Genomic DNA, 230,686 nt, shown 5'->3' on the forward strand with positions numbered 1-230,686 from the left:
AAAAAGTTTTACGGGTTTCCTTCCCTCAACCCGTCAAGGCGATTCGCGGTTGCAAATCATTCCTGTTCATGAGGGTTCCATGCACGATCTCACAGTCAAAACCATCTTCGGCTACAGCGCCCTCGCGCTGGCCGTCTGCCTGGGCAGCGGCCAGGTGCTGGCGGCGCCGCAAGCCACCGCCGAAGCCGCGCAGCAAGGCGCGCAGCAACGCTTCGACATCGCCGCGCAACCGCTGGCCAGCGCCCTCAACCAGTTCAGCCGGCAGACCGGCTGGGAAGTCGGCTACACCGCCGACCTGGCTCGGGATGTACGCTCCGCGGGCGTACGCGGCGAGATGACACCTGCCGAAGCCATCGTCCAGTTGCTGGCGGGCACGGGCCTGGGTTTTGACTTCAGCGGTCCAAGAGCCATCCTGCTCAACCGCCTGCCGGTCGACGGCAGCGTGCAACTCTCGGCCACCAGCGTCGTCGGTGCCGGCGAGCTGGGCAGCTACACCGAGAACAGCGGCTCCTACACCAGCGGCGCGGTGAGCGTTGGCGGCAAGATGCCCCACAGCCTGAAAGAAACGCCGCAGTCGGTGACCGTCATCACCCGCCAGCGCATGGAAGACCAGGCCATGACCAACCTGGCCCAGGTGCTCGACCAGACGCCGGGCATCACCCTGATCGGCGGCAACGACGCCAACACCAAGATCCTCTCCCGCGGCTTCAACCTGACCAACATTCAGGTCGACGGCGGCGCGCCGGCGATGCGCGAGCAGACGTATGACACCCTCGCCGACACCACCGCCTACGACCACATCGAAGTGCTGCGCGGCTCCGACGGTCTGTACGGTGGCACCGGCGAACCCGGCGGCGCCATCAACCTGGTACGCAAGCGCGCCCTGGCCGAGCCGCAACTGAAGTTCAACACCTCCGCCGGCAGCTGGGACAACTACCGCAGCGAAGTCGACGTGACCGGCCCGCTCGGATTCGACGGCGCGCTGCGCGGACGCATGGCCGCCTCGGTGGAAGATAAACGCTACTTCTACGGCGGCGCCGACAGCGAAAAACACGTGCTCTTCGGCACCCTCGAAGCCGACCTGACGCCGGACACCACGGTCAGCATTGGCGGCATCTACGAATGGCGTGACCAGGACGGCTACTGGGAAAACGGCCTGCCGCGCTACAGCACCGGCGCACCGCTGGGCCTGTCGCGGGATGACAAGCTGAGCGCTGACTGGTCGAGCAACAACTACAAACGCACCGAAGTGTTCGCCAAGGTCGACCATCGCTTCAACGACGACTGGAAGATCAATGGCAGCTTCACCCGCAGCCGCTACGACTCCGAGCAGGACATGGGCCAGATCGCCAACCCGGTCAACCCCGATACCAACGCCGGAGCCAGCTACCAGCGGGTCGTGCGCAATTTCGACAACAACCAGGACCTGTTCGACGCCAACCTGCAAGGGCACTTCGACGCATTCGGGCGTCGTCATGAACTGGTCGCGGGCGTGGACTATTCGGACATGCAGCGCAGCTACGTGGACCACAGCCGTTGGCAGGACGCCGTTCCCGTGAACATTTTCGCCATCGATGCCGGCGCGCTGGCGAAACCCGCCACGCCACCGCTGTACTACGAATATCCGTCCTGGAACGCCCGCAAGCATGGCGCCTACCTGACCACCCGCCTGCAACTGGCCGACCCGCTCAAACTGGTGCTCGGTGCGCGTTATTCCGACTACGCCAGCACCATCCACGCCGTCGTACCGTCCTTCGGCACCAACCGCAAGGACGGCGGCAACGACAGCGGCATCATCACGCCCTACGGCGGCCTGATCTACGACCTGACACCACAATGGTCGGTTTACACCAGCTATGCGCAAATCTACAAACCGCAACTGGAAGTGCTGGGTTCCGACTTCGCCCCGCTCGACGCCATCACCGGCGACACCTACGAGATAGGCACCAAAGGAGAACTGCTCGATGGCCGCCTGAACCTGTCCGCGGCGGCGTACTACACCAAGCAGGAAAACAACGCGATCTACGTGTTCTCCCAGACCACCACCTCCAACGCCTGCTGCTACGTGGCTGGCGGCGAGAACATCAGCAAGGGCGTGGACCTGGAAGTCACCGGCGAACTGACGCCGGGCTGGCAACTGAGCGCCGGCTACACCTTCAACACCAATGAACAGCGCAAGACCGGCACCGCCACCGCGGTCGGCACGCCGCTGAGCACCCAGACGCCGAAGCACCTGTTCAAGCTGTTCACCACCTACCAGTTACCGGGCCAGTTCAACGACTGGAAGGTCGGCGGCGGCGCCACCATCCAGAGCAGCAACTACGTGACCGGCAACGTCCAGATCAGGCTCGAGGACGGCTCGCTGAGCACCAGCACCAATAGTTTCCAGTACACCCAGGCGGGCTACGCAGTGTGGAACGCACTGGTGGAGTACCGGATCGACGAGCACTGGACCGCCGCGCTCAACGGCAACAACCTGTTCGACAAAGAGTATTACCAGACCGTGGCCAGCAGCGCGTACGGCAACTGGTATGGCGCGCCGCGTAACTACATGCTGACCTTGCGCGGGAGTTTCTGAGTTCCAAGGGGCCTTATCGCCGGCAAGCCGGCTCCCACCGCTGGAGCTGGCTTTTCAGCGATAAGGCCATCTGCAATTACTGATTGTCCTGCCCCGGAATCGGCTTGAGATTCACCTCGACCCGACGACTCGCCTCCCTCCCGTCGCCTCCTTGTGAGGCTGTGCAACCGCAATCGATGACTTGAATAAAATCGAACGCGTCAAGCCTATTGTTTTTTGCCTCTCTATTTTGTGAACCACATCACATTTTGCTACCTTTATCGCCGGGTCGTTCGGACCCCTCTACGTACTGCCTGGAACAAGGAGTGTTCACGCATGCCTCGCCCTGAACCCTCGGGAACCTCTTTCCCCTGGTCTCCCTGATTCCCTCCAGACGTCCTGTCTTTTGCTTTTCGCTTTCTGACTAGCCCCTTCGAACGTCGTCGGGGCGCGACCTTTGATGGCCTGGGAACCATGGCCGCAGGAGCATGACATGCAAGAAAAAACCAATGAGGGATTGCAGTTCCTCTTCGAGAAGCACAAAGGCGTCGACACCCTGTACCTGTACAACAACAGCAAATCGACGATCAAGATCAGGCAGTTGCAGTTGCGAACCAACGTCTTCGTCGGCGTGGGCACACCGCGCAACCTCAACGAAGACACGATCAAGTGGCGCTTCGACAAAGGTGCATCGATCCTCGACGAGGCCAGTAAGGCGGACAAGATCGCCTACCTCCAGTCTCTGGTCCAGGCCGGCTCCAGCATTGATCTCTGGGAGAAAGTGCTCGACGTGGAGACGCTGTACAACGACTACTTCTGCCCCTGGGGCTCGCTGAGCCAGACGCGCAGCATGCGCGAGGACAAGGACGACCATTACCTGCTGACCTGGAACTACGACGTAGCCCTGGAAATCGGCCCCTACCAGCAGCAAGACCTGTCCTACGCCAACTCCTTCTATGGATTGCCACTGCGCACGCCCCTCAGCGGCGTGCAGTACCTGCCCAGGGTCTTCGTGCAGCATGATCTCGACACCACCGGCCTGAAGGGTTTCAGCCTTGCCCAGGCGAGAAATAAAGGGATGCCCGTGCTCGAGGTGCCGCTGGAGCAACTGATCCTGCAAAAGGAAGAAGGCCAGCCCCGGGTGCTGGACCGCAGCATGGCGGGCAAGACCCGCTCGGCGGACCTGTCCCGGCGCTTCGTCGGCTACTACGCCAACTACTTCATGTATCAGCGCGACTACTTCGTTACCGATATCCCGCTCGAGCATATCAATTGCCTTTCCTACGGCATGATGAGCGTGCGGGACGACGGCAGCCTGTGCAGCAGCGATGAATGGTCCGACAACTTCCAGGTGGCCGCGCTGCAGTTCCTCAAGCAGCTCAACCCCGACCTGCAGATCTCGCTGATCGTCGGTGGCTGGCCGAAGAGCCCGATGGTCTTCTCCAACACCACCGCGAGCTTTCCGAGCGAGGTTCCCGTTACGGAAGGCAGTTTCATGATCGTCCAGCTGAATTCGCAGCCCCGCTGGGAGGTCCACTACAGCCCGCCCGCCGGCTCCCCTGGTTATGGCAGGGTCCAGACCCTGCGCCTGGAAAGTGAACCCCGGCCCTATGCCTACCTAGACCGGGATCCGCAGCGCCTGTTCGACGACGAGGCATACGTCGCCGGGTTGTATACCTGGCTGGTGAAGCATGGCGAGTCCTTGCACTATCGAATCATCGATCTCGCCAAAAGCGAGCCCAACCTCCCGACCCTCGATATCGATCTGGAACTGATGTCGCTGCTGGGCAGGGCCTTCGACGCGCGGCGGGACATCGCGCCGTTCGCCAACCGCTTCCGGCAGATTTCCCGCAACCCGGCCCAGCGCGAACGCCTGGCACAATCGGCGGCCACGGCCATCGAGACCCTTGGCGTGGATGGCTTCGAGGTGGACTGGGAGTATCCGGACGTCGAGGACGGCGACGGTTACGTGGCCCTGCTTGAAGACCTGCACAAGACCCTTGGCAACAAACAGTTGGCTATCGCCGCGCCCGGCGGATCGGGCAGCATCAGCAAATTGAACGAGCAACAGTGGCGACGCATTGGCGACCTGGTCGATCACGTCAACGTGATGAGCTACGACTACCACGGGAGCTGGTCGGACCTGTCCTGGTTCAACGCGCCAATGGACACACCGGACTCGGCTGCCGGGCATCCGGTCGAGCCAGGCATCAGCCCCACGTTCTGTGTCAACGAAACGCTGCGGATCTTCCTGCAAATGGTGGCACGCAGTTGTCTGACACGGCGCCAGTTGACCCTGGGCCTGGCCGGCTATGGCCGGGCGGTCCAGGTCGCCGGGGTCGATGATGTCAACCAGGGTCTGCGCTGCGAGGTGCGGGGACGGGCGGAACCTGGAGAGCCGTTGTATCGCGAGATCGTCGCCATGCGCGAAGCCGGTGGCTACCGTGCCGCCGACGGTAACACCCCGGCGCTTGGCTGGCCTGGCCTGAAATTCGTCAGCACCCTAGACCCGATCGCCCGTGCGCCCTATGCCTACAGCAGCCTCAGCGGTGTGCTGCTGACCTACGACGATCCGCGCTCGTTGCGCGAGAAAGTCCGCCGGGTCCTGGAGGAGCAGTTGGGCGGCGTGATGATCTGGGACCTGTCCGACGACCTGCCGATCAACCACAAGGACTCGCTGATCGCAGCGGTCTCGGATGAACTGCGCCAGAGCCACCCGGCCACCGCTCGGCTGCGCGAAGACGAGCAGGATCCGTGGCTGGTTGCCGCCCGTGCGAACGAGCCGGTGCTGGCGCCGATTCTCTCCAGTCAGGTGCTGGAGTACGCGGCGCAACCCGCCATCCAGGCGCAGGATCTGGGCGGCAGACCGATCCAGACCCTGGCCACACTGCCAGGCGGGGGCATCGCCGCCATCGGTGCCGACAGCCTGCGCCTGCTGATCTCCCGAGGACAGGGCTTCGAAATCCAGCGCACCCTGTCCTTTGGCGAAGCGCCAAACGGGCCCTGCACCGCGCTGCCGTTGACCGATGGCCGCCTGCTGCTGCGTCGTAGCGACGGCGTCGTGCTGGTCCTGCATCTTCGGGAAGGCCAGTGCCAAGTGGAGGCGGAGTTGGCCAGCGGCATCCAGGACCTGGTCAGCGCCGGCCCGAACCGGGTCGCGGCGGTACAGGGGCAAGCCTTGTTGGTCTGGAGCTTCGACGCCGCAGGTTTCCGGCAAACCCACCGGGTCGCGCACCCGGCGCAACTGGTCGCGCTCGCGCCCCTGGCCAGCGGTCAATTGCTGCTGGTCAGCAACGATGGCGAGGCGTTTCTCTGGCAGGACGATGCCGCTGGACTGCGCCCCTTGAGCCTGGCCACAACCCTCGCGGCACCGCGCCAGCTCCAGTTGTTGCCAGACGGCCGCCTGCTGGCCTGGCTGAACAGCGGCGCGCTGCAACTCTGGCAGGTGCTGCGTCAGGACGGTCAGCTCCAGCGCCTGGAGGTCACCGCCCTGTCCTGGAGCGGCGGCCCCCGCGAATGGCTGGACATGCGCGTCCTGCCCAACGGCGGCTTTGCCTCGCTCGATCGCGAGCGGCTGATGCTGTGGCAGGCCAACCCGAGCAAGCAGAACTACGAGGTGATCCAGCAATTGACCCTGCCGGGAGCCTCCGCGCTGGCCCTGCAAAATGACGGCAGCCTGCTGGTGGCACAAGGGCAACGCCTGCAACGCCTGGACTTCCCCTGCTGGCCGCAGGTGCAGGCAACGCGCAGCACGCCCTGGCAAGTCACCGACAAGGACGGCCTGACCGCCCTGCACTGGCTGGCCAAGGGCACGCACACCGACAGCCTGGAACAGATGCTGGCCAGCGGCGCACCCGTCGACCTGTGGCAGCCCGGCAGCGACAAGACCGTGCTGGCCGAGGCCATGCGCGCCAAACGGCCCAGGGCCACGGCGATGCTGCTCAGCGCCGGTGCGCCGCTGTGGCAGACGGAGCACGCCAACAGCCACGGCCAACTACTCGACGCCGAGCTGTTCGCCGAGTTGCTGCCGCCGTCGCTGATTGCCGCCCTACCGGCGGAAAACCGCGTGGCACGGCTCAAACCCGGCTTCGACCTGACCCAACTGCCGGGCGACTGGCATGACCTGCTGCTGGGCTACCCGTTGCTGACCGGGCGCATGGCGATCGGCCTGTATCTGCTGGTGCCGGACCTCGCCAGGCAACTACAGAACCTGCTGTCGCACTTCGAGATCGACGATGACTGCCTGACTGAGCTGCGCCAAGAGTGTCCACGGGCCGTTGCGGCGGTCGAGCCCCTGCACGGGCGCAGCTTTGCCGACGAAGCGAGCCTGCGCCAGGCCGTGGTTCAACAGTTGGGCGAGGCCGACCCTGCCGCGCTGGACGCGGTGCAGAACGCCAGCCGCCGGGTCAAGCCGGACCTAGGCGGTGAGGGGCACTATGGCGAGGCTGTCTACGCGCGGGGCGTCGAGGTACTGCAAGGCATCCTCGATCAGGCACTGGAACAGCCACTGCTGGCGCTGCAGCGCAAGCAACTGCTGGAACAGTTCGCCGAACTGGCTGCGCCGCAACCTGGCGACCTGCTGACGATCAAGGCCGATGTGAGCGCCGCAGACCTGCCGGCGGCGACCAGGAACTTCCTGACCCTCTACCCGCGGGCGACAGCGCGGATGGTCGCACAACTGACGCTGTGGAGCCCGACCCTGGCGGGCGTGGTCGGCGCACTCACGACCGGGCAGGCGCAACAGACTGACGCCGACATACCCGACGATGCCGTCGACAGCGCCCATCGGGCCATGCGCGAGTTGCTGGTGGCGACCGTGCAGCCGCTCATGACCCAGACCCAGGCCGCCGATTTTCTCGCCCGCTATGCCGATGCTCCCTGGGCGCCACAACAGGATTCACTGGGGCAACCGCTGGCCTGGGTCAACTGGGCCTTCGATCCGCCCGCCAGCAGGGCGTTCACCGAGCTCTCGGGGCTTCCAGCCGAGCAACCCAGCATCGGCAGTGCCTGGCAACTGCCGGGACACGGCGCCGGCAGTCTTCCTGCGCAGCAGAGCACTCCGGGCGCAAGTGCGCCAAGCCTGGGCGACCACCGCACCTACATCGCCAAGATCAGGGCCGCCAGTGCGGCAATGGCGGAGAAGTCCAAGCCCGGCAAGGACTACTTCACCGAGTTGGTGAACGCCACCCAGGCCAAGGTCGAGGACGCACACCCGCTCACCGAGAAGATCCGCAACGCAAAGGGCCAGATAAACACCAACAACCAAAAGCTCAATGGCCTTAGCAACGATCTGGACCAGATACGCGGGATCGAGGATGAAAAGGATAGGTACGCGTTCGCGGTGTCGAAAGGCATGCCGGTGAACCCTAAGCCCGACCTGTCCGACGCAGAGAGGAAGCATTGCACCGATGAATGGACGACAGAGAGAGAGCGAGACATCGGGGATCTGAAGACGACCATCGACAAAGATCGCAAGGACGTCAAGCGCATGCAGGAGCAGCGCACCACCGAGGTCAATGCCGACCCGCGCATGGAAGCCCTGGCCAAGCGCAAGGCGTCGCTGAAACAGCTCAACAGCACCCTGGACAACACCCGCGAAGTCCTTCAGGGCGTGCAGGCACTGAGCAAATTCACCCGCCTGCTGAGCAGCAAGCTGCTCGGCAATTCCGATGCCGGCGAGATCGTCAGCAAGGTACTGGACTACATCGACCTGACGGTCAATATCGCCATCGTCGCGGTGGATGCGGTCAAGTCGATCACGACCGCCCTCTCCTCGGGCGGAGCGATGGGCGTGTTCGGCGTGGTGACGGCGGTGGCAAGCCTGGCGGTCAGCATCTTCGGCATGTTCAACCCGCAGCCAGACCCTTACCTGGAGGCGGCCAAGGCCATCTCCGAGCAGATCACCCAGGTCTACGAGGTGATGAACCAGCGCTTCGACCAGGTCATGGAACAGCTGCAGAACATGAACCAGAGCCTGACCTGGCAGATGAGCGTGTTCAACCATCAGGTCGATGCCCGCTTCGATAGCGTGCAGCGCCAAATGGACGACATGGCCGTGTCCCTGACCCGCCAACTGGAGCACCTCGACGCGGCGCTGGCCAGCGGCCTGCGCATGACCCGCCGGGAGATCCGCGAGTCGACCCAGCAGGTGCTGGCCAGCATCGTCTGGAACCACGATGACCTGGTCAACCGCATGGACATGGCCAGCCAGGGCTTCAAGGTCGACCTGCAAGGCCTCAACGCGCTGATGAGCACGCAGTTGCTGGCCGATCTGGATGAAATCGATGTGACGATCGACAACGCCGAGCGCGAGCGCGGCAAGACGTCGGCATTGCTCGCCCTGCAAGACGATCCGGTGCGTCTGCGGGAAATGCGTGACCGCCTGGAAAGCGGCATCCGCAACAAGCTGCTGGCCGGCGGCATCACCCGGCCGCTGGCCGACCTGTGCTTCACAAGCTTCGACAACAGCGAGGTGATGCGGGCGACCCGGGCCATGGCCACCGACCACTTCGCCGAGTGCTTCGCCTTCTACTACGCCTCCCAGGGCACCGACACCCAGGACCGTTCCAGCAGGGTATGGAACTCGACGGCAGTGGCGTTTCCCCTGACCCGGCGCTTCCTGCACCTGCAAGGCTGGTACGCGGGCTGGCTGGACAATCCGTTGAGCGTCATGACCTCGGTGGTGGAGTTGGTGGACGCGCCGGTGGCGAGGGCGCGGCAGTTCCTGCAAGGGCTGCTGCAGGACAAGGCGTTCTTCTCGGGCCTGCTCGATAACTACCTGGAGTGCGCGCTGGCGCTGCTGCATGCCAGCCGCGAGGTGACGGTACGCGAATTCGGCCAGACGCTGCGCCTGCCCTCGCTGCAACTGACCGACACGCCAACCTTGCTGCCGCTGATGTTCGACCGTTTCCCGCGCCTGGCCCTCACTGACCTGGCGCTGGATACGCTTGAGACCGACCAGCCGCAGCGCCATGACCAGGATATTGCCACCTTGCAGGCCTGGTTCGATGCGCCGGCGGGTAACTGGCGCCTGCAGAAACTGTGTCGCGCGCTCGCCCTCGGCCATGCCCTGAATGTCTGCGAACTGCACCTGCAAGGGGGACCTTCGACGCGGACGCTGGTCATGCGCTACGCCGGCGACGAGGTGCCCATCGTGTCGATCAGCCTGCAGGACGAGCGCGTGCTCTCGGTGGTCTCGTTGCAGCACGACAACGGCTTGTTCGTCGCCCTCGGCGAAGACTGCCGGCAAGTCCAGCAACAGTGGATCGCCGCCTACAACCGGCGCATCCCGCAGGACTGCTCGACCGAGCTGAAGCAGCTCGATATGGCGGTCTCGCACTTGGCGTTGTTCCTCGGCCTGGCCGGGGCCAGCGCGCAGCAGATCGAGCAGGTGCTGGCGCTGTGCTGGAACAGCCACAGCGTGCTGGCCTACCTGCAAGTCCAGGCCGGGTTGACGGTGCTGGGCAAGGATCAGCTATCGCCACCGTTCGCGCTGCTGGCCGCCTATACCGACCAGTTGTCCCGACAGGCAGACGCGCTGGTCGAGAGCACGCTCACGGCACTCGTCGCCAGCCCGGCCGGTGACGATGAGTTGCCCAGCCTGCGCGAAAGCCTGCTGGCGCAACTGGATATGCTGGATCGACAGGTGAAAAACCTGCGCGAAGATCTGGCCGGAGACGACCTGGGCGACGTCTTGCGTGCCCAGGGCATCGTCGAGGAAGACGGCCTGTGGCGCTTGAGCTATGCCCGGCTGCGCGACGGACTTGGCATCGAGATGAATGCCGGCATCGTACTGCGGCAAGGTTGCCGGCTGACCCTGGCGGGCAGTGGTTGTTTCGACCTGACCTGCACCGATAGCTCAGGACAGACCCGCGTGCAGCGGGTCGATCTCGACGCCGAGGGCTTCGTGCAACTGGACCTGGCGGGTGCGACCGGGGAGGAGCGCCTGGCGAGGTTGGGCTTCGGCGCGGTGGTCGAGAACCAGGATGTCTGGCTCGAAGGGATCTGGATCAAGGAGGCTGCGGTCCTGACGCCGGTCGGTTAAGCCGATGTGGGGCCGCGCCGCGGCCCCAAAACCCTCACAAACACGCCATGAACCCCGCCCGGTCAACGCTGGGCGGGGCACTTGGGAATTCTCCGCTCAGATCCACGGCAACAACACACTCACCGCCAACGGCAACGCCAGCGCAGCCAGCAACGTCTGCCCGGCGATGATCCCCGCCATCAGCGGCGCATCGCCGCCCAGTTGCCGGGCCATGATGTAGGAGGACGAAGCGGTCGGCAGCGCCTGGAACAGCAGCGCAGCCACCGCCGCCTCGCCCTTGAGGCCAAACAGGTGGCAGGCCGCGAGAGTGATCAGCGGCATGACCATGAACTTGGCCACCGACGACATCCCCACCGGACGCAGCCAACTGCGCACCGCACGCAGGTCCAGCGCCGCACCCACGCAGAGCAAACCCAGCGGCAGCGATGCCTGTCCCAGCGTCTTCAGCAACGGCTCGATCGCCAGCGGCAAACCCAACCCGGTGACATGCAACAAGATGCCGCCGGCGCAGGCCATCAACAGCGGGTTCAACGCCAGTTGCTTCACCACCCCGCCCAACGACAGCCGAGCCGCCGTGCCGTAACGGGCGAACACCAGCACGCAGAGGATATTCACGGTCGGCACGATAGCCGCGTTGGCCACCGCCGCCAGGGCGATACCCTGCGCGCCGAACAAGCCCGCCGCCGCCGACACGCCGACGTAATTGTTGAACCGCACACCGCCCTGGAACACCGAAGTGAACGCCGCGTCATCGACACTGAAACAACGCCGCAACGCCACCAGCAACGCCGCGACCAACACCGTGGACGACACCAGCGCCAGCACCATGCCTTGCACCGGCACGCCATCGAGCCTGGCCGTGGACAGGCCGTGAAGAAACAGCGCCGGCAGCAGCACGTAGTAACCCAGGCGCTCGGCCTGGGGCCAGAAGCCGTCGGCGAGAAACTGGCTATGGCGCAGCCAGGCACCCAGGGCGATCAACAACGCGATGGGCAACAACGCCAACAGCAGAGAAAGGGTCATCGCGCACTCCGGGGCACCAAGGGATGAGCGCTACGATAAAGACCCGGATGCTTGATTAAAAACGATGAATTCTTGAGCCATCCTCAAGTTTTACTCATCGGTCAGCGCAGCCTGACGGCGCACCGCCTGGGCCAGAGCCGCCGCCAACCGGCCCCTCGGCCGGTCTTCGCGCTCGATCAACACCACCTGGCGGGTCCGTTGCGGCTCACCGAACGGCATCAGGGCCAGCAGGCCAAGACGTTCCAGGTTGCGCCGGGACGACGGCACGATGGACACCCCCAGCCCGCTGGCGACCATCTGGATAATCGCCTCCTGGCTGTCCAGTTCCATGGTGGTCCGCACCCGCAGGCGCAAGCGGCGCAGCTCCCGCTCGATGGTGCGCCCGGCCCAGGCCCGGCGATCGAAACGAATGAAAGGCTGCTCCTGCAACAAGCGCCGCGGCTCGACCTGCGCCAACGCCAGCGGCGCAATGATCCAGAACCCTTCCTCGTACAACGGCGTGCTGACCAGACCATACGGGTGTGGCTTGACCGGCTCGGTGGTGACCGCCGCGTCCAGCTCGCCCGCCTCGACCCGCGTCGCCAGTTCGGCCGACATGCCCGAGGCGACGTTGACCCGCAAATGCGGGTGCTCGGCGCCGAGCGCGGCCAGGGCCTTGGGCAAGAGCCCGGCCAGCGTGGTGTGAATCGCCCCCACCCGCAGGCGCCCGCGCAACTCGCCGTCTTCGCCGAGTTCGGCGGCGATGCTGTCGTACAGCGCAAGGATTTCCCGCGCCCGCTCCAGCGCCAGGTGACCGGCCTCGGTCAGCACCGGCAAGCGCCGCGAGCGGTCGAACAGCGGCGCGTTGAATTCTTCCTCCAGGCCACGGATATGCAGGCTTACCGCCGATTGCGTGAGGTGCACCGCGTCGGCGGCGCGGGCGAACGAGCCGTGCTGGGCGATGGCAACCAGGGTTCGCAGGGCACGCAATGACATGGGAAAAGGTCCGTGGGAAAAGTCGCTACAGGTTAGCAATCCACTGGCGATGCGTCTGCGCTGCACGTCTTTGTCCTACCGGCTGTCGCGAATCGGCCTGCAATACGTCGCTCAGAATCGTGTCGATTGATTTGAACTCGCTATCCTCAATGAAAGTCTCGACAGAAGACGGGTTGTGCTTGACGTGCGAGTTGCATCCCGTCCCGGAAAATCACCAAACGGGACACGCCAATGCCAGGGAAAAACCGCAGAAGCCTCAAGGCCAGAGCCACCATCATTTGCCTGCGCAGCGGCAGGGTCCTGCTGGTGCGCAAAAAAGGCGGCAAGTGGAACTTCCCCGGGGGCACCATCGAGTCCGGCGAACACCCCATCGACGCCGCCGCCCGCGAGTTGAAAGAGGAAACCTCCATCCGCAGCCTCGGCCTGTTGCAGCTTTGCACCCTGGAAGTGGACGGCGTCCTCCATCACATCTTCACCGCCCAGCTCGGCGACTACGCCGACGCGGTGGCCGACAACGAAATCGTCGCCTGCAAATGGGTCCGGCGCGATGCCCTGACCGCCACCCTGCTCACCCCCACAGCCTCCGCGTTGATGAGCCGCCAACTCCCCGCCTTGACCGCCTGATCGAGCGTGCCGAGTGCTGCACTTTGCACGGTGACCAAACGGTCAGTCATGCAAATTGCAGACGCGGCATTTCGCCATCTATCTGTAACCCCATGATTTTCAATAGATAAGTCCACAGCCGAAAGCGGCACGGCTTTCGCAATACCCCCAGGGATAACCCAGCACCGACGCCACCCTCGCCGGTGCGAGCCTTATGCCTGGAGAAAAACATGAATGCCATCGACTTGCTGGAAGGCGATCACCAACGGGTCAAGGCCTTGCTGGCCGAGCTGAGCGAATCCACTGAGCGCGGTATCAAGAAACGCACCGAACTGCTGGCCAAACTGGAGCGGGAAATCACCCTGCACACCCAGCTCGAAGAGGAAATCCTCTACCCGGCGTTCAAATCCGAGGGCGGCAAGGAACAGGACGTCATGTACTACGAAGCCAGGGAAGAGCACCGCACCGTGGACTCCCTGGTGCTGCCCGACCTGAAGCAGACCGACCCGGGCACGCTGGAGTTTTCCGGGCGGGTGAAGGTCGTCAAGGAATTGCTCGAACACCATATCGAGGAAGAGGAAAAAGAGATGTTCCCGCAGGCCCGCAAGCTGCTGGGCAAGGCGAAGCTGGATGAACTGGGTGCGCAGATGGAAGCGATGAAGGCCGAGTACAAAAAAGCCTTCCGCGGCCAGGCATCGGCCTAGAGCGCCCGCTTCGCAGGGATTCGAACTTGAAATGCCCCGTGAGCCCCTGGCTCACGGGCAGAGACAATGGAGGGGATTTCAATGGCAGGACCGCAACTGTACGTCATCGACTACGAGCTTCAGGGACAGCAGCGCTCATTCATCATCCGCCTTGAGCACATGGACAACGTCGAGGCCTGGCACTGGGCGAGCTGCGATGCCGGGGTCGGCGTGATCCCGCGCTTTGGCCAGCAGAAGATCAAGAAAGTCAGCCGGCCCATGGCCGAGCGCTATGGCATCGCCAATGTCAGGTGGCGGGTTTCCGGCCAGGGCCAGGAATTCGTACCGACGCCGGTCGACCCGAAGAAATTCGCCGAGTCCGATTGAGCCGCGCAACGCATGCGAAGGGCCGCAACGCGGCCCTCATCACAAGCCCTTCGCCATCTCCGCAGTCCCCGCCCAGCCCAGCGCCTGATACACCGGCCGCCCCGCCTCGGTGGCGTGCAAAATCGCGAACCCCAGCCCGCGCCGCGTGAACTCCGCCTCGCCCAGCCGCATCAACTTCGACGCCAGCCCACGGCGCCGATACTCAGGCTCGACGTAGACATTGAGCACATACCCGCGCTGATCGACCTCCGGGTGCGCCGGATGCGGCGGCCAATCGATGCTCATCAAGCCGATCGCCGCCGCCGGCGCATCGCCTTCCAACAGCACGAACCCGTAATAGCGCCCGTCCTCCAGGCGTGGTTCCAGCCAGGGCCGAAAGTGCTCCGTCATCCGCCGCAGGTTCTGCGCATCGCCACCGGCCTCGAGAAACATCGCCTCGCGGTGACGGCAAACCATCTCGCGATCACCCGGTTCAAGCCGGCGCACGGTGAAGCCAGAGAAGTCGAGATCAGCGGGAATGTCGTTCATCGCGTCGTACCTTGGTCGGAGTTACCGATTCTCGCGCAGCGAGCCCTCGGGCGTTAGACACAGATCCCCGACCCGCCTGCCATACAGATTTGCTGGCATTGGCACCGCTCCCGCGCCCGTGCGACCAAAGCACTATCGGTAGGAAAGCGCTGTGGCCATTGAAGAAAAACTTCTTTGTAAGCGTCGCGAATGTCCGCTATCAATTGCACGAAGCGCCTGACAAACAGGCATTCGATGCATTCAATGCAACAGGACCGACCCGTTCAGATGAATAACAACAAGACGACGGACGCTGTAGCCCTCACCGCCCCCACCCACTGGATCGGCCCTGCGGCTTTCGCCCTGCTGGCCTTCGCCGCCAATTCGATCTTCTGCCGCCTGGCCCTGGTCAACGACGCCATCGACCCGCACAGCTTCACCGCCGTGCGCCTGCTCAGCGGTGCGGCCTTCCTGTTGCTGCTGGTCAGGCTGCGCCACCCCGGCACACCACTGCGCGGTAGTTGGAAAGGCGCGTTGGCGCTGTTTCTGTATGCCTGGCTGTTTTCCATTGCCTACGTGCAACTCGGCGCTGGCGTTGGGGCGCTGATCCTGTTCGGCGCGGTGCAGATCACCATGTTCGTGGTCTCCTGGCTGCGGGGCGACGGTGTCGCGCCGCGGGTCCTGCTGGGCATGCTCATCGCCTTTGCCGGGCTGATTGCCCTGCTCCTGCCCGGCGCCAATGCCCCTGCGCCGGTCAGCGCGCTGACCATGGTGGTCTCAGGCATGGCGTGGGGCGCCTACTCGCTGTTTGGCAAGGGCTCGACCCACCCGGTGAGCGACACCGCCGGCAACTTCACCCGCGCCCTGCCACTGCTGCTGGTGCCGGCGCTGGCAGCGGTGTTCGCCGGGCATCTGCGGATCGGCTCCGCCGGCCTGTTCTATGCCCTCGGCTCCGGCATCCTCGCCTCGGGCGCGGGCTACGCCGTGTGGTACGGCGTCCTCAAACAGATCAGCGCGCAACAGGCGGCGACCCTGCAGTTGAGCGTGCCGGTGATTGCTGCGCTGGGCGGGGTGATGGTGTTGAGTGAGCCGGTTTCGTTGCGGTTGGTGGGGGCATCGGTGGTGGTGTTGAGCGGGGTGGGGCTGGCATTGGCTGGGAGGCAGCGCGGCTGACGAGCATTCAGATAGCGAGAACCAATGCCCCGGCGGCAAAGGCTTTTTCCTTCGAACAGTGATGCATGACGCAGCGTTAAGAGCGCAATTTCCGACTTTCTCGTAGGTGATTTCCCAAGCATACTCCCGCGCCTTATCTGCCATTGCGTGCTGGGGAATCACTGCCTAGTCTTGCTCCGTCGTTGACTCCCAACGACCGGTTTTGACAGACCGTAGTGCTCGGTTCCATCAGCGCCAATCACACCTGTGTTATGGCGGCTGTACGTGGGGCGCCTTCGTGCGCGCCGGGATACCTTTCCTCGGTCTGTCAACCCGCGTACGGCTGCCACCCCTTTGTTTGACAGCGAATTCGTGGCGGCTCCAACTGCAAGGTATACGCCATGAAAAAGATCGTTCCAGATCCACCCATTCTCTTCCTGTATCAAACCACCCAGCCGCCACCTGCCAATGCCTCTGTGGACATGAAGATCCCGCAGATGGTCGCCTGGCCCCATGCCGATGTTGAAAACGGCCTGCAACAGTTGTCGAGGTTGCTGCGCTCGGCGACCGAGTCCAATTACCACGCCGGTGAAGAAGCCGACTGCCGGGCCGAGCCATTGATCTGGAACACCCAGTTCATGCTGGAAGCGGCGCAGGCGGTTCTGGAGTCAGTGCAGCAGGTGGTTGGCCGAGGGGATGCCGGCCGATAAACCGCGACAGGCAAAACCGGGCTCATCGCTGCGCAAGGTGATGCATACAGCAACGAAAACCTCACAGTCTTCGGCTTTCCTGTAGGCAATTCCCGAAGCATACTCCCGAGCCTTATCTGCGATTGCGTACTGGGAAATCACTGCCTGGTCTTTGCCCCGTCGTTGACTCCCAACGACCGGCTTTGACAGACCGACAGCGAACATCCTTCAGTGGCAATATCACCTGCACGGCGTATTACGTCTGAGCATCGTGTTATGGCGGCTGTACGCGGGGCGCATTCGTGCGCGCCGGGTTGTCTCGCTCCGGTCTGTCAACCCGCGTATAGCTGCCACCTGTTTGTTCAGCGACGTGACCCGGCAGCAGGCGGGAAGTTGAGTCAATAGCGGTAGCGTCGGGCGCCGCCTGCACGGCGCTTCGACACGCTCGCGCCGACAGCCGCAGCGCATCTCCCCAGCAAAAAAAAACCCGCCCGCAGAAACTTGTTTCCGACATCCCAGTCTGTAGTAGCAAGCTGCCACTTCCGCTCTGACAGCGCCCTCGCCAATGACCTGCGCGAGGCCGAAAACCTCCCGTAAATCACGAGCCCCTCGTAAGGAAACACCGATGAAACTCAAGGTTGTGCTGTTGAGTGCAGTCCTGCTCGCCTCGCCTTTGTCCCAGGCGTTCGCCGACACCTGTCGGGCGAACACCTCTGGCGGACAGGACTGTGTATACAGCGATGGCACCAGTTCCATAAGCCGCTCCAACATCTTTGGCGGGCACGACACCGATTACAGCGACGGACGCCGTTCAACCAGCCGCGCAAACGCCTCCGGCGGGCAGGACACCACCAACAGCGACGGCACCACCTCCATCAGCCACGCCAACATCTTTGGCGGGCAAGACACCGATTACAGCGACGGACGCCGTTCAACCAGCCGCGAAAACACCAACGGCGGGCAAGACACCACCAACAGCGACGGCACCAGTTCCATCAGCCGTTCCAATATCTTTGGCGGACAAGACACGGACCACTCGGAGTAGCAGTCAGCACACGGCCTGCCGCATTGTTCCCGACAGGCCGTCATTCACTCGATACACTCGGCGCAACGTGGTCATGAAGCGAGAAACAGAGCCCTCGCCCATGGCACTCACGGTCCTGAAAACCTCCCATTGATCCAGAGCCCCTCGTAAGGAAACACCCATGAAACTCAAGGTTGTGCTGTTGAGTGCAGTGCTGCTCGCCTCGCCTTTGTCCCAAGCGTTCGCCGACACCTGTCGGGCGAATATTCTGGGCGGGCAGGACTGCGAGTACAGCGACGGTACCAGCTCCACCAGCCGCGCCAATATCCTGGGCGGACAAGACATCGACTACAGCGACGGACGAAGCTCAACCAGCCGCGAGAACATTCTCGGCGGACAAGACACCGACTACAGCGACGGCACAAGCTCGACCAGCCGCGAGAACATCCTGGGCGGACAAGACACCGACTACAGCGACGGCACAAGCTCGACCAGCCGCGAGAACATCCTGGGCGGGCAAGACACCGACTACAGCGACGGCAGCAGCTCGACCAGCCGTGCCAATATTCTGGGTGGGCAAGACACGGACCACTCGGAGTAGCGGTCAGCACACGGCCTGCCACATTGCTCCCGGCAGGCCGTCATTCACTCAATACGCATAGCGCAGCGTCGTCATGAAGTTACGCGGCGCGCCATACAATCCGGCCGCCGTGGTGGTCAGGTATTCCTTGTCGAACAGGTTGTTGACGTTGACCGTCGCCGACAGCGCCGGGGTGATCTGGTAGCGCGCCATCAGGTTGGCCACGGCGTAGCTGCTCTGCGTGGTGGCGTAGCTCAGTGCATAACCCGATTCGCTCTGCCAGTTCACTCCGCCCCCCACGGTCCATTTGTCCAGCTCGCCCGGCAACCGATAGGTGCTGAAGACCTTGACGCTGTTGCGCGGGATTTCGGTGACGATGCGCTCGTCTTCGTCATTGAAGCTGACGCTGTACGAGTAGCCGCCGGTAACCTGCCAACCCTCGGCCAGTTCGCCGTTGACTTCCAATTCAACCCCTTCGCTGGTAGTGCCGCTGATGGCCTTGTAGGCCTGGAAACCGCTGGGCTGGAGATTACCGCCGTCGGCCACGGCGAGGTTGTCCTGCTCGACACGGAACAGCGCCAGGCTGGCGTTCAGGCGGCTGTCGAAGAAGTCCGCCTTGAGGCCCACTTCATAGCCGGTGCCTTCCTGCGGATCGAGGGGCGTGCCATTGACGTCGCGGATGTTGGCGTTCTGCGGGTTGAAGATCTGCGTGTAGCTGGCGTAGGCAGTCCAGGTGTCGTCCAGGTCGTAGACGAAGCCGGCGTAGGGAATGACGATGCCGGTTTCGGTGCGCTCGGTCCTGGTGGTGGTACCGGTGCTGTACAGCCAGCTCTTGTTTTCGCGGTTCCAGTCCACCACTCGCGCGCCGAGGATCAGGCTGGCGGCGTCGGTCAGGTGCCAGCGCGAGGTCAGGTAGGCGGCGTATTGGGTTTCGGTCATGTCGCTGGCGCCCTGCTTGGTGAACACCGGCTTGGGTGAGTTGCCGTTCCAGGCGTAGATGTTGTCGATGGTGCCGGCATAACCGGAACTCGCCCGCAGCCAGCCGCCGTAGTTCGCTGTACCGCGCTCCTCGATACGCGACAGGGTCACGCCGGTGATCAGCTCATGTTCACGGCCCAGCAGCGAGAACGCTCCAGTGGCATAGGCGTCGAGGTTGTCCTGGGTCGGCGCAGCCTGCCAGCGGGTCGGCATCAACAGCACGCCGCTGCCGTCCGGCTCGACATCCCCCGAGAGGTAGGTGGCCACGGTGTCGTAGTCGTTACGGGCGTGGCTGTACTCGACCTTGCCGCTCCAGCCGTTGGCAAACTGTTGTTCGATGGAAGTAAACAGGGTGCTTTGCTGGCGATCGTAGTAGGACCAGCCAGGCGAGCTGTTGAACGAGCGCTTGAAGTCGGTCATCCCGCCGTCGCCGGTGAACAGCGGAAAACCGGTGCGCATCGGTGCGTTGCTGTGGGTGACCTGGTGGCTGAAGCCGACCGTCAGCAGGGTCGAATCGCTCAGGTCCAGTTCGGTGATGCCGTAGAGGGTCGACAACTCCTGGCTGAAGCGGTCGATCCAGGCGTGCTGGTCCTTGTGATCAGCGACGAATCGACCGCGAATGTTGCCGGCGTCGTTCAGTGCACCGCCCACGTCCACGCTCAGACCATAGCGGTCCCAACTGCCGGCTTCGGCCGAGAGCAGCACCTGAGGGTCACTGGTCGGGCGCTTGCGGATCAGGTTGATGGTCGCCGACGGGTTGCCCAGGCCGCTGATCAAACCGGTGGCGCCGCGCACCACTTCCACACGGTCGTACAGGGCGGTGTTCTGGGTGTAGTTGTCCATGTTCGCCGAAGTCGGCACGCCGTCGATCTCGAAGTTGCGGATGGCGAAACCGCGGGACAGGTAGGTCGTGCTGTCGGCGCCCAGGCTCTCGCGTACCACGGTGATGCCGGTTGTTGCGTCGAGGGCGTCGGTGAGGTTGTCGAGCTTCTGGTCTTCGAGGCGCTGGCGGGTCAGCACGGTGATCGACTGCGGGGTTTCCTTGAGCGACAGGTTCAGCCGCGTCGAACTGCTGGACGACTCGGTGGTGTAGGAGCCGGAGCCCTCGGTGGTCGAGCCCGGCGCCTTGCCGGAAATGCTCAGGGCGGCCAGTTCCAGCGCGGTGTCGCCCGCTGCGGCCTTGGGCATCAGCAGATAGCCGCCGTTGCTTTCACGGCGAACCTGCAAACCGCTGCCTTCGAGCAGGCGCGCCAGGCCATCTTCCACGCTGTACTCGCCACGCAGGCCCGGCGACATCAGGCCGGCGGTCTGCTCGCTGGCGAATGACAAGGTAACCCCGGCGCGATTGGCGAACTGCCCCAGCGCGCTGCCCAGCGGGCCCGGCGCGATATCGAAACGCGCCACCTGTTCTTGCGCCACCGCGACGCCCGGCAGCATCACACAGAGACTGACGACCAGGCCCAGCAAGGCCAGGTGGACGGCGCGAGCCAGGGGGCTCGCCGCTTGCAGCGTAAGACGGGACATGCGGATTTCCTTCGGTTGGCGTGGCAAAAAACGCGGCAGTTATCGCCGCTTCAGTGCTTGGCCGCATGAGAATGAAAATCGGCAACCCTTCGCCGCAAAGTTTTTCACGCTGCCTCGATCCGCACCCAGTAACGAGTCAGGTAGCGCACCCGAATCGGCAAGGCGCCAGCGAGGTTCGCCAGCACGGTGTCGGTGTCGTCGAGGCGGAAGGCGCCGGTCACGCGCAAATCGCCGACCGCTTCGGCGCACGCGAGGTAGCCCGGGCGATAACGCCCCAGCTCGCGCACCACGTCGGCCAGCCGCCAGTCGAGGGTCATCAGCATGCCGTTGGTCCAGGCATCGCTGGCAACGGGAACAACGCTGGCCGCTTCGGTGCGGTTGCGGTCGAAGCCCGCCTGCTGGCCGGCGTCCAGTCGCAACACGGCGGAAGGCGCCAGGGACGGACGCAGTTCCACCGCGTGCTCGAACACCCGCACGTCGCTGCGGCCGCCATGGCTGAACACGCTGAAGCGGGTGCCGAGGGCGCGCACACTGCCTTCCGGTGTGTGCACCAGCAACGGCCGGCGGGCTGGATCGCTGGCGGTTTCGAGCAACACTTCGCCCCGGTGCAGGCGGATTTCGCGCAACGCGCTGCTGAAATTCACGTCCACCGCGCTGTCGGTGTTCACCGTCATCTGGCTGCCATCGGCCAATTGCAGATGGCGGCGTTCGCCTTTGCCGGTGCGGTATTGGGCCATGCGCGACGACAGCGGCTCGACGGTGAACACCGCAGCTCCGGTCGCGCCCGCAGCCAACAAGACACCGAGCACCTTGGTCACCGCGCGGCGCCGCGCCCGCACGCCGGCCAGCGCAGGCAACGCCACGTCCGGCGACAACACGGCGAATTGTCGCTGCAAGCGCTCCACCTGCTCCCAGGCCTCGGCGTGCCGGGCATCCTTCGCCAACCATGCCTGCCAGGCAGCGCGCTCGCGGTCACCCGCCGGCGCCGCGCTCAGTTGCACGTACCAGGTGGCGGCGGCTTCCAGCACATTGCGATCGAGCATCACCTCAGCCCTGCGCCAGCATCAGGCAATTGGTGATCGCGCGGATCATGTGTTTCTTCACCGTGGTCACCGACACGCCGAAGCGCTCGGCAGCGGTCACATAGCTCAGGCCTTCCAGTTGCACGGCGAGGAAGATCGAGCGGGTACGCTCGCCCAGGCCATCGAGCATGGTATCCACCGCCGTGAGGGTTTCGATGATCAGCAGGCGGGTTTCCGGCGAGATATCCACCGCCTCCGGGCGCAGCGCCAGAACATCTAGGTACGCCTGCTCCACGGCCTGACGGCGAAAACGATCGATCATCAAGGCGCGGGCGATGGAACTGAGGTAAGTCCGCGGTTCGCGGATCGCCTCGACATTGCGCGCCGCCAGCACCCGGACGAAGGTGTCCTGGGCGAGGTCCGCGGCATCGCTGGCATTGCCCAGGCGCGTGCGCAACCAGGTTTTCAGCCAGCCGTTGTGTGCCTGGTAAAGCTGATGCAAGGAGGAGGAGTCGAGAGCGGACATGGCGATCGAGGATATGAGAATGATTCTCTACATTGTTGGCGCAAAGCTGGGGGGATAACAAGGGGCGGGTGCAAGGGCGCGGCCTTCAGGGCCTCATCGCAGCAGTCTGGCGCACCGACAGGCCAGCCCCCACAGGCACGCCTCATGCCCACGGAACCCTGACAAATGGCCTTTAGTATCATTTGGCAATGCTTCTCAATACCGCTATATTCCCGCCCGCCCTTTTCCCCTCCATGTGTTTGCGAGCGTAAGTCGTCGTGCCCGAACGCAGTCAGAAACTGGAACTCTACCTCTCCCATCGCCAGGCGCTCGTCGAGTACGCCTCGCCGATCGTGGGCTGCCGCGCCAAGGCCGAGGATGTGGTCCAGGAAGCCTGGCTGCGCTTCAACGAGGCGAGCACCGACCGCATTCCGCTGCCGCAACCGGTGGGTTATCTCTACCGCATCGTGCGTAATCTGGCGTTCGATCTGAACCGTCGACTGACCCTGGAGAACCGCCACCCGGCGAGCGAGGACGAGCTGCAAGGCTTGCCTTCTGAAAATCCTTCGCCAGAATGCGAGGCCCTGTACAGCGACGAACTGCAGCAGGTGGAGAACGCTCTGGCACGCCTGCCGGAACGTTCGCGCCAGGCCTTCGTCATGCACCGCCTGCACGGCATGACCTTCAAGGACATCGCGCTACGTCTGGGCATTTCCACCAGCCTCGCGCACCAACTCGTTCGTGACGCGCTCACTTTCTGCTCGGAGCACTTGAGCGATGACTGATACGCCGCCAGAGGCCCGCGCCAAGGATCCGGTCTGGGAAGCCGCGCTGGACTGGCTGTTCCGCGTGCAGGAATTGCCCGACGACGCAGACCTGCAACAGGCCCTGCTCGCCTGGCTCACCGCCGCGCCAGAACATCAGCGCGCCTACCGCAAGGCCGAGAAAGTCTGGGGCCTGAGCGGCACGGTGATGAACAACCCGGACTTCGAATGCCCCCTGCCTGCGGCCGCTCCCGCGACGATGGCCGCCCCCGCGCAGTTGCCTTCGCGACGCCGGCGCGGCTGGCGGCGCGGCGCTATCGGCACCGCCGTGGCCGCCTGCGCGCTGGTGGTTGCCCTGCTCGACTGGCAGGGCCTGGGCGCCGACTACCGCAGCCCCACCGGCGAGCACCGGGAAATTACCCTGGCCGACGGCAGCGTGGTCGAACTGGACAGCAACAGCGCCATCGATGTGCACTTCAGCGCCGACAAACGCCAGGTCACCCTGCTGCGCGGCCAAGCGTTTTTCGATGTGAAATCCCAGCCCGAGCGGCCGTTCGAGGTCGATGCCGAAACGGTCAGCGTGACCGTGACGGGCACCGCCTTCGCGGTCGAAGTTTCGCCGGTCAGCATCGATGTCAGCGTGGCCCGAGGTTCGGTCAAGGTCGCCGATCGACGCCATCCGGCCAACGCGACCGAGCCGTTGAAGCCGGGTCAGGGCCTGCGTTTCGTCCGTGAGGGTGGCGCGGTCCAGTCGCTGCAAATGCCTGTCGAACAGATCGCCGCCTGGCGCCACTGGCAGATGCTCGCCATCGACCAGCCGCTGAGCGATGTCGTCGCCCGCCTGCGCCAGTACCAGCCGGGCCTGATCGTGCTCAACGACGCGGCGCTGGGCGAGCGCCGCATCACCGCCGCCCTTGACCTGCGCTCGCCGAAAAAAGCCCTGGAAGCCGCCATCGCGCCACTGGGCGCACGGGTGACCAGCGCCAGCCCTTACCTGCTGATGGTCAAGGCCGACTGAGCCCAAAACGCCTGCGTCGAAGTTTTTTCGACTATTTCTGGAAATCCGCAAACGCCGTTCGTTGTTAACCCGAAATCGACTGATAAGGATTCGCATTAGCGGATCTGACCTTGAATTTTCAGGTAACTCCAATGGCCCGTTCGAAGCGTTTTTCCGCTACCGCGTCGCAGCTCCAGTTGTCCCGCTCAGGCATCCTTGCCCTGCTTGTTGCCCTGCCATGCCTGGCCCAGGGCGCTGGCGAGACAGCCCGCAACGAACCGGCCGGCGATTCCCGGGCAGCCTTGGCGCAACGGGCCCATGCGTTCAACATTCCGGGGGGGTCGCTGAGTAACGGCCTGATGCTGTTCGCCCTGCAATCCGGCGTGCAGGTCAGCGTCGAAAGCCCACTGCTGCAAGGCCGTTCCCACCGAGCGGTGAGCGGCCAGCTCAGTGTCGAACAGGCGCTCACCAAACTGCTCAAGGACAGCGGCCTGGCCTGGCAATACAGCAGCGAAAACGCCATCTCGGTGTTTCGCCGGGAAGCGGCCGATGTGCTGCAACTGGACAGCACCCGCGTGGCCGGCCAGACGGTGGACTACCAGTCCGAACGCACCCTAGATCGCACGCTCATCAAGGCCATGCCCGCCGGCAACGGCGATATCACCAGCCTGCTGCGCACCAACCCCAGCGTACAGTTCGACGACGCCCAACTCGGCGGCAAGGCGCCCGGCGAAATCGGCCCGGCCAACATCAGCATCAACGGCGCGCGCTACTGGCAGAACCTGTTCGTGCTCGACGGCATGAGCATGAACAACGACATCGATCCCGGCTCGACCCTGAACACCTACGACCAGGTCGAAGGCCGCAGCCAGGGCCTGGCGGTGGACACCGACCTGTTGCAGGACATCAAGGTCTACGACAGCAACGTGCCGGCTTCCTACGGCGGTTTCAACGGCGGCGTGGTCGAGGCCAACACCCGCACTCCGACGCGCGATTTCCACGGCAAGGTCTCGGTGCAGATGACCCGCTCGGAATGGACCCGCTATCACATCGACCAGAACGACCCGAAAGTGGCCGACTTCGAGGCCGGCTATGGCAACAGCAACCAGCCGGAATTCGACAAGCTGATCACCCGCGCCACGCTGGAAGGCTACCTGACCGACAACGTCGGCCTGCTCGCCAACTTCTCGCGCAAGGACTCCACCATTCCCACGCGCACCTTCCCCCTGAGCCAGACCAGCGCCCAGGCCACCGAAGAGCACGAGCAGAACCGGCGCATCGACAATTACTTCCTCAAGTCGGTGTGGCAGATCAACCAGGACTGGGCACTGGACGTCAGCCTGACCCACGCCCCGGAAACCGCACGCACCTACGGCCCCAGCGCGCTGGACTCCGGCCGCGACACCACCGCCGGCGGTGACAGCGCCATCGCCCGGCTGGTGTGGAACGCTTCGTTGGCCACGGTCGAACAGAACCTGAGCTGGAGCCGCCTGGAAAACTCCCGCAGTTCCGACTCCGACTACCTGATCGCTTGGCGCCCCTCGACCACCAAGAACTGGAGCAACAGCATCGCCGCCACTGAAGGCGGGTTCGGCGACATCGAGCAGCAACAGCAAAGCCTTGGCTACAAACTCAAAGCCGACTGGAACGCCTTTCATGCCCTCGGCCTGGAGCACAGCCTGCAAACCGGCCTGGAACTGGCCAGCAGCTCGACCTATTACGACCGCTCCACGCCCTACACCAGCTACGGCATCGCCGGCATGACCAGCACCGCCACCTGCGTCGGCAACGACCCGCTGTGCTCCGTCGGCAAAACCAGCAATGGCTGGGCCGGCCAGTACGCCAAGACCAAAACCATCACCCAGGGCAAGGTCGAGTTCGAGACCCGCTCGTGGGCGCTGTTTGTCCAGGACGAAATGCGCTGGGGCCAACTGAAAATCCGCCCGGGCGTGCGCCTCGACAGCGACGACTACATGGACCAGACCACCCTCGCCCCACGCCTCGCAGCGGACCTGGATGTCTTCGGCGACAACCAGACCCACCTCACCGCAGGCGCCAACCGCTACTACGGGCGCAACCTCTCCGCCTACCGCCTGCGCGACGGGGTCGCCTCGCTGCAACGCAACTACAGCCGTGCCAGCCAGACCGCGGACTGGGTCTACACCTCGCGGGTGGCCAACGGCGCGAAATTCAATCAACTGGATGTGCCCTACGACGACGAGCTGACCCTGGGCCTGAGCCAGATCCAGTGGAACACCGAGTTCGCCCTCAAGTACGTCAAGCGTCTGGGCCGCGACCAGATTTCCCGGGCCTGGGGCTCGCAGATCGGCCAGCCGAGCAGCGATACCTCGACCCTCGCCGCCAACTACTTCACCTACTACAACGGCGGCAAAAGCACCTCCGAGACCTGGACCCTGACCGTCACTCCGCTACGCGACTTCGCCCTCTGGGGCACCCGCACCAGCGGCCAGGTGGCGCTGGACTGGACCGACACGAAAAGCTCCGGGCTGTCGGACTACACCACCAGCATCGGCCTGACCTATGTGGACGATCCGATGATCCAGTACGACGGCCAGTTCATCCGCTACTCGGACCGTCCCGCCGACAACTACAACCGGCCATGGACCGCGCGCCTGACCACCCTCACCGAGATTCCGGCGTTCAACCTCAACTGGACCAACTTCCTGCGTTACCGGGATGGCTACCGGCGCATGGCGGCAACGGGCGCGATCGTTGATTACAACGGCCAGGACGCCCGCGTGTGGAAAGAGAAAGCCTATGCCGGCGCCCTCAGCTGGGACACCCGCCTGGCGTGGGAGCTGCCCACCGCCCATGAGCAAGCGGTCTTCGTCAATCTGGACGTGACCAACCTGCTGGACAAGGCCATCGTCAGCAACACCGACGCCGATGACTATGCCAACTACGAAGTGGGTCGGCAGTTCATGGTCGAAGTGGGCTACCGGTTTTGAGCCGCGCACGCCTGCTCCTCGCGCTGCTCCTGATGGGCGGCGCGGCCCGCGCCGAAGAGCCCTGCGCCAACCCGGCCATGCCGCTTGCCGAGGTTGAGGCATGCATCGCCGCGTTGTACCGCCAGCCAATCGCCCAATGGCCCGCGCCGCGCATCGACGCCGACGTGCAGTGGCAAGAAATGGGCCCGCTGCCGGAGCGCGCAACGTCGCCAGCGGACAACCCCTTCAGCGAAGCCAAAAGCACCTTGGGCCAGCGCCTGTTCAATGACCCGAAACTGTCCCGCTCCGGGCAGATCGCCTGCGCCTCGTGCCACGAACCCGACGAAGCCTTCGCCGATGGTCGCCGCGTCTCCTTCGGCCACGACCGCCAGAGCGGCAAGCGCAATGCGCCCAGTGTGGTCATGGCCGGTTTCACCGCGCACCCGTTCTGGGATGGGCGCGCCAGCAGCCTCGAAGACCAGGCGCTGATGCCGGTGGAAGATCATGTGGAAATGGCCTTCACCACCGCCGAGTTGCTAACCCGCCTGAATGCCGGCAGCGAATACCCGGCACTGTTTCGCCAGACCTTTGAAACCGCCGGGCCCATCACCGCGCAACAGATCGCCCAGGCCCTGGCCACTTACCAGCGCACGCTGGTCAGCGCGGTGCGCAACACCGCGTTCGAACAGTTGCTGCGCGGCCGCCCGCAGCGCATGAGCGACACCCAACTGCACGGCTTGCACTTGTTCCGCACCCAGGCGCGGTGCATGAACTGCCACTTTGGTCCGGCACTGAGCGACGACCGTTTTCACAACATCGGGCTGACGTATTACGGGCGCAAATACGAAGACCTGGGGCGCTACCGGGTGACCAAAGACCTCGCCGACGTCGGCGCCTTCCGCACCCCGTCGTTGCGCTTGCTGAACAAGACTGCGCCCTGGATGCACAACGGCCTGTTCGTCAACCTGCCGGGGACGGTCGCCCTCTACAACACCGGCATGCCCCACCCGCAACCGGTCGGGGCGCAAAAGAATGACCCGCTGTTCCCCCGCACCAGCGAACGGCTGCAACCGTTGAATCTGAGCCGGGATCAACAGCGAGCACTGATCGCGTTTCTGGAAAGCCTGTAACCCGGCAATCTCGCTTCTCCCTGTAGGAGCGAGCTTGCTCGCGATGCGCCCTTCTCATAACGAGACAAAAAATCTCCCCCGCCCCTCCCTAAATCCTGAACTCACTCGTTCGTCCAAAACCGCCACCCCACGGGCCTCGCAGCTAAATTGAGCACCCGTTCTCACGCGCACCAGAATCGTGCGCCAAGTCATTGGAAATTTGCGGAAATACTCCTAGTCTCATCTGGTCCAGAGTGGGCTGTGTTTACAACGGAATGTATTACCACGCTTTTTTGAGACTTGTCCTATGCCAGGTTCCTCTCGCTCCACGTCGCTGCATTTTCGTCCGCAACGCCAGGCCTTGGCGCTCGAACCGCGGATTCTCTTCGATGGCGCAGCCGCGGTTGCGGCCTCCGATTCGCAGCACGGCGATCCGGCCCGCCCCGACGACACCAGCCCGCACGCCACCCAGACCGAAGCCCGTCCCGCCAGCGAAGCCACGCCGTCGGCGGCGCGCAGCCTGCTGGTGCTGGACAGCCGGATCGAGAACAAGGAGCAACTGCTGGCGCAGTTGCCCGCCAACGTCAGTGCGCTGGTGGTCAACAGCAACGAGGACGGGCTCGCGGCGATTTCCGCAGCCCTGGCGCAACTGGGCCAGGTCGACTCGGTGCAGGTGCTGTCCCACGGCGCCGCCGGGCAGTTCACCCTCGGCAACCGCACGGTTAGCGCCGACAACATCGACCAGCTCGGCCAGACCCTGCAGCAGTGGAGCGACCACCTCAGCGCCGGCGCCGATATCCAGCTCTACGGCTGCAGCGTCGGTGCCGGCGAGGCGGGCAAGACCCTGGTCAGCGAACTGGCGCGCTGGACCGGCGCGGACGTCGCCGCCTCCAGCAACGACACCGGCAGCGCCGCCGCAGGTGGCGACTGGACCCTGGAAACCCAAGTCGGCGTGATCGACAAGAGCATCGCCCTGAGCGCCACCGCCCTGGCCAGTTTCGACGGCCTGCTGGCCGATGCCGCGCCCACCGTCAGCCTGCCCAGCGGCGGCAGCGACGTGCTGCTCGGCGATACCTTCACCTTCACCGTGAACTTCACCAACAGCTCCGGCCAGGAAGGCTACGCGCCGTTCATCAACCTGTTCATGCCGAGCACCGGCAAGGATGGTGACGACGGCGTCAAATTCATTTCCGCCAGCTATCTGGGCCAGACGCTGGTGACCCACGTGGTCACCTTCGACGCCGCCGGCAATGCCACCCACCCGCTGGCCAAGGACGCCAGCGGCAACGCCCTGCTGATCAACGCCAGCACCTTCGGCCTGCGCGCCGGGGACCAACTGGTGGTGGTCGAACTGCCGTTCGCCAGCGTCTCGACCAACCAGCCGGTAATCCCGGTGCAGGTCACCGCCAGCCTGAGCAACCTGGCCGACACCAACTTCTCCAACGGCAACCCCGACCTGACCATTCGCGCCAGCGGCGGCTTCCAGTTCGGCAACGATGCGCTGGACAACCCGACCAACGACCCGAGCCTGATCGGCAGCGGCTCGTCGGCCTTTGTCGTGCACCCGACGGTGATTACCCTCGACCAGACCCTCACCACCCCCGAGGGCGAGACGGCCACCGGCCCCAACTACGGCCGCACGCTGACCGTCACCGTGACCCCGGCACCCGGCCAGACCCTCACTCACGTGGTGGTCACCCAGCCGCTGCCGGACAACGTCCAGGTCACCGCCATTACCCCCGGCGCCGGCGGGCGGCTGACGTCCATCACCCTCAACGACGGCACCGTGGTCACCGACCCGACGGCCATTGCTGCCTTGATCGCCGCCGACGACATTTTCATCAGCAGCTTCAGCGTCGAGTACGACAGCCTCGCCGCCGCCACCGACACCGTGGTCAATTTCTATGTGCCGGACGTCGACGCCACCGGCAAGCCGGTGCTCGACCCGGTCACCGGCGCGCCGCGCACCATCACCCTGGGCGCGCCCACCGCCGCCGGCGAATGGGTGCCGCTGGACCCGCGTGACGTCGCCACTCCCGGTGACAACATCGATTTCACCGGCACCGGACGGCCCACCGACTTCATCGCCAAGTCCATCACCTTGCTCAAAGAGGTGAACCTGCAGACCGATATCGGCCAGACCGGTATCACCCCCGGCGACACCCTGCGCTACAACCTGACCCTGGCGATTTCCGACTACTTCGCCTTTGGCCGCGACTTCTTCAACGAAGGGCAACTGATCGTCCGCGACCTGCTCAGCGACGGCCAGACGCTCAGCGGCACCCCGACCATCACCGTGACCCTGGCCGGCGTTCCGCAGACCATCGCCCTGGTCACCAGCGTGGTGACCAACAGCGATGGCAGCACGGCGATGGCCTTCGATATCGCCCAGTCGCTGCGCAACGCCTTCTCCAACCTGCGCGGCTGGCTCAATGGCGACCTGGCCTTCGACGACCGCCGCGAAGGCGCGGTGCTGGCCGTGCTCAGCTATTCCGCCGTGGTCGGCCAGGCCTATACGCCACCGGCCGGCGCACCGCACAACGAGATCAACGAAGGCGACGAGTTGGGCAACAGCGCCGTGGTCGAAGGCACCCTGCTGCACGACATCTTCAACCTCACCGGCCAGAGCCAGACAGACGACTCCACCAGCACCAGCGTGATCCCGACCAACACCGTCGATATCGAACTGGTGGAAGTGAACAACGGCACGCCGCCGGCCAACGGCGAACTGCGCCCTAGCGATGAAGTCACCTTCGAACTCAGCTACGATCTGGTCACCGGCGACTACGAGCAGTTCAAGCTCACCGCCTACCTGCCGCTGCCGCTGTTCAACGTTTCCGGGGTCAACTGGAGCGTCGGCGACAACGCCGGGCAGTGGCAGATCGGCCCCGGCAACACCAACGGCGGCAGTCTGGTGAGTGTCACCAGCGGCATCGGCAACTCGATCACCTTCGACTTCGGTAGCCATGTCACCGCCGACACCAACGGCAGCCGCATCGTCGTGCGCTTCACCCTGCAAGTGGGCGACCAGCCGTTCGCCGACCAGCGCTCGCTGGACGTGCTCGCGCAGTCGAGCCAGCAGACCACCCTCACCGACCGCACGCTGATTTCATCGGACGTGGCGGTGATCGTTTCCGTCGCCGAGCCGGTGCTGTCGATCAAGCACGGCGTGGTGTCGTCGTCCAACGGCACCGTCAGCAACACCACCGGAAGCTGGAACCCGCCGGGCACCAGCGGCAGGCCGTTCAACGGCAGCGTCACCGACCTTGCAGCAGTGGACGGCAACGTCAGCGGCATCGACGGCGGCGACCGCCTGCGCCTGGCCACGGCCATCGAAAACAGCGGTGGCGGCGGCGCGTACGACGTCACTACCGGCATCACCCTGCCTGCCGGCCTGAGTTTTGTCGGCGGCAGCCTGGCCGCGGCCAACCTGCAAATTTACCGGGGCGACGGCACCGCGCTGGTGGCCGGCGTCGACTACAGCGTCAATGGCCAGCAGATCACCTTCCTCGACGCCGGAGGCCAGGCCACCCTGCTGGCCGGACGCAACGGCACCGCCGCCGACAACAGTGGCGCCAACCTCGTGGTGATCAGCTACGACGTCGTGGTCAGCGACAGCATCGATGCCGGACGCAGCCTGCAAAGCACCGCGACCCTGAGCAACTACGCCAGCGTCAACGGCGGCAGCGACTTCACCCCGGTGGACCTCACCGACCTCGCCAGCCAGCAGATCGCCGCGCCGGTCATCAGCAAGAACTTCGCCGACGGCAGCCTCGACAACGGCGACTCCAGCGCCAGCCACACCACCGGCAGCGACCTGGTGGTGGGCGAGAGCATGCGCTACGACATCCTCATCACCCTGCCCGAAGGCACCACCCAGACCCTGCGCATCGAAGACCTGATTCCGCCCGGCCTACGCCTGGACACCAGCTTCAACGGCGGCCAGGGTTACCAACTGATCACCACCCGCGCCGGCAGCGGCAGCCTTGCCGCGGACTTCGCCGGCAGTGTCACCGTCGGCACCTTCGCCGGCCAGGGCGGCGCCCTCGGCGACGATGGCGCGGATGCGCGCTGGACCTTCAGCGCCGCCGGCGCGGCCGCCGACAACCGTACCGACAACAACAGCTTCGTCATCCGCGTGCAGTTGGTCGCCAGCAACGTGATCGGCAACCAGGCCAACAAGTCGCTGCAAAACAGCGCGCAACTGTTCTACAGCGACCCTGACGGCGACATGCCCAACGGCAGCGCCGCGCAAGACCGCACCGTCGCGCTGAGCGGCGGCCAGCCCACCGTCACCCTGCGCGAACCGACGCTGCAGATCAGCCAGGTGCTGACCTCCACCGCCGGCCAGGGCGGTTACGACCAGGGCGACGTGGTGACCTTCACCATCACCCTGCGCAACGGCAGCAGCGGCAACGATTTTGATGCCTTTGACATCAGCCTGCTGGACAACCTGCCGAGCCAGTTGAACAACGTCACCCTCACCGGCGTGCTCTACCAGAACGGCGCCACCAACAATGGCGGGGTGGATTTCGAGATTGTCGGCGGCCAGTTGCGCACCGCCAGCGGCGCCAACATCGACATCGCCAAGGGCGGCAGCATCGTTCTCAACCTGACCGGCGTGGTCAACGCCACCGCCGCGTCCCAAGCCTCGTTCAGCAACATCGCCACCGTGCAGTGGACCAGCCTCGACGGCGGCAACAGTGGCGAGCGCAATGGCGTTGACGGGTTGCTCAACAGCGGCGTGCTCAACGATTACCGCAACCTCTCGGCACTGGTGATCCCGGTGGCCCAGGCGATCCAGATCTCCCGCGTCGGCGGCCTCACCGATACCCCCGCGCCCTCGCCCACCACCGCAGCCCAGGAGGCGGTGACCATCGGCGAGGTGATCCGCTACCGCGTAGTGGTGGTGGTGCCCGAGGGCAACAACCCCAATTACTCGGTGCAGGTCACCCTGGCCAACGGCTTGCAATTCATCAGCCCCGACGCCCTGAGCAATGCCCTGCGCATCGCCTTCGTCTCCAACGGCGGGTTGATCAGCGACGCCAACCTGATCGTCGGCGGCAGCCTGAACATCGACGGCAACGAACACAGCAGCGAAACCCTGCCGATCACCCCGGGCCTGACCGGCCTGGCGCCGCAAGGCGTGTTCGACCCGACGCGGGTCAGCGTGGTGACCAACAGCGACGGCAGCCAGGTGGTGACCTTCAACCTCGGCAACGTGGTCAACGGCAACGGCTTCGACGACGACCTCGAAAGCGTGGTGCTGGAATTCAACGTGCGGGTCAACAACCAGGCCAGCAACAGCGCCGGCGCCGTGCTCGGCGTGCAGGCCAGCGAGCACGTCAACGGCATCGCCCGGGCCGGCAGCGACACCCTGTTCGAGCGCATCGTCGAGCCGTCCTTCAACGGCCTCGACAAACAGATCATCGGCTTCGACCCCAACCCCGGCGGCACCACCGGCACCGCCACCGTGCAACTGAACTTCACCCAGAACGGCGGCCTGCCGGCCTACGACGCGCAACTGCGCGACAGCTTCGGCGGCGGCAGCAATTACACCCTGCTCAGCGTCAACATCAACGGCGTCAACTACGGCCCCGGCAACCTGCCCAACGGAGTGACTGCCAGCGCCAGCGGCGGCATCAGCGTCGATTTCAGCCAGCTCAATGTCGGCGATCAGGTCAGCGTGCGCTACCAGGTGACCCTGACCAACGCCGCAGTCACCGCCAGCAGCGACGCCACCCTGACCTGGACCAGCCTGCCGGAAACCTTCACCGGCTGGGGCGGCTCGGCGGTGGGCAGCGACGGCAGTGTCGACGGCGAACGTACCGGCAGCGGCGTCGGCCCCAACCGCTACATCCTGCGCGACAATGCGGGCCTCGGCATCATCAGCGGCACCCTGTGGGACGACACCGCCTCGGCCACCGCCAGCACCACTCCCGATGGCCCGGGCCTGGCCGGACAGACCGTGACCCTGACCTGGGCCGGCCTCGACGGCAACCTCGACACCACCGCCGACAACTTGCAATTCAGCACCGTCACCGACGCCAACGGCCGCTACCACTTCGGCGTGCTGCCGCTGGGCGTGTACCGCATCGACGCGCCTGCCGGGCTGGTCAGTTATCCACAGCCGCTGGGCGATTTGCGGGTGCGCATCGACAGCGACGGCGGCGCCCTCGGGCAGATCATCATCAGCCTGGGTGACGCCGATACGCAGAGCGCCAACGCCGGCTACGTCGAGCAGAACGACGCGCCGGTCAACAGCCTGCCAGGCACCCAGAACGGCTTCGAAGATGTACCGCTGGCGATCGGCGGCATCAGCGTTGCCGACATCGACGCCAACCGTGATCCGGACATCGCCGGGCGCGCCATCAGCGTCACCCTCAGCGTGCTTCACGGCACCCTGTCGCTGACCAGCAGCCTGCCGGGCGTCAGCGTGACCGGCGCCAACAGCGCCAGCCTGACCCTCACCGGCAACCTGGCCGAGCTCAACGCAGTGCTCGCCAGCCTGCGCTACCTGGGCAACGCCAACTTCAACGGCACCGACACCCTCACCGTGGTCAGCAACGACCTCGGCAACTACGGCGACGCCAACGGCGACGGCATCCCCGGCACCCCCGCCGATGCCCTGACCGACACCGACAGCCTGCAGATCATCCTCGCCCCGGTGAACGACGCGCCGATTGCCGTGGACGACGTCATCACCGCACAGGAAGCCGGCGGCACCCGCAACAACATTCTCGGCATCGACCCGCGCGGCAACCTGCTGAGCAACGACACCGACGTCGATATCGCCACCAACGCCGACCGCCTGCACGTGGTCTCGGTCGGCCCGGCCAACGGCAACGCCACCAGCCTGCCGGATGTCGGGATCGTGGTGATCACCGGCCAGTACGGCAACCTGATCATCGGCAGCAACGGCTCCTACCAGTACCGCGTGGACAACAGCAACCCGGCAGTGGAAGCCCTGCGCCTGAACGGGCAGACCCTCGTCGAGCGCTTCGACTACGTGGTCAGCGACCTCGCCGGCGCCACCGACAGCGCCACCCTCACCGTGACCATCCGCGGCGCCAACGACACCCCGGTGGCGGTGGATGACGAAGGCACTGCCGTCGAAGCCGGTGGCGTGTTCAACGGCACGCCGGGCAGCGACGCCACGGGCAACGTGCTGAGTAACGACACCGACGTCGACAGCGTCGCCAACGGCGAGACCAAGACCGTCACCGGCATCCGCCTGGCCCCCGAACTCAGCACCGGCGCGTTCACCCAAGTCAGCGGCGCCACGGTGGTCACCGGCCTTTACGGCAGCCTGACCATCAACCCCGATGGCAGCTACCGCTACGTGGTCAACAACGGCAACCTCACGGTGCAGCGCCTCAGCGCCGGCCAGCAGTTGAGCGAAGTGTTCAGCTACCGGGTGACCGACGCCGGCGGCCTCAACGACGTGGCGCAACTGCGCATCACCATCCAGGGCGCCAACGACAACCCGGTGGCCAGCGACGACTACGCCAGCGCCCAGGCCGCCACCTCCAACGGCAACGCCGCCGAGAGCAACCCGTCCGGCAACGTCATCCTGTTCCCCAGCCGCCCCGGCAGCATCAACCAGGCCGGCGGCAACGGCGTCGATACCGACGTCGATGCAGTCGACCGCCCCGGCAGCAAGCTGCACGTCGACGGCGTGATCAACAAAAGCGAGGCCACCTACAACCCGCAAACCGACGTGTTGATCGCCGTGCCGCCCAACAGCAGCCTGGTCGGCGGCGTGGTGGTGACGGGCCTTTACGGCCGGCTGATCCTCGGCGCCGACGGTTCCTATGCCTACGACGTGGACAGCACCAACGCCATCGTCCAGAGCCTGGCCGCCGGGCAGACCGTCACCGAATACTTCACCTACCGCGTGGTGGACACCGCCGGCCTCACCGACACCGCGCAACTGGTGATCACCGTGCACGGCGTCAACGATCCGCCCGTGGCGCAGAACACCATCGTCGTCGCCGTCGAGGCCGGCGGCGTGGGCAACCAGACGCCGGGCCTGGACCCCAGCGGCGACGTGACCAGCGTGACCCACGACCCCGAGGGCGATCCGCTGAGCGTGGTGCTGATCAAGACTGGCGGCATCAACGAACCAGGCATGGCGATCGGCGTGGCACCGGGCGGCACCCAGGTGTTCGGCGCCTACGGCAGCCTGACCATCCACCCCGACGGCACCTACACCTACGTGCTGGACAACAACAATTCCGAGGTCCAGGCCCTGCGCCAGGCCAGCGACCTGCTGTTCGAACGCTTCACCTACACCCAGAGCGACGGCGGCTCGCCGGCGCAGGTCGATGCTGCGGAAATCATCGTGATCATCAGCGGGCGCAACGATGCTCCGGTGGCCAACGACGACAGCGCCACCGCCATCGAGGCCGGTGGCCTGAACAACAACCAGCCCGGCGTCGATCCGCGTGGCAACGTGCTGGACAACGACACCGACGTGGACGGCGGCGAAGTACCCGGCGACCTGCCCGACCACGACTACGGCGAGACTCGCGCCGTGTCTTCGGTGCGCACCGGCACTGAAACCGGCAGCGGCACCGACGGCATTCTCGGCCAGGAACTGCGTGGCAACTACGGCTGGCTGACCCTCAACGCCGACGGCAGCTACAGCTATCGCCTCGACAACGCCATGGCTGCGGTCCAGGCCCTGCGCGACGGCGACAGCCTGGTCGACGACTTCAGCTACACGGTGATCGACGCCGCCGGCGCCGAAGACCGCGCCACCCTGACCATCAACATCCAGGGCCGTAATGACACGCCGGTTGCGCAGAACGACACCGCCATCGCCGTCGAAGCGGGTGGCCTGAACAACGGCACCCCCGGCACCAACCCGAGCGGCAACGTGCTGGCCAACGATATCGACGTCGATGGCAATGACGTACTGCAAGTCACCGGCGTACGCCAAAGCGGCCTGATCGGCACCGTCGGCACGCCATTCAAGGGCCTCTACGGCACCCTGACCCTGGATGCCAACGGCAACTACAGCTACGTGGTCGACAACGACAATCCGCTGGTGCAATCCCTGCGCACCAGCGGTGAAATTCTGCGGGAAGTCTTCACCTACCAGATCCGCGACCTGGCCGGCGCCAGCAGTTCGGCGACCCTGACCGTGGTCATCCGGGGCGCCAACGACAACCCGCTGGCCGTGGACGACACTGCCGTCGCCGTCGAAGCCGGTGGCACCGGCAACGGCACGCCCGGCGTCAACCCCACCGGCAACGTGCTGACCAACGATCGCGACGTGGATGCCAGCGACACCAAGACTGTCACCGACATCCGCACCGGCAGCGAAGCGGCGGGCGGCACCTTCACCACCCTCGGCGGCGGCCAGAGCATCGCCGGCCTGTACGGCACTCTGACCATCAACGCCAACGGCGGCTACAGCTACGTGCTCAACAACGACCTGGCCACGGTGCAGGCGCTGAAAGTCGGCGACAGCCTGGTGGAAACCTTCACCTACCGCATGCGCGATACCGCCGGCGCCACCGATGTGGCGCAACTGAGCATCCGCATCGACGGCGCCTGGGACGCCCCGGTCGCACGCGATGACACCACCGTCGCCGTGGCCGACAACGGCGGCAACAACGGCGTCAACCCGACCCGCAATGCGCTGGAAAACGACACGGACGTGGACCAGGGCGATGCGCTGCAGATCACTGGTATCCGCTTCGGCACCGAGGCTGCCGGCGGTACGCTGGACAAGGTCAACAGCGGCACCAACAACACCAACGGCACCCTGATCAACGGCCTCTACGGGCAACTGATCATCGGCGCCGACGGCAGCTACACCTACATCGTCGATTCGAGCAACCCGCTGGTGCGCAGCCTCGGCCCGGTGGAACTGCTCAACGAGTACTTCACCTATGAGGTCACCGACCGCGGCGGGCTCACCGATCTGGCGCAGATCCATATCTTCGTGCGCGGCGTCAACGACGCGCCAACCGGTGTCAATGACAGCGCCACCGCCATCGAGGCCGGCGGCAGCAACAACGGCACGCCGGGGCTCAACCCCAGCGGCAACGTGCTGGCCAACGACACCGACCCCGAGTTCGATCCGCTGCACGTCACCGAAATCCGTACCGGCGCGCTGAACGAAAGCGGCACCGCCGGCAGCCTCGGCAATGTGCTGCGCGGACGCTATGGCGAACTGGTGATCAACGCCGATGGCAGCTGGACCTACACCGTCGACAACAGCCTCGCCGAAGTGCAGGCCCTGCGCGTCAGCGGCCAGACCCTCAGCGAAGTGTTCAGCTACACCCTCGCCGACCGCTGGAAAGACACCAGCCAGGCCGAACTGCGCATCACCATCGATGGCCGCAACGACACCCCGGTCGCCCGCGACGACAGCGGCACCGCCGTCGAAGCCGGTGGCGTGGCCAACGGCACGCCGGGCAGCAATGCCACCGGCAACGTGCTGGACAACGACAGCGACGTCGACAGCGTCGCCAATGGCGAGAGCAAACAGGTGGTCAGCGTCAGCAACGACAGCGGCCAGTCAGCGGCGGCCGGCCAGGTGCTGATCGGCCGTTACGGGCAACTGCTGCTCAATGCCGACGGCAGCTACACCTACACCCTCGACAACGCCAACCCGCTGGTCCAGGCGCTGCGCACGGCGGGTGAAACCCTGCGCGAAACCTTCAACTACCGCATGCGCGACACCGCCGGGGCCACCGCCGACGCCCGCCTGACCATCATCATCCAGGGCGCCAACGACGCCCCGGTGGCCCGCGATGACAGCAACGTCGCCAGCGACCAGACGCCGGCGCCGCAAACCAGCGGCAACGTGCTGCCCAACGACAGCGATGTCGATGGCGGCGATGCGCTGGTGGTGTCGGGCATCCGTACGGGGGCCGAGGCGGGCACGGGTAATGCGGGAGTCATCGGCCAGCCGATCCAGGGCCGCTACGGCACGTTGATCCTCAATGCCGACGGCAGCTACACCTACAGCATCGACCTGAACAACCCGGAGGTGCTCGCCGCCGCCGGCCTTGGCCAGGTGCTGCGCGACGTTTTCACCTACACCGTGCAAGACCTCGCCGGCGCCACCGACCAGGCCGAACTGGTGATCACCCTCGACATCGCCACGCCGTTCATCCCGGCGCCGGGTGTGGATAACTTCCCGTACCAGGAGCTCCCGCGCACGCCGAACCCGGCGCTGTTCGACCGCACCCCGGCGATCTTCATCACCCCGGTGGTGGAGCGCGACGAAGAGCAGCAGAAGGTGGCCGAGTGGGGCACCGACGGCAACCGCATGCGCCTGTCCAGCGTGATGGCGATGCAAAGCGAATCGCTGGGCGCTGGATTGGGCCTGACACCCGGACAGTTCGTGTCCCAGTCGGTCCGCGACAGCCGCACCGCCAGCGACCAGGACATGGCCTGGATCATGGGCCGCGAAGGCCGCACCGGGCTCAGCGCCGACGGGTTGCTGAGCGATCCGTCGCTGTTTGCCACCGACATCACGGAAATGACCCGCAACCCGTCCCACGTCGAACCCGAACAGCCCCGCCCTGCTCGCGGCTTCAGTGCGCAATTGCGTAATGCTGCCGAGCGCAAGCACAAGGGGGGGCGCCCATGAAGCTCAATGTCATCTTCTGGGGCCGCTTTGCGCCCCTTCGCGAGCAAGCTCGCTCCCACAGAGAATCAGCAGCGTCCCTGTGGGAGCGAGCTCGCTCGCGAAGGGCTGCAACGCAGCCCCCCATCTTTGGTGATCGCAAAGGATTGAACATGCCAAAACCCGCAGCCCGGTTTTACGTCCCCGCCCTCGCGTCGGCGCTGCTGCTCAGCGCCTGCTCCTCGCTGGAAACCAAGCCGCCCAGCGAAGAAGAAAACCGCCAGCGCATCCTCGCCGACCAGACCCGCATGTATGGCGAACAGGAGCCGGTCACGGCGCCGATCACCTTCTACGAAGCGGCCGCCCGCGCCCTGAAATACAACCTCGACTACCGCCTCAAACTGATGGAAAGCGCGCTGGCCTCCGACCTGCGCGACGTCTCCAGCCACGAGATGCTGCCGCGCCTGGTGGCCTCCGCCGGTTACGCCGGGCGTAACAACGATTCCGGCGGCACCTCCATCGGCATCGAGGACCGCCAGGTCAGCCTGCGGCCGTCCACCTCCGAAGAACGCTACCGCGAACTCTACGGCCTGGGCCTGAGCTGGAGCCTGCTGGATTTCGGCGTCGCGTATTACCGTACCCAGCAGAAATCCGACCAGATCCTCATGGCCGAAGAACGCCGCCGCAAGGTCGCGCAGAACGTCCTGCAAGACGTGCGCAACGCCTACTGGCGCGCCCTCGGCGCCCAGCGCTTGATGCCGGAAGTCGACAAGCTGCTGATGCGCACCCACCGCGCCCTGACCTCGGCCCGCGAAGCGGAAAACAAGGGCCTGCTGCCGCGCCAGGAAATCCTCGCCTACCAGCGCGCCCTGCTCGATTCCATCTACCTGCTGACCGTGCGCCGCCAGGACCTGGAGTTCGCCAACGCCGAACTGGCCGCGCTGATGTCGCTGCCACCGGGCTCGAAAATGGTCCTGGCCGACACTGCCGAAGCACCGTTGCCGGAACTACACCAGAGCATGGCGCAGCTTGAGCAACTGTCGCTGCAGAACCGCCCGGAAATCATGGAAGAGTGGTACCGCAAGCGGGTCAACCAGAAAGACCTGGACATCGCCAAGGCGCAGCTGTGGCCGAACGTCAGCGTCGATTTCGGCTACAAGTACGACTCCAACAAATACCTCTACAACAGCGACTGGATGGGCACCGGCCTGCAAGTCTCGATGAACCTGTTGCGCCTGCTGCAACTGCCGTCGATCAACAACGCCGCCAAGTCCCAGAGCGAAACCGACGACGCCCGCCGCGTCGCCCTGTCGATGGCGATCCTCACCCAGGTGCGGGTCGGCGCGCTGCGCTACCAGTTGGCGCGCCAGGAAGTGGCCTTCACCGACGACAGCCTGCGGGTCGACCGCAGCCTGCTGGATTACGCCACCGCAGCAAAAACCGGCGCCCTCGGCTCGGAGCTGGAAGTGATCCGCGCCGAAGGCCGCTACCTGCTCGCCCGCTACCAGCGCGAAGCCGCCTTCTCCAGCGCCCAGGCGGCCTGGGGCCGGCTGTACAACTCGGTGGGCCTGGACGTACTGCCCACCGAAATCGACAAACACGACATCAAGACCCTCGCCCGGGAAATCCAGAACACCCTCAATGACCAGGAGCGCCAGCGCCTGCTCATTAGCCAACAAGGAATCCCGAATGCCCAAGCCGGTCGTTGATCCTCGCAGTCTCGCCGTGGTGCTGGCCCTGGCCAGCCTCGGCGTCCAGGCCGACGAAACACCCGCTGCAGCCGCGCCCACCGTCCGCGTGCTGCTGGCGGCGGAATTGGAACCCACCCTCTCCAGCCAGATGAACGGCACCCTCGGCGAACTCAGCGCCGGCTTTGGCGAGCACGTCGGCAAGTCCGCCGTGCTCGCCCGCTTCAACTGCAACGAAGCCCAGGCCCGCAGCAAAGTCGCCGCCGCAGAACTGGCGATGGCGAAGCAAAACCTGGAAGCGAAAAAACAACTGCGCAAGCTCGATGCCGTCGGCGATATCGAGGTGTCGATGGCCAACACCGAAGTGCTCAAGGCCGACGGCGCCCGCGCCATGGGCGATGCGCAGAGCGGCTATTGCCAGGTGCTGGCGCCGTTTTCCGGGCATGTCGCCAAGGTCTACGTCAAACCCTACCAAACCGTCAGCGCCGGCACGCCGCTGTTCGACCTGGTCAGCGACGGCGCGCTGAAGGTGCGCCTCAACGTGCCCTCCAGCCAGTTGAAAAACCTCAAGCCCGGCCTGCCGCTGCAAGTCACCATCCACGAAACCGGCAAGACCTACCCGGCCAAGGTCAGCGTGATCAACGCCCGGGTCGACGCCGTGGCCCAGACCGTGGAGCTGGAAGCGCGGCTGGACGAGAAATACCCCGACCTGATGGCCGGCATGAGCGGCACCGCGCGGTTCAACCATGACAATGAATGAGCCGTTGCCCCACCCGCACCTGCTGCTGCAACTCGACACCCTGCGCGACAAGGCCCAGGCCGCTGATTCGCTGAACGCCCTGGCGTTCAGCATGGCCAACGACCTCTACCCGATCCTGCCGTTTCACCAGGCTCTGGTGTTCGCCAGCCACGACAAGACGCTGGAACTGCTCAGCGTCTCGGGCCTCGCCCGGCCCACCGAAGACTCGCCGTACCTGGTGTGGCTGAACCGCGCCAGCCGCTGGGTCGCCGAACAGGTGCCCGGCCCCGAGCCCGCGTGGCTCACCGCCGAAACCACCCAACCCCCAGAAGATATCGGCGACGGCTGGAGCGAATGGTGGCCGACGGGTGTCTGGTGCATTCCCGTGCACGACCGCGACGAACGCCGCCTCGGCCTGCTCCTGCTGCTGCTCGACGAGCCGCCGCCACAAGTGCTGCGCCAGCAGATCGGTGGCCTCGCCGGCACCTGGGCCTATTGCTGGAGCGCGCTGACCCGGCGCAAGCGCCTGGGCCGCTGGCGTCTGGACCGCAAGCGCCTGCTGCTGGGCCTGCTGGTGCTGGTCGGCATGCTGCTGATTCCGGTGCGACAGACCGCACTGGCGCCGGCGCAGATCGTCTCGCGTCAGGCGCAGATCATCAGCTCGCCGATCGACGGTGTGATCGCGCAGATCCAGGTCCGCCCTAACCAGCCGGTCGAAGCCGGCACGACGTTGTTCAGCCTTGACGAAACCACCCTGCGCAGCCGCGCCGACGTGCTCGGCAAAGAAGTCGCAGTAGCCGATGCCGAGCTGCTCGCCGCCAGCCAGCGCGCCTTCGACAACCCGCAGAGCAAGGGCGAACTGACCCTGCTCGACGGCCGCGCCCAGCAACGCCGCGCCGAACTTGCAGCCGTGCAAGCGCAGTTGCGCCGCACCCAGGTGCTGGCGCCACGGGCCGGGGTCGCGGTGTTCAGCGACCCCAACGACTGGCTGGGCAAACCGGTGGTGACCGGCGAGCGCATCATGCAGGTCGCCGACCCGACGCAACCGGCCATGCAGATTCAGCTCGCGGTGGCCGACGCCATCGCCCTGGAGCCGGGCGCCGAAGTGACGCTGTTCCTCACTGCCTACCCGCTGAGCCCGCTCAAGGGCACGATCCTCGAAACCAGCTACCAGGCCCGCCCCAGTGACGAAGGCGTGGTCGCCTATCGCCTGCTGGCGAGCATCGACGGACAACCCGAGCACGCCCGCCTCGGCCTGCACGGCACCGCCAAGCTCTACAGCGGCCACGTGCTGCTGGGTTACTACTTGCTGCGCCGTCCGCTGGCGACGTTGCGTGCCTGGAGCGGCTGGTAAATGCTCGAACCCGCCGACCAGCCCCTGCCGCCGCTGCGCGAAGACCTGCGCCTGAGCGAAGCCGCCAACGGCAGCAGCGGCGAGCCGGCCTGGGTGATTCAGGACACCGTGCTCAACCGTTTCTACCGCATCGGCTGGCTGGAATTCGAATGCCTGCTGCGCTGGGGTGGCACGCCGCGGCAGATCAGCCAGAAGATCGCCGACGACACCGCATTGAAGCCCGATGTCGAACAAGTCCTCGACTTCCGCCAGTTCCTCGACCAACACCAACTGCTGCGCCCCGGCCCCGCGCAACTGGCGCGGCTGCAAGCGAAAAGCCAGGAACGCACCTGGTCGAGCTGGCGCTGGTGGCTGCACCACTACCTGTTTTTCCGCATCCCGCTGCTACGCCCGCAAGCCGGCCTGCAACGCCTGGCCGACGTCTTGGGCTGGCTGTTCCACCCGCTGACCGGGTTGCTGGTGATCGTCCTCAGCGTGATCGGCATCATCCTGGTGATGCAGCAGTGGGACAGCTTCACCCACGCCGTGGTCGAGTCGTTTTCCACCGAAGGCCTGTTCAGCTTTGCCCTGGCCTTGATCGTCGCCAAGACCCTCCACGAACTCGGCCACGCCCTGGTTGCCACCCGCCTCGGTTTGCGGGTCGGGCACATGGGCATCGCCTTCGTCGTGCTCTGGCCGATGCTCTACACCGACACCGGCGAGAGCTGGAAACTGCAACGCTCGCGCCAGCGTCTGGCGATCGCCTCGGCGGGAATCATCACCGAACTGTCGCTGGCGGGCCTGGCCACCCTTGGCTGGGCGCTGTGTGATCCCGGCGCCCTGCGCAACGCCCTGCTCTACCTCGCCACCACCAGTTGGCTGTTGTCGCTGGCGCTCAACGCCAGCCCGTTCATGCGCTTCGACGGCTACTTCATCCTCAGCGACTTGCTGGACTTTCCCAACCTGCACGAACGCGCCTCGGCGCTGGCCCGGGTCGCCCTGCGGCGCAACCTGCTTGGCCTCGACGAGCCCTGGCCGGAGCCGTTTCCGACCGGCCAGCGGCGTGCGCTGGTGGCTTTCGCCATCGTCACCTGGCTGTACCGCCTGGTGCTGTTTCTCGGCATCGCCGTGGCGGTGTACCTGTTCTTCTTCAAACTGCTGGGGATCGTTCTGTTCATGGTCGAACTGTCGTGGTTCATCGCCCTGCCCGTGATGCGCGAACTGGGCCACTGGTGGCGCGAACGTGCGCGCATCCCGCGCCTGCGCAAAGTGCTGTTCAACGGCCTGCTGCTGTTGGGGCTGGCCGGGCTGGCGATTCCCTGGCACAGCCAGATCGACGCCGTCGGCGTGGCCCGCACCGAACACCAGTGGCGGGGCTATTCGCCCTTTCCGGCGCGGCTGCAATCGGTGCATGGCAGCGCCCCGGTCGAGGCCGGGCAAGTGCTGGCCCCCCTCGACGAGCCCGACCTTGCCTCGCGCCTGAGCAGCAGCGAAGCCAATGCCCGCAGCTACGAAGCGCGCTTGTCCGGCCTGCTGGCCGACCCTTCGGGCCTCGCCGAAGACGCCGCCACCCGCCAGCGCCTCAACGTACAGATCGAAGAAACCCGCGCCACCCGCACCGAAATTGCCCGGCTGAACCTGCAGGCGCCGTTCGCCGGCACCTGGCTCGACCTCAACCCCGACTGGAAGCCGGGTCAGTGGGTCAACCGCCAGGAACCGCTGGGCATCCTCATCGACCCGCGGCACTGGCAGATCGACGCCTACGTCGCGCAAGACCAGGTGCACCGCATCGCCGTGGGCGACCCGGTGCGCTTCTACCCCGAAGGCCACACCGCCCCGGTCAGCGGGCGAGTGCTGGCAATCGGTAGCACCCGCGCCGGGCAACTGGCGCACCGCATGTTGTCGGCGCACTTCGGCGGCCCGGTGCAAGTGACCGCGCAGGAGCAGATGGTGCCGAGCAGCGCGCTGTTCCAGGTGCTGGTGGCGCTGGATGCACCGCTGGAGCAAGTGCGGGAAACGCGGGGCGGTTGAAGATCGAGGGGAGCGGCGGAGTTTGCTGGGGACTTCGGGCGGTGGGTGGCGGGGTTGGGTTGCGGGAGGGTGGATTCTGACACTCAAACAATGCCCACGTACCGCATCGGGCTGAGTACTATGCGGGGCATCACTTTCCAGGATGGAAATCCCATGCGCCTGCTGTATCCGAGTGACCCGTTCGACAACAAACGCCCCGATGAACAGTACGCTGACGAATTCGATGCAGCCGTCGCGGCCGGGCTGCACACCGCGTTGTTCTCGTTCGAGGATTTCGAGTCGGGGATTTTCAAGGTGTCACCGCCACTCGCGCCCGGCGACAGGGTGCTGTACCGAGGCTGGATGCTGACGCCTGACGCTTACGCCACGCTGGTCCGCCACCTGCGCGACAAGGGCGCCGTTGAAGTCACTACCCCAGCGCAATACCGCCGCTGCCATCACTTGCCGGAGTGGTATCCGCTGCTCGTCGCTCACACCAGCGAAACCGTGGTGCTGGCCAGTGATGCGGACTTCTGCCAGGCACTCGCGGGTCTGCATTGGCCGGGCTACTTCATCAAGGACTACGTGAAGTCTTTGAACACGGGGTCCGGCAGCCTGGTGGACAAGCCCGAAGACATCGCCCCACTGATCGAAGTGATGCGCCAGTATCGCGGCCAGATTGAAGGCGGAATCTGCGTCAGACGGCGAGAGGACTACCGCGAAGAAACCGAGCGCCGCTACTTCGTGGTCAACGGACAGGCCTATGGGGCCGACGGTGAAGTGCCGGCGTTGGTGAGCGAATGTTCCCGGGTGATCGACAGTCCGTTCTTCTCGGTTGACGTCGTGCTCAGGTCAGATGGCGTGCTGCGGATCGTGGAGTTGGGTGACGGTCAGGTGTCGGATCGTAAGGAATGGTCGGTGGAGGGGTTTGTTTGGGTGTTGGGTGAGGTGGGGTGAGAGACCTCGCGAGAGGAGATGCACCCTAGGACATAGGTGTCTGAGCGGGTCTTGTAATGGCCGCCATGTGCCAGCCGGCAGGTCTTCAGCGCCCTCAAGATCGAGCGCCGCGCGGGCGGCGCTCGATCTCAAGGGCGCTGAAGATCTTTCGGCCAGCCTCTGACAACCAAGATGTCGCATAACGCAACGAAACTTCACCGATCTCCGACTTTCTTGTAGGCAACTTCCCAAGCATACTTCCGCCCCCCGCCTGCGTGTTGCGCTCTCTGGAAACGCTGCCTAGTCTCCCCGGGTCGTTGCCAAATCAACGACCGGATTAGCAGTCCGTTTTTGTGAGAGACCACCAGCAACCTGTTATGGCGGCTGTGCGTGTGGGCACCTTCGGGTGCGCCGGTGTCTCTCATGACCGGTCTGCTAACCCGCGTACAGTCGCCACCCTTCGTTTAGCAGCGACGTGAGGTGACTCCACTAATCGTGAGAGGTTACCCATGAAAAAGCTCGTCCCCGATCCACCACCCATCACCACCACCCACCATCCCTTCAGCCCTTCCCCGACCACAAAAGCCCCCTTGTTCGCCGTCTGCGACGGTGTCGAAATCGGCCACGCCCTGGAGCAGCTCGCGGGATTGCTGCGTCTGTCGTGGGACAACAATTACCAGGCCTGCGAAACAGCGGAAGACGACAGCGGAATGAGCGAATTGCTCTGGTCCAACCAACATGTCCTTGAGATGTCACAGGCGCTGGTGGACTCATTGCGGGCGGGCGTGGCGAGGCAACAGGCTGCGCGCTGAATCGGCTGGGGCCTTGGGGGTCAGGACCAGGTTGTGAGGGTTTTGAGCGTCAGGGCCTTATTCTGGGTATCTGCACAGTTTCTGGTCTTGAGGTGGCCGCCATGTGCTAGCCGGCAGGTCTTCAGCGCTCTCAAGATCGAGCGCCGCCCGCGCGGCGCATCGCGAGCAAGCTCGCTCCTACATTTTTTGCAACGTGCCATGGCCTGTCAGAGAGGTGTTGCCCGCCTTTGGCGTTTGGCGATAAATCGCGGGGAGGCTGTTGAGGTCGACTCGATCCCGCGTCGTACAAACAAGGCGGTCAACCATGGCCTGGCAGACTTAGGCACGTTGCAACCATTGTAGGAGCGAGCTTGCTCGCGATGCGCCGCGCGGGCGGCGCTCGATCTTGAGAGCGCTGAAAAACCATCGGCTAGCACCTGGCCGCCATTACCCGATCCCCAGCCTTATGCCCTAACGATCTTCAAGCGCCAGAAAACGCCCCATCAATCACGGCAAATACATCCTGAACAACCCACCCCCCAACGCCCCGCCATTGGCAATTTCGATCCGCCCCTGCACGCCATTACGCTCATGCAGCGCGGCGATGCGGGCGGCGAAGTACAGGCCGAGGCCCGTGCTCGCGGTGCTGTGTTCGATGCCCTGCACGTACTGGTCCTGCTGCTCGATCATCTTCGCGGGGAAGCCGGTGCCGTCGTCGTTGATGCTGATGACCAGCATCTCGCCCTCTTCCCGCACGGTCACCAGCAAGGCGTGACCGGCATAGCGCGTGGCGTTGTTGATGATGTTGGACACCACCGACCCCACCAGCTCGCGGTCGAAGAACCCCAGCGGCGCAGCCTCATCAATCTCGAAGCGGGCAACGATGTCGCGGCTGACGAGAATACCCTCGTAGCCAGCGAGCAACCCGCCGATGAAGTCATCGAGGTCGTGATAGTCCGGGAGCATCGGCAACTGGTTGATGCCCAGTTTGTACAGGCCAAGCAACTGCACGAGCATGCCGTTGAGGTGGGCGAATTCGTGTTCGATCACCACCTGTTCCGGCGCGTGATGCTGTTGGTCCTGCAGACGTGCCTGCCATTGGCTATGAGCCTGCATGAGCATGGCGAGGGAGTTCTTCATGTCGTGCACGGTGGAGGCGATCACCGTGGAAAAATCCAGCCCCGATTGCTTAGACATCATGTCCCCACGGCGCGGATGCGCAGTTTGCGGTAGCGCTCATAGCGCGGATCGGTATCGGGAATGCCGGCCACCTTGGCCAGGCAATCACGACATTCCTGCAGCACCGCCGCCGCCGGTTGCTCACCGCCAAGACGCAGCAGCGCCTGGGCGGTATTGAGGGCGATGCTGATGTTCTTCGGTTGCAGTTTCAGCGCCTTGCGGAACAGCTCCAGGGCTTCGTTCATCTGCCCGGCCTGGTAGCTGCGCACGCCTTGGCGGTTAAGGTCGACCGCTTCGTTGCCGGCACCAAGGATGGCCGGGTCGTCGGTGAGCTTGGCGATGTTTTTCATCACCGCGTTGTCGTCGCCGTAGACCTCGACGCAGTTTTTCAGGATCGATTTTCCGGCGTCTTCCTGGCCCAGTTGCTTGAGCTGCGCGGCCACGGCGAGGGCGGCTTCGGCGGAGAAGAACTGGTCCATGGTGTCGAGGCGGGCCATGGCCGCCTCGGTGAGTTTGGCGGCGGTCTCGGCGTCGCCGGCCTGCTGCAGGCCGGTGGCCTTGATCAGGCGGGCGCGCACTTGCAGGCCCTGGTCTTCGCCGTATTCCTTGGCGACATCGCCGAGCACCTGATTGATCTCGACCCGGGTGCGGGCATCGAGGCCGTTGCCGGCGTTCTTGTTGATCAGCGCCTGGGCCAGGCCAAGGTTGCTTTCCGGGTCTTTGAAGCGCGAGTTCTGACCTTGACTGACCGCCTGGCGGTAGGCCCGCGAGGCGCTTTCGAAGTCGGCGTTGCCCAGGGCCAGTTTGCCCAGCAGCATCTGCCGCTTCACCGCCAGCGGCGACAGCCGCACCGCGTCTTCCAGCACGTGCTGGGCGCGGCGGTGTTCGCCGCTGGCGGTGAGCACTTCGGCGAGGCCGTCGTACAGGCCGGGCATCATCGAGAAGCTTTTGATCGCCTGCTCGTAGACGTCCTGGGCCTGGGCGATCTGGCCGCGCTTGAACATCAGTTTGCCCAGCGCCGCGTAGGCCCAGGGCGTCGGGCGGTTGGCCAGGATGGCCTTGAGAAAACGCTCCAGGTCTTCATGGCGATTCAGCGCGGCCATGGCGTCGGCGCGGTACCGCAGGCACAGCGGGGCGAAGCGCGGGTCCTGGCGGCAGAGCTGCTCGCAGGCCACCAGCACTTCGGCCGGGCGGCCACGGTCCAGCGCCTGGAGAATCGGCTTGAGCAGGGTCTTGCGCTGTACCAGTTTGTCCAGCCGCTGGGTCAGGCCGAGGCGGTTGAAGGGTTTGGTCAGGGAGGCGTCGGGCTCGTATTCGAGGGCGCTGAGCACCACCGCCTGGCTGCTCTCGGCGGGGATCATGACGAAGATCGATTCGTGGCTGATCAGCTTGTCCAGCATCAGGGCTTCGAGCACCTGCTGGCCGTTCTTCTTGCCGTCGCCCATATGGAAGTCGTGCAGGACGAAGTCGTAGCGCTTCTGCGCGCACATGCGGATGGCGGTTTCACCACTTTCGGCGGTGTCGACGTCCTTGATGCCCATTTCGCGCAGCATGGATCGCAACGACGTGCGGAAATCGGTGAAGTCGTCGACGATCAGAAAACTCTTTTGGCTGTAAACCAGCATCCACAAAACCTGTCATTGAAATAATTGAGACGCCCGCACACGCAAGGACAGGCCCGGCTTCGCCGCAAGGGACGGGCCGGCACGATCACCCGTCACCCTCGCTACGCTATCGGCAGCGCGCAACCATTGCTTGAGCCGGGGAAACACGCGGTGGCGCTGATCGCGCCAGACGGTAAAACGAGGGGAGCCGGAACGGCGATAGCCAAGTGCCATTATCGCCGTCCGACGTGTGCCTTACAACGCGCATGCGTCACAGACGAGAGCTATCTCTCAATTGGCAGGGGTTGCGGCGGCCGCGGCGCTGCGTTGGCGGCTGTAAGTCAGTACCCCGTGGGCGACCAAGCCGAAGATCAGGCCCCAGAACGCTGCGGCCAGGCCGAGGAAGCTCATGCCCGAGGCGGTCACCAGGAAGGTGATCAGCGCCGCTTCACGCTGTTTCTCATCGGCCATGGCGCCCGCCAGCCCCGTCATGATCGCGCCGAACAGCGCCAGTCCGGCCAGCGCGGCGATCAGCTCTTTGGGCAAGGCGGAAAATACCGAGGCCAGGGTTGCGCCGAAGGTGCCCATGAGGATGTAGAACACCCCGCAGGCGATCCCCGCGATATAGCGCTTGCTCGGTTGTTCGTGGGCTTCGCGGCCGGTGCAGATGGCTGCGGTGATCGCCGCCAGGTTGAAGCCGTGGGAGCCGAACGGCGCCAGCAGCACCGAGCCGATGGCGGTCACCGCGAGGATCGGCCGCGCCGGGGTGGTGTAGCCGGCGCTGCGCATCACCGCCATGCCGGGCACGTACTGCCCGGTGAGGCTGACCAATGCCAGCGGCAGACCGATGTTGATGATCGCGTGCCAGCTCCATTGCGGCGTGATGAAGGCCGGTTCAGCCAGGGCCAGGGTCAGCGCCGAGCTGTTCAACTGGCCGAGCAGGCCGGCCACCGCGCAACCGACGATCAGCACCGAGAGAATCGCGTAGCGCGGCGACAGGCGCTTGAACACCAGGTAACTGGCGAACATCGACAGCACCAGCCACGGCTGCACCTTGATCGAGGTGAACAGCTCGGCGCCAAAACGGAACAGGATGCCGGCCAGCATCGCTGCGGCAATGGCCTTGGGCAGGCGGCTCATCAGTTTGTCGAAGGCACCGCTCAAGCCGACCAGCGCAATCACCAGCGCAGCGACGATATACGCCCCCACCGCTTCGGCCAGCGACACCTGCGGCAGCATCGACACCAGCAACGCCGCGCCGGGCGTGGACCAGGCAGTGATCACCGGCGCGCGCAGGCGCCAGCTCAGCAACAGGCCGGTGATACCGCTACCGATGGAAATCGCCCAGATCCACGACGACACCTCGGCGGGCGACAACTGCGCCTCGCGGGCAGCCTGGAAAACGATGATCAGTGGGCCGGCGTAGGAAATGATCACAGCGATCAACCCGGCGACAATCGCCGACAGCGAACAGTCTTTTCTCAACGTTTCCATACAGTCTCCAGTGAGGGGCGGGGAGCAAATTGATTCGACTCATTTCAAATCTAGTCGATTCAATTGAATCAATTCAATAGACTCAATTAAACATTTTGAAATATCTTCCCCCTCAACCCTGTCGCCCACAGCGCTGTATTGATCGCCCCATCGGGCCGATTGCTGCGATGTGATAGGCTCGACGCCATTGTTTTTATCGGTAGCAATGTCCATGTGGGTCCCCCTGCTCAACGCCTTCAACCAGCCCGTTTACCTGTCGATTGCCGACGCCCTGGCGCGGGATATCGCCAGCGGCCTGCTCAGCCCCGGCGAGCGCCTGCCGACCTTGCGCGAGCTGGCGCAGGCGCTGCAGGTCACGCCGGGCACGGTCAGCCGCGCCTACAGCGAGGCGCAGCGGCGCGGGTTGTTGCAGGGTGAAGTCGGCCGCGGCACCTACGTCCGCGCCACGCCTGCCGCCGAGATCAGCGCGGCGCCAGTCGCCGCGGCGGCGCCGTTGCAGGGCAGCAGCCAGGTGCTCGACCTGTCCATCATCAAGCCCGCCAGCGACACCGCCACATCGTGGTTGCGCAGCGCGCTGGTGGAGCTGGCCAACAGCACCGACTTCGCCCAGACCCTCGACTACGCCCCCGATGGCGGCCACCCCGCGCACCGCGAAGCCGGCGCGCAATGGCTGCGCCACTCGCTGCCGGACGCCGTGTGGCAACAGGTGGTGATCACCGCCGGCGCCCAGCACGGGCTGCTGGTGGCGATCAGCGCACTGACTGAATGCAACGACCTGATCCTCTGCGAATCGCTGTGCTATCCGGGGATCATCTCCCTGGCCCACAGCCTGCAACGGCGCCTGCGCGGCGTGGAGATGGACGAGCAAGGCATCATTCCCGCATCGCTGCGCGAGCTGTGCCAGCGCGAGCGGCCGACGATGCTGGTGTGTGTTGCCACCTGCCAGAACCCCACCACCGCCACCATGTCGCACCAGCGGCGAGCGGAGATTGCGGCGATTGCCGAGGAATTCGACTTCCTGATCCTGGACGACGACATCTACGGTTTCCTCGCCAGCGACACCACGCTGCGGCCGTTGGCGAGCTATGCGCCGGAGCGGTCGGTGTACCTCACCAGTTTGTCCAAGTCGGTGCTGCCGGCGCTGCGCATCGGTTACCTGTACAGCCCGCCGCGGCTGCTGTCGCGGCTGACGGCGATGGTACGCAGCAGCGTCTGGATGCCCTCGCCGCTGACTGCGCAACTGGCGAGCAACATCCTGGCAGAGGGGCTGGAATTGAAACTGGTGCGGCTCCAGCGCGAAGAAGCGGCACGCCGCCAAGCACTGGCGCGCGAGTTGCTACCGGGATTGCGAATCAGGGCCGAGGCCCACAGCTATCACCTCTGGCTGGAGTTGCCGGAGCCGTGGAGCGCGGACGAATTCACCACTTTGGCGCGGGCGCAGGGGGTGAAGGTGCTTAGCGGATCGCAGTTCCAGCCTGAGCGCAACGGCGAGACGCGCGGCGTGCGGGTGGTGCTGATGTCACCGACCCGCGAGGATGAATTGAGGTTTGCGCTGACCCAGTTGGCGAGCCTGGCGGGGGCTTCGGATCCGCGGCGGTTTTACTGAGTCGACCTCCTATCTTCATGGAACCTGTGGGAGCGAGCTTGGCGGGTCGCCGCACCGTCGCGAAGGACCGCAAAGCGGTCCCAATGCCAGGTTGTCTGGGTTGGGGCCGCTTCGCAGCCCTTCGCGAGCAAGCTCGCTCCCACAGGTTCATGAGCTACTTTGGCACTCAAGCTCTTGTCGCTATAGCCAGACCGCATCCCAATGGGAGTAGTCCCGCACCCTCTCCACCAGACCGGCCCGCAACGGGTTGGCAACGATGTAGCGGACAACGGCCAGAACATTCTCTTCGCGGCGCAAAGCCCGGTCATGAAAACCGGTTTGCCACAGCCGACCAGAACACCCTCGAGCCTGATTCACAGCCCGCGCACTTCGCGACTTGAAGCGCTGCATGATGTTTTCCAGCGTTCCCTTTTTCAGCTCTATCAGCCAGTGGATGTGATCCGGCATCACCACCCAGGCCTGAGAGCAGGCCAGATCTTCTACTTCGATCAGGCGGAGCTGGTGAACGACGAGCCGGGCCAGCCAGAAATCAGCGAAGACCGGAACACGCTTACTCACTTGGCAGGTCAAGACGTACAACTGGCCGGGCTCGGAATACCGGCCAGATCGAAGGCGTTCGGAGGCGTAGTAAGGCATGGAGGGCTACTCGAAACGGAAAGGTTTCAAAGTAGCCAGCGGTGGGAAGGGGAATCGGAGGTTAGTGGTACCAGATGTGTGCACGCCTCTTGCAAATGATGTGGGTGACCTGTGGGAGCGAGCTTGCTCGCGAAGGACTGCGAAGCAGGCCCAAAGGAGGTATCACCTTACTTGGGACCGCTGTGCGGCCCCTCGCGACGGCACGGCGATCTGCCAAGTTCACTCCCACAAGTAGGCGCCACAGCCCTTTACCGCACAAACACCTGCGCCGTAGTAATCGCCATATCCCCCCCAGGCAACTGGATCTTGCCCTTCGGCTCCAGGCTATCGGCATCAAAAATCGCAATGTCGTTGTAGGTGCCCGCAAGGTAGATCCGCGTCCCCGCCTTGTTCATCGAGACGCAGTAGTACGAGTGATCCAGCGTCGCGGCCTTGATCAGTTTTTTCTCCTTGATGTCGTACTTGGCCAGGCGATTGAGCACGCCATACACCACGTTCGGGTCGGTCGGCGAGCGCATGCCGCTGAAGTAGATTTCGGTCAGCGGGCCGAAGTCGACGGTCTGGCTCTTGCCGGTAGCAAGGTCGATGTTGAAGAAGCCGTACACGTACTCGGCCGTCGCCGGGTCCTGCTTCTCGTCCTTGAATTTCGACGCGGTGTAGAGCAGCGAGAAATCATGCCGGTAGGTCTGCTGGTTCCACACGTAGAGCACGTCCGGAGCACTGTAGTTGGGGCGCTTCCAGTTGCGGCTGGGGACGATGACGTCGAATTTGCCCGTCTTCACATCGACCTTGTAGATGTCCGGTCCGGCCACGTACAAGCTGCCGTCGTCAGCGCCCTGCATGATGGTCAGTTGCCGCGGCGCCGGGAAGCTGCGCAGCGGTTTGGCGTTGAGCCCGCCATCGGTGCCGTACACGTCCAGCCGCGGCGCCTGCACTTCGTAGTGGTCGCTGAACATCTTGGTCGGGTTGGCGACGGTGTAGATCTCCTTGCCGTCCTGGCTGATGGTGAAAGAGAACATCGACCGCGCCTTCTCGCCCGGCAACTGGGTGATGCTGGCGTGGAACACCTGTTTGCAACTGTCCAGTTCAACGCCGTAGATGTCGGCGTAGTGGTTGTTCAGCACGTAGGCGGTGCGTTTGTCCGGCGACATCTGCACCGAGCCCGGCCCGAAGGCGTCGGGCATCTGGCAGGTCTTGTAGAGCTTTTCGCTGGCCAGGTCGATGACGTGCAGGTTGTTCGGGTAGTTGGTGGTAACCATGTACTCGTGGCCGGCATTGAGCGCCTTGCCTTCGTCGGCAGCCATCGCCGAACCGGCGCCGAGCACCACCAGAGCGGCCAGGCCGCGGGTTGCAATCTGAAGCATGCGGATATCCCTCTTCTTGTCTGCCTGGGGGCTCATTTGTCGTCCGGGAACACGGTCCCGAGGTTGCGCCAGTTGTCGCCGGAGGCCTGGGCATCTTTGTTCCAGTCGGGGAAGGTGCTCATCATGTCCGGCACCTGCGCGGGCCACCAGCATGGGTCGGAGCAACCATACAGGTCCGATTCCATCGGCTGGCACAGCGACGAGACGCCACCGAAGGCGTCGATTTCCCAGCCAGGGTCGGTGGTCGAGGCGCAGCCGGCGACCGAGTTCATCGCCAGCACTTCTTCGATGCGATTTTCCTCGGCAGCCTGTTCCAGCTTCAGAGCTTTGTTGTTGATCGGCTTGAGATGCTTCATGTCAGTGGACCTTGCGCGCAGTGATGTAGCGGCTGATGAAGGCCGGGTTCTCGGCCATGATCCGGCTGTAGACTTCGATGCCGAAGTCCACCCAGTCACGCATCAGTTCGCAATAGTGGTAGGTCGGATGGGCCGGGTCGCCGTAGCGGGCGTAGCTCTCGTGGTAGCAGCCGCCGGAGCACAGGTTGCGGATGCGGCAGGTGTCGCAGCCGGTGTTGGTGCGGTCCAGGCGCTGTGAGAGGAACTCGTTGAGTTCGACCTGCTTCACCCCGCTGTGCACGTTGCCGAAGGTCGGCAGGCTGGAGCCGGTGAAGCGATGGCAGAGGTTCAACTCGCCCTTGTGGTCCACCGCCAGCATCTTCAGGCCGGCGCCACACGGCAGCGCTTTCTTGTGGCCTTCGTGGATGTCGGTGAGCAACTGGTGCAGGTTGGAGAAACCGATGTTGCGGTGCTCCAGCGCCGCCTCCAGGTACTTGCGGCCGAGGGCCTTCATGTTGGCGAAGACGTCGATCAGTTCCTCACCCGAGAGGTTGTAGTCGCTGATGTCGCCCGAGGTCACCGGGGCGAAGCCGACTTCGGCAAAGCCCATCTCGTTGAACAGGTGGTTCCAGATGGTCTCGATATCGGTCACGCCCTTGGTCAGGGTGACCCGCGCGCCCACCGGGCGGCTGTCGTAGCGCGACAGCAGCATGTCGGCCTTGCGCCGCACCACGTCATAAGTTCCCTGCCCGCCCACGGTGATGCGGTTGCGGTCGTGCACGGTCTTCGGCCCGTCGATGCTCACCGACAACCCGAAGCGGTGGGCGTTGAGGTAGTCGACGATCTCTTCGGTGAGCAAGGTGGCGTTGGTGGTCATGACGAAGTCCACCCGCTTGCCCACCTCGCTGAAACGCCGCTCGCAGTAATCGACCATGTACTCGATCAGCTTGCGGTTGCTCAGCGGCTCGCCGCCGAAAAACACCACGGTGTAGAACGGCTCGTCGGGCGACTCCTTGAGCAGCATTTCCACCGAGGCCACCGCGGTCTCGACTTCCATGCGCTTGCCGGCCGACGGCTTGTCCAGGTCTTCCTTGTAGCAGTAGGTGCAGCTCAGGTTGCAGCCAGTGTTGACGTTGAGCACCACGGTATTGAGCGCGGTGCGCTCGACTTTTTTCAGCGCCGTTTCCGGGCTCAGCGGCGAGCCGTCGCTGACCAGTTCCAGCGCGATCAGCTCGCGCAGGGTCTCGTTGACTTCGACACCATCGAAACGCGCCGCCAGGCGTTGCACCAGGGCATCGCTGGAGCAGCTTTCGTGGCGCAGTGCGTCGATGATTTCCCCGGTCAGGGCATCGCTGGCGAACAGCGAGCTACTGGGGATGTGGAACAGCATGCGGGCGTCATCGACCCGCACTTCATGCAGATTGCGTTCTACCAGATTCAGAATCGCGCCCATCGCAACCTCCTAGAGCATTCGGATGTGGCCAGGTCAAACCGCCGTGTCACGGGATGGGCGGGTTGTTCCAGCGCTGGATGGTCACGATCAGTTGACCTTCGCCGGTACGCGCCTTGCCGGCGTCGTCCACGGCGGCAATGACCTTGAGGTTGCCGGCGTTGTTGGTGGACATCTTGCGCGCCGGGTTCGGGCCGGCATCGCCGGGGGTGAACACGCCGCTGTCGGCCTGCATGATGCCGGCGAACTTGACGTCCTCGTCCTCGCGGGCACGCTCGTCGAACGGCTCGACTTTCCACTGCGCCGGGAACACGCCAATGCGGTAGGCCTTGCCATCGGCGCCCTGGCCCCAGGCCTCGGCGTCGAAGCGGCCCTGCACCTTCGGCGTGGAACCACCGTTGTCACCGACCCGCGCCACGGAGAACGCCGGGACCACTTTCACCTCTGCAATCTCGCGGTACACCGCCAGTTGCGGACCGTCGAGCTTGCCGACGCTGACCGCCTGCAGGCCCTGCGGCGCATCCGCGGCAGCCTTGACCTTGACCCGCACGCGCTGCGGCGTGTTCTCCAGCACTTCGAGCACTTGCACACCCTTGCCGAACGACGGTGTGCCGCTCAGGCCGCTGCCGACCAGGGTCAGCTCGGCTTCGCTGCCGGCCTTCACATAACCTGGCTGCACCGCCAGCAGACGCGGCGATCCTTGCTGTGCGGCCACAAAGTCGAGGCCGCGTTCATCATGAGCTTTTTCGAACATGCGGCCGGTGAGCTGGCCGTTGTTGGCGGCGAGCACCTGGCGCATGCTCACGCCATCCACGTCCACGGTGCCGCGCCATTCATAACCGCTGTAGAGCATCGCCGTGCCCTGGCCCTTGAACGGCGTGCCGTCGGCGTACTGGCCGTCGAGGCTGACCTTGAAGCGGTCGCCGACCTCGGGGCTGACGGTCATCACGCCGTTGAGTTCGCCCTTGCCCGGCAGGTGGCCGCTGAAGCTCCAGGTGCCGGCCAGGGTCGCGGCCTTGGGCATCGACTTCTGCCAGTCGCTCCAGGCCTTGCTGTCGAACGGGTACTTCTGCGCCAGCAGCGGCACCATGTCTTTCTTCGCCAGCTCGAACCAGTCGCGATCGCGGGACAGCGCCTGGTATTCCAGCGACGGCCACTGGCCAAGGTGGAAGTTGACCAGGTGCTCCCATTCCTTGGCCGGACGCCGCTGCAGGGCGATCCGCGCGCCGGAGTGGCAGCGGGCACACATTTGCTGGGTGGGTTCGCCGATCTGCTCGACGGTGTTCAGGCGACGCTCGAGGGCGTAGCGCACGCCGTCGGTTTCGCTGGGCGCCAGGCCCTGGGTGTCGGCGAGGTACTTGACCAGCGTGCGACGGTCTTCGTCGCTGATCTGCAACTGGTGCATGGTCTGCATGCGGCCGATGGTCATCAGCCAGCCTTCCGGGGTCTTGCGTTGGTGGCTGATGCGGCTCAAGGCGTTGTCACCTTCGGGCAGGTGACAGCCCTGGCAGGTTTCCTTGAGGATCGCCTGGGCTTCGCGGGCCTGGCTGATCTGGGGCTGCAAGGCAAGGCTGACGGCCACTGCCAGCATCCCTCCAGCGCTGGCGAACCTGAGTGTTCTCTTCATCGATGACTGACCTCCACGGGGGTTCTTCTTATTGTTCGTACACTTCTTATAGGTCTCTTCCGTCGGCCGTACAGCGGCAGAGCACGGACCGAAGAGCCGCTTGCAAGGGTCGATACATATTGTGTGCCAAGAGCCCCAAGCGCTGTATTCCGGGCTCCGCGGGCCATATGACACGGGCCTCGCGGCTAAATTCGCGACACCTGAGACAACGTGAGACGGCTGTCGCAGGCCGCTGAGAACGTCTCAGCGCCTGTCGCAATTTGCGACGACCGGTGTGCGACACCCGCCCGGCGCGGCAACGTTTCACCCCTTGGATTCACAGCCCTGCAAGGCGACACCCGGCACTTGGCACAGCGGTTGCGATCTGCCTCGGCATCTACTCACAAGAACGAGGTTTGCCATGTCTACCACTGCCCCCCTGCACCCTGCCGTCGAGGCGTTTATCCGACGTGCGCCGACCATGCTGATCGGCGCCGACTGGGTCGAGTCCAGCGACGGCGAACGCCTGACCCTGCGCAACCCGGCCAGCGGCGAGGTGCTGTGCCAGGTGCCGGCAGCCACGCCCACCGATGTCGACCGCGCGGTGACCGCCGCGCGCCAGGCCTTCGATGATTCGGCCTGGAGCCGGACCCGCCCGCGCGAGCGGCAGAACCTGCTGTGGAGACTGGCTGATCTGATGGAGCGCGACGGCGAAATCCTCGCCCAGCTCGAATGCGTGAACAACGGCAAGAGCGCGGTGGTGGCGCGGGTGATGGACGTGCAACTGGCCATCGACTTCCTGCGCTACATGGCCGGCTGGGCGACCAAGATCGAGGGCCAGACCGTCGAGGTGTCGCTGCCGCTGATGCCCAACGACGAGTTCCATGGTTTCGTCCGGCGCGAAGCGGTGGGTGTGGTCGGCGCCATCGTCGCCTGGAACTTCCCGCTGCTGCTGGCCTGCTGGAAACTCGGCCCGGCCCTGGCCACCGGTTGCAGCGTGGTCCTCAAGCCCGCCGACGAAACCCCGCTGAGCGCCCTGAAGCTGGCCGAGCTGGTGCTGGAAGCGGGTTACCCCGCAGGCGTGTTCAACGTGGTCACCGGCACCGGCGTGGTCGCCGGCGATGCCCTCACCCGCCACCCCGGTGTGGACAAACTGACCTTCACCGGCTCCACCGCCGTCGGCCAGCAGATCGGCAAAGTGGCGATGGACAACATGACCCGCGTCACCCTGGAACTGGGCGGCAAATCGCCGACCATCGTCATGGCCGACGCCGACCTGTCCATCGCCGCCGCCGGCGCCGCCCAGGCGATCTTCTTCAACCAGGGCCAGGTCTGCTGCGCAGGCTCCAGGCTCTATGTGCACCGCAAGCACTTCGACAACGTGGTGGCCGACATCGCCGGCATCGCCAACAGCATGAAACTCGGCAACGGCCTCGACCCCAGCGTGCAGATGGGCCCGCTGATCTCCGCGCGCCAGCAGAAACGCGTGTTCGACTACATCGAACAAGGCCGCAACAGCGGCGCCACCATCGCCTGCGGCGGCGAGCAGTTCGGCCCCGGTTACTTCGTCAAACCCACGGTGATCGTCGATGTCGATCAGAAGCACCCGCTGGTGCAGGAAGAGATCTTCGGCCCGGTGCTGGTGGCCATGCCGTTCGACGACGAAGCCGAGGCCCTGCGCCTGGCCAATGACAGCCCGTACGGTTTGGGCGCGAGCATCTGGTCCAACAACCTCGGCGCCGTGCACCGGATGATTCCGAAGATTCGCTCGGGCTCGGTATGGGTCAACTGCCACAGCGCCCTGGACCCGGCACTGCCGTTCGGCGGCTACAAGATGTCCGGCGTCGGCCGGGAGATGGGCGCGGCGGCCATCGAGCATTACACCGAGTTGAAGTCGGTGTTGATCAAGCTTTAAGGGCGACAGCCCTACCTGTTTAGGTACCAGCCGCCCAGACGCTGATCGGGGCCGATCATCACTTACGCGAGGGCGAGACTGCCGTCGTGGGGCGCTGGTGCCTGATCTATGCATGGGTATCAACACATCTCACAGGCAACCACTAACCGTCAGCCACTCGCGATTCTGTGGGAGCGGATTCATCCGCGAAGGGCCGCAGAGCGGCCCTAAATCCATCCAGCACATTGTTTCTGTCTGGATTGGTTATCACATTCAGGCGTCCTGGCGGTCGAAAGCAATGCCAGACATAGACAGCCACCTCGTGCTGGATGGTTTTGGGGCCGCTCTGCGGCCCTTCGCGGATGAATCCGCTCCCACAGTACGAGATGACCTGACGTCCTGGGCTGCCTGCGAGATGTGTAGATACCTATGCTGATCTATGACTCGCTTCGCAGTTCACCCCCTGTGGGAGCTGGCATTCGTGACGGTTCAGCGTCTCTCAAGGACGGTAGCCCTGGCTCAGCAGCCAGCCACGGATGTGGCGCTGCTGTTCGGGGCTCAGCGGCGCCAGCACTTGGTCGGCCGGTTCAGTGCGCAACCGGCTGACCAGCGGCGCCAGTTCCACACCATTCAGGTGCCAGATGCCCAATGGCTGATCGGGGCTGATCACCACGTGCGCGAGGTCCACAAGACCGTCACGCAGCACTGGCGCCTGTTCTATTCGCAGGCTGGCGAAATCCACCTCGGCGTGGATCGGTTCGGCGTCCGGCCATTGCCGCCGCGCCTGCCAGAACGGCTGGTCGGCCCAGCGTTGTTCCTCGATGTAGAAATCCCGCCCAAGCCGGGCAAAACGCCAGAACAGGTGCTCGACCCGCTGTTGATGAAACCGCAGCGCCAGGTCACGGCGTTCCGGGCGTGTCAGCAGGGTGTTGATCACCGCCGGCGCCTGCAGGGCCGAGGACAGGGACTGGAAGATGCCGTTGCCCGACAACGGGTCCACCGCCATCGCCGCATCGCCCACTCGCAGCCCGTTGTCGCCGCCACAGACCGGCGTGAGGATCGCCGTGCTGCTGCGCGCGTGCAGTTGCAGATCGCGTTCGTCCTGTGAGGCGAAAAACGCCCGCGCCAGCGGCGATTGCCAGCGGCGTTCGCGGCAGAAATCGAGCAGCACGGATTTGTCCGGTAATGCCGTACCGGAGACGTCCAGGGTCCACTGCCAGTAGCAGCGACCATCGGCCTGCCGGGCCATCCACATCCAGCCATCGGCCTGGCTTTCCACGGCGCTGGCGCTGCTGCCGGGTTCGCCCTGCCAGCGGTTCAGCAGGCTCAGGGTCTCCGGTCCGCGCCAGGCACGGCCCACGGAACGGTCGTGTTGCGGGGCCTGGCGCCCGCGGGCTTCGACGTAAAAATCAGCGGACAACGCGGGCGCGCCGTCCAGTTCAACGGTCACCCCGCCCGCCTCGCTGCGCACGCCAAGCACCCGCGCTTCGATCAGGCGAACGCCGGCATGGTGCAGATCGTCGCGCAGGCCCTGGTCGAAACGCGGACGGTCCAGCAGGAATTCGACGTTACGGTCATGGGCCTCGCCGTTCCAGCGCGCGTGGCGCCGCGACGGCTCGCTCGCCACCGCCAATGCGCGGTTCAGTCCGGCGCCGCGCAGCGCGTCCAGTACCCGTTGCGAAACGCCTTCGAGCGCGGCGAAGCGCCGCCATTCGCTGACCACGCACACCTCGAAACCGAGCCGGCGCAAGCCCAGGGCAACGGCGGCACCCGCAGGCCCGGCGCCGAGCACGGCGATGGATTTCATGCCTGGCCCTTGTATTCGCGTCCACGGTATTGAGCGTTGTACAGCAGCCACGCCATCACCTGAGGGTTGCTGGCGTGGGGCTGGTCGCGCAGGAAGGCGGCGATATGCCCGGTCAGTGCCGCGCAGCCAAAACTGGCGCCGGACAGCGGGCTCTCACGGGCCCGCACGCAGGCGCCGAAATCGGCCTGGGGCGTGTCCAGCCAGCTCCATTCATCGGGCTGGCAACGCGCATCGCCGGTGATGCGCAGCACCCCGGGATACGCGGCGGGATACACCGGCATGCCCTGCGCCGGGGTCGAGGCGCAGATCAGCACGCCGGCCTTGATCGCTGCCGCGCAAGCGTCGCGCAGCGCCGGGCGGTCTTCGCGCAAACCAAGGCTGAGGTTGATCAAACGCACGCCGCAGCTCACCAGCCAATCAATCCCGGCGGCGACCTGCAAGGCCGTGGTGACACCCCGCTGGTCGAAGACCTGGGCGACATGGATCGGCACGTCTCCGGCACCCGCAGCGATCAGTTGCACCACGGCGCTGCCGTGGCCGAGGGCATCTTCCAACGGCGGCTGCTGGCTGACTCCGACCGAGGCCAACTGGAAGCGCCGCGCCTCGCCCATGCGCGCCAGGGGCGTGCCGCTGTCGACCACGCCAACCCGAAAATCACGCATGGCCGGCCTCCGTCAGAACGTGCAGGCGACCCTCACGCAGGACCAGATGCAGGCTGGCGTCGGCCAGGGTCGAGGGACGGTGGCTGACCAGGATGCGGGTACGGTCAGCAAAGAGTTGGTCAATCGCGGCAATCACTTCACGCTCCGTGTGTTCGTCAACTTGCGAGGTGGCTTCGTCCAGCACCAGCAGCAGCGGGTCCTGCAGCAGTGCGCGGGCGATAGCAATACGCTGTTTCTGACCGCCCGACAACTGCTGGCCGCGCTCGCCCAGCGGGCTGTCGAGGCCTTCCGGCAGGCTGGCGATCAGGCTGTCCAGTTGCGCCAGCCGGGCGACTTCGGCAATGGCTTCGCGGCTGGCATCCGGCACGCTGTAGGCGAGGTTGTCGGCAAGGCTGCCACGAAACAGCACGATGTCCTGGCTGACCACCGCCACCCGCCGCCGCAAGGCGTGCAAGTCGAGTTCGCGCAGGTCAACGCCGCCCAGCAGAATCTGCCCGGATTGCGGATCGTAGAAGCGTTGCAGCAGGTCGATCAAGGTGGATTTGCCGGCACCGGAAATACCTCTCAGGGCGACCTTGCTGCCGTGGGGAATAGTCGCGTCGACATCCTGCAACAACGGCGGCCGCCCCGGATGGGCGAAGCACACCCCGCGCAGGTGCAGGTCGCCGCGGGGCGGCATCGGCCGGGTGTGGGCCGGGCTGTCGACTTCCGGGGCAACGCCGCGCAACTCCATTACCCGACCAAGGCTGACGCTCATACGCTGCATCGCCACATACAAGCCCAGCAGGCTTTGTACCGGGCCGACGGCCATGCCGAGGTAGGTGGAAAACGCGATCAGCGCGCCCAGTTGCCAGGTGCCCTGCACCACCCAGTAACCGCCCACCAGAAACGCGCAGGCGCGGGATAGCGAGGTCAGGGTTCCGGGCACTGCCTGGGTGAAGAATTCGGTGACCTGCACCCGCAGCAATTGGCCCATGTAGCCCTGCCCCAGGCCATCGAGACGGCGCGCCTCACGTTGCTGCTGGCCGGCGGACTGGATGAATTTCATCGCCGGCAGGGTCTCCACCAGAAACGACGAAACGTCCGCCGAACGCTCGCGCAACTGTCGCACCTCGCGCTCGACCTTGCGCCGCATCCAGCGCAGCCAGAGCACGTCCAGCGGAATCAACACCAGCGCCAGCAGCGCCAGCTTCCACGACAACACCAAGAGCATGGCCAACGCGCAGACCAGGCCGATCACGCTGGACACGGCGGAGAACAGCGAGTCCACGGCGAAGCGCTGGATCTCGGCGACATCGCCGTCCAGCCGCGACATCAGGTCACCCAGCCGGCGCTGGCCGTAGAAGGTCGGCGAGAGACGTTGCAGGTGCCGGTACAGCTCGTCGCGCAGGGCGAACAGAATGCGCCCCGAAAGGCGCGTGTGCAGGTAGCGATTGAGCCCGGACAACAGCGTGCCGACGATCCCGGCCAGCACCATCAAGCCGGCGATCAGCGCCAGCTTCGGGAAGTCCTTGGCCAGCAGGCCATCGTCGATCAGCAGCTTGGTCAGCCACGGCTGCACCAACACCAGCGCCGTAGCGCACATCGACAGTCCGAGCAGACCGGCGATGGCCAGCCGCTGCGGGCGGACGAAGCTGTACAACCAACCCAGCGCGTCGTGCAGGGCGGGACGGTCCTGATGCTCGATCAGGCGCGAGAGCAGACGCTGCATCACCGCGGCATCTGCTTGAGCTTGCGGTACAGCGTGGCGCGGCTGATGCCCAGCGCATCGGCAGCCGCCGAGACGTTGCCGTGATGACGGTCGAGGGCCTGGCGAATCAGGTCGTGCTGATTGTGGCGCAGGTTGTCGCGGTTGACCGGTGGCTCGCCGGCGCGCAACTCGTCCAGCAGGTTGTCTGGCAGATGGTCGAGACCCAGCTCCTTTTCGCCGTCTTCGCGCATCGCCAGCAGCAGGCGCAGGCTCATTTCCAGTTGGCGGATGTTGCCCGGCCAGTGATAGCCGGCGAACAACCGCGACACTTCGGCAGACAGCCGCACGCCCTGGCCGCCGAGGCGGGCCAGCAGGCTGTCGATCAGCGCGGGCAAATCTTCGCGCTCGCGCAGGGCCGGTAGCTGCACGCTGATGCCGTTGATGCGGTAGTAGAGGTCTTCGCGGAATTGTTGGTCTTGCACCTGGCGCTTGAGGTCACGGTGGGTGGCGCAGACCAGCGCGATGTCCAGTTCCTGCTCCTGGGCCGCGCCCAGCGGCGCCACCTTGCGCTCCTGCAAAACCCGCAACAGCCGGGCTTGCAAGGCCAGCGGCATGTCGCCGACCTCATCGAGAAACAGCGTCCCGCCATGGGCCTGCTGCAAACGCCCGATCATGCCGCCGCGCCGCGAGCCGGTGAAGGCACCTTCGCGGTAGCCGAACAGTTCCGATTCGATCAGCCCTTCGGGGATCGCCGCGCAGTTCACCGCGATGAAGGGTTTGCCGGCGCGGGCGCTTTCCTGATGCAACGCGCGGGCGACCACTTCCTTGCCGCTGCCGGTTTCGCCCAGCAGCACCACCGGCAAGTCATTGGCCAACCCCTGGCGGGCCATGCGCAACGCCCGGGCAAAACGGCTGTTGCCGGCGCCCAGGGTTTCCAGCGACGGCGTGGTGGAAACAGCGGGCGCGGCGCGGGCGACCAACGCCGGAACCGACACCGCGAGCGGACGCTGCGGGACTTGCAGGGTCTTGTAGTAAAACGCGCCTTTGGCGGTCTCGACGCTGTCGACCTGGCCCTGTTGCAGGCGCGCCAGCCACTGCTCCAGGCGCATGCCCAGCAGGCCGTCGCAGCGCTGGCCAATCAAGTTGGCGCGGTCGCTGCGCAGCAACTGACAGGCCTGATTGCTGGCAGCGAGGATATGCCCGTCCAGGCTCACCGCCAGCAGGCCCTGCCAGCAGGACTCCAGATACTGCCGACGGCTGTGGAAGGCCAGCACGATCTGTTCGGGGAAGCTGCTCTTGAACAACCGGCTTTCGATCTGGCTGACCGCCAGCGCCAGCAACGCGGTGCGGTCGTGCAGGCGGCCCAGCGGACCTTGGCGGGTCAGGTCGAGGACGCCGAGCAGTTCACCTTGCGGGCAGTGGATCGGCACCGAGGTGCAGGAAAAATCGCTGAGCCGTTCAAGAAAGTGTTCGCCACAATCGATCTGCACCGTGCGCGCTTCCACCAGCGCGGTGCCGAGGGCGTTGGTGCCACGGGCGGCTTCGCTCCAGCAGGTGCCGGGGGAGATATCGCCCAGGCCACGGCGCTTGAGCACGGCGGATTCGCCCTGGATGGTGAGAATGGTGGCGTCGGCGTTGGCGAGGATGATCAGGCTGTCCTGGCCCTGGCGCGCGCCGAGGTAGTCGAGCTCGGCGGTCGCGGCGTCCAGCAGTGGACGGTTGTTGGCCAGCAGCAGGTCGAGGCTGGCGGCGGAAGTCAGGGCGACTTCCTGCCCGGCGTTACCGGGAACCCCATGGCCGAGGCTACGGCGCCACGAAGCGTCGATTTCGGCACGCAAAAAACCGTCGGGCAGTTGGCCTTCGACGGACAGGCGTTCCCGGGCAAGGCGGGGGTTAGAGGTCGCGGTGGCGGGTGCTGTTTTTATTGTGCTCATCGGCGGCTCCGGATCGGTTAATCCGTTACAAGCAAGTCCTGCGCCATTGGGGGGCGGGGCTTTTTCGGGGGCTGCTATCGCGAGCAAGCTCGCTCCTACAGAGACATACTCATTCCCCCTGTAGGAGCGAGCTTGCTCGCGATAGGTCCATCAAGCAGCCCCAATCACCCGAATATACCCTGTTACAAAAGCCCGAGCGACTTGGCCCGCGCCACCGCCTGGGTCCGGCGCTCGACGCCGAGTTTGCTGTTGATATGACTCGCGTGAGTCTTGACGGTATGCAGCGAGATAAACAGTTGCTCGCTGATTTCCTGGTTGGAGCAGCCTTGGGCGATCAACTTGAGCACCGCCTGTTCGCGGACGCTGAGGGTTTCGCCGCTGCCGTTGGCTTCCTGGTTGGGCAAGAAGCCCAGCAGGCTGACCTGGGCCGGGCTGGCCGATTGCGCCTGGAGTTGTTCACGCAGCCAGTCGGGGTGTTCGTTGAGCAGGCGCTGATAGGGTTGCAACGCCCCGCCCCGAGCGGATTCGAGACTCAACACCAAACGCTCGCGAGCGCCGGCCTGATCGCCCTGAGCCAACAGCAAACCCACCTGCTGACACAACGCGATAACGCAGAGCAGTTGCCCGCCGCTGGCCTGACCCCGCCCGACCAACGTCTGCAATCGCTGCCCCGACTGGGCCAGCCGACCCTGAGCCTGCTCCAGCAGGGCCTGCTGCAATTCGATATGCAACGGCAACAGCGGATGAAACTCCGGCGCCGCCGCGGCCTGTTGCCCGCCATAGGTCTGACTCAGTCGCAGCAGCCAGGATTCGGCCAGATCGTTGCGCCCCTGGGCCAGCCAGAGTTCGCATTTGACCAGGGTAATCATCGCCAGATAGAAGATCGGCGGCACATCCCAAATGTGCATCAGGCGCTCGGCCTCGGCCAGCTCGGCGAAGGCTTCGGCGAAGCGGCCTTCGCGGCCGTCCAGGGTCGCCAGGGCGCAATGGCCGATCAGCACGCTGATATCGCGGCAGGCCCGCGCCTCGATCAGCCCGGCACGCAGGCGACTGCGCCCGGCTTCGGGCTGCAGGCGGCTGACCAGCAAGTACCCCTCGTACAACATCAACCGCGCACGCACCGCATACAGCCGCTGCGCCGAAAGGCCGTGCAGGCGTTGCAGGCCCTGACGCACCTCGTCCATCGCCCGCAGCACCTCGCCGCGGGCATGCAGCACCCGCGCCCGATCGTAATGGGCCAGGGCCTCGAACAACGGGTTGCCGACACGCTGCGCCAGCTCCAGCGCTTCGCGGTTCCAGCCCCGCGCACGCCAGAAATCGGCATCGGCGATGGCCAGGTTGGACAGCGTCGACAGGCACATCAGGCGCTGCCCATAGCGTTTGTTCGGCAGGCTTTGCAGGGCCTGCTCGCAATAAGAGCGGGTACGTTCGCGATCACCCCGGCCGCGGGCGATGATCCCGCTCAAGGCCAGCCACTGCGCGAGCATGGACTTCTGCGCGGTGGCCGAGGGCGCCGGCAGGAAACGGCTGAGGTGGCTGGCCAATTCTTCGGCGGCGTCCAGTTGGCAGGCCAGCCCCAGCGCCCAGCTGTACAGCACGATCAGACGCGGCGTGCTGATCAGCAGGCTGTCGGGCAGGTCCATCTTCCAGCGCAGCAGCATGCCGACGTTCTGTTCGGCCAGCAGTTGTTCTTCAGAGAGGTTCTGCACCAGGTTGGCCGCCACATCCAGGTGCCCGGCCCGCAGCGCCTGTTCCACAGCTTCGTCCAGCAGACCCTGGCCGTGGAACCAGCGACAGGCGCGCAGGTGCAGGCTCGACAGCGGCAGGCTGGCCTGGCGGGTGCGCAGCAGGTCGGAGAACAGGTGGTGATAGCGGAACCAGTAACCGTGCTCGTCCAGCGGCACGAGGAAGACTTGGTGAGATTGCAGATAACGCAGGATTTCGTCGCTGTCGTGGCTTTCCCGCAGGGCATCGCACAGGTCTGCGCAGAAACGCTCCTGGCAGGCGGTGTCGTTAAGGAAGCTCTGGACCTCGGCCGGCAGGCAGTCGATGACTTCTTCCAGCAGGTAATCGCGGATCAGCCCTTCGCCACCGTGCAAGGCCTGGGGCAGCGGGCTGTCGGCACCGGATTCGGTGGCCGCCAGCAGCCAGAAACGCAGCCCGGCAACCCAACCGTCGCTGCGCTGGATCAGGTTGTCCAGCGCCTGGCCGCGCACCGACGGGTGCTGGCCGAGCACGGCGAGGGATTCGTCGGGGGTCAGGCGCAGGTCCTGTTCGTTGAGTTCGAGCAACTGCCGCGACAGCCGCAGCCGCGCGAGGTGCCAGTCCGGACGCTGGCGGCTGGTGACCAGCAGCACCAGGCCAGGCGGCAGGTGATTGAGGAAGAATTGCAGGCATCGGTCCAGCACAGGCCCTTGGGCCAGGTGGTAGTCGTCCAGCACCAGCAGCACGGGGGACGTGCTCAGCAAATGCTCGGCCAGTTCATCGAGCAGGCCGTCGAGCCATTCCTCGAAGGCGAACGGCTGATGGCGCTGGCGCATTTTCAGCAGGCCCAGTGCCTGGCCGCCGAGACTCGGGCAGTACTGTTGCAGACCTTCGAGCAGGCGCTCGAGAAAACGCCCGGGATCATTGTCGCGTCGGCTCAGCCCCAGCCACAGGCTGCGCCAATGCGGCGGCAGGCTTTGGCAGAACTCCACCGCCAGCGAACTCTTGCCAAATCCTGCGGGTGCATTGACCAGCAACAGACGCCCACCCAGCCCGGCCTGCAAACGCTGGCAAAGGCGTGCCCGCGGCACATGCCCGTCGGGCAGCGGTGGCCGGTAGAAACGCCCTTCCAGAACCGACACGGTCTGTTGGGTGAACCCTTGCGTGCTGGACAGATCGGTCATGGCCGGCTCGTTTTAATTGAAATCTTCGGCAACAGGGATTGGCGCAGACTAGCGGTTTAACCGACACATTTGAAGGCGATTGCCGCAAGTACGGAAAAAAGACTACAACAAGAAGCAACAGAGACAACATTGACAGGGCGCAACGGACTACCGGGTTAGCGGTAAAAACGGCGGGGCCAGCGGAAATAGTCGATGGCTGCGACGGAAATCAAAACGCCCCGGCAAGCCGGGGCGTTCTGGGGATCACACGGAGGGTTTGAAGCGTTAACGCACGCCCTCTTGACTCAGGGCCGCTGGCTGGAATTCAGCCTTGCTGGCACTGAAGCCGAAGTCGTAGGCCTTCTTCTCTTCGTTCTTCATGCCCAGCGCCAGATAACGGCCCGATTGCAGGTCGTAGATGGCTTCCAGGGTGTACCACGGCACTTCCACGTTGTAGTAGTCCTGGGAATGAGCCTCGGATACGCGCCACAGTTGGTCACGACCGTCGTACTGGTCGATCACCGCCGCTTGCCAGGTGTCTTCGTCGATGTAGAAGTCACGTTTGGCGTAGATGTGGCGCTGGCCTGGTTTCAGGGTCGCAACCACATGCCATACACGGCGCAGCTCGTAGCGGGTCAGGTCCTGGTTGATATGGCCCGCCTTGAGGATGTCGGAATACTTCAGGGTTGGCGAGTCCAGCTTGTAGCTGTTGGAGGCGATGAACATCTCCTTCTTGCCTTCCAGCTTCCAGTCGTAGCGGTCTGGCGCACCGTTGAACATGTCCAGGTTGTCGGAAGTCCGCAGACCGTCGGCGGCGGTACCCGGACCGTCGTAGGACACCTGCGGCGCCAGGCGTACGCGGCGCTGACCGGCGTTGTAGACCCACGCCTTGCGCGGTTCCTTGACCTGGTCGAGGGTCTCGTGGACCAGCAACACCGTACCGGCCAGACGTGCCGGAGCGGTCACTGCCTGCTTGAAGTAGAACAGCACGTTGCCTGGATCTTGCGGGTTGTAGTCCTTCATCTTGTCGCGGAAGACGAACTGGTCCTTGAAGTACACCAGGCTGTAGCTGCCGTTTGCCTGCGGCGTGGCCTGGGTCACCAGGCGGGTCACGCTGCCGCCGCGGTAGCGGGTGATGTGGTTCCAGATCACCTCGACGCCGCTTTTCGGAATCGGGAACGGAACGGCGACCTGGAAGTTGTTCAGGCCGTTGCCGCCCTCGACCAGGGTGGTGGCCGTGGCGTTCTGCTTGATAGCGGCGAACACCTCATTCGGCACACTGGAGCCGCGGTGGGTCGGGTACACCGGGAGCTTGTAGGTATCGGGGTAGCGCTTGAACATCGCGAGCTGGCCAGGCGAGAGCTTGTCCTTGTACTGGTCGGCGTTCTGCGCGGTGATGGTGAACTTGGGTTGTTCACTGCCGTACGGGTCGGAGAGGAAACCCTTGGCGTCGACGCTACCGGCAGTCTTCGACAGCGGCTGCCAGGCCGTGATGGAGCCGTCGGCGTTACCGGCCTTTTCTGCGCCCATCGGGGTCAGCGTCGAGCCCAGCTTGGCCGCTTCATCGGCGGAAACGGCAGCCATTACGCTGGTCGCCAGCAGGGACAACCCCAGCACGCCGGCTTGCAGCAGAGTCTTGGTGGTTTTCATTGTCATGTTCTTCTTCCTGAATCAATGCGCTTAGAAGTTCACGCCGAAGCTGAGGGCGATGAAGTCGCGGTCATCCACGGTGGTGTACTTGCCGTCGAAGAAGTTGGTGTACGACAGGCTGGTGGTGTAGGTGTTCTGGTATTCGGCATCCAGACCGAGGCTGACGGCCTTGCGACCTTCCTCGAAGTTGCCGCCAGGACCAGGCGAGTAGCCTTCCACGTCGTGGGACCAGGCCACGCTCGGCTTTAGGTTCACGCCGGCGAACACGTCCGGGTAGTCCCAGATGGCGCGGGCACGGTAGCCCCAGGAGTTGGCGGTAGTGAAGCCGTCGTTCTCGCAGTAGCGGGTCAGGTTGTTCTTGTCCGCGGCGGCCAGGGTGCTGGCGTTCAGCGATGCGCAGCGACCATTCGGCAGCGGGCCAGGGCCGTACACGGGGTCACGGCCATAACGCGCCTTGGAATTGCTTTCCAGACCACCGACGTGGGTCCAGCCAACTTCACCTACCAGTGTCAGGCGACTGGCGCCCATGACCTGATCGAAGAAGTGGGTGAAGGTGGTTTGCAGTTGGGTGATTTCCTTGCGGCGATACCCTGGCTGGTCTGTGCCCGGGCTGCCCTTGAGTACCGACGCGGTCGGATCCAGCGGAGTGAGGCCGGAATAGAGAATATCGGTAGTGTTGAGCTGCACCGGCGCATTCGGACGGTAGCTGACCTCACCACTCCACGCGGTACCGGTAGGCAACGTGGTGGAGAAGCTCAGGCCATACAGGCGAATGTCTTCAGGGTATTCAACGTAGTAACTGGAGTTACCCGCGACCACCAGCGGCAGCAACGTCGATGCCGCTCCCACAGCCTGGGCCTGGGTCAGGCCGTTGGCCATCAATCGCGCAACCAGGTTTGGGGCACTGTAAGCGCTGGCTGGACCGCCCTTGCCGCTGAAGATCGGCGCACGGCTGTGGTAGTTCATGAAGTAACCACCGAACTCGGTGTTCAGCGGCTCGAACATGTATTTCAAGGCTACACCGAACTGGCCACTGTCACGGGCATCGCGGTCGCCGTCACGGCGCACGATCACGCCCTCGTCAGGTGAGCCGTAGTTCACACCCAACTGGGACAGCGCGTTACGCACGGCCGGAGAAGCGATGCTGGATTGTTTCGCCAATACGGCGAGGTTGCGGTCACAACCATCAGCGATAACGTCAGGCTGCGAGAAGAACGTCCCGCAGTTATCCACCACGGTCTGGTCCCACTCGAGCTGGTAGAAGGCCTGAGCCGACAAGTTGTCGGTCAGACTCTGGGAAATGTAGAACATGTTGACCGGGATCAGGCCTTCCTTGATCTCGGCACCCGGACGACGAAACGCAGACACGTCGATCGGGTTGACGGAGTTGATACCGCTGCCGATGAAGGTACTTTCACCCCAGTTCACCACCTGCTTGCCGAGACGAACGGTGCCCGGCAGATCGGCAATGGCGTAGTTGTGGTACACGAAGGCGTCGAGAATCTGCCCGCCGGAGGACTGTGCGCCTTCCTTGCGGTTCGAGTCGCTGATGTCCTTGAACTCGCGGTGTTCGTCCTTCAGTTCGAAGTCATACCAGTACTTGCCCCGGACGAAGACGCCGGTGTCGCCGTACTTGAGCTCCAGGTCATGGATGCCCTTGAAGATCTTCGAGAAGGTTTCACCGCGCTTGAAGTTCAGGTGGCCGTCGTCGGAGGTCTGCGAAAGGCCGCGACCACCGTTGTTGGCACCGATCAGGTTCTTGTTGGCTTTCTCGGTGGACCAGCTCGCACCGACCGACAGCGACGAGTCGAAACTCCCCTCGATCTCACCGATATTGAAACTGACGGCGAATGCTGGACTTGCAAGCGTAGAAGCGAGGCTGACGGCCAGGGGCAGTTTCGCCCGGCGCCAGAACAGATTTACTGATGTCATCGACGCTACTCCATGTACTTTATTTTTATGGCAGTGAGTCCTTCAATGAAACGGAGGCCGATCGGTCGCCAGACTGGCAGGGCGTATGTCGGTGCGCTGCATGCGCATTCCCCATTCCTCAAAATCCCCTGACCCGACTATAGCCAGCAGGTAGTAGTGCTTGATCCCTCTAAAGTGTGATTTGCACATCACCCTCGCTCATGGCAGGACCGGAGCGGGTGGTCTACAGGCTGGCTGGGCAAGAATGGCTGATATTTTCCATTTCACAAGGCAGCGGGGCCTCTGGAATGCGGCCCGCGTCAGTCAAGACGCGGGCCGGTGCGGCTTACAGGGTGGAAAGAAAAGCGCTGTTGCTGGCCTGCCACTCGACGATGTCGATGCGGATACGCTTCTTGTCGAGCTTGCCGACACTGGTCTTGGGAATTTCGGTAACAAGGGCGATCTGGCTGGGGATTGCCCACTTGTTGATGTGCCCCAGCTCGACGAACGGCTTCAAGTGTTCCTTCAATACCCGCGCATCGATGCTCGAACCTTCCCGCACCACCAGCAACGCGAACGGCCGCTCGCCCCACTGCGGATCGGCGATGCCCACCACGGCCACCTCGCGGACGGCCGGATGGCGGCTGATGAGGTCTTCCAGATCGAGTGACGATACCCACTCGCCGCCGGTCTTGATCACGTCCTTGATGCGGTCGCGGATGTCGATCACGCCCATGCTGTCGAGGGTCGCCACATCGCCGGTGTGCAGCCAGCCGCCGGCCCACAGTTCCTCGCTCTTGGCCTCTTCGCGGTAGTAACCCATGGTCAGCCACGGCGCGCGCAGGACCAGTTCGCCCTGGGCTTCACCATCGGCCGGAAGGAATTTGCCGTCGCCATCGACGATCGCCGCTTCCACCAGCGGCACCGGCACGCCGGCCTTGATCCGGTAGGTGACGCACTCGTCCTCGCTGCCGGCCAGCAGCTCTTCGTTGAGGTGCGCGCATGCCACCAGCGGGCAGGTCTCGGACATGCCGTAAGCGGCGGTCAACTGGATGCCGCGGGCCTTGGCCGCCTCGTAGAGCGCGCGGTTCAGCGCACTGCCGCCGATGATGATCTTCCAGCCACCGAAGTCCTCGTTCTGCGCGCCCTTGGCGTTGAGCAGCATCTGCAGGATGGTCGGTACGCAGTGGGAGAAGCTGACTTTCTCGTCACGCCACAACTTGACCAACAGTTCCGGATCGTAACGCCCCGGGTACACCTGCTTGAGGCCGAGCATGGTTGCGACGTAGGGAATGCCCCAGGCGTGAACGTGGAACATCGGCGTGATGGGCATGTAGACGTCGTCGGTGCCGAGCAGGCGGATGCTGTCGATGCTACCGGTAACAGTGGCCACCCCCATGGTGTGCAACACCAGTTGGCGGTGGGTGAAGTAGACGCCCTTGGGGTTACCGGTGGTGCCGGTGGTGTAGAAGGTGGTGGCGACGGAGTTTTCGTCGAAGTCCGGGAAGTCGTAGTGCGGGCTGGCGGCGGCCAGCAGTTGCTCGTATTCGCCGACCAGACCAGGCAGCTCGGCGGTTTTCTCGGGGCCATCGGTGAGCAGGATGGTTTTTTCCACCGTGGTCAATTGCCCGGCAATCGCCTGGTAGAGCCCGACGAACTCGCTGTTGACCAGCACGAAGCGGTCGTCGGCGTGGTTCATGGTGTAGAGGATCTGCTCCGGCGACAGGCGCACGTTGATGGTGTGCACCACCGCGCCGATCATCGGAATGGCAAACATGCACTCCAGGTAGCGATGGCTGTCCCAGTCCATCACTGCCACGGTATCGCCGGCCTTGACCCCGGCTTCGGTGAGCACGTTGGCCAGGCGCGCAATGCGCTCGTTGAGGGTCAGATAGCTGTAGCGCAACTGGTCGCGGTAGACGATCTCGCGGGTTTTCTCGTAGCGGCTGCCAGACATGAGCAGGCGCTTGATCAACAGCGGAAACTGATACGCACCCTCGGCGGGGGCGATGATACGGGTCTGCAACATGGGAGGCCCTTTTCTGGAGTTGCACGGGGCATGGACAAAGCTGTCCTTACTCTAGAACGGGCCAGCGGCGGTCAAATCAGCCAAAGGAATGATTTGACCGCCATTCGACCGAACGGTCATACCGTCCGGCCGCCTCTGTTCAGCGTATTTCGCTGAACGCGATCTTGATCCCGAGGGCGATCAGCACGGCGCCCATGGTGCGGTCGAACCAGTGCCCCATGCGGGCAAAGCCGGCGCGCACGCGAGCCTGGCTGAACAGCATCGCCACCAGGCAGAACCACAGGCCGGTGGCCAGCGCCAGGTACACGCCGTAACCGGCCTGGACCAGCAGCGGCGTATGCGGGTTGATGACCACGGTGAACAACGACAGGAAAAACAGCGTCGCCTTGGGGTTCAGGCCATTGGTCATGAAACCGGCGACGAAGGCCGCGCGCGGTGTGCGTTCGACGGTGGAAACCTGGATCGCCTCGCCGCCCGCGCCGGCCGGCTTGGCGCGCAGGGCCTTGAAGCCGATGTACACGAGGTAGGCGGCAGCGGCCCATTTCAGCGCGTTGAACAGCATGATCGACTGCGACACGATCAGGCCGATGCCCAGCAGCGAGTAGCCCACATGCAGGAAAATCGCTGTGCCCACGCCGAAGGCGGTCCAGGTCCCGGCGCGGCGCCCGTGGGTCACGCTTTCGCGCACGACCACGGCGAAATCCGGGCCGGGGCTGGCGACGGCCAGCAAGTGAATCAGCGCGACCGTGAGAAATTCTGCCCAATACATGAAAAGCGGCTCCTGGTAAAAATGAGGGGCGTACCTTAACGATTCATAACTTGTTACAACAGGTACAGTTGGGTGTGGTCTTCGGGGTCTTGCAGGCTTGACCCTCCCCCAAGGGTCACCCCCTCCCCTGCGCCCTTTTCCCAAGGGCCCCGCCACACATGACCCAACGCATCCTGATCATCCTCGGCCACCCCGCCTCCGACAGTTTCTGCGCCACCCTCAGCCAGCACTACGCCGACGCTGCCCGCAAGGCAGGCCACGATGTGCGCCTGCTCAGCCTTGGTGACCTCGCTTTCGACCCGATCCTGCGCCAAGGCTATCGCCAGGAGCAGCCGCTGGAGCCCGACCTGCTCGAAGCCCAACAGCACATCACCTGGGCTCAACGCCTGGTGCTGGTCTACCCGGTCTGGTGGGGCGGCGTGCCGGCGTTGCTCAAGGGCTTTCTCGACCGGATACTGCTGCCGGGCTTCGCTTTTCGCTACAAGAGCGGCTCGCCCTTCCCGGAAAAACTCCTGGCCGGCCGCACCGCTCACCTGCTGGTGACCCTCGACACCCCGCCCTGGTACTTCCGCTGGATCTACGGCGCGCCCGCCCTGCACCAGATGCGCCGCACCACCCTGGCCTTCTGTGGTATCCGCCCGGAAAAGACGCTAACGTTCGGCCCGGTTCTCCACTCCACGCCGCGGCGCCGCCAGTCCTGGCTACAGCAGGCCCGCGCCCTGGCCCTGCATTGAAAGGATGTTCGATGTACATCGGCGAAGCCGCCCGCCTCTCCGGCACCACCATCAAGTGCATCCGCCACTACGAAAGCATCGGCCTGCTGCCCCCGGCGAAACGCCAGGGCAAGTACCGCATTTATGACCCGCACGACGTCGAGCTGCTGGGGCTGATCAAATGCGCGCAGCGGCTCGGCTTTACCCTCCGCGAGATGCAGGCTCTAATGGCCGACGGACAGATTTCCCTCGAGCGTGCTCGCCAGGCCATCGCCGGCAAGAGCACGCAACTGCGCCAGCGGATCTACGACCTGCAACGGCAATTCGATGAGTTGCAGGCGTTCGACGCCGGTCTGCAGCAGCTTGCGGACAGCTGCTTCCCCCTTCTTTAATCCGTCATCGATCCAGGAGCCTTTCATGACCCACGCCGTCTTTCTCGACCACAGCTCGCTGGACCTCGGTGATCTTGACCTGAGCGGTCTGCGCGCCTGCTTCGAGCGTTTCGACGTTCACCCCGCCACCGCCCCCGAGCAGGTCGCCGAACGCCTGCGCGGCGCCAGCGTGGTGATCAGCAACAAGGTCATGCTCGACGCCGCCACCCTCAAGGCCAGCCCGGACCTGAAACTGATCCTGGTGGCCGCCACCGGCACCAATAACGTCGACCTGCAGGCCGCCCGCGCCCAGGGCATCGTGGTCAGCAACTGCCAGGGCTACGGCACGCCGTCAGTTGCCCAGCACACCCTGACGCTGCTGCTGGCACTGGCCACCCGCCTGCCGGACTACCAACACGCGGTCGCCGCCGGCAAATGGGGCCAGGCCAAGCAGTTCTGCCTGCTGGATTTCCCTATCGTCGAGCTGGAAGGCAAAACCCTCGGCCTGCTCGGCCATGGCGAGCTAGGCAGCGCGGTCGGGCGACTGGCCGAGGCCTTCGGCATGCGCGTCCTGCTCGGCCAACTGCCGGGCCGCCCGCCACGTGAAGATCGCCTGAGTCTGGACGAGTTGCTGCCGCAGGTCGACGCCCTGACCCTGCACTGCCCGCTCAACGACAGCACCCGTCACATGATCGGCGCGGCGCAACTGGCGCTGCTCAAGCCCGGCGCCTTTATCGTCAACACCGCACGCGGCGGGCTGATCGACGAACAGGCGCTGGCCGACACCCTGCGCGCGGGCCATCTGGGCGGCGCGGCGACCGACGTGCTTTCGGTCGAGCCGCCGGTCAACGGCAACCCGCTGCTGGCGCCCGACATCCCGCGCCTGATCGTCACCCCGCACAGCGCCTGGGGCGCAGTGGAAGCGCGGCAGCGGATCGTCGAGCAGTTGAGCGAAAACGCTCGCGCGTTCCTGAGTGGCAGCCCACGGCGGGTGGTCAGCTAAGCCAAGGCGGGTTCTGGTAGACTTCGCCACTTTTTTCAGGAGCCGCCGTCCATGGACCCGCGCAGTGAAGTGTTGCTTCGTCAGGCCGATCTGTTCACAGGCCCGCTGTTGCTCGCCGGGTTACCGGCCGACAGCCTGCTGGGCACCTTCAGCCAGGCGCTGGGCTGGTCCTGGCATGCCGGCGACCAGGCAACGCTGGACGCCCGTTACAGCGGACGCAGCCACTACGGCGTCGAAGTGCCGGAGGTGCCGTTCGACGGCGCCGTGCTGTTCCTGCCCAAGTCCCGCGACCTGGCCAACTCCCTGCTCAACGCCCTCGCCTCGCGCCTGGGCGGCCGCGAGCTGTTTCTGGTCGGGGAAAAACGCGGCGGCATCGAGGCGGCGGCCAAGCAACTTCACGCCTTCGGCAACCCGCGCAAGCTCGACAGCGCCCGCCACTGCCAGTTATGGCAGGTGACCGTGGAACACCCGCCCGTCGCGCAGCCGCTGGAAAGCCTCGCGGAACGCTTCGAACTGCCGCTGGCCGATGGCCCGTTGCAGATCGTCAGCCTGCCCGGCGTGTTCAGCCATGGCCGGCTGGACCGCGGCACCGCGCTGTTGCTGGAGCATCTGGACGGTCTACCCTCGGGGCATGTGCTGGACTTCGGCTGCGGCGCCGGGGTGCTGGGCGCGACGATCAAACGACGTTATCCACAGAGCCGGGTCACCCTGCTCGATGTCGACGCTTTCGCCGTCGCCAGCAGCCGCCTGACCCTGACGGCCAACGGTCTGGAAGGCGAGGTGATCAGCGGCGACGGGATCGACGCCGCACCTCGCGGACTGGACGTCATTCTGAGTAATCCGCCGTTCCACACCGGGGTCCACACCAATTACCAGGCCTCGGAAAACCTGCTGAAAAAATCCGCCGAACATCTGCAAAAAGGCGGCGAAATGCGGCTTGTCGCCAACAGCTTCCTGCGCTATCAGCCGCTGATCGAGGGCGCGCTGGGCAACTGCGAAGTGCGTGCTCAAGGCCAGGGATTCAAAATCTACCGGGCGTTGCGGTCGTAAAAACTTCGCTTGCCGAAACGGTTTTGCGAAGGCAGAATCCGCTCCGTCCTAGGGGAGTAGTCTCCCGCGAGCGCCCTGCTCGCCTGGTGCGACGTCAACATACTTGGTCCACAGACCATGGCGCGCACGACCCACGGTCCGCACAGACGGATCCAGGGTTTGACAAGACCTATGACACGCACACCTTACCCGGGGCGGGAAGGCTGTACGTGTCATAGCCGTGTCGACCCGCCCCCGTAGGAATCCTGATGTTGGAATCGTTGCTCGTCCCCACCGCAATCGTTGCGCTCGCTGAAATCGGCGACAAGACGCAATTGCTGGCCCTCATTCTCGCCGCTCGCTTTCGCAAGCCCTGGCCAATCATCGCCGGCATCGTCGCCGCAACCCTGGCCAACCACGCCGCAGCGGGTGCCGTCGGGGCCTGGTTCGGCAGCTTCTTCAGCGAGGCGACCCTGCACTGGATTCTGGCCGCAAGCTTCCTCGCTACCGCCCTGTGGACGCTGGTTCCGGACAAGATGGACGATGACGAAGCCGGCGCCGCGCGGCGCTTCGGGCCGTTCCTGACCACGCTGATCGCGTTCTTCATCGCAGAAATCGGTGACAAGACCCAGGTCGCCACGGTGATGCTGGCGGCGCAATATCCGCACCTGATCCTGGTGATCATAGGCACCACCCTGGGCATGCTGATTGCCAACGTGCCGGTGGTACTGGCGGGCAACTTTGCCGCCGATAAACTGCCTCTGACCCTGATCCGCCGCCTGGCAGCGAGCGCCTTCGTGGTGCTGGCGTTGGTCGCGGTGTATTCGGCGATGAAGGTGAGTGGCTGGGTAGGCTGAGCCTGATCGGGTAGTGCTGATGGCCTGATCGCCGGCAAACCGGCGATCAGGCTTACAACCTCTTACTTCTTCGCCTGCTCATACAACGGCATCACTTTCGGAATCGCCGCTTGCAACGAAGCGATACGGCTGTCCGAAGCCGGGTGAGTGCTCATGAACTCCGGCGGCGAGTTGCCACCCGAAGCCTGGGCCATCTTGTTCCACAAGGTGATCGCTGCATTCGGGTTGTAACCGGCACGCGCCGACAGTTCGAGGCCGATCAGGTCGGCTTCGTTCTCGTTGCCACGGCTGTTGGGCAAGGTCAGGCTGTACTGCACAACGGTGTCGGCCAGGGCCAGGCTGTCTTCGCCCAGACCCAGCAAGGCGCCGGCACCCTGGCGGGCAATCTGGATGCCATAGGCCTTGGACATCGCTTCACGACCGTGCTCGCGCAGGGCGTGGGCGATTTCATGGCCCATCACCGCGGCGATTTCATCGTCGGTCAGTTTCAGTTTGTCGATCAGGCCGGTGTAGAAAATGATCTTGCCGCCAGGGCCGCAGTTGGCGTTGAGCTCGTCGCTCTTGATCAGGTTCACTTCCCACTTCCACTGCGCAGCATCCGGGCGGAACTGCGGCGCCTGGGCAATCAGCCGGTCAGCGATGGCCTGCACACGTTTGGCCGCAGCGCTGGTCTTGTCCAGTTGGCCCTTGGTGGACGCTTCGCCCAGGGTCTGCTGATAAGACTGGGCGTACATCTGGTTGACCTCGTCGGTCGACAGCATGCTGAACATATATTGCTTGCGTTCAACACCCACCGCTCCGCCGTTGGTGGTGTTCACCGCCTGGCAACCCGCCAGCAGCATCGAGGCGCTCAAGGCGCCAATAACAACCGATCTACGCATCAATAAAACTCCCTTCTAACGTGGGCCGTATCCTAGGCCGGCACGATTCATCGCGCCACAACCGTTAGCAAAGATTTCTGTCCGCCAGTCTCATGATTTAGCGGCGGCACGCCGATAACACCGGGGCAAGGCGACTTTTCCCTGCGCTCGGAGCCTCTATGAAGTTCAAGTCGATCCAGTTTTCCGTTGCGGCCCTGGCGGGCGCCATCGTGTTGAGTATCGTCGCAGCCCTGGTGCTGTATGCGGTGTATTCCGGTGCAAAAACCCAGGAACTGGTGCAGAACCGCACGCAGCAGCAGTTCGATGCGTTGATAGAGCAGCGCCTGACCGCCCTGGCCCAGACCCAGGTCAGCCAGATTCTGCGTCGCCTTGAAGCCCCCCTCCTGATCGCTCGTGGCCTGGCCACCACCAACGCCCAGATCGGCCAGAAAAACGAAGCCGGCACCCCGCGCCTGCAGGTCCAGCGCGAAGAGCTGATCACCCTGCTGAAGCAGACGGTTGTGGATAACCCGCTGGTGCTGGGCGGTTACATCGCCTGGGAGCCGAACGCACTGGACCACGCCGACGCCAGCTTCGTCGGCACCTCGATCAAGGGCATCGATCCCACCAACGGTCGCTTTCAGCCTTGGTGGTACCGCAATACCGACGGCACCCTGGCCGTTGAAGCGCTGGTCGACCTGAGCAATAACACCCTGCTGTCCACCGGCGTGCGCGCCAGCGAGTACTACCTGTGCTCGCAGGAGAGCAAGCGCGCCTGCGTGATCGACCCCGCGCCTTATAAAGTGGGCGACAAGATGGTCATGCTCGCCTCCTTTATCGAACCGATCCTGGTAGACGGCAAGTTCCAGGGCATTGTCGGCGCCGACCTGTCGGTGAACTTCATCCAGGACCTGCTCAAAGCCGCCGACAGCCAGCTCTACAACGGTGCCGGCGAACTGGCGCTGATCTCCAACAACGGCCGCCTGGTTGCCTACACCAAGGACGAGAACAAGTTTGGCGAGAAAGCCAGCGACGTGCTCGACGCCGTCGACGCCGCCGGCCTGTCCAAACTCAGCAGCGATACGCTGCGCTATGAAGTCGACCACGAAAACGGCCAGATCCGCCTGTTCCTGCCGTTCAAGATCGCCGACACCGACACCCGCTGGACCCTGCTGCTGCAACTGCCGACCAGCGCGGTCATGGCCGACTCGGAAAAACTGCAGAACGAGCTGAGCGAACAACGCCGCACCGACATTACCGGCATGACCCTGGTCGGCCTGACCATCGCCGCCCTCGGCCTGCTGGTGATCTGGCTGCTGGCCCACGGTATCGCCCGTCCGCTGCGGCAGATGGTGGCCATGCTCGACGACATCGCCCAGGGCGAAGGCGACCTCACCCGCCGCCTGCACAGCGACCGCGCCGACGAGCTGGGCTCGATCGCCAGGGGCTTCAATACCTTCCTCGGCAAGCTGCAATCGATGATCAGCCAGGTGGTCAGCTCGGTGCAGAAGGTCAGCGACTCGTCGGAGCACACCGCCGATATCGCCATTCGCACCAACCAGGGCGTGCACAAGCAGATGGCGGAGATCGACCTGGTCGCCACCGCGGTGCACGAGATGACCGCCACCGCCCAGGACGTGGCGCGCAACGCCACCCACGCCGCCCAGGCCGCGAGCAATGCCGACCAGGCCGCCAACCAGGGCCTGTCGATCGTCCGCGACACCTCGCAATCGATCACCGCCCTGGCCGAAGAGATCGGCCGCGCGGTCGGCGTGGTACAGGCCCTGGCCCGCGACAGCGAGAACATCAACGCCATCCTGGTGGCGATCCGCGCCATTGCCGAGCAGACCAACCTGCTGGCGCTCAACGCCGCCATCGAGGCTGCACGGGCGGGTGAGCAGGGCCGCGGCTTCGCCGTGGTCGCCGACGAGGTGCGCAACCTGGCGCAGAAGACCCAGCAGGCCACCGAAGAAATCCAGCAGATGATCCAGCAACTGCAGCAGGGCACCCGCGACGTGGTGCGGGTCATGGAAGACAGCCAGGGCAAGACCGATGTCAGCGTGCAACAGGCGGCGCGGGCGGCCGAGGCGCTGGAAAGCATCACTCGCGCGGTGTCGGTGATCAACGACATGAACACCCAGATCGCCAGTGCCGCCGAGGAGCAGAGCGCGGTGGCCGAGGACATCAACCGCAACGTGATCAACATCGGCCAGGTGGCCAACGAGGTGGCCGGTGGCGCCGACGAGTCCAGCACCGCCAGCGCCGAGCTGACCAAGCTGGCCGAGCAGCAGCGTCGGCTCATCAACCAATTTAGAGTTTGAGCTGCAAGCTACAAGTTAAAGCAGGGTGTCAGTCAGTTAGCGTTTTGACGCCTATGTTGGGGCTGCTTTAACTGACTGGCATTAGGACGCGGTGCTTCTTCTTGCAGCTTATGGCTTGAAACTTGTGGCTGCTCAGCCGGGGGTCAAGCATTCCGGGGCATTGAGTTTCGGATCGTTGACGAAGTTGGCCAGCACCCGCTCGCGCAAGGCGGCGGGCTGACTGGCCAGCAGGCCCTGGAGTTCACCGACCGGGGTGTCCGGGTTGAGCCACGCGGCCTGCCCGGCGGCATCGAGGATCAACGGACGACGCTGGTTCATTGCCGCCTGGGTCACCACCGCGGTGCTCAGCCAGACCTGCTCCTGCACCGGATACGCTTCCCAGATCGCCGCAAAGAACAACGATGAACCCTCCCCCGGCGTCAGCCAGTACGGGCGCTTGCGCACCGCGCCGCGCCATTCGTAGAAACCGTTGGCCGGCAGCAGGCAGCGGCGCTTGGCGAAGGCTTCACGGAACATCGGTTGTTCGGCGAGGGTTTCGGCGCGGGCATGGGCGGGGGTGCGGGTGAGGTCGGTCAGCCAGGGCGGAGTCAGGCCCCAGCGGGCGCGGGCCAGGGTCATCTGGCCGTCGTCCAGGCGCTGGATCAGTACCTGGGCGCCGGGAGAAATGTTCCATTGGGCCTGCTGGCCCTCAGGAAAGCCGGGCAACGCGGCAAAGGCCGGCGACCAGCGAAACAGCGCATAACGTCCACACATTCAGGCGAAACCTAGCAAATCAGAATTCCCGGAAGGTGATCCGGCTCGTCGCCAGGAAGTGGCTGGGCCGCATTGTACGCGGCGATCAGTTGCCGTGCGTACTCGGCCTGCTCGTCGGGCACCGCCAGGCCAAGCAGGCCGTGCACCGGCAGCTCGCCAATGCCGCCCATCAGGTCGCGCCCGGCCAGGTACGCCTCGATGCCTTCGCTGCCGAGCATGCCGATCAGCACTTCGGCTTCCAGCAGGTTTTCCGGCTCGTAGATTCGCTGCATCAGTCGTCCTCGCGCTTAACGTCCAGCATCCATTCGTCACCATGGACCTGCAAAATGAACACGATCGGACGGCAACACACCGCGCAGTCCTCGATGTAGTGCTGGTCACCGCCGGAAAGATCGACGGTGGTTTCCACGGCTTCGCCGCAATAAGGGCAATCGTAGATCGCAGTTTCCAGCATCGCGGCCTCCGCAGTGATTGTGCGTATAATTGCCGGTCTTGCGCCCCCCTCAAGCCGGTATTTCTGGGCGCAGCCTTACCCTTTACCCTAGCCGTTTCACAACAAGAGAGCATGATGGGCGAATTCGATGCCATCCGACCCTACGACGACGCTGAGGTCCCTGCCGTTCTGGCACGCCTGCTCAGCGACCCGGCATTCCTGGATATCCTCACCCGCTTCCGCTTCCCGCGCATGGCCACAGGTTTCGGCTGGCTGCTCAAGCCGCTGATCGCTCGCCGTCTGCGCAAGGAATTCGCCGGCGTGACCTGCGTCTCGACCCTGCAGGACAAGGTCGAGTTCTACGTCGACCACACTATCGAGCGCGCCACCGACGGCGTCACCTACACCGGTGTGGAGCAATTCAAGTCGGGTACCGCCTACCTGTTCCTGGCCAACCACCGCGACATCGTGATGGACCCGGCGTTCGTCAACTACGCGGTCTACCACGCCGGCCTGCCGACCCCGCGCATCGCCATCGGCGACAACCTGCTGCAGAAGCCCTTCGTCAGCGACATGATGCGCCTGAACAAGAGCTTCATCGTGCACCGCTCCATCAGCGGCCGGCGCGAGAAGCTGGCGGCCTATCAACTGCTCTCGGCCTACATCAACCACTCGATTCGCAACGACGGCGCCTCGATCTGGATCGCCCAGGCCGAAGGCCGCGCCAAGGACGGCGACGATCGCACCGATTCGGCGATCCTCAAGATGTTCCACATGAGCCGCAAGAGCGAGCCGTTCGGCGAGGTGATCCAGTCGCTGAACCTGAGCCCGGTGTCGATCAGCTACGAATACGACCCGTGCGACCAGGCCAAGGCCCGCGAGCTGTACATCCGCGCCACCACCGGCAGCTACAGCAAGGCGCCGGGTGAGGATGACCTGAGCATCGCCCAGGGCATCACCGGCTACAAAGGGCGGGTGCACATCAACTTCGCGGCGCCAGTGACCGAACTCTTCGACGACACCAAGCAATTGGCGGCGGAGATCGACCGGCAGATTCTCGCCGGCTACCGGCTGTTCCCGGCGCATTACCTGGCGTACGCGCAGTGGGCCGATGCCGACCCAGAGTTGCAGGTGCCGAAGGCGGCCGAACTGTTTGGCGCCGAAGAGCTGGCCAAGGCTCAAGCGGAGTGGCAGCGCCGGCTGGAGGCGTGCCCGCAAGAGCATCGTCCGTACCTGGTGTTGCAGTACGCGATGCCGGTGCGCAATCAGTATCGGGTCAAGGCCGGGTTGCCGCTGTAACGCTTGAGGGCCTCATGGCGAGCGCGCGATGAGGCCCTGAAGAGGTCAGATCCAGGTGCTGACCCAGGACAACAGCAACGCCAGCGCCAGGAAAGCAAACCCCAGGCTGTAATAGAACCGGTTGACCCGCTGGGTCAGCAGGTCGATGGCTGCCTCGCCCGCCGGCAGGCTGGCCATGGCCCGCGAGGCACGGCGCCGGGCGTTGTGCAGGAGCACGCCGCCAGGACAGGTCAGCAGCAGAGCCAGCAGATTGATCAGTTTGGTCGGGTGGGCAGCGAACAGGCCCCAGAACATTTGCAGCGACATCGCCTTACCTCGAAAGAACCACGATTGCTTCGAAACGCGCGCATTCTACCCAAGCCGCCCGTCCCTGCCCGCCTTTTACGACCAATGACGATAAATTGCGCCGTCATACAGTCGTCATCCAGACAAGCCACCCTGTTGCCCTCCCAACGAACCGGAGCTTGTCATGCTGCACGCCGAAAACCAGGATCGCCTCTATCTGATTGCCCAGAGCGAGGAGCAGGAAGCGCTGATCGACGGTTTGGCCTTCAACGTCCAGGACCGCCAATGGCTGGTCTACTGTGCCCTGGGCGGCCATCCCCACGATCATTTGCCGGAGGTCGACAGCCAGACCGGTATCAGCGTGCTCGACTTCTACGTCGACGCGGCCTGAGCCGCGCGAAGCTGCAAGCTGTCAGTTTCAAGCCACATGAAAAAGCCCGATACCTGTCGCCAGGTATCGGGCTTTTCTTATTGCTGGAAACTTGAAGCTTGCAGCTCAAGGACGGTTTATTCGCCCAGCACCTGACCGATGGTCGGATCCTTGAACAGGCGGGTCAGAGCGTCGCTGAGCACGTCGCTGACCAGCTTGGTGTTGGTTTCCTGGTTCGGCGCCATGCCGAAACGCTGGTCCAGCGAAGCGCCGTAGCGGCCACTGTAACGGCGGTTGGCGTTGTTCACGTCAGCCTTGAAGGTCGCGCCGATGGTGGCTTCGGTCACGTACAGGCCTTCTTTCGGCGACTGGTACTTGAGTTCGGCCAGGGTCACGGTCAACTGAGGCGCGTTGTAGGCGTTCGGCGTCGGGGTGAAGCCCAACAGGCGGACAGCGGCTTCAGCCTGGGCCTGCAGCTTGGGCAGGATGTCGTTGCCGGTGACGCTGATGGCGCTGGTTTCCGGGTACAGACCGCCACGGGTGCCGAGGGTCTGGGTACCGCGTCCGTCGACCACTCGCACCACCACCGGCTGGCCATGGCCAACGGGTGCAAGCTGGGCGGTGAGTTTCGGTTGCGGGCTGAGTTGTTGCGGACTGTGGGCACAACCCACCAGGGTCAGGCTGGTCACAGCGATCAAACCGAACAACAAACGTTGCAACATGCTCATCTCTCCTGGAATAGCGGCAAAGGCCGCCAGTATACCCAGCCCGTCGTGCGCCAGTCATCGGGCCTCTGGGGTTAGGACAGCGCTTTCATGCATCCAATTCCCTGTCATACGGACTTCATCATTGCAGACGTATGCTGGCGCCAGTTTCCTACCGGTACATCGCCATGCACAGCCTCTGGTCCCTGCTCTTCAAACGCCAGCCGCAACGCCACTTCGCGCGCCTCGACGCGCAGGGCCTGTGCCAGGCATTCAAATGCTGCGAACAGCTACCTGCCGGGTTCGGCTGGGTGGAAGTCAGCGAATCGCGCCTGCAATGGCTGAACCGTCCACTCCCCGGTAACGCCCGGGTCGTACAGCGTCCGCGCGGCAATCGACTGCAGCGCATGCTCGCCGCCTGACGGCCGAGCAAGAAAAGTCGTTAATAAAGGTCGTTTCTCCCGGCGACCTCGTTATAATCTGCCCCCGATTATAAGGACGTCTCCTGATCGGGCCCCGCAGTACCGCCAATGCCACGCATCGGCTTCCCCGCATCCGCCCACAGAGAGCCGCCCACACAGGTCTTGCGAAGCCGGTGTGCCCGCTTTTTTCTCGGCCCCCATGCTCTGCCTGAACCTGACGGACCTGCCCTGCACGGTCCATTTTTGAGGTTCACGACTCCAAAAGAGCGTGAAAAAACGGGTTTTCACAACTTCACAAGAGTGTGGCGAGCAATGAACAGTCTGGTATGTGCAAAAGCATCATCAGTGTCCCGAACAGCCCCAAGCAGCTGGCTACGGCCTTCATCCGTCATGGGTGACTGAGGCCGGTTTCATAGCGCACGACGGGCGCCTCGACCATAAGTCGAATTGCCGCACCGGCCGCAAAATGCGTTCATACGCATCTAACGAGCCTGGTTGGCAGTGTCCGTGAACGTTGGAAAGCTGCGAAGTATCGGATAGGGCAGTCTCGGAGTTCCGGGGTCCTATGCTGTCAATTAGGTGCTGAAGATTTTGGAGATGCGTTAAATGGCGCAGAACGAAACAGTCGATGTGGTACTGGTAGGGGCAGGCATCATGAGTGCCACCCTGGCCGTGCTGCTCAAGGAACTCGACCCGGCAATCAAGCTGGAAGTCGTCGAGTTGATGGATTCGGGTGCCGCGGAAAGTTCCAATCCGTGGAACAACGCAGGTACGGGCCATGCCGGGCTGTGTGAACTGAACTACACGCCTCAGGCCGCTGACGGCAGCATCGACATCAAGAAAGCGGTGCTGATCAACACCCAGTTCGAGGTTTCCCGTCAGTTCTGGGCGTACCTGAGCAAAAAAGGTGCGTTCAGCTCGCCACGGGCGTTCATCAACCCGGTGCCACACCTGAGCTACGTCGAGGGTGACAAAGGCGTCGCGTTCCTGAAGAAGCGCTTCGAGCTGCTCAAGCAGCATCACGCCTTCAGCGAGATGGAATACACCGAAGACCAGACGGTGATGAAGGAGTGGATGCCACTGATGATGCCGGGTCGCCCGGCTGACCAGAAGATCGCCGCTACCCGCGTGATCAAGGGCACCGACGTCAACTTCGGCGCGCTGACCAACAAACTGCTCAAGCACCTGGCCAACGCGCCGGATGCGCAGGTCAAGTACAGCAAGAAGGTCACTGGCCTGCGCCGTAACGGCAGCGGCTGGACCGTCAGCGTCAAGGACGTCAACAGCGGCAGCAGCCGTGATGTCGACGCCCGCTTCGTATTCCTCGGCGCCGGTGGCGCGGCCCTGCCGCTGCTGCAAGCGTCCGGTATCCCGGAAAGCAAAGGCTTCGGCGGCTTCCCGGTCAGTGGCCAGTGGCTGCGCTGCGACAACCCGGAAATCGTCAAGCAACACCAGGCCAAGGTCTACAGCCAGGCCGCGGTCGGTGCTCCGCCGATGTCGGTTCCGCACCTCGACACCCGTGTGGTGGACGGCAAGAAATCCCTGCTGTTCGGCCCGTACGCCGGCTTCACTACCAAGTTCCTCAAGTACGGTTCGTTCCTTGACCTGCCGCTGTCGGTGCGCATGGGCAACATCGGCCCGATGCTGGCCGTGGCCCGCGACAACATGGACCTGACCAAGTACCTGGTCAGCGAAGTGATGCAGTCGATGGAGCAGCGCCTGGACTCCCTGCGCCGCTTCTATCCGGAGGCGAAAGCCGAGGACTGGCGCCTGGAAGTCGCTGGCCAGCGCGTGCAGATCATCAAGAAAGACCCGAAAAAAGGCGGCGTTCTGCAGTTCGGTACCGAACTGGTGGCCGCACAGGACGGCACCCTCGCCGCCCTGCTGGGTGCCTCGCCAGGTGCTTCGGTGACGGTGTCGATCATGCTGGACCTGATCGAACGCTGCTTTGCCGACAAGGCCAAGGGCGAGTGGGCCGAGAAGCTCAAGGAAATCTTCCCCGCGCGGGAGAAAGTCCTGGCAGCCGACGCAGCCCTGTACCACAAGGTCAGTGCCTACAACGACGAGGCCCTGGGCTTGGTCGAAAGCAGCCCGGCGCCAAGCTACGCTTGAGCCGCGCTCATAAAAAAACGCCCTTCGGGGCGTTTTTTTTGCGCCGAAGATCGATCAGCCGCGGGCTTTCTCGATGATCTCGACGTATTCCGGCGCGTTGCGCTGGTCGGCGATCGCCTCGACGAAGGTCTTGCCGTGCTCGTCCTTGCCGTCCAGGTCGTAACCGGCTTCAACGAAGAAACCGACATAACGCTCGAAGTCGTCGATGCGCAGGCCACGGTAGCCCTTGATCAGCTTGTGGTGCGAAGGCGAGGTCACGCCATCGGCTGGCTCGTAAATGAGGAACGATTTGACGTAGTCATCGCTGATTTCGTCGCCAATCACCTGCTTCTTGTCTTTACGCATTACCGACTCCAACTGAACCATCAAGGACATTTTCCACGGGGCGGGCAGTTTACCCCCCGGCGGGCCCGGCGCTCAACGCGCGCGAAGGGTTCCGGTGTGCAGATCGGCCCAGATGTGGCCGTTGGGGTAGCTGAGGAATTGCACGTAGACGGTGTCGTTGCGCAGCAGGTCGAGGATCACCTGATACTGCGCCGGCGCGTAATTCAGGGTCAGGGTCCGGGTAGCACTGTCGAAAGCCGGCTTTTTCAGGCTTTTGCCCTCGCCGTCGAAGCTGATCACCACCTGGGTGATGGTCGCGCCCTGGCTGAGCGGCTTGCCTTTCAGGCGCATGGTCAGTGACGAAGTGATCGGCAGCGGTTGCTGGTTGGACTGGCGCTGGTTACCGACGACCACCGAATAGCTGGTCACTTGCAGCAGTTGCTGGCTTTCGGGGTTTTCCCCACGCACCGACTGCTCGTCCGGCGGCAGGAACTGGCCATGCATCGGCGCCGCAACGGCAGGCAGGCTCAGGAACAGGAGAAGCGGGAGAATCGTCGCACGCATGACAGGCTCCTTGGAGGGCCTGGCACTCTACCATGATGTGTCCGGTTGTCGCGGGGCGCAGGCGTTGCGCCAGGCCCCGCGGGCAATCAGTCGAACTGTGCGCGCATCCACGCCTGGTAGGCCGCGACTTCCGGCTCGCCTTCGCGCGGCGCCCAAGGGGCCATGTCGCCGTCGCTGACCGGGCGGTACGGGCCGGCCTTGCATTCGAACATCAGGGTGTCAGCTTCCATGACCACCAGGCCATGGAAAATGCCGGGCGCCAGATCAACCCCCAGGCAATCGCCGCCAGCCTGCATGATCCGCTTGTCCAGCACGTTGCCGGCCTCATCGAAAATCAGCACACCCAGCTTGCCCTTGAGGATGATCAGGTTCTCGGCCTTGTCGGCCGCCTGGTGGCGGTGGGGCGGAACGTAGGTTTCCGGCTGCAGGCCGACCAGCATGCGGTGGCAGGAGTCTTCCATCTCATGGAAGTTGTGGTGCGCACGGGCCCGTGGGCTTTGCGCGGCCTTTTGTGCCACCTCGGCAAACAGCGACTGGTCCAGGTAGGAAGGCTTGGCCATGGTGTCAGAGTCCCTTGACGGCGTAGATGCCATTGGCGTTACGCCAGTAGCCCTTGTAATCCATGCCGTAGCCGAAGACATAGCGGTCGACGCAGCTCAGGCCAACGAAGTCGGCCTTGAGGTCCGGGCTGGCCTTGCGGTCGTGGTCCTTGTCGATCAGCACGGCGGTGTAGACGTTGCGCGCACCTGCATGACGGCAGAAATCCATGATGGCGCTGAGGGTGTGACCTTCATCGAGGATGTCGTCGATGATCAGCACGTCGCGGTCGATGAACGAGACTTCCGGCTTGGCCTTCCAGAACAGGTCGCCGCCGCTGGTCTGGTTGCGGTAGCGGGTGGCGTGCAGGTAGGAGGATTCCAGCGGGAACGGCAGGTGGGTCAACAGTTTGCCGGCGAAGATCAGCCCGCCGTTCATGACGCAGAACACCACCGGGTTGCTGTCGGCCAGGCGCTCGGTAATCTGCGCGCCGACCCGGGCGATGGCCGCCTCGACTGCGGCTTCATCGTGCAGGCAGTCGGCCTCGCGCATGACTTGACGGATGTGCTCGAGATCAGCGGACATGAAACTCTCCAGGGAGTCAGGATTTGGAAAAGCGGGCAAAGGTACGCATCCACACGCATCAGATCAAGCATTTCTGGACTAACGTCCAGTGTGGCTATAGGACACACACGGTCGAATAGATTAATCTAGCGCGGTTTTTTTGCCCGCATTCCGGAGCCCTTCCCCATGCCCATCCGTGAGATCCGCCATCCGCTGATCCGCCACAAGCTCGGCCTTATGCGCCGTGCCGATATCAGTACCAAGAATTTTCGCGAACTCGCCCAGGAAGTCGGCGCGCTCCTGACCTATGAAGCCACCAAAGACCTGCCGCTGGAAACCTATTCCATCGATGGCTGGTGCGGCGCCGTTGAAGTCGAGAAGATCGCCGGCAAGAAAATCACTGTAGTCCCGATCCTGCGCGCCGGCATCGGCATGCTCGAAGGCGTGCTCAGCCTGATCCCGGGCGCCAAAGTCAGCGCCGTGGGCGTGGCCCGCAACGAGGAAACCCTCGAAGCCCACACCTACCTGGAAAAGCTCGCGCCGGAAATCGACCAGCGCCTGGCCCTGATCATCGACCCGATGCTGGCCACCGGCGGTTCCATGGTCGCGACCATCGAGCTGCTCAAGCGCGCCGGTTGCAAGGATATCCGCGCCATGGTCCTGGTGGCCGCGCCGGAAGGCATCGCCGTGGTGGAAAAAGCCCACCCTGACGTGCAGCTCTTCACCGCCTCGATCGACCAGCGCCTGAACGAAGACGGCTACATCATTCCCGGCCTGGGCGATGCCGGTGACAAGATCTTCGGCACCAAGCAGAAGGACGCCTGAGCATGCAGGACGAGTTCAACGAACCGCTCTGGCGCCAGATAGTCTCCGGCGCACAAATGCTCTTCGTGGCCTTCGGCGCTCTGGTGCTGATGCCACTGATCACTGGCCTTGATCCCAACGTCGCACTGTTTACCGCAGGCCTCGGCACGCTGCTGTTCCAGATCGTCACCGGGCGTCAGGTGCCGGTGTTCCTGGCCTCCAGCTTCGCCTTCATCACCCCGATCATCCTCGCCAAGGGCCAGTTCGGCCTGGCCGAGACCATGGGCGGCGTCATGGCCGCGGGCTTCGTCTACACCTTCCTCGGCCTGGCGGTGAAGATCAAAGGCACCGGGTTCATCGACCGCCTGCTGCCACCGGTGGTGATCGGTCCGGTGATCATCTCCATCGGCCTGGCCATGGCGCCGATCGCGGCCAACATGGCCATGGGCAAGGCCGGCGACGGCGCCGCCCTGATGCCGTACAGCACGGCGATGATGATCTCGATGCCGGCACTGCTGACCACCTTGATCGTCGCGGTCTTCGGCAAAGGCATCTTCCGCCTGGTGCCGATCATTGCCGGCGTGCTGGTGGGCTTTGGCCTGTCGTTCGCCTTCGGTGTGGTCGATGTCGCCAAGATCGCTGCTGCGCCTTGGCTTGAACTGCCGAAGTTCACCGCGCCGGCGTTCAACTGGCAGGCCATCCTGTTCATCGTTCCGGTCGCCCTGGCGCCGGCGATCGAACATATCGGCGGCGTGATCGCGGTGGGCAGCGTGACCGGTCGCGATTACCTGAAGACCCCTGGCCTGCACCGCACCCTGCTGGGTGACGGCATTGCCACCACCACCGCTGGCCTGTTCGGCGGCCCGCCCAACACCACCTACGCCGAAGTGACTGGCGCGGTGATGCTGACCAAGAACTACAACCCGAAGATCATGACCTGGGCGGCGGTGTTCGCCATTCCCCTGGCCTTCATCGGCAAGTTCGGCGCGCTGTTGCAGAGCATTCCGGTGCCGGTGATGGGCGGCATTCTCTGCCTGCTGTTCGGCTCGATCGCTGCGGTCGGCATGAACACCATGATCCGCCACAAGATCGACCTGAGCGAAGCCCGCAACCTGGTGATCGTTTCGGTGACCCTGGTATTCGGTATCGGCGGTGTGCTGGTCGGTAGCGGTGACGGCCCGGATGACTGGGGCCTGAAAGGCATCGCGCTGTGCGCGGTGGTGGCTATCGCCCTGAACCTGCTGTTGCCGGGCAATGACGGCTGGAAGAACAAGGTGATGGATGATCATCTGCCCTGAGCGGAGTGATCTTCACCTGTAGAAAAGGGGCTGCGTTGGCAGCCCCTTTTTTATGACTGAAGATAGGGTTTCAAGCCCGCTCGCACAGCGTAACCAGCGCCTGCACCCATTGCGGGTGATCATTCAGGCAAGGCACCAACTTCAACTCCTCCCCGCCCGCCTCGATGAACTGCTCGCGACCGCGGTCGCCAATTTCTTCGAGGGTCTCGATACAGTCGGCAACGAACGCCGGGCACATCACCAACAGCTTCTTCGTCCCGGCCTTGGCCAGTTCATCCAGCCGCGCCTCGGTGTAGGGCTCGATCCACTTCGCCTTGCCCAGCCGCGACTGGAACGACACCGACCATTTGCCATCCGGCAAGCCCATCTTGCGCGCGAAGGCCTGGGCCGTCCGCAGGCACTGGCCGCGATAACAGACGGCGAGCATCTGCGCCGAGGCCTCACGGCAGCAGTCGGCGTCCTGGAAGTTATGCGTGCCGGTCGGGTCGAGCTTCTTCAGGTGCCGCTCCGGCAGCCCGTGGAAACTCAGCAGCAAGTGATCGAAATCCTGCTCCAGATAAGGCTTGGCGCTCGCCACCAGCGCATCGATGTACTCGGGCTGGTCATAGAACGGCTTCAACACCGTCATCTGCAACGGCAGTTGCTGCTCGGCGATCACCTCATTCGCCTGGGCGATCACGGTGGTCACGGTGCTGTCGGCGAACTGCGGATACAGCGGCGCGAGGGTCACCTTGCGCACGCCTTGGGCGGCGAGTTTCTTCAACACCGAGGGCAGCGACGGCTCGCCATAGCGCATGGCGATTTCCACCGGCCCGTGGGTCCAGTGCGGCGCCACGGCCTGCTGCAGGCGGCGAGTCAGCGCCACCAGCGGCGAGCCCTCGTCCCACCAGATCGAAGCGTAGGCATGGGCGGACTGTTCCGGGCGCTTGATCAGGATCAGCGACACCAGCAGACGCCGCACCGGCCACGGCAGGTCGATAACGTAAGGGTCCATCAGGAACTGATTGAGGTAACGGCGCACATCGGCGACGGAGGTGGACGCCGGTGAACCCAGGTTGACCAGCAGCAAAGCATGATCGGTCATGCAACATCCTTTTCAGAGGCGGGAGGACAACTCATCCAGCGCCGATTGCACATCGTTGAAACGGAAGGTGAAGCCCGCTGCCAGCGCGCGCACCGGGCGAGCGCGCTGACCACCGAGCAGCAACGTCGACAACTCGCCAAGCCCCGCCTTCAACACCAGCGCAGGCAACGGCATGAACGCCGGCCGGTGCAGCGTGCGGCCCAGGCGCCGGGCGAATTCGCGGTTGCGTACAGGCTCCGGAGCGCAGGCATTATAAGGACCGCTGGCGTCGTTGCGCTGCAAGAGAAAATCAATCAGGGCGATTTCGTCGTGGATATGAATCCACGGCATCCACTGCCGGCCATCGCCAATCGGCCCACCCAGCCCGAGTTTGAAGGGCAGCCGCAGGCGCGACAAAAAGCCGCCCTCGCTGGCCAGGACCAACCCGGTGCGAAGCAGCACGACACGGATGCCCAAGGCTTCGGCGCGCTGCGCGGTTTCTTCCCAGGCGATGCACAACTGGCTGGCGAAGTCCTCTTTGCCCGGGCGCGAAGACTCGGTCAATTCACGCTCGCCGCCGCCGCCATACCAACCCACCGCGGAGCCGGAAATCATCACCGCCGGGCGCTGCTCACGGCGCTCCAGCCAAGCCAGCAGGTGTTCGGTCAGGGTGATCCGGCTGCCCCATAACTGCGCCCGCCGCGACACGGTCCAGGGCCGATCGGCGATCGGCGCGCCGGCCAGGTTGATGACCGCATCCAGCGGCCCGTCGCCGTAAGCCTCCAGTTCGCTGATGCCGCGAACGCCAGCACCGCAAAGCTGGCCAACCTGGTCGGCACGGCGGCTCCAGACCGTCAGTCGATGACCCTGGTCGAGCCAGTGGCGACACAGTTGCTGTCCAATCAGGCCGGTACCACCGGTCAGCAATATATTCATGGCCGTGTCCTCATGATGGCGCTCGCTGGTCTACTTTTAAAAGCAAGGCACTTTTTTGACCGTTCACTCTGGGATAAACATAGGCCAACCTGTTGCAACGAGCCGACCGATCTTATACAAAACCCTGGAGTTGTACAGGTTTGTCCGACAGCGTGGCTGTCTGTACCTACTAGAAGGTTCAAAGAGGCCCATCATGACCGTACCTATCGCCATCATCGGTGCCGGCATTGCCGGACTCTCTGCCGCCCAGGCCTTGCAGAAGGAAGGACTGACCGTCCACCTGTTCGACAAGGGGCACGGCAGCGGTGGACGTATGGCCAGCAAGCGCAGCGAAGCCGGGGCGCTGGACCTCGGCGCGCAATATTTCACCGCCCGCGACCGCCGCTTCGTCGAGCAGATCCAGCACTGGCAAGCCAAGGGCTGGGTCGCGGAGTGGAAGCCGCAGCTCTACAACTACCGCGACGGCCAGTTGAGCCCTTCGCCGGACGAGCAGATCCGCTGGGTCGGCACGCCGCGCATGAGCGCCATCACCCGCGGCCTGCTCAAGGACGTCACGGTGAACTTCAGTTGCCGCATCAGTGAAGTCTTCCGCGGCAAACAGTACTGGCACCTGCAGGACACCGAAGGCTGCAGCCACGGCCCGTTCAGCAAGGTCATCGTCGCCGTGCCGGCACCGCAGGCCGCGGCCTTGCTGGCCGCCACGCCGAAACTCGCCGCCGCCGCAGCCGGCGTTCAAATGGAGCCGACCTGGGCCATCGCCCTCGGCTTCGACACCCCGCTGGCAACGCCCATGCAGGGTTGCTTCGTGCAGGACTGCGCGCTCGACTGGCTGGCCCGCAACCGCAGCAAGCCGGGGCGCGAGGAGCGCCTGGACACCTGGGTGCTGCATGCCACCTCGGCCTGGAGCAAACAGCACATCGACCTACAGAAAGAGGCGGTGATCGAACAGTTGCTGGGCGATTTCGCCGAGCTGGTCGGCTGTGCGGTACCGGCACCGAGCTTCACCCTGGCGCACCGGTGGCTCTATGCACGCCCCGCCAGCAACCATGAGTGGGGCGCACTCGCCGATGCCGACCTGGGCCTCTATGCCTGCGGCGACTGGTGCCTGTCGGGCCGGGTCGAAGGCGCCTGGCTCAGTGGCCAGGAAGCCGCTCGCCGCCTGATCGAACACCTGGAATAACCTCTGCGGGCAACGCGCCTTCTACAGAAATATTGACTTGTACAACTTCCGGCTTATGCTGAGCAAAGTTGTACAGGTTTTTATCTTTGTACAAGAAAGGTTGCCCACCATGCCCGCTACCAAGCCCAAAATCGCCCTCAGTGCCTGCCTTGCCGGTGAAGAAGTCCGCTTCAATGGCGGTCACAAGGAGTCACGTCTGTGCACTGAAGCACTGGCGGAGCATTTCGAGCTGGTGCCCGTCTGTCCTGAAGTGGCAATCGGCCTGGGCACGCCCCGCGCCGCGATCCACCTTGCCGGCGATCCCGCCCAGCCTCGAGCCGTCAACAGCCGCGACGAGGCCATCGATGTTTCCGATGCGCTGATCCAGTACGCCGACCAGATGGCCGTCGAGCTGGACGATATCTGCGGCTACATCTTCATGCAGAAATCGCCGTCCTGCGGGCTGGAGCGCATCAAGGTCTACCAGGCCAACGGCTACCCCGCACGCGAGCGCGCCAGCGGCCTGTATGCCGCGCGTTTTCGCGAACTGCGCCCGGACCTGCCGCTGGAAGAAGAAGGCAGGCTGTGCGATCCGGTGCTGCGGGAAAACTTCATAATCCGCGTGCTGGCCTATGCCGACTGGCAGCGCCTGTGCGCCGAGGGCCTGAGCCGTCACGCGCTGATCGCCTTCCACTCCCGCTACAAGTACCAACTGATGGCGCACAACCCCGAGCAATACAAAGTGCTCGGCAAGCTGCTGGGCAGCATGAGCCGCCAGGACGACCCGCAGCAGATCGGCCCGGCGTATTTCAGCCAGTTGATCGCCGCGCTGCGCCGCTGCGCCAACCGCGGCACCCACGGCAATGTGCTGATGCACCTGAGCGGTTACCTGCGGCGCTTCCTCGACGCCGGGGACAAGCAGGAAATCCGCCGCGTGATCGAGCAATACATGGCCGGAATCGTCCCGCTGGTGGTGCCGCTGACGCTGCTCAAGCACCACCTCAATCATCATCCCGATGCGTACTTGCTGAGCCAGGTCTACCTGCAGCCGCACCCGGAAAACCTGAGCCTGCGCAATGCCATCTGAACCGCTGCTGCCCATCCGCGAAATCTCACGGCTGACCGGCGTCAACCCGGTCACCCTGCGTGCCTGGGAGCGGCGTTATGGCCTGGTGGTGCCGCAGCGCACCAGCAAGGGCCATCGGCTGTACAGCAGCGATCAGGTCGAACGCATTCGCACCATTCTGTCCTGGCTCAACCGTGGTGTTGCGGTCAGCCAGGTGCTACCGCTGCTCGACAGCGACAAGTCGCCCGAGCAGAGCATTCCCGGGGACGACTGGCAGGCGCTGCGCAGCCACCTCACCGAGTGCATCGCCCACCTCGCCGAGCGCCAGCTCGACCAGCAGTTCAACCAGGCCATGGCGCTCTACCCCGCCACCACCTTGTGCGAGCAATTGCTGTTGCCCCTGCTCGGCCACCTCGAAGCACGCTGGCAAACCCACCCCACCGCCCGCCTCGAACAGGGCTTTTTCCACAGTTGGCTGCGCAGCAAGCTGGGGCTTCGGGTGTACCACAACAACCGCCAGTGCAACGGTGCGCCGGCGATGCTGGTCAACGGCGGCGGCCTGCCGTTCGATCCGCAGTTGTGGCTGTGCGCCTGGCTGGTGAGCGACGCCGGCTGCCCGGTGGAAGTGTTCGACAGCACCCTGCCTGCCCGCGATCTGGCGCTGGGCGTCGAGCAGTTGGGGGCGAAGGCGGTACTGGTTAGCATCAATACCGCGCAGGACAGCGACCGACTGCAACGCACCCTCGCGCCGCTGAGCGTACCGAAACTCCTGTTCGGCGCCGCGGTCACTTTACACAAGCATGCGTTGCCGACAGATCCCGACTGGCACTTGCTCGACTCGCCCCTGGCGGCGTGCCGGTGCCTGCAAGACCTCAAGCCGCTTGCCACGGAAAAACACGGACCCGAATAATGCAATTGATCTGGCTGCGCAGCGACCTGCGCCTGCATGACAACACCGCCCTGGCCGCCGCTTGCGAGCGCGGCCCGTGCCTGGCGCTCTGGCTGGTCAGCCCGGCGCAGTGGAAGCGTCACGATGACGCCGCCTGCAAGGTGGACTTCTGGCTGCGCAATCTGGAGGCGCTGAAACAGGCGCTCGGCGAACTGAACATCCCGCTGCTTATTCGTGTAGCCGATGACTGGAAAGACGCACCCCGGGTGCTCCACGAGGTATGCCGGGAGCACGGCGTGCAGGATGTGCACGTCAACGAGGAATACGGGATCAACGAACAGCAGCGTGATCGCGACGTTGGCGAGTACCTGCAACAGCACGGCATCGGCCTGCACAGCTACCTTGATCAGTTGCTGTTCAAACCGGGCACGGTGCTCACTCGCCAGGGCGGTTACTTCAAGGTCTTCACCCAGTTCCGCAAGCTCTGCTACCAGCGCCTGCACCACGGCCTGCCCGCCTTGCAGCCATTGCCGCGCAAGCAGGCGAAGACTGCCGTCGCCAGTGACGATATCCCACGGCACATTGACGTTTTTCCCACCCCTTCTCCGTCGCTGCGCGAGCAGTGGCCGGCAGGTGAAGACCACGCCCGCGAGCGACTGGCCCGCTTTGTCGAAGACGACATGGCGGACTACACCGAACAACGCGACCTGCCCGCCGTGGACGGCACCAGCCAACTGTCGCCCTACCTCGCCGCCGGGGTGATTTCCGTGCGCCAGTGCCTGCACGCCGCGCTGGCCAACAACTACGGCGAGTTCGAAAGCGGCAATCCCGGCGCCGTTACCTGGATCAACGAACTGCTCTGGCGCGAGTTCTACAAGCATGTGCTGGTCGGCTATCCGCGGGTTTCTCGTCACCGCGCCTTCCGCCCGGCGACCGAAGCGGTGAAATGGCGCGACGCCCCCGAGGACCTCGCCGCCTGGCAGGAAGGCCGCACCGGCATCCCGATTGTCGACGCCGCCATGCGCCAATTGCTCGCCACCGGCTGGATGCACAACCGCCTGCGCATGGTGGTGGCGATGTTCCTGAGCAAGAACCTGCTGATCGACTGGCGCAGGGGCGAAGAATTTTTCATGCGCCATCTGATAGACGGCGACCTGGCCGCAAACAACGGCGGTTGGCAGTGGAGTGCGTCCACGGGCACCGACGCTGCGCCGTATTTCCGGGTGTTCAACCCCGTCAGCCAATCCGAGCGCTTCGACAGCAAGGGGCGCTTCCTGCGACACTGGCTGCCGGAGTTGAAAGCGCTGGACGATAAAGATATCCACAGCCCCGGCGGGCTGTTCGGCGTGCAAGGTTATCCACAGCCCATCGTAGACCTTGGCCCAAGCCGCCAGCGCGCCATCGACGCTTTCCGACAACTGCCCAAAGAGCACAGCAACGAAGATGCACATCAATACTGAGGATCCGAAACGTATCTGGGTTACCGGCGCCAGCAGTGGCCTGGGCCATGCATTGGCAACACAGTTGCTCATGCTCGGTCATCACGTGGCGATCAGTGGTCGTGCCCCCTTCGACCCACTTCCCGACAGCCTCGCGCAGCACTGCCTGGTGCTCGACGGTGACTTGAGCGATGCCGCGCAGGCCGAGCACATGAGTCGGCATATCCAGGAGCGTTGGGGCGCGCTCGACACGCTGATCCTCAACGCCGGGACGTGCGATTACCTCGACGCACAGTCCAGCGGCACGGAGATGTTTGAAGCGCTGATCCAGAGCAACCTGTCTGCCAGCACCCATTGCCTGCAAAGTGCCCTGCCGCTCTTGCAGGCGGGACAGACGGCCCACGTCGTGGCCATCCTGAGCAGCATCACGGCACTCCAGCAACATGAGAGCAGCCAGTGGCCCTCGGCGCAGAACAGCCTGGGACAATGGTTCAGCGAAGTTCGCAGCGTGCTCTCGCCCAAGGAAATCGATCTCACCCTGGTCGCGCCGCAGAACCTGAAAAAGCCCGTCACGCTGGCCGTGGCACTGCCGCAGAACTGGGACGCGCAAAGCGCTGCGCAAGCGATTATCCAGCGCTTGTCCCTGCGGATGCCTGAAATGGTGATGGAAGCGTTGTCGGTCAGCAGTCTGTGGCCGTTGCGGCGTTGACCGAAAATGAAACCGGGGCCGCAATGCGGCCCCGGTGTCGTGTAGCGGTCAGAGCGACATGCGGTAATGCAGGGCGAAACTCTCGGCACCATCGTTCGGCTGGCTGAGGCCCGCGTTGGAATAGTGGATCGCCCGAATCCCCACTTCATGCCCCCCCGCGAAGCGCAGGCCGAAGCCGATGCGGTCTTCGAACTGGAAGGACGACCCGAGGTCGTTGCTTTCCAGCTCAGTGTGAGCAAACGCCGCCACCCCGACGCCAGCCTCGATGTACGGTTTGACCGACTCGCCGGCGAACTCGTAAACGAATACCGGCGCGAACGACAGACTGTGGTTGCTCGACGTCTTGTCGCCGTCCCAGTAGGTGTAGCCGCCGTCCCAGTAGCCGGTCAGACGCCCGACGCTGGTCTGCCACCAACTGGCATCCCAGTTGGATTGCACGCCGATGCGGTAGGTCATGGTGGAGTCGCTGGTCTGGCCGACAGCGAAAGTGACATCTGCGGCCTGTGCGGTGAAGGTGTGCCCCAGGGTTGCGGCTGCAACCACAGCCAAGCAAAGCAGTTTCTTCATGAGAAACGTCCTTTTAAATCCCGTTTATTGGTTTTTTTGTCTCATCAGACAACGTAGTAGAAATCGGCGCATGCAAAGGAGTTCAGTGGATTTCGACGTTTTTTTTCCTACGTCGATTACCTGTTGAAGCTTTGCACACAGTCAGATTTATTCCACAACAAAGGCAGGATGTTTCGCAGATGTTCGGGGTCGGCACTGGTCCAGAACTGTGTAGGACGCGCGGGGCCGGCCGCCAGAAGGTGGCGCTCGGCCAGCAATCGCTGGAGTTGCCGGGCCACAGCGGCGCCGGTGTCGATGATTGCCACCGACGCCGGGACCATCTCGCCCAGCAAAGGCTTGAGGAAGGGGTAATGGGTGCAGCCAAGAATGATGGTGTCGCATCCGGCCGCCAGCAGCGGCTCGACATAGCCCTGCAAGAGCTGGCGCAGGGCCGGGCTGTCGAGGTCGCCCGACTCGATCAGTTCCACCAGCCCCGGACAGGGCTGGGTTACCACCCGCACATCCGTGGCGAAGCGGTCGAGCAAGGCCGCGAACTTGGCGCTTTGCAAGGTGCCGGTGGTGGCCAGCACCCCGACCACGCCACTGCGGGTCGCCGCGGCGGCCGGTTTCACCGCCGGTTCCATGCCCACCAGCGGCCATTGCGGGAAACGCTCGCGAAGATCGGCGGCGGCGGCGACGGTGGCGGTATTACAAGCCAGGACCACGGCCTTGACGCCCTGCTCCTGAAAGAACTCAGCCACCTTGCGGCAACGCTGGCGAATGAATTCCGGGGACTTCTCGCCATAGGGGATATTGCCGCAGTCGGCCACGTACAGCAGCGACTCATTGGGCAGCAGCCGGTTGATTTCCGCCAGCACCGACAGGCCGCCGACACCGGAGTCGAACACGCCGACCGGCGCTGCCGAGGCCTCAGCCATGGGCTGTCCCACAGACGGCGCAACCTGGATCGCGCTTGACCCGCAGCTCGCGGAAACGCGTGCCCAGCGCATCGATCAACAGCAGGCGTCCCACCAGCGGCTCGCCGAAACCGGCGAGCAGTTTCAGCGCTTCGAGCGCCTGAAGGCTGCCGACCAGCCCCACCAGCGGCCCGACCACGCCGGCTTCGCTGCAGGTCAGTTCGGCATCGCTGCCGTGGCCGTAGAGGCAGTGGTAGCACGGGCTTTCAGGGCGGCGTGGGTCAAACACCGACAACTGCCCTTCCAGGCGGATCGCCGCGCCGCTGACCAACGGCTTGCCGGCCTTGACGCACGCCGCGTTGACCGCTTCGCGGGTAGCGAAATTGTCCGAACAGTCCAGCACTAGGTCCACGGCATCCACCGCTGCGGCCAGGGAGTCTTCATCGAGCGCCTGGCGATGCGGCACCAGATTGATATCCGGGTTGATCGCGCGCAGCCGCGTCAGCGCCGAGTCCACCTTGGGCTGACCGACACAAGCGCTGTCATGGATGATCTGCCGTTGCAGGTTGGTCAGGTCAACCGTGTCGAAATCCGCCAGGTGCAGGGTGCCGACACCTGCGGCCGCCAAGTACAAGGCCACCGGCGAGCCAAGGCCGCCGAGGCCGATAATCAATGCGCGGCTGTCCTTGAGGCGCAACTGGCCGTCGATATCGATCTGCGCCAGGAGGATCTGGCGGCTGTAACGCAGCAGTTCCTCGTCGGTCAGCACGACAGGCGTCCCAAGGTGATGCGTTCATGGCCACCCAGGTCGAGGCGGCTTTCGATCTGTTCGAAACCGTGGCGGGCCAGCAACTCGCGGACCGAGGCGGCCTGATCGTAGCCGTGTTCCAGCAGCAACCAGCCGCCCGCCAGCAGGTGAGCCGGCGCCTCGGCGACGATCTGGCGCAGGTCGTCCAGGCCATCATTGCCCGCCACCAGCGCACTGCTCGGCTCGAAACGCACATCGCCGGCGACCAGATGCGGGTCTTCGGCGGCAATGTAAGGCGGGTTGCTGATGATCAACTGGAAACGCTGCTCGCCCAAGGCACTGAACCAGTGGCTGGTGAGCACGGTGACGTTGTCCAGTTGCAGGCGCTGGCGATTACGCTCGGCAAGGGCCACGGCTTCCAGCACCCGGTCGACCGCGGTCACCTGCCATTGCCGGCGCTCGCTGGCCAGGGCCAGGGCAATGGCGCCGGTGCCGGTGCCAAGGTCGAGCACCTGCGCCGGCTCGGCGGGCAGCAATGCCAGAGCGGTTTCCACCAGCAGCTCGGTTTCCGGGCGCGGGATCAGGGTGTGCGGCGCGACTTCCAGGTCCAGGTTCCAGAACCCTTGCTGACCGAGAATATAGGCCACCGGCTCACCGGCGCGACGGCGCTGCAGGTAGCTGGCGAACGTCTGCGCCGCCTCGCTGCTGACGATGCGCTCCGGCCAGGTATGCAGATAACTGCGGGATTTGCCGATGGCGGCAGCCAGGAGCAGTTCGATATCCAGGCGCGCGGTCGGCGAGTCGGGAAGCTCCGCGCCGCGAAGCAGGCTGGCAATGATGGTCATTTAGTCACCCAGTGCGGCCAGTTGATCGGCCTGGTATTCGGCCAGCAGCGGCTCGATGATCGCATCCACGCCACCCGCGAGCACTTCGTCCAGCGAGTAGAGCGTCAGGTTGATGCGGTGGTCGGTGACCCGACCCTGTGGATAGTTGTAGGTGCGGATGCGCTCGGAGCGGTCGCCGGAACCGACCAGCAGCTTGCGCTCGCTGGCGATGGCGTTCTGTGCGGCGCTCGTCTGCATGTCGTTGAGCCGCGCCGACAGCCAGGACATGGCCCGCGCGCGGTTCTTGTGCTGAGAGCGCTCTTCCTGGCACTCGACCACCGTGCCGGTAGGCAAGTGGGTGATGCGGATCGCCGAGTCGGTCTTGTTCACGTGCTGACCACCGGCGCCCGAGGCGCGGTAGGTATCGACGCGCAGATCGGCCGGGTTGATCTCGATCGCTGCTTGTTCATCAGGCTCGGGCAGCACCGCCACGGTGCAGGCCGAGGTGTGGATACGGCCCTGCGATTCGGTTTCCGGAACCCGCTGCACGCGGTGCGCGCCGGACTCGAACTTGAGCTTGCCGTAGACACTGTCGCCCTCGACGCGGGCGATGATTTCCTTGTAGCCGCCGTGCTCACCCTCGTTTTCCGAGAGGATTTCCAGGCGCCAGCCACGCCGCTCGGCGTAGCGCGAGTACATGCGGAACAGGTCGCCGGAGAAGATCGCCGCCTCGTCGCCGCCGGTCCCTGCGCGGATTTCCAGGAACACGTTGCGGCCGTCGTTGGGGTCCTTGGGCAGCAGCAGGCGTTGCAACTGGGCTTCCAGTTCCTGGAGTTGCTCTTTGGCTTCGCGCACTTCTTCGACCGCCATTTCCCGCATGTCGGGGTCACTGTCCTTGAGCAGCGCCTGGGCCTGCTCGAGGTCGTCCTGCAACTTGCACCACTGGGCATACCCGGCAGCCACCGGTTCGACCTCGGCATACTCGCGGGAGTAGGCGCGGAAGCGGGTCTGGTCGGAAATGACCTCGGCATCGCCCAGCAGGGCGGTCAGTTCCTCGAAGCGGTCCTGGAGGATTTCCAGTTTTCTGAGCAGCGACGCTTTCATTGCGGGGTTTTATCCGTGGAGCCCTCGTTGAGGGCAAAGAGTTCCTGGGCCATGGCCAGCGCATCGTGGCGGCCTTCGGCGGAGAGCTTTTTCAGTTGCACGCTGGGCGCATGCAGCAGTTTGTTGGTCAGGCCGCGGGCCAGTTGCACCAGGACCTCCTCGGCGCTGGAACCGTTGGCCAGCAGACGCTGGGCCTTTTGCAGTTCCTCGTCGCGCAGGCGCTCGCTCTGCTGGCGGTACGCCTTGAGCACGTCCACCGCGGCCAGCGCGCGCAGGCGCGACATGAAGTCTTCGGCGCCCACCGTCACCAGTTCTTCGGCGGCCTGGGCGGCGCCTTGACGGCTCTTGAGGTTTTCCGCGACCACGTCGTGGAGGTCGTCGACCGTATAAAGGTAGACGTCATCCAGTTCGCCCACTTGCGGCTCGATATCCCGCGGCACGGCGATGTCGACCATGAAGATCGGCTTGTGCCGGCGCAGTTTCAGCGCGCTTTCGACCGCGCCCTTGCCGAGGATCGGCAACTGGCTGGCGGTGGAGCTGATGACGATGTCGCTGTTGACCAGTTCTTGCGGAATGTCCGCCAGCAGCACCGCGTGGGCACCGAACTGCTCGGCCAGGATGCTGGCGCGCTCGAGCGTGCGGTTGGCCACGACAATCCGGCGTACGCCCTGCTCATGCAGATGCCGGGCGACCAGGGTGATGGTCTCGCCGGCGCCGATCAGCAGTGCCTGGCTGCGGCCCAGGTCACTGAAGATCTGCTTGGCCAGGCTGACCGCAGCGAACGCCACCGACACCGGGTTCTCGCCGATGGCGGTATCGGTGCGCACCTGCTTGGCGGCGCTGAACGTGGCCTGGAACAGCCGGCCCAGCAGCGGGCCGATGGTGCCGGCCTCGCGGGCCACGGCGTAGGCGGACTTCATCTGGCCGAGGATCTGCGGCTCGCCGAGCACCAGCGAGTCGAGCCCGGAAGCCACGCGCATCATGTGCCGGACGGCGGCATGATCCTCGTGGATATAGGCACTGGCGCGCAGTTCATCGACGCTCAACTGGTGATAGTCGGCCAGCCAGCGCAGCACCTCATCGGCCGTCAGGTGGTCCTGCTCGATGTACAGTTCGCTGCGATTGCAGGTCGAAAGGATTGCGGCTTCCCGGCTGGTAGTCAGTCGGCAGAGCTGCTGCAAGGCTTCCACCATCTGCTCGGGGGTAAACGCCACGCGCTCGCGTACGTCTACCGAGGCAGTCTTATGATTGATACCGAGGGCAAGAAAGGCCATTCAAGGTCGCTGGTTGTGACGTGAAGCCGATAATTGTCCTACTTCGCTGGATTGAGAACAACCACCGCTCGCGATTGTCTCTAATACACTGTATCCACACACCCCATCGCGAGTGGGTTTGCCATGACGCTTGTGTCATGATGGCCCGACCGCAGGTTAGTCGCCCAAAATCTCCTTATGAATAGATCTTCCGCGTTGCTCCTTGCCCTTGCCCTGCTCCAGGGTTGCCAGGCTTTGCCAGGCGCCCGGGACGCCACGCCGCCCGCCGGGCAGCAGGTCGCGCCGACCGCCGCGCCCGAGCCGACGGTCTATGGCTCGTTCACCCAGGACACCCTCTATAGCCTGTTGGTCGCCGAGCTGGCGGGGCAGCGCAATCGCTTCGATATCGCCCTGGACAACTACGTGATCCAGGCCGAAAAGACCCAGGATCCGGCCATTTCCGAGCGCGCCTTCCGCATCGCTGAATACCTCGGTGCCGACCAGTCCGCGCTGGACACCTCGTTGATCTGGGCGAAAAACGACCCTGAAAACATCGATGCGCAGCGCGCCGCCGCGATCCAGCTGGCCCGCGCCGGGCGCTACGACGACTCCATGGTGTTCATGGAAAAGGTGCTGCAAGGCCAGGGCGACACGCATTTCGACTTCCTTGCCCTGTCCGCCGCCGAAACCGACCAGGACACCCGCGACGGCCTGCAAAAAAGTTTCGATCGACTGCTGCAAAAGTACCCGGACAACAGCCAGTTGGTGTTCGGCAAGGCCCTGCTGCTGCAACAGGACGGCAAGTCCCAGGCGGCCCTGAGCCTGCTTGAAGAACACCCGCCGCAGGACGACGAAATCGCCCCGGTGCTGCTGCGCGCCCGCCTGCTACAAACCCTGGACCGCGGCCCCGAAGCCCTGCCGCTGCTGCGCAAGACCATCGCCCGCCACCCCGACGACAAGCGCCTGCGCCTGACGTATGCGCGGATGCTGGTGGAGCAGGACCGGGTCGACGACGCCAAGGTCGAGTTCGCCAGCCTGCTGCAGCAATACCCGGACGACGATGAACTGCGCTATTCCCTGGCGCTGGTCAGCCTCGAGGCCAAGGCCTACGACGAAGCGGCCACCTACCTGGAAGACCTGATCACCCGCGAAAGCCATGTCGATGCCGCGCACCTGAACCTGGGCCGCATCCGCGAGGAGCGCAACGATCTGGAAGGCGCGCTGGCCGAATACGGCCAGGTCGGCCCCGGCAACGATTACCTGGCGGCGCAACTGCGCCAGGCCGATATCCTCATCGCCAACGGCCGCGCCGACGAAGCCACTCGCCGCCTCGACGCCGCGCGCGAAGCCCAGCCCGACTACGCGATCCAGCTCTATCTGATCGAAGCCGAGACCCTGGGCAACAACGGAAAGGATGCACAGGCGCTGCGGGTGCTGGAAAAAGCTATCAAGCAGTACCCGGACGACCTCAATCTGCTCTACACCCGCGCCATGCTCGCCGAGAAACGCGACGATTTGACGCAGATGGAAAAGGACCTGCGCAGCATCATCACCCGCGAGCCGGAAAACGCCATGGCGCTCAACGCCCTCGGCTACACCCTCGCCGACCGCACCACCCGCTTCGGCGAAGCCAAGGACCTGATCGAAAAAGCCCACCTGATCAACCCGGACGACCCGGCCGTACTCGACAGCCTCGGCTGGGTGAACTACCGCCTGGGCAACCTCGACGAAGCCGAGCGCCTGCTGCGCCGGGCCCTCGAACGCTTCCCCGATCATGAAGTCGCGGCGCACCTGGGCGAAGTGCTCTGGGCCAACGGCAAGCGCCGCGAGGCTCGCCAGGTCTGGGCCAAGGCCTTCGAAGCACAACCCGACAGCCCCATCCTGCGCAAGACCGTCCTGCGCCTGACCGGATCCGAGACTCTCTAAGCCATGCTCTTGCGCCATCTCATCACTTTCAGCCTGATTGCCCTGCTCGCCGGTTGCACCGGCTTCGGATCCCGCGAAGCCGTCGAAGGCCAGGGCAGCCCGCAACTCTGGCGTGAACATAAACAGCAGTTGAGCACCCTCGACGGCTGGCAGATCAACGGCAAAGTCGGCATTCGCGCACCGAAGGACTCCGGCAGCGGCACCCTGTTCTGGTTGCAACGCCAGGATTACTACGACATCCGCCTGTCCGGTCCGCTGGGTCGCGGCGCCGCCCGCCTGACCGGTCGCCCGGGCCAGGTGGTGCTGGAAGTTGCCAACCAGGGTCGCTTCGAAGCGCAATCGCCAGAAACCCTGCTGGCCGAACAACTGGGCTGGGAGTTGCCGGTATCGCACCTGGTCTGGTGGGTCCGTGGCCTGCCCGCCCCCGACAGCAAAAGCCGCCTGACCCTCGACGGCAACAGCCGCCTGGCGAGCCTCGAGCAAGATGGCTGGCAAGTGGAATACAGCAACTACTCCCTGCAGAACGGTTACTGGCTGCCGGAACGCCTGAAGATGCATGGCCAGAACCTGGACGTGACGGTGGTTCTCAAGGAATGGCAACCGCGCCAACTGGGGCACTGACATGACCACGCTGACCCTGCCCGCCCCGGCCAAGCTCAACCTGATGCTGCACATTCTTGGCCGTCGCCCCGACGGTTATCACGAGCTGCAAACGCTTTTCCAGTTTCTCGACCACGGTGACGAACTGCGTTTCGCCGTGCGCGAAGACGGTGAAATCCGCCTGCACACCGAAATCGACAACGTCCCCCACGACAGCAACCTGATCGTCCGGGCCGCGCGCAAGTTGCAGCAACTGACCGGCACACCGTTGGGCGCCGACATCTGGCTGACCAAGGTGTTGCCCATGGGCGGCGGCATCGGTGGCGGCAGTTCGGATGCTGCCACTACGCTGCTCGGGCTGGATCACTTGTGGAAAACCGGCTGCAGCGAAGATCAACTGGCTGAACTGGGCCTGGGCCTGGGCGCCGACGTACCGGTTTTCGTCCGCGGACACGCAGCGTTCGCCGAGGGCGTGGGTGAAAAACTCACGCCGGTGGACCCTGAAGAGCCGTGGTATGTCGTGCTGGTCCCACAAGTGTCTGTAAGTACAGCAGAAATTTTTTCACACCCTTTGTTGACACGTGATTCAAAGCCCATTAAAGTGCGCCCCGTTCCCAAGGGAAACAGTCGTAATGACTGCCAAGCGGTAGTTGAGCAAAGTTACCCAGATGTACGTAACGCATTGAATTTGCTAAACAAATTCACTGATGCAAGACTCACCGGAACTGGAAGTTGTGTGTTTGGGGCCTTCCCAGGCAAAGCTGAAGCTGATAAAGTTTTGGCCCTTCTTGCAGAGACCCAAACAGGGTTCGTGGCAAAAGGAAGCAACATATCAATGTTGCATCGAACGTTACGAAGTCTGCTCTAGGAATCGAGTACAAGGTACTCGCAGCAACAGATACAGGGGCGTCGCCAAGCGGTAAGGCAGCAGGTTTTGATCCTGCCATGCGTTGGTTCGAATCCAGCCGCCCCTGCCATTTTCCTATACTCATCCAGGTATACCCTCAGCCTTCAGGTACTGCGCGTGTCCAAGATGATGGTCTTTACGGGGAACGCCAACCCCGATCTTGCTCGGCGCGTCGTGCGTCAGCTGCATATCCCACTGGGTGATGTTTCTGTCGGTAAGTTCTCCGACGGCGAAATCAGCACTGAGATTAATGAAAACGTCCGCGGTAAAGACGTCTTTATCATTCAGCCGACTTGCGCGCCAACCAACGATAATCTGATGGAACTGGTAGTGATGGCTGATGCCTTCCGCCGCTCCTCAGCGTCTCGAATCACTGCCGTGATTCCTTACTTCGGATATGCCCGCCAGGATCGCCGTCCGCGTTCGGCGCGTGTAGCTATCAGCGCCAAAGTTGTCGCTGACATGCTCACCGTCGTAGGTATCGACCGTGTTCTCACCGTCGACCTGCACGCAGACCAGATCCAGGGTTTCTTCGATATTCCGGTAGATAACATCTACGGCTCCCCCGTTCTGGTGGATGACATCGAAGACCAGCGTTTCGAAAATCTCATGATCGTTTCCCCGGACATCGGTGGTGTCGTGCGTGCACGTGCCGTCGCCAAGTCCCTGGGTGTCGATCTGGGGATCATCGACAAACGCCGCGAGAAGGCCAATCACTCCGAAGTGATGCATATCATCGGCGATGTCGAAGGACGCACTTGTATTCTCGTCGACGACATGGTCGACACCGCCGGCACCCTGTGCCATGCGGCCAAGGCCCTGAAAGAACACGGCGCTGCCAAGGTTTACGCCTACTGCACGCACCCTGTCCTCTCCGGTCGCGCGATCGAGAATATCGAAAATTCCGTGCTCGACGAGCTGGTGGTGACCAACACCATCCCGCTGTCCGCCGCTGCACAAGCCTGTGACCGTATCCGTCAACTGGATATCGCACCGGTAGTCGCTGAAGCGGTTCGCCGTATCAGCAACGAAGAATCGATCAGCGCGATGTTCCGCTGAGGGCTTGCCCTCGCGAACACCCCGTTGACGAAAAGCGCCCCGCCCCAACACCTGTTGTTGGGGCGGGGCTTTTTTGCCCACCCCGCTTTGGCGCTGGTCGCAAACGCCACTCGGGGGATGGCTACTCTGGAGATACAAAATGACTGATTTCACTCTGAACGCCCAAGCGCGTACCGACCTGGGGAAAGGTGCGAGCCGCCGCCTGCGTCGTCTCGCCGCCCAAGTTCCTGCCGTTGTCTACGGTGGCGACAAAGAGCCTGTCTCGATCACCATGCTGGCTAAAGAAGTAGCCAAGCTGTTCGAAAACGAAGCTGCCTACAGCCACGTTATCGAGCTGAACGTCGACGGCGTTAAAGAAAACGTTGTGGTCAAGGCCATGCAACGTCACCCAGCCAAGCAGTTCATCCTGCACGCCGACTTCGTTCGCGTTGTTGCTGGCCAGAAACTGACCGCCAAAGTACCGGTTCACTTCATCAATGAAGAAGCCCCGGTCAAGAAAGGCGGCGAAATCTCCCACGTAGTGGCCGAGATCGAAGTTTCCTGCGAAGCCAAAGACCTGCCTGAGTTCATCGAAGTCGACCTGGCCAACGCCGAAATCGGCACCATCATCCACCTGTCGGACCTGAAAGCTCCGAAAGGCGTTGAGTTCGTAGCTCTGGCCCACGGTGATGACAAAGCAGTTGCCAACGTTCACGCTCCGCGCGTTGCACCTGAAGCAGAAGGCGCTGCCGAGTAATTCACTCGGTACGCCGGTGTTGACCGGGTTGCGGTGCTGACACCGCAACCCACAACTCCAAGGAAGAGCCCCTGACGTGACCGCCATCCAGTTGATCGTCGGCCTGGGAAACCCGGGCCCCGAATACGAACAGACCCGGCATAACGCAGGGGCTCTTTTCGTTGAACGCATTGCCAGCGCCCAGCGTGTCAATCTGACTGCTGACCGCAAGTATTTCGGCCTGACGGCAAAATTCAGCCATCAGGGCAACGACGTTCGTCTGTTGATCCCCACCACCTACATGAACCGCAGCGGCCAGTCCGTTGCCGCACTGGCCAATTTTTTCCGTATCGAGCCAGATGCCATCCTGGTGGCCCACGACGAACTCGACCTGCCTCCCGGCGTCGCCAAACTCAAGAAAGGCGGCGGCCACGGCGGGCACAACGGTCTGCGCGACATCATCGCGCAGCTCGGCAACAAGAATGACTTTCACCGTCTGCGGCTTGGCATTGGCCACCCGGGTGATGCCAAGCTGGTGTCCAACTTCGTCCTGGGCAAGGCGCCGCGCGCCGAGCAGGAAAAGCTGGACGCCAGTATCGACTTTGCCCTCGGCGTGCTGCCGGACATCCTCGCCGGTGACTGGACGCGTGCGATGAGAGAGCTGCACAGCCAGAAGGCCTGACTTCACGAAGAGGGATTCACCATGGGATTCAATTGCGGCATCGTCGGCCTGCCCAACGTCGGCAAGTCCACCCTGTTCAACGCCTTGACCAAATCCGGTATCGCGGCGGAGAACTTCCCCTTCTGCACCATCGAGCCGAACAGCGGCATCGTGCCAATGCCCGATGCGCGTCTGGACGCCCTGGCTGCCATCGTCAAACCGCAGCGCATCCTGCCGACCACCATGGAGTTCGTCGACATCGCCGGCCTGGTGGCGGGCGCGTCGAAGGGTGAAGGCCTGGGCAACAAGTTCCTCGCCAACATTCGCGAAACCGATGCCATCGCCCACGTCGTGCGCTGCTTCGAAGACGAAAACGTGATCCACGTTTCCAACAGTGTCGACCCCAAGCGCGACATCGAGATCATCGACCTCGAACTGATCTTCGCCGACCTCGACAGCTGCGAGAAGCAACTGCAGAAAGTCACCCGCAACGCCAAAGGCGGTGACAAGGAAGCGCTGGCTCAGAAAGCCATCCTGGAAAAACTCATCCCCCACTTCACCGAAGGCAAGCCTGCGCGCAGCCTGATGAAGACCATGGGCGAAGACGAGAAAGCCGTGATCCGTGGCTTCCACCTGCTGACCAGCAAGCCGGTGATGTACATCGCCAACGTTGCTGAAGACGGCTTCGAGAACAACCCACACCTGGACGTAGTCCGTGCCATCGCCGAAGAAGAAGGCGCGGTCGTGGTGCCGGTGTGCAACAAGATCGAAGCGGAAATCGCCGAGCTGGACGAAGGCGAAGAGAAGGACATGTTCCTCGAGGCCCTGGGCCTGGAAGAGCCTGGCCTGAACCGCGTGATCCGCGCCGGTTACGGCCTGCTCAACCTGCAGACCTACTTCACCGCTGGCGTACAGGAAGTCCGTGCCTGGACCGTGCGCATCGGCGCCACCGCCCCGCAGGCGGCCGGCGTGATCCACACCGACTTCGAGAAAGGCTTCATCCGTGCCGAAGTGGTCGCCTACGACGATTTCATCCAGTACAAGGGTGAAAGCGGCGCGAAGGAAGCCGGCAAATGGCGTCTGGAAGGCAAGGACTACATCGTCAAGGACGGTGACGTGATGCACTTCCGTTTCAACGTCTAAGCGCTCCGCCCGCATCGCCCAAAACCCCTTGAGGCCAACCGCCTCAAGGGGTTTTTCATTTCCAGTGCACCGTCACCACGGCACCGGCAACGGCTGCGGCCCCGGCAACGACGGGAAATGCGGCAACACCTCCTCAGCCAGCTCCTGAATCACCTCCGCTGCGGGCCGCTGCGAGAACTGGATGCCCAGCGCGGCATGGTTCACTCCCGCCGCCTGCCAGCGCTCCAGCAGTGCGATCAAGCCATTGCGCCCGGTCCGCAGGACGAATCCACCGCGCAGCGGGGTCGGCGGATGGTCGGGGTCGTCCACCAGGTCCAGCCATTCATTGGTCATGTGAGGACGAAAGCCTCCGTCTGCTATCCGCTCGCGCCACGCGCGGATCTTCTCGGCCAGGTGCTGCGGCCCGCGCACGGTGTGGGTCGCATCCGGGTAGGTCAGCCAGCCGTCCGCCTGTTCGGCGATCCAGTCCAGCGACTGGCCGGAGGAGCTGGTGACGATCAACGGCACCCCGCCGGTGGCAGGTTTTGGCAGCAACTGCGCGCCGCTGACGTATCCCAGCGGCGAGTCCACGTCGAGCGATCCCGCCGCCATAAGCTGGCGGAAGTAGCGCACCGACTGGGCGAAACGCTCGCCGCGCCGGGCATGCTCCAGACCATAGGCGGGAAATTCGATGGGCCGGTCACCCGAGGCGATACCCAACACCAGGCGCCCGCCCGACAACTGATCGATGGTCGCACTGGCCTTGGCCAGGTCGATCGGATGGCGCAGCGAGAAGATGATGCTGCCGGTGGCCAGCGTGACATTTCGCGTTCGGGCGGCGAGGAAGGCCAGGTAGGTGAACGGATCGAACACCTGCCCGGCGTCGCCGAACTGCGGGTCGAACAGGGGGATATCGCGGACCCATACCGCGGCGAACCCGAGCCGGTCGATCGTCGTCACCAGATCCGCCTGGCCGGCGAGGACGCTCATATCGCCCTCGTAGAAACGCAGCGGCAGGAAGATCCCGAGGGTCAGGCGGTCCGGGGCGAACATGCGCCGATAGCCGGGATGAGCGTGGAACGCAGAATACGGTGCGCCTTTGAAAGCCGTCATGTGCTCTCCCCCGCTCATGCGCCGGTCGCCACGGCTGGCAGCGTCACGCCTTTCTGTACCGCGGGCCGCGCCGCGACGCGCTCATGCCAGGCGGTCAGGTGGCGGTACTGGCTGAAGTCGAAATCAATGACCCGGGCGATATGACTCCAGCCGAACTGGGCGATATCGGCGATGGAGTAGCGGCTGCCCGCGAGCCAGGGTTGTTCGGCCAGGCGCTGGTCGAGAACGGCGAAGGCGTCGTCGGTCAGGCGCCGGAAACGCTCGATCGCGATGGGCACCGGCTGTTCGGCGAACACTTCGAAATGGACGCGCTGGCCAATGATCGGCCCGACGCTTGAGGCATGAAACTGCAGCCACTTGATCGCTTCCCAGCGTCCTTTCAGGTCCATCGGCAGAAGTTGCCCGGTCTTCTCGGCGAGGTACAGCAGAATCGCGGCGGACTCGAACAGGGTCACGCCCGTGTCGTCGTCGACCAGCACCGGAATGCGCCCATGGGGATTGAGCGCGAGGAATTCCGGCAGGCGATGCTCCCCGACATCGATGCGGACGTGATTCAGGCGATACGGCAGGCCCAGCTCTTCCAGGGCGATGCTGGCCTTGAAACCATTGGGTGAGCTGTCGGAGTAGAGGTGGATCATCAACGGGCTCCTTGCGGGTGATGCCGACTTTCTCCTTGAGAAAGCCTGGCTAAACCAGAACAATCCGGCTCAACCCATGGTCACCTCGACTGTGCAAAGACAGAAACGATTTGATCTTCACCCACTCTTTAGGTCAGCTAAACCTTGAATCCTGTCTTCCCACTGCTTGCCCTGCGCGCGTTCGCCGAAGTCGGTCGCCACGGCAGCATCAAGCATGCCGCCGCCGCGCTGGGGGTCACCTCGGGTGCGGTGAGCCAGCAGATCCGCCATCTCGAGGCGCGCGTCGGCCTGCCGCTGTTCGTGCGCAGCCGTCTGCGCATGGAACTGACCGAGGCCGGCGCGCGGGTCTATCCGACGCTGTTGATGGCCTTCGACCAGATCGAACAGGCCCTGCACCTGCTCGAAGCCAGCCGCGCACGCCGCACCCTGACGATCAGCACGGTGCCCTCCTTTGCCGCCTCGTGGCTGGTGCCGCGGCTGGGGCGCTTCAATGCTCGCCATGCGGATATCGAGGTCCGCGTCGAAGCGTCGGCGGGGTTGGTGGATCTTCAGCGTGACCGGGTCGATGTCGCCATCCGCCATGGCCTGGGCGACTACCCCGGACTGCTTTCGGAGCACCTGATGGCCCCGGTGCTGTTGCCGGTCGCCAGCCCCGCGTTGCTCGCGTCGGGCCCGCCGTTGCGGGAACCGGCCGACTGCCTCGGCTATCCGCTGCTACAGGATTCCGACCGCGCGGACTGGGCCTTGTGGCTCGCCGCCCATGACGCGGCGGAAGACCCGCGTGCCGAGCGCGGCACGGCGTTTGACGATGATTATTTGCTGATTCGCGCCGCAGTCGCCGGACAGGGGTTGGCGCTGGTGCCGCAGGAATATGCGCGGGAAGAAATTGCCGAAGGACGCCTGGCGCTAGCCCTGGAGAAGCCCTGGCCGGCGCGCTTCGCGTATTACCTGGTGATGCTGCCCGAGGCCGGGCAGCGGGAGGAAGTGGCGGCATTCGTGGCGTGGATCAGGGAGGAAGCCGGCTTCAGCCCTGATCCTGCGAGCCCCTGAACCTTAGAAATCCACCGTCGCCGACAGCGCCAGCGTCCGCGGTGCTCCCAGCCCCAGGCTGGCGGTGAGCGGCACGCCCCAGTAGGCCTTGTTGGTGACGTTGGTCACCTCGCCCCGCAGGGTCACCGGCCGGCTGGCGACCTTGGTGACATAGCGCGCGCCCACGTCATAGACCGTGTAACCGGGAATCGACAGGCTGTTGTCGGCGCTGATGTATTGCTTGGAGACGGCGGTGGCATTCCCCGTCAGGGTCAGGCCGTCCAGCACCGGGGTGTCCCATTCCGCACCCAGCTTGCCTTGCAGTTCGGGATAGCCGGTGGCTTTCTTGCCTTCGTTGATGCCGCCGGAGGTCTTGGTGAGTTTCGGGTCGACGTGGGCGATGCCGCCCATCAGGCGCACATCCTCCAGCGGTGAGCCGAAGAAGCCCCACTCCACCCCGCGGTTACGCTGCTCGCCGCCGAAGGAGAAGATGTTGGTGACCGGGTCGGTGTAGCTGCCGGGTTTCTTGATTTCATACACCGCAAGGGTATGGCTGAAGGTGCCCAGGTCGAGCTTGAGGCCGATTTCCTTCTGCTTGGTTTTCGCCGGTGCGAACACATCGCCATAGTTGTTGGCAGTGATCGGTGCTGCAGCGCCCTTGCTCAGGCCCTCGATGTAGTTGGCGTAGAGCGACAGGCTGTCGGTGACCTTGAACAGCACCGCCCCGGCCGGCGTGTTGGCGCTCTCGTCATAGCGCGAGCTGCGCGCGCCGGTGTTGACGCTGAAAGTATCGGTGAGCACTTCCTGACGGCGCACGCCGAGGGTCAGTTGCAGGCGGTCATCGAACACCGACAAGGTATCGGCCAGCCCGATGCTGCGCAGGCGGTTTTCGGTGTGGGCGATCAGCGGGAAGCTTTCCGCTGCCTTCGGCCCCCAGACCGGGTTGTGAATGTTGGTGATCCAGTTGGCGCCCGGCACCGAGCGGCGGCCGTAGTCCTTTTGCTCGTCTTCGTAGTGGGTGACGTTAAGCGACCACTGGTGATTGATGCCGAGATTCTGGAAATGACCTCTGAGCCCGATTTCGCCGGAAGTCTTTTCCAGCTCGAACTTCAGTTGCCCCATGGTGGTGGTGAAGTCGCCGGCGTTGTTGATCAACTGTGCGGTCATGGCGCCGCTGTACTGGTAATCGGTCTTGCTGGTGCCCAAGGCGGCATAGGCCATCAACTGATCGTTCAGTGCGTACTCGCCCCGCAGGATCACGCCCTTGTCCTTGTTCTCGACGTAGGCCCAGTTCGGGTTGAGCAGCGTGTCGGCCTTCGGCGCGCTCGGCACCGACACATTCGCGGCCAGGCCCAGGCCGCGGTTCTGGCCCTTGGTGTAGTCATCGCTGTCGTACAGATCGACGGAGACCTTCGCCCGTTCGCCACGCCAGTCCAGAGCAAGCGACGTCAGGCCGGTGCGCTTTTGCTGATGCTCGGTGGCGGTGTCGCCATCGCGGTAGACGCCATTGAAACGCACACCGAACTGGTTGCCTTCACCGAAGCGCCGACCGAGATCGAGATGGCCACCGTATTGGGAATCGGACAGGTAGCTGCCGGTAACACGGGTCAGCGGTTCATCCCCTGCGCGCTTGGGTATCAGGTTGACGGTGCCGCCCACCGAACCGCCAGGTGGCATGCCGTTGAGCAGCGCCGACGGGCCTTTCAGCACCTCGATGCGCTCGTACATTTCCGGCGAGATCCGATAGAACGGCGCCATGCCAAACAGGCCATCGACGGTGGCATCGCTGATGCTCGAGGCGAACCCACGGATGGAGTAGTTCTCGCTGTAGGTGCCGCTCAGGCCGTTGGCGAATACCGACGGATCGGTGGCGGCGATCACGTCGGTGATTTCCCGGGCTTGCCGGTCAGCCACATATTGCTCGGTGTAGCTGATGCTGCTGAACGGCGTTTCCATGAAGTCTTTGTTGCCCAGCAGCCCCACCCGGCCGCCGTAGGCCACCTGCCCGCCGGCGTAGCTGGCCGGCAAGGCGTCGTCGACGATGCGCTGGCCGTCAATGTTAGTGGCGGGCAGTTCCGCGGCCGAGTTGTCTTTTACCACTGGCGTGGCGCTGGCCTCGGTCTGTTCGGTGTCCTGGGCCATCGCCGGTGTCGTGACCAGGGCCAGGGAACCCAGGGCCAGCCCCACGGCGATAGCGGTGGTGTTCAGGGGAAAGCGGTGAAGGATGCGGTTGCTCACGCGGTTGCTCCGTTGCGTTAAGTGGACACTGTTTATGGTTATTTTCTGAATCTGAATGCAGGAAAGATGGCTAATGCGAATCACTTGTTAACGTGGTTTTTGCCTGGACAAATCTTCCCCACAGGTCAGCGCTGATAGCCCTTGAGGACGTCGTCGATCACCAACTTGATCGAGGTCGGGCTGGCGGCGGTGACGTACCAGGCCTCGGCATCGACGAACACCACCCGGCCGTTCTTCCAGGCATTGGTCTGGCGCAGCAACGGGTTGCCCATGCTCTCGGCATTCATCGGCGGGCGGCCTTCCATCACGGCGGTGCGGTCCACCACGTAGAGAATGTCGGGGTTGGCCTGCTGGATGAACTCACTGGAAATCGGCTGGCCATGCAGGCCGGTCTCGGCGCTCGGGCCTGCCGGTTTCACACCCAGGTCCTTGAACACGAAGCCATAGCGGGACTGCACGCCGAAGGAGCTGAACGCGCCGTTGTTGTGCAGCACCACCAGCGCCCGCTCGGGGCGGTCTTGTGTTACACGGCGGACGCTGTCCACCTGCGCATCCAGCGCCATGGCCTTTTCCTGGGCCAGCGCCTGCTTGCCGAAGACCTGCCCGAGCGCCAGCAGATGATTGCGCACGACGTTGATATGGCCGGCCTCGCTGTCGCGGTAATCCACATCGAAATGGATCGTCGGCGCCATCTCGCTCAGTTCCTGGTAGTGGTTGGCCTGCAGCGAGGTGATCAGGATCAGGTCAGGCCTGGCGGCATGCACCCGTTCCAGATTCGGCTGGACGATCGAACCGAGGTCCGCGACCTGCGGGTCGTCCTTGTAGCGGGCGAGAAAACGCGGGACGAAATCCTTCGGCATGCCGGCCACCGGAACACCCAGCTGATCGAGGAAATCCACTTCATTCATGTCGAGGGCGACGGTGCGTTGCACGGCGTGCTCGATCACCGTCGTGCCCAGCTTGTGCTGCACCGTGACCGGCACGAAAGCAGCTTGCTCGGACTGGCCCTGAACGGCGGCCTGTGGCGGTTGCGCGGACGTGTCATCGCAGCCCGGCAGCGCGACGGCGGCAGCCATCAGCAGCGCCAGCGCCCACTGTCTGTTCCCATGAGGTGCGGTCATTTCAGTTTTCCTGAGGGTTGAAGTAATTGCACAGGCAGCCGCGTTCGCTGTGGCTGATCTCGAAATCCAGGCCATACAGATCGCTCAGCGTCGCCTCGGTCACCATCTCGGCAACGCTGCCGGCGCTATGCACCGCGCCCTGCTTCATGGCGACGATGTGGTCGGAATAGTTGGCGGCGAAATTGATGTCGTGGACCACCAGGATCACCGTGCGCCCGTACTCGTCGCACAGCCGGCGCAGCGCGCGCATGATCTGCACGGCGTGCTTGATGTCGAGGTTGTTCAGCGGCTCGTCCAGCAGCAGGTAGTCGGTCTGTTGGGCGATGGTCATGGCCAGGAACGCCATCTGCCGCTGCCCGCCGCTGAGTTCGTCGAGGTAGGCCCGGCGCAGCGGCTCCAGCGACAGGAAGGCGATGGCTTCATCGATCGCCCGCTGGTCCTCGCGGGTCAACGCGCCACGGCTGTAGGGAAAGCGGCCGAAGGCGACCAGCTCATCGACCGTCAGGCGCAGGTTGAAATCCGGGGCCTGGCGCAAGGTCGCGACACGCTTGGCGTACTCGCCGATGGCGATGCCGGTGACGCTGCGCCCTTCGATGCGGATATCACCGCGACCGGGCGCCAGCAGCCGCGCGATCATCATCAACAAGGTGGTCTTGCCCGCGCCATTGGGGCCGATCAGGGACGTCAGCCGCTGCGCCGGGAACGCGGCGCTCACGCCGGACAGCACCGTCCTGGCGCCGTACTGTTTGTGAAGGTCGTGGACGGTAATCATGGGGCCCCTCGGGTGCGCACCATCAGTGCGAGGAAGTACGCGCCACACACCAGATTGACCAGAATGCTGACGGTGGTTTTGTAGTTGAAGACGTGCTCGACCAGGAGCTGGGCGACGATCAGGATGCCCACCGCAATCGCGCTGCCCATCGGCAAGGTGACGCGGTGCCTGAAGGTCCCAGCGAGCGCGTAAGTGATGTTGGCGACGAACACGCCCATGAATGCCGTCGGCCCGAGCAGGCTGGTGGAAATCGCCACCAGCGCGGCGATCAGCGCAAGCTGCAGGCGCACGCTGCGGCGGTAATCGACGCCCAGGGAAATGGCCTGGTCGCGGCCCAGCGCCAACACGTCGAGGGTGGCCAGCGTCCTCAGGCCCAGCAGACACACCGCCGCGACGAGCAGCCCCGCATACAGCAACTGCTGCGGCTGCACCCGGCTGAACGAGGTCTGGCTGAAACCCAGCAACACCGAGAACTCGCCGGGGCTGACCTTGAGTTGAACGAACTGGGTGAAGGTATTGATCACCAGGGTCAGCACCAGCCCCAGCAACAGCAGGAAATAGACGTTGCTGCGACCATCACGGAACAGCCAGCGATGGATGGCCCAGGAGTAGGCGAGCAGGATCACCACCGACAGCGCGAAGTTGCCGTTGGCGCCCAGCAGCACCACGCTGTGGACGCCCATGAACAGCACCAGCAGCGCCTGCAACAACAAGTAGACCGCCTCGTAGCCCATGATCGCCGGCGTCAGTACGCGGTTGCCGGTAATGGTCTGGAACGCGATCGCGGACCAGGCGATGCACACGCCACCGATCACCATGGCTGCCAGCCGGGCGAGCCGCTTGGGGATCACATAATCGAAATCCAGGCCCGAGCGCACGAACACGAAGGCCAGCGCCAGCGCGACGACCAGCACCCAGACTGCATGACGACGAACCAGGCGCATCACCGGTGCCTCCAGACGATCAAGGCGAAGAACAACACACCGCCGACGCACCCTGCGGTCAGGCCGATCGGCACCTCGAACGGGTAGATCAGCAGGCGCCCGAGAATGTCGCAGACCAGCAACAGCGACGCCCCGCCCAGCGCCACGATGGGCAGTGTCCGGCTCAGGTTGTCGCCGTAGCGCAACGCGACCAGGTTGGGAATCACCAGCCCGACGAAGGGAATCGCGCCGACGGTAATCACCGTGGCCGACACCGTGACCGCCACCAGCATCAGCCCCACCGCCGCCGTGGCCCGGTAGTTGAGGCCCAGGCTGCTGGCCATGCCCTCGCCCATGCCGAGCACGGTGAAACGCTGGGCGTACAGGTAGGTCAGGGCGACGATCGGCAGGATCAGGTAAATGATTTCGTAGCTGCCCTGCACCACCCGGGAAAAATCCCCCAGCAGCCAGCCCTGCATGCTTTGCAGGATGTTGTTGCGGTACGCATAGAACTCGGCGAGAGCGCTCAGCACGCCGCCGTACATCAGGCCGATGACCGGCACCAGCAGCGCGCTCTTGAAGCGGATACGGCGAATGATCGCGACAAAAACCAGGCTCGCGACAAAGCAGAACGCCAACGCGAACAGCATCCGCCCGGTCGCACCGGCGGCGGGTGCGACCACCAGCGACACCAGGATGCCGAGCTTGGCCGCATCCAGCCCGCCCGCGGTGCCCGGCTCGACGAACTTGTTGCGCACGATGTGCTGGAGGATCACCCCGCACACCGACAGGCCGACGCCGGTCAGCACCAGCGCCGCCAGGCGCGGCAGGCGACTGGCCGTCAGCGTCAGCCAGGCATCGCCCGACAATGACCACACCTGCGACCACGCCATTTGCCGCGCGCCGATCAACAGCGAAGCCCCGCAGAGGAGCACGAACAGGCCGAGCCAGGAGGCGCGCATCAGCATGGGGCGTCACCCGTAGCCGGCGCGATACGCCAGCCGCTGGCCGCCCGGCGTTGCTCGAGAAACTGCGCGTAACGCCCCTGGCGGGCGAGCAACTCTGCGGGTGCGCCCTGCTCCACCACCTGACCGTTCTCGAGCACGATGATCTGGTCCGCCATCGCCACCGTGGAAAGCTGATGGGCGATCACCACCACCGTACGCCGGCCACGCAGGTTGGCGAGCACCTGGGCGATGGCCGCCTGGTTTTCCGCATCCAGCGCCGCCGTGGCTTCGTCCACCAGCAGGATCGGCGCGTCCTTGATCAGCGCGCGGGCGATGGCGATGCGTTGGCGCTCGCCGCCCGACAGCCGCGTGCCGCCCTCGCCCACCGGCGTGTCGATGCCCTGCGGCAGGCGCGCGATGATCTCGGCCACACCGGCCTGCTGCGCGGCGTCCATGATCTCGGCGAGGCTGGCGTCAGGTTTGCCGAGGCGGATGTTGTCGGCGATGCTGCCCTGGAACAGGTAACTGTCCTGGAAGATCTGGCTGAGCTGCCCGGCCAGTTGCGTGCCGGACATCTGCCGCACGTCCACGCCACCCACCAGCAGGCTGCCCTGGCTCACGTCGAAGAAGCGCGCAATCAGGCGCAGCAAGGTGCTCTTGCCCGACCCGGACTCGCCGATCAGGGCGGTCATGCTCCCCGGCGCGATACGCAGGCTTACGTCACGCAGCACGTCGAGCGGATCAGCCCCATAGCGGAAACTCACCTCGCGCAACTCGATCGAACCGTCCACTGGCGCTTGCGGCTGCTGCGCTTCCGGCAATGGCTGCACCGCGAGAATCTCGTATGCCGTCTTCTGCTTGAAAAAAAAACCGCGCAGAATCTCGGCATAGCTGGCGACGTCCAGCAACGGGTCGATGTAACGGCTGGCCAGCAGCAACGCAACGATCACCGCCACCACCGCGCCCGGCTCCAGCGCAACACCGAGCTGGCCGTTGAGCCACAGCGCGGCGGCAACCAGCAAGGCGGCGAACACCGCCTGCACGGCCCAGGCGTTGAGCACCGTCGACAGCGAGGACTGATAGATCAGGCGCATGCTCGACTGCCGCTGCTGGTCGATGGCCTGCTCCAACAGGCGCGTGCCGCCGCCATTGAACGCACGCAGCACCGACTGCGCCTGGGCGAACTCGACCATGCGCTGGCTGGTGGCGGCGAAGTGGTGGTGAAAGGCGTAGTCCGCGCGCCGTCCCAGGCGCGCCGTGAGCAACAGCACAGCCACCAGAACCGGCAACGCCAGCAGCGCGATCAGCCCCATCGGCCAGTGCAGCGCAAACAGCGCAGCCACCATCACCAGCGGCGTCACCGCGCCACTGATCAGCGGCGTGAACACATGCGCGGGAAGCTGGGCCACGGCCATCATGCCCTGGGTGATGACATGCCCGAGCCGGGCCGTGTTCGGCGCCGAGAACCAGCCCAGCGGCAGGCGAGCAACATGGTCGCCGAGCCGGTGCCGCGCCCCGCGCAACACCGCCACGCCCACCGCCACGCCGGCCTTTTCCACGCGGCGGCGCCACGCCCAGCACGCCAGCATCCCCACCAGCAACAGCAGCAGCCACTGCGCCGCGCCGCGCACATCACCCAGCAACAGGCGACCGAGCACCGGCACCAGCGTGGTGATGGTCAGGCCGCTGAGCAGACCGTTGAACACAGCCATCCACAGGTAGCGGCGGAACACGGGCGCATCGTCGCCCAGCAAATGCATGAAGGTCTTCAGCATGTCGGCACCGCCACGTTCTGGTTTTGGTCATGGCCGCCCAGCGCCCACAACCGTGCATAGAGCCCCTTGCGCGCAATCAGCTCGGCATGACGGCCCTGCTCGTGAATGACGCCGTTGGCGATCACGATGATCTGGTCGGCGTGCTTCACCGTGTCCAGCCGGTGGGCGATCACCAGCAGCGTGCGCCCCTTGGCAAAGCGCGACAGCGCGTCCTGGATCGCCACTTCGTTGCCGGCGTCGGCCGCCGCCGTGGCTTCGTCGAGGACCAGCACCGGCGGATCGAGCAACACCGCGCGGGCGATGCTCAGCCGCTGCAACTCGCCGCCGGAGAACTGCGCGTCCTCACCGATCACCGCGTCGTAGCCGCGTGGCAGGTCGAAAATCCGTTCGTGGATGTTCGCGGTGCGGGCGGCGTCTTCGATCTCCTGCTGGCTGGCCGTGGGCCGGCCCAGCGCGATGTTGTCGCGCACGCTGGCATGGATCAGGCGCACCTCCTGCAGCACAAAGCCGATACGCCGGTACAGTTCCGGCGTCTCGATATGCCGCAGGTCCACGCCACCGAGGGTGATGCGCCCCTCAGTGGGGTCGAAGAAGCGCAACAGCAGGCGGGCCAGGGTCGATTTGCCGGCGCCGGAGGGGCCGACGATGGCGGTCGTGGTGCCGGGAGCGAGGGTCAGGTTGATCGCCGAAAGCACCGGGCTCGATGCGTCGTAGCCATAGCTGACCTGCTCCAGGCGGATCTCGCTACCGACGGGCAATTGCCGCACGCCGGGCGCTGGCGGCTCCAGCATCGGCGTCTCCAGCAACGCCTGCACGCGCTGGGCCGCGCCGACCGCGTGATTCAGGTCGTGAGTGATGTAGTGCAGCAACAGCAAAGGCGCGCACAGGCCGGGCGCCACAAGGGCGAACGGCAGAACGTCGAGCGGTGCGATCCAGCCCAGGCCGACGAACAACGTCCCGCACAGCAGCACCACGCCCAGCACCGCCACGGGTGCGATCATCGCGTTGGCGTTGGCCATCGAGGCCACCAGCGGGCGGGTGAAATCGACAAAAACCCGGGCAAAATCGTCGATCGCTTCACGGTAACTGGCGTGCGCCTTACCGCTGGCGCCGAACGCCTTGACCACCGGAATGCCGTTGACGAACTCGACCACCGCGTTGTCGATGCGGCCCATGCCGCTGACGAAGGCGTCCATGTTGGCCCCGCCAGCCTTGAGTGCCCGGCCGAAGAACAGGAAGAAACCCGGAAACGGCAGCAGCGAGACGATCGCCATGCGCCAGTCCATCGCGAACAGGTAGACAAGCGAAATCAGCAAGGCGCCCACGGCCCGGCCCAGCGTCGTGTAGAAATGCGCGGTGAGGCTGTGCAGGGTGCCGATGTCGTCCTGCATCGCCCGCTTCACCTCGCTCGATGCGCGGCTGCTGAACCAGCCCAGCGGCACCCGGCTCAGACGCTGCGCAATTGCCAGGCGCAAGTGATGGGTGATGCGGTTGTCGGCAAGGTGGGCAAGCAGTTCGCCGACGGTAATCAGCGCCATGCCGGCAAACAGGCTGAGGATGCTGACAATGACCGTCGACCAGATCTCGCCCTGCACCACGTTCGCGGCGGCACCCGTCTCGCCGAGAATCAGCCGGGCGATATGCTCGACGCCCGCCAGCGGTACCAACGTCAACATCGCGCCCACGCCGGCCAGAACCGCGGCGACAATCAAGCGCCCACGAACGGGTTGCAGGATCCGGCTGATCGGGCCGGCTTTTCCGGGGTCGGCCGAAGCCGTGTCATGGGTGCTCATGAAAGGAAACGTCCAGAAATTTGAAAAAAGAGGATGAGTGGCAGCCGGTCACGCCCGAAGCGCTTGACCACCCGCCTGGCGCACGCGAACGTGGCGCCTGACCCGTCCCGAGGGATATCGCAGGCGTGACGCGGCCGTCTTCCAGAGCCCGTGACAGAGAGGCGAAGGCACACTCATGGAGCAACCTCGGGAATAAAAAGAATCATAACCAGAATTAGTTGCATGACTATAAACTAATAGCCGTCAGGCAGACAAGACGGCCACACGACCGTCGTTTTCCATTGAGGAGAAAGCATGAAAAACCCGGATCAACCTCCGGCTCGCGGGCGACCGCGAACCATCACGCCAGAGCGGATCGCCGAAGTGGGCATCGAGATCGGCCTGCCGAACATCACGTTCGTCGGCGTCGCCGCCGCGCTCGGGGTCAGCCATATGGCGCTGTACAAACATGTGGCCAACCTGGAAGCGCTCAAGCGCCTGGTGGCTGAAGCGATCTTCACCCGCTGGCAGATTCCGCGGGCGGGCGACGGTGAACAGGTCAGCCTGCGGGACTACCTGACCCTGTTCACCACCTCGGTGCGCGAGTTCGTCAAAGCCCATCCCGGCCTGACGCCCTACGTGATCCGTCGCTCGGCGGCGACACAACCCATGATCGACAAGATCGGCGGGCATCAGCTCCACATCGCCGAGGCCTACGGCATCGCCCAAGACCGGGCGCGCTGGCTGCTCGCGACCCTGGCCTTCCACGGCATCGCCGTGGCCGACACGGTGTATTCGGTCGCGGGCCAGGGCCTTGCCGACGACGCCGAACGCGCAGCCGAAGAGGCCGAGATGGAAGCAGAACTGATCCAGGGCATGCGCGCGCTGATCGTCGGCGCACTCGCCCTCTTGGAGGAAGACGCCGCGGACGATGCGGCAGCGCTCACGGCCAGTTGAACCCTCACCTGCGCATGCGCCGTTTGTTCAAGCGTCACCCGGTGCACCTGGCCGAGACTCGCCGCTCCATTCTTCAAGGAGCAGCGAGATGCGCAGCCTGTACGGTCCAGTGTTTTTCTTCGGTTTCATCGGTGCCGGGGTGTTTCTCATCACCCACGGCGCGAGCCTCGGCTGGCTGCTGTTATTGCTGCTGACGGCGATAGGCGTGAGCGCTCTTTGCGAGCGCCTGTGGCCGTATCGGCCGCACTGGAACACGCCGCAAAACGACAGCCGCCGGGACGCCCTTCACGCCGCCGTCAACGAAAGCCTCAACGTGCTGAGCGTGGCCGCCATCCCCCTGATCGCCATGGTGCTGCCCGACCTCGGTATCTGGCCGAGCCACTGGCCGGTTGGTGCGCAATTGCTGCTCGCGCTGCCCATCGCGGATCTGGGCATCACCCTGGTGCACTACGCCAGCCACCGTTGCGCACCGTTATGGCGGTTGCATGCGGTGCATCACAGCGTCACCCGGCTCTATGGTTTCAACGGGCTGATGAAGCACCCGCTGCACCAGTTGCTCGAAGCCCTGGGCGGGACGTTGCCGTTGCTGCTGTGCGGGTTGCCGCAAGAGGTGACGGCCCTGCTGGCCTTCAGCATTTCCATTCAGTTGCTGCTGCAACACAGCAATGTCGATATGCGCCTCGGCGCGCTGCGCCATGTGTTCGCCTGGGCGCCGGTGCATCGCCTGCATCACTTGAAATACGGGACCAACGGCGATGTGAATTTCGCGCTGTTCTTCAGCGTTTGGGATCGCCTGCTGGGCACCGCCCTGCATTTGCCGGATTACGCGCTGGCCAACGATGACCTGGGGATCGGCGACCACCCCGACTACCCGGTGGACTACGGGGCGCAACTGCGCCAGCCATTTACCGGCACCCAGGCGACGCACCCGCCCGCACCCTTGCCAGCAGGCCTGCGCGATGCGCTAGCCGATCACGTGCAGGCGTAGATGGCGCACGCTGTGGTCGGCGCGAATGCCGAAGTGGCGGCGGATACAGCGCGACAAATGCGCCGAATCGGCGAAGCCGGCGGTCGCTGCCGCGGTGGTCAGGCTGCTGCCCGACAAGGCGAGTTGCAAGGCAAACCGCAGGCGCTGCCACAGCACCAACCGGCGCACGGACGCGCCCAGTTGTCCGCTGAACAAACGCTCCAGTTGGCTGATGGAAAGTGCCGCCTCGTTGGCCAGCACGGAGGCCGGCAGCGTGTCGGCGTCGAGCAGGCGAATACGCTGCAGCGCCTTGGATAACCGAGGCTGCAAGGCACGGCGGGGAAGAGTGTTCAGCGTTTCGATCAACTGACGAGGGTCGCCCCCAGCCTGCTCGCAGGCAAGTCGCAATGCCGGCAATTCGAACGCCAACGGCTCGGCGAACAGGCTGAGCAGCGGTTGCTCGGTGAGGATCGCGTGTTGCTTCCCCGACTTTATCGGCACCACGGCGCCGCGCTCAAGCGAGCCGTCGACCAGCGCCTCGACACTGCCTTCAGCGGCGATCAGCACCTGATGGGGATAGTGCGCGTGGTCGTCGGTGTGGCCTGCCCGGCCGGCGATCAGGCAGTAGTCGGTCGCCAGCCAGAGGTCGCCTTGCCAGCGCGGGTCCGGTTGCTGCTGTTGCACGGGTTCCTCCGAGTTTTTTAGCTAATGTCGCCAAACAGCGTTGCGCGCTTCTTATTCAAAAACGGCATTTACTTCGCCGTTTTTATTCTTTCACCACTCAGTACCATTCGTTCATAGTCCGCCCACTGTCTGTTGCAAATGGACAGGGCGCACCGTCACGAAAGGACGCCAAGATCGAATCGCTGGCTGAACACCTTACACAGGGGCAAGGCAGCAGCTTTTTTTGCGTGAAAGACATGACTGCTTCAAGCGCGGAAAATCGGGAACGAATCGGGCAGCTTTTCAAACTCAATTACCAGTGGCTCTGCGCGCGCGTCCGCTCGCGCATGGACTGTCCCCACAATGCAGAAGACATCGCCGCCGAAACCTTCGCCCGCGTGCTGACCATGCCCGATCCGGCCGCGTTTCGCGAGCCCCGGGCCTTGTTGAGCACCATCGCCCAGCGGCTGATCTATGAAGGCTGGCGGCGTCGCGACCTGTCGCGCGCCTATCTGCAGGCCATGCAAAACATCCCCGAAGTTTTTCATCCCTCACCTGAAGAGCAGATGATGCTGATTGAAAGCCTGATGGCAATCGACCAGTTGCTGGACGGTCTCAATCGCCAGGCCAAAGCGGTGTTCATCCTCAACCAGATCGAGGGCCTGCCCTATTCGAAGATCTGTGAACGGCTGGGGATTTCCCTCGGCACGGTTCACGGCTACATGGCCCAGGCACTGCGTTGCTGTTATCAGGTATTCGATTCATGAAGCATGCACCTGACCGGGCCTTCAAAGACCCGATCGCCGAAGAAGCCATCCTGTGGATGGTGCGCTTGCAGTCCGGCGAAGTCAGCCCCGGCGAGCACCAGGCGTTCGAAGCGTGGCGCGCCACCGACAGCCGTCACGCCGCCGCTTTCAGGCGGATCCAGATCGGGCTCGATACCGCGCAGGGCTCGCCCCTGCGCGGACGCCCGAGCGCGCCGATACTCCACGCCATCAACGCGCCGTCCGGACGCCGCACGTTCTTGCGCAACAGCCTGGCACTCGGCGGCCTGGCCCTGTCGATCGGCCTGCTGGGTCGCGCGGTGCAGTGGCCCTCGCCCAATGACCTGCAAACCGGCACGGCAGAGCGCCGCAACTGGCAGTTGGTCGATGGCAGCCGCCTGCAACTCAATGCCCGCAGCCGGGTGTCCACCGCCTTCGTCGACAATCAGCGCCAGTTGCAACTGCACCAGGGCGAGCTGGTGCTCGACGTGGCCAAGGACGCCCATGTGCCGTTTGTCCTGCGCACGGCCCAAGGCGTGATCAGGAGCAACGGTGGTCGCCTGATGGTCCGCCAGAACCCCGATGCGACGCGCATTGCCACGCTGGACGGGCCACTGCGGCTGATACCCGAGCGCGGCGCGGTGGTCACCATCGAGTCGCGCCGCAGCGTGCTGTTCGACGACAAGGCCATCGTCCATCAACAACCGCTGATGAGAGGCGAAGCGGCCTGGCTGGATGGCTGGCTGGAAGCGCGCAACCAGCCGCTGGCTGAGGTCGTCGAGACGATCCGCAGCTACCGACCGGGCATCGTCCGGCTCGACAGCAGCCTTGCCGACCTGACCGTCAGCGGCCTGTACCCGCTGGACAACAGCGACCAGTCGCTGGAAATGCTCGAACAGCAACTGCCGATCAAGGTGCGTCGCTTCAGCGCGTACTGGATCAGCATTGAGCGCGCCTGAGCTGGTTCTATCGATAAGCCAAAACGATCTAGGGCAAAACTGAAAATTCACTGAAGCAGTTGCTCATGGAGGTTACATCTCCGTGAATAGTGAAATTCGAAATGCCGACACCGTCCCGAACCTTCGCCCTTGCCCCCCTCGCCTATGCCCTGCTGCTGAGCCTCGCCGCGGTGCCGGAAATCGCGGCGGCTGATGACAGCGCCAAAGCCGATCAGCACCGCGAGTACTTCGCCATCGACGCCGGCCCGCTCGCCGACACCCTGCTGACGATTTCTCACCAGACCCGCACGCCGATCTCCTTCGACCAGGCCTCGCTGGAAGGCTTGAACAGCCCGGCCATTCGTGGCGACCTCAGCCGCGACCAGGCGATCGACCGGGCACTGCGCGACACCGGCCTGCAGGCCAACTACACACCCAGCGGCGCCATCGTGATCAGCCTCGCCGGCGCCAAGCGCTCAGCGACGCAACCGGTCAAAGCCAGCCGCGCGCACACCTCGTCCCCGGCGGCGCAATCCGATACGACGCTGGCCACCGTGGTGACGCTCGGCACCCGGCGTCAGGACGTCACGGCGCTGAAAAGCCTGGCGCCCGTGGAGCTGATCAGCCCCGAGCAAATCCAGAACACCGGCGCCGTCACGCTCAACCAGGCGCTGACCCAACTGGTGCCGTCGTTCAACTTCCCGCAGGGCCAGAACGCCTCCAAAGGCACCAGCGCGGTTCGCGCCGCCTCCCTGCGCGGGCTGAGCCCCGCCTACACGCTGATCCTGGTCAACGGCAAACGCCGCAACCCCACCGGGCGCCTGTCAGGCGTCGATCCATGGGGCGCCGACCAACTGGTGGAGCTCAACAACATCCCCATCAGCGCCATCGAGCGGGTGGAAGTCCTGCGTGATGGTGCCTCGGCGCAGTACGGCTCGGATGCCATCGCCGGCGTGCTCAATATCGTGCTCAAGGAGCGCGACAGCGGCGGCGGCCTGCAGACCCGCTACGGCCAGTACAAAAAGGGCGACGGCGAAACCCGTAACGCCAGCGGCTGGTGGGGCACCAGCCTGCCGGGCGACGGCTTCCTCACCCTCAGCGCCGACGGCCTGAGCAACAACCCGGTGGACCGCAGCGGCGTCGATCACCAGTACGTCAACGCAGGCCCCGCCGGCGACCTGAGAACCGGGCGCTGGGGCCAGGGCGGACGCGAACAGGGCTCGCTGCTGGCCAACGCCGAACTGGGGCTGAACGACCAGGCCAGGCTCTACACCACGCTCAACTACGGCTACTCGAACAACATCAACGATGTGAACCCCAACTACGCAAGCTCGCGGGACAACATCAAGGCGATTTACCCCAACGGCTTTCAGCCACGGGTGTCGGAAAAACGCTATGACCAGTCAGCCGTCGCCGGCCTGAAGTACGCCGACGATCTGCTCGGCAACTTCGACCTGTCGGTGTCGTACGGCAAGAACGAGGTCAAGGGTTACCTGGAAAACAGCCTCAGCCCGAGTTACGGCCTGGCCACCGCAACGCACTTCTACCGCGGCGCCAGCGAGAGCAAGACCACTAACCTTGCACTCGACTGGGACCACGAGCTGAACTTCAGTTGGGCACCGTCGCCCTGGACCCTGTCGGGCGGCGCCGCCTACCGGCATGAAAACTTCGCCATCAACGAGATCGGCGACGAGCAATCCTGGGACTACGGCGGCGGGCTGATCCCCGCAGGGCAACTGGGCGCCGGCCAGCGCGCGCGGTTTGGCGCGGTGGACATCGCCGGGATCAACCCGGACGACCTTGGCAGCCTGTCGCGCAACGTCTACGGGCTCTACGCGGGCCTCGAAGGTCACCTGACCGAGAACCTCGAACTGGGCACCGCCTTGCGTGCGGAGAACTATTCGGACTTCGGCGACACGGTCAACGGCAAGCTGTCGGCGCGCTACACCTTCACCCCGGAGTTCGCCGTGCGCTCCACCTTCAGCACCGGCTACCGCGCACCGAGCCTGGGCCAATTGTCGACCCAGACCACCACCTACACCGGCAACTGGAGCTTTGACGGCGGCGCCGCCGCGCCAGGCCGCACCCGTCTGTTTCGTCCTGGCGACAGCGCCGTGGCAGCCTTCGGTGCCAAGGAGCTGGACGCGGTAAAAGCCCGCAACCTGTCGCTCGGTTTCGTGTGGACACCCACCGACCGCACATCGCTGACCATCGACGCCTACCGCATCGATATCGACGGCAACATCCTCGCCACCTCGACCCTGCAGGACCCCGCCAACAACAGCTCCACGGCCGTGCGCGACATCCTCGCCCAGGCCGGCCTCAGCGCATTTACCGGCGCCTCGTTCTACACCAACGGTTATGACACCAAGACCCGCGGCATCGACGCCCAGCTCAAGCACCGGCTGGACCTTCAGGAGTTCGGCCGGCTGGACCTCGGCGCCGGTTTCAGCGTCACCGACACCAAGGTCAGCAACGTGAAACAGGGCAGCGTGCCGACCCGCACCGGAACCACCCTGTTCACCCGCGACGTGCTGCTCAACCCGGAAAACGGCACGCCAGAAAACAAGCTGATCCTGTCCAGCGACTACACCCTGGGCAAGTGGGGCGTGAACGTCCAGGCCACCCGCTTCGGCGAATACACCTACAACCACCCCACCCTCGCCAGCCAGGACCAGACCTTCAGCGCGCAATGGGTCGTGGACCTCGACGTGCGCTACCAGTTGACCCGCGAGCTGGGCCTGAACGTGGGCGCCAACAACCTCTTCGATACCTATCCCGAGAAGTACAAGTCGTTCAACCAGGTCAACGGCATCAACCGCTACGGCTTCATCGCCCCGGCCGGTGCGTCCGGCGGTTTCTATTACGTCGGTTTGAACTACCAGTTCTAAACGGGGAACAGCAGCATGAATCGAGACATTCACAGCGCCCCGCCGCCGCAGCGGTTGTTCATCAAGCTCGCCCGGTTGAGCGGACACCGGGCCAGCCCACGGGCACTGGTGAAGACTGCGTGGTTCATTCCCTTTCTCGGCCTGATCGCGGTGCTGTTCGTCTGGCCGCTGATCATGCTGGTAGTGGGTGCGTTCCGCAGCAAGGCGCCGTTTCTGCCGGGCGAGTGGACGCTGGCCGCGTGGCGCGTGGCGTTCCACAACCCCGGCATGCTCGCGGCGGTCTGGGCCTCGGTGAAGATCGCGCTGGTCAGCACCAGCGCCTCGCTGCTGCTGGCCATCGCCCTGGCGTTTATCAGCGAGCGCACCGACTTGCGGGTACGCCGCTGGATCATGCCGAGCATGCTGCTGGTGTTCGTCACGCCCGGGATTTTCTATGCCATCGCGTTCACCCAACTGGCCAACCCATGGACCGGCCTGCTCAACGATGCCCTGCGCCACGGGCTGGGCATCGAGACGCCGTGGCTGAACATTCAGGGCTGGTGGGGCATTTACACCGTGCTGATCCTGAAGAAAGTCGCGCTGACCTACCTGTTCATCGCCGGCGCCTTCCGGGCGCTGGACAGCTCCCATGACGAGGCGTCCTACCTGTCGGGCGCCGGGCCGTTGCGCACCTTCCTCAGCATCAATCTGCCCAGCCTTGCGCCGGCGCTGACCAGCGTCGCCCTGCTGGGAATCATTGCCGGGCTGCAGGTGTTCGAGCCGATCCTGATCCTGGGCGGCCCCGACAACATCGTGGTGATCGCCACCTTGCTGCTGAACCTGCTGGGCGGTGGCGCCGGGCCCGCCGACTACGCCCAGGCGAGCATCCTGTCGAGCCTGTTCGTGGCCTTCGTCGCCCTGATCTACCTGGGGCAACTGCGGGTGCTGGGGCGCAAGGGCTTCGTGTCGGTCAGCGGCAAGTTTTCCCGCGCCCGGCTGTTGCGACTGCGCGGCCTGCGCTCACTGGTTTCCGCGCTGGTGGTGCTGTTTCTGCTGGTGTCATTCGTGTTGCCGCTGGGGGCGTTGGCGTTCTCCTCCATCCAGCCTTACCCCGGGGTCTACAGCGGCTTGTCGCTGGCCCGCTACGTCAGCGTTCTGGAGCAGCCGCGGGTGATCGAAGCGATCCGGGTGACGCTGGTGCTCGGGGTGATTGTCGGCGCGGTGGTCATGACCCTGGCCTTCAGCGTCGCCACCCTCGCCCGGCAACTGGGCCGCCGCAGCCAGGCGGCGCTGCGCTTCGCCACCCTGATTCCGCTGGCCATGCCCGGCGTGGTCACCACCGTGGCGATCTCGTGGGCGTGGCTGAGCATCCCGGCGTTCGCCCAGTTGTACGGTTCCATCTGGCTGGTGGCCCTGGCGCTGATCGTCACCGCCATGCCGTTCGCCAGCCAGATCGCGCTGTCGGCCACCGCGCAGATTGCCCCGTCGCTCTCGGAGGCTGCGCGCATGAGTGGCGCCGGGCCCGTGCAGACCTTCTTCGAGATCGTCCTGGCGCTCGCCGCACCCAGCTTCATTGCCGGCTGGTTCATGAGCGCACTGATGGTCTCCGGCAACCTGGAAGTGCCGCTGCTGCTCAAGTCCCCCGGCGTGAACACGCTGGCGGTCATCACCTACAACCTGCAAAGCGCCGGCGACTACAGCATGGCGGCCGCCCTGCTGATGGTGCTGATGGCGTTTTCGGTCGCGCTCTGGGGCGCGAGCCTTTTGACCCTTTGGGCCTTTCGGCGCGCACGTCACCTCAACAATCACCGCAACAAGCAACGTGCCCTCGGTCTCACCGCCGGCACGTCGGGAGGCTTTTGACCATGAGCAGCGTAACCCTCAACCATGTACGCAAGGCCTTCGACGGGCGCGTCAATGCCATAGAACACCTCGACCTGAAGATCGAGCACGGCGAGTTCTTCGTGCTGCTCGGCCCCAGCGGTTGCGGCAAAACCACCACGCTGCGCTGCATCGCCGGCCTGGAAGAACCGGACGCCGGGCAGATCCTGCTGGGTGAGCGCACCGTGGCCGATACGCAACAGGGCCTGTTCGTCGCGCCGGAAAAACGCAACATCGGCATGGTGTTCCAGAACTACGCGCTGTGGCCGCACATGACGGTCAGGCAGAACGTCGCCTACCCGCTCAAGACCCGCACCCGCCTTGGCGATGAGCAACACCGCCAGGTCATCGAAGCGCTGCAACTGGTGGGCCTCGAAGGCTACGCCGACCGTTACCCGGCCGAGTTGTCGGGCGGCCAGCAGCAACGTGTAGCCCTGGCGCGGGCGTTGGTGGCCCGCCCGGCGCTGATGCTGTTCGACGAGCCGCTGTCGAACATGGACGCGCAACTGCGCATTCGCCTGCGTCAGGACTTGCGCCGCATCCATGACGAACTGGGCTACACCGCGGTGTACGTGACCCACGACCATGCCGAGGCGCTGGCACTCGCGGACCGCATCGCGGTGATGAACGCCGGCAGGCTGGAACAGATCGGCACACCCAGCGAAATATTCCTAACGCCACGCACCCATTTCGTCGCCGAGTTCGTCGGTTTCGAAAACCTGCTGCGCGGCCAGATCAGCAAGACCTCGGGCGAACTGGCCCACGTTGCCCTCGCCGGCAGCGACTTGCAGCTTGTCTCCGGCAACCCCATCGGCCTCGCCGCCGAAACACCGGTGTGGCTCGCACTGCGCGCCGCGCAAATCGTCGCGGTGCCGCTGGATCATCCGGTGCCCGACAACGCCACCCTGCTGACCGGCATCCTGTCCCAGGTGACCTATGCCGGCGACCGCTACCTCGCCCAGGTGGTGGTCGAAGACCGCACCCTCGCCGTGACCCTGGCGCTGGATGTCTGGGGCACGTCAGCGCATACCCGCGAGTCGGTGTCCGGGCGCTCGGTGCATGTGCTGATCCAGCCTGGCGCCGCCGTGGTGATGCCGCGGGACGAACAGCCCGCGCACGACACCGCCGCCGCCACGCCCTCCGAACGGGAGGCGGCATGAAGCGCCTGCCCTACAGCCTGCGCCTGACACTGGTGGTCGCCGCCCTGGCCGGCGTGTTCGCCCTGGGCACCCGCCAAGGCGCGTTCAACGACGAGGAAGCGACCCAGCGCACCCGCGACCTGACCGGCAGTGCCGCGCAGCAGGCGGCGATGGAGTCGCTGTACCGCGAAGCGCTCAAGGCCGGCGAGCATCAGGTGGTGGTCTATCAGGCGGCCATGGACTACGAATGGCAGCCGCTGTGGTCGCGGTTCGCTCAGGCCTTTCCCGGTATCCGCGTGACCTACATGCACCTGTCGCCGACCGCCGTGACCGACCGGCTCGACGTCGAGAAAGTCACCGGCGCGCACTACGGCGACCTGATCAGCCAACCGGTGAACGTGGTCATGGACATCGCCGACCGCGGCTACCTAGAAGGCTGGCGCCCGCCAACCGCGGACGATCTGGACACGCGCTGGCACTACAAGGACCAGGTCTGGTTCACCTTCAACAAGGTCTATGGCCTGGGCTACAACACCCAGCGCGTTGCCGAGGCGGCGCTGCCGAACAATCTCGAACAACTGCTCGCCGATAAATGGCGCAACAGCTTCGAATACGGCGCGCCGGGCGGCGGGGCCGGCACCACCGACGTGGCCTTGCTGCAACTGCTGGTGCAGCAACGCATTGGCGTCGAGCAACTGACCGCGCTGCGTGATCGCGGCGGCGCCGGCGGTGCGCAGGAAGCCGGCGTGATCAGCCTCGCGCAGGGGCGCCGGGCCTTGAACCCCTGGGCCTACCTGCCGCCGCTGATGCGACAGCAACAACTGGGGGTGCCCATCGCCATCGACTACCCGGCGGACTTCACCTTGCTGGTGCCGTTCGGCCAGGGGCTGGTGCGCCAGCCCGCCCATCCCCATGCCGCACGCCTGCTGCTGACCTGGCTGATGAGTCCCGACGCCCAGGCATTGCTGGCGAGCGAGGCGTTCTCGCTCGGCAACATGCCCGACGCCCCGCTGCCACCGGGGCTGCCCGCCCCGGCCGCGGAACAGGCCCGGCACAACATGCTCAGCCCGCAAGACACTGCGCGCGGCCTCAAAGAGTGGGTGCCCAAGCTGCGGGCACTCTGGCAACAAACCCTGTGAGCAACGATCAAGGAATTGCACATGCCTGAACCGAAGATTGACCTGCACAGCCACTGGTTTTCCCCCACCGTCACCCGCCTGCTGAGCGAGCGCCGCCAGGGTGTGCGTATCGAACGTGCGCAAGCGGGACCGGTGGCGCTGGTGCGCGGCGTCGACGATGCCCTGCCGGCACGCTTCGACCTGGGCCCGCAATGGTTCGACCTCGACCTGCGGCTCGAACACCTGGCCTCGGTGGGCATCGTTCACCAGCTTATTTCGTGGCCCACCACACTGGGCGTCGATCCGCTTTCCGCACCCGGCGAAGCGCTTGAACTGTGGCAGGCCTACAACAAGGACCTGGGTCAGTTGGTGCGCGAGCATCCCGCCCGCTTCTCCGCCGTTGCCGCGCTGTCCACCTCGGACATCGGCTGGTCCGTCGATGAGCTGGCCCGCGCCCATGAGCAGTGGGGCCTGATCGGCGCGGTACTACCGGTGAACGTGTTCGCCTCCAGCGAAGCGGCGGCGCACATCCGGCCCTTGCTGGTCGAAGCGCAAAAACACCGCTCGCACCTCTACCTGCACACCGGTAATGGCCACGCCAGCATCAGCGGCCAACCGCCCGCGCCTGAGGCCCGGGATATCGCGGCGGTTCGTTCGGCGGTCGCCACGGCCAGCGGATTTGCCAATGCGGTGTTCACGCTGCTGTTCACCGACCTGCTGGACGAGTTCCCGGACATCACCGTGCAGTTCGCCATGCTCGGCGGTTCCGGCACCTTCGCCAACCTGCTGGAGCAGTTCCTCGCCGCGCCGGAACGCTACGGCGCCACCGACATCCGCAAGCGCCTGGCCCGCCTGACGTTCGACACCGGCGCCGCCGGCCGGGGCACCGAGGCCATCACCCATGTCGCCCGGGTGCTGGGCCACGAGCACGTGGTGTTCGGCACCGACTACGCGCCGTTCGCCGACACCCGCGAGGTGATCGAAAACATCCGGCGCGCCCCGCTGGATGCCGCCGCGCAACGCGACATCTTTTTCCACAACCCCGCCCGGCTGCTGCGCAGCAAAGGCGTGACCCTGACTGACCTGACCTGATAGAGAGACCCGCCATGACCGTGACCACCCAACGTGTTGCCGTACCCGATGTGCCTGCCGAAATCGACGAAATCGTCGCCTGGCACAGCCACATCTACTTCTCCGAAGAAACCCGCCACATCGCCGAACGCCTCAACGAAGAACTGCAGGACCGCTTCAAGATCTGGGACTACCGCTGGCTGGATCAATCCAACGGCCTGCACCCGACACCGATGTTCCGCTTCGCCCTGCTCAAGGAAGACTTCGAGCGTTATGTGTACTGGATTCTCGAAGCGCGCCAGGGCCTGAGCGTGTTGCTGCATGCGATCACCGAGAACGTCTACATCGACCACTCCTACCTGACGCTGTGGTTCGGCAAACAGCTCGACCTCGGGCTGGACGGCATGCGCGAAAAAGAAGCGCAACGCCTCGCCGGCGAACCGACCGAAGTGAACAGCGTGCTGCTGGTCGGTCAGCAACAGCACCTTGCCGGGACGGTGCGCTACCGCCCGGGTGACGACACCTACAAGACCCGCGACTGGCCCGCGCCGAAACTGGCCTGACCCTCACTGATAGCGCCAGCCCTCCCGGCGAGGGCGGCGCTGCCTGCCAGAACCGGTCATCCGGCCTGTTTGAATCAAAGGACTTCCATGACGTCGACCACGGTTCCCGACTCGCATATCCCCACACTGGCTTCGAGTCCGTTTCGCTTCACCCTGCAATTCGCCCGGCATTTCCTCGGTTGGTATTTGCTGATCGTGACCTTGCAAATCCTCTCCTCGGCCTGCGGCGTCACCGTGTCGCTGGCACTGGGTCAGGTGGTCGGGGCACTCAGCCACGACTTTTCCGGCCCGCGCGACCTCAACGCCGTCTGGCCACCGCTGATCCTCTTCGTCGCGCTCAACCTGGGCGAGCTGGTGTTTGGCCGCGTCGCCGGTTTTTGCCGGGTGCATGTGGCGCCGCTGCAACGCACCCGCGTCACCGCCCACCTGTTCGCCTACCTGCAACACCACTCCCAGCGCTACATCGGCAGCAACTTCGCCGGCTCCCTGGCCAACCGCATTTCCGAGACGTCGATGGGCGTCAACATGACCTTGTGGGCGCTGATCTTCGACGTGATGCCAGTGCTGGTGACCATGGCCGTGGCGGTGATCATTCTGGCCGGCGCCAGCCCGTTGCTGGCCGGTTTCACCTTCGTCTGGTCCGTCGCTTTCGTGCTGCTGTCCTCCGTGCTGGCGCGGCGTTGCCAGCCGTATTCACGGCTGTTTTCCGCGGCCCGCAGCGAAACCACCGGCCGCGTGGTCGACGCCGTGAGCAACCTGACTGCGGTGCGCCTGTTCGCCCGCATCGGGTTCGAACGGGCGCACCTGCAGCAATTCCTCTCCCGCGAAGTGGACGCCGCCCGACGTGCCTGGGGCTTCAACGAAAAGATCGTGCTGTTCCAGACCAGTGCTTCACTGGTGCTGAAAATCGGTCTGCTGGGTTTTGCCCTGTGGCAATGGCGCGAGGGCGTGATCGGCGTGCCCGAATTCGTCATGAGCACCACGCTGTCGTTCGTGGTGATCGCCGAAGCGCGCAACATCAGCCGGCGCTTTCTCGACCTGTTCGAATACTTCGGCAACATCGAGAACGGCGTGCGAACCATCGTCGTGCCCCATGAGATCGTCGACAGCGAACAGGCGCGCGACATCCGCATCGCCAAGGGCAGCATTGAAATCCGCAACCTCAGCTTCGGCTATCAGCCGGGCCAGGTGCTGTTTCACAATCTCAATCTGGTGATCCCGGCCGGACAGCGGGTCGGTCTGGTGGGCTATTCGGGTTCCGGCAAATCGTCGCTGCTCAACCTGCTGCTGCGTCAGTACGATCCGCAGCAAGGCGTGATCAGCATCGACGGCAAGGACATCCGCCAGTTCACCCAGCACTCCCTGCATTCGCAGATCGGCCTGATCCCTCAAGAGCCGGGCCTGTTCCACCGCAGCCTGCTGGATAACATCCGCTACGGCGATCCCGATGCCAGCGAGTCGGATGTCGAGTCTGCCGCGCGGCAAGCCCACGCCCATGACTTCATCGAGAAAATGGACAAGCGCTACCACTCGCTGGTGGGCGAGCGTGGCGTGCGGCTGTCGGGTGGCCAACGGCAACGCATCGCGATCGCGCGGATCATCATCAAGAACGCGCCGATCCTGATCATGGACGAAGCTACCGCGAGCCTCGACTCCATCACCGAGCAAGCCATCCAGGACACCCTGACCGAAGTGATGCGCGACAAGACCGTACTCGTCGTCGCCCACCGCCTGTCGACGGTGGCGCAACTGGACCGGATTCTGTTTTTCGATAACGGCCAGATCATCGAGGACGGCTCGCACGATGAACTGCTGTCGCGGCCCGATGGCGCATATCGCCGGCTGTGGGAGCGTCAGGTGGGCGGTGTGCTGCCGCTGCATGCGGTGGGCTGAAAGGCCATAACGAATCACACATAGGCAACATGTGGTTGGCGACATGGGCGCGGTTGGCCCGGTTCTCTAGCATGGGCTTCGCACTGGACAAGTGCAGAGCTCATAACAAGGAGAACAATAATGTCCACCGCCGCCTTGGCCTGCCAGACCGTGACCTGGAACCCGATCACCAAGACCAGCTCATTCACCCCGCACGACCGCGAGATCCTCACCCGGCACTGGCACCCGGTGGCCTTCAGTTCGGAGGTCACCGACAAACCCTACGCCGTCACCCTGCTCGATGAGCCGGTGGTGCTCTACCGCACCGGCGGCAAGGTGAACGCCGCCCGCGATATCTGCAGCCATCGCGGTGCACCACTGAGCAAGGGCTGGGTCCAGGGCGAAAACATCATCTGCCCCTATCACGGCCTGCACTTCGGCACCGATGGCCGCTGCACCCGGATTCCCTCCGAACCCAACGCCAACCTCACCGAGCGGCATCGCATCCAGATGTACCAGACCCGCGAGGACTACGGCCTGATCTGGGTGTTGATGTCCGGCACCGAGGCGCCTTTCGCCGAGATGCCGTCGTGGCACGACGAGAGCTTCCAGCGCATCCTGCCACCATCGATCGATATCGCCGCCTCGGCCGGGCGTCAGGTGGAAGGCTTCATCGATGTCGCCCACTTCGCCTGGATTCACCATGAGGCCTTTGCCGAGCGCGACAATCCCGTGGTGCCGACCTACAAGGCGCAGGTCACGCCCTATGGCGTGCATGCCGAGTACATCAGCAATGTCAGCAACTTCCCCAAGTCCATGCAGCACCGCGCCCCGGACGATTTCCTCTGGACGCGCACCTTCGATGTCTTCGCGCCGTTCACCGCGCGCCTGACGGTCAACTTCCCCGACCCGCACCAGCGCCTGGTGATCCTCAACGCGGCCAGCCCGATCTCGGCGCGCAAGACCCGCATGTTCTGCGCCATCACTCGCAACTTCGACAAGCACATGCCACTGGAAGACGTGTACGCCTTCAATCAGCAGGTGTTCGAAGAAGACCGCGACATCGTCGAACTGTGCCGCCCCGAAGACCTGCCGCTGGACCTGTCGCTGGAAATCCACATTCCCGCCGACCGTTCGTCCACGGCCTACCGCCGCGCCCTGAGCGCATTGGGCCTGGGCCGCGCCTTCACCAGCTGATCAATCGACGGGAGGTTTCACCATGTACACATGGGAATGTCTGGTGTGCGGCTTTATCTACGATGAGGCGGCCGGAAGGCCGGAAGACGGCATCGCCGCAGGCACTCGCTGGGAGGACGTGCCGGACGACTGGTACTGCCCGGAATGCGGCGTCGGCAAGGCCGATTTCGATATGGTCCGGGTCGGCGCGAGTGAAGCGCCAGCCCAGGCCGCAGCTCAGGCGGATCCGCTGGTCATCCTCGGCTCGGGCCTGGCCGGTTACACCCTGGCCCGTGAGCTGCGCAAGCTCGATGCCGACACACCGATCCTGATCGTCACCCGCGACGGCGGCGAGTTCTATTCCAAGCCGGCGCTGTCCAATGCGTTCCAGACCGGTCGTCAGCCGGACCAATTGGTCACCTCCAGTGCCGAGCAGATGGCGGTGCAACTGAAGGCCCAGGTCCGGCCGCGCACCGAGGTCGAGCGTATCGATGCCGAAGCACAACTGGTGTGGCTCGACGGCCAGCCGCAACGCTACCGGTCGCTGGTGCTGGCACTGGGCGCCGATGCCCGCCGCCCGACCCTGGCCGGCGATGGCGTGGACGCCGTCATCACGGTCAACGACCTGGAGGACTACCGCAGCTTTCGCCAGCGCATCGGCGACAACAGCCGCATCGCCATTCTCGGCGCCGGGCTGATCGGCTGCGAGTTCGCCAACGACCTGCGTCACGCGGGGCACGAGGTGCATGTCCTCGACCGCGCCACCTGGCCGCTGAGCCGCTTGCTGCCGTCCGAAGCCGGGGAGGAAATGGCCAATGCGCTGAAATCCATTGGCGTGCACCTGGCACTGGGCAACACGCCGGTGGCGGTGCAGCGGACCGGCTCGGGGTTGCTGTTGCAGATGGCCGACGGTGAAGGGCTCGACGTCGACTACGTGCTCTGCGCCATCGGTCTGGAACCCCGCAGCGCACTGGCCCGCTCGGCGGGGATCGCGGTGTCTGGCGGCATCATCACCGATGCCTGCCTGCGCACCAGCGCCCCGAACATCTACGCCTTGGGCGACTGCGCGCGGGTGCATGACCTGGTGCTGCCCTACGTGATGCCGATCATGCTCCAGGCCCGCGCCCTGGCCCGGACGCTGGCCGGCGAACCAACGCCGGTCGCCTACCCGGCGATGCCGGTGACCATCAAGACCAGCGTTCTGCCCACCGTGGTCGCCTCGCCGCTGGACAGCAACGGCCTGTGGTCCACCGACCTGGGCGAGCGTTGCGACAAGGGGATTGCCGCGGTGCGTTCGCTCTACCACGACGAGCACCGCCGCATGCAGGGCTTCGTATTAATGGGCGCCGCCACCCAGGAAAAGGCGGAACTACTGAAAGCGCTCCCGGACTGGCGCTGACAGAGGGAGCATCTGCGCATGGACGCGCTTTTGGGCATCGCTATATATTCAGGTACATAGCGATGCCATTTTTCCGAGAACTTCCATGCCCAACTGCGATGCCCAACTGCTGCGCACGCTCTACACCCTGTTGACCGAATGCAGCGTGTCGCGCACCGCCGAACTGCTCGGGCAGACCCAGCCCGCCGTGAGCGTCTCGCTGCGCCGCCTGCGCGAACTGACCGGTGATCAACTGCTGGTGCGCAGTGGCAGCCGCATGCTGCTGACCAGCCATGGCCAGTCGCTGATCGACCCTGTTGCCCAGGCGCTGGAAGGCATCGAGCAGATCATCAACCCCATCGACCGCTTCGACCCCGCCACCACCCGGCAGACCTTTCGAATCAGCACCCCGGATTACCTGAGCGTGTTTTTCGTTCCGGCGATCATCGAACGCTTCAACGCCCAGGCCCCGTTCGCCACGCTGGAGCTGACGCACCTGCAGGCCGAGGGCGGGTATTCACGTGGACTGGAAGAAGGTTATCTGGACCTGGTGATCGGCAACTGGCGAACGCCGGCCGAACACCTTCATCTGCAACCGCTGTGCGATGACGATCTGGTGTGCCTGCTGCGCGAGGAACACCCCATCCGTCCGGGCTGCCTGAGCCGGGAGGCCTACACCGAAGCGGATCACCTCGCGGTGATGACCCACAACGCCTCCGGGCAGGGCACCATCGGCGCCGAGCTGGCCGGAACCGGCCTGGAGCGGCGGGTCACGACGACCCTGCCGTATTTCTGCCTGGCGCCTTATGTGCTGGTGAAATCCAACCTGCTGTTCACCACCACCCGCTCATTTGCCAAGCACTACACCGAACTGCTTCCGCTGCGCATCGAACCCTTCCCGGTGCCGGCGCCGCCGTTGAGGTACTACCAACTGTGGCATGCGCGCAAACACCGGTCGCAGGCGTCGAAGTGGCTGCGTACTGTGGTGCTGGGGGCCGCAAGGGCGATTGCGCCCAAGGCCTGAGCGGGCGTTTTCTCGGCCTAATTGGCCTGGAGATCCACCACCAGGTCTTTCGCGGCCTTGGTCGCCAGGACGCTCATCAGTTTGCTCATTTCGTCCTGCCGTCCGACACCGCCTTCAGCGCCGCCCATCATGACCGAGGGCACCGGTGCCCGGGCCGCTGCCTCGGCCCAGGCCTGGTTGATCCGCACCAGAGCTTCGAGTTTTGCCTGCAAGGCACCGTCAGCCTTGAGCGACGCCGACCGTGCATAAGCTTCGGCATCGGCGGTGATCTTGGTCGCTTCTCCGTTGACGCGGGCTTGGTCCCGTAGCAGTTCGGCGGTCTGTTTGTCGATTTCGGCCCGCCGCTGTTCACGTTCGGCATTGATCAGGGTGAGCTGTTTCTCGGTCTCGGCCTGTGTGGTGCGCTCGATCTGCTCGCGCAGGCTCTCCTGGCGCCTGGCCTCGACATCCTTCGCGCCACGGGCCGAGACCAGTTGTTTTTCTTCCTCTTCCTTGAGCCGGTTCTGCCGGGCGACGGCCAGTTCGGCCAGCGCCTGCTGCACGCGCACCATGCGTTCCTGGTATTGCGGATTGGGATCGATATGGGTGACCCGGGCGTCCACCACATCCACGCCGAATAGACGGAATTGTTGCTGCTTGCGAATCTCCAGGCCGTTCGCATCGCGCAGCTTCTCGATGATGAAACGGGTAGCAAGGTTGTCGCCATATTGGCCCTGCTCGGTGCCCGCCTGGAGGATAGCGGTCTGTGCCGGCGGGTTGTCGCGCTGAATACGCACTTCCTTGCGTTTGGTCAGGTAAAGGCCGTCGCGCAACTGGTTCTCGAACTCGGCACCGAACTGGCTTCGGTCGCCGGCATAGTAGTCATCCGCACTCATCAGCGACGCGGTGGCTTGCAGGGTTTCCTTGACCGCCGGGAGCAGTGCCCGCTGCATGAAGTTTTCCGGGGTTCGGTATTCCTGCGCGATGGTCAGGAAGGCATCACCTGCCGGCAGGCGAAACTGCGTGCTGAACTCGACCTTGGCGTCGACGTTACCCAGGAACACGATCGGCAGGGTGCCGACGGTCACCGTAGGAGTGCCGCTCGCGTGGGTGTCACCCTGAAGTGCCGATTGCACACCGATCGTGCGCTTCCACATGGTGGTGCGACCAAACCATTGAGTGGCGTAGCCAACGTCCTCGACCACCTTCTCTTCACCGAAGATGGTGCGCACATGGGCCATATGACCTGCTTCGTTGTAGAAAAACACCTGGCTGAACGTTGCCGTAAAGGCACCGATGGCGATCAGCGGGACAGCAACCAGGGCAACGGCTTTGCGGCTTATGCGCGGAACGTCAACGTCGTGCAGTGAAGAGTTGGGCATGAAGGCCTCCTTGTATGGGAGCGAGCATGCTCTGCGTTGCACATTGCCCCCGCAATGAGGCGATTCGGAGCAGATTGTGAGAATTGTCTGACGAATTAGAGCTGTTTTTTCTTCACTCCTCAGACTCCGGGAGAATTCAGTATTCGGACTCGCCTGACAGATCGAACAAAAACAAAACGGGCCGCACTAGGCGGCCCGCTCCACGTTCGAATCGAACTCAGCGATAACGCTCAAGCCAGTGCGCATAAGGCGCCGGCAGAACCCACGATGCTTTATCCACACCCAGTTCTTTCGCCGCGAAATACGCCCAGTGCGGATCGGCCAGATGGGCGCGGCCCACCGAGACGATGTCCAGTTGGCGCGAGCTCACGGCCTCTTCCGCCAGTTGCGGCGTGCCGAAGCCCCACGCGGAGGTGACTGCCAGACCGCTTTCGTCACGCACACGGCGGGAGATTTCACCGAGGAAGGCCGGGCCCCACGGGATGTTGGTTTCGGCGATGGTGAAGCCAACGCTGACGCTCAGCAGATCGAGGCCACCGGCCTTGAAGCGGCGGGCCAGTTCGATGGATTCGCTGAGGGTCTGCTCGTCGCGACCGTCGTATTCGATCACGCCGAAACGCGCGGTCAGCGGCAGGTGCTCAGGCCAGACTTCACGCACGGCGGCGAGGGTTTCGAGCAGGAAACGGCTACGGTTGTCGAAGCTGCCGCCGTAGGCGTCGGTGCGTTGGTTGGAGTGTTCGGAGAAGAAGCTTTGCGCCAGGTAACCGTGGGCGAAGTGCAGTTCGATCCACTCGAAGCCGGCTTCAAGGGCGCGACGGGCACCGTCGACGAAATCCTGTTTGACCCGGGCAATGTCGTCCAGGGTCATTTCCCGCGGCACTTTCGGCAGGTGGTGACCGAAGGCGATGGCCGACGGCGCGATGGTCTGCCAGCCACGGGCGTCGTCTTCAGCGATGTGGTCGTCACCTTCCCACGGACGGTTGGCGCTGGCCTTGCGGCCGGCGTGGGCGATCTGGATGCCCGGCACCGAACCCGCGGCCTTGATGGCCTTCACCACCGGCACGAACGCCTGGGCATGCGCGTCGCTCCAGATACCGGCGCAACCGGGGCTGATGCGGCCTTCAGGCGCCACGGCAGTCGCCTCGACCACCACCAGACCGGCACCGCCACGGGCCATGCTGGCGTAGTGAACGTGGTGCCAATCGTTGACGATGCCGTCTTCGGCCATGTACTGGCACATCGGCGGGATGGCGATGCGATTGCGCAGAGTGAGGTCTTTCAAGGTGTAGGGTTGGAAGAGTTTGGACATGCAGGAGGCTCCGACAGGTTTTGATACGATTGTTCGATAGTATTCGAACTATGGCATTTAGTGAAGCCTCCGTTATCATCAGCACCATGCGCGCCTACAAACACCCCGACCCCAAAGACTTCGTACTCGAACGTATCCTCTACGCTCTGAGTGACCCTGTTCGCATGGAAATCGTTCGCTGCCTGGCCGGTGTCACCGAAGCCACCTGCGGCGAACTCGACGGCGGGCGACCGAAGTCGAGCATGTCCCATCACTTCCGTGTGCTGCGTGACGCCGGCCTGGTGCAGACCCGTTCAGTCGGCACCACGCATATGAACTCCTTGCGCCTCGACGCGCTGGACGGGCGTTTTCCGGGGTTGATCGGGGCGATCCTGTCGCACAAGTGAGGCGGGCTCAGGCCGGCGCCGTCTGACGCTCGCGCAACCGCCAGTAGCCCAACACCGCCACCAGCAGCACCGCGCCGCCCGCCGCCAGCGCCACCGCGAAACCAGCGTGCGCCCCGCCCTCGTCCAGCACCTGCCCGGACAACGCCGCGCCCGCCGCCACGCCGACATTCAAACCTGCCAGCAGCCAGGTCATGCCTTCGGTCAGCCGCTGTTCGGGCACCACCCGCTCCACCAGCGACATCGCCACGATCATCGTCGGCGCGAAGAACACCCCCGCCACCAGCACCGCAGCCATCAACCCGGCAATACCGCCGACCAGCGACAACGGCACCGTCGTCGCCGCCGTCGCCAGGCCGCCCAGCAGCAACAAGCGGTGCAGCGGCTGATTCAAACGCAGCGCGCCAAATACCAGCCCCGCCACACAAGAACCCAACGCATAGGCCGACAGCACCAGGCTCGCGGCGGCCGGTTGTCCGAGTGCTGCGGCGAAGGCCACGCTGACGATATCGACGGTGCCGACGATCACACCCATGGCCACCATCAGCAGCGTCAGCAAGCGCACCTCGCCCAGGCCAATCACCGAACCGCTGTCGTGCCCCACCTCCTCCGCCGACAGCACCGGCGGCTCGCTGCCGCGCTGAGCCACCAGCGCCAGCACACCGATCACCAGCAACAGCGCTGCCGCCAAAGGCCCGGCCTGCGGGAACCACGCCACGCACAACCCCACCGAGAGTGGCGGTCCGGCGATAAAGCTCACTTCATCCAGCACCGTCTCCAGCGAATACGCCGTCTGCAACTGCGACTGCCCGCGATAGAGCGCCGTCCAGCGGGCCCGCACCATCGCCGACAGGCTCGGCATGAAACCGCTGAGCGCGGCGCCGAGAAACAGGCTCCAGTCGCCCACTGGCCAGCGGCTGCCAAGCAGCAGCAAGGCCATGCCCAGCACGCTGATCACAGTCGCCAGCGGCAATACCCGGCGCTGCCCATGACGGTCCACCAGCCGGGAAATCTGCGGCGACAGCAGCGCGTAGGTCAGCACGAAAGTCGCCGACACCGCCCCGGACAGCGCATAACTGCCGCGCAGTTGAGCCAGCATCGTGATGATGCCGATGCCGGTCATCGGTAGGGCAAGGCGCGCCAACAGCCCGGCCAGGACAAAGCTCCGGGTACCGGGGTGGTCAAAAAGTGATCGATAAGGGTTGTTCAATTTCGCGCTCCTTGGCATCTCGCGCTTGCCATTGCGGCAGGCGGCGGGAAAAATACATACGGCTCGTATGAATAAAAGCCTATTTACATACGAGACGTATGTAAACCCCTCACCCAGGAGAAACCGATGGCTCGCCGTACCCGCGCCGAAATGGAAGAAACCCGTGCCGCCCTGCTGGCCACGGCCCGCAAGGCGTTCAGCGAAACCGGCTACGCCGCGGCGTCGATGGACGAACTCACCGCACAGGCGGGCCTGACCCGGGGCGCGCTTTACCATCATTTCGGCGACAAGAAGGGTTTGCTGGCGGCTGTGGTCGAGCAGATCGACGCGGAAATGGACGAGCGCCTGAACGCCATCTCCGAGACCGCCGAAAACACCTGGGACGGCTTCCGCACCCGCTGTGAGGTGTATCTGCAAATGGCCCTGGAACCGGAAATCCAGCGCATCGTCCTGCGCGATGCCCGCGCCGTGCTGGGCGGTGCGTCGGCGGAGTCACAGCAGCACTGCATTGCGTCGATGCAGGCGCTGATCGAGCAATTGATCGCGGAGAAAACCGTGGTGGCACTGGACCCGCAGGCGTTGGCGCGGCTGATCTACGGCAGCCTGGCGGAAGCGGCGGTGTGGATCGCCGAAACTGAAGCGGGGGACGAACGACTGGCTCAGGCGAGCGAGGCGTTGGGGGTGTTGTTGCGGGGTATTTTGATTCGCTAGTCGGCAGATCTGCAGCGCCCTCAAGATCGAGCGCCGCGCGGGCGGCGCTCGATCTCAAGAGCGCTAGAAAACTGCCGACAAGCACCTCTCAGCCACCACATGCCCCAATGGCGCCGCGTTGCAACTCAATGCCGGCCAGTATCGACCCGATCAATGCCCGCGACGTTTCCAGGGTGAACTGGGTCGACCAGAGTATGTCTTCGATCTGAAGCCCCGCATTGTCGCTGGCAAGAAGGTTGGTTTCGTAGGCTGAGCAGATCAGCCGGGAAAGCTGTTTCAAGGCGGGTTCGATTTCGCTGCCGGCACAGACGGCAATCAGTGGGACGGGCTGGCCGTCGAGGTACGCGAAGGGCATGTCGGTGGTGGTGCCGCGCAGGACTACGGGGGGATCCGGGACAATCTTTTTCATGACAACCTCTACCAGTGGAGCGACCACCAGTTGCTGTCAAACATCAGGTGGCAGCTGTACGCGGGTTGACAGACCGAGAGTAGAGGAACCCGGCGCGCAACACATGCGCCCCACGTACAGCCGCCATAACACGGTGCTCAAACGCTGAACGCTTGGGCGGCGAGTTGGCACTGCAGGTTTCTACTGATCGGCCTGTCAAAGCCGGTCGCTGGAAATCAGCGACGGGGCAAGACTAGGCAGCGATTCCACAGGGCGCAACGGCAGATAGGGCGCAGGAGTATGCTTGGGAAGTTGCCTACACGAAAGCCGGAAGTCGAGAGGTTTTCGTTGCAATATGCGACACCTTCATCGCGAGCAAGCTCGCGCCTACAAGCCAGAGAGAAACCCAACCCTCACTCCGCCACCGACACCCGATACGCCTTCCTATTCGCCGACCGCGCAAAGCACACGAACAACGCCGCCATCACCGCCAGCGCCATCGGCAGCCCGTGCGGCGCCACGTCCATTGCCGCGCCGCTGACCAGCGGCCCGATCAGGCTGCCCACGCCCCACAGCAAACCGACACTGGCATTGGCCGTCACCAGATCCTGCCCCTTGAACTGCTGCCCGATCAGCACCAGCGCCAAGGTATAAACCCCGCCCGCCACCGCGCCGAGCAACACCAGCGCCGGCCACAACAGCCACTGCACCTGGATCAGCCACGGCAGCGCCAGGCCGATCAGCATCGCCACCACGCCGCACACCAGATGCACCAGAGTTCGCTCGCAGCGGTCGGCGAGCCAGCCGATAGGCAACTGGAACAGCATGTCGCCGGTCAGAATCACCGTCACCATCAACGCCGCCACGCCCACCGCGAAAGCGTGGTTGGTGGCGTAGACCGGCAGTAGCGAGAGGATCACCGCGTCGAAGAACGAGAAGAACAGCACGCCCATGCACAAGGCCGGCGCGACACGGAAGAAACCGGCCAGGGAGAAACTCTTTTCACCCTCGTCGCCATGCTCGACATGATCGTTCGGCACCGTCCAGACGATGCACGCCAGCGCCAGCGCGTACCCCACCGACACCATGACGATCAGCCACGGCCCCTGCGCGCCCACCAACGACAGCATGGCCGGGCCGAGCATCTGGCAACCGGTGAACGCCGTGGCGTACAGCGCCATGACCTTGCCGCGGTTGTGCTCTTCGCTCAGTTCGTTGACCCAGGACTCGCCAAGGATGATCGCCACGCCCATGCCGATGCCCAGCCCGACACGCAACGCGGCCAGCAGGTAGATCGAGGAAAACGCCCACTCGATCAACACCACGCTGAGGGCGCAGATGCTGAAACTGAGCAGGTAGATGGTGCGCCGGGTCAGGTGGCGACAGCAGGCATCGACGAGAAACGCCGAAAGCATCATGCCCGCGGCCGGCATCGCAGAGAGAATGCCGATGCGCAGGCTGCTGGCGCCGGACTCCAGCAGGCGCAAGGAGACCAGCGGCAAGGTGGCGCCGAGGCTGAAACCGATGATGGAAACGACAAACAACAGACCGCAGAGAAAACGCTTGTTCACAACTCACTCCACAACCACCGACGCATGAGGCAAAGGGCTCACGCGCGGGCACAGGCACGCTCGATGACAAAAAAGACGAACGGACCGGAAGCGGCCCGCGAGAGGTCAGCGGAGGGTGCGGTGTGGCGAGAAGGTGAAGGCGAACAGCACGCTGCGCCGGCGCTTGAGCACCGTGTCACTCGGCCAGTCACGACGAACGGCCCGGGCGACGGGCAGTTGAGCGGTGAAGGAAGAAGTCACGCAGGTCATGGTTCGGCTACAGCGATGAAGGACTGGAAAGGGCCGGCACTCTAGGCCATGGCCTCGGCCGCCGTCAATCGGCTGGGCACAGCCCTTGGTCTGCTAGCACACAGCCAGTAGAATCGACTGAAATTCATTCTCGTTCTCACCCTATGTCTCTCAACAGCGCTCAACGCATCCTTGCCATCGAGGACGACCCGGTTCTCGGCAACCATCTGCATGCCTTTCTCAGCCGGGAAGGGTTCGAAGTGACCTTGTGCGGCGACGGTCGCCAGGGACTGGAGCTGGCCCAGGTCTACGATTTCGATCTGGTCCTGCTCGACATTCTGCTGCCCGGCCTCAATGGCCTGGACGTGCTGCAGTCGCTGCACCGCGACAAGGGCACGCCGGTCATCCTGCTGTCGGCACTCGGCGAGGAACAGGACCGTACCACCGGCTTTACCTACGGCGCCGACGACTACCTGCCCAAGCCGTTCAGCATGACGGAATTGAATGCGCGGATTAACGCCGTGTTGCGGCGCATTCACCTTGAGCGGCGACTGGCCCGGCAGCAACAGCAGCCCGTGACCGCAGAAGGCCCGCTGTATTTCTCGACCCGACGCAACGACGCCCGCTACGCGCAGTCCTGGCTGGACCTGACCGACAGCGAATTCCGCCTGCTGCGCCTGCTCTGGCAGTACCGCGGCGAAGTGCTCGACAAACGCACCCTGTACAGCCAGGTGCTGCACCGCGAGTACAGCGCCGGGGACCGCAGCCTGGACATGCACATCAGCCACATCCGGCGAAAACTGCAACTGGCGCACTGCACCGAACTGGCGATCCTCACACTGCGCAACCAGGGCTACCGGCTGGACGCCACCGAAGCGTGAGGTCGTTCAATCACCATTCGATCCTCTGGCGGCTGCTCGGCGTCCTGGCCACAGCGATCCTGCTGACGCTGTGGTTGAGTTGGTCGTGGAGCGCGACCGCCGAACTCACCACGGCCTATCTGCCCGCAGCGCAACGCGAAGAACTGCTGGCGGACGCTCGGGCCGCCGAGCAGGCCTGGCGGCGCGGCGGCGCCGAGGGCGCGGATATCTGGCTGAGGGATTTCCGCCAGCACGAAGGCGTCTGGGCGGTGCTCATCGACCGTCAGTTGCAATCCCTGACCGGCGTTGCGCTGGGCGACGACGATGTGCGCCGCCTGACGTTCCTGCGCAGCCTCGACAGCCCGGTGCGACGCAACCGTTTCAACACCGTGCCCGACGTCATACTGCCCTTCCCCGAGAACGCCGAACACGGCGCGCTGGTGCTGCAACTGCCACCGCGCTTTCTCGCCGACAGCAGTTGGCCGCTGTACCGCGGCATGGCCGTTCTGCTTCCACCGCTGCTGGCCTGCCTGCTGCTGGGCCTCTACATCCAGCGTCACCTGCTGCGGCCCTTGCGCCAATTGCGCGAGCAGGCCAACAACCTCAAGGGCGACAACCTCGACCAGCGCCTGCCCGCCCCGCTGTGTGCGCGCAAGGACGAGTTGGGCGAGCTGGCAGGTGCGTTCAATCACATGAGCGACCGCCTGCAAGGCAGCCTGGAATTCCAGCGCCAGCTACTGCGAGACCTGTCACATGAACTGCGCACGCCGATGAGCCGGCTGTGCGTGGCGCGCGAGAGCGCCACGGGGCTGGATGAGTTGCAGCAGCGCCTGGATCAGGAAATGGAAGTCATGGGCCGGCTGGTGGAAAACACCTTGAAACTGGCCTGGCTGGATACCGAGAAACCCCAGGTGGAGCGTGAGTGCATCGCGTTGGCGCGCTTGTGGGACATCCTCGTCGACAATGCCTGCTTCGAATCCGGCTGGGACGCCCGGCGCATGCCCTGCCACCTGGGCGACGACTGCCTGATCCTCGGCAACCTCAACGGCCTGCACCACGCGCTGGAAAACCTGCTGCGCAATGCCATTCGCCACTCACCGGAAGGCGGCCGGGTATTTCTCGAAGGCGAGCGCCACGGCGACGCCTGGCACATTCGCGTGCGCGATGAGGGTCCTGGAGTGGAAGACGCCGATCTTCAGCGCATCTTCGAGCCCTTCGTTCGGCTCAATGGCGCGCGGCCTGCCGACGGTGGTTTCGGCCTGGGCCTGAGCATCGCCAAGAGTGCCTTGGCGCTGCAAGGTGTCACGCTGTGGGCCGCAAATACGCACCCGGGGTTGAGTCTGAACATGCGCTTGCCGACAGCCTGAGACGCTGCTCGGCGAGGCCGCGCATCTGCAGCGCCAACTCACGCAGTGCCACATGCGGCGAGCCCAGCAAGGCGCTGGCCATAGTCTGCAGAAAGGGCACGGTCGCGGTGGTCATGGCGCGGCGCAACCACACCAGCGCTTCGTCCAGCTTGCCCCGCGCCACCAGTTGCGAGGCGTAGCTGCACTGGCCGCGAAAATCGCCGGCCAGCGCTGACCGCTGATACCAGTCGAACGCCACGTCGAGGTCCGGCGGCACTTCCCAGCCTTCCTCATGAAAACGCCCCACCAGGTTCATAGCCTTGGCGTGACCGTTGTTCGCCGCTAGCTGGTAGTACGACAGCGCCGCCGCCAGGTCGCGGGTGACGCCCCAGCCCTTGGCGAGCATGTTGGCGTAGTTGTAACGCCCCCAGTCGTCACGCTGGTCTGCCGCCATGCGGTAATGCCGCGCTGCCACGGCCAGGTCGATCGCACAGCCCCAGCCCATCTGCCAGCAGCGTCCGAGCATGTTGCGCGCGGCGACATGCCCGGCGTCCGCGGCAATGGTGAACCAGCGCAGCGCCAATTGCGGGTCGTGGGCGATGCCGCGGCCATCGAGGAGAATCTGCCCCAGCCGCGCCTGGGCGTCGAGGTTGCCATTGGCCGCCGCGCTGAGAATCAGGCGCGCGGCGTAATCGGGCTCGCGGGCATAGAGACCGAGCCAGCCAAGATCAGGAGTGCTCATAACCGCCCTCAGTGAAAAAGCCCCGCCCGCGAATCGCGGGCGGGGCGTGGTGACGACAGGATCAGAAGCTGTATTCGGCGGTCAGTTGCGCACCGCGACCTTCACCCGGCACGCCAAAACCACGGCCGTTGTACTGGCGGAAGTAGTGCTTGTCGAAGAGGTTGACCAGGTTCAGGCGCAAGCCCAGTTCATCGGTGGTCTGCCATTTGACCGCGGCGTTGTGCACGACATAGGCCGGCACTTCGGCACGCTGGGCCTTGGTGACGTTGCCGCCCTGCTGGCCGAGGCCGATGTACTTCTCGCCGACGTAACGCACGCCGTAATCCAGGCTCCAGCGATCATTCAGGCGGTAGCTGGTCCAGATGCTCGCCGCGTGCTTCGGCACGTTGGACATCTCGATGCCTTTCTGGCTGCCGCCCGGACGGTCGAAGCGGGTGTCGGAGTAGCCGCGCTCATCTTCCAGAATCACGCTGTCGAGGTAGCTGTAGGTGGCGAACATCGACCAGGCATCGGTGATGTTGCCGCTGGCGCCCAGCTCCACGCCGTCGACCCGGTACTTGAGGTTGGCCTTGTCGCCCGTGGTGGCATCGATTTCCACCGGTCCGGTGGATTCGGTACGGAACAGCGCACCGGTCAGCGACAGGCGACCGTCGACCAGGTCCCATTTGGTCCCCAGCTCATAGTTGCGGCCCTTGGTGGGCGTCAGTTCGGCATCGGTTTCGCTGACCCCGCCCGCGGCGGTCGCGCCAATAGCGCCAGGTTGCTCGCCGGTGCTGTAGCTGATGTAGATGCTGCCGTTTTCCGCCGGCTTGTAGGTCAGCGCCGCGCGGTAGCTGGTGAGGATTTCCTTGGCGGGATCGAAGTAGCCGGCGGCGTTCACCCAATCGCTCAACACACCATTGGTGCCGAGCGTGCGCGACAGACTCTTGGTGGTCTGCGCTTCCCAGTGATCACGGCGAGCCGAAACGTCGGCTTGCCACTGCGGACTGAACTTGAGGGTGTCGATGACGTAGTAGGCCTTGGTCTCGGACTCCGCATCGTTGCGCGAGGTGTAGGCGTTTTCGGTGCTACCGGAGAACTTCGACGGCGGATCGCTCGGGTCCACGGCGAAGCGGCTGGCGAGGGTGCCGTAACGCAGGCTGCCGTTCTTCTGCGAGAGCTTTTCCTTGCTCAGCTCGATACCGGTGACCAGATCATGGTGGATACCCGCGGTATCGAAGTTGAAGATCAGGTTGGTCTGGTTGCTGAGGATCTGGTTCTCGGTGTGCCGAGACGGCCCGATCAGGCGTCGGCCGGTGCCATCGGAACGGGCGCTGGTGGCGCTGAGGTTGCAGGTGCCGTTGGCGCCGACCACCGTCCCGGTCGGGAACAGGCAGCTACCTTCTGGAGTGGTGACCACGTAATCACGCACCAGGCGCGACCAGGTGAACTGGTTGTCGATCCGCATGTTGTCGTTGAAGTCGTGTTCGAACTTCAGCTTCAGGCGGTCGATGCGGTTGTCTTCCTTGTCGAGGTTGCGGTAGCCCCAGTAGCTGTCCCATTTGACCCCCGGATAACGGCTGACCGAGCCGCCATTGAGGCGTGGCGATTTTCCGTCGTGCACGGTGGGAATGCCGTAGTCGTAGTTGCCGGTGTCTTCCAGGTGCTCGTAGCCGAGGATGAAACGGGTGTCGGTGCCCAGGCCGAGGCCGAGGGACGGTGCGATCCCCCAGCGCTCGCGATCGATCCAGTCGCGGCCGTTAATGCCCGACTCGTGCTTGACCAGGTTCAGCCGAAACGCCGCGCCACGGTCGGCGTCCAGCACATGGTTGGTGTCCAGCGTCAGGCGCTTGTATTCGGCGGTGCCGACGCCGCCGGTGACCTTGTTGAAGTCTTCCAGGCGCGGGGTCTTGCTGACCATGTTGACCGCCCCGCCGATGACCCCGGCGCCCCAGGTGGAAGAGCTGGAGCCCTTGATCACCTCGACCCGCTCCACGTTGAACATCTCCGAGCGGGTGTAGTACGCCGAGTCGCGCACGCCGTCGATAAACACGTTGGAACCGCCGTAGGTGCCCGTGTTGAAACCGCGGATATTGATCGTGTCGCCCACCCCGCCCGCGCCTTCACCCGAATTGAAGGTGATGCCCGCCACGGTGTTGAGCACGTCTTCGAGGGTCTGCGCGTTCTGCTGTTCGATCAGCTCACGGGGGACCACGCTGATGCTCTGCGGTACGTCACGCAGCGGCTGGGTGTATTTTTCCGAAGCCATGCGGCGGGTCTGGTAGTCGCCGTCCTGTTCACCCTTGATCGCCGTCGCGCCCAGTTCGACAGGCTCCGCAGCCTGCGCACCCTGAGGCAGCGCCAACGAAGCCATGGTCAGGCCAAGGGAGGTTTTCAGCAATGAGGGTCGAGGCAGACTGCTATCGGGTTTTGCGGACATCGGAAAGATCCTTCGGAGAGTACGGGACGCAGGACGCACCAGCGCAAGCACACGAAAGATATTCATTCCTGTTCGCAATAAAAGGCGTTTTACCTGCCTTTACCCGGACCTCGCCGCCAGCCCGCGAAGGACCGTTGCAGCCTAGGGGCAGACTGCCAGTAGCGTGCTGACAAACCTTACAAAGTCGAAACGTCCTCGGCGAGCGAACCGCCCTCGACCAGTCGGTTGCGGCCCTCCTGCTTGGCGCGATACAGCGCCAGGTCCGCCACCCGCAGCAGCGCCGTGAGCGCCACACTCTGGCCCGGGCGGCCAGGGTCGTGACTGGCGCTGCCGATGCTCAGGGTCACCCGGCCCAGCGGGCTGTCGGCGTGGCTGAGATTGGCGTCGTAGATTTCCTGGCACAGCTCGCGAGCGACAGTGCGCGCGCCATGGGCGTCGGTGTCGGGGAGGATCACCGCGAACTCTTCGCCGCCATAACGGCAGACCTGATCCCCCGGGCGCAGCAAGGACTGGCCGAGCAGCATGGCGATCTTGCGCAGGCATTCATCGCCCGCCTGATGACCGTAGTGATCGTTGAACACCTTGAAGTGGTCGACGTCCACCATCAACAGCGACAGCGGTCGGCTTTCGCGGCGAGAGCGGGCCTTCTCCTGCAGCAGCGCCTCGTCGAAGCGGCGGCGGTTGGGCAGGCCGGTGAGGAAGTCTTCGCTGGCCAGCGCCTGCAGGCGCGCGTTGGCTTCGGCCAGTTGCGCATTGGTCTTGGCCAGCGCCTGGCGCATCAGGCATTGCTCGGTGATGTCACTGAGGGCCAGGGTCAGGCCGAGCACTTCGTTGTCGAGGTCGCGCACCGCGCCGACTTTCATCAGGTAGGTGCGGCCCTGCCAGTCCACTTCACGGTCGGCCAGCACCTGGTCGCGTTCCAGATCAGCGAGGCACTGCGCCAGGTCCAGTTGCTCAACGGGCAACAACGCAGGCAGCGGCTGGCCGACCAGTTGCGCGGCATCGCCGCCGAGCAGCTGGCCCAGGGCCCGGTTGACGTTGACCAGCACGCCCTGCCGGTCCACCAGGCCCAACGCCACGGACGCCGCGGCGTACAGCGCTTCGAGCTGCACTTCGCGGCGGTCCAGCGGGCCGATGCCGGGAGTGACGTCACGGTCGATGCCGCGGTAGCCGGTGAAGTTGCCCTGCGCGTCGAACAGCGGCACGCCGCTGGTTTCCAGCACCACCAGACGGCCATCGGAGCGGATATTGCGGTTGATCAACCCGGCGAAAGGACGCTGCTCGGCGGCGATCCCACCGAAGATCGCCCCGACCCGCGCAGCTTCGTCCGGCGGCATGAAATCGAACGGCGTCTTGCCCAGCACCTCGCTCGGCGCGAAGCCGAGCATCTGTCGGCTGTGCTCGGAGCAGAAGGTGTAGCGGCCCTGGCTGTCCACTTCCCAGAGCCAGTCGGAGTTGTGCGCGATGATTTCCCGCAGGCGCAGGACTTCCTGTGCTTCGGGGAGTGGCTCAGGATCGGGGGCGTTGGGCATAGGGGCTACTTCGGAGAACAACCGGGCGATTGCAAAGCGCCACGTTACTGGATCGGAGCCTCACCCGGCAAATCCGACGTAACGTGGCGCTTCAGGCCTGTCAGCGCTTTTTCGTAGACGGCAGCAGGATCGCCAGAATCCCCAGCAGCGGCAGGAACGAGCACAGGTAATAGACGTACTCGATGCCGTGGATGTCCGCGAGGTAACCCAACAGCGCCGCGCCGATGCCGCCGAAGCCGAACATCAGGCCGAAGAACACCCCAGCGATCATGCCGACATTACCCGGCACCAGCTCTTGCGCGTACACCACGATCGCCGAGAACGCCGAAGCGAGGATGAAGCCGATGATCACGCTGAGCACGCTGGTCCAGAACAGATCCGCATACGGCAGCGCCAGGGTGAACGGCGCCACGCCGAGAATGGAGAACCAGATCACCGCCTTGCGGCCGATACGGTCGCCGATCGGCCCGCCGAAGAAGGTGCCGGCCGCCACCGCCCCGAGGAACAGGAACAGGTGCAATTGCGAGCTGCCCACCGACAGGTCGAACTTCTCGATCAGGTAGAAGGTGTAGTAGCTGGTCAGGCTGGACATGTAGAAGTACTTGGAGAACACCAGCAGCCCCAGTACCACCAGCGCGCCGATCACCCGCCCGCGGGACAGGCCGTGGGTCGCGGCCTGGCCGGCCTTGGCCTTGAACAGGTTGAGGTGCTCGCGGTACCAGCGGCTCAGGCCGTAGGTCACGATCACCGCCGCCACGGCGAACAGGCCGAACCAGGCGACATTGCCTTGGCCGAACGGAATGATGATCGCCGCCGCCAGCAGCGGGCCGAACGCCGAACCGGCGTTGCCGCCGACCTGGAAGGTCGACTGGGCCAGGCCATAGCGCCCGCCCGAGGCGAGCCGGGCGATGCGCGAGGTTTCCGGGTGGAAGGTCGATGAGCCGATACCCACCAGCCCGGCGGCCAGCAGGATCATCGGGAAGCTGCCGACGTACGCCAGCATCACAATGCCCACCAGAGTGCACAAGGTGCCGAGCGGCAGCAGGTTGGGCATGGGCTTGCGGTCGGTGTAGAAACCCACCGCCGGTTGCAGCAGCGAGGCGGTGATCTGGAAGGTCAGGGTAATCAGGCCGACCTGGGCGAAACTCAGGTCATAGTTGGCCTTGAGCAGGGGATAAATCGACGGCAGCACCGCCTGGATCAGGTCGTTGATCAGATGCGCCAGGGCGCAGGCGGCGATGATGCGCATCACCAGCGGGCTGCTCTGGCTGGCAGCGGACGCGGTTGGCGCGGCGGTACTTGAGGACATGGGACAACATCCATCGGAGGGCAGGAAAGGATCCGATTATGGCGAAATCGTTAGCAAGCGCACTATTCTTTTTGCCGAACACTTGCTTGTGAACAATTCTCAATAACGTTAGCATCGCCGCTCACTTCACCTGCGCGGCGCCCAGCATGTCCGAGGATCAGGAAGACCGAAGCCTGGCGGGGCTCTACCAGCGCCACCGCAGCGAGCTGATGGCCTTTCTCACCCGCCGCACGCGCTGCCGCGAGACCGCCAGCGACCTGCTGCAGGATGCCTTTATCCGTTTGATGCACAGCGAGCGCGGCGAAGTCGGCAACCTGCGCGCCTTCCTGTACCGCATCGCCAGTAACCTGAGCATTGATCACGCCCGCCGCAATCGGGTGCGCGGGGTCAATGACGAGCAGGCGCTGGAACAATTGCTCACCGAAACCAGCCCGGAACGCAGCGCCGTGGCGGGTAATACCCTGGCGCATCTGGAGCGGCTGATCGACGGTCTGCCCTCGCCGACCCGCGAGGTTTTTCTGCTGGCCCGGGTCGAGCAAATGAGCTACAAGGACATCGCCGCGAAGCTGGGCCTGGAGCCCCGCGCCGTCGAGCGTCACCTGAACAAAGCCTTGAGCCACTGCGCAGCCGCCGCCCTGCATGCGCGCAACCAGACCGAATCGTCATGACCGTCTCGCCCTCTCCCACCGACCTCGCCGCCGATCCCGCGCAACAAGCGCTGGACTGGTTTACCCGGCTGCGCGCCGAGGACGTGAGTGTGGCCGAACGGCAAGCGTTCGAGCAGTGGCGCGAGACGCCGGAAAACGCGCGGGCTTTCGCCGAGGTCGAGTCGCTGTGGCAGGTGCTTGAACTGCCGGCCCGGCGAGTGCGTAAAGCCGAGCGCGTGCGCGGCAAGCGCTGGCCCCAGTTGGCGACCGCCGCCTGCCTGCTGCTGGCGGCGGGGGTTGCCTGGCTGCAATGGCCAGCCCTGCAACGCCTGAACAGCGACTACTCCACCCGCGCCGGTGAACGCGGCAGCTTCACCCTGGCCGATGGCTCGCAACTGCGCGTGGACAGCAACAGCGTCGTGGATGTCGACCTGAACGGCGCGATTCGAACGCTGCACCTGCGCCAGGGGCGACTGTTCCTTGAGGTGAAACACGATGGCCGGCCGTTCGTGGTCAACGTCGATGATGCCCAGGTGCGGGTGCTCGGCACCCGTTTCTCGGTCGCGCGCAGCGACGGGGTCGATGAAGTGGTGCTGGAAAGCGGCAAGGTGCAAGTGCTCGCCGGCACGCAGACTCAGGTCCTCATTCCCGGCCAGCGCCTGACGGTGCACGGCGAGCAGATCGATCCGCCGCAAGCGGTGGATGCCGAACGCCTGCTGGCTTGGCGCGACGGTCAGTTGCGCGTTCGCGATGTACCGCTGCGCGACGTCCTGCAGCGGCTGGCCGATTATCAGGGGCAATCCCTGCTGTTGCTCGACGCCGCTGCCGGCCAGCGTCTGGTCAGCGGCAGCTTCAACCTCGACCAGGCCGACAACGCCCTCGACGCCCTGCTCAGCAGTCAGAAATTGCGCGCCGATTCCCTCGCCGGGCGCTGGCTGATCGTGCGCTGAGAATTTTTTTCGCGGGCGTCCGGTAATTCCAGAACCTGCTGCGTCACACCTCCACATAAGAAGCATTACCATTTGTATTCTTGGGGGAGGACCTATGCAGTACCCATTCGATTTCGCCTTCAAACGCTTGCCACTGGCCCGCGCCATCCTGGCCGCGACCCTGGTCTCCGCGTTGCCGGCCGGCACCTTGCAGGCTGCCGAGACCAGCACCCGTGAAGCCCAGGCCCAGCGTTTCGACTTCACCATCGGCGCCCAGCCGCTGGCGGATGCGCTCGACCAGTTCAGCGCGCAGAGCGGTTATCAGGTGATCTACCAGAGCAGCCAGGTCGGCGGCCTGCGCTCGCCCGGCGTGCAAGGCCGGCTCAGCGCCGACGAGGCCATCCAGCGCCTCACCGAAGGCACCGGCGCGCGGCTGACCCAGCCCAACGCCAACAGCTTCCTCCTCGACCTACCGGTAAACCTCGGCGGCGGCAGCCTGCAACTGGATGCCCTGAGCATTTCCGGCAAGGCGCCGGGTTCGACCACCGAAGGCACCGGGCTGTACACCACTTATTCCTCCAGCAGCTCGACGCGGCTCAACCTCAGCCCGAAGGAAACCCCGCAGTCGCTGACCGTGATGACCCGCCAGCGCCTGGATGACCAGCGCCTGACCAACCTGTCCGACGCACTGGAAGCCACGCCCGGGATCATCGTCACCCGCGACGGGCTCGGCGCGGAAAGCGACGCCTACTGGTCCCGTGGCTTTGCGGTGCAGAACTACGAAATCGACGGCGTACCCACCGTCGCGCGCATGGACAACTACACCCAGAGCATGGCCATGTACGACCGCGTCGAAGTGGTCCGCGGCGCCAGCGGCCTGATCAGCGGCATGGGCAACCCGTCGGCGACCATCAACCTGATCCGCAAGCGCCCGACCTATGAAAGCCAGGCGAGCATCACCGGCTCGGTCGGTAACTGGGATCGTTATGGCGGCGGCTTCGATGTTTCCGGCCCGCTGAATGAAAGCGGCAACGTGCGCGGGCGACTGGTGGCAGACATCAAGAGCGAGCACGCCTGGGTCGATCGCTACAAGCTCGATGCCCAGACGCTCTACGGCATCACCGAGTTCGACCTGAGCGAAGACACCCTGTTGACCGCGGGCTTCAGCTACCAGCGCACCGACGTCGACTCGCCCCTGCGTACCGGCCTGCCCACCCGCTTCGCCACGGGCGAGCGGACCAACCTGAGCCGGTCGATCAACAGCGCGCCGACCTGGTCCTACAACGACCACGTGCAGACCAGCTTCTTCGCCTCGATCGAGCATCAGTTGGGCAACGGCTGGAGCGGCAAGGTCGAATTCAGCCATTCGGAAAACCAGTTCGACGAGCTGTTCGGCTTCCTGATGGGCAACCTGAACACCGATGGCAGCGGCCTGTCGCAATTGCCGGTGCGCTTTTCCGGCACCCCGCGCCAGAACAACCTCGACGCCTACCTGACCGGCCCGTTCAGCCTGCTGGGGCGCGAGCATGAGCTGATCACCGGCGTGACCCTGTCGCAGTACCGCGAGCACGTGCCGAGCTGGGGCGGCTGGCGCTATGACTACAACGCCACGCCGGATGCGGCGGTGGGCAACATCTTTGATTGGGATGGCAGGCAGCTCAAACCGGAGTTCACCGAATCCGGCAAGTCGCGCATGGAAGAAAACCAGTACGCCGCCTACGCCACCACGCGCCTGAACCTGACCGACGACCTGAAACTGATCCTCGGCAGCCGGGTGATCGACTGGAAACGCGACACCGAGGACACCCCCTACGACGCGCCCAAGACCGAGGTCAATCGCAAGGAAACCGGCGTGTTCATCCCGTACACCGGGGTGGTCTACGACCTGGACGACACCTGGTCGCTTTACGCCAGCTACACCAAGATCTTCAGCCCGCAGGGTTCGTGGGTACGCGACGAAGACAACAAACCATTCGACCCGATGGAAGGCGTGGGCTACGAGATCGGCATCAAGGGCAGCCACCTGGACGGCAAGCTGAACTCCAGCCTGGCCGTGTTCAAGCTGGAGCAGGACAACCTCGCCATCTGGCAGCACGACAACGTGTACTCGGCCGAGCAGGACACCACCTCCAGAGGCGTGGAGCTCGAACTCAGCGGCGAATTGGCGCAAGGCTGGCAAGCGGCGGCGGGTTACGTCTACACCACCACCACGGACAAGGATGACCAGCGCATCTACACCATCCTGCCGCGGCACAGCCTGAAGACCTACACCAGCTACCGCCTGCCGGGCGCGCTGGACAAACTGACGGTGGGGGGCGGCGTGAACTGGCAGAGCAAGGTGGGCAACGACCTGCACACCTTCACCCAGGGCAGCTACGCCGTGACCAACCTGATGGCGCGCTACCAGATCAGCCAGAACCTGAGCGCGACGGTGAACCTGGACAACGTGTTCGACCAAAAATACTTCAGCATGACCAGCAGCTACGGCAACTACGGCACGCCGCGCAGCCTCATGACCGGCTTCAAATACGACTTCTGACGCCGCATTCGGCTAAGCGGTTGATAGCGCGCAAAATTTTTTGAAATAGAGTGTTGACAGATATTCGTTTCAAGCGAATAATGCGCGCCACTTGGCTACATAGCTCAGTTGGTTAGAGCATAGCATTCATAATGCTGGGGTCCGGGGTTCAAGTCCCTGTGTAGCCACCATACCCCGCCCTGAAGTTGCGAAAGCAATTTTGAGGCAAACAAAAAAGCCCGCCTTGCGCGGGCTTTTTTGTGCCTGTAATTCGGGCAAAACCAAAAGGGCCTCATCGCTGATGAGGCCCTTTTGGTACAGCAAAGACAAATCAGACCAGCGACTTATCCCCGCGCAACTCCCGCGCCGCCGCCACCATGTTCACCAGCGCTGCCTCGGTCTCTGGCCAGCCCCGCGTCTTCAGCCCGCAGTCCGGGTTGACCCACAGCCGCTGCGCCGGAATCCGCTTCGCCGCCTTGCGCAGCAGTTTGACGATCTCTTCCTTGGCCGGCACGCGCGGCGAATGGATGTCGTAGACGCCCGGGCCGATCTCGTTCGGGTAGTCGAACTTCTCGAAGGCTTCCAGCAATTCCATGTCCGAACGCGAGGTCTCGATGGTGATGACATCGGCGTCCATCGCGGCGATCGATTCGATCACATCGTTGAACTCGCTGTAGCACATGTGGGTGTGGATCTGGGTTTCGTCACGCACACCGGAGGCGCACAGGCGGAAGGCTTCGGTCGCCCACTCAAGGTAGTGCCCCCACGCGCTCTGGCGCAGCGGCAGGCCTTCGCGGAAGGCAGCTTCGTCGATCTGCACGATCTTGATGCCGGCGGCTTCCAGGTCCAGCACTTCGTCGCGGATCGCCAGCGCCAACTGCCGCGCCTGGACTTCCCGGCTCACGTCTTCCCGCGGGAACGACCACATCAGCATGGTCACCGGGCCGGTCAGCATGCCCTTCATCACTTTGTCGGTCAGGCCCTGAGCGTAGCGGATCCACTCGACGGTCATGGCTTTCGGCCGGCTCAAGTCACCGAAGATCACCGCCGGTTTCACGCAGCGCGAACCATAGCTCTGCACCCAGCCAAAGCGGGTGAAGACATAACCGTCGATCTGCTCGGCAAAGTACTCGACCATGTCGTTGCGCTCGGCCTCACCGTGCACCAGCACGTCGAGGCCCAGTTGTTCCTGGATCTGCACGGCGTGGCGGATCTCGCTCTGCATCGCTTCGACGTAATCGGACTCGGTCAGCTTGCCCTGCTTGAAGGACTGACGCGCCAGACGGATCGCCGAGGTCTGCGGGAAAGAGCCGATAGTGGTGGTCGGGAACGCGGGCAGATCGAGGCCGGCACGTTGCTTGGCGATGCGCTGCTCGAAGGCGGAAAGGCGCTGGCTGTCAGCCGGCTTGATCGCTGCCAGACGCGCCTGTACCGCCGGCTTGTGAATACGCGGCGAGGCGGCGCGGCTGGCCTGCACGGCGTGACTCTGTGCCAGGGCGGCGATCACATCAGCGGCTTCCGGCTCGTTGACGGCCTTGGTCAGCACGGCGACTTCCTGGCATTTCTGCACGGCGAAGGCCAGCCAGCTTTTCAGCTCGGCATCCAGCTTGTCTTCACGGTCAAGATCCACCGGGCTGTGCAGCAGCGAGCAGGACGGCGCGACCCAGAGGCGGTCACCCAAGCGGGCCGCGGCGTGACGCAGGACGTCCAGCGCTTTTTCCAGGTCGCAGCGCCAAACGTTGCGGCCGTTGACCACGCCCAGGGACAGCACTTTGTAGGCCGGCAGACGGTCGAGGATGGTCGGGTACTGCTCCGGCGCGCGGACCAGGTCGATGTGCAAACCCTCCACCGGCAGGTTGGCAGCCAGGCCGAGGTTGTCTTCCAGGCCGCCGAAGTAGGTGGCGATCATCTTCTTCAGCGGCGCCCGTTGCAGGATGTTGTAAACGCGCTCGTAGGCATTCTTCCAATCCTGTGGCAGATCGAGGACCAGAATCGGCTCATCGATCTGCACCCACTCCACGCCCTGTTCGGCCAGGCGATTGAAAATCTGGTCGTACAGCGGCAGCAGGCGATCGACCAGGTCGAGCTTGTCGAACTCGACGCCCTTGGTCTTGCCCAGCCACAGGTAAGTCAGCGGACCGATCACCACCGGCTTGACCGCATGGCCAAGGGCCTTGGCTTCTTCGACTTCGTCGAACAGTTGCTCCCAGCTCAGTTCGAACTGCTGGTCGCCGCTGAACTCAGGCACCAGGTAGTGGTAGTTGGTGTCGAACCACTTGGTCATTTCCTGGGCATGGGCGCCGCCGCAGCAGCCGCCACTGACGCCACGGGCCATGGCGAACAGGGTCTGCAGGGTCGGCTTGGCATCGCCATGGCTGCGGAAGCGCTCGGGGATCACGCCGAAGGTCAGCGAGTGGGTCAGCACCTGGTCGTACCAGGCGAAGTCGCCGACCGGCAGCAGCTCGATACCGGCGTCTTTCTGTGCCTGCCAATGGCTGGCGCGCAGATCGCGGCCAACGGCGCGCAGACCGGCTTCATCCAGTTCGCCTTTCCAGAAGGCTTCCTGTGCCTTTTTCAGTTCACGGTCGCGTCCGATGCGTGGAAAGCCCAGGTTATGTGCCAAAGCCATGTGTAGTTCCCTCACCCTAAAAATGAATGAGGGAATTGTCGGGACTCGCATTAAATGAGACAAACTCATTTTCTTAACGATGATCTAGAGATCTACTCATGTTCTGTTTTTCCGGGGATGTCTTTTTCAAATCAGTTTCGTACGGTCTCGGGCATGGGCTCGCCGCCAACATGGCCCAGAATGGCCGCACGGTCAGCCCGCGCGGGTAACGAGAAATCATGAATGTGTTGAAACAGGCGCTACGGCAAAAGCAGTTCGTGTGCGTCATGGAGTTCGTGCCCAAGCCGCAGCGTTTTGCCGCGTTCGAACAGGTGATGGCGCGTAGCGAGTTCCGCGGCTGGCCGATGATCGCGGCCATCGGCGATCGCGTGGGCAGCGCCTTCGACCTGTCGCCCGAAGAAGCCTTCACCACCCTCACCCGGCCCGTCCCCGCGCTGCTGCACTTCTCCGGCAAGAACCGCGAGCGCCAGGACCTGCTGGCGCAACTGGAACGGATGGACGCCCTCGGCCTCGACCAGTTGCTGATGCTCACCGGCGACCGCCTGCCGGGCCACGAACCCGGCCAGCAGCCGGTGCGTTACCTGGAATCGGTACCGGCGTTGCAGATCGTTCGCCAGGCGCGGCCGGACTGGCTGCTCGGCGCCGCCCTGAACCCGTTCAAGTACCGCGAGGAAGAAGGCGGCGCGCAGTATTTCAAGGCCGAAAAGAAGCTGGCCGCAGGCGCGGACTTCATGACCCTGCAACTGGGTTTCGACATGGACAAGTTCCGCGAAGCCTTCGACTGGATGAGCCGACAACCCTCACCGAAACCGCTGCTGGCCTGCATCATGAGCCTCACCCGCGGGCGGGCGAGCATGCTCGAACAGGTCGCCGGGGTCACCGTTTCGCCATCGATGCACGCGCTGATGGCGGCGGAAGAAGCCGTCTCGAAAGACCATGCCCAGGCCCGCAGCGTCGAGCGGCTGGCGCTGCAGATCATCGGGCTGCGATTGATCGGCTATGCGGGTATCCACCTCTCCGGCATCCATGAAGAGCGGCAGTTGCAGGCGCTGGAACAGGCGCTCGATCACTGGGAAGCGAAGGTCCACACTTCGGAGCAATGGGCGCAGGCCTGGGCCGCCAGTTGGCAAATGCCGGGCGTACCGCCTGTGACGTTCCATCCGCCAAACATGGACTGGCGCGCGGGCGAATCGCGGGTCAGCGCCTCGCCCACGGAAAAGCTTCGCTATCACTTGCTGTCCGGTTTTCACGCGCAACTGTTCAGCCGCACCACCCTGCTGAGCCGCGCCTTCGGCTGGGCGGTGCAGCGACCGCTGTGGTCAACAGCCACGGGAGCACGCTGGCTGCACCGCATCGAACGCAGCCTGAAAAGGCCCTTGGTGGGATGCGACACCTGCGGCCGCTGCCGCCTTGAAGACACCCTCTACACCTGCCCGGAAACCTGCCCGAAAGGCCTGGCCAATGGGCCCTGCGGCGGCACCCAACTGAACCGTTGCGAGTTTGGCGACCGGGAGTGCATTCACAGCATCAAGTATCGCATCGCCAAAGCCGTCGGGCAGACGGCGGTATTGAGCGAGCGGCTGATTCCCTGCGTGGAAGTGGGTGGCCGGCATCAGAGTTCGTGGCCGCAGTGGTTCGAGGTGCAGACTCCGCCAGTGCCTTCTCGGGAATCTGTGACGACAATGGCGCCGTGATCAGGGTGGTCAGCCAGCAGGTTCTAATGACCAGAAACCTAGTCAAAGAGTCGATAAAAACGGCTTTCTGACTAGGTTTCTGATCATTAGAAAATGCTTCGTTAGACGAGCGCCACAACACCCAACAACGGCCACCCCGCAACAGCCAACCACACCGCCGTCCGCGCCCGATACGGCAACAACAGCACCAGCGCCAGGCCTGCCAACGAAATCAGCCCGAACCAGCCAATCGGTCCCATTGCCCAGCCCCAGGCCGCGACACTCGCGGCGAAGCTGGCCAACAGCGCCAGCCAGCCGCCAACCCGCAGCACACGGCGCAGCATCAGCGAAGGAACGCGCTGCCAGACCTGCTTGAAGTGCCGCTCCAGCCCCAGGCACAAACCCAACATGCCGCTATAGGCCAGCAACCCGCCTGTGGATAACGCGATGCTCATCTCAATTCACCTCCAGGCTGGCGCTCGCGGCGCGTCGAGCGGGGCGTTCCTTGGGCGGCTGGCCGAGTTTCCAGCAGCACCCGCCGAGCAAGGCACCGATCAGTACGGTGGTGATTTCCAGGAGGATGAAGTCGCCACGGTTGACGGTGTGGAAGTTCAGCAACGGCAGGGTCAGGCACAGCAGCGCCGCCAGGCCGAGTTGTTCCTGCCAGGCACGCAGCCATGGCCGGACGATGGCGTGGCCGAGGGTCGCCAGCCAGATCAGGAAGAACACCCGCACCTCCCAGCCGCCGCGCTGCGCCAGTTCCACCGGCAGCAGGCGGTTGGCCCAGAGCAGGCCGATGCAGGCCAGCGACAGGCCGGCCACCACGGCGACGTTGAGTCGCTCGGCAACGTGATAGAGCAGCGCGCCGAGGGCGCCTTCGCTGTCGTGTCGGCGGCGGCGCTTGACGGTGAACAGCACCAGTCCGGTGGCGATCATCGCGCAGCTCGCCAGGCCGCAAAGGAAGTACAGCCAGCGCATCGGGTAACCGCCGAACTGGGCGAAGTGCATGCCGGACATCACGCGCTGGGTCAGCAGACTCGGGCGGCTCTCGGCGGGCGGGCGCAGCACTTTGCCGCTGACGCCGTCGAAGACCATGCTCTGGCCCTTGGTCAGCTCGATACGGTTGCCGAGGATCGGCCGCACTTCAATGCGCGCATCGCTACGGCCGGGGTTCTGGATCGACAACCCGGACAACGGGCCCATGGCTTTTTCCGCCTCGGCGAGCAGCGGCGCCAAGGGGGTCAGTGACGCCGCTTCACCACGGGCCCTGCCCGCCTCGCCACCGCGTCCGCCACCCGCATGTTCGCCACGCGGCTGCTCCTGCTGAGCAGCGTTTGGTGGTGCCGCATGTTGCGCGGCCGGCATGCCGCGCAGGGCCCGGTTCAACGCATCGCGATCGCCATCGAACAGCGCGTCGGACGCCGCCGGCATATAGATCAGGTAGAAAATCACCAGCCCGGTGTAGGTGATCATCAGGTGGAAGGGCAACACCAGCACCGCCGTGGCGTTGTGCGCGTCGAGCCAGGAGCGCTGGCCCTTGGCCGGGCGGAAGGTGAAGAACTCCTTGAAGAATTTCTTGTGGATAACGATGCCGCTGATCAGCGCCGCAAGCATCGCCATGGCCGCCAGCCCGACCACCCAGATGCCGATGTTGCGCGGCAGGTTGAGGGTGAAGTGGAAGCGGAAGAAGAAGCCGCCGCCCGCGGTTTCGCGCACATCCAGCGGCTCGCCGGTGTGCGGATCAAGCGCGGTGCCGCCGCCACGACGCTGCTCGCCGGCGGAAACGGTGAGGTTCGGCGAACGCTCGCCGGGCAGGCCGATATTCCAGGCGCTGGCGCCGGGGTGATTGCTTTGCAGGTAATCCAGTCCGCGCTGTACGGCCTCGTCCTGGCTCAGGTTGTGGGCCGGGATTTCCGGGCGCATCCAGCCGTCGATTTCCTTGTCGAACACCGCGAGGGTGCCGGTCAGGAAAATCGCGAACAGGACCCAGCCAAAGATCAGCCCGCTCCAGGTGTGCATCCACGAGAGCGATTGGGTGATGGTCTTCGGTTTCATCCCAGGGCCTCCATCAGTTGCGGCCAGAAACCGATCACCGCCAACGGCACTGCCAGCGCCAGCCCGGCCCAGGCGCGGGCAGCGCTGCGGCAGGCGAAGGCCCAGAGGATGACGCCGGTGTAGACGGCGAAGGACAGCAGGCTGGCGCTGATCAGGGCGTCGACCTTGTCCAGCGGCAACAGCCGGGCCAGGGCGGCGGTGAAGGCATAGGTGAAGGCGTAACCGCCCAGAATCGCGGCGACGATGCGGGAGAGCATGGGCCAGGAGAAGGTTGTTGTTTTCATGGGGGGCTCATGTTTCCCGCTGGCCTTGAAGGTCTCTGATCAGAAGCTGGTCGTCACCGACGCATAGAACGCACGACCCGGTTCGTTGTACGTGCTCGCACCCGAGCTGGTGCCGGCGCCTTCGCGGTACACGCGCTTGTCGAACAGGTTGTTGATGCCGGCACCGAACGACAGGTTCTTGTTCACTTCATACGTGCCGCCAACCCCCCAGACATGGTACGGATCGAGGGTCTTCAGCTCGTTCTGCGCGGTGACGTCGACGTCGCGGGTCGGGTTGAAGCGGCGCGGCTCCTGCTTGCCGTAGTAGGTGCCGGTCAGGCTCAGCGCCAGGGCCTGGGTCACCTGCCAGTCGAGCATGGTGTTGACGGTGTATTCCGGCACCACCGACAGCGGGTTGCCGTCGCTGTCTTCGTTGGAATCCATGTAGGTGAAGTTGCTGTTCCAGCTCAGGATCTCGCCGGCCTCGCCCAGCAGCGGCACGCCGATGTTGCCTTCCCAGCCCTTGACCACGGCGTCCTTGGCGTTGTCCCAGCGCAGGATCGCTTCGTTGGCCGAGGTGCGCCCGGCGAGGTCGTTTGACGAGACGATCTTGTTCTCGTAATCGTTGCGGAAGTAGGTCAGGCCGGCGCTCCAGCCATCGCGGGCAAAGCTGATGCCCAGCTCTTTGTTGATGCTGATTTCCGGGTCGAGGTTGGCGTTGCCCAGCACGTAGCAGCCCGTCGAACTCAGGCTCGGCGCACAGCCGTTGCCGTTGCTGCGGTACAGGTAGTTGGGGTTGGACTGGTACAGGTTCGGCGCCTTGAAGGCCCGGGCGACACCGCCCTTGAGGGTGATGTCGTCGGTGAGCTTGTACGAGGTGTTCAGGCTCGGGCTCCAGTTGGCGCCGAACTGATCGTGGTGGTCCAGGCGCAGGCCCGGCGTCAGGTACCAGTTGGGCGTCAGCTCGATGTTGTCTTCGGCATACACCGCCATGATGGTGGAATCCATGTCGGTAGCCCGCGCGCCCGCAGCGGAGTTCGGCAAGGTGGTGCCGATGGCGCGGTCCATGGTGCTCGGGTCATCCAGTTCCTGATAATTCCACTCGGCGCCGAGGGTCAGGGTCTGTGCCACCAGCACTTGCAGCGGGATGTCCAGTTGGCCCTGGACCAGGTAGCTGTCGTAGGTGCTCAGGGACTTGTCGTTGCCGCTGATATCGCCGTCGACCGAGCCGGTCTGGCCTTCCAGCAGCCGGTCGTTGCGGGTCTTCTCGTACTGCGCGAGCAGACGCGAGGTGCCGAATTCCCAGTCGCCACGGTGGGTGACGGAGAAGTTCTGCCGGTACATCGTGTTGGTTTCGCGACCGAGCCACTGGTTGACGGTGCTGCCCGGGGTCAGCGAATCAGTGCCGCCGGTGCCGACGTCGCCGGTGTAGATGTTGCCCTGGCGGCTGAAGCCGGTTTCGAAATCGATGGTCTGCTGGTTGTCCAGCGCCCAGCTCAGCAGCGCGTTGACGTCCTTGTTGCGCACGCCTTCGCGGCCTGCGGCGAGGGACGCGCCGGAAGCGGTGTCGGTGTGAGCCTGGTTGATGTCGGCGTCGTCGGCATCGGTCTTGTTCAGGTTGCCGTAGACACGGAAGGTCAGCGAGTCGGTCAGCGGGCCGGCGAGGCTGAAGGTGGTGCGCTTGGTCACGCCTTCGGCATCGTCTTCGGGCAGGTTGGTGAAGGCCGAGATGCTGCCGGTCAGGGCCTGGGTCGGGCGTTTGGTGATGATGTTGACCACGCCGCCCATGGAGCCAGAACCGTAGCGCGCCGCGGCCGGGCCGCGCAGGACTTCAATGCTCTCGACTTCGTTGGCCGGCACCCAGTTGCTGTCGCCACGGGTGTCGCGCTCGCCGGAGCGGGTGTAGCGCACCGAGTTGCGCGAGGTGACCGGCTTGCCGTCGATCAGGATCAGGGTGTTTTCCGGGCCCATGCCGCGCAGGTCGATCTGCCGGTTGTTGCCACGGGTGCCGCTGGCGCTGTTGCCGGTGAGATTGACGCCAGGCATCTTGCGGACGATCTCGGACAGGTCGTTGACCGGCGGACGCTTCTTGATGTCTTCAGCGGTAATCAGAGAGACGCCGGGCGCCTGCTTCAGCTCTTCCGCGGCGGTGGCCACCACGTGGGTGTCGCCCAGCTCCAGCGTCTCTGCGGTCTGCGCGTCGGTGGCGGCCAGCAGGGTCGAAGGGGATGCGGCCAACAGGGCCAGGCAGAGGGTGTTGAGCTTGAATCGGGGTTGCATCGACGACGCTCCTTTCGCAATGAGGGCATGCAGAAAAGGAGCGAGAGGAATGGAAAAACGGCGACATCCGACTCGCCCCAGGTCTGCCTGGGACGAGCGCGAATGCTATAGATTCGTAAATGAGAGTAAATCTTTTTTACATTTCATACACTTCTCAGCCTGAGGTTGACGCGCAGCCCTGGCGTGCGGTTTTGCGCCCAGACTTCACCGCCCTGCAACTGCACCACACTGCGCGCGATCGACAGTCCCAGGCCGAAACCATCGCCGCCCGGACGCGCGGCGTTGAGCCGGGTGAAAGGCTGGAAAATGCTTTCCAGCTTGGCCGGCGCCACACCCGGGCCCTGGTCTTCGATCCACAGGTGCCAGTCATCGCCATCGCTGTTGCCGCCCAGGCGCACGATCCCGCCTGGCGGCGAATGGCGCACCGCATTGCGCAGGATGTTTTCCATCGCCTGGGCCAGGCTGTTGAGGTTGCCGAGCACGGTACAGCCGGCGGGCAGATCGTTGTGCAACTGCTCGGCGGGCCAGCCGCTTTCGTAGCAGACGTCTTCGCACAGCACCTCCCACAAGCGCCCGATATCCACCGGTTCCAGCGGCAGCAGCGGGCGTTCGGTGTCGAGCCAGACCAACTCCAGGGTGTCGTTGATCAGCCGCTCCATGCTCTGCACTTCCCGCTCCAGACGCTGACGCAGCGCGGCGGTGTCCTGCTCGCGCTCGCCGGTGACGCGCAGGCGGCTCAAGGGTGTGCGCAGTTCGTGGGACAGGTCGCGGAGCAACTGGCGCTGGAAGCCGACGGTGTTTTCCAGACGCCCGGCCATGTGGTCGAAGGCCCGCGCCAGCTCGCCCAATTCATCACGCCGGCGCGTGAGTTGCGTGCCGACCCGGGCCGAGAGATTGCCGGCACTCAGGGCGTTGGCCTGGCGTCGCAGAATCACCATCGGCGCGATCACCGTGCGGTACAGCAACACGCCCAGCCCCAGCGCCAGGCAGGCCGGCAGCAGCCGCTCCAGCAACAGTCGCCACAGGTGGTTGTACTTGCGCGGGTCCAGCCGCGGCGGCAGGTCCATCACCAGCCGGGCTTCGCTGTCGCTGAACGGGATGTAGAAGGTCGGCGTGCCACCGGGCCGGCCCACCGACCAGTCCAGCGGCCGCATGAAGTTGAGTTTCTTGCGTTCGCGCCCGCGCAGCGGGCGCGACGACAGCGACAGGTCATGCTGCCCGACCACCGCCGCCCAGACGCCTTCTCGCTCCCTCAACGACGCCAGAAACGCATCCACACCGGGCGTGCCGTTTTCGGTCCAGGCGCTCTCCGCCTCGTGGGCGTAGTCGGCGAGAATCTGCCGGGTCGGCTCGGGCAATGTGGCGGTCGAGGTCTCGATGCGCTGAGTGACATCCACATGCAGGCTGATGATCAACAGGCTCAACAGGACGATGCCGCCCACCAGTTTCCAGAACAGCGAATGGCGGTTGGGCAACGTCATGGCGTCACACGTTTGAGCACATAACCGGCGCCGCGCACCGTCTCCACCCGGCCGGCGCTGTAGCCGATGGACTGCAATTTGCGGCGGATATGGCTGACGTGCATGTCCAAGCTGCGATCGTGGATCGAATAGGCCCGGTGCAGCGCCTGCTGGTAAAGGAAGGTCTTGCTCAGCACCTCGTTGGGCGAGTGCAGCAGGGTTTCGAGGATGCGGTATTCGGTGCTGGTGAGGTCCGCCCAGACCCCGTTGTTGCAGACATCGCTGCGCAGCGGATCGAAGGTCAGGTCAAGCGCCTGGCCCAACGCCTCATGGCCGCTGTGGTCCGCCCGCTCGTAGGCCACGCGACGCAGGATCGCGTCGATGCGCACATCCATCTCGCCCATGCTGAACGGCTTGGGCAGGTAGTCGTCGGCGCCCTGGCTGAACCCGACGATACGGTCCTGCTCGGCCCCCAGCGCCGACATCAGGATCACCGGCACGCGCTGGCGGCGGCGCAATTCGGCGAGCATCTCCAGGCCATTGCTGTCTGGCAACAGGATATCCAGCAGCACCAAGTCATAGGCGCCGTCGCGCACCAGCTCGACCACATCACTGGCGTCATGCCGCACCGTCACGGCAAACCCGCGCTGGCCCAGGTGACTGTCGATATGGGCGGACAACACCGGGTCGTCCTCGATGGCGAGGATACGGATCGGAGCGCGTGGGGAAGCAGCGGGCTGCATGGGGGCACCTTGCAAATGAGAATGTTTCTTTGTCGCGTATTCTGACTAAAGAAGGGGAAGATGCCCACAGGGTGATGTCTATTTTTTATTCGCTGATCCAGAACCAATCAAAAATGGCTCCCCCCTCAATGCATGAGGGGGGATAACCCTACCGCTTCAAAACTCCCACTTCGTCGTCACCATCACATTCCGCGGCTCCCCATAACTCCCGCTATAGAAGTTCTCATCCAGCGAACTCACGTACTTCTTGTCGAACAGGTTGTTGACCGTCGCGGTCGCCGACCATTGGGAGGTGAGCTGGTAGCGGGCCATCAGGCCGACCGTGGCGTAGTCGTCCTGCTTGTAGGTCGACGGCGACGGCAACATCCAGCTTTCGGAGGTGAAGTGGATGCTGCTCTGCCAGTTCACACCGCCGCCGACCGTCAGGCGCTCCAGCGCGCCGGGCAGGCGGTAGGTGGTCCAGAGCTTGAAGATGTCCGTCGGGATGATGGTCTTGATCCGCTCGCCTTCGCTGTCCTTGACCCGCGAGTGGCTGTAGCTGGCATCGACGTTCCAGCCCGGAAGGATCTCGCCGCTGACTTCCATTTCGAAACCACGGGTGGTGGTTTTCTTCGCGGCGTAGGCGGTGTCGTAGTCGGTGCCGATGATGATGCCGTCAGCCACGTTGTCGTTTTCCAGCTTCACCTCGAACAGCGCGATGGCGGTGTTCAGGCGACCGTCGAAGTACTCGCCCTTGAGGCCGATTTCGTAGTTGTCGCCTTCGCGCGGGTCGAGCAGTTTGCCGCTCTGGTCCTTGTAGGTTTGTGGCTTGAAGATGCTGGTGTAGCTGGCGTACAGCGAGTGGTTGTCGTCGAGGTCGTAGACGACGCCGGCATAGGGCGTGACCTCGCCGCTGACCCGCACCGAATCGTCGGTGTTCAGGTAGACCATCGACGGCACGTTGTAGTGGTAGCTGGCGCCATATTTGTAGTTGCTCACCCGGGCACCGAGCACCAGCGACAGGTCGTCGGTGGGCTTGAGGCGGGTCGCCAGGTAGGCGCCGTTCTGCCGCTGCTGCAGGTTGTCGTCTTCGCGGTTGATGCTGTAGGTCGGGCGCGGGCCGTAGTTGTCCCAGGTGCGGATATTCACCGGCAGGCCACTGACGAGGTTGTTGCTGCCGCCGGACGCGGTGGGATGGCCGAAGCCGTTGCGGCGGTTTTCGTAGTCCTGGTAGTTGAAGCCCATGACCAGTTCATGCTCGCGGCCGAAGGCCTGGAACGGGCCGGAGAGCATCAGGTCGAGGCCTTTTTGCTTCTGCCAGTTTTCGCCTTTGGTGGCGGTGTATTTCAGGCCGCTGCCGGTGGCCGGATCGACGAAACCGGTAGACGTGCCGGCGATCACCGAATCGTAATCACGGGTGCCGTAGAGGTAGCTGGTGGACAGTTTCAGGGTCCAGTCATTGGCCAGCTTCTGCTCGATGGAGGCGAAGCTGTTGATGATTTCCTGATGGTTGCTGCTGTCGCGGCTGGCCGGGTTGTCGGAGCGCGAGGTGCGCAGCTTGTTGCCGTAGCGGTCGAGCAGCGGCAGCCCGGTGGTGGAGAACCCGCGCGGGTCGCTGTCCAGATAGTCCACGCCGACGGTGAGCAGGGTGCTGTCGCTCAGATCGAATTCGGTGATCCCGTAGAGGATGGTTTTTTCCTGCTGCAGGTGGTCGGTGAAGCTGTTGCCCTGTTGATACGCCGCCACTGCCCGGCCACGCACGTTACCGCTGTCGGTCAGCGGACCGGAGACGTCCACTTCCGTGCGGTACAGGTCCCAGGAGCCGAGGCCGGCGCTGACGTAGCCCTTGAAGGTGTCGGTGGGGCGCTTGCGCACCAGGTTGACGGTGCCGGATGGGTCGCCCGCGCCAGAGAGCAGGCCGGTGGCGCCGCGCACCACTTCGACCCGGTCGTAAATCGCCATGTCCGCCAGCGCATGGGGCAGCGCCTGGCTGAAGGCGAAGGAGGTGGTGGGCATGCCGTCGAACTGATAGTTGTCGATGGCCAGACCACGGGAGAACACGTAGAGCCGGTCGCTGCCCGGGCTCTGCACATTGAGCCCCGGCGCCTGTTCCAGCACCTGGCCGATGCTGCGCAGGTTCTGGTCATCGATGCGCTGGCGGGTCAGCACGCTCACCGACTGCGGGGTTTCGCGCAGGCTCATGTTCAATTTGGTGGCGGTGTTTGTCGCACCGGTGGTGTAGGAACCCGTGCCTTCGGTGGTGCTCCCCAGCCCCACACCCGTGACACTGGTCGCGCCCAGTTCCAGCGCGCCGTTGACCTGCGGAACGTCGATCAACACATAGCCGTCCGGACTGGACTGGGCTTGCAGGCCCTGACCGCGCAGCAGTGTGGCGAAGCCTTCCGGCACGCCATAGCTGCCTTGCAGACCGGTGCTGCGCTTGCGCGCCACCTGCTCGGCATTGAAGGAAATCGCCACGCCGGATTCGCGGGCATAACGGCTCAGCACATCACCCAGCGCGCCGGCCGGGATGTCGTAGCGCTGCACTTGTTGCTGGGCCTGAGCCGGCAAGGTCGCGAACAAAGGGGCGCCGACGATGGCGAAGTGGATGGCCAGCGCCAGGGCACTGCTGGCGTTGCGGGGGCGTAGCGATACAGACATCTTGCGTAGTCCTCGTTAGGTGTTGGCTAGTACAAGGACGCACGGCAAACGATTAGTGGAAAAAGGTTTGAGAACTATTTCTGTTCGAGACGCACCCGGGTCAGCCACGGGGTGTAGTGCTCGACCTGGATCGGCAGGCTGCGCGCCAGCAAGCGCAACGCGCGCTCGCTGTCGTCGGCGGGCAGCACCGCGGACACTTTCAGGCCGGCCAGGGCCTTCGCGTCATAGCTCAGGTAACCGCCGTGATTACGGGCCAGACGCTCCAGCACCTGGTTCAGCGGCTGCTCGCGAATCACCAGTTGATGAGCGCTCCACGCCTGCTCCAGCCCGACACCGTCCACCGGTTGCGCCGGCTGGATGCCATGCCCGTCGAACTGCACCTGTTGGCCGGCCGGCACGGTGACGCTGTCGCCGGCGCTCTTCACTTCGGTGCTGGATTCGATCATCGCCAACCGCGTGGAATCACCCAGGCGCTCCACCACAAAGCGCGTGCCCAGGGCACGCACGCTGCCGTGTTCGGTGACAACGAGGAAGGGCCGGCTGGCATCCTTGGCCACATCGACGAGGATTTCGCCGCTGACCAGGCGCAGGGTGCGGGTCTGCCCATCGAATTGCAGGTCCACCGCCGAACGGCCATCGAGCTGGATGCGGCTGCCGTCGGGCAGTTGCTGGCTGCTCCATTGGCCGACGCCCGTGCGGATATCGGCCAACAGATAGGCCGGCGGAAATTGCTGCAGCGCCAGCCCGGCGGGGATCGCCAGCAGCGCCGCGACAGCCAGCGCCTTGAGGCTGCGCCGCGCCCGTGAACGCGGAACCACGGTGCCCAGCGCCGCGCGCACCGGCGCGCTCGGCAGGTCATGCAGTGGCGCGAGACTACCTTGTAGCGCTTGAACGGCCTGGAGATGGGTGGGATCGGCAGTCAACCAGACGCGGAAGGCTTCCCGCGCCTCGGCATCCGGCTCGTCGTCCATGCGCACCAGCCATTTGGCCGCCTGACGCAGCACCGCTGCCGGGAGCTTCACAGCACACCGCCGGCGGCGTGGCATTGCAGCAGTGCCTGAACCAGATCGTTCTGCACGGTCTTGGTCGAGACGTTCAATTGCTCGGCGATCTGCGCATGGCTCAAGCCATCCAGATGGCGCAGGACGAACACCTGGCGCATGCGCGGCGACATGTTTTCCAGCGCCCGGGCGATATGTTCCAGGGCCTGCACCGCAGCCATCACCTGTTCCGCAGACGGTGCCTGCTCCATGAATTCGGCATGCCGCGCCAGCTCATCGCGGTAAGCCTGTTCGAGCTTGTGCCGGCGACTGCGGTCCACCAACAGGCGCCGCGCCACGGTGGCGAGAAACGCCCGCGGTTCACGCGGCGTGACATAGGCGCCAGCGCCCAGCAGACGGATGAAGGTGTCCTGGGCCATGTCCGCAGCATTGTGCGGACAATCCAGGCGCCGCCGAAGCCAGCTCAGCAGCCAGCCGTGATAGCCCTTGTACAACGCATCGAGACTGTCTGCTGGCGGAGTGGCTTTCATGGGGCACAGGACTAAATGGGAATGATTCTATCTTACGGCGCTGACACAGAAAGTTGCAATCCGCTCAACGCACACTGGCGAACAGCACCGTCACGCCGAGCCCGAGCAGCGCCATGCCGATTACCCGGTCCACAAGCAGTTGACGCTCGATCATCACCCGGCGCAGCGGCGCACTGGAAAAGCCCAGCGCCACCAGGCTGAACCACAACCAGTGGGCCACGGACATGAACAGGCCGTAGCCGAATTGCTGCGCCAGCGAACTGCCCGGCCCGACCACCTGGGTGTAGGCGCTGACCACGAACAGCAGCGTTTTGGGATTGAGCGCGTTGGTGAGAAAACCCGCGACGAAGGTGCCTCTGGCTGCGGGCGCTTCGCCATCCAGTGACAGGCGGCGGGTGTTGGCCAGCGAGCTGTAGCCGAGGTAGATCAAGTAGCCGGCGCCGAGCACTTTCATCAACAGGAATAGCGTCGGCGAATGTTGCACCAGCACGGACACCCCGAGCACGGTGTACAGCACATGCACCTGCACGCCACAGGCGATGCCGAGCGCGGCGAGCAGGCCGCTGCGCCGGCCGAAGGCGTAGCTGGCGCGGGTGACCATGGCGAAATCCGGCCCGGGGCTGATGACCGCCAATACGGTGAACAGGGCAACGGCGATGAGTTCGTTCACAACAGGTTTCCTTTCTGGATAGGCGAGTAAATAGCGCAGATCGACTGCGCGAGCCGACATTATCGAAAGCCTGCCCATTGCTTAAAAAGCGATTTATAGTGCGGCAAATCCGCTAGTTTTCCTCACAGATATGAAATTGCCCGCGCTTACCGCTTTTCGCTATTTCGACGTTGCCGCGCGCACTGGCAGCTTCGTCCGCGCCGCCGAACAGTTGCACGTTACCCATGGCGCGGTCAGTCGCCAGGTGCGCTTGCTGGAAGCGTCGCTTGGGGTGGAACTGTTCGAGCGACGCAACCGCGCGATCTTCCTCAACGCGGCGGGCCGCGCCTTGCTGGCAACCACCCAGTCGGTGTTCGAACAGCTCGAAGGCACGGTCTACCGCCTGCAACAACAGGCCAGGGAAAACGTATTGGTGTTGTCCTGCGAGCCGACCCTGGCGATGAAATGGCTGATCCCGCGGCTGCCGGCGTTCCAGGCCGCGCACCCGGATATCCAGTTGCACCTGATGGCGGCTGGCGGCCCGGTAGATTTCGCCCGCAGCGGCATCGACCTGGCGCTGCGCCGCGACGATTTTCAGTGGGAAGACGGGCTGCATGTGCGCAAGGTCTGCGACGAGTGGGTCGGCCCGGTGGTCAGCCCTTCACGTTCGTTGCCCGCGCAGGGATTCGCCGGCCAGCGCCTGCTGCACAGCACCACTCGCCCTGGCGCCTGGGCCACCTGGCTGCGCCTGAGCGGACAGCCGGACAACAGCGAAAGCCGCGCCGACTACGAACATTTCTATCTGTGCATTCAGGCTGCGGTGGCGGGCCTCGGCGTGGCCATGGCGTCGCGAATGATGGTCGGCGATGAACTCGCCAGCGGGCAGTTGCAGGCGCCCCACGGTTTTCTACGCGACGGCTCGGCGTATGTGCTGCTGTGCCCGCAGCCCTTGGAGGAATCGCAGACATGCCGACGCTTTGCCGACTGGGTGATTGAACAGACCCACAGCAAACCGGCGTGAAGTTACACTCGGCCCTCAGCATTTTCCGACGCAAGGACTGCACGATGAATAAGCCCTGGCTGGCCCTGATCACCCTCCTCGCTTTCACCGGCTACACGCTCTACAGCATGAGCCTCGCCGAACAATCGCTGCTGCAGTTCGGTCTGCAACTGATGTCCAGCACTGACACCGCGCAAGTAGTGATCGACCTGTACATCATGGCCGGCCTCGCTTGCGCCTGGATGGCCCAGGACGCGCGGGCCAAAGGTCGCTCGCTGCTCAGCGTGCTGCCGTATTTCCTGCTGACGGCGGTGTTCGTGTCCATCGGTCCACTGCTGTATCTGGTGATCAACGGGTTTCGTCATTCGCCAACCGTACACAGAACGACGAATCCGGGCTGAAATCGCCGCCCCAGGTGCGATAGCCGGCGGTGTCGATATGAATCCGCCCTGACGGATAACGCCCCAGGCCCATGTTCCAGACCTTGCCATAGCGCTGCCAGAAACGGCACAACGGTTGCGGGTCGCTGCCTTTGGCCAGCAGCAGATCGACGGCGAAGGCGCGGGTGTGGGCACTGCCGACCGCGCCACCAGCGCAGCGGTTGAGTGCCGGGTCACGGTAGGCCGACACCACTTCATAAGGTCCGAGAATCCGCTCATCACTGAGCAGGTCCAGCACCCGCAAGGTGCTGCGCACATCCGGCCATTGCGCTACGGGCGGCACCGCGAAAGGCTCGGCGCGACACTGGCGCCAGTCGCTGGCCGAGCGCAGCAATTGATACAGCGGCACCACACCGTACAGGCGTGCATCCACCAGCATTTCGCGGAAAGGCCGGGTCTGATGGTCTGCCGTCCATTGGGCGAACAGGCTGAGATCGCGCTCATCCGCCTGGGCCGCAGTGCTGATCAACAAGACTGCAATCGCCCGTTTCCATTCGTTCATCCGCCCTCTTCCCATGGCCACGGCAACTCCCCCAGTATGGCAATCCTCCCGATCGGAGGGAGAAACCTGACAAGGAGTTAAGCATGCATAAGATTGCACCGATCGCTTTAGGCCTGATCGCTCTCGCCGCTGCCAGCCAGGCAGCGGCCGACACCCGGGTGGAGCTGGGCAGCCAGGAGCGCGTGACCCGGCTGTTCGCCTACCCCAACAACTGCAGCGTGATCTGCTTTCGCGACTGGTCGCTGGAAAAGACCGTCGAGCACTACCTGACCCAGAGCGTGCAACGCGACGGCTACCCGGCCGCGACGGTGAAGGTGCTGCGTGACAATGACAAACTGCATGCCGATATCGGCGGCGTCCCGGCGGACTACGGCAAGCCGCTGACCGCCCTGCTCGACACCGGCGAGCTGGCCTACAACGGTGCGAAAAAGCTCAATGTCGATGGTAAATGGGCTTACAGCTGGTACCTGTTCCTGCCGCTGGGCATGGCTTTGGAAAACCGCCGCAGCATCGAGCTGCTGCACTTCCCGCCGGATTACTCGCTGACCCAGGCCCAGGACTACCTGCGCTCCAACACCACCGATCGCTGGGCCAACCTGCTGACCTTCAACGGCATCCCCGCCACCGACACCCCGGCCTACCAGACCATCGTCGATATCGCCCCGATCGCCGCGCCGGCCAGCGCCGGCAAGGACCTGGAAGGCGTCTACAGCTACTTCCAGGATTATCAGGTGCGTATGGTCAAGGAAGTCACCCGCACCCAGAGCGGTGCCTCGCTGCCGATGGTGGCCTTCGGCTCGCCAGTGCGCACCTGGATCCAGCAGCAGTACGGCCCGACCCTGAAAGTGCTGGGCCTGGTGACCATCAGCCCGACGCCCGGACAGCAAGTGCCGGTGCTGGGCTCGAACCACCCGAGTGCGATCTGGTATGCGGCGGACCCAGCCAACAACGGTGGTGATCAGGACAAGGCCGATGCGGCAGGCCTGAAGATGATGGGCCAGGACCTCAGCGCGGCCTGCTGGCAGGCCGGCGTGGGCCGCAACCCGAAAGCCGACCCGCAGGCGACACTGAACGCCTGCACGCAGAAGTGGCAAGTGACCGCGAAGAAGCAAACCTGTGAATTGTTCTACCGGACTATCCGCGAGATGACGCCAGAGCAGGCGAGCGCGAAGTGCAATACCGGCGCGGTGACGCGCAAGCTGCGCGAGCTGCAGAAGCCGGTCGAAGAAATCTGAAAGCCATCGGGGCTGCAAAGCAGCCCCGAAACACTCTATTCCTGCGGTCGCAACCGATACTGCGGCGGCAACTGGTCAAGCCCGCTGATGGTCACGTCCAGACTCTTCCAGCGACCATCCTTGATGCCGTAGATGCAGCCATGCACCGACAGCTCCTGGCCGCGATGCCAGGCGTTCTGGACGATGGTGGTATGGCCGACGTTGGCCACTTGCTGGATCACGTTCAGCTCGCACAGGCGGTCCACCTGCTCTTCCTCGGTGGGCAGCTTCGACAGCTCGACGCGGTGCTCGTAATACAGGTCGCGGATCGAGCGCAGCCAGCCGTCGATCAGGCCGAACTGGCGGTCCTGCATCGACGCCCGCACACCGCCGCAACCGTAGTGGCCGGTCACCAGAATGTGCCGCACCTTGAGCACATCCACCGCGTACTGGATCACCGACAGGCAGTTCAGGTCGGTGTGCAGCACCACGTTGGCGACGTTGCGGTGGACGAACAGGTCGCCCGGCAGCATGCCGACGATCTCGTTGGCCGGCACCCGCGCATCCGAGCAGCCGATCCAGAGGAATTCAGGCGTCTGCTGGTTCGCCAGCTTGGCGAAGAAATCAGGGTCCTTCCGGGTGATGCTGTCCGCCCAACGCGCGTTGTTATCGATCAGTTCTTGCAGGTCGTGCATGTTCAAGCCTCACGGAAAGGATGCCCTGTTATGACAGGCCGCGACCCGGGCGGGTCACGCGCCCTTTATTCGATGAGGGTGCAGGCCATCACCAGCGCATCTTCGCGGCCACCCGGCGCCGGGTAGTAATCGCGGCGCCGACCCACTTCGTTGAAACCATAGCGCTCATACAAGCGGTAGGCCGACTGGTTGCTGGCGCGGACTTCAAGGAAGCACTCACGACCGTTCGATTCATAGGCGCGCTTCATCAACTGTTCCAGCAGCGCCAGGCCCAGGCCGCGGCCCTGGCTCTCCGGCTTGACGGTGATGTTGAGCAGGTGCGCCTCGTCGATGATCACATTGATCACACCATGGCCGACCTGCTGCTCGCCTTCGAACATCAACCAGACTTCGTAGCTTTTCAGCGCGTCGAGGAAGATCCCGCGGGTCCAGGGATGACTGAAGGCGGCGTATTCGATCTTCAGTACGCTATCCAGATCCGCCTCGGTCATCCGACGGAAGCTGAGGGTGTCACTCATTGTGCGGTTTCCAGCGCGCCATCAGCCGGCGCATGGCTTTCCAGACGTCCGCCTTGCGCGGCGGCTCGTCCATCAACAATTCAAGGGACGGCAGCCCCCAGGCAGTGCCCAGGCCTTGCACCGCCCATTCACGGGTATAGGACGTTTCGTCGCCTTCGCCGGCAAAGCGGATGGCCGGCAGGCCGATCAACCACAGGCAGGCGCACGGCACCTCTTCAAGCCGGGCCTGAATGAAGCCCTGGACGAAGTCCCGCGCGGCATCCGGGCCCTGGTCGAGGCTGCCGCGCACCAGCAGCGGCCAGCGCACCGGCTCGCCGACGATCTGCGGGCTGTCGGGAAGGCCGGCGGCACGCAGCATGTCTTTGAGCAGCAGGTAGGACGGATCGCGACTCTGGAAGGCCTCGCCCGTGGCCAGCTCGACCAGCAGCAGGCAGTTGCCGGCACGCAGCAACTGCAAGGCGAAACGCGGCGGCGGCACGGCCACGGCTTTGACCGGCGCGGGCGCATTTTCCGGCGTCTCGACCGGTTTGACGGGCGCCTTGGCGGTGACGCTCGGGCGGGGAATCTCGATTTTCGGCCGCTCTGCCGGCTTCACCACAGGCTTCACAACGGACTGGGCGACAGCGGCTGCTGCCCGGACCGGCACTTCCGGCGGCAATTCCTCGACCAGCGGCTCGAGCGGCAACAGCAGCTCCGGGCGCGACGGCGCGGCGAACGGCAGTTCGGCACGCGGCAGCCAGTGCACCACTTGCATGGCGTTCAGGTAAGCGCGGCGGCGGGACTCGGTCAGCAAGGAGGCGGCCATCTGTGGATAAGTCAGGGCGCACATTCTAACGCCGTTGCGCGCCGGGCGCCGCAGTCGATCGGCGGAAAAACGCCGGACCCCCCCTGCAAACGATCAAGGGTGAAGCCAATCCCCCCCAATGCAGTACAATCGGCGCTTTTATTTGGCAGCGAGTCGAACCGCCAATGATCGAACCCAAGCGCGTCCTGCGCGCCCTGGCTGAACACTGGAACCTGTTGGAACCGCTGTGCGAGCGGTTCGACGGGGGTACCCTCAGTCTGGGCGAATTGCGCCAGCAACTGGCTGCCCAGCAGCTTGAAAGCACGGTCCAGGACATCACCAACCTGCTCGACGTGTGGATCCGCCTGGACATCCTCGTCCCGGTGGCAAAAAGCCCCAACCGCTTCGAGCTGAACGCCCAGATCCACGACTTCCTCGCCTACCTGCGCCGCGAACACCGCCTCGGCCTGTGCCTGGAAATCGAAGCCTACCTGCGCCACCTCGAGCGTCTGGCCGGGCATATCCAGGACGCCTTCGACATCCGCGACGGCCACGACCTGGCCCGCCAGTTGCGCCTGCTGGACATGCGCGTGCGCGATGTCCTGAAGAAGCTCGACAACGACGAGCAGGCGCTGGTCGGGGTGGCCGAGCGGGCCAAGACCAGCGACCGCCAGATTCCCCTGCGCCAGCGCTACGCCGAGGTACTGGCGACCTGGGACGAGTACGTCGAGCCGATGATCCAGTTGGTCAACGCCGACGGCGCCTTCGAACAAGGCGTGCGCAAGGTCGAGACCGTGCTGCTGCGCCTGCTCAGCGAGCAGGCCCGGCTCGGGCAACTGGTGGACGACGACATGCTGCTGCGCACCCACGCGCGCATCCTCGAAATGCAGACCAGCGCCCAGTTGACCCTGCGCCACGCCCGCGAACTGCTGCTGCCGCTGCGCGAAGAAGCGCGCCGGCACAACGCCGTGACCCGCGGCGCCGCCCTGGCCCTGTCGGTGATCCGCCGCAAGGGCATCGACGCCGTGCCGCAGGCGGCCATGCCGCTGTTCACCCGGCCGCAGAGCACCTTTCTCGGCAGCGCCAGCCAGGTCGAGGCCTACGTCTACGCCCGGCCCGTTTCGAGGCCAAGCCGGCGCAGTTCCCCAAGGCGCACAAGAGCCACAAGGGCGAGCCGACCCGGGCCCCGCGCACGGTCAAGGAAATGCTCGAACGCTGCGAAGACGCCCTGCCGCTGCCGGACCTGATGGTCTGGCTGCTGGAGCAGGAACCCGAAGGCGCCACCGACGAACTGCTCTACTGGTTCTCGCGCCTCTCACGGGAAAAACGCTTCGCCCGCGAACGCCTCGACCGCCGTGACTACACCACCCGCGAACACCTGGTCAGCCTGCGCTCCTTCGCCCTGACATCCAGCCGCGAAACTTCGCCAGAGCCTACAGCGAGCCCTACCCATGCATCTTGATCTTTCCGAACTGTCCCAGCTCGCACCGATCTTCCGCGAGCTGTTCAAGGGCTTCCACATCAGCCGGCGCGACCCGGAGTTGTACACCCAGCTGTCGAACTTCCAGGACCAGTACCGCGGCCTGTTCAAGGCGCTGGGCTACGAGTTGGTCTGCGACACCCGCGGCTTCTACTACTTCGTCCCCGAACTGGCCGCCGCGCAGGTCAACAAGACCGCGCAGCGCCTGTCGCTGTTCACCTTCATCCTGGTGGAGCACCTGGCCGACCAGGGCCGCGACCCGATGTCGGTGCTCGACGGCGGCAGCCTCGGCCGCGACGAACTGCCCTCGCTGCTGGACAAGTACCGCGACCTGTTCCTCCAGGCCGAAGTGCAGACCCCCGACGAGCTGGAAGAAAAGATCATGCGCCGCATGACCCAGCTCGGCTTCGCCCACGAAGAAAACGGCATCTACCGCTTCCTGCCGCCGATGCACCGCTTCCTTGATGTCTGCCTGTCGGTCCAGCAGGACCGCGACCTGGCCGCCAGCCTGCACAGCAACCTGCCGCTGCCGACGCCCGTGCTGGTGGAAGAAGAAAGCCCCGAACAACTCAACAGCACCGACGACCCGCTCGATCTGGCGCCGTTCGAAGAAAGCGAAGAAGACGCCCTGGCCCGGGCCATCGCCGAAGAGCAACAGGAGATTGACGCATGAGCCAGGAACGCTACGGCATCCGCCGCTTCGCATTGCTCAACACCGCCGGCTACAGCCTCGGCCTGTTCCCGCTGGAACACCCGCTGTCGGTCTACGGCGCGAACAACCTGGGCAAGAGTGCCTCGATCAACGCCCTGCAATTCCCGATTCTGGCGCGCATGTCGGACATGAGCTTCGGCAAATACAGCCTGGAGCAGTCGCGGCGCTTCTACTTTGCCAGCGACACCAGCTACATCCTCTGCGAAGTGAACCTGCCCCACGGCCCCCACGTGATCGGCGTGGTCGGCCGCGGCCCGGGCGGCGGCTTCGGCCACCAGTTCTTCGCCTACGCCGGCGAGCTGGACCTGGCCCACTACCAGCGCAACGACACCTGCCTGCGCCAGAAAGAGCTGTTCGCCAACCTCGAGCGCAACGGCCTGAAAGCCTACGAACTCAAGCCTGACGAACTGCGTCGGCTGCTGGTCGGCGGACACACCTCGATTCCGCTGGACCTGACCCTGATCCCGCTGCGCTCCACCAGCGAGCAGAGCCTGAAGACCTTCCGCGCACTGTTCATCAACCTGCTGCACATGCGCGAAATCACCGCGGCCAAGCTCAAGCAACTGTTCCTCGACGCCTTCGAGCACAGCCTGCGCTCCGGCAGCGTCGACTACATCGCCGCGTGCGAAGAAGCCTTCCGCGACGTCCGCCGCATGGAGCAGGACTACAACTCGCTGGTCGCCGCCGGTCCGCTGGTCGAGGCCCTGGCCAACGGCGTGGCGCAACGCGACATCCTGCGCGGCAAGCTGCACCGCCTGTCGCCGCTGCTCGATTCGCTGCTGGGCACCTGGCAGGACTACTCCGGTGCCCGCAAGGAAGAACTGGTCATCCAGTCCGAACACTACCGTGGCGAACAGGACGCATTGCAGAACGACCAACGCAACGGCACCCAGGAACTGATGCGCCTGGAGCGTGAAATCAGCGGCATTCAGCGCTGGCTCGGCGAGTTGTCGGTGCTGAAGAACCGCTTCGCCCTGGTGGACGACGTCAAGGTGCTGGAACAGCAACTGCTGGCCGCCAAGGATGCCCACGACGAACTGGCCGGCGCCCTGGCGCAATCCCGTCAGTTCAGCGCCGAAGACCTCGAAGAGCGTCTGCGGGACCTGGAAAAACGCCTGAAGTCGGTGAAGCAGCAACTCGATCACGCCGACAACAACAGCTACGCCCGCCTGCGCGAAGAGTTCTCGCAACAGGACGTCGAGCGCCTGATGCGCCTGTTCAACGGCGCGCTGTTCAGCCTGCCGCTGGGCGAGCGCGGCATCGAACTGGATGACAGCGACGTCTGGGTCAAGTCACTGGAAGCGGTACTGGACAGCTTCAAGGGCGAGCGCTTCGAAGTGCCTGGCCTGTCCATCGACCTCTCCCATATCGAGCCGCCGGCCCTGCAGGCCCTGGCCGACCGCGCCGCGCTTCGCGACCAGAAGGAGCGCCTGGAAAAAGAGCTCAAGCAGCTCAAGACCCAGCAGTCGGTGACCGCCGACCGCGCCGCGAGCAAGACCCAGACCGAAGCCCTGTACCAACAGGTGCTGGACGCGCAAAAAGCCCTCGAAGACTTCCGCCGCACCCAGACCCTGAGCGTCGAAGAAGGCGACAAGCTGGAACAACTGGCGCAACTGGAAGCCGCCCAGGACGAACTCAAGCGCTCCAGCGACGCCTTTACCGAACGCGTCCAGCAACTGTCCGCCAAGCTGCAACTGGTCGGACGGCAGATCGCCGACATGGAAGCCAAGCAGCGCACCCTCGACGACGCCCTGCGCCGCCGCCAACTGCTGCCGTCAGACCTGCCCTTCGGCACGCCGTTCATGGAGCCGGTGGACGACTCGATGGACAACCTGCTGCCGCTGCTCAACGACTATCAGGACAGTTGGCAGGGCCTGCTGCGGGTCGACAACCAGATCGAAGCGCTGTACGCCCAGGTCCGCCTCAAGGGCGTGGCCAAGTTCGACAGCGAAGACGACATGGAGCGCCGCCTGCAACTGCTGATCAACGCCTACGCGCACCGCACCGACGAAGCGCTGACCCTGGGCAAGGCACGCCGCGCCGCGGTCACCGACATCGCCCGGACCCTGCGCAACATCCGCAGCGACTACGACAGCCTCGAACACCAACTGGCGCTGTTCAACCGCGAGATCAACCGCCGTCAGGTCTCCAACCTGCAGAGCTTCCGCATCGTCCTCGCGCCGAACAAGGAAGCCCTCAAGCACATCGACCAGATCATCCACAGCGCCGGCCAGTACGAGGAAGGCGAGACCCTGTCGGTGTTCGACCTGAGCCAGAGCGCCGAGCAGGACAACAAGAACGAGGAAGCCAAGGAGTATCTGGCCCGCCTGGTTGCGGCGAACCACAACCAGCTTGGCCTCAAGGACCTGTTCGAACTTGCGTTCGAAATCACCAAGGTCAACGGCCAGCCGGTCATCCACACCGACATCGACGGCGCCGCTTCCAACGGCACCACGATGACCATCAAGGCGCTGACCAACATGTACTTGTTGCTGCACCTGATGGACCGCGACCTCGCCGGCCGCGTGCGCCTGCCGTACTACCTCGATGAGGCCGCGGACATCGACGAACGCAACCAGGCCGCCCTGCTGGAAACCAGCCTGCAACTGGGCTTCGTGCCGATCCTGGCGAGCGTGAAGCCGCAGGTGTCGGCACACGTGGCGATCGATCTTGAAGGCGGTAGCGGGCCGAACGGCATCTACATCGACGAGTCGGACTGGAAGTACATCAGCCGACTGGATGTGGTGAAGGCGGAGGTGCGGGAAGAAGAGGAAGAGGCTTCGCTCTGAGAACAGCATGGGGCTTGTATTGAGCCCCATGGCTGCCAGGATGCCCGGGTGTTCGGCCGGGCACGATCCTTCCTTGGCCAGAGATGGGTCGCTGCCCGCTGATCGGCAGCCTGTAGGGCAATGCCAGTCAGTTAGCGTTTCAGCGCCTATATTGGGGCTGCTCTGCAGCCCTTCGCGAGCAAGCTCGCTCCCACAGGATCCTGCCAAGGTGCAAGGTCGTGTGGGAGCGAGCTTGCTCGCGAAGGGCCGCAAAGCGGCCCCAATTGGTTTAACTGACTGACATTAGCCTGTAGGGCCATTTAGAGCAGCAAGGGAAATCATCGTTTTGAGATACAGGACCTGATTTATTAACGGTTTTGATCAGGGATTAGCGTTTTCGGGCGAACTAGGCGGCAGCCCGCACCCAACCATTTGCCCACGTCATCGCCCACCACCGCGGCCAAATCCAGACACGAGCATCTACACAACTTCTGGTCATGGAGAGGCCGCCATGTGTTAATCGACACGTTTCAGCCCGTTGAAATCGAGCGCAGCCCGCGCGGCGCTCGATCTCAACGGCGCAGAGAAACTTCCGACGTACAACTGTCGGCCATTACTCAGGAGGGACGGTAACGGACGGATCCATCGCTTCCTGATCAACGACACCCTCGCTCGCGACAAGGCCATACCAGACGGCGTGATCTTGCCCGTCTCGGCCACCATCACGAGCTCAGCCGAATTCCGTGCAGGCTATGACCGCGCATTGGAGGTGTTCTCTCGCCCGTTCATGCGACGGTATGCGAACGCCTATCGCTTTGGCGAACTGGTGAACCTTCGGTCCGTCAAGGAGAATGGCTGGAAGATTTCCGGGAAACTTAAAAAGCAGTACCCGCAACTTGAAGACGAACGCCGGGCGACTCGCATTCTGGAGGCAATCCAGACCGCATTTGAAGGCGAGGATCTCAACGACACCGTCGAATGATCCCTCGCCTCAGCCTTGAGGGCTTCCCTGCGTGGAGTCAGTAAGCCCAAGGAGGCCTTGGGCCAGAGCGATCACTGCGCCCAAGGCAAAATCGGAATCGCCGTCACCGCATTCTGCGGGCTGCCTTCGATCAGGCGGTCGCTGTACACCAGGTACACCAGCGTGTTGCGCTTCTTGTCGAGGAAGCGCACCACCTGCATGGTCTTGAACACCAGCGAGGTGCGTTCCTTGAACACTTCCTCGCCATCCTTGAGCTGACCCTTGAAGTTGATCGGGCCGACCTGACGGCAAGCGATCGACGCTTCCGCGCGGTCTTCCGCCAACCCCAGTCCGCCCTTCACGCCGCCAGTCTTGGCCCGCGACAGGTAGCACGTCACGCCTTCGACCTTGGGGTCGTCGAAGGCTTCGACGACGATCCGGTCATTCGGCCCGACCAGCTTGAACACGGTGGACACCTGGCCAATTTCTTCAGCCGATACCAGCGCCGGCAGGGCCAGCAATGCAGCGACAAACAGTCCTTTGATCACGCTCAATTTCCTCAAACCAGAATCAGGTTGTCGCGGTGCACCAGCTCCGGCTCGGCGCTGTAGCCCAGCAGGCTCTCGATGGCATCCGATGGTTGGCCGATGATTTTCTGCGCTTCGAGGGCGCTGTAGTTGGCCAGACCGCGAGCCACTTCCAGCCCGTCCGGGCCGACGCAAACCACCATCTCGCCACGGCGGAAGCTGCCTTGCACGGTCTTCACACCCACCGGCAGCAAACTCTTGTTCGCTTCGCGCAGCGCTTGTACGGCGCCGGCATCCAACACCAGGGTGCCGCGGGTTTGCAGGTGGCCCGCCAGCCACTGCTTGCGCGCCGCCAGCATGCCGCGCTCAGGCGACAACAGCGTGCCGATGCGCTCGCCGGCCTTGAGGCGATCCAGCACGCGCTCCAGGCGCCCGCCGATGATGATGGTGTGGGCGCCGGAACGGGCCGCGAGGCGCGCTGCGCGCAGTTTGGTCTGCATGCCGCCACGGCCCAGTGCACCGCCGGTACCGCCAGCCACAGCATCGAGGCTCGGGTCGTCGGCACGGGCTTCGTAGATCAGCTTGGCATCGGGGTTATTGCGCGGATCGGCATCGAACATGCCATCGCGGTCGGTGAGAATCACCAGCAGGTCGGCTTCGACCAGGTTGGCCACCAGCGCAGCGAGGGTGTCGTTGTCGCCGAAGCGGATTTCATCGGTGACCACCGTGTCGTTCTCGTTGATCACCGGCACCACGCCCAGCTCCACCAAAGTGCGCAGGGTGCTGCGGGCGTTGAGGTAACGCTTGCGGTCGGACAGGTCGTCGTGAGTCAGGAGGATCTGCGCAGTGTGCTTGCCGTGCTCGCCGAAGCTCGACTCCCAGGCCTGTACCAGGCCCATCTGGCCGATGGAGGCGGCCGCCTGCAACTCGTTCATCGCACTCGGTCGCTTGGTCCAGCCCAGACGGCTCATGCCGGCAGCCACGGCCCCGGAGGAGACCAGCACCAACTCGACGCCTGCTTCACGCAGGGCCACCATCTGCTCGACCCAGACACCCATGGCCGCGCGATCCAGGCCCTTGCCATCCGCCGTCAGCAGGGCACTGCCAATCTTCACGACCCAGCGCTGGGCACCTGTCACCTTGCTCCGCATCTTCTTCCAACCTATCGATCTGTGTGGATTCTGTAGATTTTTTAGATAACAAAACGCCGCTTGAAAAAGCGGCGTTCAGTGTACTGCAACGGATCAGTCGCGCACGTAAATGATTTCCGGACCGTCTTCGTCGTCCTCTTCGCCCCAGAAGTCATCGTCGTCGCTGACATCGTCCACGCTCTTGACGCCAGTACGGCGCAAGGTACGGGCGTCGTCCAGGGCCTGCAACTGGGCGCGGGCTTCGTCTTCGATGCGCTGATCGAGGTCAGCCAGTTCGGCGGCGTAGGCCGGGTCGTTGGCCAGGCGGTCGGCGCGGTCTTCAAGGTAGCGCATGAGGTCATGGCTGAGCTTTTCGGTGCCCTGGCGGGAGATCGCCGAGATCACGTAGACCGGGCCTTCCCACTGCAGACGGTCGACCACTTCCTTGACCCGCTCATCGCGTTCGTCGTCAGGGATCATGTCCGACTTGTTCAGTACCAGCCAGCGCTCACGCTCGCCCAGCGACGGGCTGAAGCGCTCGAGTTCGTTGACGATGACTTCCGCGGCATCGGCCGGGCTGCTTTCGTCCAGCGGCGCCAGATCGACCAGGTGCAGCAGCACGCGGGTACGCGCCAAGTGCTTGAGGAAGCGGATTCCCAGGCCGGCACCGTCGGAAGCGCCTTCGATCAGGCCGGGGATGTCGGCGATGACGAAGCTCTTCCAGCGGTCGACGCTGACCACGCCCAGGTTCGGCACCAGGGTGGTGAACGGGTAGTCGGCGACTTTCGGCTTGGCGGCCGAGACAGCGCGGATGAAGGTGCTCTTGCCGGCGTTTGGCAGGCCCAGCAGACCGACGTCGGCGAGGACTTTCATTTCCAGTTTCAGGTCACGCTGCTCACCCGGTTTGCCCGGAGTTGTCTGGCGTGGCGCACGGTTGGTACTGGATTTGAAACGGGTGTTGCCCAGACCGTGCCAGCCGCCCTGAACCACCATCAGTTTCTGCCCTGGCTTGACCAGGTCACCGATGATTTCCTGGGTAGCGGCGTCGATCACGGTGGTGCCGACCGGCACGCGCAGGACCAGATCATCGCCCTTCTTGCCGGTGCAGTCGGTGCTGCCGCCGTTCGAGCCGCGCTGGGCATCGAAATGACGGGTGTAGCGGTAGTCGACCAGGGTGTTGAGGTTTTCGTCGGCAACCATGTAGACCGAACCGCCGTCGCCACCGTCACCGCCGTTGGGACCGCCGTTCTCGATGAATTTTTCGCGGCGGAAGCTCATGCAACCGTTACCGCCGTCACCGGCTTTGACCCGGATCGATACTTCGTCAACAAACTTCATAAAAACCGCCTCTCGTCAGTCGGACGAGTTGAATGACACAAAGACATAAGGCTCTTGCAAAAATGAGCGCGGCGGCCCCCGTCAACGACCGTAACAACCAGCGCCGGCAGCCCATACAAACAGCTTTGCAAGAGACTCACCCCAAAAACGAAAAAGCCCCGTCGCGAGACAGGGCTTTTCCAGCGATCGCACGATTACTCGGCGACAACGCTCACGTAACGACGACCGAAGGCGCCTTTTACTTCGAACTTGATCTTACCCGCGATCTTGGCGAACAGGGTGTGATCCTTGCCCATGCCAACGCCGTAGCCAGCGTGGAACTGGGTGCCGCGCTGACGGACGATGATGTTGCCAGGGATGATAGCCTGGCCGCCATACATCTTCACGCCAAGGCGTTTGGCTTCTGAGTCGCGACCGTTACGGGTACTACCACCAGCTTTTTTGTGTGCCATGAGTTCAATTCTCCTGAAGGGGGATTAGGCTGAAATTAAGCCTGAATACCGGTGATTTTGATCTCGGTGAACCACTGGCGGTGGCCCATACGCTTCATGTGGTGCTTACGGCGGCGGAACTTGATGATGCGCACTTTGTCGTGACGACCTTGCGAGATCACTTCAGCGACAACCTTGGCACCAGCAACGACTGGAGCGCCGATGTTCACGTCGTCGCCATTGGCGACCAGCAGAACGCGGTCGAAAGTAACGGATTCGCCAGTAGCGACTTCCAGTTTTTCGATCTTCAGGTATTCACCTTCGGCGACTTTGTACTGCTTGCCACCGGTAACAATTACTGCGTAAGACATGGGTATTTCTCCAATAATCCTGCTCACCCAGCTCTTTATAGTAAGAATATTGGCTGGCATGGCTGCATAGGGCTGGAACGGCCCAGTGCAATTGCGTAAGGCAGGTGCTGCCCAGGAAGTTAGGGTGCGCGATTGTACGCAAGCCCATCCGGCCTTGCAAGTCCCGCCCCAGTGGCCCGGGCAGCGCGCCTTGACAGGCCGGGACCCGCAACCTAGCATGCCGCGCAACCTATATGGAGCACCTGTGGCCGATGCAACCCCAAGCTTTCTACCGCGCGGTAGCGGACGACTTCAGCGCCGTTGACGAGATCATCAAGAAACAGCTGACTTCCCGCGTCCCGCTGGTATCGAAAATCGGCGACTACATCACCTCGGCCGGCGGCAAGCGTCTGCGTCCGCTGCTGGTGCTGCTCTGCGGCAAGGCGCTGGGCCGCGAAGGCGATGACCTGCGCCTGCTGGCTGCGACCATCGAGTTCCTGCACACCGCCACCTTGCTGCACGACGACGTGGTCGACATGTCCGGCATGCGCCGTGGCCGCTCCACCGCCAACGCCCTGTGGGGCAACGCGCCGAGCGTGCTGGTGGGCGACTTCCTCTATTCCCGCTCCTTCGAAATGATGGTCGAGCTGGGTTCGATGCCGGTCATGCAGATCCTCTCCAAGGCCACCCGCGTGATCGCCGAGGGCGAAGTGCTGCAACTGTCGCGGATCCGCGACGCCAGCACCACCGAAGAGATCTACATGGACGTCATCCGCGGCAAGACCGCGATGCTGTTCGAAGCCTCGACCCACAGCGCCGCCGCCCTGGCCGGCGCCAGCGAAGACCAGCGTGAAGCCCTGCGCACCTTCGGTGACCACCTGGGCGTGGCCTTCCAGCTGGTCGACGACCTGCTCGACTACAAGGGCGACGCACAGGAGCTGGGCAAGAACGTCGGCGACGACCTGGCCGAAGGCAAGCCAACCCTGCCGCTGATCTACACCATGCGTGAAGGCACCCCGGAACAGGCTGCCCTGGTTCGTCAGGCCATCCAGAAAGGCGGGATCGAGGACCTGGAGCGCATCCGCGACGCGGTCGACGCTGCCGGCGCCCTGGAGTACACCGCTCAACTGGCCCGCGAATACGTGGCTCGCGCCATCGCCTGCCTCGACGTCCTGCCGGCCAGCGAATACCGCGACGCCCTGGTCGAACTCAGCGAATTCGCCGTAGCCCGTACCCACTGATACCCCTCCCGGCCCGTCGTCCGACGGGCCCGATTTTCCTCTGTCAGGCAAAACCCTATACAATGTGGGCTTTCTGCACGCATGACCTGAGGAAACTTAGTGAGCACCTTGCCACCCTGCCCCGAATGCAATTCCGAATACACCTATGAAGACGGCGCTCAACTGATCTGCCCCGAGTGCGCCCACGAGTGGTCCGCCAGCGGCGATGCCGAAGCGGCCAACGACGATGTGGTGAAGAAGGACTCCGTCGGCAACGTCCTGCAGGACGGCGACACCATCACCGTGATCAAAGACCTGAAGGTCAAGGGCACCTCGCTGGTGGTCAAGGTCGGCACCAAGGTGAAGAACATCCGCCTGTGCGATGGCGATCACGACATCGATTGCAAGATCGACGGCATCGGTCCGATGAAGCTGAAATCGGAATTCGTGCGCAAGGTCTGACCCCTGCAAATCCGGAGGCGCGCCGCGACAAAGGCGCGCACCCCGGCAGAAAATGCAAAAAATTCCCAATTGTCACTTGCTATTTTGATAATAAGAATTATTCTCATTGAACGCTTTCAAGGAGAATAGCCATGACTTATCTGATCGACGCCTGGCTTGACCGCCCCCAACCTTACCTGCGCATCCTCCACCGCGAGACCGGCGAAGTCTGTGCCGTGCTCGAAGAAGCGGCACTGGACGAACTGCGCGACCAGGGCGACCTGGATCTCAATGGTCTGAATTCAAGTGAGCCGATCGTGCTCAAGGAACTGGTGAGGAACCTGTTCCTGTTCTGTTATGCGCGGGCCTTGCGCCCGAACACCCCGCATACCGGGTTCTGATCGAAATATCAAAATCGCGACGGTTCGGCACCCGAACCGTCGCGATCAGGGTATGGCTTACAGAACGTCCAGCAGCTCGACGTCGAAGACCAGAACGCTGTGCGGCGGGATGCTGCCAACGCCCTGGGCGCCGTAAGCCAGCTCGCTCGGCACGTACAGGCGCCATTTGCTGCCCGCGTTCATCAGTTGCAGGGCTTCGGTCCAGCCAGCGATCACGCCGCCAACCGGGAATTCAGCCGGCTGACCACGATCGTAGGAGCTGTCGAAGACAGTGCCGTCGATCAGGGTGCCGTGGTAGTGGGTACGCACGTTGTCTTCACGGGTCGGCTTGGCGCCTTCACCCGCGGTCAGGACTTCGAACTGCAGGCCCGAGGCCAGGGTGGTGATGCCGTCGCGCTTGGCGTTCTCGACCAGGAATTCCTTGCCCGATGCAGCGGCAGCTTCGGCCTTGGCAGCAGCTTCGGCCTGCATGACGTCACGGATGACCTTGAAGCTGGCGGACAGCTCTTCTTCGCTGACGCGGCTGGCCTGGCCAGAGAAGGCATCGGTCAGGCCGGCGAGGATGGCGTCCAGGCTAACGCCCGGTGGCGGGTTGTCGCGCAGTTGACCGCCCAGTTGACGGCCGATGCCGTAGCTGACGCGGGTTTCGTCGGTGGACAGGTTGATTTCGGACATTGGCTTGCTCCGCAGCAGGGCGCAAAACCACTGCGCCCTTTATGAAAAGGGCCAGCAGCCTAGCACACTGCGGCGAAGCAGTTCAGCTACCAGGCGAACGACGCGGCAGGGGCAGCTTGAGGTCTTCTTCGCCGATATCGGCCATGCCACACATTTCATCCTGCACCGACCAATGCACGAGGTTCAGCGGCAACGTTGGCAAGCCTTCCAGCAGATGGTGCGCCTCGACCATCGAGTGCACTTTCAGGCGGTTGCCCTTGATATTGGTCAGCGGATGCGCGTGACCACTGCATCGCGCTTCAAGCAGGAAATCGCCGCCTTCGATGGCGATCAGGTTGAGTTCCTCGACACGGCCCGCGCGGGCCTGGGTGTTCAATTCGTGCAGGTTCATGACACTACCTCGCAACTGGAACATTCGAGCGACCGTTCATTTTTTGTACAGCACGCCACAAAGTACAAGGCAGAAACGCAACCGCCCGTCCGTTTTGCAACGGACGGGCGGCGGATGACGCGCTTACCAGCAGCAATCAGTGCTTGGTGAGCTTGTCCAGGTAACCCATGGCGAAGGCCGAAATCACGAAGGTCATGTGGATGATCACGTACCACATCAGGTAGTCGGACTTGATGTTCTGGGCGTCCATGAACACCCGCAGCAGGTGGATCGAGGAAATCGCCACGATCGACGCAGCCACTTTCATCTTCAGCGAAGACGAGTCCATCTTGCCGAGCCAGCTGAGCTTTTCCTTGCTTTCGTCGATGTCCAGTTGCGAGACGAAGTTCTCGTAGCCGGAGATCATCACCATCACCAGCAGACCACCCACCAGCGCCATGTCGATCAGCGACAGCAGCACCAGGATCAGGTCGGATTCGGCCAGGGAAAAGACGTTTGGCAGAACGTGGAAGATCTCCTGGAAGAACTTCAATGCCAGCGCCAGCAAGCCCAGCGACAATCCAAAGTAGATCGGTGCGAGCAGCCAGCGCGAGGCGTACATCGCATTTTCGATAAAGCGTTCCATTGAGCTAGTCACCTGAAGGCGGGGGAAAATCGAGCGGGAGTATATCAGCCAGACGTGTGGGAAAAAGCCCGCGACGCGCTGCCGCAGGCAGGGGAAAGACCCCGAAGGGTTCGGGATCTGGAAGGGTCAGACGTCAACCAACGTGATGCACGTGCCCACCGTTGACGCGTCGTAACTGTGCCTGAAGGTGAACGCACCAGATCTGCGGATCGTTCGCCACCGTGTAACCGTGGAGGGTCAGGCTGTCGACGATCGCCTCAAGCACCGACTCGGCCACGAACGGACCGTGAAACGGCCCTTGGGCCTTGATGGCGGAAGGCTGTTCGCCAGCCATGCCGGCGGCGAAAAGCAGCGTCCACATGCCATTGTCTCCGGCCAGCGGACGAATACTGCACTCAATGCGGGTCACCAGGCCCAGGCATTGGCGGGTAAGGCTGAGGCTGCGCGGCATGGCGACGACCCTCGGAAAAATCTCGTTCAGCCTCCGACCACAAGGCTGTTCCGTCCTGCACCGACGACTATCCATGCCCTGAAGAATAGAAGAAAACCGCCGCCGGCAAGCGAGTGCCGGCAAGCGGGCGCCGAATGGTCATGACAACACGGCGCCCGCAATGTTTCCCTCAGGCGGGTTTGACCTCCGCAAGCGCCTGTTCAGCCAGCTCTTTTTCGGCTTCCTTGAGGTCGTCTTCGCTGATCATTTCGGCGATCACCCGCAGACGCTCGACCACCCGGGCGTTGACGCTGCCTTCCGGGAACTGGCCATCGGCATCCGGCTCGCCCGCCGGCTCACCCACCAACAGGCTCAGAGCTTCATCGGCCTGGCTGACGGCGTAGATGTGGAACTGCCCGTTGCGCACAGCCTGCAGCACCCGCTCATCCAGCATCAGGGTGACGACGTTGGCTTTCGGAATGATCGCGCCCTGCTCTCCGGTCAGACCGCGGGCCTCGCAGAGTCGGAAGAAGCCTTCGATCTTCTCGTTGACCCCGCCCACCGCCTGCACTTCACCGAACTGGTTGATCGAGCCGGTAATGGCGAAGCACTGCTTGAGCGGGGTCTTCGACAGCGCCGAAATCAGCGTGCAGGCCTCGCCCAGCGAAGCACTGTCCCCATCGACATAGCCGTAGGACTGTTCCAGGGCGATGCTCGCCGAAATCGCCAGCGGGAATTCCTGGGCGTAACGGCTGCCCAGGTAACCGGTAAGGATCATCACGCCCTTGGAGTGGATCGGCTGGCCGAGATTGACCTCGCGCTCGATGTCGACAATACCGCTGCCGCCCGGGTACACCGTGGCGGAAATCCGCGCCGGCACACCGAAGGCCGAATCGCCCACTTCCAGCACGGTCAGGCCGTTGCACTTGCCTACCGCCGCGCCTTCGGTGTCGATCAGGATAATGCCGGCCAGCATGTCGTCGAGAATCCGCGCCGAGACCCGCCCGGTACGCGTGGCCTTGGCCTTGAGGGCGCGTTCGATGTGACCGACGTCGGTCATTTCGTCATTGGCCAGGTGGCGAATGAAATCCGCTTCGCTGACCAACTGGAACAGGTCACCGATCCGCGCCGACAGACGCTTCTGGTTTTCCGCCAAGCGCGCGCTGTAGGTCGCCAGACGCGCCACCGCATCGGCGGTCAGCGGCGCCATGCCTTCTTCACTGGTACGGGTTTTCAGCAACTGGGCGAACTGCTCCAGGCTCTCGTTGTGCATCGGGATTTCTTCGTCGAAATCCACCAGCACGCGGAACATCTCCTGGAAGTCCGGATCATGGTCCTGCAGCGCGTAGTAGAGCTGGCGAGAACCGATGATGATGACCTTGACCTGCAGCGGGATCATCTGCGGCGTCAGGGTCACCGTGGCGATGCGGCCCAGCTCGCCCAGCGGCGATTCCATCTTCAGCTTGCGCGATTGCAGGGCGCGCTTGAGGGCGTCCCAGACGAAGGGCTCGCCGAGCATCTTCTCCGCTTCGAGAATCAGGAAACCGCCATTGGCCCGGTGCAGCGCACCCGGGCGCAGTTGCCGGTAGGTGGTGTACAGCGCGCCTTGGTCGGTGCTGTATTCGATGCGGCCGAACAGGTTGTCGTAGGTCGGGTGCGGCTCGAACACTACCGGCGCGCCGCCGCTGGCCGGATGGCCCACCACCAGGCTCGGTGCGTATTGCTCTTCGAGCAGCTTGCGCGCCACGGCGTCGGTCTTGGCGTCATCCACCAGTTGCTCGACCACGGTGCGCAGCAGGTTGACCTGCATGGCCTGCAGGTAGGCGCAGACCTCCGCGTTTTCCGAGTACTTTTCCGACAGCGGCGCCAGCAATGGCTGCAGCGCCAGGGTGATGGTTTCTTCGTTGAGCTGGCGCAGTTGGTTGTTCGATTCGCGCTTCCACTGCGGGAGGCTGGCGAGTTCTTCGTTCAAGCGCTCTTCGAGGATTGCGATGTCCTCGTGGAAACGCTCGCGCTCGGCTTCCGGCAACTGGGCGAACTCCGCTTCGTCCAGCGCCTTGCCGTCGCTCATCGGGGTGAAAGCGACGTTGGTGCTGTCGCGGTACAGCGCCACATCCTTCTCCAGCGAAGCGCGCTCGATCACGTCTAGCGCACGGTCGTAGCGCTGGTTGAACGCACGGTCGATGGCGCTTTTCTTCTGCTGGTAGGACGGGTGCTCGAAGACCGCCGGGAAGGTCGCCAGCAGGTTGTCGATCAGGCCGCCGATGTCGGCGATGAAGGTGTTTGCGCTGCCGGCGGGCAGTTCCACCGCGCGCGGCTCGCGCAGTTCGTCGAAGTTGCTGACGTAGACCCAGTCCGACGGCGTGTGCAGGCGCTTGCCTTCGGCTTTCAGGTAGCGTTTGACGAACGAGAAGCGGCCGGTACCCGGCTCGCCCATAACAAATACGTTGTATCCCGGACGTGGCATGGCGACGCCGAACTGCAAGGCTTCGACCGCACGTTCCTGGCCCAGCACACCGCGAAATGGCTCCAGATCATTGGTTGTGGAGAAGGCGAACTGTTCAGCGGAAAACGGCCGGGTCAGGGCTTCTGGCGCAAGACGCAGGCTCGCAGCGACAGGATCGGGCATCGGGCTTCCTTACTTCGGCGGGGCAGATGTCGGCATTCTGGCGCCGCCCGCGCCCGCGTTGCAAGGCTCTTGGCGCATTTGCCTACAGGGCTGAATGAGCCGTGCAAATGTGTGTTAAAGCAATATTTCGCAATTAATCACGGAACCGCGGGATCGTGCCTAAACTCTACACTGCGCGGCCGGGTAGATAACCGGACCCGATCTGGCACCGCCAGCGCTGGCAGGCCAGACAACCCTGACCTTTGGTTTGCACATCAAAAAGAGAACAAAGCTATGAAACGGATTCTTCTGGGTACTCTGTTCACCGCGGTTTCGATCAACGCCATGGCCCAGGCGCCAGGCGGTCCGGACTGCGGTTGGGGCAACATGCTGTTCGAAGGCCAACGCGGCACTCCCGCTCACTTCCTCGCATCCACCACCAACGGCACCTCCGGCAACGCAACCTTCGGCATGACCTCGGGCACCAACGGCTGCTCGACCAACGCTGCGCTGACCTACGGCGGCAAATCCTGGATTGCCATGAACGGCATGATGAACGAGCTCTCCGAAGACATGGCCAAGGGCCAAGGCGAAGCTCTGACCACCTACGCCGTAGTTCTCGGTGTAGCACCGGAAGACCGCGCGCACTTCGCCGCAGTCACCCATCAACACTTCCAGGATATCTTCAAGACCGCGGACGCTACCGCCGAAGACGTCCACACCAACACCCTCGCCGTACTCAAGTCCGACACTCGCCTGGCCAAGTACGCTACCCCGGCCTAAGCAGCGTCACCCCGCCCCTCACCGGGGCGGGTTGTTCATCCCATTCGGCTTCATTCAGACGTAGTTGCCCGACATGCTCAAACGCCTTGCCTACCTGGCGCTCTGTGCCTGCGCCCCGCTGCACGCCGCACCTTTCATGGACGATTCGCGCCTGCAACGGCTGGCCGCCGATCCCTACTGGATCAGCCTTGGCCACTACGAAACAGGCAAGCTCGGAGGCTGGCGCAGCTATGTCGACGACAAGCGTTTCTTCCTCGCCGAAGACGGTGCCCACCACCCCGACCGGGAACTGGCGGCCACGTACAAGGCGCTCTATGACCCCGTCAGCGAGGGCGAGAAGCATGCGCAGTGCGTCTTCCCGGCACGCACCCGCTGGTTGCGCGAGCAACTGCAACTCAATGACCTGCCAGCCCCGGAATGCAAGGAATACCGGCAGTGGTTCAAGGACGTCTCGCCGCACAGCGCGGTGCTGATTTTCCCCGCCGCCTACCTGAACAGCCCGTCGTCGATGTTCGGCCACACCCTGCTGCGCATCGACCAGGCCGATGTGCAGAGCAACGAGACCGCCCTGCTCAGCTACGCGGTCAACTTCGGTGCCTATATCGAAGGCAACGACAACAGCATTCTCTACGCCTGGAAGGGTCTGATGGGCGGCTACCCCGGGCTGTTCGCGCTGGTGCCCTACCAGGAAAAACTGTCCGAGTACCGCAGCCTGGAAAACCGTGACCTCTGGGAGTACCGGCTGAATCTCACGCCCGAGGAAACCGGGCGGATGGTCGAACACATCTGGGAACTCAAGCAGATCCGCTTCGACTACTTCTTCTTCGATGAAAACTGCTCCTACCGCCTGCTGGAATTGCTCCAGGTGGCACGCCCGAGCCTGGACCTGACATCGCAATTCCCGCTGACAGCGATCCCGACCGACACGGTCAAGGCGGTCAAGCACGCCGGGCTGGTGGAGCGCACCGACTACCGTCCGTCCCGCGAGCGCGAGCTACTGGAGCGCGCTGCGCCTCTGGAAAAAACCGAGCAGCAACAGGTACTGGCCCTCGCCGCCGATACCGGCCATCTGCAAAGCAGCGAATTCACCGCCCTGCCCCGCGAGCGTCAGGCGCTGGTGCAGGACGCCGCCTACCGCCTGGAGCGTTACCGCGCCAACGGCCAGGAGCGTGATCCCGCACAAGCCAAACGCAGCTTCGAACTGCTGCGCGCGATCAACCGCAATCCACCGCCGCCGTTGCAGGTGGAACGTCCCGGACTTCCAGAAGACGGCCATCAGTCGCGCACCTGGCAACTCGGCGTCGGCACCCGCGAAGACCGCGCCTTCGCCGAATATGGTCTGCGCATGGCCTACCACGACCTCAACGACAACCTCTATGGTTTCCCGTTGGGCGCGCAGATCGAGATCCTTCAGCTCAAGGTCCGCCAGTACGAGGGCAACGACTGGCAGGTGCAACGCCTTGACCTCGCGACCATCCGCTCGCTGACCCCGCGCAACGACCTGCTGCAGCCCTGGTCATGGCAGGTGGCGGGCGGCCTTGAGCGGGTGCCGGGCAAGCACGACGATGAAGTGCTGGTCAGCCATGTCAACGGCGGCGCCGGCGGTACCTGGGCGCTGAGCGACGACATGCTCGGTTTCGCCCTCGGCACGGTGCGGGTCGAACACCACAACGACTTCTCCCAGTTCATCGCACCTGCGGCGGGCTTCAACACCGGGCTGCTGTGGCGCAACGGGCTGGGCAACCTGAGCGTTGAGGCCAAGGGTGATTACTTCATCAACGGCGAAGTGCGGCGCAGCCTGAGCCTGAACCAACAGTGGGAACTGAGCGACAGCCTGGGCCTGCGCCTGAGCGCCAAGCGCGAGTTCAGCCAACTGGCGACGGCGCAGAACGAAGTGATGCTGGAATTGAAGTGGTACAACTACTGAGCCCTTGAGGGCCTCATCGCTGCGGTTCGACGCCCCGACAAGTCAGCGATTGGCCCTCAACCCCTGCAACAGTTTCACGGCCTTTTGACAGCACACTGACATTCCGCCTCCTAGACTTTCCTTATCTTGTGGAGAGTCTTGTCATGCGGCGGTACTGGCTGTGTTTTCTGTTGTTACTGGCGGGTTGCGAATCAACCCATCAGCAATTGATCAATCAGGGTTATCCAGCGCCCTACGCCGATGGTTTCCAGGATGGCTGCAGCAGCGGCCGCCAGGCTGCGGGCGTGATGGCTGGGGATTTTCGCAAGGATGTCCCGCGCTACCTGCACAACCACCAGTACGAATCCGGCTGGGACGACGGCTTCCGCCAATGCCAGGCGATGCAGCAGAACCAGGAGCAACAGAACTACTACAACCGCCACTGGGACGAGCGCGAAGAACAATGGCAACACGAAAAGGACCGCGATGCCGCGCGCGCCTATCGACGCTGAAAGGTCGCCTGTGGATAACCATTGAAACCACGGGCCTGTCAGCATGGTCTTCTGGCAAAGGAGACCTTTCATGAGCCGTGCATTCGTCAACGAAGACCAGGCCGCCGCTCAGGCCAGCCAACCGGTGGAGCGCAAGGTCAGCGACCAGCCCAACTACGTCACCGCCCAAGGCCTGGCGCACCTGCAGCAGCGGGTGGCGCACCTCAACCGTCTACGCAGCGAACTGCTCGCCCAGGGTGAGCAGGCGGATAAACAACGCGTGGCCGATATCGAACGCGATCTGCGTTATTTCAGCGCAAGGCAACACAGCGCCCAGGTGGTGCCACCGGCGTTGTCGCGCGACAAGGTACAGATCGGCAGCCGGGTGACCTACCTCGACGAGGAGGACCGGGAACACAAGGTGCAACTGGTGGGAGAAGATCAGGCCGACATCGCTGCCGGCCTGATCAACTGGGGTTCCCCGCTAGGCCGAGCGCTGCTGGGGGCAGGCCCGGGTGACGAGGTGGTATGGCGACGGCCCGTGGGTGATCAGTCGATCGAGGTCGTCGCCATCGAGCCGGAGCCCGATGCTTAGACCACGCCTTGAGCCAGCATGGCGTCGGCGACTTTCACGAAGCCGGCGATGTTGGCGCCTTTGACGTAGTTGATGCGGCCGTTCTCTTCACCGTAGTGAACGCAGGCGTGGTGGATCGACTGCATGATGTTGTGCAGCTTGCTGTCCACTTCACCCGCGGTCCACAGCAGACGCATGGCGTTCTGCGACATTTCCAGACCGCTGACCGCAACGCCACCGGCGTTGGAGGCCTTGCCCGGAGCGAAGAGCGTACCGGCTTCGATGAACAGGTCCACCGCTTCCAGCGTGGTCGGCATGTTCGCGCCTTCGGCCACACAGATGCAGCCGTTGGCCAGCAAGGCGCGGGCGTCTTCCAGGTCCAGCTCGTTCTGGGTCGCGCAAGGCAGTGCGATGTCGCACGGCAGGGTCCATGGGCGCTGGCCGGCACGGAATTCCAGACCGTACTGGGTAGCCAGTTCGCTCAGGCGACCGCGCTTGACGTTTTTCAGCTCCATCAGCGCGTCCCACTGTTCATCGGTCAGGCCGGATTCTGCGAACAGGGTGCCTTCGGAGTCCGACAGCGAGATCACTTTGCCGCCCAGGTCCATGACCTTGCGCGCGGCGTACTGGGCGACGTTGCCCGAGCCAGAGATGGCCACGCGGCGACCGTCGATGCGCTTGTCTTCACGCTTGAGCATTTCTTCGGCAAAGTACACGCAGCCGTAGCCGGTGGCTTCCGGGCGAATCAGGCTGCCGCCGTAGTTCATGCCCTTGCCGGTCAGCACCGAAGTGAACTGGTTGGCCAGGCGCTTGTACTGGCCGAACATGAAGCCGATTTCCCGCGCGCCCACACCGATATCGCCGGCAGGAACGTCGAGGTCGGCACCGATGTGGCGGTACAGCTCGCTCATGAACGCCTGGCAGAAGCGCATGACTTCCGCGTCGCTCTTGCCCTTCGGATCGAAGTCCGAGCCGCCCTTGCCGCCGCCCATGGGCAGCGAGGTCAGGGAGTTCTTGAACACTTGTTCGAAGGCGAGGAATTTCAGAACGCCGATGTTCACCGACGGGTGGAAGCGCAGGCCGCCCTTGTACGGGCCGATCGCGCTGCTCATCTGGATGCGGTAGCCGCGGTTGACCTGGACCTTGCCGTGGTCATCGACCCAGGAAACGCGGAACAGAATGGCGCGCTCAGGCTCGACCATACGTTCGAGGATGCCGGCTTCGAGGTAACGCGGGTTGGCTTCGAGGAAAGGCCAGAGGCTACGCAGGACTTCTTCCACTGCCTGGTGGAATTCGGGTTGGGCGGGATCGCGTTGTTTCAGACGTGCGAGGAAGTGGTCGACAGATTCGATCATGAGTAGACATCTCACCGAGGGAGTTGGACTTTTTGGTTTTTTCGGGACTTTACCAAGAAGCAATCGCACTGGAACAGGGCGAAATGTCGTTTTTATGAAATTTTTTGGTGCATTTCTGTAAGTGTATACACAAACATGCGGGGTTTTTACGGACCATCGCGAGCACGCTCGCGCCTACGGGGCCCAGTAAAACCGCAGGTTTCTGTAGGCGCGAGCTTGCCTGCGGTGCCCTCCAGACAGGCACAAAAATGGGGCCTCGAAGGCCCCATTCCTGTGCATCAATTACCGACTCACTGAGCCAGCTTCTTGTGCCGTACGCGGTGCGGTTGTGCCGCAGCTTCGCCAAGACGCTTCTTGCGATCGGCTTCGTACTCGGTGTAGTTGCCTTCGAAGAACACGGCTTGCGAGTCGTCTTCGTACGCCAGGATGTGAGTCGCGACGCGGTCCAGGAACCAGCGATCGTGAGAGATCACAATGGCGGCGCCCGGGAAGTCCAGCAGGGCTTCCTCCAGCGAACGCAGGGTTTCAACGTCCAGGTCGTTGGACGGTTCGTCGAGCAGCAGGACGTTGGCGCCCTCTTTCAGGGTCAGCGCCAGGTGCAGACGGCCACGCTCACCACCGGAGAGGTCCTTGACGAACTTCTGCTGGTCGCCGCCCTTGAAGTTGAAGCGACCCACGTAGGTGCGCGACGGGATCTCGTAGTTGCCGATGCGAATCTGGTCGGAACCGTCGGAGATCTGCTGGAACACGGTTTTGTTGCCGTCCAGGTCGTCACGGCTCTGGTCAACGCAGGCCAGTTGCACGGTTTCACCGATCGAGATGCTGCCCGAATCCGGTTGTTCCTTGCCCATCAGCATGCGGAACAGGGTCGATTTACCCGCGCCGTTACCACCGATTACGCCGACGATCGCGCCTTTCGGCATGACGAACGACAGGTTGTCGATCAGCACGCGGTCGCCGTAGCCTTTGCTGACGTTCTTGAACTCGATGACGTTGTCGCCCAGGCGAGGACCGGCCGGGATGTAGATCTCGTTGGTCTCGCTGCGCTTCTGGAATTCCTGCGACTGCATTTCTTCGAAGCGTTGCAGACGGGCCTTGGACTTGGACTGGCGGGCCTTGGCGCCTTTGCGCACCCACTCCAGTTCTTCCTTCATGGCCTTCTCATGAGCCGATTGCTGCTTGGACTCCTGGGCCAGACGGTCGGACTTGGCTTCCAGCCAGCCAGAGTAGTTGCCCTCGTAAGGGATACCGGCGCCGCGGTCGAGTTCGAGGATCCAGCCAGCGACGTTGTCCAGGAAGTAACGGTCGTGGGTGATCGCGACCACAGTGCCCGGGAAGTCGTGGAGGAAGTGTTCCAGCCAGGCGACGGAATCGGCGTCCAGGTGGTTGGTGGGTTCGTCGAGGAGCAGCATGTCCGGTGCGGACAGCAGCAGGCGGCACAGGGCCACGCGGCGTTTTTCACCACCGGAGAGGTGCTCGACCTTGGCGTCCCAGGCCGGCAGACGCAGCGCGTCGGCGGCGACTTCCAGTTGGCGCTCCAGGTTGTGACCGTCGCTGGCCTGCAGGATGGCTTCCAGCTTGGCCTGTTCGGCGGCCAGCTTGTCGAAGTCGGCATCCGGTTCGGCGTAGGCGGCGTAGACCTCGTCCAGGCGGGCCTGGGCGTCCTTGATCACGCTGACCGCTTCCTCGACCACTTCACGTACGGTCTTGGCCGGATCCAGTTGCGGCTCCTGCGGCAGGTAACCGACGTTCAGTTCCGGCATCGGACGGGCTTCGCCGTCGAACTCGGTGTCGACGCCAGCCATGATTTTCAGCAGGGTGGATTTACCCGAACCGTTCAGGCCGAGCACGCCGATCTTGGCGCCGGGGAAGAACGACAGGGAGATGTTCTTGAGGATTTCACGCTTGGGCGGAACAACTTTGCTCAGCCGGTGCATGGTGTAAACGTATTGAGCCAAAATGCGGACCTCGCTCGAATCGTTGGAAAAGCCCCGTCGCCAGGACAGGGCTGGAACAAACCGGGTGTCAGGGAAAGGCACTACTGGCCTGCGTCGCGGCGCTGCCGGCGTTTTCGCGGGGCAGGTGCGCGGCGGGCTCAGGCAACGGCCTCACCCTTGTCTATCTGGTAGTCGGAACCCGTAAGGTTACCCGAACTGGACGGCGGCGGGCAGGGGCATCCCCGTTCAGCGTATCCCGGCGGTCGTGACGACCTTTCGTCAGGTCGAATCTTTGCGACGAAGAGGACTGGCACTTTGCCACAACTCAAGGCATGCTAGCCGCCCTTCGGGCGTCAGGCTTATAGTGCAGCCCTGGATCGCCGCCCGTGTGGCCGGCATTGCTCTCGCGCTGCTGGACCACGGCCAGCCATACCGCAGGATCACCGTTTGACCAATCTCACTCAGCCGTCCTCCTTGCGCAAAGCCTCCACTGCGTCGGGTCAGTCCCTACGCGGGTCGCTGAAGGGCGCACTGGCGATCCTCGTGCTGCTTTTGCTGGCCCTGTTGTTCTGGCAGATGCTCGATCAATACCGGCACATCCTCGCCGATCGCCGCCAACACAGTGTCGATGCCGCCGCCGAACTGGCCGACCGCCTCAACCTGAGCCTGGCCCTCGACGCCCAATCCGCGCTGAACCTGCTGCAGGCCAATGCCGCGGTTCCGGACGAAGACGCCGTCCCCACCCTGTTCACTCGCCTGCATCAACAAATGCCGGCCCTGCACAGTCTCGCCTGGCTGAATGGCGATGGGCAGATCCTGCGCGACAGCATGGACAACTCCCCCGACCAACCGGCGATGGCCGAGTTGCTCCGGCAGAACCGCGACAGCACCTACCGTTTCAGCAACGCTGACGACAATGCCTTTATTTATCTACTGCTGCGCCAACCGGGCGAAACCAGCAGTGGCTATTGGCTGCTGCGCATGCAGCCGACCTGGTACCAGCAACTGGCCAGCCGTCTGGAGCACGCGGTCAAACCGCAGTGGCAACTGGAAAACAGCCGGACCGGGGAAATCATCAGCACTCACCTGCAACCGCGCCCGGACACCACGCCGAATAGCGAACAGGCGCCGCTGCAAAGCGTGATGCTGGCCTTCCTCGACAACAGCGACTGGCAACTGCGCGGCCTCTATGACGCCGAACGCAGCCGCCGCGACCTGCTTCCGGCGCTGGTCGGCAAAGCCATGCTGGTCGTGCTCTGTGCCCTGCTGCCGCTGCTGGCGCTGATCAACATGCGCCGCCGCAATCGCGTCTTGCAGGAAGGCCGTCGGCGCTATCAGGACATTTTCGAAAGCACCGGCGTCGCCCTCTGCGTGCTCGACCTCTCGGGCCTTGCCGCGATCCTCGAACGCCTGCGCCTGCGCAGCCGCAACGAACTGGAGCAACGCCTGGAGCTGGACCCGGCGCTGCGCGAAATCCTCCTGCACGAACTGAAAGTCACCGAAGTGAACCAGGTCGCCCTGCAACTGCTGGGGGTGGATTGCTGCGAGGGGGCCTGGCGGCAACTGGTCGCCGGCAGCGCGTTGGAAAACGATGGCATCGGCCTGCAACTGCTGGGCGCTGTGCTGGACAACCAGGCGCAACTGGAACTGGAAGTGCGCCTGCCGACCGAGCAAGGGCTGGAGCAGCACCTGTGGCTGATGGTGCGGTTCCCGGAGGCGCGCCGCGACTATCACGCGGTGATCCTCAGCATCAGCGATATCACCAGCCGCAAGCGCGTCGAACTGTCGTTGCTGGAGCGCGAGAGCTTCTGGTCCGACGTGGTCCGCACCGTTCCGGATCAGCTCTACGTCCAGGACGTGCAGAGCCTGCGGATGATCTTCAGCAACCGCCATCTCGGCCAGACCTTGGGCTATGCGCGCAACGAACTGGCGCAGATGGGCGAGTTCTTCTGGGAAGTCCTGCTGCACCCGGAAGACGCCGCGCTCTACCGCGACCTGCGCCAGCAACAGCGCCAGAGCGGCTACGTCGAGCAACTGCACTGCCAGTTGCGCTTCCGCCATCACGATCAGCGCTGGCGCCGCTACGACATACGCGAACAGGCACTGACCCGCGACGTGGCCGGCCACGTCACGCGGATCATCGGCGTGGCCAAGGACGTCACCGACCAGCTCGAGGCCAGCGAATCGCTGCGCGACAGCGAACAACGCTACCGCATGCTCGCCGAAAGCATCAGCGACGTGATCTTCTCCACCGACGACCAGTTGCGCCTCAACTATGTCAGCCCGTCCGTGCGGGCGGTGCTGGGCTATGACGTCGAGTGGATCTTCAACAATGGCTGGCAATCGACCATCGCCAACCCGGCGCAACTGACCGGGCTGTCCGCCCTGGTCGAGCGGGTCAACCGCGCCCTCGGCGACGCCGCGAAACTGGAAGCCCTGCGCACCCAGGTGCCGACCCAGTTGTTCCTGTTCGACTGCCTGCGCGCCGACGGGCGCAAGATCCCCATCGAACTGCGCCTGGTGCTGGTCTGGGACGAGCACGACCAGTTCGGCGGCATCCTCGGCGTCGGCCGCGACATCAGCCAGCAACGTCGCGCGGAAAAAGACCTGCGCATGGCGGCAACGGTTTTCGAGCACTCTACCTCGGCGATCCTCATCACCGACCCGGCCGGCTACATCGTCCAGGCCAACGAAGCGTTCAGCCGGGTCAGCGGCTATGCCGTGAGCGATGTGCTCGACCAGTTGCCCGGCATGCTTACCGTCGATGAACAACAGGAAGCGCACCTGCGCTATGTGCTCAAGCAACTGCACCAGCGCGGCACCTGGGAAGGCGAAGTCTGGCTCAAGCGGCGCAATGGCGAGCATTACCCGGCGTGGGTCGGCATCACTGCTGTGCTCGACGACGAAGGCGACCTGGCCAGCTACGTGTGCTTCTTCACCGATATCAGCGAGCGCAAGGCCAGCGAACAGCGCATTCACCGCCTGGCCTACTACGACGCCCTGACCCACCTGCCCAACCGCACGCTGTTCCAGGACCGCCTGCACACGGCGCTGCAACAGGCCGAGCGGCACAAGTCGTGGGTGGTGCTGATGTTCCTCGACCTCGACCGCTTCAAGCCGATCAACGACTCCCTCGGCCACGCCGCCGGCGATCGCATGCTCAAGGACATGGCTGAGCGCCTGCTGGACTGCGTCGACGACGACGACACCGTGGCGCGCATGGGCGGCGACGAATTCACCCTGCTGCTGCAACCACGGGCAACCCGGGAAATGGCGCTGAACCGCGCCATCAATGTGGCTGAGCAGATTCTTGGCAGTCTGGTACGGCCGTTCGTCCTGGAAAACCGCGAGTTCTTCGTCACCGCCAGTATCGGCATCGCCCTCAGCCCGCAGGACGGCAGCGAGCTGAGCCAGTTGATGAAGAACGCCGATACGGCCATGTACCACGCCAAGGAGCGCGGCAAGAACAACTTCCAGTTCTACCAGGCGGACATGAACGCCAGCGCCCTGGAGCGCTTGGAGCTGGAAAGCGACCTGCGCCACGCGCTGGAGCAGAACGAATTCATCCTTTATTACCAACCGCAGTTCAGCGGCGACGGCAAGCGCCTGACCGGCGCCGAAGCGCTGCTGCGCTGGCGTCACCCGCAGCGCGGGCTGGTGCCGCCGGGGGACTTCATCCCGGTGATCGAAGAACTCGGCCTGGTGGTGGATGTGGGCGACTGGGTCATCGCCGAGGCGTGCCGCCAGCTCAAGTCCTGGCATCAGGCGCGGGTGCGGGTGCCGAAGGTCTCGGTGAACATCTCCGCACGGCAGTTCTCCGACGGCCAACTCGGTACGCGGATCGCCAACATCCTCAAGGAAACCGAGCTGCCGCCGGCCTGCCTGGAGCTGGAACTGACCGAAAGCATCCTGATGCGCGAGGTCAATGAGGCGATGCAGATCCTCGACAGCTTGAAAAACCTCGGCCTCAGCATCGCGGTAGACGACTTCGGCACCGGTTATTCATCGCTGAACTACCTCAAGCAGTTCCCCATCGACGTGCTGAAGATCGACCGCACCTTCGTCGACGGCCTGCCGGAAGGCGAGCAGGACGCGCAGATCGCCCGGGCAATCATCGCCATGGCCCACAGCCTGAACCTGGCGGTAATCGCCGAGGGCGTGGAGACGCATGAGCAACTGGAGTTCCTGCGCGAGCATGGCTGCGACGAGGTTCAGGGCTACCTGTTCGGGCGCCCGATGCCGCCTAACCAGTTCGAGGCGCAATTCAGTAACGAAACCCTGTTCATGCTGGAGTGATCCTGCGTGAATCCCATTTGTCTGCCAGATGATCCCCTTTCATATGCCAGACAAAAGTCTATGGGTTAGAATGCCCGCCTATTTCACCCCGATCCTTGAGGACCGCCATGTTCAGCCGTGATTTGACCATTGCCAAGTACGACGCCGAGCTCTTCGAAGCCATGCAGCAAGAAGCTCAGCGCCAGGAAGAGCACATCGAGCTGATCGCTTCGGAAAACTACACCAGCCCAGCCGTGATGGAGGCCCAGGGTTCGGTGCTGACCAACAAGTACGCTGAAGGCTATCCAGGCAAGCGCTACTACGGTGGTTGCGAGTTCGTCGACGTGGTTGAGCAACTGGCCATCGACCGCGCCAAGGAACTGTTCGGCGCCGATTACGCCAACGTCCAGCCGCACGCGGGTTCGCAAGCCAACAGCGCCGTTTACCTGGCCCTGCTGCAAGCTGGCGACACCATCCTCGGCATGAGCCTGGCCCACGGCGGCCACCTGACCCACGGCGCCGCCGTGAGTTCGTCGGGCAAGCTGTACAACGCTGTTCAATACGGCATCGACGGCAATGGCCTGATCGACTACGACGAAGTCGAGCGCCTGGCGGTCGAGCACAAGCCGAAAATGATCGTTGCCGGTTTCTCGGCTTACTCGCAGGTTCTGGACTTCCCTCGCTTCCGCGAAATCGCTGACAAGGTCGGTGCCTACCTGTTCGTCGACATGGCCCACGTTGCCGGTCTGGTTGCTGCGGGCGTCTACCCGAACCCGGTTCCATTCGCCGACGTCGTCACCACCACCACCCACAAGACCCTGCGCGGTCCACGTGGCGGTCTGATCCTGGCTCGCGCCAACGCCGACATCGAGAAGAAGCTGAACTCCGCCGTCTTCCCGGGCGCCCAAGGTGGCCCACTGGAGCACGTGATCGCCGCCAAGGCCATCTGCTTCAAGGAAGCGCTGCAGCCTGAGTTCAAGGCGTACCAGCAACAAGTCGTGAAAAACGCCCAGGCCATGGCCGGCGTGTTCATCGAACGCGGTTTCGACGTGGTTTCCGGCGGTACCGAGAACCACCTGTTCCTGCTGTCGCTGATCAAGCAAGAGATCTCCGGTAAAGACGCCGACGCCGCCCTGGGTCGCGCCTTCATCACCGTGAACAAGAACTCCGTGCCAAACGACCCACGTTCCCCGTTCGTCACCTCCGGCCTGCGCTTCGGCACCCCGGCAGTGACCACTCGCGGTTTCAAGGAAACCGAGTGCAAGGAACTGGCTGGCTGGATCTGCGACATCCTGGCTGACCTGAACAACGAAGCGGTGATCGACGCTGTTCGCGAGAAAGTCAAAGCCATCTGCAAGAAGCTGCCGGTTTACGGCAACTGATTGACCGATGAGCGCCCGGTGGCTTGATTGCCGGGCATGAAAAAACCGATGCCGGGTGACTGGCATCGGTTTTTTTGTGGGCTGAGTTATCTGGCTAGGTTCGGTCGTACCGCGAACATAAGTCTCAATCAGCCCCCGAAGCACCGGTTCAGCGATCCTGGTGCGTCTTGCAACTGGACTCAGTCATCGGCCGGCGGGCTTTCAGAAACAGGGTCCTGAGCTAATAACCAAGCCCGCACACGTTCACGGGCTAATAAAGAAACTTCCTCCGCGATACCTTCTTTTTCGAGAAAGTCTTCGAAATCAGAACCGATAGAGTCACTCATTTCCTTCTCTCCAATCTTGCGACGCCTTGTTGAGCATGGCTATCTACACATCTCACAGCAAACGCGAATCGTCAGCCACTTGCGATTCTGTGGGAGCGGATTCATCCGCGAAGGGCCGCGTAGCGGCCCTAAATCCATCCAGCACCCTGTTTCTGCCTGGCCAGGATTTCACATTCAAGCGTCCTGGCGGTCGGAAAATGCCGGACATAGACAGCCACCTCGTGCTGGATGGTTTTGGGGCCGCTACGCGGCCCTTCGCGGATGAATCCGCTCCCACATTAGTTCGCTATGACCCGAGGCTTTATGCTTGCCTGGCAGATATGTAAGTACCTATACCCTGTTGAGACACCACTCAGCATCGCGGCTGGAAAGTGATCTGCACTACCAGAAAATTCCGAATCAACCACCACTCAACGCCGCAAACCCCGCCCGGATTTTCTCTTCCGGCAACTGGTCGGCAATAAACACCATCACACTCTCCCGGGTTTCCCCTTCGGCCCATTCGGTGTCCCAGTCGAAACCATAGAGTTTCAGCACGCCCTGGAACACCAGCCGCCGATCTTCGCCAGCGATGTTCAGCACGCCCTTGTAGCGCAGCAGTTGCTTGCCATGTTCCTCCAGCAACTCATTCATGAAGTCGCTGAGGCGGTCGATGTCGAGCGGGGTTTCGGTGCGCAGGACCATGCTGGAAATACGGTCCGGGGTCGCCGGCCCAGTCACCGGGCGCAGGCTCAAGCCGCCACCGAGGTCGGCATTGAGGTTGAAACCCCGCACATCCAGCAGTTCGGCAAGGTCGATACGGCCGTTATCCACAACGCGAATGGGCGCGCGGCGATTGATCCGGCCAAGCCTGGCGGTCAGGGCTTCGACGGACTGGCTGTCCGCCAGGTCGGTCTTGCTCAACAGCAGCCGGTCAGCGAAGCCGATCTGGGCCTGGGCGATGGCCTGGGTCAGGTGCAGGTCGGCGTGGACCGCGTCCACCAGGGTGATGATGCCATCGAGGATGTAGCGCTCGCGCAGTTCCTCTTCAATGAAGAAGGTCTGCGCCACTGGCGCGGGATCGGCCAGGCCGGTGCATTCGATCACCAACCGGTCGAAGGCTATTTCACCGCTGTCGAGGCGCTCCAGCAGCAGGAACAGGGCCTTGGTCAGGTCGGTGTGGATGCTGCAGCAGACGCAGCCATTGGCCAGGGTCATGACCTGCACCGGTTCGTCGCCGAGCAATTGGCTGTCGATGCCGGCATCACTGAATTCGTTTTCGATGACGGCGATTTTCAAGCCGTGCTCGGCCTTGAGGATGTGCCGCAGCAAGGTGGTCTTGCCGGCACCGAGGAAACCGCTGAGCACGGTCACGGGAATAGGGGACTGCACGGGGAATTCTCCTGACGCTGAAAATGACTGTGGGAGCCCGGCGCGCCGGGCTCCCACAGGTCTGTCACTGACACCAAGCGCTGTGTTTCAACAGCACTTGGGCCCACCCTTGCCGCCGTAACGGGCTTCCTGGCGTTCCCGGAAGAACTCCTCGTAGCTCATCATCGGCTTGTCCGGGTGCTTGCTCTGCATGTGTTCGACATAGTTGTCGTAGTCGGGCATCCCGACCATCAGGCGGGCTGCCTGCCCCAGGTACTTACCCAGTCGACCCAGGTCGTTGAACATGACGGCATTCCTCGGTTAGGCGTCCGGCTGCGCCTGGAAAGGCGTTTCCTTGTCGGTGCGTTCTTTCTTGCCGAAGGCGGCGATGCCGACTTTGATGGCGAAGAACAGGACGCTGAACACGACGATCAGGAACAGCACAGTCAGGGTAGCGTTGGTGTAGGCGTTGAAGATCACATGCTGCATTTGCCCGATGTCCTTGGCCGGAGCCAGAACCTGGCCGGCGTCCAGCGCGGTGCTGTACTTGTTGGCCAGGGCCAGGAAGCCGACAGCCGGGTTCGGGTCGAACAGCTTGATCAGGCCTGCGGTGGTGGTGCAGATCAGCAGCCATACCGCTGGAACCAGTGTGACCCACATGTAGCGCTGGCGCTTCATTTTGATCAGGACCACGGTGCCGAGCATCAGCGCGATACCGGCCAGCATCTGGTTGGAGATACCGAACAGCGGCCACAAGGTGTTGATGCCACCCAGCGGATCGATCACGCCTTGGTACAGCAGATACCCCCACAGCGCGACGCAGCCGGCGGTGGCCAGCAGGTTGGCGCCCCAGGATTCGGTGCGTTTCAGCGCCGGAACGAAGCTGCCCAGCAGGTCCTGCAGCATGAAGCGACCGGCACGGGTACCGGCGTCTACCGCGGTGAGGATGAACAGCGCCTCGAACAGGATCGCGAAGTGGTACCAGAACGCCATGGTGTTCTCACCCGGCAACACCTGGTGGAGGATCTGCGCGATACCCACCGCCAGGGTCGGCGCACCACCGGCACGGGCCAGGATGGTGTGCTCGCCGATGTCACGGGCGGTCGCTTCGAGCTGCTCCGGCGTGATCGCGAAGCCCCAGCTGCTGACCGTCTGCGCCACCGACACGACGTCGGCGCCGACCACTGCGGCCGGGCTGTTCATCGCGAAGTAGACACCCGGCTCGATGACCGAGGCGGCAACCATGGCCATGATGGCGACGAAGGACTCCATCAACATGCCGCCGTAGCCGATGTAACGGGCGTTGGTTTCGTTGTCCAGCAGCTTGGGCGTGGTGCCCGAGGAGATCAGCGCATGGAAACCGGACACGGCGCCACAGGCGATGGTGATGAACAGGAACGGGAACAGAGTGCCTTTCCAGACCGGCCCAGTGCCGTCGGTGAACTGGGTCAGCGCCGGCATTTTCAGCTCGGGCGCGATGACCAGGATGCCGATAGCCAGGGCAATGATGGTACCGATCTTGAGGAAGGTGGACAGGTAGTCGCGCGGTGCCAGCACCAGCCAGACCGGCAGCACTGCGGCGACGAAGCCGTAACCCACCAGCATCCAGGTGATCTGCACGCCCGTGAAGGTGAACGCCGGGCCCCAGACCGGATCAGCGGCAACCTGGCCCCCCAGCCAGATCGACAGGAGCAGCAGCACCACGCCGATCAGCGAGATTTCGCCGATGTGGCCCGGGCGGATGTAGCGCATATAAATGCCCATGAACATCGCGATCGGGATGGTCGCCATCACCGTGAACATGCCCCATGGACTCTCGGCCAGGGCCTTGACCACGATCAGCGCCAGCACCGCGAGGATGATGATCATGATCAGGAAGCAGCCGAACAGGGCGATGGTCCCCGGAATCCGGCCCATCTCCTCGCGCACCATGTCGCCCAGGGAGCGGCCGTTGCGGCGAGTGGAGAGGAACAGGATCATGAAGTCCTGCACCGCGCCGGCCAGCACCACACCTGCAATCAGCCAGAGCGTGCCGGGCAGATAGCCCATTTGCGCGGCGAGAACCGGACCGACCAGCGGGCCGGCGCCGGCAATGGCGGCAAAGTGGTGACCGAAGAGGATGTGCTTGTTGGTCGGGACGTAGTCCAGGCCATCGTTGTTGAGGACCGCCGGAGTGGCCCGACGCGGGTCCAGTTGCATCACCTTGGTGGCGATGAACAGGCTGTAGTAACGGTATGCAACCAGATAAATCGCCACCGAGGCGACGACAATCCACAAGGCATTGATGGCTTCGCCACGCCGCAGGGCAACCACCCCGAGCGCACAGGCCCCTATCACTGCCAGCGCCAGCCAGGGAATATGGCGGGCCAGGCTATTATTGTTGTTCATGGTTCGCTTCCAGCTAGTGGATAAAAGGTAGCTTTTCGAGTCTAGCGATACTGGCCGGAAAGGCCAGCCCCAACGTTGGTCTAGAGCCTCCAGAGCCCATGGCCACCATCGCAGATTGCGCCCCTTGCCTGGCGCTGGCAAGCACTGCGCTATAGTTCAGAACAACCGTGGAGGGCCGAGTATGAGCGAGCAGAACGAACGTCGACGCTTCAAACGCATTGCCTTCGATGCGCCTACCGAACTGATCCAGGGCGAGCGCCGCTGGCCGGTCAAATTGCTCGATATCTCGTTCAAGGGCCTGTTGATCGAGTCTCCCGAGTACTGGGACGGCGATGATGAGCAATTGTTCGATGCCGCCGTGCACCTGAGCACGGACGCCGTGGTCAGGATGCAGGTGGAATTGCGCCATGTAGAGGGCCCATATCTGGGCTTCATTTGTAAACATCTCGACCTGGAGTCGATAGAACACCTGCGCCGCCTTATCGAGCTTAACCTCGCAGACTGCACCGAATTGGAGCGGGAATTCCACGAACTCATCGAAGTTTAAGATCGTTTAGCCTGCTACCCACCAGAACCTGACGACCTGATCAGCTTTAAATCCTGCTAATCCCACACACCTGAAGGGCCTTTTCATGGCCTTTCAGCGTTTTGGCGCGCCTGTTGGAACGAAAGCTGCAAAGGTGATCGTGTTCAAGTCAAGGGCAGAGTGTCCCTGAGACAATCAAAAAATTGTATACAATTGTGCTGGCAATCTTATGTAGCAGTTGTCTACAGTGGCGGCACAACAATAAAACAGAGATCACGCTCCCATGAACACGTCCTCACCAAGCACGTCTTCAGTTCCGCGTCCTGAAGACGAAAATCTCGGCCTGGGTCCCAACCTGGCCTATGGTCTGCAACACGTTTTGACGATGTATGGCGGTATCGTTGCTGTCCCCCTGATCCTCGGCCAGGCCGCGGGTCTCGGGCCTGCGGAGATTGGTCTTTTGATCGCCGCGTCCCTGTTCGCCGGTGGCCTGGCCACCCTGCTGCAAACCCTTGGCCTGCCGTTCTTCGGTTGCCAGTTGCCGCTGGTACAGGGTGTGTCGTTCGCAGGCGTTGCCACCATGGGCGCCATTCTTTCCACTGAAGGCGGCGGAGGCCTGCCGGGGGTATTGGGCGCTGTGATGGCGGCCTCGTTCCTGGGCTTCCTGATCACACCGATCTTCTCGCGCATTACCAAGTTCTTCCCGCCACTGGTGACCGGTATCGTCATCACCACCATCGGTCTGACCCTGATGCCGGTCGCGGCCCGCTGGGTGATGGGTGGCAACAGCAAGTCGCCAGAATTCGGCAGCATGGAAAACATCGGCCTGGCGGCCCTGACGTTCACCTTCGTGCTGCTCCTGAGCAAGCTCGGCAGTGCGTCGATCTCGCGCCTGTCGATCCTCCTGGCGATGGTCATCGGTACGTTGATCGCCTGGTCGCTGGGCATGGCCGACTTCAGCAAAGTGCTGGAAGGCCCGATGGTCGCCCTGCCCTCGCCGTTCCACTTCGGCATGCCGACCTTCCACATCGCCGCGATCCTGTCGATGTGCATCGTCATCATCGTGACCCTGGTGGAAACCTCGGCGGACATCCTCGCGGTCGGCGAAATCATCGACACCAAGGTTGACTCCAAGCGTCTGGGCGATGGCCTGCGCGCTGACATGGCGTCGAGCATCCTGGCGCCGATCTTCGGTTCCTTCACCCAGAGCGCTTTCGCCCAGAACGTCGGCCTGGTGGCCGTGACCGGGGTCAAGAGCCGCTACGTGGTGGCGACCGGTGGTGTGATCCTGGTGGTCCTCGGCTTGCTGCCGATCATGGGCCGGGTCATTGCCGCAGTACCGACCTCGGTACTCGGTGGCGCCGGCATCGTGTTGTTCGGCACCGTGGCTGCCAGTGGTATCCGTACCCTGTCCAAGGTGGAATACAAGAACAACATGAACCTGATCATCGTCGCCGCCTCGCTGGGCTTCGGCATGATCCCGATCGCCGCGCCGAACTTCTACGATCACTTCCCGAACTGGTTCGAAACCATCTTCCACTCGGGGATCAGCTCGGCAGCCATCATGGCGATCTCGCTGAACCTGCTGTTCAACCACTTCAAGACCGGCAACTCGGACCAGCAGTCGGTATTCGCTGCGGGCTACGAGCGCACTGTCGTCTACTCCGATATCTCCGCCCTGCGTGATGGCGACTACTTCCAGGACGGCAAGCTGTTCGATGCCGAAGGGCAGGAAATCCCGATGGTCGCCGAAGGGGACCATGGCGGGAGCGCGCCGCGACGATCAGCCGTCGCCGAGCACTGAGAACACGGCAGTCCCAGGGGCCGATGCGCAAGCATCGGCCCCTTTCATTTGGTTGGCGCACGTACGTTTCGTTCAACATTCCGACACACGGATATGGCACTTTGCCTCTACCGGTCTATCGTCGTCGATCCGGATGGAACATCCCCTTCACATGGAATATGGAGAGCGTGAACATGACTTATGTGCGTAAGGATCTGTGGGACCTGGGAGAAGGCTGGAACGACACCATGCTCTGGTATGCCAAGGCCGTCCAGGAATTGCAGAAGCGGCCGATCACCGACAACACCAGTTGGCAATTCCTCGGCGCCATCCATGGTTTCAAGAAAGACCTCTGGATAAGCCACTGGCAAATCACCAACGACACGCCTCTCCCTTCACAAGCGGAGCAGGACACGTTCTGGAACCAGTGCCAGCACCAGAGCTGGTACTTCCTGCCGTGGCACCGCGGCTACCTGCAAGCCTTCGAAAACATCGTGCGCGACACCATCACCAAGCTGGGCGGCCCCTCGGATTGGGCCCTGCCCTACTGGAACTACAACGAGATAGGCACCCGGCTGCACAGTGTCACCCTGCCGCACATCTTTTACGAAGCCAAGCTGCCCGACGGCAGCGACAACCCGCTGGCCCTGCCGAAACTGCGCTTCGGCAATACCATCGACCACCGGGTGGTCATCGATCCACTGAAAATCAACCTCAAGTCGCTGGACATCGTCCTCTTCACCGGCGGCTCCACGGGTGGTACGCCGGGCTTCGGCGGCCCGGAAACCGTCTTCCATTTCGACGGTGACGTGCAAGGCGGCCTGGAAAACAACCCGCACAATCCGGTGCACATCGCTGTTGGCGGTCACATAAACAGGCACGGCGAGAAACAACCGTTCGAAGGCCTGATGTCGGACCCGCAGATGGCTGGTCTGGACCCCGTGTTCTGGCTGCACCACGCCAACATCGACCGCCTCTGGCAGGTATGGCTCGACCGTAATCCTGCGCACAAGAACCCGGTCAATGATTCAGACTGGGTCGAAGGCCCGCCGTCAGGTGGTCGTCCGTTCATCATGCCGGCTCCGGATGGCAGCACCTACACGTACATCGTCTCGCAGATGCTCAGCCTGGAAGAGCTGGGCTATACCTACCAGTACCTTCCCAAACCACGCCAGGCGCACCTTGCCGCCGCGAAGGTGGAGGCAACTGCCGTGACCGATACCAAAGTCACTGAACTGCTCGGCGCCAATGCCCAGCCGATCAAGCTGCTCGGCAGCCGCTTCGAAAGCCCGGTGCGCCTGGACAAACCCGGCATCGCCAAGGTCACGCGGAACCTTTCCGCACGCGGGCTACTGGGCGCCGGCAACGCCGCCCCGCTGCCCGATGAGCGGGTGTACCTGAACGTGGAGAACATCCGCGGCCAGCTCAACGCCGTGATCCTCTCGATCTACGTCAACCTGCCAGACGGTGCATCGCCAGAGAGCTACCCCAATCTGTACGCCGGTGACATCGGGCTGTTCGGTGTACGGGTAGCCAGCCAGAAGGATGAAGGTCACGCCGGCGCCGGTCTGACCGCAGTCCTCGACATCACCGACATCGTCAACCGCCTGAACGTCAATGGTCATCTGGACCTGGATCACCTGCACATCAGCGTGGTCGCCAACGTCGACCTGACCCCGGCTGCCGATATCTCCATCGGTCGCATCAGCGTCTACCGCCAGGGCCAGTAAGGATGTTCAACCGGCATTTCGCAGAGAAGCTGCTGCGCGGTCCATGGCCGTGGCTGGCCGTGGCCAGTCTCGCCGGTTGGGCGGCAATGCTCGGAGCACCAGCCCAACTGATGCTCCCGGCATTCTGCGGTTCGGTGGCCTCGCGGGTCTCCGACGGGCTGTGGTCCGCCTGGACCCTGGCCCTGGCCTTCGACCCGCAAGGCCTGCTGTTCGCCTGGCTGCTGATGCTGCTGGCGATGATGCCGCTGCTGCTGGGCGGGCCGCTGGTCTATCTGTGGAAACGCAGCCTGCGCCGTCGCCGCCCTCTGGCCCTGGGTCTGTTCCTGCTCAGCTATTGCCTGGTATGGACTGCAGCCGGGGTGGTGATCGCCCTGCTCAGTGTCACCGCGCAATTGCTCGGCAGCGACAGCCCGTGGCTGATGCTGGCGCTGGTGCTGGGCCTGTGCCTGCTCTGGCAGGCCTCACCGGCCAAGCAGCACTGCCTGAACAACTGTCACTATCCGCCGCGGATTTCCGCCTTCGGCGGGCCCATGGTGCGGGATTGCCTGCGCTACGGGCTGACCAACGGATTCTGGTGCATCGGCGCCTGCTGGCCGGCGATGCTGCTGCCCAGCCTGGTGCAACAGGGGCATAGCCTGCTGATGCTGGCGTGCATGGTCTGGCTGGCCTACGAGCGCCTGCTTCCGGCGCGCCAGGCCCGCTGGCGCTGGCCGCTGCCTGCTGGTCAACGGCTGGTGGAGACCCTGGCATCACGGCTGGCGAAGTACCGGTCGAGCCGTCGCAAGTCGCTCGCCTCCAGGGTCCCCGCCAGATAGTGAACCTGCAACCAGGCCCGCAGGTATTCGTGGCGGGCCTGGGCCAGGTCGCGCCGCGCGGTGTACAGCTGCTGCTCGGCATCCAGCACATCCAGATTGACCCGCTCCCCGCCCGCCACGCTCTTGCGCGTCGCGTCGATCAAGCGGTCCGCCGACTCCACCGCCAGCTCATAGGCGCGCACCTTGGCCACGCTGCTGGCGCACAGGTTGAACTGCTTGCGCAACTGATTGAGGGTGTCGGCGGTACTGCCGTCCAGCTGATATTGCACCCGGTCCCGCTCGGCCCGAGCCTGACGAGTCGCCGCCGATACTCCGCCACCGGCGAACAACGGCATGCTCAGTTGAATACCGACACTGTCGGTGTCGTAACGCTGGTTGTAGGTGCTCTCCGAGCTGGAACTGGAGCGCCCGGTGCTGGCGTAGGCGCTGAGGCTGGGCAGATGCCCGGCGCGATTGCGCTCGACGCCTTGGTCCGCCGCCTCCACCGCGTGACGCTGGGCGATCAGCTCGGCGTTGTTGGCGACCGCCAGGTCGCGCCAGTGCTCGAACTTCGCCGGCGCCAACGGCTCCACCCGGAATCCTGCGGCCAGGGGCGCCAGGTCTTTCACCGCCACCGGCTCGCCGATGATCGCCTGCAACTCGCGCAGGGCCGCATCCTGACTGTCCGCCGCCTCGATTTCCTGGGCCTCGGCCAGGGAATAGCGGGCGCGGGTTTCCAGAACGTCGGTGCGGGTGCCCTCACCGCCCTTGAACAACCGCTCGTTCAACTGCAACTGCTCGGCGTAGGCCCGCCGCTGGGCCTGGGCCAGCGCAATCTGCTCATTGGCGAACAACGCTTCGCTGTAGGCCTGGAACAGGCGCACCACCAGTTCCTGCCCGCGCCCGCGAAACTGCGCATCAGCCAGCAGCGCCTTGGCCACACCCTGGCGGTACTGGGACCAGGCGGCGTAATCGAACAAAGGCTGTTGCAGGGTCAGGGTCGAGGAATAGCTGCGGTAGTCGCGCTGGCTGGTGAGCGTGCCGGCGGTGGTGGACTGGGTCACTTCCGAATCGTTGCGCGCACTGTTGTAGCGGTACGACAGGTTCGGCAGCAACGCAGCACGGCCGATGGCACGGTTCTCCAGCCCGGCGTCGCGCTCGGCGATGGCAGCGTGAAACGTCGGGTCGTTGCGCAGCGCCAGGGCGAAGGCATCACTCAGGTCGAGGGCGGCAGCGGGAAGACTCAGGCCCATCAGCATCACGCAGGACAACAGACGCATCATTCCTCCGCCAGGGCGACATGGGCCCGGTCGGTCAACGGCTTGAACAGGTAGTTGAGCATCGAGCGCTCGCCGGTGCGGACAAAGGCTTCCACCGGCATGCCGGGGCGGATGTCCTTCCCGGCCAGTTGGCGCAAGCCGTCTTCGCCGACCCGCACGCGGACCTGGTAATACGGCTGACCGTTGTGTTCATCCAGCAGGCGGTCGGCGGACACCAGAGTGACCTCGCCCTCGACCCGCGGCGTGGTGCTCTGGTTGAAGGCGACGAACAGCAGTTCCACTGGCAGGCCGGGGCGCAGGCGGTCCACCAGTTCCACCGTGGCGCGGGCGTCCACCAGCAGCGGCACGTCCCGGGGGACGATCTCCATCAGCGACTGGCCGCGGGTGATCACCCCACCGTTGGTGAAGACGCTGGACCCGACCACGGTACCGCTGGCCGGCGCCTTGATCTCGGTGCTGTCCAGGTCGAAGGCGGCGCTGCGCAGGCGGTTGTCGAGGTCGGCAGTGTTGGATTGGGCCTCGGTGAGTTGCTGCTGCACCTCACGCTGATACTCCTGCTGGCGCTGGGCGACGCGCAGCTTCAGTTCGCCAAGCTGACGACGGGTACGACCAACGGTGCCGAGGTCTTCGGAGATGGCGCCGTTGACCTGGGCGTACAGGCGTTCGCTGTCCAACAGGCGGTTGCGCGGAATGTAGCCATCGCGGGCCAGCTCACGCAGGCCCTGCAACTGCTCTTGCAAGGCGGCACGTTGCTCCTGCTTGGCCGCCAGCGACCCCTGCACGCCGTCGAGGCTGGCCTGGGCCCCGGCGCTGTTCTCGCGCAACCCGGCCAGTTCCATTTCCAGTGCCTGCCTGCGACTGAGCAGGAGCTGTCGCTGGGTGTCGAGGATCGCCGCCAGCCAGGGCTCGCTGGCGTCCTTGAGTAACGCCGGGGAAAACACTACGCCACTGGCGCCGTCGCGCTCGGCCAGCAGACGCTCCTGCATGGCCCGCGCCGTCAGGTACTGCACCCGCAGCGACTCGTACTGGGCCTTGGCCTGGGTGGCATCGAGACGCACCAGCACCTGCCCTGCCGTGACCTGATCGCCATCACGGACCAGCAGTTGTTCGATCACGCCACCATTGAGGTGCTGTACCGCCTGACGGCTGCCGGCCACCACCACGTTGCCGCTCAGTGGAACGCCCTTGTCCAGGGGCGCCAGGGCGGCCCAGAGCATGAAGCCGCCGAAACCGGCCACCACCAGCCACAGGCCGAGCCGCGCCGGACGGCGCTCGTCCATGTTCAGTACGTTATGGGGCGGCCGGGTCGTGTCGACCGGGCCGGATAGCGGTGCGGAGGCATTCATGGATCAGGCTCTCGGTGTGCCGTAGCTCATGCTGACGGAGGTGGGGCTGCGCGGCGCGGTAGGCGTGGGCACCACGGTAGGACGGGCGGCCCGTTGCAGGTCCTGGAGCACCCGTGCGGTCGGGCCGAACCCCTGCAACTGGCCGTTCTGCAGCACCAGCAGTTTGTCGAGGCCGCTCAACAGGCTGGGCTTGTGGGTAATCAGGATCAGCGTGCGGCGCTGTTCGCGGACCTTGGCAACCGCTGCCAGCAGCGCCTGCTCGCCGGCCTCGTCGAGGTTGGAGTTGGGTTCGTCGAGGACGATCAGTGCCGGCAGGCGATACAGCGCGCGGGCCAGGCCGATGCGTTGGCGCTGGCCGCCGGACAGCCCGCTGCCGCCCTCGCCAAGCACCGTGTCGTAGCCCGCAGGCAATTTGAGGATCATCTCGTGGACCCCGGCCAGTTGCGCCGCCGCCACCACCGCCTCGGCATCAACCTCACCCAGACGGGCGATGTTGTCGGCGATGCTGCCGGCGAACAGCTGCACGTCCTGGGGCAGGTAGCCGATGTGCTGGCCAAGGGCATTCCTGTCCAGGCGTTGCAGGTCGGCGCCGTCCAGGCGGACCTTGCCGTCGAAGGGCTTCGCTGCCCCGACAAGCAAACGGGCGAGGGTCGACTTGCCGGAGCCCGAAGCACCGATGATGCCCAGCGAGTCGCCGGCATCCAGGGCGAAACCAAGGTTGCTCAGGCAGGGCTTGCCGCTACCCGGCAGCAACGCGGTGACCTGCTCCACCGCCAGGCGACCGCTGGGGGCTGGCAGCGGCATGCCTTCGGGGCGTGGCGGCTGGGCTTGCAACAGCGCGGTCAGGCGCTCATAGGCCTGGCGTGCCGAGCCCCACTGGCGCCAGACCGCGATCACCTGATCGATCGGCGCCAGCACCCGGCCCATGAGGATGGAGCCCGCGACCATCATCCCCGGGCTCACCTGCTTCTCCAGCGCCAGCCAGGCGCCAAGGCCGAGTACCAGCGATTGCAGGGTCAGGCGCAGGCACTTGGATACCGCAGTGACCGCCGCAGCGCGCTCGCTGCCGTGGTTCTGCTGGCCGAGAAAACCATGGTGCAGGCCGGTCCAGCGCTGGCGCACCGCATCGAGCATACCCATGGCTTCCATCGCCTCGGCATTGCGCAGGTTGCCACTGGCCTGCAGTCCGGCCTGCTGGGCCAGTTGGCCGGCGTCGGCGAAGGGCTTTTGCGTCAGCCGTTCGTTGAGCCAGGCCAAGATCATCAGCAGCACCGCGCCGACCAGCGCCATCAGGCCCAGCCAGGGACTGAACAGGAACATCACCGCGAGGTACACCGGAAACCACGGCACATCGAAGAAGGCGAACAACGCCTGGCCGGTGGCGAACTGGCGCAGGCTGGTCAGGTCCGCCAGCACCTGGCCGGCGGCGCCCTTGCTGCCCGCCAGGCTCGCTTCATAGGCCGCCTGGAATACCCGTGGGTTGAGACGCAGGTCCATGTGCGTGCCCAGGCGGATCACCACCAGGCTGCGCACCCACTCCAGCAGGCCCATGAAGGCGAACACCCCGACGATCATCAGGCTGAGCATCAACAAGGTCATTTCGTTGCCCGACGACAGCACCCGGTCGTAAACCTGCAGCATGTACAGCGCCGGCGCCAGCATCAGCAGGTTGATCACCGCAGTGAACACACCGACATTGGCGAAGCTGGCGCGACAGGCCTTGAGCGCCAGCCGCACTTCATTGACCGAAACGGGAGCGGTTCCCATTGCTTGGATTCCTCGCAGACAGCGACGGCGGGTGATTGCTTTCACTCCGCCCTCGCCACAGAATTCGCACCACCGCAGCCTGGGCCCGGCAAAGACACGGGCTGCGGGGTAAATGCAGCAGATCGGCGAATGCCAGGGTGACCTGACATTCGCTTTTTTATGTCGCGATCACGCCGCCAGAGCGAGATCTTCCGGCAACGCCTGGACGCCGACGGCGGTGGCCGGGGACGAAGCCAGGGCAGCGCTGATGGCAGCGAAGGTGCTGTCGGTGGAGACGCCGTAGCTGGACAGCAGGGTGTCCAGTACGCCTTCCAGGGCGGAGGTATTGCCCTGCATCAGGCCGAAAATGGTCTGGTGGACTTCGTTTCCGGTACGGCCGGCACCCAGTACGGAATCCAGGTCCAGGCCGGCGAAGGTCACCACGTCCTGTTGCAGGGTGAAGTCGCTACCCTGACCGCCACCCAGGCCGTAGCCCAGCGACACCTCGTCCAGAGCACCCCACAGGTAGTGGTTGAAGTTGCTGCCGGACGGAACCCCAGGGGTGAAGACATAGTGCAGGCCATTGGCGGTATCGCTACCGGCGATGAACGCGTAGTCGGAGCCGTTGGCACCATGGGTGGCGTACTCGCTGCCGTCATAGGTGCCTGTGTTGAAGCCACCCGTGTTGCTATTGCCATGACCTGCGGTAGCGAATCCGGTGGCCCACTCCGACAGGTACTGGTCGACGGTGTAGTTGGCGAAGACGGCATCGTAAGTAACGGAAATGCTCATAACTGTTCCTCTGAACGTTTTGGTGGTTTGACGAAGGCTCCTGCCCTCGTTTTTGCCCTGAAGGACAAAATCGTTGATTGCAAAAAATCAGAACTTGTATTCCAGCATCCCGCTCAAGGTACGACCGCGAGCCAGGGACAGGTTGTTGACGTCACCCATCGCGACGAAATAGGCCTGATCGGTGGCGTTTTCCAGGGCCAGCGTCAGGTTGACCTGCGGGGTCATCCAGTAGCTGGCGAACAGGTCGTAGACCTTGTATTTCGGCCATACCGCCTGATCGAGCGTGGCGTAGGTCGGGGTATCCAGATTCGCGCCATTGCCTTTGCTGTAGCGCAAGCGGGCGCCGACATCGAGGGTGTTGTCGAGAAAGCGCATGCCCAGGGTCAGCGAACCACGGTCGGCCGGCATGTAGGTGGCGTTGCCCATGATGTTGCCGCAGTTGATCTGGTTGCTCATGGCGTCGTTGGGGACCGCCTGATTGACCGCGAACTGACGCATCACGATGCGGTTGCCCACCTGGACCGCGCGGGTCACCGTACCGACGCGCACGGTGCTTTTCGCACCGCCCATGTAGAACTGCTGCGAACAGAAGTCGTTGGTGCCGATCATGTGGGTGTAGGAGAGCCGGCCGTAATAGCGGCCTGCGTCGTAGTCCAGGGAATACTCGACCCCCCTGAAGCGCGTGGTCTCTTCGTTGTTCTGGTAAGCCATCCGGCCCAGACCGATGCCCGAAGCGGTTTCGTCCGGCAGGCTGACGTTGACATCGAGGAACGAGAAGTTGTCGATCCGCGTGTCGAAGTACGCCACTTTCAGACCGAAGCGGTCGCCATCACGCAGCAGCGATTCCTTGAAGATATTGAAGCCGAGCTCCCAATCGTGAGACGTCTCCGGCTTGAGATAAGGGTTGGGATACACCATCTCGGCGCCGCCGCCGGCGTGCGGACGACCGGTCATGAACACTTCGGTGACCGCCGGCGCACGCCAGCCACGCCCCCAGCGGGTGTAGAGCTGCAACCAGTCCACTCCCGGCTTGACGGCGATGCCGAAGGTCGGCGAGAAGCGGCCCTGTTCGGTGGTTTCATCGAAGATCAGGTGTTGCTGGCTCTTGACTATCCCGCCTGCCTCATAGGGGCCTTCGGGAAACATCCAGAGCGTCATGCCACTTTCGCCACTCAGTCGATACCGGTCATAGCGCAGACCGGCGTCCAGGGTCAGCCAGTCGTCATGTTCATACTGCGCCTGAGCAAAGAGGCTAGCCGTCAACTTCTTGCCTTCCGGGGTAGCCCCCTGCACATACGGATAGGCCTGTTCGTTGACCGTCGGAACACGATCAGTCGCCGGCTTGAACTCGTCCTGGAACAGCTCGGTGCCGTAGTCCAGGGTCAGCTTGTCCGTGGCGCCAATGTAGAAACGCGAAGTGTTCTGCAGTTGCAGGCCCCAGGTGTCAGTCTGGAAGCGGTCATTGTAGGCCCCGTACCAGTTTCCGCTGCCAATGCTCGCGGTGCTGCCGGCGTTCCAGCGGTCCATGCGGGTCCGCACGAAATAGACTTTCGCCTTCACATCGATCAGATCGTTGTCAGGGCTGAAGCTGTAGTCGATCGAAGCATTTTTCGCGTTGAGGTCGGTAGCGCCGCTTCGCTGGTAGTAGAACGAGTCACTCTCGTAATCGAACCAGGTCCAGGAGTCCTTGCTGTCCGTGTCGGTCTCGATGTAGTTGAACTGCACACGCTGGTCCTGGGGCAGATTGACCCCGACCTTGAACAGGCGCGAGCGGGTCACGCTGCCCATGTCGCCGACTTCGCTTTCCACCCAGTCGTTCCAGGCCTTCGGCCAGACTTCACGGGCGCGAATCTGGGTGCCCAGGTTGTCCTTGTCATTGGTACCGGCACGATAATCACCGAAGTGCCGCTCGCTGACACCCAGCAACAGGTCGCCCACTTCGTTGCCGAAGGCGAACAGCGCGCTGCCGTTGAAGTAGGTGCCGTTACCCAGCTCGCCGATGCCGTGACCAGCGCGGATGCGGCCGCCGTATTCCTTGTCGGGCCCCAGGAATTCGCTGGCCTGCACGGTGTTGAAGCTGGCGATACCACCCAGCACCCCTGCCCCGCCCATGCCTGACTGCGAGCCCTTTTCGATCTCCACCGAACTGATGAACTCGGGGTCCACCACCATGATGCCGTTACGCTGCTGGTGACCATTGACGTTGAAGTTCTGGCGCATGCCATCGATGTTCATGTTCACCCGGCCATAGTCCTGCACGCCACGGATGTTCACCGACAGGCCCGGATCGCGCTGGTTGACTGCGGTGTACACACCGGCGGTTTCTTCCAGCATGTCGGCGGCGTGACGTGGCGGGCGCTTGTCGATCTGGTCGCGGGTGATCACGCTGACCGAACGCGGCGCGGTATAGACCCAGTCGCCATCGCCTTGGGAGCGGATGCTGGTGGTGTTCAGTTCCAGGCTTTTGCCATCGCCACTCAAGCGTTCCAGACCAACCCGGTCATTGCCGCTGAAGCGGTAGCGCACCGGGTTGTCCTGCAGCAAGATTGCCAAGCCGTCCTCGGCGCTGTGCTCACCACTCAGACCAGCGCTGCGCAGCCCGGCCAGCTTGCGGCTGTCGAAGAACACCTGAACCTTGGCCTGCTCGGCGAAGGCGATGACGGCGCTGTCCAGAGACTGGGCCGGGATATCGAAACGGATCAGGGCGGTGCGCAGGGAAGCGCCGGTGTTCTGCTCTGCCGCATACACCGAGGCGATCCCCATCGGCAAGGTACACGCACCCAGCATCAGGCTGCTGGCCAGGGCAACCCGGTTGAACCGGGTACGTCGTTGTTGTGGAGTGGTCACGTGTGCTGCTCGCTGTGTTGGCGTTTTCTAGTAATGAAAATCAATCTCAACAATCAGACGAGTGGGGGCGGAAAAGTCAGTAAATAAATTTTCGGGGATGTGAGAAAAGGTTCGGGAGGGGCTTCCCGGCGCTCCCACGAGGGTGCATGCAGTTGCCCCCAACTGGAATTGAACCGGGCCTCAAAAATGTTCAGTAGATCAAGGTAAGACCAGGCAGATCCACGCGCTTGACCTTCAGTTCATCGGTAAGCATCACCAGTGACTGCTCGAGGTTGTCGAGACGGAACATGCCGCTCACCTCACGCCGAGCCAGCGATGAATCGCCGATCAGCACATGGCCACCGCGATAGCGGTTGATTTGCGCCACCACATCGGCCAGCGGTTCGCGCTCGAACAACAGCAGGCCGCGCTGCCAGGCGCTGGCCCGC

General features: G+C 64.0%; 185 protein-coding genes, 2 tRNA genes and 4 pseudogenes (1 of these 191 running past the window's edge). 92 read left to right on the forward strand and 99 right to left on the reverse strand.

The annotated features are described in order from the left end of the window. The first annotated feature begins 79 nt into the window (after positions 1 to 79). Both HWV67_RS24710 and HWV67_RS24715 read left to right on the forward strand, forming a co-directional pair. Entirely contained in the window at positions 80 to 2,578 is a 2,499-nt protein-coding gene (locus tag HWV67_RS24710) for a TonB-dependent siderophore receptor (RefSeq protein ID WP_175653156.1), read from the forward strand. Positions 2,579 to 3,050: 472 nt separating this feature from the next. After that, a complete protein-coding gene (locus tag HWV67_RS24715) occupies positions 3,051 to 10,601 on the forward strand; it encodes a glycosyl hydrolase family 18 protein (RefSeq protein ID WP_175653157.1) in 7,551 nt (2,516 codons plus the stop codon). Between the two features lie 96 nt (positions 10,602 to 10,697). On the opposite strand, the gene HWV67_RS24720 is transcribed toward HWV67_RS24715, so the two are convergent. Continuing rightward, positions 10,698 to 11,624 carry an AEC family transporter gene (locus HWV67_RS24720; protein ID WP_175653158.1) on the reverse strand — a complete coding sequence of 309 codons (927 nt, stop codon included), beginning with the start codon at positions 11,622 to 11,624 and terminating at the stop codon, positions 10,698 to 10,700. Positions 11,625 to 11,714: 90 nt separating this feature from the next. Further along, positions 11,715 to 12,599: a LysR substrate-binding domain-containing protein gene (locus tag HWV67_RS24725; protein WP_175653159.1), complete on the reverse strand. Its 885-nt coding sequence runs from the start codon at positions 12,597 to 12,599 to the stop codon at positions 11,715 to 11,717. Between the two features lie 231 nt (positions 12,600 to 12,830). On the opposite strand from HWV67_RS24725, the gene HWV67_RS24730 reads away from it, so the two are divergent. The 3 genes from HWV67_RS24730 (at position 12,831) to HWV67_RS24740 (ending at position 14,272) form a co-directional block, all read left to right on the forward strand. Continuing rightward, complete coding sequence (locus tag HWV67_RS24730; RefSeq protein ID WP_175653160.1) at positions 12,831 to 13,223, forward strand: NUDIX hydrolase; 393 nt, start codon at positions 12,831 to 12,833, stop codon at positions 13,221 to 13,223. A gap of 209 nt (positions 13,224 to 13,432) precedes the next feature. Further along, complete coding sequence (locus HWV67_RS24735) at positions 13,433 to 13,906, forward strand: hemerythrin domain-containing protein (RefSeq protein WP_175653161.1); 474 nt, start codon at positions 13,433 to 13,435, stop codon at positions 13,904 to 13,906. Positions 13,907 to 13,987: 81 nt separating this feature from the next. Continuing rightward, on the forward strand, positions 13,988 to 14,272 hold the full coding sequence (locus HWV67_RS24740; protein WP_110972685.1) for a DUF6555 family protein: 285 nt from the start codon (positions 13,988 to 13,990) through the stop codon (positions 14,270 to 14,272). 39 nt (positions 14,273 to 14,311) lie between these two features. Here HWV67_RS24740 and HWV67_RS24745 read toward each other — a convergent pair whose 3' ends face one another. After that, complete coding sequence (locus HWV67_RS24745; RefSeq protein ID WP_175653162.1) at positions 14,312 to 14,800, reverse strand: GNAT family N-acetyltransferase; 489 nt, start codon at positions 14,798 to 14,800, stop codon at positions 14,312 to 14,314. Positions 14,801 to 15,067: 267 nt separating this feature from the next. Between HWV67_RS24745 and HWV67_RS24750 the strand changes: the two genes are divergently transcribed. The 4 genes from HWV67_RS24750 (at position 15,068) to HWV67_RS24765 (ending at position 18,245) form a co-directional block, all read left to right on the forward strand. Further along, positions 15,068 to 15,952, forward strand: coding sequence for a DMT family transporter (locus tag HWV67_RS24750; RefSeq protein WP_175653163.1), 885 nt, complete (start codon positions 15,068 to 15,070; stop codon positions 15,950 to 15,952). Between the two features lie 380 nt (positions 15,953 to 16,332). Next, entirely contained in the window at positions 16,333 to 16,641 is a 309-nt protein-coding gene (locus HWV67_RS24755; RefSeq protein ID WP_175653164.1) for a hypothetical protein, read from the forward strand. Positions 16,642 to 17,245: 604 nt separating this feature from the next. Next, the gene (locus HWV67_RS24760; RefSeq protein WP_175653165.1) at positions 17,246 to 17,665 is read left to right on the forward strand and encodes a hypothetical protein; all 420 of its coding nucleotides are present in this window, start codon (positions 17,246 to 17,248) and stop codon (positions 17,663 to 17,665) included. 160 nt (positions 17,666 to 17,825) lie between these two features. Beyond that, positions 17,826 to 18,245, forward strand: coding sequence for a hypothetical protein (locus tag HWV67_RS24765; RefSeq protein ID WP_175653166.1), 420 nt, complete (start codon positions 17,826 to 17,828; stop codon positions 18,243 to 18,245). 48 nt (positions 18,246 to 18,293) lie between these two features. Here HWV67_RS24765 and HWV67_RS24770 read toward each other — a convergent pair whose 3' ends face one another. The 3 genes from HWV67_RS24770 to HWV67_RS24780 form a co-directional block, all read right to left on the reverse strand. After that, positions 18,294 to 20,726, reverse strand: coding sequence for a TonB-dependent siderophore receptor (locus HWV67_RS24770; RefSeq protein ID WP_175653167.1), 2,433 nt, complete (start codon positions 20,724 to 20,726; stop codon positions 18,294 to 18,296). 104 nt (positions 20,727 to 20,830) lie between these two features. After that, positions 20,831 to 21,769, reverse strand: a complete 939-nt coding sequence (locus tag HWV67_RS24775) for a FecR domain-containing protein (RefSeq protein WP_175653168.1) — start codon at positions 21,767 to 21,769, stop codon at positions 20,831 to 20,833. A gap of 4 nt (positions 21,770 to 21,773) precedes the next feature. Then, positions 21,774 to 22,274, reverse strand: a complete 501-nt coding sequence (locus HWV67_RS24780; RefSeq protein WP_175653169.1) for a sigma-70 family RNA polymerase sigma factor — start codon at positions 22,272 to 22,274, stop codon at positions 21,774 to 21,776. 257 nt (positions 22,275 to 22,531) lie between these two features. Here HWV67_RS24780 and HWV67_RS24785 point away from each other — a divergent pair, with 257 nt between their 5' ends. The 11 genes and pseudogenes from HWV67_RS24785 (at position 22,532) to HWV67_RS24835 (ending at position 47,179) form a co-directional block, all read left to right on the forward strand. Then, complete coding sequence (locus HWV67_RS24785) at positions 22,532 to 23,038, forward strand: sigma-70 family RNA polymerase sigma factor (protein ID WP_175653170.1); 507 nt, start codon at positions 22,532 to 22,534, stop codon at positions 23,036 to 23,038. Further along, positions 23,031 to 24,035 (forward strand): FecR family protein, encoded by a 1,005-nt coding sequence (locus tag HWV67_RS24790; RefSeq protein ID WP_175653171.1) that lies wholly within the window; start codon positions 23,031 to 23,033, stop codon positions 24,033 to 24,035. The genes HWV67_RS24785 and HWV67_RS24790 overlap by 8 nt, the downstream gene beginning before the upstream one ends. Positions 24,036 to 24,166: 131 nt before the next feature. Continuing rightward, positions 24,167 to 26,983 (forward strand): TonB-dependent receptor, encoded by a 2,817-nt coding sequence (locus HWV67_RS24795; protein ID WP_175653172.1) that lies wholly within the window; start codon positions 24,167 to 24,169, stop codon positions 26,981 to 26,983. Further along, positions 26,980 to 28,092: a cytochrome-c peroxidase gene (locus HWV67_RS24800; protein ID WP_256680198.1), complete on the forward strand. Its 1,113-nt coding sequence runs from the start codon at positions 26,980 to 26,982 to the stop codon at positions 28,090 to 28,092. The genes HWV67_RS24795 and HWV67_RS24800 overlap by 4 nt, the downstream gene beginning before the upstream one ends. A 286-nt stretch (positions 28,093 to 28,378) precedes the next feature. After that, a complete protein-coding gene (locus tag HWV67_RS24805; RefSeq protein ID WP_175653173.1) occupies positions 28,379 to 39,685 on the forward strand; it encodes a VCBS domain-containing protein in 11,307 nt (3,768 codons plus the stop codon). A gap of 149 nt (positions 39,686 to 39,834) precedes the next feature. Continuing rightward, on the forward strand, positions 39,835 to 41,370 hold the full coding sequence (locus HWV67_RS24810) for a TolC family protein (protein ID WP_175653174.1): 1,536 nt from the start codon (positions 39,835 to 39,837) through the stop codon (positions 41,368 to 41,370). Beyond that, positions 41,351 to 42,109: an efflux RND transporter periplasmic adaptor subunit gene (locus tag HWV67_RS24815; RefSeq protein ID WP_175653175.1), complete on the forward strand. Its 759-nt coding sequence runs from the start codon at positions 41,351 to 41,353 to the stop codon at positions 42,107 to 42,109. Before HWV67_RS24810 ends, HWV67_RS24815 begins: the two co-directional genes overlap by 20 nt. Beyond that, complete coding sequence (locus HWV67_RS24820) at positions 42,096 to 43,442, forward strand: efflux RND transporter periplasmic adaptor subunit (RefSeq protein WP_175653176.1); 1,347 nt, start codon at positions 42,096 to 42,098, stop codon at positions 43,440 to 43,442. Before HWV67_RS24815 ends, HWV67_RS24820 begins: the two co-directional genes overlap by 14 nt. Further along, positions 43,443 to 45,532 (forward strand): annotated as a pseudogene (locus HWV67_RS24825) (HlyD family efflux transporter periplasmic adaptor subunit). Positions 45,533 to 45,605: 73 nt separating this feature from the next. Then, positions 45,606 to 46,388 carry an ATP-grasp domain-containing protein gene (locus HWV67_RS24830; RefSeq protein ID WP_175653177.1) on the forward strand — a complete coding sequence of 261 codons (783 nt, stop codon included), beginning with the start codon at positions 45,606 to 45,608 and terminating at the stop codon, positions 46,386 to 46,388. 488 nt (positions 46,389 to 46,876) lie between these two features. Beyond that, on the forward strand, positions 46,877 to 47,179 hold the full coding sequence (locus HWV67_RS24835; protein ID WP_175653178.1) for a DUF3077 domain-containing protein: 303 nt from the start codon (positions 46,877 to 46,879) through the stop codon (positions 47,177 to 47,179). Between the two features lie 486 nt (positions 47,180 to 47,665). On the opposite strand, the gene HWV67_RS24840 is transcribed toward HWV67_RS24835, so the two are convergent. From HWV67_RS24840 to HWV67_RS24855, 4 genes are all read right to left on the reverse strand, one after another. Continuing rightward, positions 47,666 to 48,358, reverse strand: coding sequence for a sensor histidine kinase (locus HWV67_RS24840; RefSeq protein ID WP_175653179.1), 693 nt, complete (start codon positions 48,356 to 48,358; stop codon positions 47,666 to 47,668). Then, positions 48,355 to 49,962 (reverse strand): tetratricopeptide repeat-containing response regulator, encoded by a 1,608-nt coding sequence (locus tag HWV67_RS24845; RefSeq protein WP_175653180.1) that lies wholly within the window; start codon positions 49,960 to 49,962, stop codon positions 48,355 to 48,357. Before HWV67_RS24845 ends, HWV67_RS24840 begins: the two co-directional genes overlap by 4 nt. Positions 49,963 to 50,232: 270 nt before the next feature. Continuing rightward, positions 50,233 to 51,435 (reverse strand): benzoate/H(+) symporter BenE family transporter, encoded by a 1,203-nt coding sequence (locus HWV67_RS24850; RefSeq protein ID WP_175653181.1) that lies wholly within the window; start codon positions 51,433 to 51,435, stop codon positions 50,233 to 50,235. A 39-nt stretch (positions 51,436 to 51,474) separates the two neighbouring features. Beyond that, positions 51,475 to 51,648 carry a hypothetical protein gene (locus tag HWV67_RS24855; protein WP_175653182.1) on the reverse strand — a complete coding sequence of 58 codons (174 nt, stop codon included), beginning with the start codon at positions 51,646 to 51,648 and terminating at the stop codon, positions 51,475 to 51,477. On the opposite strand from HWV67_RS24855, the gene HWV67_RS24860 reads away from it, so the two are divergent. Then, positions 51,647 to 53,041 carry an aminotransferase-like domain-containing protein gene (locus tag HWV67_RS24860; protein WP_175653183.1) on the forward strand — a complete coding sequence of 465 codons (1,395 nt, stop codon included), beginning with the start codon at positions 51,647 to 51,649 and terminating at the stop codon, positions 53,039 to 53,041. The genes HWV67_RS24855 and HWV67_RS24860 overlap by 2 nt on opposite strands. A 180-nt stretch (positions 53,042 to 53,221) precedes the next feature. Here the strand turns inward: HWV67_RS24860 and HWV67_RS24865 are convergent, their stop codons facing one another. The 5 genes from HWV67_RS24865 to peaA all read right to left on the reverse strand — a co-directional run bounded on the left by HWV67_RS24865 (position 53,222) and on the right by peaA (position 58,453). Beyond that, entirely contained in the window at positions 53,222 to 53,677 is a 456-nt protein-coding gene (locus HWV67_RS24865) for an REP-associated tyrosine transposase (RefSeq protein ID WP_175653184.1), read from the reverse strand. 248 nt (positions 53,678 to 53,925) lie between these two features. After that, complete coding sequence (peaD, locus tag HWV67_RS24870; protein WP_175653185.1) at positions 53,926 to 55,041, reverse strand: quinohemoprotein amine dehydrogenase subunit beta; 1,116 nt, start codon at positions 55,039 to 55,041, stop codon at positions 53,926 to 53,928. Between the two features lie 32 nt (positions 55,042 to 55,073). Further along, complete coding sequence (gene qhpC / locus HWV67_RS24875) at positions 55,074 to 55,397, reverse strand: quinohemoprotein amine dehydrogenase subunit gamma (protein ID WP_175653186.1); 324 nt, start codon at positions 55,395 to 55,397, stop codon at positions 55,074 to 55,076. 1 nt (position 55,398) lies between these two features. Then, positions 55,399 to 56,829 (reverse strand): quinohemoprotein amine dehydrogenase maturation protein, encoded by a 1,431-nt coding sequence (peaB, locus tag HWV67_RS24880; protein WP_110971874.1) that lies wholly within the window; start codon positions 56,827 to 56,829, stop codon positions 55,399 to 55,401. Positions 56,830 to 56,875: 46 nt separating this feature from the next. Continuing rightward, positions 56,876 to 58,453: a quinohemoprotein amine dehydrogenase subunit alpha gene (gene peaA / locus HWV67_RS24885; RefSeq protein ID WP_175653187.1), complete on the reverse strand. Its 1,578-nt coding sequence runs from the start codon at positions 58,451 to 58,453 to the stop codon at positions 56,876 to 56,878. A gap of 400 nt (positions 58,454 to 58,853) precedes the next feature. Here peaA and HWV67_RS24890 point away from each other — a divergent pair, with 400 nt between their 5' ends. Then, positions 58,854 to 60,347, forward strand: coding sequence for an aldehyde dehydrogenase family protein (locus tag HWV67_RS24890; RefSeq protein WP_175653188.1), 1,494 nt, complete (start codon positions 58,854 to 58,856; stop codon positions 60,345 to 60,347). A gap of 478 nt (positions 60,348 to 60,825) precedes the next feature. Here HWV67_RS24890 and qhpG read toward each other — a convergent pair whose 3' ends face one another. The 9 genes from qhpG to HWV67_RS24935 all read right to left on the reverse strand — a co-directional run bounded on the left by qhpG (position 60,826) and on the right by HWV67_RS24935 (position 75,645). Next, complete coding sequence (qhpG, locus tag HWV67_RS24895) at positions 60,826 to 62,133, reverse strand: flavin-dependent monooxygenase QhpG (protein ID WP_175653189.1); 1,308 nt, start codon at positions 62,131 to 62,133, stop codon at positions 60,826 to 60,828. Next, complete coding sequence (qhpE, locus tag HWV67_RS24900) at positions 62,130 to 62,795, reverse strand: subtilisin-like serine protease QhpE (protein WP_175653190.1); 666 nt, start codon at positions 62,793 to 62,795, stop codon at positions 62,130 to 62,132. The genes qhpG and qhpE overlap by 4 nt, the downstream gene beginning before the upstream one ends. Continuing rightward, the gene (locus HWV67_RS24905) at positions 62,788 to 64,506 is read right to left on the reverse strand and encodes an ABC transporter ATP-binding protein (RefSeq protein ID WP_175653191.1); all 1,719 of its coding nucleotides are present in this window, start codon (positions 64,504 to 64,506) and stop codon (positions 62,788 to 62,790) included. The genes qhpE and HWV67_RS24905 overlap by 8 nt, the downstream gene beginning before the upstream one ends. Continuing rightward, positions 64,506 to 66,419, reverse strand: a complete 1,914-nt coding sequence (locus HWV67_RS24910) for a sigma-54-dependent Fis family transcriptional regulator (protein ID WP_175653192.1) — start codon at positions 66,417 to 66,419, stop codon at positions 64,506 to 64,508. Before HWV67_RS24910 ends, HWV67_RS24905 begins: the two co-directional genes overlap by 1 nt. Before the next feature lie 182 nt (positions 66,420 to 66,601). Further along, positions 66,602 to 69,307 carry a helix-turn-helix transcriptional regulator gene (locus HWV67_RS24915; RefSeq protein ID WP_175653193.1) on the reverse strand — a complete coding sequence of 902 codons (2,706 nt, stop codon included), beginning with the start codon at positions 69,305 to 69,307 and terminating at the stop codon, positions 66,602 to 66,604. A gap of 264 nt (positions 69,308 to 69,571) precedes the next feature. Then, positions 69,572 to 70,936, reverse strand: a complete 1,365-nt coding sequence (locus HWV67_RS24920) for a DUF1329 domain-containing protein (protein ID WP_175653372.1) — start codon at positions 70,934 to 70,936, stop codon at positions 69,572 to 69,574. Positions 70,937 to 70,966: 30 nt separating this feature from the next. Continuing rightward, a complete protein-coding gene (locus HWV67_RS24925; protein WP_175653194.1) occupies positions 70,967 to 72,868 on the reverse strand; it encodes a DUF1302 domain-containing protein in 1,902 nt (633 codons plus the stop codon). Between the two features lie 325 nt (positions 72,869 to 73,193). Then, the gene (locus tag HWV67_RS24930; RefSeq protein WP_175653195.1) at positions 73,194 to 74,876 is read right to left on the reverse strand and encodes a fatty acid--CoA ligase; all 1,683 of its coding nucleotides are present in this window, start codon (positions 74,874 to 74,876) and stop codon (positions 73,194 to 73,196) included. 139 nt (positions 74,877 to 75,015) lie between these two features. Then, positions 75,016 to 75,645 carry a LysE family transporter gene (locus tag HWV67_RS24935; protein WP_110971885.1) on the reverse strand — a complete coding sequence of 210 codons (630 nt, stop codon included), beginning with the start codon at positions 75,643 to 75,645 and terminating at the stop codon, positions 75,016 to 75,018. Positions 75,646 to 75,803: 158 nt separating this feature from the next. On the opposite strand from HWV67_RS24935, the gene HWV67_RS24940 reads away from it, so the two are divergent. From HWV67_RS24940 to HWV67_RS24960, 5 genes are all read left to right on the forward strand, one after another. Then, positions 75,804 to 76,379 carry an NAD(P)H-dependent oxidoreductase gene (locus HWV67_RS24940; RefSeq protein WP_175653196.1) on the forward strand — a complete coding sequence of 192 codons (576 nt, stop codon included), beginning with the start codon at positions 75,804 to 75,806 and terminating at the stop codon, positions 76,377 to 76,379. Positions 76,380 to 76,390: 11 nt separating this feature from the next. Then, entirely contained in the window at positions 76,391 to 76,750 is a 360-nt protein-coding gene (locus HWV67_RS24945; protein WP_175653197.1) for a MerR family transcriptional regulator, read from the forward strand. A 25-nt stretch (positions 76,751 to 76,775) separates the two neighbouring features. After that, positions 76,776 to 77,732 carry a 2-hydroxyacid dehydrogenase gene (locus HWV67_RS24950; protein ID WP_175653198.1) on the forward strand — a complete coding sequence of 319 codons (957 nt, stop codon included), beginning with the start codon at positions 76,776 to 76,778 and terminating at the stop codon, positions 77,730 to 77,732. A gap of 51 nt (positions 77,733 to 77,783) precedes the next feature. Then, positions 77,784 to 78,782, forward strand: coding sequence for a class I SAM-dependent methyltransferase (locus HWV67_RS24955; protein ID WP_175653199.1), 999 nt, complete (start codon positions 77,784 to 77,786; stop codon positions 78,780 to 78,782). Positions 78,783 to 79,030: 248 nt separating this feature from the next. Next, a complete protein-coding gene (locus tag HWV67_RS24960) occupies positions 79,031 to 79,618 on the forward strand; it encodes a TMEM165/GDT1 family protein (protein WP_175653200.1) in 588 nt (195 codons plus the stop codon). A 62-nt stretch (positions 79,619 to 79,680) separates the two neighbouring features. On the opposite strand, the gene HWV67_RS24965 is transcribed toward HWV67_RS24960, so the two are convergent. Then, positions 79,681 to 80,499, reverse strand: coding sequence for a M48 family metallopeptidase (locus HWV67_RS24965; RefSeq protein WP_095158620.1), 819 nt, complete (start codon positions 80,497 to 80,499; stop codon positions 79,681 to 79,683). 1,241 nt (positions 80,500 to 81,740) lie between these two features. On the opposite strand from HWV67_RS24965, the pseudogene HWV67_RS32270 reads away from it, so the two are divergent. Both HWV67_RS32270 and HWV67_RS32275 read left to right on the forward strand, forming a co-directional pair. After that, positions 81,741 to 81,941: pseudogene (locus HWV67_RS32270) on the forward strand (HAMP domain-containing protein); the annotation flags it as partial. Between the two features lie 114 nt (positions 81,942 to 82,055). Further along, on the forward strand, positions 82,056 to 82,799 hold the full coding sequence (locus tag HWV67_RS32275; protein WP_371864333.1) for a methyl-accepting chemotaxis protein: 744 nt from the start codon (positions 82,056 to 82,058) through the stop codon (positions 82,797 to 82,799). A 132-nt stretch (positions 82,800 to 82,931) separates the two neighbouring features. Here HWV67_RS32275 and HWV67_RS24975 read toward each other — a convergent pair whose 3' ends face one another. From HWV67_RS24975 to HWV67_RS24985, 3 genes are read right to left on the reverse strand one after another with little or no spacing between them, the layout of a single operon-like run. Further along, positions 82,932 to 83,552 carry an SOS response-associated peptidase gene (locus HWV67_RS24975; RefSeq protein WP_175653202.1) on the reverse strand — a complete coding sequence of 207 codons (621 nt, stop codon included), beginning with the start codon at positions 83,550 to 83,552 and terminating at the stop codon, positions 82,932 to 82,934. Positions 83,553 to 83,563: 11 nt separating this feature from the next. Continuing rightward, the gene (locus tag HWV67_RS24980) at positions 83,564 to 83,824 is read right to left on the reverse strand and encodes a putative signal transducing protein (RefSeq protein WP_095158623.1); all 261 of its coding nucleotides are present in this window, start codon (positions 83,822 to 83,824) and stop codon (positions 83,564 to 83,566) included. Continuing rightward, a complete protein-coding gene (locus HWV67_RS24985) occupies positions 83,824 to 84,006 on the reverse strand; it encodes a CPXCG motif-containing cysteine-rich protein (protein WP_095158624.1) in 183 nt (60 codons plus the stop codon). Before HWV67_RS24985 ends, HWV67_RS24980 begins: the two co-directional genes overlap by 1 nt. Before the next feature lie 111 nt (positions 84,007 to 84,117). Here HWV67_RS24985 and HWV67_RS24990 point away from each other — a divergent pair, with 111 nt between their 5' ends. Further along, entirely contained in the window at positions 84,118 to 85,284 is a 1,167-nt protein-coding gene (locus HWV67_RS24990; RefSeq protein WP_095158625.1) for a 1-acyl-sn-glycerol-3-phosphate acyltransferase, read from the forward strand. 45 nt (positions 85,285 to 85,329) lie between these two features. On the opposite strand, the gene HWV67_RS24995 is transcribed toward HWV67_RS24990, so the two are convergent. Next, a complete protein-coding gene (locus HWV67_RS24995; RefSeq protein WP_095158626.1) occupies positions 85,330 to 85,590 on the reverse strand; it encodes a hypothetical protein in 261 nt (86 codons plus the stop codon). 163 nt (positions 85,591 to 85,753) lie between these two features. Between HWV67_RS24995 and HWV67_RS25000 the strand changes: the two genes are divergently transcribed. Further along, entirely contained in the window at positions 85,754 to 85,960 is a 207-nt protein-coding gene (locus HWV67_RS25000) for a hypothetical protein (RefSeq protein ID WP_095158627.1), read from the forward strand. 116 nt (positions 85,961 to 86,076) lie between these two features. On the opposite strand, the gene HWV67_RS25005 is transcribed toward HWV67_RS25000, so the two are convergent. Then, a complete protein-coding gene (locus tag HWV67_RS25005) occupies positions 86,077 to 86,661 on the reverse strand; it encodes a YajG family lipoprotein (protein ID WP_095158628.1) in 585 nt (194 codons plus the stop codon). 170 nt (positions 86,662 to 86,831) lie between these two features. Between HWV67_RS25005 and HWV67_RS25010 the strand changes: the two genes are divergently transcribed. Both HWV67_RS25010 and mqo read left to right on the forward strand, forming a co-directional pair. Next, positions 86,832 to 87,065, forward strand: coding sequence for a hypothetical protein (locus HWV67_RS25010; protein WP_095158725.1), 234 nt, complete (start codon positions 86,832 to 86,834; stop codon positions 87,063 to 87,065). A 606-nt stretch (positions 87,066 to 87,671) separates the two neighbouring features. After that, positions 87,672 to 89,177, forward strand: a complete 1,506-nt coding sequence (gene mqo, locus HWV67_RS25015) for a malate dehydrogenase (quinone) (protein WP_175653203.1) — start codon at positions 87,672 to 87,674, stop codon at positions 89,175 to 89,177. Between the two features lie 54 nt (positions 89,178 to 89,231). On the opposite strand, the gene HWV67_RS25020 is transcribed toward mqo, so the two are convergent. The 4 genes from HWV67_RS25020 to HWV67_RS25035 form a co-directional block, all read right to left on the reverse strand. Continuing rightward, a complete protein-coding gene (locus tag HWV67_RS25020; RefSeq protein ID WP_095158630.1) occupies positions 89,232 to 89,522 on the reverse strand; it encodes a PA4642 family protein in 291 nt (96 codons plus the stop codon). 72 nt (positions 89,523 to 89,594) lie between these two features. Then, positions 89,595 to 90,065, reverse strand: coding sequence for a hypothetical protein (locus HWV67_RS25025; RefSeq protein WP_095158631.1), 471 nt, complete (start codon positions 90,063 to 90,065; stop codon positions 89,595 to 89,597). Between the two features lie 86 nt (positions 90,066 to 90,151). Beyond that, complete coding sequence (locus tag HWV67_RS25030; RefSeq protein WP_175653204.1) at positions 90,152 to 90,625, reverse strand: WbuC family cupin fold metalloprotein; 474 nt, start codon at positions 90,623 to 90,625, stop codon at positions 90,152 to 90,154. A gap of 4 nt (positions 90,626 to 90,629) precedes the next feature. Beyond that, on the reverse strand, positions 90,630 to 91,187 hold the full coding sequence (locus HWV67_RS25035; protein WP_095158633.1) for a hypoxanthine-guanine phosphoribosyltransferase: 558 nt from the start codon (positions 91,185 to 91,187) through the stop codon (positions 90,630 to 90,632). Positions 91,188 to 91,352: 165 nt separating this feature from the next. Between HWV67_RS25035 and upp the strand changes: the two genes are divergently transcribed. Beyond that, positions 91,353 to 91,991 (forward strand): uracil phosphoribosyltransferase, encoded by a 639-nt coding sequence (gene upp / locus HWV67_RS25040; RefSeq protein WP_095158634.1) that lies wholly within the window; start codon positions 91,353 to 91,355, stop codon positions 91,989 to 91,991. A gap of 2 nt (positions 91,992 to 91,993) precedes the next feature. Continuing rightward, positions 91,994 to 93,268: a uracil-xanthine permease family protein gene (locus tag HWV67_RS25045; RefSeq protein WP_175653205.1), complete on the forward strand. Its 1,275-nt coding sequence runs from the start codon at positions 91,994 to 91,996 to the stop codon at positions 93,266 to 93,268. Between the two features lie 70 nt (positions 93,269 to 93,338). Here HWV67_RS25045 and hemH read toward each other — a convergent pair whose 3' ends face one another. Both hemH and HWV67_RS25055 read right to left on the reverse strand, forming a co-directional pair. Continuing rightward, entirely contained in the window at positions 93,339 to 94,352 is a 1,014-nt protein-coding gene (gene hemH / locus HWV67_RS25050; RefSeq protein ID WP_175653206.1) for a ferrochelatase, read from the reverse strand. Between the two features lie 12 nt (positions 94,353 to 94,364). After that, the gene (locus HWV67_RS25055; protein WP_175653207.1) at positions 94,365 to 95,267 is read right to left on the reverse strand and encodes a TIGR01777 family oxidoreductase; all 903 of its coding nucleotides are present in this window, start codon (positions 95,265 to 95,267) and stop codon (positions 94,365 to 94,367) included. A gap of 193 nt (positions 95,268 to 95,460) precedes the next feature. Here HWV67_RS25055 and HWV67_RS25060 point away from each other — a divergent pair, with 193 nt between their 5' ends. The 5 genes from HWV67_RS25060 (at position 95,461) to HWV67_RS25080 (ending at position 100,529) form a co-directional block, all read left to right on the forward strand. Then, positions 95,461 to 96,447: an NAD(P)/FAD-dependent oxidoreductase gene (locus tag HWV67_RS25060; protein ID WP_110971901.1), complete on the forward strand. Its 987-nt coding sequence runs from the start codon at positions 95,461 to 95,463 to the stop codon at positions 96,445 to 96,447. Positions 96,448 to 96,556: 109 nt separating this feature from the next. After that, positions 96,557 to 97,513 carry a YbgA family protein gene (locus tag HWV67_RS25065; protein ID WP_175653208.1) on the forward strand — a complete coding sequence of 319 codons (957 nt, stop codon included), beginning with the start codon at positions 96,557 to 96,559 and terminating at the stop codon, positions 97,511 to 97,513. Further along, positions 97,503 to 98,402, forward strand: coding sequence for a MerR family transcriptional regulator (locus tag HWV67_RS25070; protein ID WP_175653209.1), 900 nt, complete (start codon positions 97,503 to 97,505; stop codon positions 98,400 to 98,402). Before HWV67_RS25065 ends, HWV67_RS25070 begins: the two co-directional genes overlap by 11 nt. Next, positions 98,402 to 99,841 carry a deoxyribodipyrimidine photo-lyase gene (gene phrB / locus HWV67_RS25075; protein WP_175653210.1) on the forward strand — a complete coding sequence of 480 codons (1,440 nt, stop codon included), beginning with the start codon at positions 98,402 to 98,404 and terminating at the stop codon, positions 99,839 to 99,841. Before HWV67_RS25070 ends, phrB begins: the two co-directional genes overlap by 1 nt. Continuing rightward, complete coding sequence (locus HWV67_RS25080) at positions 99,825 to 100,529, forward strand: SDR family NAD(P)-dependent oxidoreductase (RefSeq protein ID WP_175653211.1); 705 nt, start codon at positions 99,825 to 99,827, stop codon at positions 100,527 to 100,529. Before phrB ends, HWV67_RS25080 begins: the two co-directional genes overlap by 17 nt. 48 nt (positions 100,530 to 100,577) lie before the next feature. On the opposite strand, the gene HWV67_RS25085 is transcribed toward HWV67_RS25080, so the two are convergent. From HWV67_RS25085 to hemA, 6 genes are all read right to left on the reverse strand, one after another. Beyond that, positions 100,578 to 101,096 carry an acyloxyacyl hydrolase gene (locus tag HWV67_RS25085; protein ID WP_175653212.1) on the reverse strand — a complete coding sequence of 173 codons (519 nt, stop codon included), beginning with the start codon at positions 101,094 to 101,096 and terminating at the stop codon, positions 100,578 to 100,580. Between the two features lie 116 nt (positions 101,097 to 101,212). Next, positions 101,213 to 102,013 carry a glutamate racemase gene (murI, locus tag HWV67_RS25090; RefSeq protein WP_175653213.1) on the reverse strand — a complete coding sequence of 267 codons (801 nt, stop codon included), beginning with the start codon at positions 102,011 to 102,013 and terminating at the stop codon, positions 101,213 to 101,215. Beyond that, positions 102,006 to 102,761 (reverse strand): molybdopterin-synthase adenylyltransferase MoeB, encoded by a 756-nt coding sequence (locus HWV67_RS25095; RefSeq protein WP_175653214.1) that lies wholly within the window; start codon positions 102,759 to 102,761, stop codon positions 102,006 to 102,008. Before HWV67_RS25095 ends, murI begins: the two co-directional genes overlap by 8 nt. Next, on the reverse strand, positions 102,755 to 103,585 hold the full coding sequence (gene prmC / locus HWV67_RS25100) for a peptide chain release factor N(5)-glutamine methyltransferase (protein WP_175653215.1): 831 nt from the start codon (positions 103,583 to 103,585) through the stop codon (positions 102,755 to 102,757). The genes HWV67_RS25095 and prmC overlap by 7 nt, the downstream gene beginning before the upstream one ends. Next, positions 103,586 to 104,668, reverse strand: a complete 1,083-nt coding sequence (gene prfA, locus HWV67_RS25105; RefSeq protein WP_095158647.1) for a peptide chain release factor 1 — start codon at positions 104,666 to 104,668, stop codon at positions 103,586 to 103,588. Continuing rightward, positions 104,665 to 105,942 carry a glutamyl-tRNA reductase gene (gene hemA, locus HWV67_RS25110; protein WP_095158648.1) on the reverse strand — a complete coding sequence of 426 codons (1,278 nt, stop codon included), beginning with the start codon at positions 105,940 to 105,942 and terminating at the stop codon, positions 104,665 to 104,667. Before hemA ends, prfA begins: the two co-directional genes overlap by 4 nt. A 177-nt stretch (positions 105,943 to 106,119) precedes the next feature. Between hemA and HWV67_RS25115 the strand changes: the two genes are divergently transcribed. The 8 genes from HWV67_RS25115 (at position 106,120) to ychF (ending at position 112,932) form a co-directional block, all read left to right on the forward strand. Further along, positions 106,120 to 107,847 carry a tetratricopeptide repeat protein gene (locus HWV67_RS25115; RefSeq protein ID WP_175653216.1) on the forward strand — a complete coding sequence of 576 codons (1,728 nt, stop codon included), beginning with the start codon at positions 106,120 to 106,122 and terminating at the stop codon, positions 107,845 to 107,847. A 3-nt stretch (positions 107,848 to 107,850) separates the two neighbouring features. Further along, the gene (lolB, locus tag HWV67_RS25120; protein WP_175653217.1) at positions 107,851 to 108,468 is read left to right on the forward strand and encodes a lipoprotein insertase outer membrane protein LolB; all 618 of its coding nucleotides are present in this window, start codon (positions 107,851 to 107,853) and stop codon (positions 108,466 to 108,468) included. Position 108,469: 1 nt separating this feature from the next. Further along, entirely contained in the window at positions 108,470 to 109,315 is an 846-nt protein-coding gene (gene ispE / locus HWV67_RS25125) for a 4-(cytidine 5'-diphospho)-2-C-methyl-D-erythritol kinase (protein WP_175653218.1), read from the forward strand. A gap of 34 nt (positions 109,316 to 109,349) precedes the next feature. Beyond that, a tRNA-Gln gene (locus HWV67_RS25130) sits at positions 109,350 to 109,424 on the forward strand. Between the two features lie 47 nt (positions 109,425 to 109,471). Then, positions 109,472 to 110,413, forward strand: a complete 942-nt coding sequence (locus HWV67_RS25135) for a ribose-phosphate pyrophosphokinase (RefSeq protein WP_009405962.1) — start codon at positions 109,472 to 109,474, stop codon at positions 110,411 to 110,413. 139 nt (positions 110,414 to 110,552) lie between these two features. After that, positions 110,553 to 111,149 carry a 50S ribosomal protein L25/general stress protein Ctc gene (locus HWV67_RS25140; protein ID WP_175653219.1) on the forward strand — a complete coding sequence of 199 codons (597 nt, stop codon included), beginning with the start codon at positions 110,553 to 110,555 and terminating at the stop codon, positions 111,147 to 111,149. Positions 111,150 to 111,225: 76 nt separating this feature from the next. Further along, positions 111,226 to 111,810 (forward strand): aminoacyl-tRNA hydrolase, encoded by a 585-nt coding sequence (gene pth, locus HWV67_RS25145; RefSeq protein WP_095158653.1) that lies wholly within the window; start codon positions 111,226 to 111,228, stop codon positions 111,808 to 111,810. A gap of 21 nt (positions 111,811 to 111,831) precedes the next feature. Beyond that, the gene (gene ychF / locus HWV67_RS25150; protein ID WP_095158654.1) at positions 111,832 to 112,932 is read left to right on the forward strand and encodes a redox-regulated ATPase YchF; all 1,101 of its coding nucleotides are present in this window, start codon (positions 111,832 to 111,834) and stop codon (positions 112,930 to 112,932) included. A gap of 72 nt (positions 112,933 to 113,004) precedes the next feature. On the opposite strand, the gene HWV67_RS25155 is transcribed toward ychF, so the two are convergent. Both HWV67_RS25155 and HWV67_RS25160 read right to left on the reverse strand, forming a co-directional pair. After that, on the reverse strand, positions 113,005 to 114,024 hold the full coding sequence (locus HWV67_RS25155; RefSeq protein ID WP_218585618.1) for an LLM class oxidoreductase: 1,020 nt from the start codon (positions 114,022 to 114,024) through the stop codon (positions 113,005 to 113,007). Between the two features lie 14 nt (positions 114,025 to 114,038). Continuing rightward, positions 114,039 to 114,662: a glutathione S-transferase family protein gene (locus HWV67_RS25160; protein ID WP_175653220.1), complete on the reverse strand. Its 624-nt coding sequence runs from the start codon at positions 114,660 to 114,662 to the stop codon at positions 114,039 to 114,041. Positions 114,663 to 114,806: 144 nt separating this feature from the next. Here HWV67_RS25160 and HWV67_RS25165 point away from each other — a divergent pair, with 144 nt between their 5' ends. Next, positions 114,807 to 115,712: a LysR substrate-binding domain-containing protein gene (locus tag HWV67_RS25165; protein ID WP_175653221.1), complete on the forward strand. Its 906-nt coding sequence runs from the start codon at positions 114,807 to 114,809 to the stop codon at positions 115,710 to 115,712. Positions 115,713 to 115,715: 3 nt separating this feature from the next. On the opposite strand, the gene HWV67_RS25170 is transcribed toward HWV67_RS25165, so the two are convergent. The 7 genes from HWV67_RS25170 to HWV67_RS25200 all read right to left on the reverse strand — a co-directional run bounded on the left by HWV67_RS25170 (position 115,716) and on the right by HWV67_RS25200 (position 125,260). Then, positions 115,716 to 117,833, reverse strand: coding sequence for a TonB-dependent receptor (locus tag HWV67_RS25170; RefSeq protein ID WP_175653374.1), 2,118 nt, complete (start codon positions 117,831 to 117,833; stop codon positions 115,716 to 115,718). A gap of 221 nt (positions 117,834 to 118,054) precedes the next feature. Further along, positions 118,055 to 119,050 (reverse strand): siderophore ABC transporter substrate-binding protein, encoded by a 996-nt coding sequence (locus HWV67_RS25175; protein WP_175653222.1) that lies wholly within the window; start codon positions 119,048 to 119,050, stop codon positions 118,055 to 118,057. Between the two features lies 1 nt (position 119,051). Next, positions 119,052 to 119,822, reverse strand: a complete 771-nt coding sequence (locus tag HWV67_RS25180) for an iron ABC transporter ATP-binding protein (RefSeq protein ID WP_175653223.1) — start codon at positions 119,820 to 119,822, stop codon at positions 119,052 to 119,054. Next, the gene (locus HWV67_RS25185) at positions 119,819 to 120,766 is read right to left on the reverse strand and encodes an iron chelate uptake ABC transporter family permease subunit (RefSeq protein WP_175653224.1); all 948 of its coding nucleotides are present in this window, start codon (positions 120,764 to 120,766) and stop codon (positions 119,819 to 119,821) included. The genes HWV67_RS25180 and HWV67_RS25185 overlap by 4 nt, the downstream gene beginning before the upstream one ends. Next, the gene (locus tag HWV67_RS25190) at positions 120,766 to 121,707 is read right to left on the reverse strand and encodes an ABC transporter permease (protein ID WP_175653375.1); all 942 of its coding nucleotides are present in this window, start codon (positions 121,705 to 121,707) and stop codon (positions 120,766 to 120,768) included. The genes HWV67_RS25185 and HWV67_RS25190 overlap by 1 nt, the downstream gene beginning before the upstream one ends. After that, on the reverse strand, positions 121,707 to 123,467 hold the full coding sequence (locus HWV67_RS32390) for an ABC transporter ATP-binding protein (RefSeq protein WP_175653225.1): 1,761 nt from the start codon (positions 123,465 to 123,467) through the stop codon (positions 121,707 to 121,709). The genes HWV67_RS25190 and HWV67_RS32390 overlap by 1 nt, the downstream gene beginning before the upstream one ends. Further along, complete coding sequence (locus tag HWV67_RS25200; protein WP_175653226.1) at positions 123,461 to 125,260, reverse strand: ABC transporter ATP-binding protein; 1,800 nt, start codon at positions 125,258 to 125,260, stop codon at positions 123,461 to 123,463. The genes HWV67_RS32390 and HWV67_RS25200 overlap by 7 nt, the downstream gene beginning before the upstream one ends. A 294-nt stretch (positions 125,261 to 125,554) precedes the next feature. Here HWV67_RS25200 and HWV67_RS25205 point away from each other — a divergent pair, with 294 nt between their 5' ends. Beyond that, positions 125,555 to 126,196 carry a TetR/AcrR family transcriptional regulator gene (locus tag HWV67_RS25205; RefSeq protein ID WP_175653227.1) on the forward strand — a complete coding sequence of 214 codons (642 nt, stop codon included), beginning with the start codon at positions 125,555 to 125,557 and terminating at the stop codon, positions 126,194 to 126,196. An 88-nt stretch (positions 126,197 to 126,284) separates the two neighbouring features. Next, entirely contained in the window at positions 126,285 to 127,184 is a 900-nt protein-coding gene (locus HWV67_RS25210) for a sterol desaturase family protein (RefSeq protein WP_175653228.1), read from the forward strand. Here HWV67_RS25210 and HWV67_RS25215 read toward each other — a convergent pair. Then, entirely contained in the window at positions 127,161 to 127,847 is a 687-nt protein-coding gene (locus tag HWV67_RS25215; protein WP_175653229.1) for a helix-turn-helix domain-containing protein, read from the reverse strand. The genes HWV67_RS25210 and HWV67_RS25215 overlap by 24 nt on opposite strands. A 236-nt stretch (positions 127,848 to 128,083) precedes the next feature. Here HWV67_RS25215 and HWV67_RS25220 point away from each other — a divergent pair, with 236 nt between their 5' ends. The 12 genes from HWV67_RS25220 to HWV67_RS25275 all read left to right on the forward strand — a co-directional run bounded on the left by HWV67_RS25220 (position 128,084) and on the right by HWV67_RS25275 (position 143,620). Beyond that, entirely contained in the window at positions 128,084 to 128,593 is a 510-nt protein-coding gene (locus HWV67_RS25220) for a sigma-70 family RNA polymerase sigma factor (RefSeq protein ID WP_110971926.1), read from the forward strand. Then, positions 128,590 to 129,549, forward strand: coding sequence for a FecR family protein (locus HWV67_RS25225; RefSeq protein ID WP_175653230.1), 960 nt, complete (start codon positions 128,590 to 128,592; stop codon positions 129,547 to 129,549). Before HWV67_RS25220 ends, HWV67_RS25225 begins: the two co-directional genes overlap by 4 nt. 101 nt (positions 129,550 to 129,650) lie before the next feature. Further along, the gene (locus HWV67_RS25230; protein WP_175653231.1) at positions 129,651 to 132,419 is read left to right on the forward strand and encodes a TonB-dependent receptor; all 2,769 of its coding nucleotides are present in this window, start codon (positions 129,651 to 129,653) and stop codon (positions 132,417 to 132,419) included. Between the two features lie 15 nt (positions 132,420 to 132,434). Continuing rightward, positions 132,435 to 134,261 (forward strand): ABC transporter permease, encoded by a 1,827-nt coding sequence (locus HWV67_RS25235; RefSeq protein ID WP_175653232.1) that lies wholly within the window; start codon positions 132,435 to 132,437, stop codon positions 134,259 to 134,261. Between the two features lie 2 nt (positions 134,262 to 134,263). Further along, a complete protein-coding gene (locus tag HWV67_RS25240) occupies positions 134,264 to 135,439 on the forward strand; it encodes an ABC transporter ATP-binding protein (protein ID WP_175653233.1) in 1,176 nt (391 codons plus the stop codon). After that, complete coding sequence (locus HWV67_RS25245; protein WP_175653234.1) at positions 135,436 to 136,557, forward strand: ABC transporter substrate-binding protein; 1,122 nt, start codon at positions 135,436 to 135,438, stop codon at positions 136,555 to 136,557. Before HWV67_RS25240 ends, HWV67_RS25245 begins: the two co-directional genes overlap by 4 nt. Positions 136,558 to 136,578: 21 nt before the next feature. Continuing rightward, entirely contained in the window at positions 136,579 to 137,628 is a 1,050-nt protein-coding gene (locus HWV67_RS25250) for an amidohydrolase family protein (protein WP_175653235.1), read from the forward strand. Positions 137,629 to 137,642: 14 nt separating this feature from the next. Beyond that, a complete protein-coding gene (locus HWV67_RS25255; RefSeq protein WP_110971933.1) occupies positions 137,643 to 138,170 on the forward strand; it encodes a DOPA 4,5-dioxygenase family protein in 528 nt (175 codons plus the stop codon). A gap of 87 nt (positions 138,171 to 138,257) precedes the next feature. After that, a complete protein-coding gene (locus tag HWV67_RS25260) occupies positions 138,258 to 140,063 on the forward strand; it encodes an ABC transporter ATP-binding protein (protein ID WP_175653236.1) in 1,806 nt (601 codons plus the stop codon). Positions 140,064 to 140,183: 120 nt separating this feature from the next. Then, positions 140,184 to 141,239, forward strand: coding sequence for an aromatic ring-hydroxylating dioxygenase subunit alpha (locus HWV67_RS25265; protein ID WP_175653237.1), 1,056 nt, complete (start codon positions 140,184 to 140,186; stop codon positions 141,237 to 141,239). A 22-nt stretch (positions 141,240 to 141,261) separates the two neighbouring features. Then, entirely contained in the window at positions 141,262 to 142,617 is a 1,356-nt protein-coding gene (locus HWV67_RS25270; RefSeq protein WP_175653238.1) for an FAD-dependent oxidoreductase, read from the forward strand. An 85-nt stretch (positions 142,618 to 142,702) separates the two neighbouring features. Then, positions 142,703 to 143,620 (forward strand): LysR family transcriptional regulator, encoded by a 918-nt coding sequence (locus HWV67_RS25275; protein ID WP_175653239.1) that lies wholly within the window; start codon positions 142,703 to 142,705, stop codon positions 143,618 to 143,620. A 17-nt stretch (positions 143,621 to 143,637) separates the two neighbouring features. Here the strand turns inward: HWV67_RS25275 and HWV67_RS25280 are convergent, their stop codons facing one another. Together HWV67_RS25280 and HWV67_RS25285 are read right to left on the reverse strand one after the other, a co-directional pair. Further along, on the reverse strand, positions 143,638 to 144,981 hold the full coding sequence (locus tag HWV67_RS25280; protein WP_175653240.1) for an SPFH domain-containing protein: 1,344 nt from the start codon (positions 144,979 to 144,981) through the stop codon (positions 143,638 to 143,640). 217 nt (positions 144,982 to 145,198) lie between these two features. Beyond that, the gene (locus HWV67_RS25285) at positions 145,199 to 146,290 is read right to left on the reverse strand and encodes an NADH:flavin oxidoreductase/NADH oxidase (protein ID WP_175653241.1); all 1,092 of its coding nucleotides are present in this window, start codon (positions 146,288 to 146,290) and stop codon (positions 145,199 to 145,201) included. A gap of 50 nt (positions 146,291 to 146,340) precedes the next feature. Between HWV67_RS25285 and HWV67_RS25290 the strand changes: the two genes are divergently transcribed. Next, positions 146,341 to 146,676, forward strand: coding sequence for an ArsR/SmtB family transcription factor (locus tag HWV67_RS25290; protein WP_175653242.1), 336 nt, complete (start codon positions 146,341 to 146,343; stop codon positions 146,674 to 146,676). Positions 146,677 to 146,683: 7 nt separating this feature from the next. On the opposite strand, the gene HWV67_RS25295 is transcribed toward HWV67_RS25290, so the two are convergent. After that, the gene (locus HWV67_RS25295) at positions 146,684 to 147,883 is read right to left on the reverse strand and encodes an MFS transporter (protein WP_256680202.1); all 1,200 of its coding nucleotides are present in this window, start codon (positions 147,881 to 147,883) and stop codon (positions 146,684 to 146,686) included. A 126-nt stretch (positions 147,884 to 148,009) separates the two neighbouring features. Between HWV67_RS25295 and HWV67_RS25300 the strand changes: the two genes are divergently transcribed. Beyond that, on the forward strand, positions 148,010 to 148,594 hold the full coding sequence (locus HWV67_RS25300; RefSeq protein ID WP_175653244.1) for a TetR/AcrR family transcriptional regulator: 585 nt from the start codon (positions 148,010 to 148,012) through the stop codon (positions 148,592 to 148,594). An 88-nt stretch (positions 148,595 to 148,682) separates the two neighbouring features. On the opposite strand, the gene HWV67_RS25305 is transcribed toward HWV67_RS25300, so the two are convergent. The 3 genes from HWV67_RS25305 to HWV67_RS31560 form a co-directional block, all read right to left on the reverse strand. Then, positions 148,683 to 149,003, reverse strand: a complete 321-nt coding sequence (locus HWV67_RS25305) for a hypothetical protein (protein WP_175653245.1) — start codon at positions 149,001 to 149,003, stop codon at positions 148,683 to 148,685. A 392-nt stretch (positions 149,004 to 149,395) separates the two neighbouring features. Then, on the reverse strand, positions 149,396 to 150,553 hold the full coding sequence (locus HWV67_RS25310; protein ID WP_175653246.1) for an MFS transporter: 1,158 nt from the start codon (positions 150,551 to 150,553) through the stop codon (positions 149,396 to 149,398). Between the two features lie 105 nt (positions 150,554 to 150,658). Continuing rightward, positions 150,659 to 150,802 carry a hypothetical protein gene (locus tag HWV67_RS31560; protein ID WP_218585619.1) on the reverse strand — a complete coding sequence of 48 codons (144 nt, stop codon included), beginning with the start codon at positions 150,800 to 150,802 and terminating at the stop codon, positions 150,659 to 150,661. 143 nt (positions 150,803 to 150,945) lie between these two features. Between HWV67_RS31560 and HWV67_RS25315 the strand changes: the two genes are divergently transcribed. Both HWV67_RS25315 and HWV67_RS25320 read left to right on the forward strand, forming a co-directional pair. Next, the gene (locus tag HWV67_RS25315; RefSeq protein ID WP_175653247.1) at positions 150,946 to 151,662 is read left to right on the forward strand and encodes a response regulator transcription factor; all 717 of its coding nucleotides are present in this window, start codon (positions 150,946 to 150,948) and stop codon (positions 151,660 to 151,662) included. Next, positions 151,659 to 153,008 carry a HAMP domain-containing sensor histidine kinase gene (locus HWV67_RS25320; RefSeq protein WP_175653248.1) on the forward strand — a complete coding sequence of 450 codons (1,350 nt, stop codon included), beginning with the start codon at positions 151,659 to 151,661 and terminating at the stop codon, positions 153,006 to 153,008. The genes HWV67_RS25315 and HWV67_RS25320 overlap by 4 nt, the downstream gene beginning before the upstream one ends. Here HWV67_RS25320 and HWV67_RS25325 read toward each other — a convergent pair. The 4 genes from HWV67_RS25325 to HWV67_RS25340 all read right to left on the reverse strand — a co-directional run bounded on the left by HWV67_RS25325 (position 152,944) and on the right by HWV67_RS25340 (position 158,989). Beyond that, complete coding sequence (locus HWV67_RS25325) at positions 152,944 to 153,729, reverse strand: tetratricopeptide repeat protein (RefSeq protein ID WP_175653249.1); 786 nt, start codon at positions 153,727 to 153,729, stop codon at positions 152,944 to 152,946. The genes HWV67_RS25320 and HWV67_RS25325 overlap by 65 nt on opposite strands. A 61-nt stretch (positions 153,730 to 153,790) precedes the next feature. Next, a complete protein-coding gene (locus HWV67_RS25330; protein ID WP_175653250.1) occupies positions 153,791 to 156,148 on the reverse strand; it encodes a TonB-dependent receptor in 2,358 nt (785 codons plus the stop codon). A 176-nt stretch (positions 156,149 to 156,324) separates the two neighbouring features. Continuing rightward, positions 156,325 to 157,680 carry a sensor domain-containing diguanylate cyclase gene (locus HWV67_RS25335; RefSeq protein WP_175653251.1) on the reverse strand — a complete coding sequence of 452 codons (1,356 nt, stop codon included), beginning with the start codon at positions 157,678 to 157,680 and terminating at the stop codon, positions 156,325 to 156,327. A gap of 100 nt (positions 157,681 to 157,780) precedes the next feature. Next, positions 157,781 to 158,989, reverse strand: a complete 1,209-nt coding sequence (locus tag HWV67_RS25340) for an MFS transporter (protein ID WP_110970938.1) — start codon at positions 158,987 to 158,989, stop codon at positions 157,781 to 157,783. Between the two features lie 146 nt (positions 158,990 to 159,135). Between HWV67_RS25340 and HWV67_RS25345 the strand changes: the two genes are divergently transcribed. The 4 genes from HWV67_RS25345 (at position 159,136) to HWV67_RS25360 (ending at position 163,274) form a co-directional block, all read left to right on the forward strand. Further along, positions 159,136 to 159,657 carry an RNA polymerase sigma factor gene (locus HWV67_RS25345; protein WP_175653252.1) on the forward strand — a complete coding sequence of 174 codons (522 nt, stop codon included), beginning with the start codon at positions 159,136 to 159,138 and terminating at the stop codon, positions 159,655 to 159,657. Further along, a complete protein-coding gene (locus HWV67_RS25350) occupies positions 159,654 to 160,586 on the forward strand; it encodes a FecR family protein (protein ID WP_175653253.1) in 933 nt (310 codons plus the stop codon). The genes HWV67_RS25345 and HWV67_RS25350 overlap by 4 nt, the downstream gene beginning before the upstream one ends. Positions 160,587 to 160,680: 94 nt before the next feature. Beyond that, positions 160,681 to 163,104: a TonB-dependent siderophore receptor gene (locus HWV67_RS25355; protein WP_175653254.1), complete on the forward strand. Its 2,424-nt coding sequence runs from the start codon at positions 160,681 to 160,683 to the stop codon at positions 163,102 to 163,104. A gap of 93 nt (positions 163,105 to 163,197) precedes the next feature. Further along, a tRNA-Met gene (locus HWV67_RS25360) sits at positions 163,198 to 163,274 on the forward strand. A gap of 140 nt (positions 163,275 to 163,414) precedes the next feature. On the opposite strand, the gene metE is transcribed toward HWV67_RS25360, so the two are convergent. Continuing rightward, entirely contained in the window at positions 163,415 to 165,712 is a 2,298-nt protein-coding gene (gene metE, locus HWV67_RS25365; protein ID WP_175653255.1) for a 5-methyltetrahydropteroyltriglutamate--homocysteine S-methyltransferase, read from the reverse strand. Between the two features lie 218 nt (positions 165,713 to 165,930). Between metE and HWV67_RS25370 the strand changes: the two genes are divergently transcribed. After that, positions 165,931 to 167,406, forward strand: coding sequence for a methylenetetrahydrofolate reductase C-terminal domain-containing protein (locus HWV67_RS25370; protein ID WP_175653256.1), 1,476 nt, complete (start codon positions 165,931 to 165,933; stop codon positions 167,404 to 167,406). Between the two features lie 101 nt (positions 167,407 to 167,507). Here the strand turns inward: HWV67_RS25370 and HWV67_RS25375 are convergent, their stop codons facing one another. From HWV67_RS25375 to HWV67_RS25420, 10 genes are all read right to left on the reverse strand, one after another. Further along, positions 167,508 to 167,840 (reverse strand): DUF3325 domain-containing protein, encoded by a 333-nt coding sequence (locus HWV67_RS25375; RefSeq protein WP_175653257.1) that lies wholly within the window; start codon positions 167,838 to 167,840, stop codon positions 167,508 to 167,510. A gap of 1 nt (position 167,841) precedes the next feature. After that, on the reverse strand, positions 167,842 to 169,440 hold the full coding sequence (locus HWV67_RS25380) for a PepSY-associated TM helix domain-containing protein (RefSeq protein ID WP_175653258.1): 1,599 nt from the start codon (positions 169,438 to 169,440) through the stop codon (positions 167,842 to 167,844). Then, positions 169,437 to 169,724, reverse strand: a complete 288-nt coding sequence (locus HWV67_RS25385) for a DUF3649 domain-containing protein (RefSeq protein WP_175653259.1) — start codon at positions 169,722 to 169,724, stop codon at positions 169,437 to 169,439. The genes HWV67_RS25380 and HWV67_RS25385 overlap by 4 nt, the downstream gene beginning before the upstream one ends. A gap of 39 nt (positions 169,725 to 169,763) precedes the next feature. Then, on the reverse strand, positions 169,764 to 171,983 hold the full coding sequence (locus HWV67_RS25390; RefSeq protein WP_175653260.1) for a TonB-dependent siderophore receptor: 2,220 nt from the start codon (positions 171,981 to 171,983) through the stop codon (positions 169,764 to 169,766). A 143-nt stretch (positions 171,984 to 172,126) separates the two neighbouring features. Further along, positions 172,127 to 173,464: a sensor histidine kinase gene (locus HWV67_RS25395; RefSeq protein WP_175653261.1), complete on the reverse strand. Its 1,338-nt coding sequence runs from the start codon at positions 173,462 to 173,464 to the stop codon at positions 172,127 to 172,129. Next, the gene (locus HWV67_RS25400) at positions 173,461 to 174,186 is read right to left on the reverse strand and encodes a response regulator transcription factor (RefSeq protein WP_110970952.1); all 726 of its coding nucleotides are present in this window, start codon (positions 174,184 to 174,186) and stop codon (positions 173,461 to 173,463) included. The genes HWV67_RS25395 and HWV67_RS25400 overlap by 4 nt, the downstream gene beginning before the upstream one ends. A 156-nt stretch (positions 174,187 to 174,342) precedes the next feature. Continuing rightward, on the reverse strand, positions 174,343 to 176,826 hold the full coding sequence (locus HWV67_RS25405; protein ID WP_175653262.1) for a TonB-dependent siderophore receptor: 2,484 nt from the start codon (positions 176,824 to 176,826) through the stop codon (positions 174,343 to 174,345). 74 nt (positions 176,827 to 176,900) lie between these two features. Further along, the gene (locus HWV67_RS25410) at positions 176,901 to 177,848 is read right to left on the reverse strand and encodes a FecR family protein (RefSeq protein WP_256680203.1); all 948 of its coding nucleotides are present in this window, start codon (positions 177,846 to 177,848) and stop codon (positions 176,901 to 176,903) included. After that, a complete protein-coding gene (locus HWV67_RS25415; protein ID WP_095158697.1) occupies positions 177,845 to 178,357 on the reverse strand; it encodes a sigma-70 family RNA polymerase sigma factor in 513 nt (170 codons plus the stop codon). Before HWV67_RS25415 ends, HWV67_RS25410 begins: the two co-directional genes overlap by 4 nt. A gap of 64 nt (positions 178,358 to 178,421) precedes the next feature. Beyond that, a complete protein-coding gene (locus HWV67_RS25420; RefSeq protein ID WP_175653264.1) occupies positions 178,422 to 179,027 on the reverse strand; it encodes a LysE family translocator in 606 nt (201 codons plus the stop codon). Between the two features lie 130 nt (positions 179,028 to 179,157). Between HWV67_RS25420 and HWV67_RS25425 the strand changes: the two genes are divergently transcribed. After that, complete coding sequence (locus HWV67_RS25425; protein ID WP_175653265.1) at positions 179,158 to 180,027, forward strand: LysR substrate-binding domain-containing protein; 870 nt, start codon at positions 179,158 to 179,160, stop codon at positions 180,025 to 180,027. Between the two features lie 44 nt (positions 180,028 to 180,071). Beyond that, entirely contained in the window at positions 180,072 to 180,407 is a 336-nt protein-coding gene (locus HWV67_RS25430; RefSeq protein WP_175653266.1) for a DUF2834 domain-containing protein, read from the forward strand. Here HWV67_RS25430 and HWV67_RS25435 read toward each other — a convergent pair. After that, the gene (locus HWV67_RS25435; RefSeq protein WP_175653267.1) at positions 180,355 to 180,948 is read right to left on the reverse strand and encodes a D-Ala-D-Ala carboxypeptidase family metallohydrolase; all 594 of its coding nucleotides are present in this window, start codon (positions 180,946 to 180,948) and stop codon (positions 180,355 to 180,357) included. The genes HWV67_RS25430 and HWV67_RS25435 overlap by 53 nt on opposite strands. Positions 180,949 to 181,031: 83 nt before the next feature. On the opposite strand from HWV67_RS25435, the gene HWV67_RS25440 reads away from it, so the two are divergent. After that, positions 181,032 to 182,183 (forward strand): hypothetical protein, encoded by a 1,152-nt coding sequence (locus HWV67_RS25440; protein WP_175653268.1) that lies wholly within the window; start codon positions 181,032 to 181,034, stop codon positions 182,181 to 182,183. Between the two features lie 35 nt (positions 182,184 to 182,218). On the opposite strand, the gene can is transcribed toward HWV67_RS25440, so the two are convergent. From can to HWV67_RS25455, 3 genes are all read right to left on the reverse strand, one after another. Beyond that, entirely contained in the window at positions 182,219 to 182,857 is a 639-nt protein-coding gene (gene can, locus HWV67_RS25445; RefSeq protein ID WP_095158703.1) for a carbonate dehydratase, read from the reverse strand. A gap of 65 nt (positions 182,858 to 182,922) precedes the next feature. Next, positions 182,923 to 183,375 (reverse strand): ribosomal protein S18-alanine N-acetyltransferase, encoded by a 453-nt coding sequence (gene rimI, locus HWV67_RS25450; RefSeq protein ID WP_095158704.1) that lies wholly within the window; start codon positions 183,373 to 183,375, stop codon positions 182,923 to 182,925. Then, positions 183,368 to 184,168 carry an energy transducer TonB gene (locus HWV67_RS25455; RefSeq protein WP_175653376.1) on the reverse strand — a complete coding sequence of 267 codons (801 nt, stop codon included), beginning with the start codon at positions 184,166 to 184,168 and terminating at the stop codon, positions 183,368 to 183,370. The genes rimI and HWV67_RS25455 overlap by 8 nt, the downstream gene beginning before the upstream one ends. 176 nt (positions 184,169 to 184,344) lie before the next feature. Here HWV67_RS25455 and mksB point away from each other — a divergent pair. The 4 genes and pseudogenes from mksB to HWV67_RS25475 all read left to right on the forward strand — a co-directional run. Beyond that, positions 184,345 to 185,621: pseudogene (gene mksB / locus HWV67_RS25460) on the forward strand (Mks condensin complex protein MksB). Continuing rightward, positions 185,611 to 186,312 carry an Mks condensin complex protein MksE gene (gene mksE, locus HWV67_RS25465; RefSeq protein ID WP_095158706.1) on the forward strand — a complete coding sequence of 234 codons (702 nt, stop codon included), beginning with the start codon at positions 185,611 to 185,613 and terminating at the stop codon, positions 186,310 to 186,312. The pseudogene mksB and the gene mksE overlap by 11 nt, the downstream one beginning before the upstream one ends. Beyond that, positions 186,309 to 189,140, forward strand: a complete 2,832-nt coding sequence (mksF, locus tag HWV67_RS25470) for an Mks condensin complex protein MksF (protein ID WP_175653269.1) — start codon at positions 186,309 to 186,311, stop codon at positions 189,138 to 189,140. Before mksE ends, mksF begins: the two co-directional genes overlap by 4 nt. Before the next feature lie 601 nt (positions 189,141 to 189,741). Beyond that, positions 189,742 to 190,101 (forward strand): annotated as a pseudogene (locus HWV67_RS25475) (hypothetical protein); the annotation flags it as partial. 71 nt (positions 190,102 to 190,172) lie between these two features. Here HWV67_RS25475 and HWV67_RS25480 read toward each other — a convergent pair. From HWV67_RS25480 to rplU, 5 genes are all read right to left on the reverse strand, one after another. Continuing rightward, the gene (locus HWV67_RS25480) at positions 190,173 to 190,628 is read right to left on the reverse strand and encodes a CreA family protein (protein WP_371929336.1); all 456 of its coding nucleotides are present in this window, start codon (positions 190,626 to 190,628) and stop codon (positions 190,173 to 190,175) included. Between the two features lie 11 nt (positions 190,629 to 190,639). Further along, a complete protein-coding gene (proB, locus tag HWV67_RS25485; RefSeq protein WP_095158709.1) occupies positions 190,640 to 191,758 on the reverse strand; it encodes a glutamate 5-kinase in 1,119 nt (372 codons plus the stop codon). A 93-nt stretch (positions 191,759 to 191,851) separates the two neighbouring features. Beyond that, positions 191,852 to 193,075: an Obg family GTPase CgtA gene (cgtA, locus tag HWV67_RS25490; protein ID WP_095158710.1), complete on the reverse strand. Its 1,224-nt coding sequence runs from the start codon at positions 193,073 to 193,075 to the stop codon at positions 191,852 to 191,854. A gap of 194 nt (positions 193,076 to 193,269) precedes the next feature. After that, entirely contained in the window at positions 193,270 to 193,527 is a 258-nt protein-coding gene (gene rpmA, locus HWV67_RS25495; RefSeq protein WP_010225698.1) for a 50S ribosomal protein L27, read from the reverse strand. A gap of 35 nt (positions 193,528 to 193,562) precedes the next feature. After that, positions 193,563 to 193,877 carry a 50S ribosomal protein L21 gene (rplU, locus tag HWV67_RS25500; protein WP_009398990.1) on the reverse strand — a complete coding sequence of 105 codons (315 nt, stop codon included), beginning with the start codon at positions 193,875 to 193,877 and terminating at the stop codon, positions 193,563 to 193,565. A gap of 251 nt (positions 193,878 to 194,128) precedes the next feature. On the opposite strand from rplU, the gene HWV67_RS25505 reads away from it, so the two are divergent. The 3 genes from HWV67_RS25505 to HWV67_RS25515 all read left to right on the forward strand — a co-directional run bounded on the left by HWV67_RS25505 (position 194,129) and on the right by HWV67_RS25515 (position 195,918). Continuing rightward, on the forward strand, positions 194,129 to 195,097 hold the full coding sequence (locus HWV67_RS25505; protein WP_095158711.1) for a polyprenyl synthetase family protein: 969 nt from the start codon (positions 194,129 to 194,131) through the stop codon (positions 195,095 to 195,097). A gap of 99 nt (positions 195,098 to 195,196) precedes the next feature. After that, a complete protein-coding gene (locus HWV67_RS25510; protein WP_175653271.1) occupies positions 195,197 to 195,538 on the forward strand; it encodes a zinc ribbon domain-containing protein YjdM in 342 nt (113 codons plus the stop codon). A gap of 131 nt (positions 195,539 to 195,669) precedes the next feature. Next, entirely contained in the window at positions 195,670 to 195,918 is a 249-nt protein-coding gene (locus HWV67_RS25515) for a PA4570 family protein (RefSeq protein ID WP_042124780.1), read from the forward strand. Positions 195,919 to 195,975: 57 nt separating this feature from the next. Here HWV67_RS25515 and HWV67_RS25520 read toward each other — a convergent pair whose 3' ends face one another. The 5 genes from HWV67_RS25520 to HWV67_RS25540 all read right to left on the reverse strand — a co-directional run bounded on the left by HWV67_RS25520 (position 195,976) and on the right by HWV67_RS25540 (position 200,668). Continuing rightward, complete coding sequence (locus HWV67_RS25520; RefSeq protein WP_095158713.1) at positions 195,976 to 196,593, reverse strand: FKBP-type peptidyl-prolyl cis-trans isomerase; 618 nt, start codon at positions 196,591 to 196,593, stop codon at positions 195,976 to 195,978. Between the two features lie 82 nt (positions 196,594 to 196,675). After that, on the reverse strand, positions 196,676 to 196,984 hold the full coding sequence (locus tag HWV67_RS25525) for a DUF6482 family protein (protein ID WP_175653272.1): 309 nt from the start codon (positions 196,982 to 196,984) through the stop codon (positions 196,676 to 196,678). A 136-nt stretch (positions 196,985 to 197,120) separates the two neighbouring features. After that, a complete protein-coding gene (locus tag HWV67_RS25530) occupies positions 197,121 to 197,609 on the reverse strand; it encodes a TIGR00645 family protein (protein WP_095158714.1) in 489 nt (162 codons plus the stop codon). Positions 197,610 to 197,742: 133 nt separating this feature from the next. Beyond that, positions 197,743 to 198,060: a PA4575 family protein gene (locus HWV67_RS25535; RefSeq protein ID WP_095158715.1), complete on the reverse strand. Its 318-nt coding sequence runs from the start codon at positions 198,058 to 198,060 to the stop codon at positions 197,743 to 197,745. 169 nt (positions 198,061 to 198,229) lie between these two features. Further along, complete coding sequence (locus HWV67_RS25540) at positions 198,230 to 200,668, reverse strand: Lon protease family protein (RefSeq protein WP_095158716.1); 2,439 nt, start codon at positions 200,666 to 200,668, stop codon at positions 198,230 to 198,232. A gap of 273 nt (positions 200,669 to 200,941) precedes the next feature. On the opposite strand from HWV67_RS25540, the gene HWV67_RS25545 reads away from it, so the two are divergent. From HWV67_RS25545 to HWV67_RS25560, 4 genes are all read left to right on the forward strand, one after another. After that, on the forward strand, positions 200,942 to 201,430 hold the full coding sequence (locus HWV67_RS25545) for a DUF3015 domain-containing protein (protein ID WP_095158717.1): 489 nt from the start codon (positions 200,942 to 200,944) through the stop codon (positions 201,428 to 201,430). A gap of 73 nt (positions 201,431 to 201,503) precedes the next feature. Further along, the gene (locus HWV67_RS25550; RefSeq protein ID WP_175653273.1) at positions 201,504 to 203,357 is read left to right on the forward strand and encodes an Lnb N-terminal periplasmic domain-containing protein; all 1,854 of its coding nucleotides are present in this window, start codon (positions 201,504 to 201,506) and stop codon (positions 203,355 to 203,357) included. A 143-nt stretch (positions 203,358 to 203,500) separates the two neighbouring features. Further along, positions 203,501 to 203,848: a hypothetical protein gene (locus tag HWV67_RS25555; RefSeq protein WP_110970970.1), complete on the forward strand. Its 348-nt coding sequence runs from the start codon at positions 203,501 to 203,503 to the stop codon at positions 203,846 to 203,848. A gap of 70 nt (positions 203,849 to 203,918) precedes the next feature. After that, positions 203,919 to 204,422 carry a GreA/GreB family elongation factor gene (locus HWV67_RS25560; protein ID WP_175653274.1) on the forward strand — a complete coding sequence of 168 codons (504 nt, stop codon included), beginning with the start codon at positions 203,919 to 203,921 and terminating at the stop codon, positions 204,420 to 204,422. Here HWV67_RS25560 and gdhA read toward each other — a convergent pair. Both gdhA and ettA read right to left on the reverse strand, forming a co-directional pair. Then, positions 204,419 to 205,756: an NADP-specific glutamate dehydrogenase gene (gene gdhA, locus HWV67_RS25565; protein WP_175653275.1), complete on the reverse strand. Its 1,338-nt coding sequence runs from the start codon at positions 205,754 to 205,756 to the stop codon at positions 204,419 to 204,421. The genes HWV67_RS25560 and gdhA overlap by 4 nt on opposite strands. A 290-nt stretch (positions 205,757 to 206,046) precedes the next feature. After that, complete coding sequence (ettA, locus tag HWV67_RS25570) at positions 206,047 to 207,714, reverse strand: energy-dependent translational throttle protein EttA (protein WP_175653276.1); 1,668 nt, start codon at positions 207,712 to 207,714, stop codon at positions 206,047 to 206,049. 426 nt (positions 207,715 to 208,140) lie between these two features. Between ettA and HWV67_RS25575 the strand changes: the two genes are divergently transcribed. Together HWV67_RS25575 and glyA are read left to right on the forward strand one after the other, a co-directional pair. Beyond that, positions 208,141 to 211,989: an EAL domain-containing protein gene (locus tag HWV67_RS25575; protein ID WP_175653277.1), complete on the forward strand. Its 3,849-nt coding sequence runs from the start codon at positions 208,141 to 208,143 to the stop codon at positions 211,987 to 211,989. A gap of 107 nt (positions 211,990 to 212,096) precedes the next feature. Then, on the forward strand, positions 212,097 to 213,350 hold the full coding sequence (gene glyA / locus HWV67_RS25580) for a serine hydroxymethyltransferase (RefSeq protein WP_110970975.1): 1,254 nt from the start codon (positions 212,097 to 212,099) through the stop codon (positions 213,348 to 213,350). A 179-nt stretch (positions 213,351 to 213,529) separates the two neighbouring features. Here glyA and HWV67_RS25585 read toward each other — a convergent pair whose 3' ends face one another. From HWV67_RS25585 to HWV67_RS25600, 4 genes are all read right to left on the reverse strand, one after another. Further along, the gene (locus HWV67_RS25585; protein ID WP_175653278.1) at positions 213,530 to 213,676 is read right to left on the reverse strand and encodes a hypothetical protein; all 147 of its coding nucleotides are present in this window, start codon (positions 213,674 to 213,676) and stop codon (positions 213,530 to 213,532) included. A gap of 399 nt (positions 213,677 to 214,075) precedes the next feature. Further along, on the reverse strand, positions 214,076 to 215,047 hold the full coding sequence (yjiA, locus tag HWV67_RS25590; RefSeq protein ID WP_175653279.1) for a GTPase: 972 nt from the start codon (positions 215,045 to 215,047) through the stop codon (positions 214,076 to 214,078). An 87-nt stretch (positions 215,048 to 215,134) separates the two neighbouring features. Beyond that, the gene (locus tag HWV67_RS25595) at positions 215,135 to 215,332 is read right to left on the reverse strand and encodes a YbdD/YjiX family protein (RefSeq protein WP_175653280.1); all 198 of its coding nucleotides are present in this window, start codon (positions 215,330 to 215,332) and stop codon (positions 215,135 to 215,137) included. Between the two features lie 15 nt (positions 215,333 to 215,347). Then, the gene (locus HWV67_RS25600; protein ID WP_095159902.1) at positions 215,348 to 217,414 is read right to left on the reverse strand and encodes a carbon starvation CstA family protein; all 2,067 of its coding nucleotides are present in this window, start codon (positions 217,412 to 217,414) and stop codon (positions 215,348 to 215,350) included. Between the two features lie 181 nt (positions 217,415 to 217,595). On the opposite strand from HWV67_RS25600, the gene HWV67_RS25605 reads away from it, so the two are divergent. The 4 genes from HWV67_RS25605 to HWV67_RS25620 all read left to right on the forward strand — a co-directional run bounded on the left by HWV67_RS25605 (position 217,596) and on the right by HWV67_RS25620 (position 222,268). Next, a complete protein-coding gene (locus HWV67_RS25605) occupies positions 217,596 to 217,961 on the forward strand; it encodes a PilZ domain-containing protein (protein ID WP_175653281.1) in 366 nt (121 codons plus the stop codon). 262 nt (positions 217,962 to 218,223) lie between these two features. Next, positions 218,224 to 219,744, forward strand: coding sequence for a nucleobase:cation symporter-2 family protein (locus tag HWV67_RS25610; protein WP_175653282.1), 1,521 nt, complete (start codon positions 218,224 to 218,226; stop codon positions 219,742 to 219,744). Between the two features lie 173 nt (positions 219,745 to 219,917). Then, entirely contained in the window at positions 219,918 to 221,453 is a 1,536-nt protein-coding gene (locus HWV67_RS25615) for a tyrosinase family protein (protein ID WP_175653283.1), read from the forward strand. Between the two features lie 2 nt (positions 221,454 to 221,455). After that, on the forward strand, positions 221,456 to 222,268 hold the full coding sequence (locus HWV67_RS25620; RefSeq protein ID WP_175653284.1) for a copper chaperone: 813 nt from the start codon (positions 221,456 to 221,458) through the stop codon (positions 222,266 to 222,268). Here the strand turns inward: HWV67_RS25620 and HWV67_RS25625 are convergent. The 6 genes from HWV67_RS25625 to HWV67_RS25650 all read right to left on the reverse strand — a co-directional run. Further along, entirely contained in the window at positions 222,178 to 223,527 is a 1,350-nt protein-coding gene (locus HWV67_RS25625; RefSeq protein ID WP_110970981.1) for a TolC family outer membrane protein, read from the reverse strand. The genes HWV67_RS25620 and HWV67_RS25625 overlap by 91 nt on opposite strands. Beyond that, positions 223,527 to 224,873, reverse strand: a complete 1,347-nt coding sequence (locus HWV67_RS25630; protein WP_371929338.1) for an HlyD family type I secretion periplasmic adaptor subunit — start codon at positions 224,871 to 224,873, stop codon at positions 223,527 to 223,529. Before HWV67_RS25630 ends, HWV67_RS25625 begins: the two co-directional genes overlap by 1 nt. Positions 224,874 to 224,876: 3 nt before the next feature. Beyond that, positions 224,877 to 226,640: a type I secretion system permease/ATPase gene (locus tag HWV67_RS25635; protein WP_175653285.1), complete on the reverse strand. Its 1,764-nt coding sequence runs from the start codon at positions 226,638 to 226,640 to the stop codon at positions 224,877 to 224,879. Positions 226,641 to 226,808: 168 nt separating this feature from the next. After that, positions 226,809 to 227,411 (reverse strand): heme acquisition protein HasA, encoded by a 603-nt coding sequence (locus HWV67_RS25640; protein WP_110970983.1) that lies wholly within the window; start codon positions 227,409 to 227,411, stop codon positions 226,809 to 226,811. A gap of 87 nt (positions 227,412 to 227,498) precedes the next feature. Then, positions 227,499 to 230,198, reverse strand: coding sequence for a TonB-dependent receptor (locus tag HWV67_RS25645; RefSeq protein ID WP_175653377.1), 2,700 nt, complete (start codon positions 230,196 to 230,198; stop codon positions 227,499 to 227,501). 250 nt (positions 230,199 to 230,448) lie between these two features. Continuing rightward, positions 230,449 to 230,686 carry the 3' end of a FecR family protein gene (locus HWV67_RS25650; protein ID WP_175653286.1) on the reverse strand. 767 nt of this gene lie beyond the right edge of the window, so only the last 238 of its 1,005 coding nucleotides appear in the window; its start codon lies beyond the right edge, outside the window; its stop codon occupies positions 230,449 to 230,451.

Origin of the sequence: Pseudomonas sp. Marseille-P9899 (genome assembly GCF_903166565.1) — a bacterium.
Classification (GTDB): domain Bacteria; phylum Pseudomonadota; class Gammaproteobacteria; order Pseudomonadales; family Pseudomonadaceae; genus Aquipseudomonas; species Aquipseudomonas huaxiensis.

What these genes read in the sequence shown, in the direction of transcription:
- HWV67_RS24840 (WP_175653179.1), bottom strand. Translation starts at nt 48,358, where the DNA reads ATGATGTCTAAGCAATCGGGGCTGGATTTTTCCACGGTGATCGCCTCC.
- HWV67_RS25380 (WP_175653258.1), bottom strand. Translation starts at nt 169,440, where the DNA reads ATGAAACCGAAGACCATCACCCAATCGCTCTCGTGGATGCACACCTGG.
- HWV67_RS25180 (WP_175653223.1), bottom strand. Translation starts at nt 119,822, where the DNA reads ATGATTACCGTCCACGACCTTCACAAACAGTACGGCGCCAGGACGGTG.
- HWV67_RS24795 (WP_175653172.1), top strand. Translation starts at nt 24,167, where the DNA reads ATGGCCCGTTCGAAGCGTTTTTCCGCTACCGCGTCGCAGCTCCAGTTG.
- prmC (WP_175653215.1), bottom strand. Translation starts at nt 103,585, where the DNA reads ATGACCATCATTGCCAGCCTGCTTCGCGGCGCGGAGCTTCCCGACTCG.
- HWV67_RS25405 (WP_175653262.1), bottom strand. Translation starts at nt 176,826, where the DNA reads ATGTCTGTATCGCTACGCCCCCGCAACGCCAGCAGTGCCCTGGCGCTG.
- HWV67_RS25080 (WP_175653211.1), top strand. Translation starts at nt 99,825, where the DNA reads ATGCACATCAATACTGAGGATCCGAAACGTATCTGGGTTACCGGCGCC.
- HWV67_RS25175 (WP_175653222.1), bottom strand. Translation starts at nt 119,050, where the DNA reads ATGACCGCACCTCATGGGAACAGACAGTGGGCGCTGGCGCTGCTGATG.
- HWV67_RS24965 (WP_095158620.1), bottom strand. Translation starts at nt 80,499, where the DNA reads ATGCGTAGATCGGTTGTTATTGGCGCCTTGAGCGCCTCGATGCTGCTG.
- glyA (WP_110970975.1), top strand. Translation starts at nt 212,097, where the DNA reads ATGTTCAGCCGTGATTTGACCATTGCCAAGTACGACGCCGAGCTCTTC.
- qhpG (WP_175653189.1), bottom strand. Translation starts at nt 62,133, where the DNA reads ATGAAATCCATCGCCGTGCTCGGCGCCGGGCCTGCGGGTGCCGCCGTT.
- HWV67_RS24720 (WP_175653158.1), bottom strand. Translation starts at nt 11,624, where the DNA reads ATGACCCTTTCTCTGCTGTTGGCGTTGTTGCCCATCGCGTTGTTGATC.
- HWV67_RS25635 (WP_175653285.1), bottom strand. Translation starts at nt 226,640, where the DNA reads ATGGGAACCGCTCCCGTTTCGGTCAATGAAGTGCGGCTGGCGCTCAAG.
- HWV67_RS25625 (WP_110970981.1), bottom strand. Translation starts at nt 223,527, where the DNA reads ATGCGTCTGTTGTCCTGCGTGATGCTGATGGGCCTGAGTCTTCCCGCT.
- HWV67_RS25395 (WP_175653261.1), bottom strand. Translation starts at nt 173,464, where the DNA reads ATGACGTTGCCCAACCGCCATTCGCTGTTCTGGAAACTGGTGGGCGGC.
- mksE (WP_095158706.1), top strand. Translation starts at nt 185,611, where the DNA reads ATGCATCTTGATCTTTCCGAACTGTCCCAGCTCGCACCGATCTTCCGC.
- HWV67_RS25220 (WP_110971926.1), top strand. Translation starts at nt 128,084, where the DNA reads ATGACTGCTTCAAGCGCGGAAAATCGGGAACGAATCGGGCAGCTTTTC.
- HWV67_RS25520 (WP_095158713.1), bottom strand. Translation starts at nt 196,593, where the DNA reads ATGTCCGAAATCAACCTGTCCACCGACGAAACCCGCGTCAGCTACGGC.
- HWV67_RS25190 (WP_175653375.1), bottom strand. Translation starts at nt 121,707, where the DNA reads ATGCGCGCCTCCTGGCTCGGCCTGTTCGTGCTCCTCTGCGGGGCTTCG.
- HWV67_RS24940 (WP_175653196.1), top strand. Translation starts at nt 75,804, where the DNA reads ATGACCCAACGCATCCTGATCATCCTCGGCCACCCCGCCTCCGACAGT.
- HWV67_RS25170 (WP_175653374.1), bottom strand. Translation starts at nt 117,833, where the DNA reads ATGGCCCAGGACACCGAACAGACCGAGGCCAGCGCCACGCCAGTGGTA.
- HWV67_RS25055 (WP_175653207.1), bottom strand. Translation starts at nt 95,267, where the DNA reads ATGAATATATTGCTGACCGGTGGTACCGGCCTGATTGGACAGCAACTG.
- HWV67_RS25240 (WP_175653233.1), top strand. Translation starts at nt 134,264, where the DNA reads ATGAGCAGCGTAACCCTCAACCATGTACGCAAGGCCTTCGACGGGCGC.
- HWV67_RS24725 (WP_175653159.1), bottom strand. Translation starts at nt 12,599, where the DNA reads ATGTCATTGCGTGCCCTGCGAACCCTGGTTGCCATCGCCCAGCACGGC.
- HWV67_RS24955 (WP_175653199.1), top strand. Translation starts at nt 77,784, where the DNA reads ATGGACCCGCGCAGTGAAGTGTTGCTTCGTCAGGCCGATCTGTTCACA.
- HWV67_RS25185 (WP_175653224.1), bottom strand. Translation starts at nt 120,766, where the DNA reads ATGCGCCTGGTTCGTCGTCATGCAGTCTGGGTGCTGGTCGTCGCGCTG.
- HWV67_RS25155 (WP_218585618.1), bottom strand. Translation starts at nt 114,024, where the DNA reads ATGACGGCTTTCAAAGGCGCACCGTATTCTGCGTTCCACGCTCATCCC.
- HWV67_RS25425 (WP_175653265.1), top strand. Translation starts at nt 179,158, where the DNA reads ATGAAATTGCCCGCGCTTACCGCTTTTCGCTATTTCGACGTTGCCGCG.
- HWV67_RS25390 (WP_175653260.1), bottom strand. Translation starts at nt 171,983, where the DNA reads ATGCAACCCCGATTCAAGCTCAACACCCTCTGCCTGGCCCTGTTGGCC.
- HWV67_RS25305 (WP_175653245.1), bottom strand. Translation starts at nt 149,003, where the DNA reads ATGAAAAAGATTGTCCCGGATCCCCCCGTAGTCCTGCGCGGCACCACC.
- HWV67_RS25000 (WP_095158627.1), top strand. Translation starts at nt 85,754, where the DNA reads ATGCTGCACGCCGAAAACCAGGATCGCCTCTATCTGATTGCCCAGAGC.
- HWV67_RS24760 (WP_175653165.1), top strand. Translation starts at nt 17,246, where the DNA reads ATGAAACTCAAGGTTGTGCTGTTGAGTGCAGTCCTGCTCGCCTCGCCT.
- HWV67_RS25285 (WP_175653241.1), bottom strand. Translation starts at nt 146,290, where the DNA reads ATGTCCAAACTCTTCCAACCCTACACCTTGAAAGACCTCACTCTGCGC.
- HWV67_RS25315 (WP_175653247.1), top strand. Translation starts at nt 150,946, where the DNA reads ATGTCTCTCAACAGCGCTCAACGCATCCTTGCCATCGAGGACGACCCG.
- HWV67_RS25605 (WP_175653281.1), top strand. Translation starts at nt 217,596, where the DNA reads ATGAGCGAGCAGAACGAACGTCGACGCTTCAAACGCATTGCCTTCGAT.
- ispE (WP_175653218.1), top strand. Translation starts at nt 108,470, where the DNA reads ATGACCACGCTGACCCTGCCCGCCCCGGCCAAGCTCAACCTGATGCTG.
- HWV67_RS24755 (WP_175653164.1), top strand. Translation starts at nt 16,333, where the DNA reads ATGAAAAAGATCGTTCCAGATCCACCCATTCTCTTCCTGTATCAAACC.
- HWV67_RS25375 (WP_175653257.1), bottom strand. Translation starts at nt 167,840, where the DNA reads ATGAGCATCGCGTTATCCACAGGCGGGTTGCTGGCCTATAGCGGCATG.
- HWV67_RS24710 (WP_175653156.1), top strand. Translation starts at nt 80, where the DNA reads ATGCACGATCTCACAGTCAAAACCATCTTCGGCTACAGCGCCCTCGCG.
- HWV67_RS25340 (WP_110970938.1), bottom strand. Translation starts at nt 158,989, where the DNA reads ATGTCCTCAAGTACCGCCGCGCCAACCGCGTCCGCTGCCAGCCAGAGC.
- HWV67_RS25005 (WP_095158628.1), bottom strand. Translation starts at nt 86,661, where the DNA reads ATGTTGCAACGTTTGTTGTTCGGTTTGATCGCTGTGACCAGCCTGACC.
- HWV67_RS25430 (WP_175653266.1), top strand. Translation starts at nt 180,072, where the DNA reads ATGAATAAGCCCTGGCTGGCCCTGATCACCCTCCTCGCTTTCACCGGC.
- HWV67_RS25025 (WP_095158631.1), bottom strand. Translation starts at nt 90,065, where the DNA reads ATGCGTGCGACGATTCTCCCGCTTCTCCTGTTCCTGAGCCTGCCTGCC.
- HWV67_RS25415 (WP_095158697.1), bottom strand. Translation starts at nt 178,357, where the DNA reads ATGAAAGCCACTCCGCCAGCAGACAGTCTCGATGCGTTGTACAAGGGC.
- HWV67_RS25640 (WP_110970983.1), bottom strand. Translation starts at nt 227,411, where the DNA reads ATGAGCATTTCCGTTACTTACGATGCCGTCTTCGCCAACTACACCGTC.
- HWV67_RS25070 (WP_175653209.1), top strand. Translation starts at nt 97,503, where the DNA reads ATGCCATCTGAACCGCTGCTGCCCATCCGCGAAATCTCACGGCTGACC.
- HWV67_RS25140 (WP_175653219.1), top strand. Translation starts at nt 110,553, where the DNA reads ATGACTGATTTCACTCTGAACGCCCAAGCGCGTACCGACCTGGGGAAA.
- HWV67_RS25515 (WP_042124780.1), top strand. Translation starts at nt 195,670, where the DNA reads ATGACTTATCTGATCGACGCCTGGCTTGACCGCCCCCAACCTTACCTG.
- HWV67_RS25560 (WP_175653274.1), top strand. Translation starts at nt 203,919, where the DNA reads ATGAGCCGTGCATTCGTCAACGAAGACCAGGCCGCCGCTCAGGCCAGC.
- HWV67_RS24990 (WP_095158625.1), top strand. Translation starts at nt 84,118, where the DNA reads ATGATGGGCGAATTCGATGCCATCCGACCCTACGACGACGCTGAGGTC.
- HWV67_RS25610 (WP_175653282.1), top strand. Translation starts at nt 218,224, where the DNA reads ATGAACACGTCCTCACCAAGCACGTCTTCAGTTCCGCGTCCTGAAGAC.
- HWV67_RS24715 (WP_175653157.1), top strand. Translation starts at nt 3,051, where the DNA reads ATGCAAGAAAAAACCAATGAGGGATTGCAGTTCCTCTTCGAGAAGCAC.
- phrB (WP_175653210.1), top strand. Translation starts at nt 98,402, where the DNA reads ATGCAATTGATCTGGCTGCGCAGCGACCTGCGCCTGCATGACAACACC.
- HWV67_RS24820 (WP_175653176.1), top strand. Translation starts at nt 42,096, where the DNA reads ATGACAATGAATGAGCCGTTGCCCCACCCGCACCTGCTGCTGCAACTC.
- HWV67_RS25325 (WP_175653249.1), bottom strand. Translation starts at nt 153,729, where the DNA reads ATGAGCACTCCTGATCTTGGCTGGCTCGGTCTCTATGCCCGCGAGCCC.
- HWV67_RS32275 (WP_371864333.1), top strand. Translation starts at nt 82,056, where the DNA reads ATGGCGGAGATCGACCTGGTCGCCACCGCGGTGCACGAGATGACCGCC.
- mksF (WP_175653269.1), top strand. Translation starts at nt 186,309, where the DNA reads ATGAGCCAGGAACGCTACGGCATCCGCCGCTTCGCATTGCTCAACACC.
- HWV67_RS25260 (WP_175653236.1), top strand. Translation starts at nt 138,258, where the DNA reads ATGACGTCGACCACGGTTCCCGACTCGCATATCCCCACACTGGCTTCG.
- HWV67_RS24750 (WP_175653163.1), top strand. Translation starts at nt 15,068, where the DNA reads ATGAATAACAACAAGACGACGGACGCTGTAGCCCTCACCGCCCCCACC.
- HWV67_RS24890 (WP_175653188.1), top strand. Translation starts at nt 58,854, where the DNA reads ATGTCTACCACTGCCCCCCTGCACCCTGCCGTCGAGGCGTTTATCCGA.
- cgtA (WP_095158710.1), bottom strand. Translation starts at nt 193,075, where the DNA reads ATGAAGTTTGTTGACGAAGTATCGATCCGGGTCAAAGCCGGTGACGGC.
- rpmA (WP_010225698.1), bottom strand. Translation starts at nt 193,527, where the DNA reads ATGGCACACAAAAAAGCTGGTGGTAGTACCCGTAACGGTCGCGACTCA.
- rimI (WP_095158704.1), bottom strand. Translation starts at nt 183,375, where the DNA reads ATGAGTGACACCCTCAGCTTCCGTCGGATGACCGAGGCGGATCTGGAT.
- murI (WP_175653213.1), bottom strand. Translation starts at nt 102,013, where the DNA reads ATGGCTGAGGCCTCGGCAGCGCCGGTCGGCGTGTTCGACTCCGGTGTC.
- peaB (WP_110971874.1), bottom strand. Translation starts at nt 56,829, where the DNA reads ATGGGCGCGATTCTGAATCTGGTAGAACGCAATCTGCATGAAGTGCGG.
- HWV67_RS25065 (WP_175653208.1), top strand. Translation starts at nt 96,557, where the DNA reads ATGCCCGCTACCAAGCCCAAAATCGCCCTCAGTGCCTGCCTTGCCGGT.
- HWV67_RS24910 (WP_175653192.1), bottom strand. Translation starts at nt 66,419, where the DNA reads ATGAGCACAATAAAAACAGCACCCGCCACCGCGACCTCTAACCCCCGC.
- HWV67_RS25280 (WP_175653240.1), bottom strand. Translation starts at nt 144,981, where the DNA reads ATGCCCAACTCTTCACTGCACGACGTTGACGTTCCGCGCATAAGCCGC.
- HWV67_RS25235 (WP_175653232.1), top strand. Translation starts at nt 132,435, where the DNA reads ATGAATCGAGACATTCACAGCGCCCCGCCGCCGCAGCGGTTGTTCATC.
- HWV67_RS25330 (WP_175653250.1), bottom strand. Translation starts at nt 156,148, where the DNA reads ATGTCCGCAAAACCCGATAGCAGTCTGCCTCGACCCTCATTGCTGAAA.
- HWV67_RS25225 (WP_175653230.1), top strand. Translation starts at nt 128,590, where the DNA reads ATGAAGCATGCACCTGACCGGGCCTTCAAAGACCCGATCGCCGAAGAA.
- HWV67_RS24915 (WP_175653193.1), bottom strand. Translation starts at nt 69,307, where the DNA reads ATGACCGATCTGTCCAGCACGCAAGGGTTCACCCAACAGACCGTGTCG.
- HWV67_RS25505 (WP_095158711.1), top strand. Translation starts at nt 194,129, where the DNA reads ATGCAACCCCAAGCTTTCTACCGCGCGGTAGCGGACGACTTCAGCGCC.
- HWV67_RS24745 (WP_175653162.1), bottom strand. Translation starts at nt 14,800, where the DNA reads ATGAACGACATTCCCGCTGATCTCGACTTCTCTGGCTTCACCGTGCGC.
- HWV67_RS24765 (WP_175653166.1), top strand. Translation starts at nt 17,826, where the DNA reads ATGAAACTCAAGGTTGTGCTGTTGAGTGCAGTGCTGCTCGCCTCGCCT.
- HWV67_RS24780 (WP_175653169.1), bottom strand. Translation starts at nt 22,274, where the DNA reads ATGTCCGCTCTCGACTCCTCCTCCTTGCATCAGCTTTACCAGGCACAC.
- HWV67_RS25550 (WP_175653273.1), top strand. Translation starts at nt 201,504, where the DNA reads ATGCTCAAACGCCTTGCCTACCTGGCGCTCTGTGCCTGCGCCCCGCTG.
- lolB (WP_175653217.1), top strand. Translation starts at nt 107,851, where the DNA reads ATGCTCTTGCGCCATCTCATCACTTTCAGCCTGATTGCCCTGCTCGCC.
- HWV67_RS31560 (WP_218585619.1), bottom strand. Translation starts at nt 150,802, where the DNA reads ATGACCTGCGTGACTTCTTCCTTCACCGCTCAACTGCCCGTCGCCCGG.
- HWV67_RS25045 (WP_175653205.1), top strand. Translation starts at nt 91,994, where the DNA reads ATGCAGGACGAGTTCAACGAACCGCTCTGGCGCCAGATAGTCTCCGGC.
- HWV67_RS25350 (WP_175653253.1), top strand. Translation starts at nt 159,654, where the DNA reads ATGACCGTCTCGCCCTCTCCCACCGACCTCGCCGCCGATCCCGCGCAA.
- HWV67_RS32390 (WP_175653225.1), bottom strand. Translation starts at nt 123,467, where the DNA reads ATGCTGAAGACCTTCATGCATTTGCTGGGCGACGATGCGCCCGTGTTC.
- HWV67_RS24775 (WP_175653168.1), bottom strand. Translation starts at nt 21,769, where the DNA reads ATGCTCGATCGCAATGTGCTGGAAGCCGCCGCCACCTGGTACGTGCAA.
- HWV67_RS25030 (WP_175653204.1), bottom strand. Translation starts at nt 90,625, where the DNA reads ATGGCCAAGCCTTCCTACCTGGACCAGTCGCTGTTTGCCGAGGTGGCA.
- HWV67_RS24905 (WP_175653191.1), bottom strand. Translation starts at nt 64,506, where the DNA reads ATGCAGCGTCTGCTCTCGCGCCTGATCGAGCATCAGGACCGTCCCGCC.
- HWV67_RS25335 (WP_175653251.1), bottom strand. Translation starts at nt 157,680, where the DNA reads ATGCCCAACGCCCCCGATCCTGAGCCACTCCCCGAAGCACAGGAAGTC.
- qhpC (WP_175653186.1), bottom strand. Translation starts at nt 55,397, where the DNA reads ATGAAGCATCTCAAGCCGATCAACAACAAAGCTCTGAAGCTGGAACAG.
- HWV67_RS25530 (WP_095158714.1), bottom strand. Translation starts at nt 197,609, where the DNA reads ATGGAACGCTTTATCGAAAATGCGATGTACGCCTCGCGCTGGCTGCTC.
- HWV67_RS24960 (WP_175653200.1), top strand. Translation starts at nt 79,031, where the DNA reads ATGTTGGAATCGTTGCTCGTCCCCACCGCAATCGTTGCGCTCGCTGAA.
- HWV67_RS24845 (WP_175653180.1), bottom strand. Translation starts at nt 49,962, where the DNA reads ATGCTGGTTTACAGCCAAAAGAGTTTTCTGATCGTCGACGACTTCACC.
- HWV67_RS25595 (WP_175653280.1), bottom strand. Translation starts at nt 215,332, where the DNA reads ATGTTCAACGACCTGGGTCGACTGGGTAAGTACCTGGGGCAGGCAGCC.
- HWV67_RS25620 (WP_175653284.1), top strand. Translation starts at nt 221,456, where the DNA reads ATGTTCAACCGGCATTTCGCAGAGAAGCTGCTGCGCGGTCCATGGCCG.
- HWV67_RS25210 (WP_175653228.1), top strand. Translation starts at nt 126,285, where the DNA reads ATGCGCAGCCTGTACGGTCCAGTGTTTTTCTTCGGTTTCATCGGTGCC.
- proB (WP_095158709.1), bottom strand. Translation starts at nt 191,758, where the DNA reads ATGCGGAGCAAGGTGACAGGTGCCCAGCGCTGGGTCGTGAAGATTGGC.
- HWV67_RS25275 (WP_175653239.1), top strand. Translation starts at nt 142,703, where the DNA reads ATGCCCAACTGCGATGCCCAACTGCTGCGCACGCTCTACACCCTGTTG.
- HWV67_RS25525 (WP_175653272.1), bottom strand. Translation starts at nt 196,984, where the DNA reads ATGAACCTGCACGAATTGAACACCCAGGCCCGCGCGGGCCGTGTCGAG.
- HWV67_RS25060 (WP_110971901.1), top strand. Translation starts at nt 95,461, where the DNA reads ATGACCGTACCTATCGCCATCATCGGTGCCGGCATTGCCGGACTCTCT.
- hemA (WP_095158648.1), bottom strand. Translation starts at nt 105,942, where the DNA reads ATGGCCTTTCTTGCCCTCGGTATCAATCATAAGACTGCCTCGGTAGAC.
- HWV67_RS25440 (WP_175653268.1), top strand. Translation starts at nt 181,032, where the DNA reads ATGCATAAGATTGCACCGATCGCTTTAGGCCTGATCGCTCTCGCCGCT.
- HWV67_RS25160 (WP_175653220.1), bottom strand. Translation starts at nt 114,662, where the DNA reads ATGATCCACCTCTACTCCGACAGCTCACCCAATGGTTTCAAGGCCAGC.
- HWV67_RS24810 (WP_175653174.1), top strand. Translation starts at nt 39,835, where the DNA reads ATGCCAAAACCCGCAGCCCGGTTTTACGTCCCCGCCCTCGCGTCGGCG.
- HWV67_RS24925 (WP_175653194.1), bottom strand. Translation starts at nt 72,868, where the DNA reads ATGACATCAGTAAATCTGTTCTGGCGCCGGGCGAAACTGCCCCTGGCC.
- HWV67_RS25300 (WP_175653244.1), top strand. Translation starts at nt 148,010, where the DNA reads ATGGCTCGCCGTACCCGCGCCGAAATGGAAGAAACCCGTGCCGCCCTG.
- HWV67_RS24855 (WP_175653182.1), bottom strand. Translation starts at nt 51,648, where the DNA reads ATGGACATTGCTACCGATAAAAACAATGGCGTCGAGCCTATCACATCG.
- HWV67_RS25615 (WP_175653283.1), top strand. Translation starts at nt 219,918, where the DNA reads ATGACTTATGTGCGTAAGGATCTGTGGGACCTGGGAGAAGGCTGGAAC.
- HWV67_RS24985 (WP_095158624.1), bottom strand. Translation starts at nt 84,006, where the DNA reads ATGCTGGAAACTGCGATCTACGATTGCCCTTATTGCGGCGAAGCCGTG.
- HWV67_RS25270 (WP_175653238.1), top strand. Translation starts at nt 141,262, where the DNA reads ATGTACACATGGGAATGTCTGGTGTGCGGCTTTATCTACGATGAGGCG.
- qhpE (WP_175653190.1), bottom strand. Translation starts at nt 62,795, where the DNA reads ATGCGTGATTTTCGGGTTGGCGTGGTCGACAGCGGCACGCCCCTGGCG.
- HWV67_RS25200 (WP_175653226.1), bottom strand. Translation starts at nt 125,260, where the DNA reads ATGAGCACCCATGACACGGCTTCGGCCGACCCCGGAAAAGCCGGCCCG.
- mqo (WP_175653203.1), top strand. Translation starts at nt 87,672, where the DNA reads ATGGCGCAGAACGAAACAGTCGATGTGGTACTGGTAGGGGCAGGCATC.
- HWV67_RS25255 (WP_110971933.1), top strand. Translation starts at nt 137,643, where the DNA reads ATGACCGTGACCACCCAACGTGTTGCCGTACCCGATGTGCCTGCCGAA.
- HWV67_RS25245 (WP_175653234.1), top strand. Translation starts at nt 135,436, where the DNA reads ATGAAGCGCCTGCCCTACAGCCTGCGCCTGACACTGGTGGTCGCCGCC.
- metE (WP_175653255.1), bottom strand. Translation starts at nt 165,712, where the DNA reads ATGGCTTTGGCACATAACCTGGGCTTTCCACGCATCGGACGCGACCGT.
- HWV67_RS24975 (WP_175653202.1), bottom strand. Translation starts at nt 83,552, where the DNA reads ATGTGTGGACGTTATGCGCTGTTTCGCTGGTCGCCGGCCTTTGCCGCG.
- HWV67_RS24770 (WP_175653167.1), bottom strand. Translation starts at nt 20,726, where the DNA reads ATGTCCCGTCTTACGCTGCAAGCGGCGAGCCCCCTGGCTCGCGCCGTC.
- HWV67_RS24860 (WP_175653183.1), top strand. Translation starts at nt 51,647, where the DNA reads ATGTGGGTCCCCCTGCTCAACGCCTTCAACCAGCCCGTTTACCTGTCG.
- HWV67_RS24740 (WP_110972685.1), top strand. Translation starts at nt 13,988, where the DNA reads ATGGCAGGACCGCAACTGTACGTCATCGACTACGAGCTTCAGGGACAG.
- HWV67_RS25205 (WP_175653227.1), top strand. Translation starts at nt 125,555, where the DNA reads ATGAAAAACCCGGATCAACCTCCGGCTCGCGGGCGACCGCGAACCATC.
- HWV67_RS24935 (WP_110971885.1), bottom strand. Translation starts at nt 75,645, where the DNA reads ATGTATTGGGCAGAATTTCTCACGGTCGCGCTGATTCACTTGCTGGCC.
- HWV67_RS25085 (WP_175653212.1), bottom strand. Translation starts at nt 101,096, where the DNA reads ATGAAGAAACTGCTTTGCTTGGCTGTGGTTGCAGCCGCAACCCTGGGG.
- HWV67_RS25020 (WP_095158630.1), bottom strand. Translation starts at nt 89,522, where the DNA reads ATGCGTAAAGACAAGAAGCAGGTGATTGGCGACGAAATCAGCGATGAC.
- HWV67_RS25585 (WP_175653278.1), bottom strand. Translation starts at nt 213,676, where the DNA reads ATGAGTGACTCTATCGGTTCTGATTTCGAAGACTTTCTCGAAAAAGAA.
- HWV67_RS24945 (WP_175653197.1), top strand. Translation starts at nt 76,391, where the DNA reads ATGTACATCGGCGAAGCCGCCCGCCTCTCCGGCACCACCATCAAGTGC.
- HWV67_RS24850 (WP_175653181.1), bottom strand. Translation starts at nt 51,435, where the DNA reads ATGGAAACGTTGAGAAAAGACTGTTCGCTGTCGGCGATTGTCGCCGGG.
- prfA (WP_095158647.1), bottom strand. Translation starts at nt 104,668, where the DNA reads ATGAAAGCGTCGCTGCTCAGAAAACTGGAAATCCTCCAGGACCGCTTC.
- HWV67_RS24735 (WP_175653161.1), top strand. Translation starts at nt 13,433, where the DNA reads ATGAATGCCATCGACTTGCTGGAAGGCGATCACCAACGGGTCAAGGCC.
- HWV67_RS25035 (WP_095158633.1), bottom strand. Translation starts at nt 91,187, where the DNA reads ATGTCCGCTGATCTCGAGCACATCCGTCAAGTCATGCGCGAGGCCGAC.
- can (WP_095158703.1), bottom strand. Translation starts at nt 182,857, where the DNA reads ATGCACGACCTGCAAGAACTGATCGATAACAACGCGCGTTGGGCGGAC.
- HWV67_RS25435 (WP_175653267.1), bottom strand. Translation starts at nt 180,948, where the DNA reads ATGAACGAATGGAAACGGGCGATTGCAGTCTTGTTGATCAGCACTGCG.
- HWV67_RS24930 (WP_175653195.1), bottom strand. Translation starts at nt 74,876, where the DNA reads ATGTTGCAGACCCGTATCATCGCCCCCGCCGAGGGTGCGTATCAGTTT.
- HWV67_RS25265 (WP_175653237.1), top strand. Translation starts at nt 140,184, where the DNA reads ATGTCCACCGCCGCCTTGGCCTGCCAGACCGTGACCTGGAACCCGATC.
- HWV67_RS25540 (WP_095158716.1), bottom strand. Translation starts at nt 200,668, where the DNA reads ATGCCCGATCCTGTCGCTGCGAGCCTGCGTCTTGCGCCAGAAGCCCTG.
- HWV67_RS25010 (WP_095158725.1), top strand. Translation starts at nt 86,832, where the DNA reads ATGCACAGCCTCTGGTCCCTGCTCTTCAAACGCCAGCCGCAACGCCAC.
- HWV67_RS25250 (WP_175653235.1), top strand. Translation starts at nt 136,579, where the DNA reads ATGCCTGAACCGAAGATTGACCTGCACAGCCACTGGTTTTCCCCCACC.
- upp (WP_095158634.1), top strand. Translation starts at nt 91,353, where the DNA reads ATGCCCATCCGTGAGATCCGCCATCCGCTGATCCGCCACAAGCTCGGC.
- HWV67_RS25645 (WP_175653377.1), bottom strand. Translation starts at nt 230,198, where the DNA reads ATGCTGGGTGCGTGTACCTTGCCGATGGGGATCGCCTCGGTGTATGCG.
- HWV67_RS24980 (WP_095158623.1), bottom strand. Translation starts at nt 83,824, where the DNA reads ATGCAGCGAATCTACGAGCCGGAAAACCTGCTGGAAGCCGAAGTGCTG.
- HWV67_RS25630 (WP_371929338.1), bottom strand. Translation starts at nt 224,873, where the DNA reads ATGAATGCCTCCGCACCGCTATCCGGCCCGGTCGACACGACCCGGCCG.
- HWV67_RS24950 (WP_175653198.1), top strand. Translation starts at nt 76,776, where the DNA reads ATGACCCACGCCGTCTTTCTCGACCACAGCTCGCTGGACCTCGGTGAT.
- ychF (WP_095158654.1), top strand. Translation starts at nt 111,832, where the DNA reads ATGGGATTCAATTGCGGCATCGTCGGCCTGCCCAACGTCGGCAAGTCC.
- HWV67_RS24830 (WP_175653177.1), top strand. Translation starts at nt 45,606, where the DNA reads ATGCGCCTGCTGTATCCGAGTGACCCGTTCGACAACAAACGCCCCGAT.
- HWV67_RS25385 (WP_175653259.1), bottom strand. Translation starts at nt 169,724, where the DNA reads ATGAAAACAACAACCTTCTCCTGGCCCATGCTCTCCCGCATCGTCGCC.
- peaD (WP_175653185.1), bottom strand. Translation starts at nt 55,041, where the DNA reads ATGCTTCAGATTGCAACCCGCGGCCTGGCCGCTCTGGTGGTGCTCGGC.
- HWV67_RS24815 (WP_175653175.1), top strand. Translation starts at nt 41,351, where the DNA reads ATGCCCAAGCCGGTCGTTGATCCTCGCAGTCTCGCCGTGGTGCTGGCC.
- HWV67_RS24835 (WP_175653178.1), top strand. Translation starts at nt 46,877, where the DNA reads ATGAAAAAGCTCGTCCCCGATCCACCACCCATCACCACCACCCACCAT.
- gdhA (WP_175653275.1), bottom strand. Translation starts at nt 205,756, where the DNA reads ATGATCGAATCTGTCGACCACTTCCTCGCACGTCTGAAACAACGCGAT.
- HWV67_RS25545 (WP_095158717.1), top strand. Translation starts at nt 200,942, where the DNA reads ATGAAACGGATTCTTCTGGGTACTCTGTTCACCGCGGTTTCGATCAAC.
- HWV67_RS25345 (WP_175653252.1), top strand. Translation starts at nt 159,136, where the DNA reads ATGTCCGAGGATCAGGAAGACCGAAGCCTGGCGGGGCTCTACCAGCGC.
- HWV67_RS24920 (WP_175653372.1), bottom strand. Translation starts at nt 70,936, where the DNA reads ATGAAAACCACCAAGACTCTGCTGCAAGCCGGCGTGCTGGGGTTGTCC.
- HWV67_RS24805 (WP_175653173.1), top strand. Translation starts at nt 28,379, where the DNA reads ATGCCAGGTTCCTCTCGCTCCACGTCGCTGCATTTTCGTCCGCAACGC.
- HWV67_RS25115 (WP_175653216.1), top strand. Translation starts at nt 106,120, where the DNA reads ATGAATAGATCTTCCGCGTTGCTCCTTGCCCTTGCCCTGCTCCAGGGT.
- hemH (WP_175653206.1), bottom strand. Translation starts at nt 94,352, where the DNA reads ATGACCGATCATGCTTTGCTGCTGGTCAACCTGGGTTCACCGGCGTCC.
- HWV67_RS25370 (WP_175653256.1), top strand. Translation starts at nt 165,931, where the DNA reads ATGAATGTGTTGAAACAGGCGCTACGGCAAAAGCAGTTCGTGTGCGTC.
- HWV67_RS25355 (WP_175653254.1), top strand. Translation starts at nt 160,681, where the DNA reads ATGCAGTACCCATTCGATTTCGCCTTCAAACGCTTGCCACTGGCCCGC.
- HWV67_RS25400 (WP_110970952.1), bottom strand. Translation starts at nt 174,186, where the DNA reads ATGCAGCCCGCTGCTTCCCCACGCGCTCCGATCCGTATCCTCGCCATC.
- rplU (WP_009398990.1), bottom strand. Translation starts at nt 193,877, where the DNA reads ATGTCTTACGCAGTAATTGTTACCGGTGGCAAGCAGTACAAAGTCGCC.
- HWV67_RS25290 (WP_175653242.1), top strand. Translation starts at nt 146,341, where the DNA reads ATGGCATTTAGTGAAGCCTCCGTTATCATCAGCACCATGCGCGCCTAC.
- HWV67_RS25535 (WP_095158715.1), bottom strand. Translation starts at nt 198,060, where the DNA reads ATGCCGCGCAGCCTCAGCCTTACCCGCCAATGCCTGGGCCTGGTGACC.
- HWV67_RS24730 (WP_175653160.1), top strand. Translation starts at nt 12,831, where the DNA reads ATGCCAGGGAAAAACCGCAGAAGCCTCAAGGCCAGAGCCACCATCATT.
- HWV67_RS24790 (WP_175653171.1), top strand. Translation starts at nt 23,031, where the DNA reads ATGACTGATACGCCGCCAGAGGCCCGCGCCAAGGATCCGGTCTGGGAA.
- HWV67_RS25555 (WP_110970970.1), top strand. Translation starts at nt 203,501, where the DNA reads ATGCGGCGGTACTGGCTGTGTTTTCTGTTGTTACTGGCGGGTTGCGAA.
- HWV67_RS25600 (WP_095159902.1), bottom strand. Translation starts at nt 217,414, where the DNA reads ATGAACAACAATAATAGCCTGGCCCGCCATATTCCCTGGCTGGCGCTG.
- HWV67_RS25230 (WP_175653231.1), top strand. Translation starts at nt 129,651, where the DNA reads ATGCCGACACCGTCCCGAACCTTCGCCCTTGCCCCCCTCGCCTATGCC.
- HWV67_RS24995 (WP_095158626.1), bottom strand. Translation starts at nt 85,590, where the DNA reads ATGTCGCTGCAAATGTTCTGGGGCCTGTTCGCTGCCCACCCGACCAAA.
- HWV67_RS24865 (WP_175653184.1), bottom strand. Translation starts at nt 53,677, where the DNA reads ATGCCTTACTACGCCTCCGAACGCCTTCGATCTGGCCGGTATTCCGAG.
- peaA (WP_175653187.1), bottom strand. Translation starts at nt 58,453, where the DNA reads ATGAAGAGAACACTCAGGTTCGCCAGCGCTGGAGGGATGCTGGCAGTG.